Source organism: Granulicella sibirica (assembly GCF_004115155.1).
Lineage (GTDB): Bacteria > Acidobacteriota > Terriglobia > Terriglobales > Acidobacteriaceae > Edaphobacter > Edaphobacter sibiricus.
Map to the genome: position 1 here is coordinate 1 of NZ_RDSM01000001.1, position 230,686 is coordinate 230,686.

Below are 230,686 nucleotides of genomic sequence, written 5' to 3' on the forward strand. Positions count from 1 at the left end.
GGTGAAATCAATCCGCCCAGTATCGCCACCTTCATCTCGTTATGTTGCGTCCAGAATCGGCAAGCCCAATGAAGACGGCCCCTCGCAGCCGCTACACAACATAACTGCGAACACAACATAAGTGCGCCGTCTCATGCACCAACGTCGAAAACTCTTCGGCTTTTGACTGTCCCGGCAGGAGGGCGATGCGTCCGCCGTAGCTCATGCCAAGTGCGGGGGCAATGCTGGGGTTATAGACAAGGGTGATGCCGCGAGAGCGAACAAATGCGGCCAACCGCTCCGAGTTTTCCCTAGGGTCGCCGGAGATCTCGCGCATCGCTGGCAGGTCTACGCCGTCCGTTTGCGAGACATCGAAAACGTACGTCGAACGGAAGCCACACAGGACAGCGGTGTTCTGCCTGATGATGTCTTTGTTCGCTTCGTCGTCCTTCTTCCTGCGAATGCCCATGATGGGCGCGAGAATACGGATGCCCTTCTCGCCCTTCTTCACAGAGCGGCCTAAGTTCTTCCACGTCCAGAATCCGGCAACGCGAGTTGCACGCGGTCGCCCTGCGCGAAGCTCCGCTCAGAATCGCGGTAGACTGTCACGCCCTGCAAACGGCGAGGATCGTAGCTCAGTTCTTCGCCGCCATATCGTTTTATCGTTATAGTGTTGGTCTCTCGATTTGTGGCCGTAACACGTGCGTATTCTCCGGCCTCGATGCCCAGCGGCTTTGAGCCTTTCGAGTAGCGGATAACATCGCCCTTCTCGTAGTTCTGTGCGTGCTGCCGGTCAGCTCCGCCGATGTTCTGCCGCGCGTACAGCACATGCACGCGATGCTCTTCGCCGCTGACCTTGCCGTCAGCCTGCATCGCCTGATGAATGGCGCTGTTAATCTCACGCCGCGATTCATTGTCGGGCGAGACGACCAACGTTCCCTCTGGTGAACGCACGTACTCGCGAGCGATTTCACCGATTCGTTCGAGCCGGTCTTTGATTTCCAGCACGCGGCCTTGCTGATTCAGATTCCCGATGGCTTCGCGCACTTCACCACGTGCAAGCTGCTCGACGGCCTCTTTCAACGCAGGGTCTTTCTGCCGGATGATCTCGTCGAGATGCGCCGTTCGCAGCCCTGCTTCCTGAAGCTGCGCATACGGTCGGCCAGCTTCGACGGCCTCATGCTGCCGAGTATCGCCAACGAACAACACACGGTCATTTTCCTTTAGCCGTACCACGAAGGTGTGCATCTGCTGTGTGCTCGCCATACTCGATTCATCGATCACGTAGAGCCGTTTCTGCCCATCGTCAGCCCGCTCGCCGCGTGCGAGATGACGCTGTAACGTATGCGTCTCGATGCCCGATTCGGCGAGCTTTTGCGCTGCCCTTGATGTCGGTGCGAACCCTTTAATCTCATAGCCCGCACGCTCCGCAGCTTCACGGACAGCGGCTAGAGAAGTGGTCTTTCCAGCCCCGGCAACGCCCTCCAATGCCATCATCTGATCGCGACTCGTCAGCACCGTATCGACAGCGCTCCGCTGACCCACGCTCAGATGTGCATGCTGCTCCATCGTCTGCTGGCGCGCGTTGCCATCGGCTAGTACCTCGCGCGTTCCTTGTCCCATCCTCATTTGTTCAATCAACTCGCGCTCGTATCCCTGCATCTCGGCTGTTGTGTAGGCCCGACCTGCGCGCCCAGCCTTCCGCTCGATCTCTATCAAATTGCCGCCCGTAGCGCGGCGCTCAAACTCCGCACGTATCTCCGCCAGACGGGCTTCGCCCATCGTGTGCTTCAACGCGTCGCGCATCAGTGAACGCTCGTCGACAACGGCTTCGCGTTCCATGCCGCGCTCCCGTGCGTAGCTCATGCCATCATTCGCGGCACGTTGCGATTGCTCCGGGATCAGTTCGATTCCCGGTCGCTGCGCCGCTTCTGTAAGTACACGCTGTGGTTGTTGTCCAAATTCTGCAGCCATCTTTTGATGCTGCGCTAGTACCTCGTCATGAGAAAGCGGCTGTTTCGCATCCCGCGTCTGGTGCGCCGCGATCTGTGCAGCCCCGGCACCGCTGCGTCCAGCAGCCTCCATATGCTCTTCAATCTGCTGCCGCCGTGGGCTCGACGCCTCCAGATACTCCCGCGTGTAGCCCTTGATCTCAGGTTGTCCGTGCTCGCCACGCTCGATCTCATATCCCAATCCCTGCAAGTGCGCTGCCAGCTCCGAGCGATATACCGCCGTTGCATACTGCTGCGTCCGGTATAGCTCTTGAGGCTGCAACGCCCGCGTGTTGCCATCCGCCGTCTCGGTCACGTTGAACACAACGGCGTGCGTGTGGAGTTGCGGCGCGGCGTAGCCGTTAACAGGGCGGCTGCTGTCGTGCTCGAACTTCGCAACAGCCCATGCTCCGCTCGTCTGCGCGGGAGCGTTGCCACCCATTCTGGCCTGCACGTACTTTTCCATCTCATCAAGTGCCGTCCGCACGCTTTCGCGATGGGCTTCGCGTACACGATCATCGCCACCAACTAACGCGGTAAGAGACACGCTCTTCGGCGCGCTGAATGTTGCATCCCATCCGGCCCGATGCTCCATCGACCGCACCATCTCGCCGCGCCCGTTCTCGTACTCACGCACTGTTTGATGTCGCACAAGCTGCTCGCCAGTCAATGGATGCTGGCCCTCGGATAGCCGCGCGAACTGCTGCTCCTGCACCTCGCCGGTCAAGCCCCACCGCTCCGCAAGCTGGCCCTGCCACTCGCCGCGCACACGGTCGCCCTCTGTGTAGTAGTTCTCATTCGCGTTGGCGAACTCCTCTTTGTGATACGCCTGCGCCTGGCCGGAGCTGATCGGTTTGGAGAGCGTCACCATGATCGTTCACTCGAAGTACGGATGCTGTTCGTTGAGCTCGACTACCTTCTGTTCCGGCTTCTTCTGGACACTCTGCGGAGCCTTTCGCCGTATCACTGGCTCTTCGACCGCGACCGACGCGGGCTGCGCTGCGGGTTGCAATGGCACAACCGGCGTCATCTTTCGCTCGATGAACTTCTCCGCACGGTTCGCCAGCTCCATGTACGGGAAACGCATCTGCACAACGAGGTTGCCATGCTTGAGATAACCGTGCAGTGGATCAAGCCCCGCAACCTCGCTTGCCATAACCAGCGGCTCACGCGTGATGTCGCGCTGTTCGCTCTCACGTCCGCGTGGGAACACGCCCTTGGTGCGCGACTCGCGGAAGCGTTCGACCTCGACTTCGCCGATGGCTTTTGAGATCCACTCGGACGCATGAGGCTCGCTGGTTTTAAGGAAGACCCTTGTCGCTGGCTGCGAGAGCATCGCCTCTGCAACGTGGCCGTACAGCGCCTCGACCTGAGCCTTTCCTTGGAAGCCCAGCACCATCGGATTATTCGATTTGCGGTTCTCCGTCACCGCCGTTTTGAGCTGCGGAAGATGCTGCAAGCTCGCCAGCTCATCCAGCACGAACCACGTCTTCAGCCGCGCTGTATCGTCGTTCATCATGCGCAATACGAGCAAGTCCAGCCACAGGCTGACGAGTGGCCGCATCCGCTCGCGCATCGTCGGCTTCGACGTGATGAACACCCATCCTTTGCGCTCCTTTGCCCACTCGACCGTGCTCCAACGCTGCTTCGTTTCACGCTCCGAAGGCAGCAGCTTGAACGCATCGGCGACCATGTTCAGCGAGCCTAAGACACCGCTGCGCTGGTTCGCCGCGCCGCGGTCGATCATTGCGGCCATCTCCGTTCCGTCGATCCGTTTGTCGATCTCATCCGCGTTGCTCATCCAGTACGTCAGCTCTTGCGGCGTCGGCCTCTGGTTGATTAAGTGAGCGAAGATTTTGCGCGGCGCTTCGACGAAGAACCGGTTCTCCCGGCCCTGATCCGGGAACAGGCTGACGGCTAAGGTAAGGGCCTCTGCTTCGTGTGGAACCTCATCGCCCGGAGTCCAGAACGGGCAGCGTGCATCAAGCGGATTCAGGACCACGTCGCCGCGACTCTCGTTATAGAACTGCGGCAGATATTCCATGGCAGGGTCGTACACGATGGCCGCTTCGCCGCGATCTGCGATCTGCGCGAGAAGCTGCCGGATCGTCGCCGATTTGCCGGTGCCGCTATCGCCCACGATGAGGAAGTGCATCGCCTCGCGATCACGAGGAACTCGAACCCAGCGGCTAAGAGATTTATGGAAGGTCTTGTCCCACCAACTAGCCTCTTCGTTCACGAACGCGATGCCGTCCGGCAGATGCACGCGGATCGCTTTCGACCGGCCCAGCTTCGTGTTGAACTCCGCCGTCGAGACCAGCTCCGGCCCGCGAAGACGACGCCCATGTTTCCAGATCTGACGCCGCGCCCGATCCTTCGGAACCGCCACGAAGAGAGCCAGCACGAAAAACGCCAGCGAGAGATAGACCGGTATCCGGTAGAACGTCCACGCCTCGTGATCGGCGTACACGGCTTGACTCATCACCCGGTGCAGGCCCCGGTCGTTAAACACACCCGTCACCCAGGTCAGCCGCGCGATGCGATCCTTCACGCCCTCTTCCGTCAGGTGGTAACCCGGCCTGCCGTCCACGCTCGGCACCCGCTCGATCTCGTCGTCGATCACGAGCCGCTGGCTTTTGCCGACCACCGCCTCCAGTAGCGTGTACTTGCTCGATGCCGTGGCCGACGCTTGGCCCCGCGTTCCGCTCTTCAGGTAGTCCGTCAGGTACAGCCGCTCGGCCTCTGTCCAGCTTCGCTCGTACTGCCACGTCAGCAGCCCGGCCAGGAACACCGGCGTCAGTAGGAACGCCATCACCGTCCACACCGGCGTCCGGCTTGGCCATGCTTTCGAGTATTCCTTACGACCCCATTCCGCCATCTTCGACCTCCGGTTGGGTTTCCTTGCTAGCCGCGCGAGCGGCCTGTAGGCGCTCCCGCGCCCGCTCTAACTTCGTCGCGTCCGCCCGCTCGATCAGGCCACGCAGCTCTGCCTCCGTGAGCGGGCTTTTGTCCGCCCGGAAGCTCAGATTCAGGAACAGTGACCGAAGGGCTAGCAGCTCGGCCAGCACGACTTCGCTCCCGGCCTCCGCGCTTGGCTCGACCGGCGCGGCCAGCAGCACGTCTCGAACCCACTCCGAGAGCGTCAGGCCCGACGAACGCGCCCGCTCCTCCAGCATGGCGAACCCCGCCTCGCTGACCTTCGTGCCGACGGATCTTGTACGGAGTGGCGGCTTCATCGGAGACCGCCAGCGATGAAAGGGAGATGCAGGCCGCACGTCGGCTGTACGTTGCTCAGATTCGGGCAGCGTGGCCGGAAGCGGGCAAAGGGGTTTGAACTCATATGGTTCCCCTACAGCAACCTGCGTTCGCTTCCAGAGTAACGCTCTTGCTGGCCTTTTTCTATTTGAGGCCTGTTTTCAATAAGTTGCCCGGCAGTAACCTCAGGCTACTGTGCAGCTCCCATTCTGGGGTGACGTGTCACCCTCAATCCGCTGCATAGCAGCGTAAGCTTTGTAGACGCTGCACACTGGCGATGAAAGAAGGTGATTGCAGGATGCCGACTCTGTTTTTCTCCTATTCCCATGAAGACGAAAAGCTGCGCGATCAGCTCGAAGTCCACTTGGCAGGACTGAAGCGCCAGGGTGTCATTTCAACATGGCACGACCGGCGTATCTCGGCTGGGACGGAGCTAGGCAACACTATCGACCAGAATCTGAACGAAGCGGATGTGATTCTTCTGCTCATCAGCCCAGACTTCATCAATTCGGATTACTGCTACGAGCGCGAGATGTTGCGAGCGATGGAACGCCACGACCGCCTGGAAGCAAGGGTGATTCCCATCATCTTGCGCCCGTGCGACTGGCACGGTCTTCCGTTCGGGAAGCTATTGGCCGCCCCGAAGGACGGTAAACCGGTCACCAAATGGGCGGATCAAGACGACGCCTTTCTGGACATCGCGACGGCTATCAAAGATGCCCTCAAGGATCTCGGGAAAGCCACCTCATCCGTTAGTCCCCGGACCACCGAATCGTCAGCAACTCCTCAAAGCATCACGGCACCGATTCGTTCCAGCAACCTTAGAATTCGGAAGCAGTTCTCCGATCTCGATCGAGACACCTTCCGACACGAAGGATTCGACTTTATCGCCAAATTCTTCGAAGCGGCTCTCCTTGAGATCGCCAACCGCAATCCGGGTTTGGCGCAACGCTTTCAACGCGTAGACGCAAACCACTTCACGGCATCTCTCTATCAAAATGGAGAGAAGGTTTGCAGAGGGTCTGCCTCCGTTGGCGGGGGACACATGGGCTCCGACAGCATTCAATATTCGATGACCGATACACCACGGGATGGGGGAATGAACGAAGCCGTTTACGTGAAGAACGACGATCAAACCCTTTACTTCGAACCCCTCGGCATGCAGTCCTACGGAAACCGGGATAAGCAGAAGCTCACGCCGCAAGGCGCTGCCGAGTTCTTTTGGGACTTGTTCATCCGCCCACTTCAGTGAGGCACCTTCCTTCACCTGGACCGTATGCGCTTCATGAGGTCATTAAGTTAGCTTGCACAAACGCGCAGTCAGCGTGCTCATGCCGAGTGCTGGTGCGATGTTGGGGTTGTAGACAAGCTGGATGTCCCGCAAACGAACGGAAGCGGCCAAACGTTCCATGTTCTCGCCGGGCTCGCCGCTGACTTCGTGCAGGTTGGGAGGCTCTACGCCATCCGTCTGCGAAGCGTCGAAGACGTAGGCATTACGGAATCCGAGCAATATCCGCGCGTTCTGCTCAGTGACGTCATTCTGGGCCTCCTCGTCCTTTTTGCGGCGAACGCCGACGACGGGAGCGAGAATGCGAATGCCTTCTGTCCGGCCTTCAGGCTGCGTCCGAGTTTTCCATGTCCGGAATCCGGCGAAACGGGTCGCGGTCGGCATCTGCCGCGCGATCTCCAGCACGTTCCCAAAGCTGTAGTTATGGAACCGGCTCATAGCGGTGAGGTAGGTAGTTGGTAAGGGCTTCGGAGTGCCCGATCTCCAACTGCTCAACCAAGAGCTTGATATTGGCCGCGATGAAACTCCTCTTTGATGGTTGGCTTCTTGCTGTAAATGGCGGTGGTGTAGTCCCTTATGGTGGCTTCTCATTGGCTTTTGCTGTTGCCACATCCGCGTTGAAACTCGGCATGTACATGCTGAACGCCACCTGGCGAAGGCGGGAGCAGCAAGGCGCAAGGGAGGGGTGTCCCCAACCTTGGAGCGAAGGCGAAGCTGGAGCAGAAAGGACGGAGCGCAGCGGCGGTCTGCACAAGCCCGCAGGGCGCGGAAGATTGGGGAAACCCTTGCGCCGCGCGATTGGGGCATCGCCCCTTAGCGAGGTTTGGCTTCCTTATTCGTGCGCGTTAGCGCACAGGAACTACAGGGTGGGCGTTGCAGGGGGGGAACGGCCGCCCGCTGAGGTGGGTGACTGAAGACGCGTAGTGGCTGAAGGCAAGGCGTGCACCTCCTCAGCGCATTGTCGGATGGTGTTCTTAGAGTCCATCTAGGCCCATTTCGTCTGTACGTCAGGGCGATTGGATCAAGAGGAATCAATCCGACCGAGTATCATAGCGTCACGCTTCGTTCACGAGAAACCTATGCCGCGAATGTCCACCAGAGCGCTCCTGTTTTTGAGCTCATATTCTCCGCTGTTCCTCATCTTGTCGATGCGGGGATGGCGCGACAGCCGATATCTCGCTGTCGGATTGGGCATCATAGCGTTACTTTCGATAAGCGGCTTGGTTCTTTTCCTTCGACTTGCCCGAAAGCTGCAAGCTTCTCGATTGTTCGTGGCTTCGGTTAAGTCGCGTGACGGGGATGTTATGAGCTATATCGTTACGTATCTCCTCCCGTTTCTCGCGATCAAAATGAACGACAAAATGGATGTAGCGTCGCTTGGTCTACTTCTTTCCGTCGTCGGAGTTCTCTATGTCAACTCTAATTTGATCCATACGAATCCCATCTTGAGCATCATGGGCTACCATCTTTTTGAAATCGAAGATTCGGATAGAAAAACGTCGACGTTAATCTGCAAGCGCTCTTACATTCGCACCGGTTCGGAACTCAGCGCCGTTTCAGTTGGTGACTATGTGCTCATGGAGAAATCTTGATGCCTGCCGAAGAAGCTTTAGGAATTCTGGTCGCTGCATTTGCGGCGAATCCATCAACCAATGTCCTTCTCGTATCCGAACCGGAAGGAGAGACTGTTATACAGCGTCTAAATTTAGATGATGGCCTTGCCGCAGACTTTCGGTCTGTTGCGCAAGATGCTTGTTCGTACATCTTGGGCGCGCTTAGGCTGCGGGCATATGACCCGGGATACAAACCGGAGCCCGACGAGCTTTCATACATAGATTTGGCAAACGACGCTGATTTAGCGACTCGAATTCAAGAACTCACGAGAGTGCAACAAGCGGAGCTTTTTGTTGAAGACGATGCTGTGATTGATGCGCTTCGTTTCTACTCGATTGTGATCAGCCCTTCCGCACGGCGACATGCAGTGTTCTTACGCAGCTATAGTCCTAAGAAAGAACTTTCGCGGAAGACAGGATTCGCTGCGATTCTTGGACGCGGCCATTACAACAAGGTTGAAACGAAGATTTTCTTGTTTGACTGGAAGGTTGATTGTTTCGCTTGGGGAGGTTACCTATTCATCCCAAACGTATCCTCCTTCCAGCGAATCTTCAAGTACTTCGAAGGACTTCGAGCGAAGGCTCAAGAGACACTGGACACGATTTTGGCGCAGATCCCAGTTAGCAACGCTGATGACTTCAGGAACGCCTGTATCGGGCAGATTCAAATGATCTCCAAGTTGGCTCAGATCGCGCGGAAACCTTATCTCCCTGCGGTAACTATCGCAGACCTTCGACGCACGATCAATGAGTTTGACCTTGACGTGCAGATTGCTGAGATCGATGGGGAGGAGCGGCTTGTGTTTGAAGGGGCACCGGCTAAGCGCTGGCTGATCTTGAAACTTCTCGATGACAATTATCTGGGGTCGGTGATGACGACGCTCAAGTACGAAGTAAATTCGAAAAGCCCTCTTTGAGCACGCTCTAATGCCGAGCATTCCCTAGAATGAAGTCATAGGATGATTCGACCGACGCCACAACGAAGCGCAATCATGAGGGCGGTGAAGGCGAAGGATACTGCGCCCGAAATCCAGGTTCGCCGATTCGTTCACGCGCTTGGATATCGGTATCGGCTTCATCGTAAGGATCTTCCCGGCAAGCCAGACATGGTCTTTCCAAAGCAGCGAAAAGTGATTTTTGTTCATGGATGCTTTTGGCACGGACACTCATGTAAGAGAGGCGATAGAACACCGCAGACCAATCGCGAGTATTGGGAAGCAAAGATTGACCGAAATCGAAAACGAGATTCTGAACACCATAAGGCTCTTGAATCGCTTGGCTGGCAGACGTTGGTCGTCTGGGAGTGCCAGCTCCGTGATTCTTTAGAGCGTAGAAGGATCGAAGGTGATATCGCAGAGTATCTGTGTGAGAATAAGGTCCTCGCAAAAGCGGCTCTCACTTCCTGAGAAGCCATTCTTGAGTCTCTCAAACGTAGAGGATAAAGCGCTCCAGGCGAGTCTCAAGATGTCGTCAAAGGCTATAGCTTGATTTCGAACCAATCCTCCAGCGTAAATTGCAACTCAGCAGATTCGGTCCAACGAAAACTTTCTGTGTCTGAAGGAATCACTCGCTGCAGCGCTCCATCTTTCAGTTGGTATGCGCCCAGAACATTCTCAGCATCGAATCTTTTTTGTACAAAAGCCCGATTGAGGAAGACTATCTGCACCAATCGCCACTGGGAACCATATAGCAGAGATTTCTCATATTCGTTTCGCGTCAAGCTAAAGCGACTGCGAGTGTTTTCACTGGAAGCCTTAACCTCAACTCGATCAACCCGGATATTCCTAGCTTCAATGTCGTATCCGAAGGCGTCCGATATGGCCGCAACGTGAAGGGGATCGTGCCCCGCTCTTGTCAAACTGTCGAGCATCAGGAGTTCAGCAGCGTTGCCAAGTTGCTTTCGAAGTTCCCCTTGCTCACCGTCTTTCACAGTCGAAGCCACCTCGAACAACAGTGCATCAAGATCGGGGTCGAGCCAGCTCAACTCATCTAGATCCCAAGAAGGGATGTATTCCCGTTTCACTTCTTGGCCGACTGCCAATCTCAGCCATAAGGGTGGGGAGGCCAACATAACTAGACGTGCAATGCCGAAGAGGGACGCACGGTCCGCTGTTTCCAATAGAGGCTTAAGCTTCTCAACGATCAGAACGGCATCTTTGACTGTAGCTAATCCGTTCGCAACCATGGCTTCGGCTGGGCGAAGAAGGTTGAGCGACGCAGCCATGAAAGATGAAGCAGCTCTGGCTCCTTCAATCCACTCCTCAATGTTGCGGCGCCCTTTCAAAGTTGCTGAACGTCCGAGGAGAAAAACGGCAATGCACACCCCTTGATTAGGCAGCATCCGCTTTTGCCTCGATATGATTAGCGATAGCCGTCAAATCGTCCGCGAACACGGGTGATGCGAGGGCGTCGTCATCGCTCTCGGGCAGCGAGACCTGCACTAGTCCCTCGTCATCCATGAGTCGCGAAAGGGCGATTACTTTATTTCGCAGTCTTCCGTCGACACTCTCATCGATCGTTTGTTGGCTGATGAGAATTGTGAACTTCGTGAGAGTACCGTCCGCTAGACCTAGCCGATGGATCCGGTCTTGGCTTTGAAGGAAGTGTCCCGCGTTGAATGTACGATCAAGATAAATTGCATGGTGACACCAGTGATGGAGGCTGACCCCTTCTCCCATGGCTGCTGGATTGGCCAGTAAGACGGTACAGGCAGGATCCTCGCGGAAGCGTTTTAACTCAGCATCGCGAGTGATTGTTGCGCCAGTTGGTGCCCCGTCTTCAGGGGGGATGCCGCCATGCACTATTGCAGGGTTGTAAATCGCCAGAAAACGCTGAAGTGCGGTCAAGTTCCGAACAAATGATGACCAGATGAGAACTTTTTCACCTTTTTGTGTCGATTCAGAGACGATCTTCAAAATCGCCTCGTATTTCCATGGCGTTTCGTAATTTCTGTAGCTGGCGAGAAGATCCATCAATGATTCATCGCCTTTGAGGTCAAGGGGAGGATGCGCAAAACCAGCAGCATCAAACGCGTCAGAACCCGCCGCCAGCAGCATGGGGTTGGTCGCACCTTCGAGGAGGTACATCACGATCCGACCGAGTCGGTCAAACTCCCTCCTCGTCGCCTTTGTTATGGCGAGCGAGGCCCTAAACTTTCCAATCAAGGCGTCGTAGATAGCTTGTTGAATAGCGCCCATGGGACGACGTACGACCTCGAAAACTGTCGGCGGCAGACTTAGTCGCGCCTTCGGTGTGCGGACAAAATACCGCCTAATCGCTTTCCCGGTTTCCCGAAGCACATCCTCGTCTCGTCCATCCTTCTCGATGTAAACGGATGACGGTAAAATTTGATGGTCCTGCCCGGGATATAAGAAACGCACGAGAGCGATTAGGTCGAATGCGCCTTGGGGTGCTGGTGTACCGGTAAGGACATCCCTGCGCTTAGCAGCGTAAGCCAAATCCAAGACTGCACGGCCATGTACTCCGAAGGCTCCGCGTTTTACTCTGTGAGCCTCATCGAGGATCAATTGAGTGGGTCGTTCCGCTACGAAAGCCCGAATACGATCATAGTCAGATGCCACACGGTGATAGCTAGTCAGCAGGATGGTCGTATTCTGCGGGATCAAAGCATCTGGGCCACCATGGACCGAGACAACTGGGCTTGGAACAATGCACTTTACTGAGTCTTCCTTCCAGGCGGCAAAGGCAGCCAATGGACCAATAACTAACATGCGTTCCACGTCACCGCTCATGCGGGCCAGCGCGAAGTTAGCGAGCGCTACAGTCGTTTTACCAGCTCCAGGAACCGAAAAGTCGGCGCCGTGAGGAAGACTTCTAATCGCGGCCAAGTTTTCAAGCTGAAACGACTTCAGTTCGCGGATAAATCCTGACTCTTTGAGTTGTCGAGCCAAGTCATCGGCGTCAAATCTTGAATTGGCCGCCGTCACTGCGGCCTCTCTCGCGAACCGATCAGAGGCCAGAGATTTCAGTTGTGATCTTAGCGTCCCGCCGAAGTCGATTTCGGTTCCATAAATGGTACGTACTTCGCGCAGTGCAGCAAGTTCCGAGAAGAATACGTCGATACGGACCTCTAAGCGGTTGGGTGACCCACCTACTATCCCGCGACTGAAAGCTTCTTGTAGTCGCGCCCAGGCACCCGCATCTCCATCAGCTTCGCGCTGAAGGATGACTAACGGTCGGCCAGCCGCGTAGAGTTCTGCCGATATCATTCGGTCATCCGTAGTTTTGAGAGCAGCGTCTCAACTGCATCGAGTTGCTTGTCTAGATCGCCTTCAGCCCAGTCAGTGAGCGTCCGAGCCCTCGGTAGCGCGCTGAGTGCACGCTCGAGTTCCGCGACAGCCTTCTTTGTGCGAACCACTGGGGCGGTAACGGTAGTCTGGTCCTTTTGCTCTTCTTCGGCTTCGTCCGCCGCAGCGTTGATAGCGCTCTGCAGGGTATCCAGAAGGTGTTGTACAACTGCGGTTCCGCCTCTTGGCAGATCGATCGTTTCCTCACGTTTTTTGGTAGCCAACAATCCAAGTACATCGTTCAGACGATTTGACCTCGGGTCGGCACCAAGGACCGCATCCAGTGGATCATCGAGATCGATAACTCTTCCCGCATCTGGAGCGACATCTAGAAGTGGGCTTAGCGCAGCGTCGTTCTCAATCTCGTTCAACACCATACGCGCCGCATCCGGCCGTCTGAGGTGTCGGAGACGACGATAATTTACGTTTGATAACGTCCCGAGAAAATAGGTAGAGCGAACGCTGTCGGCTTCATCTTTGGACTTGTTTCGAATGTGTTTCGTTAACTCGTCAAACGCGGACTCATTCTCCTTGAAATCGATGTGGAGTCGAGCCCCGCCGGATAGCGAGACGAGTTGGTGTACCTGCTGAAGTTTTTCGTGTAGCTGCCTAACGGCTGAAGCTTCTCGATGCATGCGAGCGCCAACACGCTCATAATCTTTGCCTTCACGGTCGTAAAGCTCTTCGATCAGAAGAGCTTCGTTGATCCATGAGTAATCTTCCTTGAAATCACGCGCTACCTGGAGTTCTGCTTCAAGGTCCAAGAGTTCTGCCGGCGTAGCATCGTCGGGCAAGACGAGACACTTGACATAGCGCGCATCTAAGTGTGGCGGCTTGTTGCTGTAGAGATTACGGAGCGCTGCTGATCGCCTATTTCCGTTGATGAGTATTCCGTCAGCCGTAAGCACTGCTGGCTCTTGCTGTTTTCTCGCCAACAGATCTTCTTTCAGGACTTCGAAACCCTCTTGCGCGGCGAGGATCTTATACTGTGCCTCTTGAGCAACTGGACCAAGTGGATCGGCGGTGAAAAGAGTCGGGTTGTTCGAATCCCGGATTGCCTGAAGTTGTTCTGCCCTGGTGCGATGATTCAATGTTGAAAATCGGACCCACGATACCTCCATGTGTACGACAGGCAGCTCCTTTATTGGTCTAGGCCAAGCTGGTAGGAGCATTTTCCCTTCAGTTTCACGCGCTTTCAAAAACGCCACGCGCTCTTGGTCGAGGATCGGATTTGGCATATTAGTTCCTAAAAGTTGTTGAGCGGCCCGCACCGAAGCGCGAGCAGATTGTGGTTCGAAGAGAGCCGTTCCGTCTCTGGAAACCTACGTGTCCCAAATAGGCTGGAACTTGATCAGAGGTGATGCCGAAGAGGCTAAGAAGCTTACCCGGGAAAGAACGCTCTTGCGTGGCATTCCAATTCCACTCAACGGCATCGCTTGCCCGTTCCGGCATGGCGTAGATGCATGGAGGCGGAACCAGCTTTCCAGAAATCATGATTCCTCGCTCCGCCTTCGGGCAAGGCCGTTGAGGAGTACCGCAGAGCTCGTTATGGAAAATCACCCCGTCCAATTCATCAGTTGCTTCGCCAAAAAATCTTTGCCTGAGCCGATTCACTCCTTTTGCGACGTGCTCACCAGGTTCGTAGGCAAGGCTGGAGCAGAGCCACCAAAGATAGGTTTCGCGGGCCCAGGCAGGCCTGTTCCATCGGACGCTGCTGTGAGCTCCGTCAGGACAGCCTTTCTGTATGACTCCAACGTCTCCCTAGTCCGGGACGTGAAGCTTGTAAATCGTATCTTCCCCGTAGGTGGGTATGTCGTAGCCGGAGATGATCTCGCGTGAAACCATCTCGTCGAAGATTGTCCTCAGAAAGAGACGACGGTCCGAATTACTCGCACTCTGGCTGCCTCGCATGGCCTCAAGGACCATTGGGAGAGCCGCAGTATACTCGGAGGGGCTCAATCCTCTAGAGGCCAGGAAGCTTTCATCGAAAGCCAACGCTTCGATGAGCGCTGAGACCTTTTCCACTACTGGAGTGGGTGGAACTCCGGCATTTCGGCAAGGCATTGCAAGTTTCGCATCCATCAATCTTCTCTCAGTCGCTAATTCTCGGCCTACGCTCTTCGAATAAAAGTCAGGTTGGATTCCTTTACTACAGCACCGTTACGGCGTACTCTCGTACGTCTTTTCAAGGTACCTTTATCCTCCGCGACGTCAAAATCGACGTAGTTAATTTCGTCGTCGTTCCCTCCGAAGCAAAGGTGAAAAGCCCGGAGCAGTTCAACTTCCTCTAAGGTTTGGGCCGCAGAGATAATGCGTTCTGGCAGTTCCGGAAGTTTCTTAGGCAAAACATATAGACATGTTGGCGGAACAGTGTAGTGTGCAACCCGAGTAGTGCGGTTTGGCCGTTCGAACAATTTTGGGCAAGGGCGCCCAACGGTCCCGCAAACCATATCCCAGACGATGACGCCGTCAATACATTGCTTGCGGATGAGCATCTCAGAACTAAGTCGGGTATGGAGACCGGACCACACATTCAGACGAGGATCTGCTGCTGCGTTCTGGCACAGGCTCCAGATAAAAAATTCGTCGGCATAAGGGGGTCTCTCGAAAATTGTCGTGTTGTTGCCATCTAAACACCCCTTGGGTTCGACTACGCTCGTTTTCCCGGTTGGAAGCTTCACTACATATTCATGTCGGTTGTCTCCAGCTGTTGGCTCCCATTCCGCTATGAAACCGCCGTCCTGCATGTGATTGAGAATGTCTCGTACAAACTCGCGCTTTCCGGTCGTCTCGGCTGAGAACTGACCACGAATCCGCTCGATAGCGCCGCGGAATACCCCGGCACCGTAAAACTGTTCTTCCGACAGTCCGTGGTTTCCCAAAGTGTGGGCATGAGCTTTCAGCGACTCCGCATATTCGTCAACCAAAATGCTCAGGTTGTGATCCTGCTTACAAGGAATCACGCTCATGCGGCAGCCGATGACCTCTGGTTTCGCGAAGCGAGCAACGGCTCGAAAATCCGGGCAGCTAGGTGTCGAACTACCGGGACGACAACTCCGTCACCCGTCAGATGGTAGGCCTCGTTGTAGTTGCTCGGGAGCTTGTAACTTTCCTCTAAGCCCATTAATCTAGCGGTTTCCCTGCTTGAGATCAATCTGGCTTTTATTGATTTCCCTTCAACTACAAGCACCACTTGCCGACTTGATCCTCCCGACGGCGTTCTCAAGCACCCGGAGATGTCATCAAATCTAACTTCCGCACGTTGGACCTTATCACCTTCTTGCGTGGGGCGAGTGCGTTTGTAGATACAGCCAACCATTCTCTTCCCCTCAGTAACTGCGCGGATGACTTTGGCGCGGTTTGTGGGACTCATCATACCGAGAAGTCGTTCTGTTTCTGACGGGGAAAACCAAGGCGTGTCAGCAGATTCCTCCAAGAGGTCAGCGAAAGTCGTGGAGCGCTCAGCCGGGCGAGGAAGATTCCACCATATCCAGCTTCTCTTCGTTTGAGATGGGAGCTTAGCAAACGCTCGACTTAAAGTGTCAGTATGCCAAGGTGAGTATGGAACCAGAGAAATGAGTTCTTCCGGAACAGCAAGATCTTTACGAACGCCGATTATGAATAGTCGAGGACGTGATTGCGGCACAAAAAGAGAAGCGTTGACGACCAGTGCGCCCACCTCGTAACCCGCTTGTTCGACCTGATTGCAAATCGTGGCGAAGTCCTTGCCGCCGTGCGAAGTAATTGCACCACATACATTCTCCAAGACCATAACTTTCGGAGCGCGCCCTTCTTGGATGAGGCTTCGCATCAGTTTCCAAAATGGCTTAAAAGTACCCGATCGGTTTCCCTGAAGCCCAGCCCCTCCGCCTGCGAGGGAGAGATCTTGACAAGGAAATGAAGCCCAAACGAGATCTGCTAGTCCGGGAAGATCGGTGGTAGCCAAAGCCCCAACATCTTCTGTCTTGAGCTCTTTCTGGCCCCAATTCGCTACGTACGAATGACTCTTTTTGTGATCGAAGTCATTAGCGAATAAACACGTCCAGCCCTCGCCAAGGCCAGCGCGAGCCATTCCACCACCAGCGAAGAACTCGTAAAAGCTAGGCATTTGCATTCATCCTTCGCTGCCGCTCAGCGTCCAGCTTTTCCAAAATAGCTTCGCAAATCCACGTATTCCGCGATACACTGCCTGCCCGTCTGGTGCGTTCCTCGTCGATCTGCTCCCATACGTCCGGGTCTAGTCTCAGATTTAGGCGTGGACGCTCCACAACTGCACAATTATTCATGCACAATAATGGCGCCACAATGGCGCCAAATGCAAGGTAAATCTTCGCTGAATCTTCGTCCGTATCAGGAATTCTAATCCACCTCTAGTATGGAGGGACTAAGGAGTGGAAATCTAGGCAACAACTCACGTTCACACCTTCATGGAGCCTTGCCACTCCAATTGCGGCATTTCCGATCTGCTTAGGCAAAAGCATAGACGGGAGCGAGTCGTCGCTGCCCAAGTTTTCAGATGTAAAGCAACTATGTTGCCGAACATACGAATTCTTGGTGGCTTAGACTTCTGGCACACGCTCGTGTGCAGAAACGGCATCGGATCAAAACGGGCCGGAGCGGCCCTGATCCGATGCCAAAAGCAAACCCGGATGCTTCCATCCGGGTGAACAGCTTATATCGCATCCGCCAGTCGATGAGTCTCTACTCTGCGAGGCCCCTTTTAGCTGACCCTTTCTTCTTCGCTGAGTCGTTCTTCAGACGGGGTTTCATCACATTGATTGCTGAAGCATCGAGCTGAGTCTTCAAGTGGGCCGCATAATATTTCTCAATCATCTCTACGCTGGTTCGGCAGTTCTTGGCGATCTGGTAGATGTCAGCCCCTTCAAGAAGTCGCAAACAGATATAGGTGTGGCGAAGGCTATATGCCGTGCGCGGTCTCTCATCACGATCTTTTCGTAGTTTTTCTTCGTCAAGAATTTTGTTGAACAAGTCACGGGACCACTTCGGAAACAGAAGGTCGGTTGGCTCTGGTTTCTGCCACTCCCCACTTTCCAGCGAGTTTTTCCGACTTCCTGCACGCCCTGGCCCACCATGCGGACGCAAGCGATTCTCCAAACGCTCGAACGGTCGCACGGCCCCGACCGTGCTCTTGCAGAATCCAATTCCTCTTTTACCTCGAACTTCGATCTCTAAAATCGTCTGGCCGCTGCCCTCGTCCTCGACGACCTTCACATTGCGGAACTGAAGGCGCATCGCTTCATCTGGGCGAAGCCCGGTATTCGCAGAGAACAGTACATAGTCGTGGAGCTGCTCCGCTTCCCAGCGGAAGCGAGGCTGCTTCGGGTGCTGCGCCCGCTTGCGGGTCGCTTCGTAGAGTTTCTTGTACTCTTCCGGCGAGAACCATGCTCGATGAGAGATCTTGGCCGACGCCCGGTAGGGAGCGGACATGTACGGCAGATAATCGATCCATCCGTGACGCAGAGCGGTCTTGAATATTTGGCGCAACGTCACGATCTCCTGGTGCATAGTGCTATGCGCTGGAGGCTTGCCTCGGTTTTCTTTGGCTTCTTCTAGTCGATGGATGCGATATTCATTGATCTTGCCCGCAGTGATTTCGGGAAGCACCATGCTGCCGAAGAAGGGAACGAGATGGCCATTCGTGCGCGCGTGCTTTCCACGCGCGTATGTCGCGTTTCGCTGTCCCTGCGTCATAATGCCGAACTCACGCAGATACAACTTGGCAGCCTCGCGGAATGGCTTGCCGCTCTTCAGGTTGCCATCGCGGAGTTTGCCACGCAACTGCAAATACCAATCCTCAGCGAACTCCTTCGCTTTGGAGAGACTGTCTTCTTTGGTCGTTGTCCGCCGGTTCTTTCCGGCCAAGTAGGTCGCACATTGCCAGCTAGAACTATTCGGACGCCTGTAGACGTGAACCTTGCCACCGAGGATGGTGTGGTGTTCGGACATGCAGGAGCGCCTCCCGACATCCAAAATACTACGAAAGTGTGCAAGCGTTGTGCAACACAATTGGCTGCATCTTGCCCCAGCTAACCCTTTTATTATGAATGATTTATAGGGTCACAAGAAGGTGTCTTAGACGATTTTGAGTCCGCTGCGTCTGCCAGTTCCGCCATCCCGGCCTACCTTCATCTTACCAGCCTCACTGCACTTTGCCTTGCAAGCGCCTCGCTCGGAAGTCGGCGGCACAGGCTATCGCATGAAGCGAGGTGAGCTTGATATTGTCCGCGATCATCCACAGCCACGCACGGTTACCGTCTTCCTTATCCACTCTAGCAAGTACAGTTGGCCGCCCCGCCGCAATCAGATTGCTCGGGGAATTGGGGGGGGGGAGGACGGTTATGTGCGCGCTGTCGATGGATTCGGTGATTTCTTGTGTGGTCATGGTCTGACCACTTTCCAGAAGCACCGAGATTCCGTAGCCGTGGAAGACGGGTGCCTGGATGATTTGAAGGGAGAGTTCCACGGGTGTTCCCAGGCGAGCGTAGTCGCGACGGATGCGCTCCGCTGTCTGCTCGAGCGGCATCTTTGCTGCCGGTCCGAGGGCGGCAAGTAGATTGAAGGCAACCTGAGTATCGAACTCTTCCGTTGGAAGGCTCTGGAACGACAACAGCTTCACGGTCTGCTCGTGCATCTCGTCCATCCCGGCCTGTCCGCGTTCGGAGGCCGGCAGCAGGACCGTGGCGGCTATTTTCGACACGCCAAGCCCAGAGCATCGGGAGGCAACCAAGGCGAGGATTACGGAAACGATGTGCGCCGGAACGATTGCCGTGGTTGCGAGGTCCGGCTTCGTTGGCAGTACCCAGGGGGACTGGATCGCGACGCCGGGCTCTGCCGCGAGGGCGCCGGTCAGGTCGATCACGCTTGCCCCGGCCTTGCGGGCCGCCATCCAGTGCTTTGTTGTCTCGTCTGGGCGACCGGCAAAGAAGACGAGGTCGAGCCCCTGGAAGGAGCCAGGCTCGATGCGCCGGATGAACGCAGCCTCGTCGCCCACAGCCGCAATCTGTCCCGTTGCTTTCTCTTCGTCGAGCAGCACGACCTCGCCCACAGCGAAGATCGAATTACCCAGCTCCTCGGCCAGTTCTTTTCCCAGAAGCGACGACGCCCCCACGATTCCAATTCGCATCAGATTGCTCTCCATCTTGATTCCAATCCCGCCTTACTACGGTCAGCTCGCCAGTCCTGCCGACCGGCGACGGCCCCTTCCCCACGAATACGCCAACCGGGCCAACACACCGGATACGAGATAGCCGAGTGCGATCACCATGAGAGTGACCTCGGAAAACATCGCGATCAGAGCGCCGATCAACGCAATGAGGGCAAAGAGGCGATAGGTCTTCTTCCCTTCGGTCTCGGTTCCAATCTCTTTTCCGCTCCAGAAGCGCCAACTGCTTACCATCAAGAAGCCGGTGAAAACCATCAGGGCTAGCCAGAGAATGGCCATGCGCCAGTCATCGATCGGCGAGCCGTCGAAACAGTGGACGACCGCCGCGATCACTCCGGCTCCGGCAGGGATCGGCATGCCAACGAAATATTTGCGGCCCGGCCGCCCGGGATTCTTGGGCTGCGGATTCACGCTTACGTTGAACCGGGCGAGACGGCTGGCTCCACAGATCAGGAAGAGGAAACAGACGACCACGCCGAGGTGCAAAAGACGCACGCGCATCATGGGGTGATCCATCGCGGGCAGCATGCGGAAGCCCCAAATGTACGCGAGGATAGCCGGTGCGACGCCAAAGGTGACGACGTCCGCGAGCGAGTCCAACTCCTTGCCGAACGCGCTGGTCGTGTTGGTCATGCGTGCGATGCGGCCGTCGAGACCGTCGAAGAGGACGGCAAACCCGATGGCAAGTGCGGCGTGGTCAAAGAACCATGGTTCCGCAGCCGAGCCCTGAATGCTTTGCGTGATCGCCCAGAAGCCAGCCGCTATGTTTCCGGCGGTGAACAGCGACGGCAGGACATACATTCCTCGCGAGGGCTGTCCGCGATGCGAGGATGGCCTGTGCTTCTCCTCGTACCCACCCGAGGACTCCACCCCATAATCCTGCGCGGACATCAGGCAGACACCGTCGGGACCACGGCCAGCACGGTCGATCCACCTGAGACGCGCATTCCCGTCTTCACCTTCAGCACGGCTTCCGCAGGCATGAGCATGTCGACGCGCGATCCGAACTTGATGAGCCCGACGCGCTGCCCACGCTCCACACGCTCTCCGGCCTTGACTGTGCAGACGATGCGCCGCGCGAGAAGGCCGGCAATCTGCTTGTACGCGACCTGATACGACCCGTTGTCGATCACGACGAGGGTCTGCTCATTCGTCAGAACGGACTCGGGCTTCATGGCGTTCATGAACCCGCCATGGCGATGTTCCACCGTCTTCACTACCCCGGCGATTGGGGCGCGATTAACGTGCACATTGAAGACATTGAGGAAGATGCTGAGGCGTAGGCGGCTGCCCTCGGCGGTCTCGATCCACTCGGCCTCGGTCACCAGGCCGTCACCGGGAGAAACGATCTGTCCTGGCTCCTGAGGAATCGCCCGATTTGGATCCCTGAAGAACCAGAGAAAAAAGATCGCCAAAAGGACCGGAATCGCAACAAGAATGTGAACGTCTGTCAGCTTCCAAAGCAGGGCCGCGACCACCCCAAGACCCAGCGCATAGAAAATCCCATCACGAACCATAGCTGTCCATTATAAGGTGCGGCTGCATCGCCCGAAGTGCGAATCACGGCGGCGGCTCCCAACCGTCAGGACATCAGCCATCGCATCAAAATCGCGTCATCCAGCGGCTCACGATAGTACGCCCTGCGTTCCCCGATCTTTTGGAACCCGAGCTTCTCGTAGAGCCGGATCGCTCCAGCACTGGACGCCCTCACCTCCAGAGCGACTTCTTTAGCCGCCTGCTCCTGGCACCAGGAGAAGACCGCCGTGCAAAGAGCCAGACCGATCCCCTGCCGCCGTGCCTCTTCGCGAACCGCAAGGTTCTCAAGCTCTCCCTCGCATTGGCCTCCAGCGTCAAGTACCGTACCTACCGCGAAGCCGAGCAGACCTTCGGGGGTCTCGCACACGAAGAGTTTGCGGTGTACCGCGCCCGCCGCGGGCTCAAGGGCCTTCCGGTACTCCTGACTAGGCCAGTGGGGGGCTTCTGGGGCGCTTCGCTCAATCGCGAGGATTGCCTCGATGTCTTCCAGCTTCCCAACCCGGACCAGCATTTTCTAAAGCCGTCCTACGATTGCCTTCGCAAAGATCTCTCCGTCAGTGCGCCGCAGATAGTTGGCGTCCTGGAGGACACCCTCAGTTCCCTGCCCGAGGCCGTTGAGAACGAGGCCGAGGCCAATGCCTGCTGCCGGTTCGGGGAGAAGTGTGACGTCCAATCCCTCAAGTTCCGACGCGACCTTTTCTTCGCAGATCAGGACCTCTTCGGAGATCGCGACCTTCCCTTTACGTTCGATGAGGCGGACGAGCTCTTCCCTTCCAATGAGGGACTCGCGCTCACACATCCCGCTTTCGTACAGGCCGTAATAGAACTCGCCGCGCCCAGCGTCGAGGACGGCGTGGACGGTGTCGGCCGTCGCGCAAGATGCCAGCAGCGCCAGCCTGGAGACTCCTACCAGCGGAATGTCCAGGGCTTCCGCGAGCCCCTTCCCTACACTTAGGCCTGTCCTGACACCAGTGAAGGAGCCTGGACCACGCACCACGCCGACCAGATTCAGGTCCGACACCGTCCATTCCGCCTCCGTGAGAATGGCACGGATAGCGGGCATCAGCCCCTCAGAGAAGGTTCTTGGCGGGAGCACGGCCATCGCAAGGAGTGGCTTCGGGGCAGATGTATCCGCGACTGCCACGCTTCCCTCGACACCGCACGTATGGATCAGCAAAACCCTCACAAAGATACCTCCTTTCCATTTTCCACTAACTCCACCAAGGTTCCTCCCGTGCTTTCGGGATGCACGAAGAAGTATCGGTGTCCGCCTGCGCCGACGCGGACCGCTGGACTGGCGAGCCGGACTCTCTCCTCCGTCAACCTCGCGAAAAGCTCGTCGATGTTATGGACGCTTAGCGCGACATGATGCACGCCTTCTCCTCGACGGGAGAGGAACCTCTCGACCGCCGTCCCTTCTCCGAGTGCCTCGAGAAACTCGATCCTCGCGATGCCAACAGGCACAACGCCAACAGGCACAATTCCGACCCGGACCCCCTCGTTCGCGATGGTCTCCACTCGCGTCATTTGCAGGCCGAGGTCCGCGCATGCCTGTCGACTCGCTTCAAGACTGCGAACGGCGAATCCGACATGGTCCAATACGTGCCGTTCCAAGCGGAGGGGTGTAAGGTCCAATCCTCCGCATGCTTCAAGGAAGCGTCCGGTTCGTACGAGTTCCGCGACATCTTCGATCAAAGCGTCTGAACCTCACCTGCGACAACTCTACCTATACCCTGTTTTAGATATGCAAAGCACCTTTCGAAGCGGGCCAAGTACCATCCGTATCCATCAGACCGAACCCAGCACTCCATCTCGACATCCGGCGATTCTTCTCCTTCATGGAGCGGGGGGCAACACGACCTTCTGGTTGGACCGGATCGCGCCCTTTGTCGGGCGTCTGGGTGTCAGCCTGTATGCGCCACACTACTTCGACCGGACCGGGACTCAGCGGGCCGATCCCGCTACCATTCTCGATGGAGTCCATGTTCCGCTGTGGCTGGAGACGGTTTCGGACGCGCTCGCGTATGTGCGTTCCCGACCGAACGTCGATCCGAATCGCATCGCTCTGCTAGGGATTTCACTTGGAGCCTTCCTGTCGCTTGCTCATGCGGCGACGCATGCGGACATTCGTGCGGTGGTCGAGATCTCGGGCGGACTCGTCGAACCGTATGCGTCACAGGCGACGCAGGCCTTTCCCCCAACCCTTATCCTGCACGGCGAGGTTGATCAAGTTGTCTCGCTTGACCAGGCCCGGAGCCTGGAGAAGCGGTTGCAGTCGCTCAACGTTCCGCACGAGCGGCATATTCTCCCAGGCGAAGGCCACTGGTTCTCGCACGGAGCGCAGGTTCGTATTCTTGCCGCCATTGCCCAATTTCTTGGGCGCTATCTCTAACCGCTTGTCCGCGCACCCGGCCACGCGTACCCTGAATCTGCAAGCGAGAGGAAATACCATGCAGCCGAAGTGTTCGATCTTTGCAGCAGCCACCCTCACCCTGGTGCTCACCGGGGCAGCTTTTGCCCAAACCGCTCCCTCTGGTCCTGCCGCAGAGGTGCTGACCAGCTACAACCGCCTGAAGGGAAACATCATCAAGGCTGCCGAGAAGATGCCCGCGGACAGCTACGAGTACAAGATCACGCCGGACATCCGGACGTATGCGCGGGTGGTAAACCATGTTACCGAGGCGCAGTTCCACACCTGCACGACGTTGAATGGAAAGAAGTTCGAGGCGTCGATGGTGCCTTCCGATACGGCGGGCAAGGATGCCGTGGTTGCGGGCTTGAAGGCTTCCTACGCGGAGTGCGATAAGGCTTATGAGGGGCTGACGGATGCGGCGCTCACGGAGACGGTGCAGGCTGGTCCGACCAAACGCTCGAAGATTGGGATGGCGTGGGGGAATGTGTCGCACGACAACGAGCAGTATGCAATCCTCTCGATCTATCTCCGGCTGAAGGGCATCATGCCTCCTACGGTCGAGAAGTAGGCTTTGGGCGGCGGGAGTTATTTTCCCGGCTCGGGAGGGCTCGGCTTCGGCGACGAGGTGAGACTCCCGAGGACGCGAACGTCATGCAGGACGGCTCGATCGCCAGTGATTTGCAGGGCGACGGCGTTTTCCCTGGGGCCATCGTTGGCGATGGTGAGGGTGTCGGCGTAGAAGTCGTCGGCGGTTACGGTGAGGGTGGGCTGGGTGGAAGAGAAGATCAGGGTTACTTTTTCGGGGTCTTTGCCGTCGCCGCGTAGTTGGATGTTTGGCCGGACCACTTTCACCTGCTCGCGATAGACTCCGGGACGGATTCGGATGACGGCTCCCTGCCCGGGGGCGGCGGCGACGGCGTCGTGGATGGAGCCGTAGTCGGACTGATACCCTCCGACAGTGAAAGTGGGGGGTGGGGGCGGGAGTTTGGTGCGTTCCTGAGCGGAAAGGCTGAAGGCCAGTGTTGCGAGGCAGATTCCGAGGGTGCGAACGCGTGAGGGCATAGAGCTCCAGACCTGGACCATTCTTCCACATGGAGTCGATTGGTCTGACATCCTTCTTGACAGGGATCGGTCAGGAACGGCTATTCTCATCCCTGCGACCCTTCCTGCGCACGGAGCTGCTTCTATGTCCTCGACCCGACCGGTAGTGCAGTCCGGCTTTACGAGCTACGCGCCTGAGAAGCCGAGCACGCGGTGGTTCGTGTGCGCGCTTCTGTTTGCCGCGACGACGATCAACTATATGGACCGGTCGGTGCTGTCGCTGATCGAGCCTCTGCTGCATACGCTGCCGTTCATGGGGTGGAACCCGGGTCTGGATGCGACGCACCAGGATGTTTTCAACAATAACTACGGCAACATCATCATCTGTTTCCAGATTGCGTATGGGGTTGGTCTGCTGACTGCCGGGCGGGTGGTCGATAAGCTGGGGACGAAGATCGGGTATGCGGTCGCGATCAGCGTGTGGGCGCTCTCGTCGATGGGGCATGCGGCGGTGGCTTCGGTGGTGGGATTCTGCGTGGCGCGGGCGATGCTTGGGCTGGGGGAGTCGGGGAACTTTCCGGCAGCGATCAAGGCGGTGACGGAGTGGTTTCCATCGGAGGAACGGGCGCTGGCGACGGGGCTGTTCAACTCGGGCTCGAATGCTTCGGCGTTCGTGGCTCCGGCGCTGGTGGCGTTTGTGACGACGAAGTATGGGTGGCGGGCGGCGTTCGTGACGACGGGATCGATGGGGCTTTTGTGGCTCGTGGTGTGGCTGCTGTTTCCGTATAACCGGCTGAAGCGAGGGGCTTCGCAGACGCAGGCGAATCTTGAGCCGGTGGTCGCGGCGGGGGCGCAGAAGGGCTTCTTTACGCTGTTTGGCGAGCTTGGGAAGACGCGTCAGCTTTGGGCTTTTGCGGTTGGCAAAGGGTTCACGGACCCGATCTGGTGGTTTTACCTCTTTTACCTGCCGAAGTTTCTGAATGAGAACTATGGACTGGATCTGAAGCATGCTTACTGGGAGATTGTGGCGGTTTACGCGGTTTCGAGCGTGGGATCGATCGCGGGTGGAGCACTCTCGGGCATCGTGATGAAGCGTGGCTATACCGTCAACCAGGGGAGGAAATTTGCGCTTCTGGTGTGCGCGCTATGCGTTCTGCCGATCATGCTTGTGCCTTACATGCATGTGATTTCGCCGGGCAGTGCCTGGCCGGCGGTGGCGCTGTTCGCGCTGGCGGCGGCGGCTCATCAGGGCTGGTCGGCCAACCTGTTTTCGACGCCGACGGATATGTTTCCCGCGAGCGCGGTTTCGACCGTGGTGGGGATCGGCGGGGCGGTGGGAGCGGTGGGCGGGGCTACGTTTACGTGGATCGTAAAGCACTACTTCTCGCTTCACCCTATGCTGATTTTCACGATGGGCGGGTGCTCTTATCTTTCGGCGCTGATCATCTTTCACCTTCTGGTGCCACGGCTTGGGGTTCGGAGGGATGCGGTTCCGGCTTAGGGCTGTGTTACGCTTTCTCACGCTCGCGCTTGAGTACGTGGGCGAAACGTTATTTTTCAGGCTTGGGGAATTCAGGAGTCAGTTTCCGTGAGAAAAGAGCATCATGATGAGCCGGTAACCCATAGCCAACTCACCCTGCAGGTCGTGGAGCATGTGCGTGAGCTGATCTCGTCGGGGAAGCTGCATCCCGGGGATCGGCTGCCTCCGGAGAGGGAGCTGGCGCGGGAGCTGAAGATCTCGCGTTCGTCGCTGCGGGCGGGGATCGGGTTCCTGTCGGCGATGGGGGTTTTGAAGTCGCGGCATGGGGCTGGGACGTTTGTTTCTTCGGGTCCGCCGCAACTGGATTCGAGTTCTTTGAACATTCTGGGGACTTTGCATGGGTTTCAGCCGGCGCAGATGTTCGAGGCGCGGATGGTGCTGGAATCAAATATCGCGGCGCTGGCGGCGGAGCGGGCAACGGACGAGCACATCGCCGAGCTGGCCGAGGAAGTTGCCGAGATGTATGCCGCTCTGGATGATCCGCAGGAGTACCTGATCCACGATGTGCGGTTTCACCGGACGATTGCGCGGGCGGCTCAGAACCCGATCCTGGCGGCGCTGATGGAGACGATCACGGCGAATATGTACGATTCGCGGCATATCACGGTGGAGCATTCGACGGATCTGAAGGAATCGGCGGAGATGCACCGGGAGATCTACCGGGCGATTCGAACGCATAACCCGGCGCAGGCACGGAACACGATGGAAGCGCATTTGAAGGCGGCTTTGACGGCGCAGGCGACCGAGGGGCTGGGAGCGGAACAGGTGGCGGGGTAGGTTCGCTTGTCCTGCTTTCGGTCCAACTGGTCGGGCCAATTTCAGGGCTGAAAAAGAGACCTTGGCATTTACCTGCGGTTTTTGGGGTTTGTGGTGAGTTTTGGCATTCTGTTTGGGTGGGGTGGGTTTTTCGGGGGGTTTCCGAGGGATTTGTCCCGTGAGTTTTGGTTGGAAAGTGTGGATAGGATGTGGGGCGTTGTGCGGTAAACGTGGTTTGTTTTACGGTTCTGGCGCGGGTGGGCGTAAGGGCAAGGCAAACGCAGATTCCCTTCGGGAATGACAACCAGAACGGCAAGGGCAAGGGCAACGACCGGCGGTTGGGCGGTTTGGGTCTCCCACCTTAGCCGACGGTGGGGCTGTCGGCGAAGATGGGGCACCCTGGTCGGGGCTGATTGGTGGAGTGCGAAAGGCAGACGCAGATTCCCTTCGGGAATGACAACTAGAACGGCAACGGCAAGGGCAACGCCCAGGGCGGGGGGTTGGGCGGTTTGGGTCTCCCACCTTAGCCGACGGTGGGGTTGTCGGCGAAGATGGGGCACCCTTCGGGGCGGATTGGTGGAGTGCGAAAGGCAAACGCAGATTCCCTTCGGGAATGACAACCAGAACGGCAAAGACCGGTACGAGGGTCAGAGGCTGGCTGGCGCTGGTAAACTGAGGGTTCCCATGTCTGAAGCTACTGAAAAGCCCTTGCGCGAGAAGTTCTACCTTACGACCCCGATTTACTACGTCAATGCGCGTCCGCATATCGGGCATGCCTACTCGACTATCGTTGCGGATGTACTGGCGCGGCGGCATCGTCTGCTTGGGGATGACACGTTCTTCCTGACCGGGACGGATGAGCATGGGCAGAAGATCGAGCGATCGGCGGCGGCGGCGGGGGTTCCTCCGCAGGAATTTGCGGACAAGGTTTCGGCGCAGTTCCGGTCGTTGTGGGATCGGATGGGGCTGACGTATGACCGGTATATCCGGACTACCGATCAGTGTCATAAGGATGGGGTGCAGAAGCTCTTCTCTTCCCTTTATGAGAAGGGGTTTATTTATCTCTCGACTTATACGGGGCAGTACTCGATTGGCGAGGAGATGTTTGTGGAAGGGCCCCCGGGGACGATTGGGCCGGATGGGCGGCCTACCGAGACGGTTACCGAGGAGAACTTCTTCTTTAAGCTTTCGTCGTTTCAGCTTCCGCTGATTGATTTGATCGAGTCGGGTGGGTTGGTGATCACGCCGGATTCGAGCCGGAATGAGGTGCTTAGTTTTCTGCGTGGGGATGTGAATGGGGCTGAGGTGAGTTACTCGGCATCGGGCACGGCTTATGTTCCGGGGGCTTTGAAGGATCTTTCTGTTTCGCGCAGCTCGTTTACTTGGGGGATTCCGGTGCCGGAGCCTGCGGCGAGTGAGGCTTCGCAGAAGCATGTGATCTATGTGTGGCTGGATGCGCTGGCGAACTACATGACGGCTGTTGGGTATGGGGCTGACTCGGAGAAAGAGCAGGCGGAGTTCGCTCGGTTATGGCCGGCGGATGTGCATCTGGTTGGGAAAGAGATTACCCGGTTTCATTGCGTGTATTGGCCGGCGTTTTTGATGGCTGCGGGGATACCTACTCCCAAGGCTGTTACGGCCAATGGGTGGCTGCTGTTCGATAACGCGAAGATGTCGAAGTCGCGAGGGAATGTAGTGCGGACCGAGACCATTCTGGATGGGTTCGGGGATCATGTGTATGGGAAGCAGTTTCCGGATTCGACCAAGCAAGAGAGGGATTTGTTTGGGGCGGATGTGCTTCGGTACTTTCTGCTGAGAGAGATACCGTTTGGGCAGGATGGGAGCTTCAGCTTCGATGCGATGGTTACGCGGTATAACGCGGATTTGGCGAATGGGTATGGGAATTTAGTAAGTCGGACGCTGGCGATGATCGTCAAGTATTTCGATGGCGAGATCCCCTTCGGCACAATGGACGAGCGGGTGGGATTTGATATCAGCCTCAACGCAAGCGCTATCCCCAATAACTATTCTGAACGGGATTTCTCTAGCGTATTGCAGAACATAATGAACATCGTTCGGTCGACAGATACGTACATAACATCCAAAGCGCCTTGGAAAGTGGCGGCAGACGAGACCAGGCGCGACGAACTAAAGGATATCCTCTACACGGCTGTCGAATCTGTGCGGGTTGTTACGAGCTTCATTCACCCCGTGCTGCCATACACGACGACTCAGGTCTTTCTGCAGCTCGGAATTCCACAACCACTTGAGGCTGGGAAAGAGCCACTATGGGTCTCGCAGAAATTGGGTGAGCTACGCCCCCTCTTTCCTCGGGCGGATAAGTCACTTCCGCAGACCATGGCTGATATGGAAGAAGCTTCAGCCACACAGAGCAGTGCACCTATCTCTACTGAGAGCAAGAAAGATCCGATGACTACTGAAAACGATGTGCGTCCTGATTCTCCTTTCAAGGCAACTACGACTCCCGCAGGGGCGGCTGAGGTTCCTGCTGATCCGACGCATCCGGCGGCTCCTCCTCGGACCTCGGGTTTGCACGCTGAGAATGCGGGGGAGGCGGTTGCGGGGAGTCATGCGGTGACGACGGAGCGGGTGGGGACGCCTCCGCATGGGGAGGCGGTGGCTTCGCATCCGTTTGCGAATGCGGCGGCGGGGTCGGAGATTCCGGATACTCCGCAGATTGCGATCGATGACTTTGTGAAGGTGGATCTGCGGGTGGCGCGGATCGTGGTCGCGGAGAGGATCCCGAAGGCGGATAAGCTGCTGCGGTTGGAGGTCGACCTGGGGTATGAGACGCGGCAGATTCTTTCGGGGATCGCGGAGTGGTATACGCCGGAGGAGCTGATTGGGCGGAAGATCGTGATTATCGCGAACCTGGCTCCGCGGAAGATGCGGGGGCTGGAGTCTCGGGGGATGCTGCTGGCGGCTTCGGAGGGGGAGCATGGGAAGCCGGTGTTGGCCACGTTTGGGGAGGAGATTGCGGTGGGGGCTCGGCTGAAGTAGGGCGGCGTCAAGACGAGGGCCAAGGCAGACGCAGATTCCCTTCGGGAATGACAACCAGAAAGGCGCGCGGTGCGGGCGGTTTTCGTTCCCACCCAAACCGACGGTGATGCTGTCGGTGAGGATGGGGCACCCGGGCTTTGTGGGTTGCTCCTGAAGGCAAAGACGGAGCGGGGTGCGGGCGGTTTCGTTCCCACCCTAACCGACGGTGATGCTGTCGGTGAGGATGGGGCACCCGGGCTTTGTGGGTTGCTCCTGAAGGCAAAAACGGAGCGGGTGCGGGGCGGTTTCGTTCCCACCCTAACCGACGGTGATGCTGTCGGTGAGGATGGGGCACCCGGGCGTTCTGGGTTGGCCGGGGGCTGTGAAAGAATGGAGAGTCAAGGAGACGCATGTCCGCAACCCTGGTTGAACCGCTTTTGCCTACGAAGAACGCTGCCCGCAATATCCGCCGAACCGTCCTGCCGAATGGGCTGCTTGTGCTGACCGAGAGCATGGAGCATGTGCGAAGTGTGTCGATGGGAGTTTGGGTGAACTCCGGGTCGCGGGATGAAGAGGCGGGGGTGAACGGGATCTCGCACTTTGTCGAGCACATGGTGTTCAAGGGGACAGAGACGCGGTCGGCTCAGGTGCTGGCGCGGGAGGTGGACCAGATTGGGGGGAATCTGGATGCGTTCACGAGCAAGGAACAGGTCTGCTTCAACATCAAGGTGCTGGACGAGAACCTGGTTCCGGCGCTCGATCTGCTGAGCGATCTGGTGCTGCATCCGACGTTTGCCGCAGAGGATATCGAGCGGGAGCGGGGAGTGATCCTCGAAGAGATCAAGATGGACGAGGACAATCCGGACTACCTGGTACATGAGGTGTTCACGCAGAACTTCTGGAAGGGCGATGCGCTGGGGCGGCCGATCCTGGGGAATGCGAAGACGGTTTCGAGCTTCGACCGGGCGGTGGTGTCGGCGGAGTATGGGCGGCGGTTTACGCCCTCGAACATGGTGTTTTCGGCGGCCGGGCGGATCGAGCACGATACGTTTGTGGCGCAGGTGGAGGCTCAGTTTGCCGGGCTGGCGGCTTCTTCGGGCGAGGGGATGGCGCAGGCGAAGGCGCCGGTGGCGAATCCGCATATCACGTTGAAGAACAAGAAGTCGCTGGAGCAGGTGCAGGTGGTGCTTGGGGTTCCGGCGCCTTCGGTGCAGGATCCGCGTAGATATGCGATCTACCTGATGAACACGATGCTGGGCGGCGGGATGAGCTCGCGGCTGTTTCAGACGATTCGGGAGGACGAGGGGATGGCGTACTCGATCTACTCGGAGATGAACCCGTTTCGGGATGTGGGGTCGCTGAGCGTGTATGCGGGGACTTCGCTGGATAAAGTCGAGAAGCTTCTGCGGCTTACGCTGCAGGAGTTTCGGCGTCTTAAGGACGAACAGGTGAGTGCGGCGGAGTTAAAGCGGGCTAAGGACCAGTTGAAGAGCAATATCGTTCTGGGGCTGGAGAGTTCGTCGAGCAGGATGGCGAACCTGGCTCGGCAGCAGATGTACTATGGGCGGTTTTTCGGCGTGGACGAGATTACGAGAGAGATCGAAGCCGTGACTCCGGAGATGGTGCAGGAGATTGCGCGGGAGCTGTTCCAGGGAGACAGGATCGCGTTGACGATGCTTGGGAACCTGGGCGGGTTGAAGATCGGGCGTGAGGATCTTGTTTGCTAGCTTAGCTTTCGGGGTATTTTCGGAGCGGCTTTTGGCTGGTAAAGTTGTCGTGGCAGGACTGAGGCTCTATGAAGACGATTGAGATGTTGGTGGCGGGTCGGGCAAAGAGGGATGGCGTTCGCGGGGATGAGGGGTTCACGCTGATCGAGCTTCTGATCGTGATGTCGGTCATGCTGATCCTGATGACGCTGGGCATTCCGCAGCTCTTGAAGCTGAGGAAGACGGCGAACGAGACGTCGGCGATGCAGTCGGTGAGGACGATCGGGCAGGCGGAGTTGTCGTATAGCTCGACGTATCCGTCGAATGGGTTCGCGTGCAGCCTGGCGGCATTGGGTGGGGCGCAGGGTTCGGGCGCGCCTACTCCGCAGTCGGCGCAGATTCTGCCTTCGGATCTGGCGGCTGGACAGAAGGCGGGATACACGTACGCGATTACGAACTGCACGAAGGTGACCGTCAACAACCAGGACATGTTTACTTCGTTCCAGGTGACGGCGGTTCCGAATTCTGTTGGCCGGACGGGCGATCGTGGTTTCTGCTCGGACGAGAATAACGTGATCAAGTTCGATCCGCAGGGTGGCACGAACTGCACGCAGACGCTTCAGTAGTGCGGGGGTTTTGGGCTGGTTCCCTGCTTGTGATGGCTTTCGCGGCTCCGGTGGTTGACGCCGGGGCCGTTGCTGCGCCTTCGCCGGACAAGACGATTGTGAAGAAGGTCGACGAGCACTATAACCATTTGAACTCGCTGCGGGCTCGGTATGTCGAGCACTATGCCGGGATGGGCATGGACCGCACTGAGTCTGGGATGCTGGAGTTGGCGAAGCCGGGACGGATGCGGTGGGCCTACGATAAGCCGGTGGGCAAAGTCTTTGTGCTGGATGGGAAGTATGCGTGGTCGTACACGCCGGGGGACGCGCAGGTGGAGCGCGTGGCGGCGAAGAAGCTGGATGACTTGCGGTCGCCGCTGCGGTTCCTGCTTGGGCATACGCAGCTGGCGAAGGAGCTTGAGGGGATGATTGTGGAGCCAGCGGGCGCGGGGTTCAAGATCTCGGGCGTGCCGAAGGGGATGGGGCAGAGGGTTCGGCTGCTTTCGTTGCTAGTGGATGGGATGGGGCAGATCCAGAAGATGAAGCTGGAAGAGATCGATGGGGCGGTTACGGAGTTTTCCTTCTCGGAGATGAAGGAGAATCTGCCGGTGGCGGCTAAGGATTTTGTGTTTGTGGTGCCGGATGGGGTGGGGGTTGTGGATGGGTTGCCGCCGGTTTAGCGCCAGTGGTGGCTGGAGGTAACGGCGAGGGCCGCCTATAGCTCTACCGTGGAACGAGCTCCCACGGGTGAGCGTTTATCTATCCCTTGTTACTTACATGACGGGTGGTGCTTCTATTCCGAGGTAGCCCAACGCGCGGATGAGTTCGCGGTGGGCGGCGGCGGCGGTGGCGAGCAGGACGACGCGGCGGGTGGGGTCCTCTTCGGTGAGGATGTGGTGGCGGTGGTAGAAGTTGTTGAACTGCTGGGCGAGGGTGAAGGCATATTTCGCGAGGTTTGCGGGTTCGGCGGACTGGATGGACTGCTCGAGGACCGTGGTGAGGCGGGAGGCGGCGAGCCAGGTCTCCCAGAGGCTTGTGCCTTCCTCGGAGGTGAGGATGGCGTCGAGGTCGAGACCCGCGATCGCGGCTAGTGCGGCCTCGGGTGTTGTCTCGGACTTGCGGAAGATATTCGCTGCTCGGACGATAGCGTACTGGATGTAGGGGCCGGTTTCGCCTTCGAAGCTGAGGGCATCCTTGAAGTCGAAGGCGATGATCGTGTTGCGGGTGAAGCGGAGCATGAAGAAGCGCAGCGCTCCGACGGCGATCTGGGTGGAGATGGAGAGGCGCTCGGCTTCGGTGAGTTCAGGGTGGCGGGTGTCGACCTCGGATTTGGCGGCGAGGATGAGCTTGTCGATGAGGTCGTCGGCCTTTACTCCCAATCCTTTACGGCCACTTACTTCAACGAATGGTTTCGCTAAATCGGACTCGGGAATTTCGTAGCCGAGCTCGACGGCGCAGCGGGGGGTCATGGCGACCATGGCGTAGGAGAAGTGGGTGTAGCGGTCGGCGGCGTCCGCGAAGCCCATGGCGCGGAGGGCTTCCTGGACCTGGGTCTGGGGGTCGTTCTGGCGGGAGTCGATGACGTTGTAGATGGCGTCGGCCTTGCCGAAGGTGGGGGCTTCGGGGTCCGACGGGCCCGAGGTTGAGATCCAGCAGGGGTGCGTCGGGTAGGAGAAGAAGGGGATGTAGCCGAAGTCCTTGCCGGGGAGGAGGCCGAACTTCCAGAGGTGATATGCGATGTCCTTGCCGACGTAGGTGACGGTTCCGTTGGAGCGGACGATGACCTTGGCGTCTTCGTCGGGGCCTTCGGAGGCGTCTGTGTGTTCGGCTCCGGCGCGGCGCATGACTAAGCAGCCCTTGTTCTTGCCCTCGGTCTCTTCGTAGAGGACCCCGCGTTCGGTCATGAGGGTGCGGGCGGCGTCCCAGAAGTGGAGGGAGAGGATCTCGGACTCGCGCGGGAGGAAGTCGTACTCGATGCCGAGGCGGAGCATGGTCTCGAGGTGGCGGCGGAGGACTTCGGTGGAGACGAGGTCGGCCATTTCGGCGGTCTCGTTGTTGCCGACTTCGAGGGCGTGGAGGGTGTCGAGACGGATCTGCTTGCGCTGGGCGAGGGTCGCGGCGTCGATGCCGGGTTCGGTGTACCACTGGCTGACACGGGCGTAGAGGTCCCAGCAGTAGAAGTCGATGCGCTGGTTGGTCTCGAGGCACTCGGTGAGGAGCTCGCGGACCTGGGAGAGGGACTTGTGCTCGAGGTGGACGAGGCCTACGACGACATCGGCTACCTGGACACCGGTGTTGTCGATGTAATTCTGGACGCCGACCTGGTAGCCGGCCTTGTAGTCGTCGGGGCGGAGGAGGCGCTGAAAGGTGTCGCCGAGGATGGCGTTGCGGAGATGGCCGATGTGGGCGGCCTTGTTTGGGTTGATGCTGGTGTGCTCGATGAGGCGGAAGCCGGGGCCGCCGAGGTTGGCGTGCTCGCCGGCGGCGATGCGGCGGACGATGGCGGCGCGGTCGAGCTTGATGTTGAGGTAGCCGGCTCCGGCGACTTCGATCGAGGCTACTCCGGGAAGATGGGAGAGCTCGGCGTTCAGGTCGGCGGCTAGCTCGGTCGCGATGGCTCGGGGGGCTTTGCGGAGGCGCTTGGCCAGCTCGAAGGCGACCGGGGTGGCGATTTCGCCCATCTCGATGTTCGGCGGCTGCTCTACGGCGAGCTGTGCGAGGGTGGTGTCGTACTTCGTCTTGAGGACGGTCTGGATGCGTGCCAGGAGAGCGAGTTGGAGAGTGCGGTACATGCTAAAGAATCACCGTTTCGTGCAGAGGTTCGAAAAGCAAAGGCAAAGTTGAAATACAGAGGTCCATCGCGTTGCTCAGGATGACGACGTGAGGCAAAGGCGAGGGCCGGGCGCTTATGGCATCTCGGCGGGGAGGGTTTCGATCTCCTCGAGAAGCGGCTTACGCATGGTGTTTCGGATGCGATGGGCGAGGAACATGGCTCCGCCGACGCCGGTGATGGTGATGAGCATCCAGACGTGGAGGGCGAGGGCGTAGAGAGCAGCCTGGGAAGGATCAGCTCCGTGGCTGACCATGGCTGTCTGTGTGGCCCACTCGAACGGACCGATGCCGCCGGGAGAGCTTGGGATGAGAAAGGCGAAGTTGGCGGTCGAGACGGCCTGCCATGGGCCGATGGGGCTGGACTGGACGCCGAGGATGCGGGCGGCGGAGTAGAACTGGAGGCCTTCGCAACTCCAGATGATGATGGACTGGACGAGCAGCAGAAGAGAGCCGGCGACGCCGATGTTGCGGATGCACTCGAGGGCGAGCAGGACCCAGTGCTCGAGCTTCTCGATGATGGGCTTCTTCGGCAAGCGGGTGAAGAGGCGGCGGAGCGGGGCGTCGAGGGTGCGTGCTCCAAGGAGCAGGACGGCGAGGCCGATGACCGAGAAGGCCATCAGGCCGTGGGCGAGGAGGCGCGAGTGCGGGGAGGCGTTGGGGCCGAGGAAGAGGGTGAAGAGCGAGACGAGAACGAAGATGTCGAGGAGCTTTTCCAGGAGGATGGTCGACATGATGACCGACGGCGTGGTGTTGAGGTCGGGCGCGTAGGTGAAGATGCGCATGATGTCGCCGATGCGGAGGGGCAGGATGTTGTTGGCGGCAAGCGAGGTCATGAAGACGCGGGAGCAGGTGAGGAGGCTTGCGCCGGTGGACCGCATCATACGGTGCCAGCGGACACAGCGGAGGGTGTAGCTCACGATGCCGAAGCCAACGAGTCCCAGTATCCAGACCGGGGAGACAATACGAAGGGATCGGAACTGCGCGGGAGAGATGCCCTTGAAGGTGTACCAGAGGAAGAAGGCGCTGATGAGGAAACCGGGAACGGTTTTGAGGAGCTTGCTTGAAGAGACTGTGCTCATACCTGGGCCGTCCGGGCGTCGCGTGCGGGCGCGGGATTGGGTCGCTGCGTTTTGGATGTGAGCATGCTTGGTCGATTGTACCGTCTTGCAGGGCTGGCCGAGGGAGTTTCCGAGGTCCGCGTCCTCTACGCCGAAGGCAGCGTCTGTGACACAGAGGGAGTTCCAGTTTCTTTGACCGAGACAAACAGCGAACAGGACGGTGGATGGGCGGCAGCGGGATGGGTAACGGTGCTGACGCTCGTGGGCATCGGGATCCTGGGGTACCACCCGTATTCAGAAGATGGCGCGCTGTACGTCGCGGAGGTCAAGCACGCGCTGAACCCAGCGCTGTATCCCCATGGAACGGCGTTCGTGACGGGACATCTTGGGCTTCCCTGCTTCGCGCTCGGAGTGACCGGGCTGGTGAAGCTGACAGGGCTTGCTCTTCCGATGGTGTTGTTCCTGCTGTATGCCGCCTGCATCTGGGGAATGCTGTTTGGCGTATGGCAACTGGCGGCGAACTGCTATGAGAGCAGACAGGCAAGGCTCGGGGCGACGGGACTGGTAGCGGTCTGGCTGACGATGCCGGTGGCGGGGACTTCCCTTCTGCTGATGGATCCGTATGTGACGGCGCGGAGTGTGTCGCTGGCGATGACGCTGCTTGGGATGGCGGGGCTGGTGGGCTTTTGCCGCAGGCGGTCCGAGGGAGTGACGCGGTGGGAGCTTCTGGCGTGGGGACTGGGGGCATTCGGAGTGGCGGCGCTGGCGCATCCGCTGATGGCGTTTTACGGGCTGGTGGCGACTTCGATGCTGCGCTGCGTGACGATCGGACGCCCGGGTCTTCGGGTGAGCGTGGTGTGGATCGTCTCGATCGTGATGGTGACCGCGGCTGCAATGGCCCAGGTGCTGGCTCCGGCGGAGACGGCGAACTATGTGCGTGTGGCTTCGACGCGACCCTACTGGTTCCTGGCGGAGTGGAGGTGGTTCGAGTGGTTTGGGCTGGCGGCGCCGCTGGCGATTCTGGCGTGGGTGGGCTGGGGGCCGGGGCGTCGCTGGACCTCGCGGGACAGAGTGCGGCAAGGGCTTGGGCGGATGGCGGTGGCGGTTGGGAGTCTCGCGGTGCTGATCGCGATTGCATTCGCGCGGCAGGGGGCGCGGGTTCATCCGGTGGCGAAACTTCAGCCATTGCGGAGCTTTCAGATTGTGTACGTGGTGATGCTGATCGTGCTGGGCGCGGCGCTGGGACAGTTTGCACTGCGGAGGTCGTTCGCGCGGTGGGTGGGGGCGCTCGTGGTTCTTGGGGGAATCATGGTCGTGGTGGAGAGGATGACGTATCCAAACTCGGGCCATCTCGAGCTTCCGGGGCTGACTCCGAGCAATGAGTGGGAGCAGGTGTTTCTGTGGGTGAAGCAAAATACGCCGGAGGATTCGCTGTTCGCGCTCGATCCGGACTATGTGGGTGAGGAGGGGGAGGATACGCAGGGGTTTCGCGCGATCGCGGAACGGAGCGTGCTGCCGGACTACTCGAAGGATGGCGGAATCGCGGCGATTCGGTCGGGACTGACCGAGGACTGGGTGGCTGGACAGGCGGTGCAGGCCAGGCTATCGGAGGAGAGCGATGCGGAGCGGGTGGCGGCGCTTGGGCCGGCGGGTGTGACGTGGATCGTGCTTGGGCGTGGGGCGGTCACGGGCTTTGCGTGTCCGTTTGAAAATGGGCGGGCCAAGGTTTGCCGGGTTCCGGGTGCGGTCGAGAATCCCGAAGGCCCCACGCTTGCGACGATGAAACGTCGCGAAGATGGGGCATCTGATTTGCGACAGTGAGTCAATTTCCTCCGTTCGAGGCTGAGACGGGGGCGGCTTTGAGGACGACGGGTTCGCGGTCCTGGGCTTCGAAGCCGGTGTAGAAGGTGCGGAGGTCGCCGTACTGCTCTTTGGGAAAGAGCACTTCGCCGACAGCCAAGTCGCGGCGGATGGTGTAGTACGAGGGCGCCTGCTCGACTTTCATGCCGTAAGACGCCATCTTCTGGAACTGCGTGTTGAGCGGCTTGGGCATCGACTCGACCGTCATGCTTGGTGGGTAGTGAACGCGGACAACGTCCTGGGCGAAGTAGGGGTAATGGAAATAGACGCCGTACTTGCGATCCTTGGCAGTGAAGGTGGGGTCTTGCATGCCTTCAAAGAGGTCGGAGGAGATGAGGAGCCGGTGCCCTGCCGTGGAGCCGATGGGGCCTTTGACCGAGAAGACCACGGTGAGGGGCTCTTCGTAGTCGGTGAGCTTGTCGACGGAGACGACCTTGACCTCGGTGCCCTTGCCGAGGAGACGTTCGCAGGATTCGCTGAGCTGGCGGTTGAGGCTGGTCTGGTCCCCACGCAGGGCGCGCTGCCGCCAGTTGAGGGCGGTGTCTCCGCTGTAGATGAAGCGGATGGACCCGGAGGCCTCACCGTGGGCGTCAAGTTGGACGTCGGCGAGACGCTGGATATGGGAGAACTTGAATGTTTCACCAGGGGAGTCGACGAAGTCCGCTCCCTTGTCGGTCTGTCGGAGGCCGCGGACAAGGGTATGCGTCCAGGCGAGGTGCTGGAAGGGCATGTAGCGCTCGCCGGGATCGAAGAAAAGGTCCTTGCCATCGACCTGGACGATGGCAAGGTCGCTGTCGAGCTGGCTGAGGCTTAGGAATCCCTGAAGGAAGAGGCGATGATCGCGGCTGGTGACCGTGGAGAGATACGCTTTGAAGCCGGCGGCGCGGGCGAGAGCGACGAAGAGCTCGGTGAGTTGGGCGCCAGAGCCGCGTTTGCGGGTCAGGATGTCGTCGGTGTTGCGGATTTCCTTGTTGCCATCGGCCTTCTCTTCGGAGCTTGTGTGCTCGCGGGTGAAGTCGGTGTTCTCGAGCTTCATAACGCTTGCGTAGAGCTTACGCAAGCGGTCGATGGGCGGATCGGAGGCTGGGGCAAGCTCCTGGGCGGCAGCCTTGACAGCAGGCCCGGGGCCGATGAACCTGTCCTTCTCTTTGCTCCAGTTCTTGCCTTCCTTGGCCCAGAACTCGGTGTTGTTGTTGTACTCGCTGTAGTAGAAGAGGACACGATACGAGGCGAAGGTGATGGGAGGGAGGTACTCTTCGTCAGGGATGGGTGGGACGCTGGCAATATCAAGCGTGATGACGCTACGGGGACCCTGCTGGCCAATCGGCGGGTATGTCTGGAGCTTCACGGCGTCACCGGGAGGGAGAAGCGGAAACCACTGGACGGAGTTGATCTGGCCCTTTTCCCGGGTGTAGAGAGAGTGGACCGTGGGACGCCATTGGTAGTGAGCCTTGCGGGTAAAGAGCTTGGACTGAATGAGCCATTCGGGCGAGATGAAGTAGTTATCCTCGAAGCGAACGCGGTAGCGGTACTCGAGGATGCTGCCGACTTCGATGTCGGGCAGGCTGAAGACCTTGGCCATGAAGCGGTTGTCTTTGGTCTTCTCGATGAGCTTGTCGAAGGCCTTGCCGGTGAAGGGGACGATGCTTCCGTCGGGATGGATGGTTCGCCCGACGATCTCGGTGACTTCGATGTGGGCGTGGCCTCCGGCTTCGTACGGCAGTTCGATGGTCCCGTACTCCTTGCCGCGCTCGGTGAGGACCTTGATGCGGGCGTAGATGCTGTAGTTGTGATTGTCATCGTCGGTGACCTCTTCGCGATAGAGGTAGACGGCAGGGGCTCCGGGAACCTCAGGCTGGGAGGTCATGGAGAGTTCTTCTGGTGTGGGAGGCGTCCACTGCGCGCGAGCGGGGAGGGTGAGAAGAGCGACGGCGAGTGCGGCGAAGAGGAGGTACAGGGCGCGGTGCGGGGTCATTCGAACTTCCATCCTTTTCTTCTCTGCGGTTTGCGGGTGGCTACTTGCGGGTGAGCACGGCGCTGTTCTGCTCGTCGGCTTCGATGACTCCGTCGAGACGCTGGAGGTCGGGGTAGAGGTCGGGCGGGAGGGTGACCTGGCGGACGGTGTAAGTGCGGGTGTAGTGGAGGGTGTCGCCCTGAAGGGTGCTGCGGCTCTCGTACGAGGCGAAGCCCACATCGAGCTTGACGGGCTCGGGGAGTTCGTCGATGGTGTAGCCGGGGGGAAGCTTGATGTCGTAGGCGTCGACGTTCTGCATGGTCTCGCGGAGGTCGATGGGGATGTGGCGGGGCTTGCGATCGAGGGGGAAGGCGTCGGAGCCGAGGACGCGGGGCCGAACCATCAGGAGCGAGCCCATGCGGCGGGCGAAGTGGTCGGCAGAGAGAGCGTAGGTGAGCGTGAAGTCCTTATTGAGGGACATGGCATCGGCGACCTTGACGTCGGAGACGGAAAAGGCGGCGAGGTCTTGCGTGAGGGCGTGATCGAGGTACCTGGACTGCTCCTGCGCGTCGCCGGTGGTGTAGACGGTACGGCGGCGCTCGGAGACGTCGCCGAAACGCTTCTCGGTGACGGTGCCCTGGAGTGTGCCCTCGGGGGTGAGCTCAAAAGTGGCGTTGCGGCGGACAGTGTTGCGCTCGGGCGCGAGGATGGGGAGTTGAATCGCCTGGGTGTCGGGGCCTTCGAGGAGGACGCCGTAGCCGCCTTGCAGGTTGTGTTCGAGCTGGCCGAAGGGAGTCATCTCCCAGGTGGGATCGAAGATGAGGTAGCGGTGGCCGTTCTTCGCTGTGACGACGGAACGTAAGGATGGGGAATTGTAGGCTTCGGGAATCTCAATGGCCGCGATCATGTGATTGCCCATGAGGGATGGTGCTTCCGGATCGACGACGCCCCGCGCCGTGTCGACCATCATGAGGGCGGAGTGGATGCCGACCGAGGAGAGCATCGCCGAGACAAGGGTGGCCTTGTCCTTGCAGTCGCCGTAGCGGTTGCGGAAGATGTCGGCGGCGGGGTGGGGCTGGTAGCCGCCGATGCCGACCTCGATGACGAAGTAGCGGATCTGTCGCTGGACGAACTCGCCGATGGCTTCGGTCTTGTCGTAAAAGTCGGTCTTGCCCGCGGTGAGTTCTTTGGCCTTCGCGGCGATCTCGGGGGTGGGGGTGAGGCGGTCGCGGGACAGCTGCTGGTACCACTCGCCGATGGTGCGCCAGGAATCGGTCGTTGGAGCGGTGAGGCCGGGGCCGGCGTAGTGGATGGTCATACGGCCGGCGAGGGCGTACTCGGCGGGGGCCATCGGGATGTGTTCGAGGTCGATGCCGGGGGTGTCTTTGAGGTCCCAGCGGAAGTGCTGATGTTCGAGATCGATCGCGGTGGACTGGAGGTGGTGAGCCCAGACGGTGCCGTAGGTGAAGCCGGGAGGAAGTTCGAGGATGAAGCTCTGGTGGAGCTTCGGGATGGACTCCTGAAAGTTCCAGGTCTTCTCGGTGAGGTAGGGGCGGACAGTCTGCTCGTACTCATACGCGACAACACCACCGGGATCGCGACCAGGCGCCTTGGCGATGCGGAGCTTGTCGTCCTGGAAGAGGCTTCCCTGCCCTGGGTAGCCGTAGTCGACGATTTCTTCGGGCTTGAGGGTGTATTCGTGGCCGTCAGGACCGATGCTCCAGACCTTGAGAGAGCGGATCTGGGTGTCCTTGTCGAACGGCACCGCTACAACGGCCTCCTCCCGGCCACCAGGGCGGAGGATCTTGAGGACACGACGACGATGCTCGATAGCGGTGCCGTTGGCAGCGACCGAGTAGGTGGTCTCGTCGAGGAGGACGACGGCGTTGGTCTCAGCGGGGTAATTGGGGAGAGTCTGATGGGCGGCCTCCGTCACCCACGGTGGCACGGGTTCTGTCCTGGCGAACGACACCGTCGGCAGGAGAGCGGAACCGAGGGCAAGGAGAATGAAGAATCTGGTGAAGCTCTGCTGGATCTTCCGGTCGTGCTTATCGCCCATATCGTCCTTGCACGCGGGGCATAGGTATCCCACTGAGCACGTGGTGCCTTTCTAAGTTACTCAGTCTGCGGTGTAGACGAGTTATACCTTAGGGGCCCGGCGGGCGCAACTGGAATCCGCCTGCCTGAGAAGCAGGCTGCCAGGGCTACGGGACGCGGAGGGGGCGGAAGCCATCGAGTGGGAACAGGCCGGTGGGATAGTCTTCGCTGGAGTACTGGGGGCGGAAGAGGTAGCGAATGAAGAAGCCGCCGTTGATGGTGTTGTAGTTGTTGGTGTTGTTGCCGGAGATGAAACCTCCGACGTACCAGTGCTCCGCGACGCGGTAGGAGCCCTGGGCGTTGATGGCGTAGTTGGCTCCGGTGTTGCTGTTGACGGGGTAATAGCCACAGGTGCGGGCGGTGATGCCGGCAAGGGTGCAGCCGGAGAGCGCGCCGGTCTGGAGAGCGGGGTCGAGGGCGTAGTAGGGAGCGGAGTCTTCCTGGAAGGTCTGGACGCCGATGCCGCCGGAGACGACATAGTGGAAGTCGGTCTTGTAGTGGCCGGTGAAGGTGACGGGGATCGAGGCGAGGAAGTAGGCGTTCGGGCTGAAGTACCCGCCGGAGCCATAGGTGAGACCGCGCTCGTTATGGGCGAAGTGCGAGCCATAGAAGGAGCCGCCGATGTTGAGCGAGCCGTACTCGGGGAAGACCTTGACGCGGAAGTAGGCGCCGGCTGTCCCGTTGAAGGTGGTGTTATCGAGGACGTGGTAGCCGTTGAGGGTTCCACCGCCGCCGGAAAGATAGAAGCCCGATTTCTCGTCGCCCATGTCGAAGCGGACAGTCCCGGAGGTAGAGACGACGCCGCCCCAGATGTTGCCGGCGTAGACGGGGGAGGCCGAGCCGGGGTCGCGGAGACCGGCGTAGGAGAGTTGGGTCTCTTTGACGGAGTCGCGGTCGAAGAGGAAGGTGAAGTGGCCGCCATTGGGGCGATAGCGAGCGCGTCCGGTGATGTTGCGGACGAGGAACTCGTAGGGGGTGTAGCCGAGGGCAGCGCCAAAGTTGGTGGTGACGATCTGGCCTTCGCCGCCGATGCCGTTCGAGGACTGCTGGGCGGGGGCGGTGAGCGCGTTGGCGGGGAGCGTCCCGATGATGGGGACGGTTCCCGTGAGCCCCTGGAAGGAGGCTACGTCGAGGGTGCCGGAGTTGAGGAAGACGGGACGCGGGATGACGGTGACGCGAACGTTGTGGGCGATGACGGCGGAGGCTTCGACGGGGGCTTCGAGATCGGTGAGTCGGTCGATACCTGGGGTGCCACTGCGGTAGCGGGCGTAGCCGGTGCCGCCGAGCCAGCCGCTGTAAGAGGCTTCGAGTGTGGCGAGATCGCGCTCGGTCTGCTCGCGTTCGGTGAGTGGGCGGTTCGGCTCGCGCGGAACCTGATCATAGGAGCCGCGCAGGGGCGGAACGTTGCGGGCGACGAGGTCAGCGTCCGAGGGGATGTAGTTAGGCTGGCCGAGGGATGGGACCGGCTGAAGATCGAGAGGCTGAGGAACGGGCGGGTAGCTCACCGGAGGCAGAGACACCGGCGGGGGTGTTGCCGCCTGTTGGGCTGGAGCCGGTGCGGCGGGCCGGGACTTAGGCTTCGCCTTTACCGTGCGGCGGGGCTGGGGGTACTGCTGGCCTGCGTCGTTGGGGTCGAAGGTCTGATCGGGCGGTGCGGGAACGTTCGCGGCCGGGGGAGCTGCCGGGCGGCTTACCTGGTCGGCCTGGGCCTGGGCAGCATTGTAGGGCTGGGTGAACTGCGCGTTCTTTGTGGGCGCGTTGAACTCGTCTTCGGGTGGATTGCTCTGGCCGGTGGGGTTCGACTGGGCGCGACGGATGGCAGCGGCGCGGGCGGCGGCGAGTTCAGGACGTGTGGATGGGCCGTTGGTGTGCGCATTCGGCATGTACTTCGCCGTGGGGGTCACGTCGGTGACTTCAGGCTGCGGGAGCGGCACGCTGGCTCGACGTTCGCCGAGATCGACCGGTACGGCGGTTGCGTGCCCGGTCGGGGCGACGTACGGGACATATGCCCCGTAGACGGTCTCGGACGGGGAGGACGTGATGGGAAGCGGCTGACTGGCGGCGCGTTCGGTGGCGCGGCTGATCTGCTCCTGCTGGTAGGTGCGAGGAGTCGATTGCTGAACCGTGGGTGTGGCTTCGGGTGCGGTGTAGATGGAGGCGTTCGTGCGAGGCGGCGTGGACGGGAGGACGAAGTCGTCGAGCGTCGTGGGGCGAGTGTTTGAAGACTGAGGAACGTAGTCCTTCAGACGTGTTGGGCTCTTAGGGTTCGTTGGGGGCTGGTTTGGGTTATACGAAGGAATGCTGGGCTGGGTTACGGGATAGCTGTAGGTGTTCGAGTTGAGCTGGACGGGCGCGGAGCCGTAGGCCCCTGTGTAACTCGGCAGGTAGGAGCTCTGCGGGGGTGGCGCGGGAGCGGCGGCGGCGTTGTCGGCCGAGCCGGGAGCGAGGAGCGTGGCGAGGTCCTGCGAGCGGCTCTGGTTGGGGAGGCGGATGTCGCTGGATGGGACGGGACGGCTCAGCTCATCGGCAAGCTCGGCACCGGGGTCGGGCGGGGGCATGGCGGCGAGTGAGGCACGATAGTAGTCGGCAGCGCGCGTATTGTCGCCGCGCGCCTGCTCGAACTTGGCTCCGAGGGCGAGCATCTGGGAGTCGCGCGGGTAGGCGTCGAGGCCGTAGCGGAGCCAGGTCTCGGCATCCTTGGTGTCACCTGCGGCGAGGGCTGCGCCGACCGCGGCCTTGTAGTCGGACGCGGTGGTCTGGGTCATGTCCTGCGCCTTGAAGATGGCGACGGCCAGCTTGGGCTGTCCGGCGCGAGCGTAGCCACTGGCGAGAGCTTTGATAACTCCAGGATTGTCGGGGAAGGCGCGGGCGGTGGCGTTGAGGATGGCGAGCGAGCGGCGGCTGTCTCCGGCGGCGGCGGCCTGGTTGGCGCGGCGGACGGCCCAGCTTGTCCACTGCGTCTGGACGGTGCGGCGCTGCTCCTCGGTGAGGTCGGCGCGGCTGCCGATGTTCATCAACTGGCGGTAGAGCCCGGCGTCGTTGCCGCTGTTGTAGAGAAGCCAGCCGTTCTGGATGTCGATGTCGGCGGGGGGCTGGCTGTGGCGCGCGGAGTAGATGCGCTGAACGCGGGCGAGAAAGACGCCGGCCTGCTTGTTCTGGCCGAGCGCGCCGTAGACGCCACCGATGGTCTGGAGGTACTCGGGATCGTTCTCGAGTTGCGCACGGACCGGCGCGGGGATCTGCTGGACTTCGGCGAGGGCTTCCTTGTCGTGACCGTTGGCGTGGAGGCTGGAAAGCAGGCCCTTCCAGGCGTCGAGGCGATCAGGATTCTCGGTGAGGACGCGCTGGTAGATCGGGTAGGCGAGGAGCGGCTGGTTCTTCTGGAGGTAGATTCCGGCGAGCTGAAGCTGGACGGGGATTGAGATCTTCTGGCCGGACGTGCTCTGCTGCGCCATCGCCTTTTCGAGAAGATCCTGGGCGATGTCGAGCTTGCCCTGACCCTGGTAGATGGCGGCAACGGTGGTCTCGAAGCCGGGGTCGCGCATGGCGACGGCGTAGACGGCCGGGGGCATGCTCTCAAGGGTCTGAAGAGCCTGCGGGTCATGGGCCATGGCGTGCTCGACGCGGACGAGGCCCTGCCAGGCGGCGGTGTTGTCGTTGTCGGCTGCGAGAACCTGGCGGTAGAGGCCGGCGGACTGATCGAGGTGGTTGGCCTGCTGGAGGAGGCTGGCGTACTGGAGCTGGGTCTCGGACTTCAGGCCCTGGCCGCCGGAGGGAAAGGGCAGGTCGAGGGCGACGGAAAGGACGCGCTGGGCGCCGGCGTCGCGGCCGCTGGCGGAGTAGACCGAGGCGAGGGTGCGGAGGTAGTCGGGGTCGCGCATGAGCTGCGCGCGAACGGCCGGGGGAAGCTGGCTCTCGGTGATGAGCGCGCCCTGGGTGTTGCCTTCGGCGGACTGAGCGAGGAAGAGACCGCTCCACGCCGCGGGGGCGGTGTTCTTGACCTTGATGTAGTGCTCGAAGACAGGGAGGGCCGCTTCCGGTTCCTGGGCCTTGAGGAGGGTTCCGCCAAGACCTTCAAGAGCTTCGGGGCTTTCGGGGCGCATGACGAGGGCGGCCTGATATTGCTTCTGGGCGTTCGCGAGATCGTTCTCGTTGAGAGCCGTGGATCCTTCCGCCATGGTCGACCAGAAGCGAGCGGTGGCCAGGGCGGTCTCGACGCCGGGGTCGCTGGCGCCCTCTTCCTTCGCTTGCACGAGATAGCTGATGGCTCCGCCGAAGTTGCCCTGCTGCATGCGGATATAACCCATGCCAGCGAGGGACGGACCGTTGTTCGGCTGCCTGGTGAGGATGGCGCGGAAGCGCTTTTCAGCTTCGGGAAGATGGTGAGCGTTGAGGGCGCGGTACGCAGCCTGCTCTTCGGCAGAGCGGGCGCGCGCCTCGGGGCTCTGCGGAGGGCCACGCCTCGAAGGCGGAGGCTGGTTCTTCAGAGCCTGGGTAAGCTGGGTGTCCTCGGGGTGCTGCTGGAGATAGGCCCGAATGTCGGCGGCAGAGGCGGGGTTCTGCGAATCCCAAACGAGCGACTGGCGGAGGGCATCGGCGGCTTGCGGATCCTTGGAGTAGCGTTCGAGATAGCGGCGGCCCTCGGCCCGGGTCTTTGGATCGTAGGTGAGGATGCGGCCAAGAGCGATCTGGTAGCGGGCGTCGGACGGGTACTTATCGACCAAAGAACGCAGACCGGCAACGGCGTGGGGGCGTCCGTCTTCGGTGGCGGACTCGGTCTCGTAGTAGGCCATGGCCCAGTCGCCTGCAGGTGGAGTGCCGCCGAAGACCTGGCGGTAGATGCCCATGGCCTGGGAGTACTGGCCGCTCTGGGCGAGCTTGCCGGCCTGACGGAGTTGCGCGGTCTGGCTCTGCTCAGTGCCCATGCCGGCGATACGGGCGATGCCTGGGTCGTTGGGGTTGATGGCGCGGAGGCGATCGAGGTAGAGATTAGCGCGGGCGTTGTCACCGCTCAGTTTGGAGGCGCGGGCAAGGCCGGAGAGGGCGTCGACGTTGTTTGGATCGGCAAGGAGCACCTGCTGCCAGGTCTGCGAGGCCATGTCCATGCGGCCACGAGCTTCGAGGGCGTGGGCTTTTTCAAGGAGGGATTGAGTGGCGCTTGGGGGAACCTGAGCGAAGAGCTTGACCGACGGGCACGCGAAGGTGATCGCGCCCATGAAGAGAGCGGGAGCCCAGATCCGGTTTTTGTACAGACTCTTCATGAGCTTGGCACGCCTGCGCGTACGGAGGCGACACTGCTGGCAATTACGTTGAGACTAACCGCTTTGAAATCATGCGGAATGTTTTTGTCGGGGATGTGCCTGCCTGCTCAACAGTGCCTTGGGAGTAACAGGTCTGGCTATTTCGAACGTAACCTGAGGTGTCCGTCACGGTCGAAACGGAAGCGCTGCTCACTCCATCCGGTGGCGAAGAGGGCGAGGTTCTGATCGTAGTATGCGGCGTCGCGTCCGTAGAGGCCGGTGACTCCGTCCTTCATGGCGATGAGGCGGTCCTGCTGGGACTTTTCCTGGGGCTTGAGATTGAGAGCCTGGAGATAGGGGATGACCGCGGCGGAGAATCCCACGGGGGCGTCAGAATTGAGGATCTTGCCGGAGGCGTCTACTTGAAGGGGTGGCGTGACGGCGGTTTTCAGGTAGTTCGACATGCCGGAGGTGTCGGCAAGGAGTTCCTTGAGAGCGGGGGTGGCGGGGTCAGCCATGCCAAGCCAGAGATACCCGCGGATGGCCTCGTAGGCGCCGATGGGGGTGAGACCTTCGGTCTTACCGGTGGCTAGCTGGGTTGGGGAAAGTGACGGATGGACGGTGGGGCCGGCTGCGACCCAGTCCATGACGTATCCCGAGCCGGAGCCCTGGGCGAGTAGGACACGGAGGGAGTCGATGACGCTGAGCCATGGGCCCTGCGGCATGGTCTTCGAGAAGTAGATGAGGACGGGCAGGGGAAGATAGCTTGGGTTGACGATCCAGGTTTTGTCGTCGGGATGAAAGCCATGCGGACCTGGGATGAGGGTCTTGCCGAGGCCGGGAATCGAGACGACCTCCTGTTGGGCGATGCGGGTGGCCATGAGGGAGCCGAGCTTCTCGTAACGGGGCTCGTGCCAGAGGCGGCCGGCCTCAGCGAGCGAGTAGGCCATCCAGAGGTCGGCGTCGGCGGCTGGGTTCTGGTCGATGACCTTCCAGCTTCCGTCGGCGTTCTTGCCCCAGTTCCAGGCTGGGAGGCGGAGGGTGAGATCACCCTCGGCGAGGTTCGCCTCGGTCCAGGCGAGGAGCTTGGCGAAGCGGGCCTTGTCGTTGGCGACGAGCGCGAAGAACATCGCGTAGGCCTGGCCCTCGCTCGTGGTGCGGTCCTGGGCGGTGTGATCGATGACGCGGCCCTGGTCGTCGACGAAGTGCTGGCTGTACTGCTCCCACAGGGGCCAGTTCTGCTGGGCGCGGCATCCGGCCGGCAGGAAGAGCAGGAAGCAAAAGATCGCCGAGATACAGATGTGCTTTCGGCGTGGGGAGGACGTGGCGTCAGTGCTGCTCGATGGCATAGTTTCCCGAGGAATGCGCCTGCAGGGGGAATCGTCCGGAAAGGACGCTGCAGGCGGTTAGTCGTTGCTCTGGAGACGAACGCGGGCGCGGCGGCGCAGCATGGCGCGAATGAGTGCCGCCATCAGGACACAGACGATGATGGCGGTGACGATGACGATCCAGGGGAACTCCGAGAACCAGAGGTTCAACTGAATCCACCAGGAGAGGGTGCCGACGCGGTAGTTATCCGTGCCGATGCGGTAGGACGAGAAGGTCGAACCATGGAGGACGCTGACCGACTGCGAGATGTCGGAGGACTGGGAGGCTTTGAAGAAGCTGTCGATGAAGTTGGGGATGACGGCGTGATCGCGGAGGGCGAGGAGGACGACAGAGCGCTTGCTTCCGCTGGGCCACTCGATTCCCTCCATGAGCGCGTCGGGGAGACCACCAGCGGTTTCGAGCTGACCGGTGTCGACGTGGTCGGAGCTGCGGACGCGCCACCAGGCGTGTTCGAGGGAGGCGAAAAAGCCCTGCGTGTCCTTGATGTGGAGGCCGTTGCCGTCGATGGCTACGGGAAGCGCATCGCCGAGCTTGCGGAGGGCGGCTTGCTGATCGTCGGCGGTGCCGAGGACGATGTAGTCCTTGGCACGATCGGTGCGTAGGCCATCGGCCCCAACGACCGTGACACCCAGAACGGGGTAGCCGGTCTGCGCGCCGAAGTGTCCCATGAGGGTGAGGAACGTCTCGATCTCATCGGTAGTGGGGACGTCAGGCAGGACGACGGCGGTCTCGGTGAGGTCAGCGAGGCGGGTGAAGGGATAGCCTGCGTTGGCGAAGAGCTCGAGGTTGGGCATGGGAGCCCAGTGGGGGACGTTCTGGAGATCGAGGTAGCTGTCTTTCAGGATGGCGCCCTGGATATTGAGCGGCGCGGAGTCCTGGCACTTCCCTTTCTTCGCGATCTCGAAGAAGAACTTCATCATGATGGAGTTCGAGAAGGGACGGATGCTGCCGACGGGGATCGGGATAACGGTCTCAAGGTTAGCCGAGGCCTTGTCAGAGTGCGGCATCGGCGTCGAGCTGACGTAGGCCGAATTCATGAAGACCTGGAGAGAACTCTCGTTCGCCAGCGGGATCCCGTTGTAGCGGTAGTGCATGTGGAAGCCGATGTTCTGGAGGGTGCCGTAGTAGAGATCCGGCGGGAGATGCATGTAGGCCACGACGGGAACGGAGCCATCGCCCTGGAGATCGCCGACCTGGGAGTTGTCGCCGATGTGGGTGATCCTGTCTGTGGAGAGCCAGCGCGGGGCATCGTCCGGTTCGCGCGGCTTGGGCATGCGGATGCTGCGCAGAGTGGCCTGGTCACCTTCGAGAAGATTGCGCTGAAGCGTGAGGACCTGGGCGGCGGTGACGAGGTCGTCGCCGCTTTCGCCGGCCAAGATAAGGACCTTCGCGTAGGGGTTTGAGGGATTGGTGCGGATGGCGACGGTGGGCCCGGCGGCAGCGGTCAGGTTGAGCGAGGCAGGAAGCTGAGCCGTGTTGTCGGCGATGACGATGGCATTGCCGGAGGGGATGGTGCCGATGGAGACGGGGAAATGTACGGGGCGGTAGTCGGTGAGGAGACCGAACCAAGAGGAGACGATCGCGGCTGCGCGGAGAGCCTTGGCCGATGGCTGCGTCGGGAAAACGATGGGAATGACGGGGTGAAGATTGACGGCAGGATCGTAGAACGGAAGTGGAAGTAGCTTGAGATCGTTCTGCAGAGGCAGAAGCGTTCCAGCGAGTTCGATGCTGGAGGTTGAATCCACGTGTGCCCAGAGGGCCGAGTGGGTGGGATCCTCGCACTGCGTGATGTAGTGGCCTATGAATTCGAAGGTAAGCTCGTTGTTCTGAACGATGAGTTCGGGAGGCAGACTGATGGTGGCTTCGAGGAGTGCACTGGTCTCGCCGCGGGTGACGTTGAGGCCCTGCTCGGCGGCAAGCTTCTGGGATGTGGTGAGGTCGGCTCCGAGGTCTCCGGTGGGGTGAACGGTTACGGGAAGCGTGGCGAAAAGGGTTCCATTGAGCGAGACGTTGAGGTGGCTGACGGCGGGTAGAAGTCCGGGGGAGAAGTGGTACCGGAGCTTCATGGTGGCGGTCTTGACGATCTGGGTCTGGGGGATGCTGAAGTAGGTGGAGTGATACGCGTCGACGCCGCGAAGGACGATGGTTTCGGGAACGCCGACGTCGGCGAGGGTGAAGGTGTTGCTGAAGTGACCGGGCGGGATTGGCGTGCCGTTCGCTGCGAGAACCGGGTTGGCGCGGGTGCCGACTGCAGGTTGTGCCGCGGCGGCCTTGGCGGTGTCTGCCTGCGCTGCGCGGGCGGGGGTCACGAGGCTGCCGAAGAGCATGGCGAAGAGGATGACCGGGGCGATGCTGGTGGCGAAGCGGCCCTTGGGCGGTGGGGTGCGGCGGTTGCGGATGAGACCGCGAATGGTCTGAGAGAGGCCCTGGTAGGCGAGTTGCAGGATCCGTCCCATGCTGCGAACGGGACGATCGGCTTCGCGGGCTTCGCCCCAGCCAATCCAGGTGTCGGCGCGGGAGTAGAGGACCATGGTGAGAGCTTCTTCTTCCTGAAGCGTGAGCGGGTCGAACTGGGCACGGAGAATATCGCCGCCGACATAAACCACGCTGGCTGGCAGGCTTGCGTCGCCATCAAGCACGGGGAAGATGAGGCGGACGGAGTCACCCGCGACGATCTTGAGGGAGTCGTCCATGTTGATCTGTACGCCGCCGCTCGAGAGATCGGATGTGACGCCGGCGAAGATCGTTCCGTCGGCGAGGACGACGTCGGTGGGAACGGACATGGCGACGCGCACCGTCTGGCGGCGCTGCTGGCTCTCCCAGGCAACGGCGGTCGCGACACCGAGGATGGTCATGTTGAAGAACGTCCAGAGGAGATTCATGACGATCGTGCCGGGATGGTCGCCGTCGTAGAGGCCGCGTATGAGGGGGATGTTGATGAGGTAGAAGCGCGGGATCGCCATGAGGCAGCCGAGCAGGTCGAAGGCGAGCATGACGAGGAACGGCTGGGCGATGCGGGTATCGAAGAAGGCGCGGTTGACAACGCCGCCCTTGGCGGTGACGTTGAAGCTGCCGAGCTTGGGGTTGATGAGGGCGAGCATGGTCGGAATGAAGATGTACGGCGCGAGGACGGTCTCGTAGATCTCGTTCCAGAAGGAGTGACGGTGTTGGCCCTGAATGCGGGAGTTCGTGATGGACGAGAGGACGAGGTGCGGGAAGGCGTAGGCGAGGATGGCGGCCCAGTAGCCGGGGACGTTCGTGTGTCCGAGGACGAGATAGATGAGCGGGGCGGTGAGGAAGATGAGACGCGGGAGCGCGTAGAGAAAGTGCGACATCGCGTTGAAGTAGCAGAGGCGCTGAAAGATGTTGAGGCCGCGGGCGAAGAGCGGGTTGTCGATGCGGATGATCTGGATCATGCCGCGCGCCCAGCGAATGCGCTGGCGGACGTGGCCGCTGAGACGCTCGGTCGCGAGGCCGGCAGCCTGCGGGATGTTGATGTAGGCGGTGTTCCAGCCGTTCATCTGCAGGCGGAGCGAGGTATGTGCATCTTCGGTGACGGTTTCGACGGCGACTCCGCCAACCTCGTCGAGCGCTGAGCGTCGGAGGACCGCGCAGGAGCCGCAGAAGAAGGTGGCGTTCCAGAAGTCGTTGCCATCCTGGACGACGCCGTAGAAGAGCTCGCCCTCGTTGGGGATGGTGCGGAACTGGTTGAGATTGCGCTCGAAGGGATCTGGCGAATAGAAGTGGTGCGGCGTCTGGAGCATGCCGAGCTTGCTGTCGCGAAGGAACCAGCCGACAGTGACCTGGAGGAAGCTTCGGGTGGGAACGTGGTCAGAGTCGAAGATAGCGACGAAAGGTGCGTCGAGGCGGTCGAGAGCCCGGTTGATGTTGCCGGCCTTCGCATGCTTGTTGTCGTCGCGGGTCATGTAGCCGATGCCGGCGTCTTCAGCGAAGCGGCGGAACTCCTCCCGCTTGCCGTCGTCGAGGATGTAGACGTTGAGCTTGTCGGCGGGCCAGTCAATGTTCATGGCCGCAAGGGCGGTGAAGCGGACGACGGATAGGGGTTCGTTGTAAGTCGGGATGAGGAGGTCGACGGCGGGCCAGTCGTCGGGATCCTCGGGCAGCGGGACGGGTGTGCGGCGCAAAGGCCAGAGTGTCTGCAGATAGCCGAGGAAGAGGATGATGAATGCGTAGGTTTCGGCGCCGACGAGGAGCCAGATAAAGAAAGCGTCGAGCCAGGTCCACTGCGAGCCAGGATCGAGAAAGAACTTGATGGTCGTCGAGTAACGCCAGAAGCCGTAGCGGAAGGTCGAGTACATCGACAGGAGCATCAGGGTGAGGGTAACGAGGTACGAGCCGGAACTCCGGTCGAGCCAGACGACGATAGCGACCGTGATGGCACCGAGCAGAAACTGCTGGGGCCAACTCAGGTCGAGAATTCCGGTGAAGAGAAGAAAGAAGGTTCCGCCGGCCAGGATGAAGAAGCGTAGTAACCGCAGCGGGAGGCCTTCTCCCGATTCAAACTCCCTCCAAAGGGGGGATCGCGTCATCGTTCACTCCAACGTACGTTGCGGAGGCCCGTAGGTGCGGGCACGGACACCTTGCGGAGCCAGGTGGCCACGTTCATATAGTCTTCGGCGATGGGGGCATCCGGCGCGTAATCCACGACGGTCATGCCTTCGGCGAGGGCTTCGCTGACGGCGGGAGAGCGCCGGATGACGAACGGAAGAAGACGATCGCCGAGCTGGCGTCCGAGGACCTCGCGCACGTCGAGGTGCAAAGGCAGCGAAGCGTCGAACTGGGTAAGGAGATAGAAGGGCTGGACGGGGCGGCCATCAGAGTCGGTGACGCTCTGGAAGAGCCTTTCCACGCCCTGGAGGCTGATGACGGAGTTCATGTCGGGTGCGACGGGAATGAGGATCGTGGGATTCAGTCGGGCGAGACGGCGGATGATCCAGATAGACGAGCCGGTGAGGTCGAAGAGAACGCGGTTGGTGCCGCGGCTGCTCTGGGCCACCTCGTCCATGAACTTCTCCTGGCCGGCGGGGTCGGAGCCGGAGCCATCGACGTCGTAGCTGACGAGGGAGATGGGTGCGTCCACGCTGCCGCTGGGTGGGGTAAAGGTGCGGACGACCCCGGGGCGGAGTTCGTTCGCGCCGAAGTAAAACGGAAGCAGGCCGTGGGAGGTGGTGTCGGTGAGGATGACGCGCTCGCCGAGAGCGGATAGAGCGCGACCGAGGGTCGCGACGAGGCTGGTCTTGCCGACTCCCCCGGCGAGAGAGAAGACCGTCAGCATCGGCGGCCTGGTGTCCTTCTGGCTTTGGCGCACGGGAGCGACATCGGCGACGTGCTCGGCTCCGGAGTGGTCGAAGACACCTTTGAGTGCGAACCAGCGGGCAGCGACACGCTCCCGTGAGTGCTGGAGCGTGTCCGAAACAGCGGAGCGCGCGATCGCGTTTGGCTGAGAGACGGCCTGGGACGGCGATCCGTAGAGCCAGGCCGGTCCCTGGGGGTTGTCGGACGGAAGGCGGAGGGTGGGCGATGAGGAATCGGAACGAGCCTCCGCCGAAGGCGAGGACAGGAAGGATATTGGCGAGGGCGGAGTCCGGAAGGGACGGTAGGCCGGTGCTTCCTCGGAGCGGTAGCTCTGCGGGCGGCGACGCGTCTCTTCGGAACCGTCACTTTCGCGCAGGGGGCGAAGACGCGAGTCCGGAGATAGCCGAGACAGGTCGGATTCGTTCTCTACCCGCTGCAGATACGGGTCGGAGATCTGACCGGGAACGGCGGGAATAGGCTGTGGGCCGGCGAGTTCCCGGAGGCGGTATTCGGAATCCTGATAGCGTGCCGCCTGGCGCTGCGCCGACGCGCTGGCTTCGGCGATCTCGCGTTCTTCGCGACGGGCGACGGCCTCGGCCGCGGCGGCAGCCTCCGCGCGACGGGCGGCTTCCATGCGTTCCGCGCCGGCTCGCCGAACGGCCTCGTCGGCGGCGCGGAGAGCCTGCTCGCGGGAGACGGGACTGCGGAGACCGGTTTGAGCGTTGGCCGCCTGTTCGGCTTCGAAGGCGGCCCTCTCCGCGGCGGCGGCGGCGGCCTCCGCCTCGGCCTGGGCTTTCAATTCCTGTTCGCGGACGTGCTCCGCGGCACGATGGCGCAACTGGGCGCGGTACTCCCGGCGCGAGGCGGAGAAATCCCGATATTTGGCTCCGTGCAGATTGGCCCAGGAATAAAGAATTGCCACATCTTCCGGAGTTTCCGGTACGGATTTCTCTTCGAACAGCTCTTTCGCCTTCGCGTCCATTGGAAAGTCACTCCTCTTGATAGGGGCCGGGCTCCCTTCGAGGTGGGAACATACCCAAAGTGCACCTTTATCTATGCAGTAACCCGAGGCTACGTCGCCGCCAGAGCTCCGTCAACCGTGCAACGATGCGACTTTCGTGTCATTCGACCGCGATGAGCAGGACCCATTTGTAACCGAGTTCGTGGGAAATGGATACGGGAAGGTAGCTAAAGTAACCAAAGTTGCATACCCAAATGCGGGATCGTCCGGTACCGGTGCACACGCAATGGACGAAACCTGCCCGAGGAAAGACGCGATCGGGAGGATGGCCGGATTGGCCGCCCTCCTGTGCTAACCTAAGCGTGGTTCGAGAGCGTAGCTCAGTTGGTAGAGCATCGCCCTTTTAAGGCGTTGGTCCTGGGTTCGAGCCCCAGCGCTCTCACCATGTCCGCCCTTCCCCCTCTTCTCTCCACCTCATCTTCAGGCCATAAGAACCGCTTCTCCGGATGCAGCCGCACGTCTATGCGGTAGGCTTTTCCGGGACTGGCTCGATCGCGAGAAATTGGTCGACGAAGCGGTTGGTGTAGTCGTTGACCAGAGCTTCGACGCGCTCGGCGGAGTCAGAGCGCAGGATCAGGCCGGCGTGATGGTGCTTGTGGAGCCGCAGAACGATCTCCTCGTCGGTGAAGCTGCTGGTATCGGGATCCTGCTGGCGGGCGAGACAGATGACACTCCCGGCGAAGGCTCTGCCGAGGAGAGGCAGAACATACTCGGTTTCCTTCGCCAGGGAGGCTTCGATTCTCGCCCATTCGACCCACGGGTTGATCCCTTTGGCGAACTCGACGACATCCGCGATGTACGCCCCGCCGACGCGGGCGGCAGTCTCGAGAAAATAGAAGCGGCCGTCGGCGTGAGACCTGATGAACTCGGTGTGGGTGACACCCGACACCATGCCGAGAGCGGCGAGAACGTCGCGATGGACGGCGAGGATTGCGTCGTAGTCCGGTGAAGACGGCGAGAGAGCACGTGTGCTGAAGATGCCTCCCTGGTGCATCGTCTGCATGGGAGGCGCACCGTATTTGAATGGCGTCGCGGCGAGGAGCTCGCCCTTCCAGGTGACCCCCTCGACGTGATAGACCTCTCCGGGCAGGAAGGTCTCAAGGACGTAGTGAGACTGCAGGTCGCCTAACTCCTCGAGGGCGGGCCAGAGCTGGCTGGGATCTTCGATCTTCTTAATTCCGATCGCGGAGGCGCTCGTGCGCGGCTTGAGCAGCCAGGGGCCAGGGTTCGCCATCATGAACTCATAGCAGGCGTGGTGGAAGAAAACTCCCGTAAACGCGGGGACGGGGACTCCGGACTCACGGGCGCGGGTACGCATGGCGAGCTTGTCACGGAAGAACCGGGTGGCGGACTCGCCCATTCCCGGAAGCCGCATGTGCTCGCGGATAAGGGCGGCGGCTTCAAGGTCGAACTCATCGAGCGCGACGACTCGATCGATTCGGTGTTGGCGCACGATGCCCATGACGGTGGCGAGTATTTCAAGGGGTGCGCGGCCTTCGGGCATGGTGAAGAGTTCGGTCAGCGAAGAGCGCGGCCAATCAGCGTCTCGCAGCTTATCGACGGTGAGGAGCATGACGTGGCAACCTTGACGCGCGGCTTCGATGAGGAACGGCTGGCCTTTTTCGTAGGTGCTGATGCAGAGGATGGATGGTTTGCGTTCGGTGTCGCTCAGGGGATCCTCCTGGGTCTAGGCTTACGGGCTCAGGTTGCGTAACGTACTAGGATTCAACGGCAGTGGCTTCGTTGGATTAGACGCAGGAGAAGATTACCGCAGGGGCCCGCGCTCTTCTTCTGACGAGGCTTGCCTTCAGCACGATCGTTTGTGCTTCAAGCGAGAGGCTCTTCTTTGAAGGTGGCTCGGATGCCATCTTCGAGTGAAGTGAAGGCGGAGTGGTAGCCCGCCGCCCGAAGGCTGGCAATGTCGGCTTCGGTGTAATGCTGATAGCGATTTTTGAGGTCGCCGGGAAAAGGGATGTACTCGATCTTCCCTTCTCCTTGAATGCTCATGAGAGCTGCAGCAACATCTTTGAAAGTGCGGGCATGACCGGTGCCTGCGTTGACAACGGCCTGGACGGATCTCTTCGGGCTATCGGGAAGCATTCCGGCGAAGTGTAGGTTCATGCGGCAGAGATCCTTCACGAAGACAAAATCACGGCGCTGCTCGCCATCGGCGTAACCTCCGGAGCCCTCGAACATGCGGATCGTTCCGGTATCCCGGAGTTGCTTCGAGAAGTGGTGGATGACGGACGACATGCGGCCTTTATGCTGCTCACGGGGACCGTAGACGCTGAAGTAACGCAGGCCGACGACGGTGCTGTCGATATCGTCCATGCGGTGACGGAGATAGTTGTCGAAGACGAGTTTGGAGTACCCGTAAACGTTCAGTGGGCGCTCATTCTCGGGGAACTCTTTGAAGACGGTACTCCGGCCGTAGGTCGCGGCGGTCGAGGCATAGATGAAAGGGATCTCGTGCTCGACCGCGAAGTGCATCAGGGCCTTCGAGTAGTCGAAGTTGTTGTGCATCATGTAGCGGCCATCGTCTTCCAGGGTATTGGAGCATGCGCCCTGGTGAAAGATGGCAGCGATCTCCGTCTCGTCGAAGTCACCTTCCGTGACGGCTTCGAGGAAGTCGAGCTTGTCCATGTAGTCGTCGTACTGCGCGCCCTGGAGGTTGAGGAATTTGGGCCCGGAGAGATGCGGCGCGGGAGCGAGGTTGTCGACAACGAGGATGTTGCGTTTGCCGATGGCGTTGAGCTCGTGGATGAGGTTGCTTCCGATGAAGCCTGCCCCTCCGGTGACGATGATCATCGAACCAATTCCTCCGCATGCGCCACGGTGAGCTTACGCACAATGTTCGTGGTCGAAAAGCCCTCGACGGTGGGGACTATCTGGACGCGTCCTCCGTGGGCGAGAACGTCCTCGTGGCCGACGACGCTTTCGACGGTATAGTCGCCTCCCTTGACGAGAACATCAGGTCGCAGAACGCGGATGAGTTCGAGGGGCGTGTCTTCGGCGAAGAGGACGACGGCGTCAACGGAGGCAAGCGCGGCCATCACACGAGCGCGTTCCTTCTCCCCGACGATCGGGCGGGTGGGTCCTTTGAGGCGGCATACCGAGGAGTCGGCGTTGAGGCCGAGGACAAGCTTCGAGCCGAAGCGATGGCAGTCTTCAAGGAGCGTGATGTGGCCGACGTGAAGAAGGTCAAAGCAGCCGTTGGTGAAGACGATGGTTTCGCCCGCGGCGCGCCACTCAGCGATGCGATTGGTGAGCCGTTCGAGATCGAGGATCTTCGCGCCCGAGCTGACCCCGGAGCTTGGGGTGAGCTGCGCGACGAGTTCGTAGGAGGCGATGGGAACGGTGCCGACCTTGCCGACGACGATGCCTGCGGCGAGGTTGGCGAGTTCGACGGCGGCGTTGACCGTTAGGCCCGCTGCGAGCGAAGCGGCGAGCGTGGCAATGACCGTGTCACCTGCCCCGGAGACGTCGAAGACCTCCCGGGCGCGGGCTGGCGAATGAAAGGAGCCTTCGGCGTTGAGGACAGTGATTCCTTTGTCACTCATCGTGACGGTGAGGAAGTCAAAGTCATGCTCGGCGAGCAAGCGGGGGGCCGACGCGAGGATCTCGGCGGTGGCATGAGCGGGCATGCCGGTGGCGGCGGCCAGCTCGTGCAGGTTAGGGCAGACGGTGGTGGCGCCGGTGTACTTGCTGAAGTCGGGCGTCTTCGGATCGGCGAGGACAGGAATGCCAGAGGCCCGGGCGGCGCGGATGACGGCTTCGCAGAGCGGTTGGGTGAGCGCGCCCTTGGCGTAGTCGGAGAGAACGACGGCGTGGACCTTGGCGACGAGTTCGACGGCGCGCTGCTGGAGACGGTCGATATCGAGTTGCGGGTGAGGATCGCGGCTCTCGATATCCAAGCGGAGCAGCTGCTGGTTACGGCCGACAATACGTGTCTTGCAGATAGTCGGGAGCGGCGTGGAGACGACGCCGAGGGTGTCGACCTGAGCGGCTTCGAGGATCTGGGCGAGTTCGACCTGATCAGCATCCGATCCCCAGAAGCCCGCGAGATAGGCCTGGCAGCCGAGGCCGGCAAGGTTCATGGCGACGTTGGCAGCTCCTCCGGCGCGGGCATATCGCCGGGCATGGCGGAGGATGGGGACGGGGGCTTCGGGAGAGACGCGGTCGACCTCGCCGAAGATATAGCGATCGAGCATCAGATCGCCTACGACGAGGATCTTCAGATTGCTAAACCCGCCTTCGAGAAGGTTCAGGATGGCGTGGTGTTCAGGCAACATGCTGGCGTGGGCTCCTGCCGGTGATCCGGGTAACTACTGATCTATCATCGCATTTCGACGAGGCCCGATGGCTCGGGCATCACGCCGACGAGCTGAACCAGGACCTCATCCACGCTGATGCTGGTCAGACACTTCTTGTTCTGCACCGTACAGGTTTCGAGGTTGCACCCCTCACAATCGACCTTATGGCGGATGACGCGATGGTCGTCTCCCCATGGATACCAGACCCGGGGCATGTTGCGGGCGGCGAAGATGGCGACGCACGTGGTTTGGACGGAAGCGGCCAGGTGCATGGGGCCGGAGTCGGGGCCGAGGAACACGACGGCTCGGGCGAAGACGGCGGCGCTCTCGCGGGGGCTGAGGATGCCGCAGAGGTTGATCACAGGCGAAGACGAGAACTCGCGCCAGCCCTGTGCGGCAAACTCGCTTGCCTCGGACTCGCCCGGGGCACCGCAGAGGGCCACGGCGTACTCGGGATAGAGTTCGGCGACGCGGGCGAGGAGTGCTCGCCAGTTCTCGCGGCCCCAGTCTTTCGCCTGGACCTTGGTGCCGACGCTGACGGCGATCAGACGATGGCCTTCGGCTGGACGGAGAACCTCCGCTGCGCGGGCGTGCTCGGATGGAGTGAGATGAAGGCTCCAGCTTGCGGGATCGTCGAAGCGGGATTCGCCAAGCACCGAAAGATTGCGGACGAGACGGCAGGCCTCGGATTCGAGCGTGCCTCCCTGGCTGAGGCCGGCCTCGAAACGTTGCCGCTGCATATCGTCGGTGAGCGGAACGCCGACGAGCCGGCGGATGCCACAGAGACGGAAGAAGAGAGCGTCACGCCTGGCTGCGGGAATCCCACGACTAGCTGCGGCGTAGACAAGGACGTCCGGTTTCCAGCGCCTGAGCTGCCACCATAGCTTGAGGATGTCCAGAACACCGCGCGTCCTCACGGTGTAGCGGAAGTATCCGTGAATGAGGCCAGTGTTTTCAAGCACAGCGGCTGCGGCAGGCGCCTTCACATTCACGGGAAGATTGGTGAGCATGCGGCGTTCCGCCTGGGAAAACGCACGCGCCACGAGGTGCAGCGCAGGGAGTGCGATCACTGTATCGCCAAGGCTGCCGAGGCGGTAAACAAGGACCTTCGTTGCATACTCTTGGGCTGAAGCAGACATGGGTTACGTCCTAGTCTGCTTGCTTACACAGGATAGGGCAACTGCAAGATGCAGGTGGTGTAGAGTTTGTCATGGTATGGGACAGCGTTTACTGCCGGATGCGGAGAGCCTCCTCCGCCTGCATGACGAGGCAATGGAACGGTGGCACACAGTTGAAGCGGACGTGTCGCAGGCCGATGAACAAAACGTCACGAAGTTGACTGAGGGTAGTGTGATCGAGCTGATCCTGAAACAGCATCGCGCGAACTTCGACCTCTGGCACAAGGAGGACGAGGCGCGCGACCCGAACGCCGCGGACGCGGAGATCGCGGAAGTGAAGCGGGCGATCGACGCCTTGAATCAGAGGCGGAACGATCTGACCGAATCAATCGATCACCTGCTATGCACAAGCCTTGCTCAGCCGGCACAGGCCACGCTGCATTCAGAGACTCCAGGAATGATGCTCGATCGGCTCTCGATCCTCGGGCTGAAGGTGTACCACACGCGCGAGGAGACAACGCGGGAGACGGCGACCGAGAAGCACCGGGAGAAGAACCGCGCGCGCCTTGCTTTACTGACCGAGCAGAGAGACGATCTGGCTATGTGCCTCGACATGCTGATGTTACAGATTGGCAGAGGGGAAAGACGCTTCAAGGTCTACCGGCAGATGAAGATGTACAACGATCCAGATCTAAATCCCGTGCTCTATCGTAAAGGGCATAGCTGACAGACCCCCGGGGGATTGACCTCGGAGCCTGTTCTGCGTATAAAACCGAGACACGTGCATCATTCAGGAGAGCTCGAAATCGGTACCCCCCCGGAGCTATCCGGTACGTGCAGATGGTGAGTAGGACGACATGGCCCAGACGAAGACGGTAACTGCATCTGCAACAAAACGACCGCCGCGCACCCTGGCGGGAACTCTCCCCACATCGGCTGATGAGTCGCGTGTTCACGCTCTCAAGATGTATGAGGCCGCGCTCCGCCTGATGCAGGAGGGTAAGTACGAACAGGCTCATGTGGCCTTCGAGAAGATGTTGGCGACGAGTCCGGCTGACCTTGCGCACAGCATCCGGATGTATGTGAATGCATGCATGCAACAGGTGGCGAAACGCAAGACCGAGTTCCTGAGCGAGGAAGAGCACTTCGACTACGCAGTCTCCCTGCTGAATAATGGACATTATGAGGACGCGCGGGAGGAATTTCGCGCGATACTTGCCGATAATAACTCCGCAGACTACGCGTTCTACGGTCTGGCTGTGCTGGCGAGCATGACGGGAGAGGCACATACGTGCCTCGAACACCTGACGGAGGCAATTCGGCTGAACGCGAAGAATCGGATCCAGGCACGATCGGACTCCGACTTCCAGGACATGGCTGACGATCCGCGGTTTACCGAACTGCTCTACCCAGAGTCCTAAGGATATCGGGCGCCCCAGACTGGTGGCCTGAGGGAAGGCTTCGTCTTGGAGAGAGCGAATCAGATTGGTAAGCCGTTGCGCGTAGTTGCGATTGGCGGAGGAACGGGCCTTTCGACGCTTCTTCGTGGGTTGAAGCGATTTGTGCCGACTCCTCCGGGAGCGCAGCCGCTGAGCGACTCGCGGTGCGCGGAAGGTCCTTGCCTCATCAGCGATCTCGCCGCGGTCGTGACCGTGACCGACGATGGTGGATCTTCGGGACGGCTGCGGGAAGATATGGGAATGCTTCCGCCGGGCGATGTGCGCAACTGCATGGTCGCGCTGTCGGAGGATGAGCATCTGCTGTCGAAGCTCTTTCAGTTCCGCTTCGGACAGGGCGATCTGCAGGGACACAGCTTCGGCAACCTCTTCGTCGCGGCTCTCACGCATATTACGGGCGACTTCGCGCAGGCGGTGCAGATGTCGTCACAGATCCTGGCGACGCGTGGAAGGATCTATCCGGCGACGAACGACAATGTGACGCTCGCGGCGATGATGGATGATGGCTCGCTCGTCCGGGGCGAGACGAACATTACGGCGAGCAAGCATCGGATCACCGAGCTCATGATCGAGCCGGAGACGGCGCATCCGCTTCCGGAGACGCTCGAAGCGATCGCGCATGCTGACCTGATCACGCTCGGCCCTGGATCTTTGTTTACGTCGCTGATCACCAACCTTCTGGTGCGTGGAGTTCCGGAGGCGATGGCCGCTTCTTCGGCGGTTCGGGTGTACGTGTGCAACCTGATGACGCAGGCGAATGAGTCGCTTGGCCTGACTGCGTCACAGCATGTGGAGAAGATCCTCCAGCATTCCGGAACGACAAAGGATCCGATCTTCGACTATGCGCTGATCAATACAGCCCCGATCTCGGCTACACTGCGCGAGCAGTATGCGCGTGAAGGACAGACGCCGATCGAGGCGGATCTGGCGAGGATTCGATCGCTCGGGGTTGAGCCGATCGTGGGAAATTTCGTTCACGAAGGCGACGTGCTGCGTCACGATTACGACTATGTGGCGGAACGTCTGCTGGAACTCGGGCAGAAGAAGCGCATGCCCAGCGTCGCCGGAATTCGATAAGTCGATCATTCTCAGATTGCGATCGAGACCAGGGGCGCGGCTTCGACGGTGCGCTTGAGCTGGCCGCAGGCGGCATAGATGTCGCGTCCACGCGGACGGCGGATGTAGGCGGGAATGTTATTGTCGCGCAGATGCTTCTGGAAGGCGGCTACATCATTGTCGGCGGGCTGATCGAAGGGCATGTCCGGGCCCGGGTTCCAGACGATGAGGTTGATCTTGGCGCGCATCTGGCCCACCAGGCGCACGAGTTCGCGGGCGTGGGTGAGTTGGTCGTTGAGGCCCTTGAGCAAAACGTACTCGAAGGTGACGCGTTCTTTTGTGCGCAAAGGAACCTTGGCGACGGCCGCGAGAAGGTTCTCAATGTTCCATTTGCGCGTGATGGGCATGATGGACTCGCGGACCTCGTCGTTCGAGGCGTTGAGACTGACGGCGAGTTTGGGACGAACGGTCTCGTTGGCGAAGAGCTCGATCGACGGGATGATTCCGGAGGTCGAGACGGTCATGCGGGATTCGGGGATGCGCATCGCGCCGGTGAGCAGACGAACCGAGTCCATGAAGTTGGCGTAGTTCAGGAACGGCTCGCCCATGCCCATGAAGACGAGGTTGATGCGGTCGCGACCGACCTCGACATTGTGACGGTTGAGGACGATGGCGAGCTGCCCGGCTATCTCGCCGGCGGTGAGGTTGCGGCGGATGCCCAGGCGGGCGGTGAGGCAGAACTGGCAGTTCACGGCGCAGCCGACCTGGCTGGAGATGCAGATCGTTGCTCGCTTGTAGTCGTCGGCCACGGTTGCGGGAGTTTCGTTCTCTTCCTCGGCGGCTGCCGGCGTTCCGTCGCCACGCTCACCTCCGTCGCCTCCCGGCATCCAGACGGTTTCGACGGTCTCGCCGTCGGCGAGGCGGATGAGATAGCGTTCGGTGCCATCGATGGAGCGCGCGGTCTGGGCAATCTCGGGGAGACCTACGCTGTAGCCCTCGGCGATGAGGCGCTCGCGGATAGCGACGGGTAAGGTTGTGATCTGGTCGAGGGACGCAATGCGCTGGCGGTAGAGTGCGTCATGAAGCTGAGCGGCGCGGTAGGCGGGCTGGTCGAGCGACCGCATCAGTTCGGCGAGGTCCTCGAGGATCCAACCGAAAAGGGCCCGGGACTTCACCGGCGAACTGTTTGTCGTGACCTGCATCCCGATCTCCTCCCTTCTCCTCTTCGTCGGTCAACCGACGGAAAGGGCCTAGCGCGTGGCACCTGGATCGCGACCGTAAGGCTCACGTGCTGTATCCAGTATAAAGGTCTGGCCGAACCATCGACGTCGAGACTATTGCTTTTAGAATGAAAGAGTTGCCGGAATAGACGGCTTGAGGGTGAGATATGGGCAGCCGGGGGATAACCAACTGATAACGGTGTGCATCTAGTCTTGGAGATGTGCGCTGTACGGGGGTTTTATGAAGCTTAGCAAGATTATGCTTTCGGTTCTTGGAGTTCTTCTGCTTGCGGGTTCTGCCCTGCCGGCGAGTGCCGCGGTGCATCATCGCCGCCACCACCACCACTATCATCATCGGTAGAGTCTAGTTTCTGTTCAAAAGGCCCGGCTTCAGCTGGGCCTTTTCGTGCGTTGGGCACAATTCGCGTCTGGCAGCACGGGTAACTCCCTTCGTCGGAGGGAGACTGTCGGTTAGACGAGCTGCTTCTGGGCTTCGCGACCGATGACGATGACGAAGTATTCGGCTGGTTCTTCCCCTACGTTGCGGACGGTATGCATGGTTTCGGAGCCCACGAAGATTACTGCTCCGGGGCCGGCGTGTTCTGCTTTGCCGTCGTGCTCGAAGGCGATGGTGCCTTTGCGGATGAGGATAATGTCGGACTGGCGGTGCTGGTGCGGAGGGTTCGGTGTCCCGCCGACGGCGAGGACGGTCTCGTGGAGTTCGATCGCCTCGCCGGTGGGGAGGGTACCCTGGAGGACCGGGCGGGTCTCGCTGCGGTTGGGATTCTTCTTGACCGGCAGGTCTTCGTAGGAGAAGACCTTTGGGGTGGCGAGCACGGTCTCGCCGGGTGGGACGATAGCCTGGGCTTCGGCTGTGGAACGGGTAACGGTCAGTGCGGCGAGAGCGGCGACGAGGTCTCGGCGGTTCAGGGAACTCATGCGGCCCATCTTAACGCATGGAACTAGCTCTTATCTTTCTGTCGTGTGCTTTGCACAGCGGTGACGATACCCATGCCGACCAGGATGATGCCTCCGGCAACGATGTAGGTCTGCGGGATGTGCATGAGATGGGCGAGGTAGAGCAGGCCGATGATGATGAAGAGGTAACCGAAGGCATAGATTCCGAAGGACATTGCGTTCTCCCGTGCGTGTATTGCCGCTATTCGGGTGAGATGCAGATTCGCGAGAAACGTATGGGAATTTCTTCGAGCTACGGCTTCGACTCGTAGGCGCGCCAGAGCTGGAGGTAGGCGACGAGGCGGGCTACGTGGAAAAAGTCCGAGGCTATGAGATAGACGACGGTAACCCCGGTGCACCAGAGGGTGAGGAACTGTGGGGTCGCGACCGCTTCGAACGGGAGCGGGCACGCGGAGAAGACCATCGCGAGGACGATGAGCGCGATCTTGACGATACCCATGACGAGGTTGATCTCGACCAGCTTGGACTTGAGCGGGCCGAGGCGAAAGGCGGCGCGGAGGCTTTCGAGCGGGCCGAGATTGCGAAGCATCGCAAGCAGCGGGGCGACGCTGAGCGTGTAGGTGAGGACGGCCCAGAGGACGAAGAGGACCAGGGTGGTGACGATGGCGGCGGCGCAGTAGCCAACGAGGTTGGGTTCCTGGTTGGCGGCGATGGGATTGGTGATGGTCGCGGCGGCTGCGGTTTCGAGGATCCTGAACCAGAGAAAGAAGCTCGCGAGGAGGGCGGCAAGGCGGATCGTCTGGAGAACGATGAGGGTGGCCGGGCGTCGGTGTAGGGTGGGGTCGGCGTGGCGGAGGACTACGGTGCGGCCTATGGAGGAAATGAGAATCCAGAGGATGAGGAGTGCAGGTGCCAGCCAGCGGGCGACTTCGAGGACAGGAGGGAGAATGACGGACAGGGCCGTTCCGAGGGTGGCGGCGGAGGCGACGGGGTCGAGGATCGTCATGTTGCGGAGGGCAGCCCAGTCGACGTGGGCGCTCACGATCGCGGGGACGATCCAGCGGTAGATGGCGGCAAGGGTGGGGATGCCGACGGCCCAGCGCCACAGGACTTCGAGCGCGGTGTAGGACGCGTGGTTCCAGCAGGTGGAGAGGGTGTGGACGAAGGACTGGGTTCCACGCAAGGGTACAGCGCTGTGAGCAGGGACCACGGTGGGCACCCTACTTCACCACGAGGTTTAGCAGCTTGCCGGGGACGTAGATGATCTTGACGACCGTCTTGCCCTCGATGCGGGAGATAACTTTCGGATCGGCTAACGCGGCTGCTTTGATGGTTTCCTCGTCACTTCCGGCGGGGACGGTGATGACGTTGACGAGCTTGCCGTTGATCTGGACGGGGATCTCGATCTCGCTTTCCTTGGCTAACTCGGCGTCGGCCTCGGGCCAGGGGTGGCGGAAGACGACGCCGGTGTTGCCGAGTTCGGCCCAGAGTTCGGCGGCTATGAAAGGGGCGAACGGGGCGAGCATCAGCGTGAGGTTGCGGAAGACCTCGGCGACGGCGGAGGGTGGGATGATCTCTGCGTCCATGGCTGGCTCAGCGGTGACGATCTCGTTGACGAGCTCCATGATGGCGGCGATCGAGGTGTTGAAGTGCCAGCGACCGCTGAAGTCGAGCGTCATCTTGGCGATGGTCTGGTGGAGCTTGCGGAGGAGCTTCTGGCCTTCGATGCTCTGGGCCTCTTCGGTTCCGGCGCGCTTCGCGATAGGGGCGAACTTGGTCGTGAGGCGGTAGACGCGGGAGAGGAAGCGGCTGACGCCGGCGACGCCGTCCTCCTGCCAGTCGAGATCGCGATCGGGTGGGGCGGCGAAGAGGGCGTACATGCGGGTAGCATCGACGCCGAACTTGTCGATCATGACGTCGGGGCTGACGACGTTGCCCTTGGACTTCGACATCTTCGCGCCGTCCTTGATGACCATGCCCTGGGTGAAGAGGCGGGTTGCGGGTTCGGCGTTTTCGATAAGTCCGAGGTCGCGCATGACCTTGGTCCAATAGCGCGAGTAGATGAGGTGGAGGATGGCGTGTTCGACGCCGCCGATGTACTGGTCGATGGGGAACCAGTAAGCGGCCTTGGCGGAATCGAAGGGGGCCTGATCGTTCTTGGGATCGATGTAGCGGTAGAAGTACCAGCTCGAGTCGACGAAGGTGTCCATGGTGTCGGTCTCGCGCTTGGCGGGGCCGCCACACCTGGGGCACGTGGTGTTGACGAACTCGGGGACGCGGCCGAGAGGTGAGCCGCCCTGCTGGGTGATGGTGACCTGCGCGGGAAGGAGGACGGGAAGGTCTTCGGGGCGCAATGGGATTGGGGTTTCTTCGCCCGAGCAGTTGGCGGCGCAGTAGACCATGGGGATGGGCGTGCCCCAGTAGCGCTGGCGGCTGACGCCCCAATCCTTGAGGCGGTAAGTGGTGGTCTTCTTGCCGAAGCCGTTGGCCTCGGCGTGCTTTGCCATCTTCTCCTGGGCTTCGAGACTGGGTTCGCCGGACCACTCGCCGGAGTCGATGAGGACGGCTTCTTCTTCCCCGGTATAGGGGAGAGTGAGGGCCTCGGCGGGCTCGTCGACGTTGGGGGCGACGACGCGGCGGATGTCGAGACCGTACTTGGTGGCAAACTCGAAGTCGCGCTCGTCGTGGGCGGGGACGCTCATGATGGCGCCGGTGCCGTAGTCGGCGAGGATGTAGTTGCCGACCCAGATGGGGACGCGCTCGCCGTTGAAGGGGTTGATGGCGAAGCGGTTTGTGGCACAGCCCTTCTTCTCGATGGCTCCGAGGTCGCCTGCGGCCTTGGCTGCTTTCTGCTCGTCGAGCAGAGCTTCTACCTGCCCGGCGAGGGTCGCATCTTCTTTCGCGAAGGCGGTGGTGAGGGCGTGCTCGGGAGCGAGCTGGACGGAGGTGGCTCCGAAGATGGTGTCGACGCGCGTGGTGAATACGGTGATGATCTCACCGGTGCCTTCGACCTTGAAGTCGACGAAGGTGCCTTCGCTGCGGCCGATCCAGTTGCGCTGCATGGTGCGGACCTTGTCAGGCCAGCCGTCCATGGTGTCGAGGCCGTCGAGGAGTTCGTCGGCGTACTGGGTGATGCGGAAGAACCACTGGGTGAGGTCCCGCTGCTCGACGATGGTGGTCTCGTGCCGCCAGCAGCAGCCGGCGATAACCTGCTCGTTGGCGAGAACGGTCTGGCATTCGGGGCACCAGTTGACCTTGCTCTTCTTGCGATAGGCAAGGCCCTTCTCGAACATCTTGAGGAAAAACCACTGATTCCAGCGGTAGTAATCCGGGAGACAGGTGGTGACCTCTTTGCTCCAGTCGAAGGAGAGCCCGAGGCGATGGAACTGCGTCTTCATGGCCGCGATGTTGGCGAGGGTCCACTCGGCGGGCGGTGTGTTGTTTTTGAGAGCGGCGTTCTCGGCGGGGAGGCCGAAGGCGTCCCAGCCCATCGGATGAAGCACGTTGTAGCCGCGCATCCGCATGAAGCGCGCGAGGACGTCCCCGATGGCGTAGTTACGCACGTGGCCGATGTGGAGCTTGCCGCTTGGATAGGGCAGCATCGAGAGGCAGTAGTACTTCGGCTTGCCGGAGTCGTGGGGCTCGGCGGCGTAAAGGCTGGGGTCTGCGTCCCAGACGGCCTGCCAGCGGGGTTCGATCTCGGCCGGGTTGTAGCGTTGGGGCGAGCTTTGCTCAGCCGTTGCCGATTCGGGATTTTGTGCGGTTTCCACTGCGTTTTCTCTCACGATGCTCTCTGCCATGACTTCTTCGATTGTACGCGGATGGGATGTTTCCCTATAGTCGGCGCAGAGGCAATGAATCTCACTGGAGCGGCGTCAAAACCAGAATGGCAAAGCGCATAATGAAACCCATGAAAGTTCTCGTGCTCGACGTTGGCGGTACCCATATCAAGGTGGCATCCACGGACATTCGTATCCCTATCAAGATAGTCTCGGGTCCGACGATGGATGCGAAGGCCATGGTCGACCAGGTGATCGCTTCGACAGCGAAGTGGGAGTACGACGCGATTTCGATCGGGTATCCGGGACCGGTTGGGCATGATCGTCCGCTGTCGGAGCCGCATAATCTTGCGCCGGGGTGGGTGAATTTCAATTACCAGAAGGCGTTCGCGGGCAAGCCGATCCGGTTTATCAACGATGCGGCGATGCAGGCCCTGGGTGGGTACCAGGGTGGGCGGATGCTTTTCCTCGGCACGGGGACGGGGCTCGGGTCAGCGATGATCTTCGACGGCGTTGTCGTGCCGCTGGAATTGGCGCATCTCCCGTACAAGAAGGGCCGGACGTATGAGGAGTACATCGGGCTTGGCGGGTTGGAGCGTCGGGGGCGGAAGCGCTGGCGGAAGTCGGTGCTGACGATTATCGAGCTGCTGAAGGCTGGGCTGGTGTGCGACTACGTGCTGCTTGGCGGGGGAAATGCCAAGCTGATGAAGAAGCTTCCGAAAGGCGTGTTGCTGGGGGCGAACAGCAATGCGATCGATGGAGGCATCGCGCTCTGGAAAGACGACGCTGTGGTGACATCGAGGACTCCCGGGAAGGGTGAGGCTCCGGATTCGGTGATTCTGGCCAAGCCGAACTAGCGTTTTCCGGGCCGTGAGAACGCGCAACGGCAAAACGCGGTTTCCGTTCTGGAATGACAACCAAATAGGCAACAGCGGGAACAACGGCGGCGGCAGATGCTAGGCTTTTTTCATGAGATCTGGTGCTGGTTCTGCTCGTTCTTTCGCGTGGCTGGGTGTGGCCACTTTGCTTTCTTCCGGCTTGAATGCTTTTGCGCAGAGCGGGGTTCCGGCCCCGGTCGAACCTCTCAAGACGCATGATCCCGTCGTCGTGAAAGCGATGGAGGCGAGCGAGGGTCATGTGAAGATGCCGGGCGGCGTCGCGATTTCGCCCGATGGGAAGTGGCTTGCCTATACGGTGGGGCGGGCCTCCGCGACGCTGCACCTCATGGAGCTGGCGAATCCTGATCCGGCGAAGGACAAGATCGTGGGACCGAATGGGGATACGAGCTGCTCGAACGCGGATCCGGTGTGGTCTCCGGACGGACAGTGGCTGGCTTACACGTCGAGCTGCACGGGGAGCAGCGACAAGCCGGGGCAGGAGCAGGTTTTCCTCTGGTCGAAGGCTACGGGCGCCTCTAAGCAGTTGACGCATCTCTCGGGGCTCTTCCACCAGGTGGCGTGGGCTCCCGATGGAAAGACGCTTGCCTTCCTGTTTGTCGAGAATGCGACGCGCTCGGCCGGGGCTACAGCGGCCATGAAGCCCTGGTCGGGTGTGATTGGGGAGGATGGGATCGAGGTGCAGCGCGTGGCTGCGGTCGATGTGGCCACGGGCGAGTTGAAGCAGGTGACGCCGGAGAAGCTGCATGTGTTCGAGTTCGACTGGGCTCAGAATAGCAGCGAGATGACGTATATCGCGGCTCCGCCCCCGGGCGAGAACAACTGGTGGGTGGCCGATCTCTACACCCAGACGCTGGGGCAGGATCCGAAGGCGATTGTGGATACGACGAAGGTGACAGGCGCGCTGCATGGGCTGCAAATGGCAGTTCCCCGGTTCTCGCCGGATGGAAAAAAGATCGCATTCATCGGCGGGTTGATGAGCGACCAGGGCTCGACAGGTGGAGACATCTGGGTCGTCGAGGCGAAGGGCGGCGAGCCGGTGGATGTAAAGCCGGGGATCGACGGAACGCCCGCGTACCTGGCGTGGGTGGACAACGGGAAGGTCGGATTCGTCGAGGATCGCAGGGGCAAGGTACGGATTCCGGACTACGACGTGAAGACAAAGACTGAGGTTCCGGGGAGCGCGCTCGAGATGAGCGAGGTTTCGATCACGGGCGGGTCGATCAAGGACGCGATTTCGGTCTCGAAGAACGGCGTGTTCGCGTTCGTGAAGAGCGGATTGACCGCTCCTCCTGAGGTCTGGGCGGGACCGGAGACAGCGATCAAGCAGGTGACGCATCTGAACGATGGCGCGACACTGGCCGGGGGAAAGACCGAGTCGATCGAGTGGACGAACGAAGGCTTCCACGTGCAGGGATGGCTGACCTACCCGGCGAACTACGATCCGGCCAAGAAGTACCCGATGATCGTGAGCGTCCATGGTGGGCCTTCGGCATCGATTGGACCGCGCTGGAACGTGATGGCGAACTACTCCTTGGCGGGCTACTTTGTCTTTCAGCCAAATCCGCGCGGAAGCTTCGGGCAGGGAGAGAAGTTTACCGAGGCGAACCGGAAAGACTTCGGCTACGGGGATCTCAGGGACATCCTCGCCGGAATGGATGTCGTGGAGAAGAAGGTTTCCGTCGATCCGAAGCGCGAGGGGCTGACGGGCTGGAGCTATGGCGGGTTCATGACGATGTTCGGCGTGACGCAGACGACGCGTTTCCGGGCGGCCGTGGCGGGAGCAGGGATCTCGGACTGGCTGAGCTACTACGGGGAGAACTCAATCGACCAGTGGATGACGCCGTTCTTCGGAGCGACCGTGTATGACGACACAGCGGTCTATGCAAAGAGCTCCGCGCTCACGTTTATCAAGAAGGTGAAGACGCCGACGCTGATTATTGTGGGGGATCGGGATGGCGAGTGCCCTGCCCCGCAGTCGTTCGAGTTCTGGCATGCGCTGCGGGCGGAGGGTGTGAAGACGCAGCTCGTGATCTATCCCAACGAGGGCCACCACTTCGCCGACCCGGCGCATGAGAAGGATCGGGACGAGAGGATGCTGACGTGGTTCCAGAAGGAGATGCCGGCGGAATAGGCTCTTCGGCCGGTTTCGGCGCAAGAAAGGGGCACGGCCTAGGCCGTGCCCCTTTCTTCGTCTCAGGCGCTCTTTAGATCGTGGGCGAAAACGACACAAGAAGCGTCAGGAAGATTAAACCGAACAGGATGACCAGCAACTGCCACCAGCGCTCAATACCTGCTCCGGACTCATTGGGCGAACTCATCGCGACTTCCTCCTTGACCTCACACTTGAAATCCTAACCGAAGATTCCCCCGGCGAATACCGAAGTAGCGGGTGGGCCGTCTAAACGAACAAAGAGATTGCGAAGAGATCGCAGCCTGCCCGCTGCGGATTCGATGATTTGGAGGCTTCGGTCATTTGCTTCCGCGTACGTGGCCTTCTACACTGAGGCTTGCGATATTCAGCATGTGTGGTGAGACCGTTCGGCTTGCAAAGCGGCCGAGCGGGGAGGATCAATGCGTCGGTTTGTCACGTTAGCGGTTTTGCTTTTGTTTACGGTTCCTTTCGGCATCTCGATCTCGGGTTGTGCAAAGAAAACGACGATTGTGTATTGCAACGGCGGCGACTCGGGCGTCGTTGTCGGAAGCCTGACGACGATCACCCTGCAGCCCAAGGTGTACGGATACTCGCTTTCGTATGCGCAGAAAGGCCAGATCGGCACTCCGGCAGGAGCAGACTGCAAAGGCACGACCGTGACCGTCTCGGCTTACCGTTATGGAACGACGGATATGACGCTGGCCGACGTGAATCCCACAACCGGAGCCCTCTGCGCCGGAACCTGGAACCGGAACACGGGCGGCGCGATCGCCGACTACACGACCTGCAATCCCACGAACAAGTCCGGCGTCGCATATGTGACGGCGGCGGCGAGCGGCGTCACCAGCAATCCCCTGCCGGTTTACATCCACCCGGTGGTGACGAGCGTGGTGCTTGGCGCACCCTCGGCGAACTGTTCAACCGACCCGGATCCCTCCACCAACTGCTGCCCGGTGGCGGCCAATGCGACGACCTCGGCTCCCGCGTACAGCAGCAGTAGCTGCCTCTCGCAGGGCATTACCGGCCAGCTTTCTGCGCGCGTGTATCAGAACGGCACGACGAATCCCGCGGATAACATTAGCTGCCTGGTAGGCCACCTGACGTACACGCCGCAGACGGCATCGATCGTGACGATCGATGAAAACGGCGTGGCGACCGCGGTAGCTCCCGGCTCGACGATTATTTCGGCGACCGTAGCGAGCACGCCCAGCTCGGCCGGATTCTTCTCGACCTGCCCGCCAGCCTCGATCACGCTGACGAACCCGGGACCGACCGTGGTGAACCAGAACAATACGCAGGCGCTGAACTCGGTCATCAAGGATACGAATGGGGTATCGCTGACAGGCTTGAACCTCGAGTACGTGTCAACAACGCCGACGACCATCTCTGCGAGTACGGCGGCTTCCGTAACGCCGACCTACCCGGGTGCGGCATCGATCTTCGCGATCTGCGCACCGGGAACCTGCAACCCTTCCCCTTTCACGCTGATCGGCCAACTGGGCAACGGGAAGCCGATCGTGTCGAACCCGATTCCGATTTCCACCCCGGGAACCACTGCGACAGTGCTTTACATTGCAAGCACACAGTCGCTGTATCTGGTTCCGGTGGACTTTACGACGACGACGCTTGGGACACCGGTGCGTCTGCCGTATGTTCCGAACTCGATGGTGATCTCGCAGGATGGGACCACCATCTACCTTGGAAGTTCGACGGAACTGATGGTCTTCAACGCGACCTCGAACGCGGTCTCACGTCAGGACGTGTCTTCTCCGGGGAATGTCCTTGCGGTATCGCCGGACGGCACGACGGTGGTGATCTCGGATCCTGTGCGAAAGATCACGACGCTTGAGACTTCGGCCGGTGCGGTGATCACGACCTACGGCGCGGTAGGGGCGCGTGCCCAGTGGAGCCCGGACAGCCAGGCCGTCTACATCGCCGCTGGAAACCAGTTGCTGGTGTACTCGACCTTTACGGGCTGGGACAACATTACGCAGTTGACCTCCCCGGTGACGGACGTAGCCTTGACGGTGCCAAGCGTCGGAGCCTACTTTGCCGGAGGAACGACAACCGCACGCGGGTACTGCGCTTCAACGACCTCGACGACAGCAGGGACGACTGCGGCGGTAACGAACGAGTTCTATCCGCTCGCCGATACGTCGGCGGCAGTGACGGACAAGGTCGCGGCAACCAACGACGGCAACCACATTCTTGGAGTGACGGCGACGACGGCGGTTCCGACCCTGAGCGATCTGCATGTGACGATTCCGAACCAGGCTTGCCCCGCGACGGGTGGACTGACGTTCGGAAGCTCGTTCACAACGGCGACGCTGCCAAGCATCACGGCTGCTTCGATCACGGGTGTCGTTCCGGCGTCGGATTCAAGCATCGCGTTCGTGACCTACACGGGAACGGGCGGCGCAATTCCGACCTATACTCCAGCGGCTTCGGGCGTAGGAACGGTTGGGAGCATCAAGCTTTCGGGCACGGCGATCGCCCCGGTGTCCGGGGTGTTCAGTACGGATAACCTTTCGTTCTATGCGGGGACGACAGGCGACAACCTGGTCCACATCATCAACCGGGCGACTCTGACCGATGGGACGACGATCGCCCCGAAACTTCCGGATGTGAACGGGAACCTGGTTGTGCCGGATCTGCTCGTTCAGAGGCCGCGTAAGGCGACGCAATAGTCTTCTGGTCGTTTGCTGGAACAGGAAAGGCCCTCTCGATGAGAGGGCCTTTCCTGTTGACGCCTAATGGCGATGAGAACGAAGGCAACCGCAGATTCCCTTCGGGAATGACAACCAAAGTGCGTCCGCCAGCCGCGATGGCCAAATGCTGTGAGCTACTTGAGACGGTTCGCCAGAACAGTCTTGGCGATAGCGTCGAGGACGCCGTTGAGGAAGTGGATCGATTCCGGAGCGGCGTAGCGACGCGCGACCTCGAGGCTCTCGTTGATGATGATCGGGCCGGGCGTGTTGGGGTAGGCGAGCATCTCGGCGACGGCAGCGCGCAGGAGATTGCGGTCGACGACGGGCATGCGCTCGATGCGCCAGTTCTGGGCGTGGGCCTGGATGAGGTCGTTGATCTCGTCCTCGCGGACGGTGGCGACGCGGAAGAGATCTTCGGCAAAGGCACGGGTTTCATCGTCGACGTCGTCGCGGGATGGCCAGAAGAGGCTGCTGACCTGCGCGGGGGTTTGCTTGCCGAGATCGCCCTGGAAGAGCATCTGCATGGCGAGTTCGCGGGACTTGCGGCGGGTTCCCATTACTTGGCCACCGCGAGCTTTCTTTGGATGGAGACCATCTCGATGGCAGCGATGGCGGCTTCGAAGCCCTTGTTTCCTGCTTTCAGGCCGGCGCGGTCAAGAGCTTGTTCCAGGGTTTCGCAGGTGAGGACACCGAAGGCGTGGGGGATGCCCGTGTCCTGTTGCGATTGGCCGATACCTCGCGCGACCTCATTGTAGATGGCCTCGTAGTGGGCGGTTTCGCCACGCAGGAGGCAGCCGAGGGTGACGATGGCGTCGAACTTCTTCGTCTCGGCGAGGGTGCGGGCGGCGGAGGGAACTTCCCACGCGCCGGGGACGCGAACGACTTCGACATCCTTCTTCGCGGCTCCGCTACGGTAGAGTGCATCGAGCGAGCCCTGGAGAAGGCGGTCGGTGATGACGGTATTCCAGCGGGTGGTGACGACGGCGAAGCGCATGCCAGTGGCGTTCAGGTCGCCTTCAACGGCCGGAACAACACCGTGGAGCGGGTTCTCGGACTGCCAGAAGCCGAGTTTCATCTCTGGGCCGAGTTCGACGGTGAAGAGCCGCGAGTTCCAGTGAGTGAGCTCGACGGCGGAGAGCTGGGCCGCGATCTCTTCGGTGCGGTAGTGGGCAAGCATCCAGCGCTCGACGGCGGAGTGGACGTGATCGAGCTGGTTGACCTCGATCAGGATGGGCGGCACGGCGGGGACGCGGCCTGTGACGAGTTCGAGGTTGCCGACAGGCGCAAGGAAAGCGGCGCCACGGCCGGAGTCGTCGTGCCAGCCTTTGCCGGGCTCGAAGCCAAGGGCGTTGAAGAGGCTGGATAGCTGGTCGAACGCATCGGCCGAGGGCACGGAGCGAACGAGGGTGATTCCCTTAATCATAGATTCGATTGTATCGTTCGGGAGAGTTGTCCGGAGGTGGGGGAGTTGGGATACGAGACGTTGCTGGTTGCGGTAAACGCCGGAGTGGCTACAGTCACGCTGAATCGTCCGAAGGTGCTGCACGCGTTGAACGCTGCTGTGTTCGATGAGCTGGAGCGCGTGTTTTTCGAGCTCGCGGCGGACGATGCAGTCCGTGTCGTTCTGCTGACCGGCTCAGGCGAGAAGGCATTCGCTGCAGGGGCGGATATCAACGAGCTTCGCGCGACCGATGCGAAGACGGGCGAGCTGATGGCGCGGAGGGGGCAGGGCGTGTTTCGGCAGATCGAGACGTGCGGCAAGCCGGTGATCGCGTTGATCAACGGGTTCGCGCTCGGCGGCGGATGCGAGCTCGCAATGGCATGCACGATGAGGGTGGCGAGCGAGACGGCGAAGCTCGGGCAACCGGAGATTAAGCTTGGCGTGATTCCCGGGTATGGCGGGTCGCAGCGGCTTCCTCGCCTCGTCGGGACTTCGGCGGCTTTGAAGATCATGCTCACGGGCGAGATGGTGGGAGCGGCGGAGGCGTTGCGGCTCGGGCTGGTGGACGAAGTGGTTGCCCCGGAACGCCTGATGACGCGAGGGGAGGAGTTTGGGGCGGCGATCGCCGGAGCGGCTCCGCTGGCTGTGCGGGGCGTACTTGAAGCGGTGCGGCGAGGAGCGGGCCTTGGGCTGGACGATGCGATGGTAGTCGAGGCGGAGATCTTCGGACGGCTTTGCGGATCGGACGATAAGACGGAGGGCGCGGGGGCGTTTCTGGAAAAGCGGAAGGCGGTCTGGGCCGGGAAGTGAGGCCGGCTTCGAGACAGGCAACGGCCAACGCAGATTCCCCTCGGGATGACAACAAAAGGGTGGGAACGGCAGCCACAGTGGCAAAGCACTTAGGGCGTGGCCTTGCGGTTCGGGTTGGGGCGGGGTAGGCTGACCACGTCGGCGTACCGTGAGGGTTTATCGATGAGGATTTCGCTTCTTCGCTTTTCCCAGGCTTTGCTGGTTTCGAGCCTGGCGGCTACGCTTTCAGCAGGAGCCCAGGCTCCGCAGGATCGGTCGGCGCGTCCGGGCGGACCGCCTCCGAGTGGTGGACAGGGTGGACGTCCCTCGCCGGGTGGACAGAACGGCGGAAACAGGCCGCAGCCGGGAAACGGCGGCGGTGGCAATAGGCCGCAACCGGGTAATGGAGGTGGCAACAGGCCATCTCCTGGAAAGCCGGGTGGACCGCAGGTTCAGCCTCCGAGGCCGTCACCGGGTGGCGGCGGCAGACCGAACCCCGGCGCCGGGCGGCCGAATCCGGGGCCAGGCAGACCGGCCGTTGGACGGCCGGGTGGCGGACGTCCCCCGCAGTGGGGCAGGCCGCCGCAACAGAGGCCTTCGTACCAGTTCCGGCCGAATGATCGCAGCCTCTTCCACCGGTACTATCTCTCGCGTCTTCGGTATATCAACCGGTCGCGCAGGCCTGTCTTCACGGTTGGCGGCTACTTCCCGTATGGCGACATCGGCTACATCACGGCGGTTCCGCCAAGCTTGTATGGACAGATTCCACCGCCTCCCCCTGGATACCAGGTCGGCTACTTCGACGGTTATGTCGTGGTCTACGACCCGCTGACCTACTTCATCGCGGATCTGGTCGACCTGCTGCAGTAAGGCTGCGGATCAGTGCGGCAGTCGACCGGCTGTCGCCGTCGCCTTGTTGAGCGCCGCCGGAAGGGAGAGCAGCCTTCCGGCGAGGACGGACAGGCGCTGCAGGTGTTCGGATAGCTCGACCGCAAGTTCCCTGGCGTCTCCGCCCATCTGGCCCGCTTCCGCGAGATAGAGAATGTTGGTGAGGCTCTGGAGCGGGTTGTTGATCTGGTGGGCCAGGTCGTTCGCCATATCCGCCGCTGCGGCGGCCTTGGCCTGCTTCATCAGCGTCTGGTGCTGGCGCTGATGGCGGACGGACATGGCGGCGAAGTCGGCCAGCATCTGCATCATGCGAAGGTCGTCCGGATCGAACGCCTCTTCCCTGCCATGGGCCATGATCCAGATGGTTCCACGGGTTTCGTCGACCTGCCATGGAAGCAGGATGCCGTCGGTGACGACCGGAGCTTCAATCCCCATGATGTCGAAGAAGCGCTTCGTGACGCGGAAGAGCTGCGGCCGTCCGCGCTCGAGACAGACACCGCATGCGCTTGGACTGCGCGGAAGGGTTGCGTGGAGGAATCCGGCATACTCTCCTGCCGTTGCCACCCAGTGGTAGAAGTTTTCGTCTGTCCTGACTTCCTGCTCCATGCTGATGCCGCTCGAGTCCGCGCCGCATAGGTCGACGGCTGCGTTGACCAGTTCCTGGAGGATGGTGTCCGGGCTTTCGACAAAGGCGCGGGCAAGACGCTGCATGCCCTCAAGCTGGACCGCGGCGTTGCGTGGGTGGAGACGCCGTGCCGCGAACTCGGCATCGTCCCGGAGGTCGATGACCTCGAGACCGGTGTCTACGCTATTTGCCTCTGCTACGCTCATATTTCCTTTTGGGCCCTGGAACGCGACGAATGCCGCTGCATACAGCATAGGCGCAAGGTGCGCGTTTGTAGAGAAACCTTCGGTTTGCACCAAAGATCACAGGTTCAGTTGCGGCAGTCAAGGAAATACGATTTCACGCATCTTTATGCAGGTTCTGCCTTGATATGCTTGGTTTGTGCGCACCTTTTCTCCTCGCCCTTCTTCCATTGTCTCCACGCTTCGCCTGATCGCCGCCTCGATGATGCTTCCGGTTGCGCTCTCGGGGTGTCATGCGGGTTCGGCACCAGCGGGATCGGGAACGGTGTCGGCTCACGAGGCGAGCCTGATCGAGGTGGGGCGCCAGCAGATGGAGCTGATTCCGCCTCCATCGAAGAACCGCTACATGGCCATTCACAGTCTCGCAAGCTGGGAGAACCCGTACCTGACCGTGCAGGGAGATATGGTGACGCTCCACGTTCTCCTGGCGGATGCGAACACAAGCGACCTGGGACAGGGAACGCTCCTTCGACCGGTTGGCGCGCGGCGGCAGGATCTGAATGTCCGGGTGAGCGATCTTCCGACCGCGCTGAATGCGGTTCCTTCGAGTGCGTGGCCGTATGGGCGCGTCGTTGCGCTCGAAGAGGCGAACAACACCCCCGCAAGCGCTCGCCCTCAGGTGAGACGGAACATGGAGTCGGCCATGCAGGTCCTCAACGACCTGGGCGTGGTGGTCTACGAATGGAATGAAGGCGGCGCTGGGCTCCGGTAGGACACCCTCGGGACGCGAGGGCGCATCGTACGGCTGAGAAGCGATCGAACGGAGCGAAGCATGAGTGAAGTAGCAGTCGAGAAGCCTACAGAAACACGGTCACTGTTGAAGGGTTTGTTCGCCGGCCTTATTGGCGGGTTGGCAGGGGCGGCGGCGAAGACTGTCGCGGAGAAGATCTACCCACCTCGCGTTCACGGCGAGCCGGAGCCGTCCGAGGTCGTCATCGAAAAGGCGACGGACGGCGAGGCATCGGACGAGACAAAGGAAATCGGAGCGGAAGCGATTCACTGGGCCTTCGGTGCGATGGCCGGCGCGGCCTACGGCGGCTTGGTCGAGTACTATCCGGCGGCAAGCTCGAAGGAGGGTGCAAGTTTCGGCTTGACCCTGGCCGCTCTCACGCATGGCGGAGCACTGCCCGCGATGGGGCTGGGGGCCGCTCCCGAAGACCAGACGGCGCAGGAGAAGACGAGCGAGATGAGCTCGCATCTCGTCTACGGCGTAGTGACGGAGATTGTGCGCGGAATGGTTCGGAAGATGCTCTAGGTTGCGGGAAGCAAGGATGGGGAGAGTTCGCCGGATAGCCGGCGGGCTCTCCCCCTTTTCGTTTGCGCTCTCTGCTAGACGCCTGACTTCTCGTCTGAGCTTGAGTCGGCGTCGGGATCGAAGGTGTAGGTGATATAGGTGGCGCGACCGTTCTTGTCCAGGGTGGGAACGGCGCGGCGGCGCTTCATGCGCTGGAAGGGTGTGAGCCGGGAGGGCAGGTCTTCTCCGATGGGAACGGCTGGAGATGGGTGAAGGAAGAAGGGGTCGACCTTGGGTGGTTCCGCTGGAGTGGCTTCGGCTGGCTCGTCCGCGACGTCTACCTCATCGGAGAGCGGTTCGGCCTCGAGAATCTCTCCCGGTGCTGGCGGCAGGGGTTCGGTGCGGATCTCGGGGATGGGCGGACGGGGTGGGGGCAGCGGCTCGGTGCGAAGTTCCACCGCAAGCGGGAGCATTTCGGGCGGAACGGGGCCGATCGGTTCCGGCAGGGGCTCGGGATCGGGCGAATGGAGTTGATCCGGCTCGATCTCTAAGACGGGCGGCTCTGGGGAGGGTGCCAGGATGAGTTCCGGCTCCGGCTCCGGTTCGGAAGTGGGAAGAATCACTGGTGGCGGCGGAGCCGCGATGCGCGGGAGCCTGGGTGGGTTCAGGGTCGTTGCCTGATGACCGAAGGCCAGTGATCGCGGAGTCGTTGTGCTTTGCACGCTCTCGAAGAGCAAGCCGCTTGGAACTGATGCGCTTAGTACAAGTGGAGCTATGGGAATGAGCGGCTGGCGAGGAGTCTCGGACTCGATGGAAGCTGGGCTGGGCGGTAGTTCGGCGATAGGAGGGTCCGGTGAGACGACCGGGTCTCTTGCTACTTCTACGATTTCTACCGATTCCGCTTCGAGGATGGGTTCGCTATCCGCCTGCGGCAACGGGGTGTCCAACGCCTCCCATCGGGCGCGGGTTGGGACGGCCGGTGCGGGTGGGACTGGATTGAAGGTGCTGCCTGGCCGGCGGGGACGAACGAGGTTGGATGCAGGGCCGCGCACCTTGATCGTGAGGGTGGGACGGGCTTCCTTATCTTCCGCGTTCGGTCTCTGGAGATAGATCACGACGCATACCGCGAGGAAGACGACGCCGAGGAGGACGCCTACGATGATCAGCCACGGTCCCGTGTTCACGAAGGTGTTCGAAAACGAGGGCCCAAGAAGCGACTCTAACCCGGATCCGATTTCGAGAGTGCGATTGTTCAAGGGCGCTCCCCTGGCAAGGTTGCTGCGTCGGACGAATGCGGAGAGGAGAGAGGCAGGGGTGGTGCGGGGATCGGTGATTTCCGGTCGTTTGCGTTGAGGGGAACGGGGCTTTGGTGTTCTGGGGAGAGCCGCCGGTCCGCTTTCGCGATGCATTCGCTTGGTCGTATGGTAGCAGCGTCTATGCGGTCGTAAAGGGATCTGGGAGGTAGCCGGGCGGATACCTTTGGCTGCCGGGCTGGTTGGCCCAACTCGAACCGAGGGGGGTGCATCGCAGTAGAAAGACCACGCGAACGAGATGCGGGACATACCCGAGGGCGACAGACGATGGCAGGATTGTTCGAGAGCTTTTATATGGGTGGGTTTGAGTGCGCGACCCACAAGCGGCGAGACCGTAAGCAGATTGACGTGATCGCGACGACGCGCCACGATGTCGAGGCGGCGAAGGACTACCGCCTGCTCCGCGACGCAGGCGTTAGGACCGTACGGGATGGGCTGCGCTGGCACATGATCGAGCAGGGACCCGGCGTCTATGACTGGTCGAGCTTTCTGCCGATGCTCGAGGCGAGTCAGTCGGCTGGCGTGCAGGTCATCTGGGATCTCTGCCACTGGGGCGTTCCGGCGGATATCGATATCTTCTCCGACGGGTTCGTCGAGCGGTTCGCGGCGTACGCGGGTGCGGCGGCACGCGTGATTCGCGAGAGAAGCGACGCGGTTCCCTTCTACTGCGCGGTCAACGAGATCTCTTTCTGGGCCTGGGTCGGAGGGGATGTCGAGACGTTTCATCCGCATCGGACAGGCCATGGAGACGAGTTGAAGCGCCAGCTTGTGCGGGCTTCGCTCGCCGGAATGCGGGCCGTCAAGGCGGTCGATCCACGCGCGCGGTTCGTGCAGGCCGAGCCCATTATTAACATCGTCGCCGACCGCGACGATCCGATTGCGATCCCAGATGCCGCGCGGCATACGGCGTCGCAGTTCGAGGCATGGGACATGATCCGGGGTGACCGGGCGGAGGAGCTTGGCGGCTCGCAGGAGATGCTCGACATCATCGGCGTGAACTTCTACTGGAATAACCAGTGGGTGCACGGCGGGGAAAAGGCAACGCTCGGCAACCCGTACCACAAGCCGCTGCACGTCATGTTGCGGGAGCTCTGGGAACGATACGGTCGGCCAATTCTGATCACAGAGACGGGAGCGGAGGCGGGAGCGGGCGCCGGCTGGCTTGGGTACGTCTCGGCCGAGGTACGTCAGGCCATGCGCGATGGTGTCCCGATGGAGGGGATCTGTCTCTACCCCGTGATGGACTATCCGGGATGGGACGATGAGCGGCACTGCCACTGCGGGTTGATCGCCATCGATGACGACTGGCGCGAGCGCACGCTGCGGGAGGATCTCGCCGAGGAGATCGCCGTGCAGGAAGCCGGTATGCGCGCGGCGGCGATGCACGCGGAGTTGCGGGCACCGGTCGCCCAGGATCGCATCGGAGAGTTGCAGCCCACGCGCTAAGTCTCCTGCATTCAGCGCCAATGCGGCCGAGTCGCGATCTTATCCACAATCTGCATCAAAAGAACTACCGGCGCGATGGAGCCTCCGTGCTCTGGACGCATCCGCCGCAGATCGAACCCAATTTCAGCCACTCGCTGCCGGGACGAAGACCATCCGGCAGGTAAAGGCGATTGCGCGCCGCAGCCACTCAGGCTGACCGGTACGGCGCGCTTGTATCGAAATGCTTTGTAGAGATCGGCACGCGGAGGGCTAAACCAGCATGGCGGAATGGGCACTGGACGAGACAACGAACGGAACGACAGGGGCAGTCGACCAGGGTACGGAAAGCGACCGGGACAGTGCAGGCGCTCTGCTGGAGAGGACGCAGGAGTTCGCGGATGAGTTGGCGAGGAGGCCGAATCTTGGTCTGCAGGCGGCTCCGCTGCGCGAGGTCGAGCGGCTTGGAGAGCTTGGGTTGCTGACCGCGCCTCTTCCGCGAAGCGAGGGCGGTCTCGCACTTGGAGTCGAGCCCGGGAGCCAGGGGATGCTGCTTCGTGTGCTGGCAACGGTCGGCGGGGGCGATCTTGCTCTCGGACGGCTCTACGAAGGCCACGTGAACGGGCTGCTGATGGTGATTCGTTACGGATCGCCGGAGCAGATAAAGCGGCTGGCGGAAGATTGCCGGCGCGGGATGCTTTCGGGGGTTTGGAACACCGGCGCGAAAGAACTGATGCGGATCGACCCGGAAGGAGACGGAGTCTTTCGCTACCAGGGCATGAAGACCTTCGCGACCGGAGCGGCCTTTGTGCGGCGGCCGATCGTGACGGCGGACCTCCCCGGACACGGCTGGCAGATGACCATGCCCCGGATGGAGGCAATGGACGTGAAGATCGACCGGTCGTTCTGGCATCCGCTCGGAATGGAGTCGTCGGAGAGCTTCGGGATCGACTTCACCGGCGAACGGATTGAAGCGGAGGACTTAATCGGCCGACCCGGCGACTTTTATAAGGACCCGCTCTTCCGCGGTGGCGCGATCCGGTTCGCCGCAGTGCAGGCGGGAGCGGCGATGCGGCTTCATGCACTCTTCGCCGACTGGCTGCGAACCACGCGGCGTGGCGAGGATCCGTACCAGGTGGCGCGGCTTGGCGAGGTCGCCATGCTCTCGCAGCAGACGGCGCTTTGGATCGAGAAGGCTGGAACGGTTGCGGAGGAGTGCCTGTTTCGCGAGGATGAGCCGAGAACCTGGCGGATGGTCGAATGCGCGAACATGACTCGGCTGGCCATCGAAAGGATCTGCACCCAGATGATGCAGCTTGTGACGGCGGGCGTCGGAGCCCATGGGCTTTTGCAACCTGCGCGGTTTGAGCGAGTGATCCGTGACCTGACGATGTACCTGCGTCAGCCCGCGCCGGACCAGACGCTCGCGGATGTCGGCAAGGCTTCGCTTTGGAAAGGCGATGGCGTCGCAAACGGATTCTGGAACGACGGTCCACGCGGCGCTTCGCTCACTCCGGAGTACTTCCGGGGGGTGTACGAGCGGAATCCCGATCCATGGGACTTTGAAACGAGCAGCTACGAGGCAGGAAAGTACGAGGCGACACTTGAAAGCCTTCCCCGCAACCGGTATCACAGGGGGCTCGAGGTCGGCTGCTCTATCGGAGTGTTGACCGAGCAGCTTGCGGAGCGGTGCGGTTCCCTCCTCGCTCTCGATGTCTCGGATCGGGCGCTCGGTCAGGCGCGCAAGAGGCTCATCAGACTTCCGGACGTGGAGGTCCGGAAGATGCACTTCCCCCAGCAGGTACCCGAGGGAATGTTCGACCTGATCGTGATCTCCGAGGTGGCCTACTACTGGCACATGGCCGACCTGGAACGAGCGGCGGACCGGGTTGCGCCGATGCAGAGACCCGGAGCGCACCTCGTGTTAGTTCACTGGACACCGCAGGTCCGGGATTATCCGCTGACCGGCGACGCGGTCCACGACTACTGGATCAGCCGGCCGGAATGGCGAGTGGTTCGGTCGCTGCGGCAGGAACGCTTTCGCCTGGATGTGCTGGAGAAGAAGTAGAAATCAGGCTGTCGATGCGCTGCGCGAGATCGGCGATAACCTGCGCGATCTCGCCCTCACCTTTGCCGTGAAACGTCTCGCTGATCAACCGGTTGCAGTCGATGGAAGCAAGGAACGCCGCTTGAGACAGACGGCGTGGGTGGGAGTCGGCCAAGGGCTCGCGCCACGACTCTGGAAGCTGGGCAAGTTCAGGTAATTCTTCCAACTTCCAGAGACGGCGCAGACGTGCAAGGCTCGAGAAGCGGTGGGCAAGGCTCTCGGCGCTCTGCACGAGGTGCGCTCGACCAGCAGCCGAGTCCTCCTGCCAATGACGAAGCTGGCCGGATAGCCCGACCTCCGCGCGGCCGTCGAGACGAGCGGAGGTATGGATTGAGACCTCGGGAGCGTGGCGAAGACGCGCATCGACACGGCGTAAGGCGTCGACGAACGCCACGTCTTCCAGTGGTTTGACAGGCGGCAACCCTCCGGCGCGGCGATATGCGGCTGGTGTGCAGGCCAGCGATGCCCCGAAGTGTTCGAGGTGCCGTGGCCACGGATCGTCCGGGTCTGGATCGAGCAGGCTCTCAAGCCGAGCCACATGCTGCTGGTACAGCCGATCGTTGCGATAGGCCCGGAGCGTCCCGGCGTCGAGAAAGTCGACATCTTCAGGCTTCAGGTGGATCACCCCGCCGACCGCTTCGGCACCGTCTTCGATCGCGCGCAGGTTGCGGTAGACCCAGTCCCGGGAGACCGTCGTGTCCGCGTCGGTCGAGAGAATGGCCGTGTGAACATGTGGACCCGCTTGAAGCCTTTGAAAGGCCGTATCCATCAGAAGACGGCGGGCGGTGCCAACGTGCGCGGCCTCCGGGGGAAGCGTGCGCTCCGCGATATGCAGGTGAAAGCCGGGGTGCTCCTGCTGGTATCGCCGAGCCACTTCGGGTGAGGCATCCGTGCAGTTGTTCAGAAGCAGAACGACCTCGTAGATGTCGTGAGGAATCGGCCGATCCATCGGATCGCACTGCAGCCGGAGCGCCTCCAAACCCGCAGGAAGGGTATGCTCCTCGTTGCGCGCGGGAATGATGACGACCGCCCGGCAGTTCCGGTGCGGACGTCCATCGATCAGCGGCGGATACGGCTGGAAGGCTTGGTCCATGAGCTTATGCGGGCAACGACTCGGGATGCTTGTCGACTCTGCCAAGATGATCTGCCTTGGCTAACTTGATAAAGGCGTCGTTCGCCCAGATGCGCTCGTTGCCGTGGTAGCGATGGGCAAAGTCACTGACGAGGTCGGCGATGTCCTCGCGGATCTGCGAGGTGTAGCCGAGGGCTACCGTGCGCTTCCAGGCGATCGAACTCGAGTGATAGCAGACGACCGGATGGAGATGCTCGTGGTACTTCGCGTCCACATCTTCGCGGAAGCGCTGCAGGTCGATCGAGACGCCGTCACGAGTTGCGTATGGAAGATCCTCGTAGAATGCACAGGGCAGATCCGCCGACAGAGGCAGCGATGCGTCGCGCGCCACGCGATGATCCACATGATGGCCGAGCGCAAGCGGCAGAACGAGCGCTGCACCGGGAACACTTGTGTGCCTCGCGAGCGCCTTATGGATCTTGGCGAAGGCTCCATCCTTTGGATCGACGGGCATATCGCAGACGATGTCGGACGAGCAGTGCAGCCGCAGCGGAGCGTCCTTGATGTTCAGGTCGATCATCGTCGCGCCGGGAATGTGCTTGAGGAAGTCTTCGTCTTCCTTCTTTCGCATAGCCGACACATAGGAGAGGCGATCGTTCTCGTGAACCGAGTCGGCGTCGGAATAAGGCGCGTAAAGGCTCCGAGTGAACACATTCACGATGGTGACGGAGTGCCCGTCGCGCAGCCAGGCACCGATCGAAAGCGAAAGCGAGAAGGCCGCATCGTCGCGATGGGGAGAGAGAACGAAGATCTTCAGACGTTCGTGGGGCTTGCTGCTGATATGGTTGCTCATAGTTGGTTCGATCGGATCGTGCTCCGAAGGCAGCCTAACAGATGCCCCGGCAGGGGTCGCCTGCACTCTCGCGTTGGATGCACGGAGCTCGCCTCAAGTTATTCGTATCTGGATTTTGAGGCCATCAAGAGCCCCACCCAACGTACTGCTTCCATTCGACATCTGACTACGGAGAAGAGTTCTTCTTCTGCACGCACACCGAACGAATATAGAGGGCATTCTTGCACACCACACAGGCTGATGGTCACGATCTACCCTGCTCGGAAGAAACCAAAATGAATGCCGCCGTCCCGTACGACCTGATGTGCTTCAGCCATCTGCGCTGGCACTTCGTCACCCAGCGTCCGCAGCATTTGTTGTCAAGATTCGCGCAGGACCGGCGCGTGTTCTTCTGGGAAGAACCTTACTGGGATGGCGAGGGCGATGGTTGGCTGGAGACGATGCAAGAGGGCGAGCGGCTCTGGATACTGCGCCCCCATCTTCCTCGCGAAGGCGATGCCGACGCGATGCAGCATGCGTTGCTGACCCAATTTATGAACGAGTGGAAGGTAAAGCACTTCGTTCGCTGGTACTACACCCCGATGGCGCTTGGCTTCAGCTCCGACCTGAGGGCCGAGGCCACGGTCTACGACTGCATGGACGAGTTGACCGGCTTCCTCGGCGCTCCGCCTCAGCTTCGGGAGCGTGAACAGGAGTTGTTCGACTCGGCCGATGTCGTCTTCACTGGCGGGATGAGCCTGTTTGAAGCGAAGAGGAAGCAGCATGGCAATGTGCACCCCTTTCCGAGTTCGATCGACGTCCCGCACTTCGCCGCCGCGAACGATATCGTTGAGGACCCTGCGGACCAGGTAGACATCGCTCATCCGCGAGCGGGCTTCTTCGGTGTGCTGGACGAACGCTTCGATGTGGAGCTCATGACCGAGGTGGCGCGGATTCGCCCCCAGATCCAGTTCGTGTTTCTTGGTCCTGTCGTGAAGATCGATCCAGCCATCCTTCCGCAGGCACCGAATGTTCACTACCTCGGACCGAAGAGTTACACGGAGCTTCCGCACTATCTCGGCGGCTGGGACGTGGCGCTTCTGCCCTTCGCGCTCAATGATTCCACGAAGTTCATCAGCCCGACCAAGACGCCGGAGTACCTGGCCGCAGGCAAGCCGGTCGTCTCGACGCCCATCCGGGATGTCATTCGCGGCTATGGGGATGAGGGGCTGGTCGCAATCGCCGGCACTCCGGAGGAGTTCGCCGCCGCGCTCGATCGAGCGCTCGAACCGCAGGCTCCCGGCTGGAAAGAAGCGGTAGAGGCAAAGCTCGCCGGAGGATCGTGGGACAAGACCTACGCCAGCATGAGCGCGCTGATCGACAAGGCGCGAACACGCTCAGTCTCGCTGAAGGACAGGGCGCTTGCGACCGTAGGCTTCCGCCTTGCGGAGACCAAGGTAAAAGTGCGCCCCGTCCGGCGCGAGCGGTTCGACTACCTCGTTGTCGGCGCGGGCTTCGCTGGGGCAGTGCTCGCGGAACGTCTCGCATCCGTGATGGGCAAGCGCGTCCTCATCATCGATAAGCGGGATCACGTCGGCGGCAATACGTTCGACTACCACGACGCGGCTGGAATCCTCGTCCACAAGTACGGTCCGCATATCTTCCATACCAATAGCAACGAGGTCGTTCAGTACCTGTCGCGCTTTACGGACTGGCGGCAGTACGAGCATCGCGTCCTCGCCAGTGTGGACGGCAAACTCCTTCCCATTCCCATCAACCTCGATACGATCAACGGGCTGTATGGGTTGGACCTCGACGCCACGGGCATGCAGGATTTTCTTGCCCGCAGGACGGTGACCCCGTCGAGCATCCGGACGTCCGAAGACATTTGTGTCAGCCGCGTCGGCCGTGAGCTCTACGAGAAGTTCTTCCAGAACTACACACGCAAGCAGTGGGGTCTCGACCCATCGGAGCTCGACGCATCGGTCGCCGGACGCATCCCGGTACGCTTCGATCGCGACAACCGCTACTTCACCGATACCTTCCAGGCCATGCCAAGTCTTGGCTACACGCGCATGTTCGAGAAGATGCTCGACCACCCTAAGATCACCATTCGCACCGGGGTGAACTATGCCGAGGTTGCCGCAGCCTATCCCGGGGTAAAAACGATCTTCACCGGCCCGGTCGATGAATTCTTCGACTACCGGTTCGGTCCCCTTCCCTATCGTTCGCTCGAGTTCAAGCACGAGACATACGATCAGGAGAAGTATCAGGCGGCCGCGGTCGTGAACTATCCCAACGATCACGCCTTCACGCGGGTGACCGAGTTCAAGTACCTGACCGGGCAGATTGCACCGAAGACAAGCGTGGTCTTCGAGTATCCGAAGGCCGAAGGCGATCCCTACTACCCGATTCCGCGGCCGGAGAACGCGGCGATCTACGCAAAGTACAAGGAGCTTGCCGAGAGGGCGAACGATGTTCACTTCGTCGGACGTCTGGCCTCCTACAAGTACTACAACATGGACCAGGTCGTCGCTCAGGCTCTCAACTTGTTCCGAAAGATTGCGGGAGCCGCGCCACCAGCGTTTGTCCAGGGCGTGCAGGTTGAAGGGTTGATGGCGGAAGCTCGATAAAAGAAGCGTACGGATACGAGGCAGGCGGGACGTGGGAAGTCATCCCTCGCCCCGCTTTTTTGTTGTGATACTTTCACTGTTACTCACGAAATCGTTGCAGTGCTTGCACTCGCTTCCTAAGCCGCCCAAACTGCATTGCAGTGACATAAAGATGCGATGCGGGATTCTTGACGCGGCTCAACGGGCTTCGGATAGTACGCGGACGGGCATTTGCCGCTCTCTATAATCGAGCGACAAGAGGGCTCGTACGGCAGGCAGAGGTTGAACAGAATCGATGAAGCAGACCCGTAACGCAGTGATCGTCGGAGCAGGACCAGGGGGACTGGCAGCCGCATTGCTGCTGGCAAAGTCTGGCGTCAAGGTAACGATCGTCGAGAAACGCGGCGAGGTGGGCGGACGCACCTCGACGCTCGAGCAGGACGGATTCAAGTTCGACATCGGTCCTACCTTTTTCCTCTATCCACGCGTGCTGAAGGAGATCTTCGCCTCCGCAGGCTACGACCTCGACCGCGAAGTCCCCATGACCCGACTCGATCCGCAGTACCGTCTCGTCTTCGGCGCGGGCGGCGAGTTGCTGGCGACGCCGAACGTTGAACGCATGGAGAAGGCGATTGCGAACATCTCGCCGGAAGACGCAGCGCGCTTTCACAAATTCATCACTCACAACCGGGTGAAGCTCGACAAGTTCCTTCCCTTTTTGCAAGCACCATTCGAGAGCTGGCGTGACCTCATGAAGCCGAGCATGATGAAGCTCCTTCCCCTGCTCGCTCCATGGCGTTCGCTCGATTCGGATCTGCAGGTCCACTTCAAGGATGAGCGAATCCGTCTCGGATTCAGCTTCCAATCGAAGTACCTCGGCATGTCCCCATTCCGCTGTCCCAGCCTGTTCTCGATCCTTTCGTTCCTCGAGTATGAGCACGGAGTCTTTCATCCGACGGGCGGATGTGGTGCGGTCACACGCGCGATGGCGCGGATTGCAACAGAGCTTGGCGTCGAGATTCTGCTCGATGAACCGGTCGATAAGGTGCTGATCGAAAAAGGCAAGGCTGTCGGCGTGAAGACCGCGAACCGCACGCTCGCGGCGGACGCCGTCGTGGTGAACGCGGACTTCGCTGGCGCGATGCGGCGCATGGTTCCCAACCAGGCACGCAACAAGTGGACCGATGAGCGGTTGGCAAAGAAGCGCTTCTCCTGCTCGACGTTCATGATGTATCTCGGAATCGATGGCCGCTATGACGATGTATCGCACCACACGATCTTCCTCGCCAGGGACTATAAGCAGAACCTGAAAGATATCGAGGAAGTTCATCAGCTTTCGGACGACCCATCGTTTTATGTGCAGAACGCATGTGTAACAGACCGCTCGCTCGCTCCTGATGGACAGAGCACACTGTACGTTCTTCTTCCCGTGACGCATGAGGCTGGCAAGGTTGACTGGACCAAAGAAGCTCCACGGTATCGGCAGCTTGCGCTCAAGCAGATGGAGAAGATTGGTCTGCACGATGTCGAACGAAGGATCCGCACGGAAAAGATCCTGACGCCCACCGGCTGGGCGGATGACTTCGATCTTTACAAAGGGGCGACCTTCTCGATGGCGCACTCGCTCGACCAGATGCTGCATCTTCGTCCCCACAACCGCTTCGAGGATGTCGGGAAGATGTATCTCGTCGGCGGCGGCACGCATCCGGGAAGTGGTCTACCGGTCATCTTCGAGTCCGCACGCATCACGTCGCGGCTTCTGCTCGAGGATCTCAAGATGGAGCCACACTGGACCACGAACGCTGGCGCGGGATCGGTCCTCTCGCAGGATGAACTTGTCGGGGCGATCTCGTGACCTTGCCCGTCCTGCAAGACAACGGTCCGAGGCTCGTAACAACCGCCCCGGGATGGGCGACGAAGGTGCAGCGCGCCTGGGCCGAACAACCCATCACCGCTCGGGTACGTATCCTCAAGGCCTTTCGACACGGCATGTCGCACCGTGCGGACGCGATTGTAAAAGCGATTACCGCGGAGCATCGCACACCTGCCGACGTGCGCGTCTCGGAGATCCTGCCCTTGCTCGCAGCGTGCGAGCACCTGGAAAAAAACGCCGCTAGGATCCTTGCCGGTCGACAACTCGGCGCGTGGGGACGACCTTTCTGGCTCGGAGGTGTGCACAGCGAGGTGCAGCGCGTCCCGCTTGGCTGTGTGCTCGTCATCGGACCTTCGAACTATCCGCTGTTTCTACCCGGCGTACAGGTCCTGCAAGCGCTCGCCGCCGGAAATGCCGTGTGCTGGAAGCCTGGACGCGGCGGTGCCGAGGTTGCCCGCCTGTTCGAATTGGAGATGGCCGAAGCAGGTCTGCCTCCGGAGCTTCTTCGTGTCACGGACGATTCGTTAGAAACTGGCCGCGCGGTCGTCGCGGCTGGCGCGGACAAGGTATTCTTCACCGGTTCGGCATCGGCAGGGCGAGCCGTCATGCGGCAACTCGCCGATGCAGGAACGCCGAGCGTGATGGAGCTGTCGGGCTGCTCGTCAGTGATCGTGATGCCTGGCTCGGACCTTGCACGGGTCACGGCAGCAGTCGTCTTCGGGACGCGCCTGAACGGCTCCGCGACCTGCATGGCGCCGCGCCGCATCCTCGTGATGGGCGATACGAAGGCTCGCCGCGACGCTCTTGTTCGCAGGCTCCAGGACGCGCTCGCTACGGTCGATCCAGTCAGGCTTTCGGATGCGGCCGCGACGCAGTTGCGAGAGTTGACCACCGAGGCGCGCACACAGGGGGCGACGTTGCTTGGCGAACTAAGCCGCGAGCAGAAGCCCATCTTGCTCGTGAACGCGAGGCCTTCGATGAGGATCGCGCAGACCGATATCTTTGCCCCGGTCTTGAGCGTGATCGACGTGACCGACGACGAAGACGTTGCAGCCGCCGAACGCCTCTGCCCGCTCGCCCTTACGGTCTCGATCTTCGGCGACGAGCAAAAAGCGCGGCGTCTAGCACGCGACATCGCGGTCGGAACAGTCGTGATCAACGACGTGATCGTGCCGACAGCCGACCCGAGGCTGCCATTCGGGGGCCGCAGGGCGAGCGGCTTCGGCGTAACCCGAGGCGCGGAAGGCCTGCTCGAGATGACGGCAATCCGAAACGTCATCGCCCGCAGAGGCGACGGCCAGAGGCAGTACGAGGAGACCGGTGAGTCGCACACCCGCCTGTTCGATGGCCTGATCCTGGCGGGACATGCAGGAACGTGGCGGCAACGCTGGCGCGGGTTCAAGCAGATGGTTCAGGTAGCCGGCACCATGAAGCCAAAGAAGCGGGAGCAGCATGACGGGGAGTAACGGCGTGAGTAAGGTTGCGGTAATTGGATCGGGGCTGGCAGGACTCGCGGCGGCATGTACGCTCGCGGCACGCGGGCACAAAGTCGAAGTATTCGAGAAGAACCCGTGGCTTGGCGGGAAGGCGGCGCAGCTTGTGGAGAAGGGTTTCCGCTTCGATATGGGCCCGACTATCCTGATCCAGCCTTCCGTTCTGCGGAAGATCTTCGCCGAAGCCGGCAAGAAGCTCGAAGACTATGTCACGATGGTGCGCCTCGATCCCCAGTGGCGCTGCTTCTTCGAAGACAAAAGCATCCTCGACCTGAAAGACGACCCGAAGGAGATGGCCGCCTCGCTTGAAGCCATCTGGCCGAAGATGGGCGCCGGCTACCTGAAGTTCCTCGAGCAGTCCGAGCAGTTGCACTCCATCTCGGATCGTTTCTTCTTCTGGCGATCCATCGGATCCATGCGCGACACCATGGACGTCAAAGGCGCGTTCGACATCCGCGTGCTGCGCGACGTCATGCGCATGCGTCTTGGCAAAACCGTCGCGGGCATGATCCGGGAGAACATCCCCGATGCGAACGTCGCCCAGATGCTCGACCACTTCGTGCAATACGTCGGCTCCTCGCCGGACGCGTCGCCAGCCATCCTCTGCGCGATTGGCCACATGCAGATGGAAGAGGGTATCTGGTATCCGATGGGCGGAACCCGCGCCATCCCAGAAGCTCTGATCGAGCTCGCCTTGGAGCTTGGTGTCGTCTTCCACACCGAAACCGACGTCGCCCAGATCCTGACGGATGCACCCGCTCATGGCGCATCCGCGGGTAAGCGCGTCAGCGGCCTGCGAACGACTCGTGGAGAGGTATATACCTTCGATTCCGTCGTCTCGAACTCCGACGCGGTGCGAACCTACCGCGAACTCATCGGCGGCCCGACTGCGCGCCACTTCGACGAGAAGCGCGGCTACGAGCCTGCCTGCTCCGGCGTCGTACTCTACCTCGGCTTGAACAAACGGTACGAACACCTCGCCCACCACGACTTCGTCTTCTCGCGCGACCCGCACGAAGAGTTCCACGCCATCTACGACAAGGGCGAGCCGGCCCCCGACCCGACCTGCTACCTGGCGGCCACCGCGGCGACCGATCCCGCGTCCGCGCCTGAAGGCGGCGAAGCCCTCTACGTCCTCGTCCACACGCCCTACCTGCGCCCTCACCACGACTGGAAGAAGATGTTCCCAGCCTATCGCCAGGTGATTCTCGACAAGCTCAAGCGCACCGCTGGCCTCACCGACATTGAGGACCGCATCGTCTTCGAGGCCGCCCTCACCCCCCAGGACATCCACGACCGCTATCGCGTCCTCAACGGCGCGATCTACGGAATCTCGAGCCACGGTGTCTTCAACGGCGCATTCAAGCCGGCAAACCGTTCAAAGGAACTCGACGGAATGTATCTCGCCGGCGGCGCGGCGCACCCGGGCCCAGGCATGCCGATGGTGATGATGTCGGGCTGGATCGCGGCCGACTCCCTCGACCAGGACGCGCGGGGTGTGACCGCCTGAGCCGTTTGCGTTAGGCTTGGGACACTCGTATGACTCCCCCGCTCGGTGTTCCCACCATTTCGACGCCCGTCCTGGGCTTCTTCCGGAGGATCGTGCGGGGCTATTTTCGGCGGAACTTTCACGGCGTACGCGTGCGCGGCGCGGACCAGTTCACCGCCACCACCGGACCCCTGATCGTCTATGCGAACCATAGCTCGTGGTGGGATCCGATGGTGCTCATCCTGCTCGCCGCCCGGATGATGCCGCAACGCAGGCACTACGCTCCGATGGACGCGCGCGCACTCAAACGCTACAAAATTCTCAGCTACCTCGGAATCTTCGGAGTGGAACTCGAGTCGGCGCGAGGCGCTGTGCAATTCCTCAGGACGGGCGCCGCCGCGTTATCCTCCGGCGGAGTGATGTGGATCACGCCCCAGGGAAAGTTCGTCGACACGCGCGTGCGCCCGCTCACCTTCAAGCCCGGCCTCGCAGGGCTCGCGGCACGAGCGGCAGACGAAAATGGCACCTGTACCGTCCTGCCGCTGGCGATCGAGTACACCTTCTGGGATGAGCGCACGCCGGAGTGCCTTCTGCAGTTCGGAGCGCCGGTTTGCGTGGCAAGCGGCGATACGGCCGCGTCGGTCGAAGGCAGGTTTGAAGCCGCCCTTCTGCTCGCGATGGACGAGCTGAAGCAGGTCGCGACCATGCGGGATGAGCAGCAGTTTGCGACGCTCCACCAGGGCTCCGTTGGCACCGGCGGCTTCTACGGCCTCGGCCAGAGGATCAAAGCATTCGTGACCAGGCAGGAGTACCAGCCGGAACACACCACCGTACGGGATGGCGGCCAGGGATGATCGGCGTCCTGGCTGTCTCGGCGATGGTATGCGCGCTCGGGCCGGCGGCACTCTTCTGCGTCAACCTCGGACGCTACCGCGCACCGCGCACCGTCGACGCGTCTCTGCCCGGAATCTCCGTGCTGATTCCAGCCAGGGACGAGGAGAAGTCGATCGAAGCAGCCGTCCGATCAGTGCTCGCGGCAACCGGAGTGGACTTCGAAGTCATCGTGATGGACGATGGCTCGACCGATCGCACAGCCGAAATCGTCGCCCAGCTCGCGTTTGAGGATAGCCGGGTCCGGCTCGAGCACGCGCCCATCCTGCCCGCCGGTTGGAACGGAAAGCAACATGCCTGCTGGGCTCTCGCGAACGTCGCTCGTCATGACACCATGTGCTTCGTCGACGCCGACGTCCGTCTCGAACCCGAAGCGCTGCGCAGAATGGCCGGCTCCCTTTCCACGAACGGAAACGCCCTCGTCAGCGGCTTTCCCCGGCAGATCACCGGGACATGGATGGAGTGGATGCTGCTTCCTCTGATCCACTTCGTACTCCTCGGCTTTCTCCCTATCAGCAGAATGCGCGCCGGCACCGACCCCGCCTTCGCCGCTGGCTGCGGACAGTTCCTCATGGTCCGCCGAGACGCGTACTTCGCCTGTGGCGGCCACTCCGGTATCCGTCTCACGATGCACGATGGCCTCCTCCTGCCACGCCTCTTCCGCGCCCACGGCTACAGGACCGACCTCGCCGACCTCACCGATCTGGCGACCTGCCGCATGTATACCTCAGCCGCACAGGTATGGCGCGGCCTCGCGAAGAACGCTACCGAAGGCATCGCCGACCCCATCCGCATCGCGCCAATCTCGGCCGTCCTTCTGCTCGGACAGGTGCTGCCCTTCGTGCTCCTCTTCCAACTCGGATCGGTAGGCTGGGGCGTCGGGATCTGCATCGTCCTCAGCGTTGCTGGAGCCTGGCTCCCGCACGTCCTGGCCGTCGGTAGATTCCGCCAGGATTGGCGCGGCGCGCTTCTGCATCCGCTGGGAATTCTGCTCCTGCTGGCGATCCAGTGGTACGCGCTCGGGCGCAAGCTCAGCGGCGGCGCTGTCAGTTGGAAGACCCGCGCCTACGTCGGCGAGTAGCGCTGTAGCAGTTCTCTTGAAGAGGTGCAGCAAGCGGCGATGCTCAAGTCGTTTTCTCCGAGGAAAACGACCTTCGACTCCGCGGATCAGAACCACGGCATCAGGAGAACTGCTCTAGACGCCCTTCTTCTGCGGCTCCCAGATGAACTTATGGATCTGCAGCGAGAGCCGCGCGTCGATGCCGTCCTCCATCATCCACTCCACCAGGGTGCGCGGATCGAGCGTGGCATTCTCCGTCGTGCGGATCGGCGAGGGAGACTTCGAGAAGGCAGGCGAGAGCAGGATGCTGCCCACGCGCCGGTTCAGATCATGCTCGACGATGAAAGCCTTGGCGAACTCGTAGTCTTCGCGATGGCTGAGGACGAACTTCACCTCGTCCCGTTTCGTGAGCGCTTCAAGATTCGACATGCGAAAGGAGTTCGCCGCGGACCCGGCGCCGGGACACTTCACATCGACAATCTTGTGGACAGGGACAGGCACATCCTCAAGCGGGCGCTCTCCGGAGGTCTCCATCATCAGCGTGTACCCGGAGTGGATCAGTCGGTCCATGAGCGGCAGAAGCTCCCGCGCCTGCAGCATCGGCTCGCCCCCGGTGAACTCGACGAGGCGGCACGGAGCAAGCGCCTCGATCTCTCGAACGATCTCGTCAGCAGTAAACGGCTTGCCACCCGTAAAGGTGTACTCGGAGTCGCACCACGCGCAGCGCAGATTGCAGCCGGCGAGACGGACGAAGATGCAGGGGAGACCGGCGAAAGAGGATTCGCCCTGTACGGATTTATAGAGTTCGATGAGGTGCATGGTCAGGTAGTAAGAGCGACATCGAGCTGTCGAGCACGATCAGAAGCGACGACCCTCGTTCTTGAGTTGCTGCCGATCGCTGTCTTCAGGACGATTGGCCTGAACATTCGGGTTCCTGCGGAGCATCCACAGGAGGGCATCCTCCTGGCTGGCGATCTCGAATGCTTGTGGCTCTGATACGGCCTGGGAGGCGCTTGCGAATCGCGTGAGAACAGCCGCAGCGTAGTCGTCAACGGAACGTCCGTGTGCGGAGGCTTGCTGCTTGAGAATTTGAGCGGCGCTTTCGTTCAATTCAATCTGCATAAACCTCCTCCGTATTCCGAGTATAAATCCGGCTACTCGTAATACCGCGCGAAGCTCGTATCCGTCTCGTACACCGTGCAGTCCTTCACCCGGACACGCCCTGCGGTCATCTCGTGCAGTTGCGTGCTGGTCTTCTCGAAAAAATACTTCGCAAGATTTTCTGCGCTCGGATTGATCTCCGACACAAAAGGCTCGAGATCGTTGATCATCTGGTGGTCGAGATAGTCGACCGTCGGCCGCATGACCTGCTTCAAAAGCTTGAAGTCGAGAAGCATCCCGGCCTCATCCAGTTCCTTACCCACGAGCGTGACATAGACCTTGTAGTTGTGGCCGTGGGGGTTTTCGCATTTTCCGCGGTAGTTGCGGAGGTAGTGGCCGGATGAAAAACCGGCTTCTACGGTGACTTCGAACATCGGGTGATTCCCTTCTCTGCGTTTCAGCGGTACATCCTAGTGTATCGCCCTAACGCTGACGCTTCTCACGCCGAGCCTGTTCCGCCCGGCGTTCTGCCTGTTCAAAGAGGCTCGAAAGGATGCCGGCCAGGGCAATCAGCAGCGCGAGCACGAACAGCCCAAGCCCCGTCGTGCGCCACAGGCTTGCGTCCCCAGGAGAACCAGGCTGCTGGGCGAAGTTGGCGTAGGCAAGCCCGCAGGAGACCAGAGAGAAAAGCGTGAGAGTTGCAGCGAGGATATAAAGGTTGCGGCCCATCGGTCTCCTTCTATTCTAGGCTGACTGTTCTCGCAAACGCTCTCCGGCAAGAAAGGACTTGCGGCGCACCAGCATCGGACAATAAATCATCTGTTCACACGCCATCGCTAAGGTCGCCCAAGAGGTGGCACGATGGCGGATCAGGCAAGGCTCGATGAGATGCAAAGCAAGTACAAGGCGGCGGTCGACGAATGGGTAACTGCGATCCGGCAGGAAGAGTCCCTGGCCTCCGTATGTCACGACGAAGCTCAAATCGACGAGTGGGAAGCTGCTGACAACACCGAAGAGCAGGCCAGGAGCAATGCAAAGGCCGCTAAGGAAGAGTACGAAGGTGCGCTGCGGGAAGAGATCTTCGGCTTCTAGACTCGTTACCGAAGAATGATGGCGGATCTCGATCGCCAGAGAGGCCGAGCCCGCCGCAGGTATAAAATGACTCCATGAAGCACCTGGCCGTGGCTGCGCTGGTGTTCGCCGGAATCACGTTGCCCGTCTGCGCACAAAGAGGCGGTGGTGGCCATGGGAGCGGGTTCGCGGGCCATTCGTCGGGGGCAATGCGCGGCACATCGGGGATTTCAGGCGCCAGGAGCTTCTCGCCTTCTCCAGGCTATTCCGGAAGCAGAATCGCTTCCGCTAACCGGCCCGGTTACAGTGGCTCCGCCCTTCGTCGCGGCTATTCGAACGGAAACCGCTTCCGCAGACCGAACGGCGGAGGCTATGGCATTGGGATCCCCTATGTCATTCCAATCTGGGGAAGCTGGGCCGACCCAGGCGCGCTCGGCTACGGCGACAACGGATACGATTCGAACGGGTCGCCCGATCCAAATGCGAATGCGTACGTCGACCCAAACGCATACGGCGATCCAAACGCTGGCGCTGCTTACCCTGCGTATCCGGCCTATCAAGACGGCTACGCCCCCGGTCAACCTGATCAGGGCCAGATGCCGCCACCCGGTCCATACGCCGTTCCCTATCAGCCTCTTCTTCCACCAGTCGCCACGCTTCCCCAGCAGCCCCTTCGCGACGAGGAGCCGGTCACGCTCGTCTTCCGTGACGGCCGGCCCACGCAGCAGATCCACAACTACGCCCTGACCCGCACAACCCTTGTTGTCATGGACGGCCGGCGGCGCGAGATTCCCCTCGCGCAACTCGACATTCCCGAGACCGAGCGCATCAACCGCGAGGCTGGCGTCGAGTTCACAACGCTCGGCGTGAACCGTTAGCTTCAACTAAATCTTTCGATCCACCCAATTCCCAAAGCTGCTATAGCCATCGCATCCTCTTCATTGCGGATGACTAAGCTGCCGGTGCATGCAGCATGGGAGCAGGTTTATACCCGTGGAAGACGAGAGCCGCAAGCAGGAAACGGTCGCCGCTGAGCCGTCCGCCGGTGGCAAAACGTCCCCGGCTGTCCTGATCGCGGTCGTCGGAGCGCTCAGCGGATTGCTCGGAAGCGGCATGACGTCCTGTATGAATCAAGACAGCGCCGCGGTAGGTCACCCTTTCGCGGCAAAAAACTGCTCAACATCCTCAATGCTCTGCGTCAGCCGATACGGCGGCAGCGACTCCAGAAACACCCGCCCATATCTCTGCCGCTGAATCCTCGGATCGAGCAGCATCAGTACCCCCCGATCTCCAAGCGACCGGATCAGCCTCCCAAACCCCTGTTTCAGCGTGATCACCGCGTTCGGCACCTGGTAGTCGAAGAACGGTTTCCCCCCGCTCGCCTCGATCGCCTCCATGCGTGCCCGCACCACCGGATCCGTCGGAACAGCAAACGGCAGCCGGTCGATAATCACGCACGAAAGCTGCTCCCCCTGCACATCCACCCCCTGCCAGAAGCTCGACGTCCCGAACAGGATCGCGTTCGGCGTATCCCGAAACTGCTGCAGAAGCACATGCCGCGGAGCCGTCCCATGCAGAAGAAGCGGATAAGGCAGCTCCGACAGAAGCCGGTCATGCATCAGCCGCATCTGGTGATAACTCGTAAACAGGCAGAAGGCCCGGCCTTCGGTGATCTCAAGCACACGCCGCGTCCGCTCGACGGCATTCGCAAAGAAATCAGGATCCCTCGGGTCTGGCATATTCGGCGGCAGATACAGCAGAGCCTGCCGTCCATAGTCAAAGTGCGACGGCACCACCAGCTCCCGCGCAAAGTTCAGCCCAAGCCGCTTCGAGATATGCGAAAACCCTCCCGAGACGGTCAGCGTAGCCGAGGTAAGGATCACGCTCGAGTAGATATCGAACAACGAAGTCGTCAGCAGTTCCGACACATCGATGGGCGTAGCCTGCAGGTGCGTGTTGTACCCAGGCATCGCACGCGCCAGGTTCCGCACCCCACCTGTAGCCCTGCGCTCAATCCAGAACACCGTATTCGGATCATCTGATTCCAGCAGAAACTTCAAGTGATTCTTGATATCCGCCGTCCGCCGCGCCAGCCCCTTGGTCTCCTCGACATTCTTGATCCGCTCGAGTTCCCCTTCAAGCCGCGTCAACGCATTCAGCGCCGAGATATACGTATCGCCCGACTCCTCCAGAAACATATCCCGGTTCTCGAACGGTGCCCGCCCCGGCCCCGGAGCATCCAGCGGGAGAGCCGAAAAGAACATCCGCGAGCGCTCCCGCAGCGTGGCGCATGCGCTCTCCAGCGAGCTCGACGTAGCTCCCTTGGCTCGGAGCAGAATCTCCGTATCCCGCGCCAACTCGTCGAACCGCTGCGTGGAAAGCCCAATCCCGAAGTAATTCGAGGCAATCTCCTCCAGCTCATGCGCCTCGTCGAAGATGACGACCGCCGCCTCCGGCAGAATCCCCGCATCGGGAGCTCCCGCCGCCTGCTGCTTGATCGCAAGATCCGCAAAGAAGAGGTGGTGGTTGACGATCACAATGTCCGACTCAAGCGCCTTCCGCCGCATCGTCGTGACGAAGCACTGCTCCCAGTTCGGGCACGTCTGCCCGAGACATGCCTCCGTCCGCGCATCGAGCTTCGGCCAAAGCGCCGACGACTCCGGCAGCGCGTCAATCTCCGCCCGGTCGCCCGTCTCGGTCGTCTTCTCCCACGCCGCAATCGCGTGGAACTGCTCGATCTCCTCGAGCCCGCTCAACAGCGGAGCATCCCGCAGCGCATAAAGTTTGTGCTTGCACAGGTAGTTCTGCCGCCCCTTCATGTAGCAAACCTTCAGCGGTCCAAGCAGCGACTCGAGAAATGGCACATCCTTGAAGTAGAGCTGCTCCTGCAGGTTCTTCGTTCCCGTCGAAATGATCACCCGCTGATGCCGCTCCCGGGCCATCCTAAGCGCCGGCAGAAGGTAAGCAAGCGTCTTTCCGGTCCCAGTGCCCGCCTCGACGATCAGGTGCCGCTTATCGTTGATCGCCGCCTCAATCGCCTTCGCCATCTCGAACTGCCCCGGCCGATGCTCGAACGCGAGACTCGACTTCGCCAGCATCCCGCCCGGCGCAAAAAAGGCGTGCAGCGTAGGGAGCTTGTCGTTGCTCTTCTCGGAGGTAGGGGCGTCTTCGAGTGGCGGAATGGGGGTTGCGGTCGACACGGAGCGTTCGCTCCATGATACGGGCAACCTACCGCCGTCTCTTCGCCCCCACGACGTCCTGCTCCGGAAGCAGGAATCGCAAAACCAGCCGCCCCGTGCACCAGCACAGGAAGAAGTAGAAGAAGAAGTTCCCGACGCAGTACGCCCACACCGGCGCGGTCTCGCCACTGCCAACGGCGGCATCGCTCAGCAGCACCCCAGGCAGAGCCGCGGTAAAGCAAAACCGCCGCAGCACATTCACAGCCGGGTTCGCAGCCGGCACGCTCAACGCCCGGATCCAGAACGCCATCGCCCCAAAGGCCAGGCCAACGACGAGGCCAATCAGAAGAATCTTCCGTCTCAGGTTCACATGCTCTCCACCCTGAGTGTAGAACGGCGTCTATCCAGCCCAAACACAGAGCATTCCGGCAAAGAAAGCCGCGATAACTCCCTATAATAGAGGGTGGACGCCTGGCGTCGAGAGAAGGCAACGAACGATGGCGAACAAGGACGGAAGCAAGCGTTTAGGCAAGAAGCACCGGTCAGCAACCACGCGACCGAAGAAGGGCCGCGCGCCCAAGAGCACACCCACGACCGGAGCGGTCGACCCACGCAAGCGCAAGGTACTCTCCACCAAGAAGGCCGAGGCGAACAAACTCGCCCGCACGCCCAAGCGCAGCCCTGATAACGAAGCGCGCAAGACGATCGCACCTCCCGCAGGCCCCGGCAGAAAGACCACCGCCAAGAAGACAGCCGCCAAGAAGGCAAGCACCCGCCCCGCCGACGGAATCGTAGGCCGTCAGACCCCAAGCTCGATGAACATGGGCGACCGCGACGACTGGCGCGACGTCGAGTTCCTCGCCGCCCAGCTCTCGGTTGAAACCGAGCGTCCCGAAGCCCGCGACCTCCCACTCATCGCCGTCTGCGGACGCCCGAACGTCGGCAAATCCACCCTCTTCAACCGCCTCACCGGCTCCCGCCGCTCCATCGTCGGCGACGAGCCAGGCATCACCCGCGACCGCATCTACGGCGAGGTCGAGTGGTTCGGGCGTGATGCCCGCATCGTCGACACCGGCGGCGTCATCCCCGACGACGAAGCCCTCATTCCCTCCGAGATCTTCCGCCAGGCCCAGGTCGCACTCGAAGAGGCCGACTCCATCATCATGGTCGTCGACGGCCGCACCGAGCTCGCCTCACCCGACCTAGAACTCGCCCGCCTCCTCCTCCGCGGCGGCAAGCCCGTCTTCCTCGCCGTCAACAAGATGGACACCGACGCCCTGTTGCCCCAGGCCGAGAACTTCCGCCGCCTCGGCTTCCGCAACGTCTTTCCCATCTCCGCCGAACACAACGGCGGCATCGGCGACCTCATGGATGAGGTCTTCGAATCCCTCCCTGAACCGAAGACCCACGAAGAAGAAGCCGACCCCGACTTCGAAGAGACCCCAACCGAAGTCATGATGACCGAGGAAGACGAAGAGGAAGAGGACTCCGACGGGGCTTGGATCGCACCGCCGCCCCTCACCGAAGACCAGGTCCGCGACCGCATCGAAGCCGAGCAGCAGGCCGCCCGCGAGGCATACGTCGAGCCCGAAGCCCCCGTCGAGGTCAAGCGCCCACGCCTCCTCCGTTCGCACGGCGAGCACGAACTCAAGGAGACGAAGGTCGCCATCATCGGCCGCCCCAACGTCGGCAAGAGCACCCTGCTTAACGCCCTCACCGGCACCGACCGCGCCATCGTCTCGCCCATCGCCGGAACCACCCGCGATGCCGTCGACGAGGTCGTTGAGCGCGGCGGCCACTCCTTCCGCTTCGTCGATACCGCCGGCATCCGCCGCAAGGGCAAGACCAAGCTCATGGCCGAGAAGCTCTCGGTCATCATGGCCCGCAAGCACCTCGAAGCCGCCGACGTCTCGCTTCTGATCATCGATGCGACTGAAGGCGTTGCCGCGCTCGACGCCAACATCGGCGGCTACGCCCACGAGAGCGGCCGCTCCGTCATCATCGTCGTCAACAAGTGGGACCTCATGACCAAGGTCGGCAAGGACGGCATGCGCCTCTGGGATGGTAAGCCGCCCGTCGACCCGAAGATCTACGAGCAGGACGTCCGCGACGCCCTCAAGTACCTCGACTACGCCCCTTTGCTCTTCATCTCCGCCCTCGACGGAAAAGGCGTCGACCAGGTCTTCAAGAAGGTCGAACTCGTCTCCCGCGAGCGTCGCAAGCGCGTCACCACCGGCCAGATGAACAAGTTCCTCGAGAAGGTTGACTTCCAGAAAGCCTCCGTCCCGATGAACCGCCGCGTCCGCATCTACTACATGACCCAGGCCGCCGTCGCTCCGCCGACGTTCATCCTCTTCACCGACAAGGACGTGAAGATGCACTTCAGCTTCGAACGTTTCCTCGCCAACCAGATCCGCGACCACTTCGGCTTCATCGGCTCGCCCATCTGGTTCAAGATCAAGGCCCGTAACAAGAAAAAAGAGAAAGACTAAAAGCCGGTTTGCGTTTCCGGTCGGAGATCGCCCAACGCCCCCATATCTTTTCCCATAATTCACCCGCCTCGGCTAGGATGGTCTTTGTTCGGGAACCGATTCTCCGGTTTCCCCGCATCCGGTCGCATCCCGGCCGAACCTCAAGTGGATCTCGTAAGGAGCAAGAGCATGAAATTGACACCCGGAAAGCTCGCTGGTCTCAAAGCCGTCTCCGATGCAAATGGAGTCATCGCGGCTGCCGCCATGGACCAGCGCGGCTCCCTTCAGAAGACCATCGCCAAGGAGCGCGGCACCTCCGCCGACGCGCACGACCTTGAAGTGTTCAAGGTCCTCGTCACCGAGACGCTCACCAGGCACGCCTCCGCCATCCTCCTCGATCCCGAGTTCGGCCTCGACGCCACCAAGCACCGCAACGGCAAGGGCCTTCTGCTCGCCTACGAGAAGACCGGATACGACGCCGCCACCCCTGGCCGTCTGCCCGACCTGCTCGACGTCTGGAGCGTCGCCCGCCTCAAGGCCGCCGGCGCCGACTGCATCAAGATCCTCCTCTACTACACCCCCTACGAGAAGACCTCGGTCAACGACCTCAAGCATGCCTGGATCGAGCGCATCGGTGCCGAGTGCATGTATCACGACATCCCCTTCTTCCTCGAGTTCGTCGGATACGACGCTCACGGCGGCGATGAAAAGTCTCTCGAATACGCCAAGAAGAAGCCCGACATCGTCTCCGGCGCCATGGCCGAGTTCGGCAAGGAGCACTACCACGTCGACGTCCTCAAGGTCGAAGTCCCCATCGAGATGACCTACGTCGAAGGCACCCGCGCCTTCAAGGGCGAAAAGGCCTACACCCGCGCCGAGGCTCTGCAGCACTTCCGCGACGCCGAGTCGATGACCCACAAGCCCTTCATCTACCTCTCTGCCGGCGTATCGAACCCCGTCTTCATCGAGACCCTCGAACTCGCCGGCGAGTCTGGTACGAAGTTCAACGGAGTTCTCTGCGGTCGCGCCACCTGGAAAGACGGCATCGCCATCTACGCCAAACAGGGCGCCGACGCCTTCAAGGCATGGCTTGATACCACCGGCGTCGAGAACATCGAGAACGTCAACAAAGGCCTCAAGGCCGCCAGCCCCTGGTACCTCAAGTACGGCGCAACCAGCATGCAAGAACTCGGGTAAAGAAAAAGCCTTTCAGCAAACGAGAACGCCGTGGCCCAAACCACGGCGTTCTTCTTTGCCTCCAGAGACAGTTCCTTCAGAGACGGTTAAGGTGTCGCGACTAGCTTGAGAGCAGATGAAACTCGGCTCCTTCCTGCTCTCCACCGCCCTCCTGCCGTACTCCATCGCTCACGCCCAGTCAGACGCCATCACTATCCCCTCAGGAACGCCTCTCCCCGTCACCATCAAGCAACACCTCGCGATGAAGGCCGGCGAACCCGTCCGCGCCGAGCTCATCTACCCCGTCTACGACCACGACCACCTCGTCTTACCGGCAGGCACAACCGTCGCGGGCACCGTCGTCGCCCTAACACCCGATCGAACCCGCCGCATCCACGCTCGCCTACGAGCCGACTTCACTCCATTTCACATCCCTGTCGTCCGCTTCAACGAGGTCATCCTCGCCAACGGCACCCATCTCCCCCTGACGACCGGTACCGCCACTGACGGCGCACCCATCTACCGGCTCGTCCCGCCACCACCCGCAAAAGGAGGCTTCGTCAGCCGCCAGTTCGAAGCCGTCAAGCAGATGGCGAAAGACCGCATCGCCGTCGTCACCGGCCCCGACAAGGGAGATCGTCTCAAGCAGCTCCTCTACAGCCAGCTCCCCTACCATCCCGAACGCATCGAAAAGGATACCTCCTGGACGGTCGACACCGCCGCCCCGCTCGATCTCCCCGGCTCCGTCTCCGCGTCTTCAAAGCCCCCCACCGCCGCTGCACCCGACGCACCCGCCGCCACCTGGATTCTGCAAGCCTATCTCGCCGACTCCCTCAGCTCCGCCACCTCGAAGCCCGGTCAACCCATCAAAGCCATCGTCGCCGAGCCCATCGTGAACCCAGATGGCACGATCGCCGTCCCCCAGGGCTCGATCCTCACCGGAGCCATCACCCAGGCAAAGCCCGCCCGTTCCTTCGGCCGCGTCGGTGAGTTACGCTTCAGCTTCGGCCAGATCACCTTCCCCGGAGCCCAGCCCCAGGCCGTCCAGGCAGCCCTCACCGGAGCCGACGGTGCAGGAGACATGGCCATGAACTCCGAGGGCGAAGTCAAACCCAAGCCCAAAGATAAACTCGTCGTCCCCCTCATCCTGATCGCCCTCGCCGCGCGCCCCCTCGATCAGGACGGCGGCCGCGAAAACCACGCTTTCGCCAAGAACGCCGTCGCCTCCAACAGCCTCGGAACCATCGGCTTCATCATCGGCACCGCCGCCCAGAAGCCCTATCTCGCCGCTGGCATCGGCTACTACGGTTCGGCCATCTCGATCTACGAACGCCTCATCCGCAAAGGAAAGGAAGTCGCCTTCGCCCACGACACCCGCGTCGTCGTGCAAACCACCGCACGCCGAGGCTCAGCCATCAAGCCAGCCGCCCAGCCGTAGCCCCTACTCCCACTCAATCGTTCCCGGCGGCTTCGACGTAATGTCATACACCACCCGGTTGATCCCCCGAACCTCACTCACAATCCGGCTTGAAATCGTCCTTAGGACCTCGTACGGAAGCGGAGCCCAGTCGGCCGTCATCCCGTCCTCACTCTCGACCGCCCTCACCGCGCACGTATTCGCGTACGTCCTCTGATCCCCCATGACGCCGACGCTCTTCACCGGCAGCAACACCGCAAAGCTCTGCCAAACCTTCCGATACAGTCCCGCCTTCTTGATCTCGTCGACAACGATCTCATCCGCCTCCTGCAGCATCGCCACCCTATCCGGGGTCACTTCCCCCAGAATCCTGACCGCCAACCCAGGCCCCGGAAACGGCTGCCTCTCGATAATCTCGTCCGGCATCCCCAGGTCCCGCCCAATCCGCCGCACCTCATCCTTGAAGAGATCCCGCAGCGGCTCAATCAGCTTGAGCTTCATATCCTCCGGTAGCCCACCGACATTGTGATGGCTCTTGATCGTATGCGACGGCCCATGCACGCTCGAGCTCTCGATCACATCCGGATACAGCGTCCCCTGCACCAGCCAAGCGACCTCGCCCCCCACATGCTTCTCCGCCTCGAAGATCTTCTTCGCCTCGTCGTCAAAGACGGCAATAAACTCGTTCCCAATCACCTTCCGCTTGCGCTCCGGATCCGTAACCCCGGCGAGCTTCTCTAAGAATCTCTCCCCCGCATCCACGGCAACGACATTCAGCCCCAACTGCTCCCGCATGGTCTTCTGAACCTTCGCAAACTCGTCCTTCCGCAGCACCCCGTTATTCACGAAGATGCATGTCAGCTTGTCCCCAATCGCCCGCGCCACCAGCACCGCCGCCACCGACGAGTCCACGCCCCCGCTCAGCCCGCAGATCGCATGCCCATCCCCCACCTGCGCCCGCACCCGCTCGATCGTCGTCTGGATAAAGTGTTCCGGCGTCCAGTCCGCCGTGCACCCGCACAGGTCCATGCAGAAGTTCTTGAGCAGCTCCATCCCCTGCCGCGTATGCGCCACCTCCGGATGAAACTGCACCGCCCAGATCCGCCTCGCCTCATCCGCGATCCCCGCCAGCGCATTCGCCGTATGCGCCGTCCGTATGAACCCATCCGGCAGCGCCAGCGCCTCATCCCCATGCGACATCCACACATCGATCGTCTGCGGCAACCCGCGAAACAGCGGAGTCTCCGCCGTAATCTCCACCTCGGCATGCCCATACTCGCGCCGATCCGCCGGAACCACCCGCCCGCCAAGATGATGCACGATGAACTGCAGCCCATAGCAGATCCCAAGCACCGGAACCCCAAGCGCAAGCACCCCAGGATCCGCCGGAGGCGCATCCGCGTCATAAACCGAGCTAGGACCACCAGAAAGAATGATCCCTTTCGGGTTGAGCGCCTTCACCCGCTCCAGCGGAACCGTGCACGGCAGCACGACAGAAAACACGTTGAACTCGCGAATGCGGCGAGCGATCAGTTGCGTATATTGCGAGCCAAAATCAAGAATGACAACGGTCGAAGTGTCCACAGATCAAGTGTAAACGGCCCATCTTCCAACCGCCGGCTGTTGCTACAGCCGACGCTCTTACAGCTGTCATACCCGAAGGGAATCTGCGTTTAGCCTTTGCCGGATGCTCCAGATCTCGAATCTGAGACGCAACAACGAACCACCACCGCCACTACCCTCAATCGCCGTGCATTTCCCGGATGCTTCGAGCACGCTCCCAAAATGGCGTCGCCTCTCTGAGCATCCCCTGTGCCTCATACAACTTTGCAAGGTTCTCCAAGACGGTGGCCACATCGGGATGATTGGGGCCTTGCGCACCCTCAAAGATCGTGAGCGAGCGCTGATATAGGGGTTCAGACTCACCGTACTTGCCTCGCCTGTCGTAGAAGGAGGCAATATTATTGAGACTGATAGCTACGTCGGGATGGTATGGCCCCAACACCCTCTCCCGGATCGCGAGCGAACGTTGGTATAAGGGTTCAGCCTCAGCATCCCTGTCTTGGCTTTGGTAAAGAAGGGCAAGATTGCTCAAGCCGGTAGCCAAGTCTGGATGGTCCGGTCCCAATGTCCTCTCTTGGATCGCACAACAGCGCTGATATAAAGGCTCGGCCTCGGCGTACCTCCCCTGTCTCCTGTAGAGCAAAGCAAGGTTGTTGAGGCTGGCAGCCACATCCGGGTCGTTGGGTCCGAAGACCCGTTCTCGAAGAGCTAGTGAACGTTGGTACAAAGACTCAGCCTCGGCGTACTTTCCTCTCTTCCTGTAAAGCACCGCTAGGTTATTAAGTCCTGTAGCGACATCGGGATGCTCTGGTCCTGATATTTTCTCCCGAACGGCTAGAGAGTGCTGATACAGCGGCTCCGCCTCAGTGAAGAGGGCGCGGTCATCGAGATAGTACGCAGCTTTATTGAGCAAGTTTGCTACCCCAGCGAAATCGAAGCTCCATTCCGCTGCAAGACTTGCGCAGGACTGGCTGTGAACGATAAGTCTCTGGCAAAGTGCCCAGTTCTTGAACTCGACATTGGGAAACGCATTGTTCATCACCCGAATCACGCGTTCCGCCCACAGCCTCTGATCCTCCCTCGGCATCCCATCCCGGACCACAGCCTGCACCAACCTGTGAACACTCAGCGTCCGTTTCTCCGCATCCCGACTCACGAGGCTAAACTTGCATGCGTCCTTAATGACCTCGTCGAAATCACCCTCACTCTTCGCCGCAGCGGCAAGGTGCTCCCCCAGCAGCGACCCGTCACCTGCGAGAAATATCTCGTCAGGAATAGCATCCGGCGCAAGGAACGCGCAAAAGCGGATCAGGTCTCCCGCCGCAGGATTCTTCTCGGCCACCTTCTGAAACGCCAGGGAGAACGTGACCGTGACCGGCTTATGCTCCCCCAGTACTCCACGCTGGTTCAGCAGTTTCGCCGCTCTGGTGGCATAAACCCCTAGATATCTGGAGATCGTCGACGGCGTCTCCAGGATGTAAGCCCCCGCCTGATCGAGCGCCAGCGGCAAACCGCCGAGTTCCTCAGACAACTTCAGGGCGTCGCGCCGGTCCTCCTCCTTCGCCTCCGCAAGCGTCTGCTCCTTCCTCAGCACACCCGCGCTACGCAGCAAGAGCAGAGCACCCTCTTCTTGCGCCATAGGCCGCATCGGAACGCCCTCAGCCATCGCCCTCACGGCATGCTCGCGCGTCGTCAGAAGCACATGGCCGCTCCCGTGCGCAGGCACAAATCTCTTCACCGGCAGCAACTCGTCGGCATTATCCAGAATCAGCAGCCAGCCCGGATTTTGCACCAGCCAGGTCTGCACCTCCGCCACCGCGAGCTCCTGATCCCTGGCATCCGCCGAAGCCAGCCCAAGCGCCGCGGCAACCGAGACGAACCCGGCCCGCAGCGTCTCCGTCGAATCGGCATCGATCCAGAACACCGCCTTGTACTGCGCTCGATACCGCCAGGCATATTCGGTGGCGGTCTGCGTCTTCCCCATGCCGCCCAGTCCGAATAGCGCCGCAATCCCTCGTCGCTCCAGCGCCTCCCGCAGGTCAATCAGCGCGGTCTCCCTGCCCGTGAACCCATCGCTCCTGCGATGGGGCACATGCCAGACAGGCGCGAACTCCTCCTTACGCTCCAACTTCTGCTGGGGCGGCAGGCGCTCAGCCTTCGCGACCAAACCGCCAACAGGGGGCTTAACCACGGCGGGCTGCCCGGTCAGCCGCCGGTAAAAAAGTTCATAGTCTCGTGGGAGTTGATACCGTGTGGCGCTCTGCAAAGTCATCGGAATCGAAGCGGAGTCTTCGCGGCTCAGAATCAACGGAATGAACTTCGTGTTTTTCCCCTGAGCGTTGTAGAGCTCCTGCGTAATGACGTGGCCTTCCCACGTGGCTCCAAGTCCTTTGCCCGGCTCCTCTTCTTTCATGAAGCGTTTTAGGTAGGTTGGGGTGCAGATCACCACGACAAATCCGGCTAGCTGCACCTGCTTGTCACACCACCATGGCCAGCCGTTTTCCGGCGATTCTTCGTACTGATCGATGACGCAGTCCACGCCGTCATGGCGAAGCCGGTTCGACAAGGTCAGAACTGCATCCTCGTGTTCAGTCGAGTCATGGCTGTAACTGATGAAAACCTTAGGCGGAGTCATTGCGGCCTGATTATAAGTGAGCTTCTAAAAACACCTGCACCCAAATCTCGCCTGATCGCGAAGCCAAAATTCTTGTCAAGCCCCCAAACCACCTAACTCTCTCATTCCAAAGGTTAAAGTCGGTGTCCTTTTAGTTCCGGTGAATGATCTACAATTAAATCAGCATAGAAAAAGACACGAACGACTTACGGCTTCCCGCATCCCGGGAAGCCGTAAGTCGTTTGTTGACTAATATTTAGCCGTAACCTATTTGTTTTGAAGAGTTTGCAGACGGATACCAGCCGCAAACCTATCAAAACAAACAAGTTACGCCAAGGCAATGGGGAGGGGGGGTACCCACACCATGGACACATCACGAAAGCACACGCCGAGGAGGCCTCGTCACCCAGAGATACGGCTGACGAATCGGAAACGCCTCCGCGATCTCGTGGTCCGCAGCCTCCGGAGGATCGGCCGCCAGCGTTCGCCAAAGATCCGCATACTCCGGACGCGTATACGCCCGAGCCGTGAACAGAAGCGCCGGACGCCGCAGCGGAAGATCGTTGAAGTGCAGCTTATCCGCCGGAAAAGGCCACGCCGAGCGCTTCTGAATGAACGGGAAAAAGTAAGCGATCGCAGCCCGCATTCCCGGCCCATCCTGCAACTCATAGTCCCAAAGCGTCTCGAACGGCGTGGCCATCAACTCACATGCGCCGGTCAGCAGATCGAGGTTGAGCAGCGAGTTCCGATATGGATTCGGCGTAGTCAACTCGGCAGGAAAGTTCCCAAGCATCACCACCTGCGCCCGCAGCGTCACCGTCTTGAACCGATGCCGGCAATCCGACAGCACCGCGTCGTTCCCGGTAAAACGCGCGATCGCGACCGTCTGCAGAAGCCACGACGACCCATGATGATTCCGCAGATCCCGCGCCAGCGCCGCAATGCGCGGCCCGGAATCCCCCGGCTCCGTCAGCCAAGTGAGGTACGCCGCGAACCAGCTCTTCAGCCCCGCAAGATCCGCATCGGTCAGCACCTGCGACGCGTTGAGGAACACAAGCGCCTGCGCCAGTTCCGCAAGGAACACCGCCTCGATCAACCCCTCAGGCGTCCCGGTCGGAGCCTGAGTCGCATCGGGCACAACCCGCGCGAAGTTCAGGTTTGGAGTCATCCGCGTAGCAGGAGTGATGAACCAGGCCCGCAGAGGCTCAACAGCAGCCGAAGCGTACTTATCGTCCTTCGAGATGCCAAAAGCCGCCGCAAGCGCCGCAACCCGCACGCACAACAGACGCAGCGCTTCCCGATGTCCTGTAAACGCATCGTTGGAAAAGTAATCGTGAGAAGTCCCGGGAGTATGCGGGCCAGCAAGACTCGTAATCGCCGGCGTAGTCTGCCCCAGCGCCTCATCACCAAGACGCAGAATGCGATCATGCTCGATCGCCGCAACGTTCGGACGCGCAGTCGACTGTGCGGAAAGGAAACGTGAACCAAAGAGGGCCGAGCAGGCGACATTCCGTGTGAAGACGCGGCGGGTAAGGCGCATGGTGGGTTGCAGACTACCACGCGCCTCCCGGCTTATGCATCAGTCCTTCGAACGCGCGTGAAACTCCTTGACGATGTCGAGGTACATCCGCGCCGTCTGCGTCACGACCTCGGGCTTGCCCTCTTCCATCGCCTTCGCATTCACAAGATCCGCCCCAACGCCAAGTGCAAACGCCCCGGCCTCGAGGAACTCGAGCGCATTCGCCAACGTCACGCCGCCCGTCGGAATGAGCTTCATATGCGGCAGGGGGGCCTGCAGGTTCTTCAGATACTTCGCTCCACCCATCGCGCTCGCCGGAAAAACCTTCACAACATCCGCACCGGCCTGCCACGCAGTCACAATCTCAGTAGGAGTCAGCCCTCCCGGAAGAATCGCGATTCCATAGCGATGGCACATCTCGATCGTCTTGATATTCACCGCGGGACTGACCACGAACTTCGCTCCTTCAAGAATGCACATCCGCGCCGTCTCCGGATCGAGCACCGTTCCCGCGCCAACCAGGATGTCCGGCCGATCCTCCGCGAGCTTGCGCATCACGTGCATCGCTCCAGGAACCGTCATCGTGACTTCAAGCACGGTAACGCCGCCCTCCGAGATCGCCTCAGCCAAAGCCAGCGCCTTCGCCACCGAACTCGCGCGCAGCACCGGAACGAGTCCAATGTCCCGCAGTTCTTTCAATACCGCATGTTTATCCATTGCCATCCCTTCAGTCTAACGCTGTACAGCCGCCGTCCCGCCACGCATCAACCGTTCCACCTCAGCCAGCGAAGCCATCGAGCTATCACCAGCAGTCGTCATCGCAAGCGCCCCATGAACGACGCCGCAATCGATCGCCCACTGAATTCCCTTCCCCTGCAACAGCCCATAGATCAGCCCCGAAGCGAACGAGTCGCCACCACCAACCCGATCGAAGATCTCCAGATCATCGAACCGCAACCCCTCATACACCTGACCTTCGGCCCAGCAGAACGCACCCCAGCTATTCCGGTTCGCGGTCTTCGCCTGACGCACCGTGCTGGCGATCACCTTGATATGCGGAAACTCAGCCGTAACCCGCTCCGCCATCGGTCCATAGCTCTCAAGCGTGTGCCATGGAGGTCCAAGCGACGACTCACCAACAGTCGCCGCAACATCCCCCTCATGCCCAAACAGCACATCGACATGAGGCATCAGGCTCCGATTCACCGCAACCGAACCATGCCGTCCGCCACGAGTCTTCCACAGCGAAGGCCGATAGTTACAGTCGAACGAGACGACAACCCCATGACGTCGTGCCGCCTCCATCGCAGCCCGCACCAACTCCGTCGAGTTCTCCGTGAGCGCAGCCATCACGCCTCCGGTATGGAACCATCGCGCCCCGGACTTAGGCCCAAAGATCGCATCCCAATCCACCTGTCCAGGACGCATCTGCGAGATCGCCGTGTTGCCACGATCCATCATGCCAAGGCCACCACGCAGCCCGAACCCACGCTCCAGGAAGTAGACGCCATTCCGAGCCTCGCGCCCAACTCCATCGAAGTGCTCCCAGTGAACGTTGGATGTATCGACGCCACCCTGCAGCATAAGGTCCTCGACCAGTCTCCCAACCGGATTGTCCACCAGCGCAGTCACGATCGACGACCGCAACCCGAAGCAGCGCCGAAGCCCACGCGCGACGTTATACTCGCCGCCACCCTCCCACACGTTGAAGCTCCGAGTGGTGGAAATACGTCCCTCTCCCGGATCGAACCGCAGCATCACCTCACCAAGCGACACGAGGTCGAATCTGCAGTCCTGCGCAGCCCGAATCTTCAGCCCCGCGGACGGCATGTGACGTGGCGAGATCGCACTCGCCTCGCCCTCCGGAACACCAATCGGAATCCCCTTCAGTGCATCGTTCGGCTCAGCCATACGCTACTTGAGCTCCGCGATCGAGGCCACGTCCATGTCGTCGTACGCCTGGTTCTCCCCACCCATACCCCAGCAGAACGTATAGTTCTTCGTCCCGACACCGGCGTGAATCGACCAGCCAGGACTGACAACCACCTCCCTGTCGGCGACGACCAGATGGCTCGTCTCCTGCGGTGGTCCCATCAGGTGCAGCACGCGGTGTGCCGGATCGATATCGAAGTAGAAGTAAACCTCGCTGCGCCGCATGTGCGTGTGCGGAGGCATCGTGTTCCAGTTGCTGCCCGGATCAAGCAGCGTGAATCCCATCACGAGCTGGCAGCTCTTGAGTCCGTCACGATAGATCGCCTTGTAAATGGTGCGCTTGTTGCAGGTCTCGATCGCCCCAAGCTTCAGCCCTTCGAGGTCCTCGAACTTGACCATCGCCGTCGGGTATTCCTTGTGCGCGGGATAGCTCAAGAGATAGAAGACCGCCGGATTCTCAGCGTCCGCGCTGGCGAACGATACATCCTTGCTTCCGCGTCCGACGTAGGCACAGCTCAGCTTGCCAAGCTCATACGTCGTGCCATCGACGACGACCGACCCAGCTCCACCGACGTTCAACACACCAAGTTCCCGGCGCTCGAGAAAGTACTCCGCCCGCAGCTCCGGTTCGGTTTCTAGTTTCAGCGGAGCAGTCGTCGGAACAGCCGACCCGATGACTGTACGATCCAGGTCGACGTAGGCGAACTCGATCATTCCGGGACGGAACATGCCCTCAAGCAGGAACGTCGCACGCTTCTCCTCGGTCGTCATGCGGCTGTAACGAACCGGGTCAGCCATCTGATAGAGCTTCAAACAACACCTCCGAAAAGCAACTCCTCCAGCTTACTTCGAGAGGGCCAGGATTTGCCCGGCGAGGCCGCGCTTAGTAGAGTCAGGTTGTCATGGAAAACACGTCTTCCGCTTCCTCGCACATTCTCGATCTCTTCCGGCTCGACGGTAAAGTCGCGTTGATCACGGGCTCCGCCAGCGGGCTTGGCGCGGGTATCGCCGGGGCGCTCGCGCAGGCCGGAGCGACTGTTGCCGTCCACGGAAACCGCCGTGCCGCGACCGACACGGCATCGACGATCGGCGGCACGGCGCACGCCTTTCGGGCTGACCTTGGCAGTACCGAAGGAGCCGAAGACCTGTTCTCGCAGGTAAAGGCGCAGTTCGGCAAGGTCGACATCCTCATCAATAACGCCGGCACGATCCATCGCGCCGCGGCCGAAGAGGTCGCCCTGGCGGACTGGCAGCAGGTCCTCCAGGTGAATCTCACCAGCCTCTTCCAGCTCTCGCAACTCGCTGCCCGAGACATGATCGGCCGCAGCGCCCCGGGAAAGATCGTCAACATCGCTTCCCTGCTCAGCTTCCAGGGAGGCATTCGCGTCCCTGCCTACGCAGCCAGCAAAGGAGGCGTAGCGCAACTCACAAAAGCACTCGCGAACGAATGGGCTCCAAAGCACATCCAGGTAAACGCGATCGCTCCGGGTTACTTCGCCACAACGAATACCGAAGCGCTACAAGCCGACGAGACCCGCAATCGCCAGATCCTTGAACGCATCCCCGCGGGTCGCTGGGGACAACCGCAGGATCTTGCAGGAGCCGCGCTCTTCCTCTCATCCCGGGCCTCCGACTACGTGACCGGGACAGTCCTCACGGTCGACGGCGGATGGATGGGCCGCTAAAGCGGAAGCGCCACTCGGCGATCTGAGTGGCGCTCCGGCTGCAATAGTCTTCCGACCTAGTGGTCACCGGCCATCGCTTCGTTCAAGCCCTTGAAGGCTGCATCAAAATGGCCGCTCTTTTCGGCGAAGCGTAACTGCTTCACGCGCTCTACAAGGATCTCGTTCGGCGTAGGCTGCGTCTTGATGATCTCCATCACCTCCGACAGGAAGTCAGCAAGAGGCATCGCGCGGGGATCGTTCGCGGACTGGTCCGTCAGCCCGGTCGCAACGTACGGCGGCGCCAGTTCAAGCACTTCAATATTGCTCTTCTGCAACTGATACCGCAGCGACAGCGTGTACGAGTGAATTGCCGCCTTGGTCGCACAGTAGGTCGGCGTCATCGCCAGTGGAAGAAACGCCAGCCCCGATGACACGGTCATGATCGTCGCATGCGGCTGCTTCTGAAACAGAGGAAGCAGTGCAGCCGTAAGCCGGATCGGCCCAAGCAGGTTCGTCGTAATCGTCGCTTCGGCGTCCTCAAGATTCTCCTGCTGACTGAGAAGCTTCTCCATCTTCATGATGCCGGCGTTATTAATCAGAACGTTGAGCGAGGGGTAGTCGGCCGCCATCTGCGCGGCGAACTCGCGGATGCTCTTGGCATCTTCAATGTTGAGGATCGCGGACTTCATTCCGGGATTCGCGGCCGTCGTCTCGTCAAGCACCTGCTTGCGGCGTCCGGCGATGATCACCTGGTTCCCAAGCTTGTGAAAGGCCTCCGCGAGACCGCGCCCGATACCCGAGCCGCCCCCGGTGATGAGGATCATATTGCCTGTGATTTGCATGGTTCTTTTCTCCTGACGCGATACTATGAGTTGCACTTCCCTTTGGGAAGTAGGCACCCGAAAGATTCATACTTACCCAAAGGAGAGTGAACCACTTGAAGAATCCCCTCGACCAGCCCACCGCCACGATCCATACGATGCGCGCTCGTCTCGCGACGCCCGATCCGCCTCCCGCCACAGACCCGAAGCTCGACGCGCTCGTGCGCGAGATCATCGAGCGCGTCGCCGACAAGTGGACGATGCTCGTCCTAGAAGTGCTGGAGGAGCATGGAGTTGTCCGCTTCACCCGGCTCGGCGAACTCGTCGGCGGCATCAGCCAGAAGATGCTCACCAAGACGGTCCGGCAGATGGAGAGCGACGGCCTCGTCAAGCGCACCATCCATCCGGTCATTCCACCGAAGGTGGAGTACGAACTGACGAACCTCGGCAGGAGCCTTGGCACCGCCTTCTGCGGCGTATGGATCTGGGCCGAGGAGCACCACGAGGAGATCGATCACGCACGCCGGACCTTTCGCCGCGATTCCGAAATCGCCTGAGCGCACGCGCGTGTCTTGCCCTAGCGCCGTGGCGTACTATTTCCTCACGGGGCAATCCGGACAAATCTGCAATGGGAGCGTTACCTTGTCTTCGACACGTACCACGCACGACATCCAAATCACACGAATCCTTTTGTCGGCGCTGTGTTTCTCGATCCCAGCAGCAATGGCCAGCGCGCGTGCCCAGGCACCGGAGATCATCAAAAACGATCCCCGCGTGATGACGTTCACCCCCGCCCAGAAAAAGGTCATCGACACCCTCGGATCGCTCGAAACCCTCGTCGACGGCCCGTGGAAGTTCCATGACGGAGACATCGCGCATGGCGAATCGCCAACACTCGACGACAGCGCGTGGAAGGAAGCCAAGGCACCGTCGATCACAGGCCACGATGCCGTCTGGTATCGCCGCACGATCGAGATTCCCCGCACGCTGAACGGCTACGACCTCTCCGGCGTCGACGTGAGCTTCCGCTTTGACGCAAGCGCCAACGGCCCCGTCCCCGAGATCATCTACTTCGACGGACGCCGCGTAGCCCTCGGCGAGGACCTCGAGCCCATCCAGCTCTTCCACAACGCGAAGCCCGGCGATAAGATCCTGGTCGCGGTAAAGCTCCTCCAGACCGTCGACGACAAGCGCTTCCGCCGCGCCGAGACGAAGATCACCTTTGCGACGAGCCGTCCGAACCCACAGGATCTACAAAAGGAGCTCGTCGATGCCTCGTATCTCATCCCGTCGCTCGCACCCGGCTCCACGCAGGACCGCGACACCATCACCAAGGCGCTCTCCGAAGTAAGCCTTGCAGCGCTCGCGGCGCACGATCAGGCGAAGTTCGATGCCTCCCTCAAGCTCGCGCAGCAGACGCTCATGGGTCTGCGCCCCATGATGCAGAAGGCGAACTACAACCTCACCGGCAACTCGCACATCGACGCGGCGTGGCTCTGGCCCTGGACCGAGACGGTCGACGCAGTCAAGCGCACCTTCGGCACCGCCGCGCAGTTGATGAGCGAATATCCGAGCTACACCTATACGCAGTCTGCTGCGGTCTACAGCCAGTGGATGGCGGATAAGTATCCGGAGCTGAACAAGCAGATCAAGCAGCGCGTCGGTGAAGATCGCTGGGAGCTTGTCGGCGGCATGTGGCTCGAACCCGACCTCAACATGCCCGATGGCGAGTCGCTCGTACGCCAGTTGCTCGTCGGCCAGTCGACCTTTAAGAAGCTCTACGGCAAGACCACGCGCATCGGCTGGAACCCCGACTCCTTCGGCTACAACTGGCAGCTACCGCAAATCTACAAGCGTTCAGGCGTCGACTACTTCGTAACCCAGAAGATGTGGTGGAACGACACCAACAAGCTCCCACTTAAGCTCTTCTGGTGGGAGTCGCCCGACGGCAGCAAGGTCCTCACCTACTTCCCGCACGACTACGCCAACTCGAACCTCGATCCGACGCGTCTCGCCCGTGACATGGCCACGGCGCGCGAGCAGGCCCCCGGCCTGACCGACATGCTCGACCTCTACGGCGTCGGCGATCACGGCGGCGGCCCGACCCGTTCCATGCTCGACCAGGGCCTCACGTGGATGGAGAAGGATAAGGTCAACCCGCGCCAGGAGTTCGCAACGGCGCAACCCTACTTCACACGCACCGAGAAGCTCATCGCGGCTAACTCGCCCGTGTGGAACTATAAGACGATCGCAGCCGGAGACTCGACCCTGCCAGTTCCTACAGACGGACAGATCAGCGTCCCCACGTGGAACGATGAACTCTACCTCGAGTACCACCGCGGCGTCTTCACCACCCAGGCTGATCACAAGCGCAATATGCGCGATAGCGAAGAGTGGGTTCTCGACGCGGAGAAATATGCCTCCCTGGCGTGGCTTGATGGCCAGCCCTACCCCGGAACCCGGATTACCGATGCGTGGAAGCATGTCTTGTTCAACCAGTTCCACGACCTCGCCGCAGGCTCCGGAATCGGCGTGATCTACCGCGACGCCCAGAAGGACTACGATCAGGTCCGCTGGTCGACCGGCGAGATCGCAACCGGCTCACTCGAGACACTCGCCGCCCGTGTCGACACGCACGTGAAGAAGGGCGTGCCTGTGCTCGTCGTGAACCCATTGGCATGGGATCGCAGCAGCGTCACCGAGGCCTCCGTCCAGATGCCGAACGAGACTGCGGACGTTTCGGTGCTCGACGACAGGAATCATGCCGTGCCTTCGCAGGTCCTGTCGCATGATGCCGCGACTCACACCTTCAAGCTCCTCATCAAGCCTGAGAATGTCCCCTCCATGGGCTACACCGTCCTTCATGCGGTTGAAGGTGCCGATAAGTTTTCAAGCGATCTCAAGACCTCAGGCACAACCATCGAGAACACCGCGCTCCGCATCACGGTCGATCCGAAGACCGGCTGCATCACCTCCCTCTTCGACAAGAAGAGCAACTTCGAAACGATCGCAAGCGGTGGCTGTGGCAACGAGCTACAGGCATTCAAAGACACCCCGAAGGACTACGACGCGTGGAACGTCGATCCGGGCACCTTCGATGTAGCACCCACGCTTCTGCACGACGTGGATAGCGTCAAGCTCGTCGAACAAGGCCCTCTCCGCTCCGTCATTCGTGTCACCCGCACCTGGCAGAAGTCGACCTTCTCGCAGGACATCATCCTCTACGAAGGAGCCGACCACGCTATCGTCTCGAACGACATCGACTGGCACGAGACCCACATCCTCCTGAAGGCATCTTTCCCTCTGGCGGCGACAAGCAAGATGGCCACGTACGAGATTCCTTACGGAACAATTGAGCGTCCCACAACGCGCGATAACAGCTTCGAGAAGGCTCGCTTTGAGGTTCCTGCGATGCGCTGGGCCGACCTTGGCGATGGCGCGCACGGCTTCAGCCTGCTGAACACCTCAAAGTACGGCTACGACGCTGTAGGCAACATGCTGCGTCTTACCCTGCTTCGCTCGCCGACATGGCCTGATCCTGACGCCGATCGCGAGCGCCATCACTTCATCTACGCGCTCTACCCGCACGCCGGAACGTGGAAGGACGCGCAAACCGTTCAGCATGGCTACGATCTCAACTATGCGCTGAAGGCCATGCAGGTCGATGCGCATACAGGCGAGATGAAACCCGAGCACTCCTTTGCCACGATCAAGGAGAACAACGTCGTCCTGACCGCGATGAAAAAAGCGGAGACAGATGACGCGATCATCTTCCGCTTCTACGAGTGGGCCGGCAAGGCCGGAAACGTGACCCTCACGGTGCCTCCCGGGGCAACCGCGGCAACCGTGACGAACCTGATGGAAGAGCCCGAAGGGTCACCCCTGGCAATCGACGGCGATCACATCCAGGTGCCAGTCACACCGTTCCAGATCCAGACTGTGCGTGTCTCCTACAAGACCACCGTCGCCAGCCGCTAGAAGCAAGACAGCCCCATGGAACGTAATCATCGCTCCATGGGGCTTCTTCTTTTAAGCAGCAGGCGTAAGCGGCAGACGAACGCGAGCCACAGTCCCCACACCCATCCGACTTTCAAGTTCAAGCGTCCCGCCGTGCCTCTCGACAATCTCCTGCGAGATGTAGAGGCCGAGTCCATTCCCAAGATCGCCCTTGGTGCTGTAGAACGGCTGAAAGAGCTGGCGCAACGTCTCATCGCTCATGCCGCTTCCGGCATCGCGCACGACGATCTCCGTCGCATCGTCGTTTGCTGACGCCTCGAGCCATATCTGGCCACCAACCGGCACCGCATCGACCGCGTTCGAGACAAGGTTCGCCACAACCTGTTGAATCTGGCCCACCACGCCAAAGTAGGTCGCGTCGTCTTCGAGGTTCGCCGTAACGGTAACCTGTCGATTCCTGATCTTCCCCGTGAACAGGCGCAACACATCCTTGAACAAGGAGGAGACATTGCCGGATTCCGCAACTCGATTCCCCTCTCTTGACCAGCGAAGTGTCTGTTTCGTAATCCCCGAGATCCTCTCCAGTTCACTCTCCGCCATCCGTATGTACTCCCGGGCAGGCTCATCGTCCGTAATGTGCGTTCCAAGGAGATACAGAAGATTCGTAATCGACTCCAGCGGATTGTTGATCTCGTGCGCGATCACGCTCGTCATCCTGCCGGTAAGCGCGAGTTTCTCTGTCATGCGAAGCGCCCTCTCACGTTCCCGTTGATCCGTGAGATCCGTACATGTCCCCACCCAGCCCGCTCGGCTGTGGTTCACGCGCAGGAAGGGCACGGCACGCACAAGGTTCCAGCGTTCCATCTCGTCCTCGTCCAGAAAGCGTAGTTCCGCTTCAAAGGGAGTTCCTTCGCTGACGCTCTTTGACCACAGTTCGCGGCATCGTTCCCTGTCTTCTTCGACCACGCCCTCGCGCTCGTACCAGCAGCCCATCTCCCCAAGGCCCTGGTCGATCCACTTCTGATTGACATAGGTCAACGTGCCGTCATCGCTCGCTGTCCAGACAAGATTCGGCAGCGTGTGAGTTAACTGCCGGAAGCGCGCTTCACTCAGTTCATATGCTTCTTCCGCTCGCTTCAGGCTGATCGTCATCACCGAAGCGCGAAACTCCCGCGCCGACTCGACCTCCATCTCCGTCCACGGAGCACTCTCGCCTTTGACGAGTTGCTTCCACGACTCGAAGGAGTCTCGCGGGTGCAGTCCGTGCCTTTGGCCAACCGCCTTCGCCGGCTCGCCGGCCCATTGCACCGTACTCACCACCTCCGGTCGAAACCACATGAGATAGCTTTGCCGCACATCCGAGATACGAATCGCGATCAGACCACTCGCGATCTCCCTGATCTCTTCCGCCCAATCAATCTCCTGCCGAAGGCTGCGGGTCTCGAAGAGATCGATCTCCGGATGCCCATCGAACCACTCCGCCAGACGCAGCACCGCGGCGTCATCTGGCGTCCGTCCCGCCCTCTGGCAAACGCCATCGAGGATCATCGCCACCCCCGCGGCGTCCGTCACCTCGATAACATCTTCCATCTGAGCGATCATCGCGGCAATGTAGTTGTTCTCCGCCGCCATCGAGGTCAGGATCTTCCGATGCACGCCGTGGAAATGCACCATCTTCCCAAGCCGAGCCGTCGTACGGAACGAAACAAGCTGCGTGCCGACCATCTTCGTCAGAAGATCGCAGGCGCTTCGAACGAGGTAGGGCACGGTGTGCGGCGTCGCGTGGTGTCCGCTGATCAGCCCCCAAAGCCGCCCCTCGCAGACGATCGAGATCGACATCGAGGATATCGTCCCCATGTTGCGCATGTACTCGAGATGGATCGGCGACACGCTCCGCAGAAGCGACATCGACATGTCGAAGCCGGCCATCGAGCGTGATCCAAGAGCCTTCAGAGGCGAAGGCTCGTATGCGGCATCCGGAATACTGCGGACCGTATTAAGCACATAAAGATCCCGTGCCTGCTTCGGAATATCGCTTGCCGGAAACTTCAGATGCAGATAGCTAGGCAGCGTCCCGTCATTCTCCTCAGCCAGAACAGTCCCGTGCCCCACTTCATCGAAGCTATAGAGCAGAACACGATTGAACCCGGTCAGCTCTTTGACCTGGCGCGTAATGGCCGCGCAGACCTCCGCCTCATCCTTGAACTTGCTGAGCTTGCTGACGAAGTTCGTAAAGACGGCATTCATCAACTCAGGACTAACCAGCCGCTCCACGCGCTCGAACTCAAGCACCCGTCGGCCGTCCACACGATGCGTCACGACGCTGTAAAACTCGCCCCGCAATTGGAAGGAGCCGAGGTACGTGAGAAGCCCGGGAGCCTCTGCATTCGAAACCGCGCCCCGAAGCGCGGAGAGAACCTCACGTTCAAGAATCGTATCAATCGACGTGCCGAGGATCAGCCTAAGCGGCACATCGAGAAACTCCGGCACGTTCTCGCTTGCGCCGACAACCAGCCCCTCAGGCTCATCCAGCAGGAGCAGAAAACCGTGGCGCTGAATACTGCCCGGAATCCTGATCTCTTCGTCTTCACAGTTGTGGATCGTGGTCGTCATTACGTCGGCACACCGGCGGTTCCCTGAACAATTCGAGACTGAATCTAGCTCCCGCAGGCAACGCTCAAATCGTCCAGATCGCCGAGCCACGCGAACACAATCCGATTATCCCTCAAATGGCTTGGCTTTGCTCACCGGACCACCTCGGACCTCACCGGGAACGTCCCGAAACGATAGGTGGAGGCAAATTGAAAAAGGCGGAAGCTGGAAGCCTCCGCCCGTTGTGCCGTCTTGCATCAGCGGCTGATACGTATCGCGAACTGAACCACCCGCGGATCCGTCGTCGTGCTGGTGATGCTCCCAAAAGCAGCCGAGCCAAAACTCCCGTTCGGCTGCGCGAAAGCCGGCGTGTTCGAGATGTTGAAGATCTCCCCGCGAAACTCGACATCGGTCTCACCCGGAAGCTTCGTGTGCTTCACCAGAGCAAGATCGAGGTCCCGATAAGCCGGTCCACGCACCGGGTTCCGTGAGGCATTGCCGATCACGAACTGAGGAGCCGTCGCGAACGCCGCCGTATTGAAGAAGTGAGCCGGGGTACGCTGATCGGGCGAGAGTGACGGGCTGGCAATCAGGTTCGGCCTCTGCAGCGCAAAGCCCGCGAACGCATTGTTGTTTGTCGCCTGGGTAACAGTCACCGGCATGCCAGACTGCATTGACACGATCGCATTCAGCGCCCACCCGCCAAGCGCGGCATTCGCCACTCCCGACGAAGCAAAACGATGGCCACGCCCAACCGGCAGATCATAGATGCCGCTCGCGGAGAGCACATTCGGCATATCGCCGCCCGACGAGTCCCGTTCGAGTCCCGGCCGGAATGTATCCGCAGCGATCAGGCTGCTCGAGTTCGGCGACGAAAGCACGGTCGAAGAGAAGACGGAAGAAGCATCGTCAATCAGCTTCGAATGCGTGTATGAAAACAGGAGATACGTGCCCTTCGTCAGCCGCTCCTCGACCTTCGCCTCGATCGCGTTATAGTTCGTCGTTTCCGAGTTGTTGCGGTACGTCGCCACGTTCTGAAAGCGCGGATACGGCTTCAGAAGCTGCGCCGCGCTGACGTTCTTCGTCCCGATCGAACTCGAGACCGGAATCACCCCATAGTACGGGTTCGCCACCTGCGTCAGCAGTGACGAGCCCTGCGCAAGCTGCGCGGCCGTCAGTTGATTCAGGTTCGAATCCGGAATACCGACATGCACGATGTGCGAGCCGACATAGGCCACATCAAACGACAGGTTGCTCGTGATCGCACGCTGCACCGCAAGGTTCCACTGCTCCACATAGCCCGAACCCGCATTCCGGTTCGCGGTATAAACGCTCTGTCCCAGGCCCGCATCCGGCGTCAATGGAATCGGCGCCACGGTCGGCCCGGCAGCAAGCGCGAAGGCCGCATTCACGCTGTCCTGCGTCTTCTGCTGTACGTTCTGAATGAAAGGAAACTGCGGCGTCGTGAAGGGAGTCGTGATGCCCGACTGGTCGATAAAGACAATCCCGAAGCCTGAGCGGATCACCGTCTTAGGATCGACAAGAAACGTGAAGCCAACCCGCGGCGCGACGTTTCCGTAGTGCAGCGTGCGCGCGCTCTTGGAGTTCCCATCTACCCCCAGATAGTCCAACTGCTGCGTCTGCAGATTGAAGATCGCACCCTGGTTATTCTTCTCCGTCGAAGGCGAATGCAGGCTCCACCGCGCACCGATGTTGAAGGTCAGCCGGTCACTCGCACGCCAGTCATCCTGCGCGAAGTACTCCTGAATATGGTCGCGCGGACGAATCTTGCTCTCCTGCAGATCGATCGAAAACGTATCGACCTGCCCAAGCAGAAAGCTCGCAATCGCATTCCCGCTATTCGTCACGCCCTGCTGGTTTGTGCCCGTCGTCGTAAACGCAAAGGAGCCCGTCGGATTCGGCGGAGCAACCGCGTTAAGCTGATACCAGCGCACATCGCCGCCGAACTTAAAGGCATGCCGCCCACGCGTGTAGACCACCGTATCGACGAACTGCCACACCGCTGTCTGATACTGCGAGAAGGTACTCGCCGAAGGGCCAAGCTGCTGAAATCCGGTAAAGGTGAAGAGCGGCAGCGCGTTGTTGAAGGCAGCATTGGTCGGGATACCCGGAATGGCCAGCGCCGCCGAAGCCGTGTTCCCAAGCACAGGCCCACCAATGTTGTTATTTCGCCGCGTATACCCAAGACGCGCGTCGTTCAACAACCGGTCGGAGAAGGTATGCGTCTCGTTCGCAACCGCCTGCTGACCGCGCACGTTCGAGAGACCCGACACACCCGCCGTCCCGATAATCCCCGTCACCGGAGGCCCGCTTCCATCCGGCAGATACGTGATCGGCTGTTCTACTTCGTTGTAATACGAGTAGCGAACGAAGGCCCGATCCTTCGCCCTGTAAGCTCCATCAACTCGCACATCGAACTGATTCTGATGATCGGCATCGTTCGCCGTTCGGCTGTAGTTATTCGCTGCGCCCGACGCCGTCGGTGTAGGAAAGCGCGCAAGCAGCGCCTTTGCCACCGGGTCAAGCGAACTTGTAATCGTATCGTTCGCGAACTCCTGCCGCACGAACTTGCCTCCGCTCGTCACCGTCGTGGCCGGGTCATAAATCTTTGAGACGCCCGTAAAGATGCCGTTCCGCTCATTGAGTGTCGGAATGGTCGAGATAACCGTCTTGCCGATAAGCTGCTTCACCCCTTGGTAGTCGCCAAAGAAGAAAAGCCGATCCCTAAGAATGGGAGCGCCGAGCGTAGCGCCATAAAGGTTGCGCCGATACTCCGGCTTACGCGCGTTGGCGGTAGAGAAGTAGTTCCGCGAGTTCAGCGCCTCATTGCGAAAGAATTCAAACAGGCTGCCATGGATCGCATTCGATCCCGCACGTGTCGCCACGTTCACAACGCCGCCGTTGAACCGGCCAAACTCCGCCGGCACATTATTCGCCTCGACCGTGAACTCCTGGATGTCGTCCAGGATCGGAAAGAACGCCACCTGTCCCGGCTCCGGCTGTAGCGCCGAGATACCGTCATAAAGATATTCGTTCGTTCTAGGTCGTCCGCCATTGATGCGCGGAAGAAGCGTACCCGGCGGTAGCTCGACCCCGGGAGCAAGTGTCGAAAGTTGGATGAAGTTACGTGTGTTCAACGGCATCGCAACCACGGTCGGACCAGGGATGTTCGTCTGGATATTACTCGTCACGGCCTGCAGAAGCGGTGCATCGGCGTTGACGTTCACAACCTGTTGATCGGACCCGACGCTGAGACTCAGGTCAGCAAGCACCGTCTGTCCCACGATGACCGTAACTCCCGTACGCTTCAAATGCGCAAAGCCAGGCGCCGTCACATCGAGCGCATAAGTGCCCGGATTCAAATGGCTGAAAAGGTAGTCGCCCGAACTCGAAGATACCGTCCTCTGGTGCAGGTTCGTGGAAAGCTCCGTCAACTCCACCTCGGCATTTGGAATGGCAGCGCCAGAGGTGTCCGCCACACGTCCCTGCAGATCGGCGGCTATCTGCGCCGAAGCAGTTGAGACTGCGATTCCTGCAGACAGGGTGATACAGACAATACGGGAAAGGTTCATACAGTAAAGCTCCTGGCAAGCGGCACACCGGGGTGTGCCGCTTCGGGCCGATTAGACTCGCGGAGATCGATGGGGTGAGAACGAATCGAACTCGAAGATCGCACATCCAGACGCGGTGAGTTCGACTCTATATGACCAAAATCGTATGGTCAACGAAAGATGGAGCTTCACCTTCGCAAGGGAAACAGACGGCTACGCGGGCTCGTCAAGCCGCTCGATCATCACGTCAGTTGACTTGATGAGAGCAGCGGCGCTATCGCCCTTCTTGAGTTGCAACTCGCGAACCGCTCCCGCCGTGATGATGGCCGTAATGTGAGTATCTCCCACCGCAAGGATCACCTCGGCGAGCAGGCCTTCGACACGGATGCTCACCACCTTGCCGGCAAGTTGATTCCGCCCACTCACCCTGCGAAACCGTTCTCTCGACTCGGCCGCCGGCTTGGCGCTGTCTTTCACGAGGTAAGGCTTCAACGCACTCTCTGCCACACGGTGATGCCCGCCGGGCGTCCGCACGGTCTTCAGCTTGCCGTTCAGAATCCACTGCTTGATCGTAGGGTAGCTGATCCCGATCAGGTGAGCAGCCTCGCGCGGAGTGAGCATATGATCTGTCGTCGCCATCACGTATAGATGTAGCACCTTTCGCACAAACCCGATACGCTCCACGGCGCCGCGAGTACAGCGCGTCGAGAGCAAACGCTTACATCAAAAGGTCCAACACCGGTAGCAGGCCTCGACCCTCAAAAGGGCCGCACTCACCCGCCCAGAAGGATCACCCAGCGTATCTGTTATGGTGGCAGTGCTTCGCGCTATGCTGTAAACGCATTCCTGCAAACACCTTATGCCAGAAAAACCTCCGTCCAAACGCACGCGAAAACCAAAAGAGGGCGATCCCGACCGGATGGATATTCGCACCATCGCGCACGCGGCGAAGGTGTCGATCGCCACCGTCTCGCGCACCATCAATCGTGTGCCCACCGTCAATCCCAGGATCGCCAAGCGCGTCTGGGAGGTCATCGACGAGCTCAACTACTTTCCCAACACCCAGGCCCGCGCCCTCGTCTCCGGACGAAGCTGGATCCTTGGTCTCATCGTCTCCGAGATCACCAATCCCTTCTTCCCCGAGCTCATCCAGGGCTTTGAAGAAGTCGCCATCGAACACGGCTACGAGATCCTCGTCAGTTCTACCAACTACGACCCAAAGCGCATGTCGCAGTGCATCCGCCGCATGCTCGAGCGCAAGGTCGACGGTGTCGCCATCATGACCTTCGGTATCGAGGAGCCGCTCCTCGATCAGCTCGCCCAGCGCAAGGTTCCCATGGTCTTCGTCGACATCGGCCCCGATCAACCCGGCGTCAGCATCCTCAAGGTCGATTACCACCACGGCATTCGTCAGGGCGTGCAGCATCTCGCCGCCCTCGGCCATCGCAGGATAGCTTTTATTAGTGGCCCCATGCGCCTGCACTCGTCGCTCTCCCGCCTCAACGCTTTCAATGCGTCTCTGGAAGAGTGCGGCATCAATCCGAATCCTGCATGGATCCTTGAAGGCGACCACACGCTCGAAGGGGGCACCGCCGCCATGCAAACCCTCCTCAACGGTGGCGATCTCCCCACTGCGGTGATGTGCTCGAACGACATGACCGCCATCGGCGTCCTGCACAAGATGTATCGCGCCGGCCTCCGCGTGCCCGACGATCTCTCGGTCATCGGCTTCGACGACATCCACATCGCCGAGGTCACCATCCCACCGCTCACCTCGATCCAGATGTCCCGCTTCGAGATTGCGCGAGCAGCCGTCACCGCCCTCCGCGCGCAGCTCGAAGACGCCAAGGACCTCCCGCATCAACGCGAGTTCGACATCCGCACCGACCTGGTCGTCCGCGAATCCACAAGCTTCCCGCGCGGGACCATGAAGAACCTCCGCAAGGCAAAGAAGTAAGCCGGCGCATGCGCATCGTTCAAACAGTCTTCGGTGTCTTCCATCACTTCGAACTAGCCCGCCAGCTTCATCAACGAGGCCACCTCGAGCGCATCTACTCGACCTGGCCGTGGGCCCGCCTGAAACGCGAAGGCCTCCCACGAGAGCTAGTCAGCACCTATCCCTGGGTCCACACGCCCGAGATGCTCCTCCAGCGTTACGGCGTCAAGAACCCTTGGCTCCTCGACCAGATCTCCTACGCCAACGCCCTCTCCTTCGACGCCTACACCTCGCGCCGGCTTGCGCGCAAACCCGCGCCCGACGCCCTCATCGCCATCTCCGGCTCCTCCCTGAAAACTGGCGCTGAACTCCAATCGCGCGGCGCCCGCCTCATCTGCGATCGCGGCTCCTCACATCAGCGCTATCAGGAGCAGATCGTCTCCGACGAGTACCGCCGCTGGGGTGTCGACCGCCCAGTCACCGATATCCGCGACATCCTGCGCGAAGAGAAGATCTACGCCATCGCCGACGCCATCACCGTCCCGTCCACCTTCGCCGCGCGATCGTTCATCGAAAGCGGCGTCGATCCGGCAAAGCTCCACGTCATCCCGTACGGCGTCCGCCTCGAACAGTTCATCAAATCCGGCGAGCCCCCCAGAGACCGCTTCGAAGTCCTCTTCGCCGGCTCCGTCGGCCTGCGCAAAGGCATTCCCTATCTCCTCGAAGCCTTTGCACAACTTAGCCGCGGAGCAAAGCGCCTGCGCATCGCGGGCTCCCTTCATCCCGACCTGGAGAGCGTCCTTCCCCGTCTTCCCCAGCAGCATGTGGAGTTCCTAGGGCCTGTCGATCAAGCCACCCTCGCAACGCTCATGAGCACAAGCCACGTCCTCGCCCTGCCCAGCATCGAGGATGGCTTCGGCCTCGTCATCGGCCAGGCACTTGCCTGCGGATGCCCCGTCATCGTCTCCGAACATACCGGCGGGCCCGACATGATCACCGAAGGCGTCGAGGGCTTCATCATCCCGATTCGCGACGCATCAACACTCCGCGATCGCATGCAGCAGATCTGCGACGAGTCACACCTGCAATCCCGCATGCGAGCGGCAGGGCTCGCCCGCATGCAACATCTCGGCGGATGGGACGACTACGGCGGTCGCTGGGAGAGCCTCCTCCACACCCTCACCGGCCGCTAGGCAAATCTCTTCCTCAGCCGTCCCTGGAATTTCCCCCACACCGGCACAAGGTCATACAGCGGCACCCCAAGCCCAAGCAGAAGCCCGCCGTTCACCACCGCAATCCCCACCTGCTCCGCGAGTGGAAGGTGCCACGTGTAAGGCAGAGCAAACACCGCCCCAAGCAGAAAAGCACCGGAAAGTAGCCCGAGCCGCACAAGGTATCTCTTATCCAGCTCCTCCTGCCCCCGGAAGAACCTCGCATTCAGATGCACGAGATAAACAAGCTGCGCCGTCTCCACCGCCAGCCAACTCCAGAGCAGGCCTTTCAACCCAAACCGTGGAATGAACGCGACCCAGAGCGCCCCCAGCCCCACGTACGATCCGAACATGAACCGCGCCAGCTCCTGGTGCGTATTCGTCGAAAACTGAAACTGAAACTTGTGCTCCTTGGTGGACATCACGATGGAGGTCGCGGCACTCAGCAGGTACACTCCCGGATCGAACAACTGCGGCTGCTTTAGCCAGATTGTCAGCAGGAACGGACACAGGTAAAGCACGCCAACATTCGCGATCGGGATCACCGCGAAGATCAGCCGCTCCGAGTAGTTGTACAGTCGGCTCAGCCCCTTCCAGTCGTTCTTCGCAAAAAGGCTCGTCACCTCCGGCCCGATCGCCTGCGTCAGCGCGTTCAGCAGGTTGCGCGTCATCGAGAAGATCGTCCGCATCACCGAAAAAAGCGTCACCGCGGCGCCCCCGGCGGTCCGCTGCAGAATAAGTATCGGCAATTGATACACAAGAAAATTGCTCGAAAAGATCAGCGCAAAGTATCCCGAAGGCTTCAGGATCTTCGTCACAAGCGCACCGTCCCAATACCGCAGCGTCGGAAAGATATCCGGCCCCGTCCGATGAAGATGCGCCATCTGCAACAGGAGGCACACCGCAAGCCCGGAGCACTGCGCCACCGCGATCCCCGCGAACGACGCGTGCAGCAGCACTGCCACCAGTGCCGTCCCAATCAGCGTAAGGTTCTTCGCATTGTTCCAGTAAGCCCCAACGTAAGCCTTGCCGAGAACCATGAACGTCCCGGCAAAATATCCGAAGATAATGTTGATCAGCGCCTGCAGCGCCATGAAGAACACCGCCGTCTGCACCACCAGCGGAGCCACCACCGGGTCTCCGTGGAAACCATCCATCTTCAACATATGCTGCAGCGGAAGCACAAACGCACACGTCGCCACCAGCGCCGCGGTTGCCACAATCCCAAGCAAAAGCCGCAACGCCGTCGATTGGTTCACATGAAACTCGTCCATGTCGCCGCGATGGTACCGCACCGTCAGGTCCTGGTTGACGAACGTCTGCACACCAAAGTCGAGCGTGCCCAGATACGAGACCGCCGCCGAGATCGCAAGCCACTCCCCATATCCTGCCCTGCCGTACACATGAAGGAAAAGCGGGACCAGCGCCACCTGCTGCAACACCGCGATCACATGCGACGAGAAAAGAGCCGACAGGTTCTTGGCGATCCCGCGAACGCCGCTCACCGGCCCTGCAGCCCCCCAGCCGTCATACCGCTGTGGCCTCTACGCTTCCCCCGCCGACGAAGTGCACAAGCTCGAGCTTGTCCCCATCCGCAAGCACCGTCTCGCCCCACCGCTGTCGCGAGACGATCTCGCCGTTCCGCTCCAGCGCAATGCGATCTCCCTTGAGCCCAAGCTCGACCACAAGATCCGCAAGGCTCGCATCGACCCCGAGCGCGTCAAAGCTACGGGCCTGCCCATTCAGCGTAAGCGTAAGTGACATAACATCTTCGAGGGTAGCAGGGATCACCCGCCCCGCGCATCACCAGCAGCTTTGGCGGTTCTCCGGAAGGTGCATGGGAAGCGGCGGTGCACAAGTCGTTTTCTCTCAACGAAAACGACCTTCAATTTCGACTACTGGAACCACTGCATCAGGAGAAGTGCTCTAAGCCGCCTTTGGCTCCGCGCCAACCGCCTGCCGCACCCACTCGCGCACGCGCGTTCCCAGCGGAACGATCACAGGGCACGACTCGAACACCGCCCGGTTCAGCCGCATCAGCATCTTCACCGCTTCTTCCTCGGACTTCGTATACGGAGCCTGCGTCAGAAACATGCGCGAGTCGATCAGATACTCAACCGCATGCGCCAGCTTCTCAAGCGCAATGCCCTGCTGCCTGCTCGCCCTCCGGCGGCTGAACAGGTCCGCGTCCTGTGCCCTTTCGCCGGCTGTGTTCGGCTGCCTGAGAGATGTTCCAAACGCTTCATGGGTCACTGCACGTGGCATAGATATCTCCGTCCTGGTGGAATCATCGGCGACTCGCCACAACCGCTTCAGCCGTTTAGATACGTCTTTCGTTACCTCGGATATTCCCGGATGGCACCTTGGTTGCAGACAGGCTCCCGAGCCTATCGCACTAATCCCGCCAGCGGCCACAGATGCGCCATCGGCCCGTGCCCATGCCCGATCGGCACCGCCCGCCGCATCGCCTCGGCCACATAGTGCTTCGCCCCACGCGCAGCCTCGAGCGGCCCATCCCCATTCACCATCCTGCTTAGAAACGCACTCGAAAGCGCACACCCCGTCCCATGCGTCGCAGTCGTCTCCACCCGCCTTCCACTCAGCCAGAACTGCCCGCCCGGCTTGACTCCATCAAACGGCATCAGGAGCAGATCATCCGGCCGCTCCAGATGCCCACCCGTCACCAGCAGACCAAGCCCCGGCACTCCAGCCTGCAACTCTCGCCCCATCCCGGCGATCTCTTCCCTCCCCGGTTCAGCCTTCCCAGCAAGCACCCCAAGCTCCGCCACATTCGGAGTCGCCCAGTCCACCAGAGGCAGTAACTCATCCCGCATCAGCGCAACGCCCCCCTCATCCAGCAAGGCCTTCCCCGAAGTCGAACGCAGCACCGGATCCAGCACAACCATCGGCCTCGCTTCTCCCAACCCATCCAGAAATCCCACCACCGCCTTCACGCACTCAGCCGTCCCAAGCATCCCGATCTTGATCCCCACCGGCGGCACATCCACCCACAGATGCTCGAGCGTAGCCCGCACCACATCACCCGCCACCGGATGAACGGCCGCCACACCTAGCGTATTCTGCACCGTCAGCGCCGTAATGCACGAAGTCCCAAACAGCCCATGCGCTGCAAATACCGCAAGATCCGCCGTCACTCCCGCACCAGAAGAAGGATCGAACCCCGCAATCGTTAAAACCGTAGACATCCCTCAAGCCTACTCGTACCGCAGCGCCTCGATCGGGTTCAGCTTCGAAGCCTGGATCGCGGGAACCATCCCGCTCACCGTCCCCACAACAATCAGGATCACCGAAGCCGCCAGCACACTCTGCGGCGAAATCAGCAGCCGAATATCCGCCGCCTCCGCACCCGTGGCAATCGCGCTATAGAACGTGATACTCCCCACCGAATAGCTGACGATATACGCCAGCACAATCCCGCCGAACCCACCCACCCCGCTGATCACGAGCGCCTCGGCAAGAAACTGCAGCAATATATGCCGGCGCCGCGCACCCAGCGCCTTCTCGACGCCGATCTCCCGCGTCCTCTGCTGCACGCTCACCAGCATGATGTTCATCAGGCCGATGCCCGCGATCCCAAGCGTCAGCGCTCCAATAAACAGAAGCAGAATCTGCAGACCAATACTCACAATCCGGAACTGCGCCAACTGCTCCATCAAATTCGCCAGATAAACAGCATTCCGGTCAGAAGCCCGGTAACCATGCTGTTCCGCCAGCATCGCCCGGATCGCCTTCTCGATCTGCTTATGATCCCCGTGATAGCTCATCCACATCCCGTCCAGGTACTTCGTATCCTTGATCTCCGACATCGTCGAAAACGGCACAATCACCGTTCGGTTGATATCGTCGTCCCCCTCCTGCATCTTCGCCTTCAGCACCCCCACCACCTCGAAGCTGATCCCGTTGATCCGGACCCTCTGCCCCGCCGGGTCGAGCCCTGAGAACAGCTTCGTCTTCGCCTCCGAGCCAAGCACCGTCACATGCGCCCGCTCCGCCACATCCGCCGCCGTGATCAGCCTTCCCGTGCCGATCTGCTTATTCAGAATTCCCTGTATCTCCGGTTGATCCCCATCGACGTTCCAGTTCTCCGACCGCAGATCGCTCTGCACCGTCACCGTCTTCGACACCTGCGCTGCCACATGCACGATTCCCGGAATCGTCTCCTGGATCTTCTCCACATCATCCAGCGTCAGCCGAACCTGCACCCCCGCCTTCGACCCACCCGCCTGCTCGCTCGTCCGCCCCGGAAACACCCCGATGATGTTCGTCCCAAACTGCGCAAAGATCGTCTCGAACGCCCTCCCGAACCCAGCGCCATACGCCAGCAGAAGCACGACCGTCGCAATCCCCCAGGCCATCCCGACGATCGTGATCGCCGTCCTGCGGCCGTTATGCCGCATGGCCTCCATCGCCTGTCCAAAGATATCTCTCAACATTGCTGGCAATTCTCCTGATGGTGTAGTGGGAGCGGAAGTGCTCATGTCGTTTTCTCTCAAGGAAAACGACCTTCCCTTACTGCGAATCGAAACCCAGGCGTCAGGAGAAGTGCTCTAGTCCTTCCTCAGCGCTTCCACCGGCTCGAGCATCGCTGCCTTGCGCGCCGGATAAAGCCCCGCGACCACACCTGCCAGCGTCAGCGTGCCCATCGCCATCGCAGCCGACCAGGGCACCAGCCGAGGCGGATCGAACCCCTGCGCCCCATCCCCCATCACCGCATGCAGACCAGCCATCAACAAACCAGCCGCAACAATCCCGATAAATCCGCTCACGCCCGTCAGCGTCAGCCCCTCAAGAAAGAACTGCAGCATGATGCTCTTGTTCGTCGCGCCCAGAGCCTTCCGCAGCCCGATCTCCTTGGTCCGTTCGCTCACCGTCACCAGCATGATGTTGATGATCCCCACAGCACCAAGCGCAAGTGTCACGATCCCCACCCCACCGAGAAAGACATCCATCGCCGTGAAGATCATCCCGATCGATCGCGACTGCTTGATCGTGTCCCACTCCTCGAAGCCCTCTATGTTCAGGGGGTCGAAGCCATTCCTCTGCGCGATCACACGATGCACGTCCATCTTTGCCGTCTCGTTCAGGTCAGGAGTCGTCGGCTGATACTGAATCGAGCTGATCGCATCGAGCGGAACATTCTCGCCCTTGATCGGAAACAGCTCCACCATCGTCGTCAGCGGAATGTAGATCTTCTGGTTATCCCCGTCGTTATTCCCACGCCCGATCTTCGCGGCGACCCCCACCACTTCGAACCGGTAACCATTCAGCGTGATAAACGCTCCAAGCGAAGGCCGCCCCGGAAACAGAAGCTGGTTATTCTTCTTCCCCAGGATCGCCACCATCCGGTGCAGCCGGACATCCTCCTCGGTCAACTCTCTGCCCTGCGCAATCGGAAGGTTCCGGATCTGCGGATAGTTGGCCTCAATCCCCATCACCGCCCCACCCGTGCTCGAATACTCGCTGACCTGCTTCAGATCTCCGCGATTGATCAGCCCCGTCGCCGCCCGCACATGCGGAGCCTGCGCCCGCACCGCATCCACATCCCGCATCGTCAGCTTGTACGGATGTAACCCGGTCGTCTGCCCCGGCAGCGCGGGAACATTCGCCCCCCACATCATGATGACGTCGGTCCCAAACTCCGCCAGCCCCCGCCGGTTCCCCGACCGAAACCCCTCACCCAGCCCGACCAGCAGAAGAAGCGAAGCCACGCCCCAGGCAATCCCGAACATCGTCAGGAATGACCGCAGCTTATTGGCCCAGATCGCGTCGAAGACCTGCCGAATGATTTCCACAAAGCCGCGCATGGTGCTCTCCCGGTCCAAAGCTCAATACGCACCCGGCCCCAACGAAGTTCCCGACACCCATCACTCCGCCCGAAGCGCCTGCATCGGCTGCACCGACGCCGCCCGATGCGCCGGAATGATGCAAGCCACCACCGCGGCGATCCCAAGCAGAAGCGCCACCAGTCCAAACACCGAGTAGTCCAGCTTCCCCACCCCATAGAGCGTGCTCTGCATCCCACGCCCCACGAAGTAAGCGCCAATCAGCCCAAGCGAAAGCCCAATCCCCGCCAGCGCCATCCCCTCCCTCACAATCAACGCGACGACGCGGCCCCTGTCCGACCCCAGCGCCATCCGCAGGGCAATCTCATGCGAACGCTGCGCTACTGAAAACGACATCACCCCATAAACTCCCAAAGCCGCAAGCAGAAGAGCCACCACCGCGAAGCTGACAAAAAGAACCAGCGTAAACCGGTCGTTCGACAGCACCAAGTCCCGCACCTCGTCCATCGTCCGAGGCTCAGCCAACGCAATCTCCGGGTCGACCGAGTGAACCGCCGCCGCGATACTCTTCACCATCGTCGCCGGATCGTTCCCTGTCCGCACGCCAATCCCCACGCTCGGCCACGGAATCTGCCAGAACGGAATCTCCATCTCCGGCCGATCGTCCCGCAGCCCCCCGCTCTTGATCGTGTGATATACCCCGACGATCTTCCACTCCTGCGGCGGCCCAAGCTTCGTCACCCCCGGAATAAGCTGTTCCACCGAGATCCTCTGCTGCAGCGGATCCGTGCCCGCCAGATACTTCTTCACGAATTCCTCGTTCACCACCGCGACCTTCACGCTCGAAGCCGTGTCCTGATCGCTGAACGCCCTCCCATGCACGATTCGGATCCCGAACGTATCGAAGAACCCCGGCGTCGCCATGCCGAACCCCGTGTTCGGCCGCATCGAAGGATCGTTGAACGCCGGCTTGCCAACCACCGTGAACGGCATCCCGAATCCCGCGCCAAACAACGGCGTCCCCGTGGACGCCGAAGCCGACGTCACTCCCGGCACCGACTGAATCTGCGCAATCATCCGCTTGTAATACGCAATGATCTTCTCCGGATCCTTCGGCCGCGAGTCCGGAACCGGCAGATAGAACGTCAGAATGTGATCCGTCTTCAGCCCAAGATCCACCCGCAACAAATTCAGAAAGCTGTGAATCGCCAGTCCCGCACCCGTCAGCAGCGCCAGCGCCAGCGCGAACTCCCCAATCACAAGCCCCTGCCGCAGCTTGTGCCGCCCGGCGCCCACACCCGTCCGACCACCCTCCTTCAACGCCTCACCCGGATCGATCCGCGATGCATACCACGCCGGCGCACTCCCAAACAGAAGCCCCGCCAGCGTCGTCGCCGCCAGCGTAAACAGCAGGATCGGAATATTGAGCTGCAAGTCCGCCTCGGTCGGCAGCGTCCCCTTCGGCATGATCGCAATCAGCGCCCGCAGCATCGCGTACCCAACCCCAATCCCGAGCAGCCCTCCCGCAACCGCCAGCAGAAGACTCTCCGTCAGCAACTGCTCGAAGATCGTCCTCCGTGTCGCGCCCAGCGCGCTCCGCACCGCAAGCTCCTTCTGCCGTGCCATGCCCCGCGCCAGCAGAAGATTCGCCACATTCACACAAGCAATCAGCAGGATGAATGCCACCGCCCCCAGCAGAAGCCACAACGTCTGCTTCCGCTCGCTCGGCAGAAAATCATTCTTCATCGGCTCGACGTACACGCCCCAGCCCTTGTTGCTCTTCGGGTTCACCTGCGCAATCTGCGCCGCCACGGCATCCATATCCGCCTGCGCCTGCTTGATCGTCACCCCCGGCTTCAACCGCCCCATCGAAAGCAGCCAGTGAAAGTCATGGTTCAACTGCTCCGGCTTGAACACCAGAGGCACCGTCACCTGCGCATCGCCGCGGTCCGCAAGCCCCGGCTGCAACACGCCGACGACGGTATACGGCTCCCCGTTGATCCGCATCGTCTGTCCCACCAACTTCGGGTCCGCGCCCAAATGCGACCAAAGCTTATGCGTCAGGATCACCACGTGGCTCTTCCCGTCCACACCCTCCTCCGGCAGAAAGTCCCTCCCGAGAAAGAACGGCCGCCCAAGCATGTTGTAGTAGCCCGGCGTCACCTGCATCCCGTCGATATTCTCCGGCTGCTCCTTGCTCGCAATGTTGAACGCCCCACCCGTAAACGCGCTCAGCGTCTGAAAGCTCGAGTTCTGTCTCTGCCAGTCCGTGTAATCCCCAGCCGAGATGCCATTGTGAAACGTCTTGATCTTCGACCAAACAACGACCAGTTGATCCGGCTCCGGATACGGCAACGGCGCCAGCAGCGTCGCATAGTCCACCGTGAAGATGGCCGTGTTGGCCCCGATCCCAAGCGCCAGCGTCAACAGAATCGTGAGCGTCAGCCCCGGATTCTTCCACAACATACGCACGGTGTAGCGAAGATTACGCAGCAGGCTCGACATCAAAACCTCACAGGATTGGGGGATGCGGCACCAGTGCGACCCTTCCGCCGGAGATAAGTAAGCAGAGATCCTACATTTTCCTCAACAAAATCGGCCAACGAAACTTTCCCCACCTCGCGACAGTCAAACCACCATTCTCTTCACCACCCAGAGGCACGTCATGCGCAAGTTCGCCCTCCTTCTGCTGCTCTGCATCTCCAGCTTTGCCGTCGCCGGCTCAGCTCCGCCCATCTACAACTACAAGCTCAAGACCATCGACGGTGACCCCACCTCCCTCGCCCCCTACAAAGGCAAGGTCCTCCTCCTCGTCAACGTCGCCAGCGCCTGCGGCTTCACCCCCCAGTACACCGCGCTCGAGAGCCTCTACGAGAAGTACAAGGACCGCGGCCTCGTCGTCATCGGCATCCCCGCCAACAACTTCGCCAACCAGGAATCCGGCACCGACGCCGAGATCAAGACCTTCTGCAACCGCAAGTACCACGTCACCTTCCCCATCATGTCCAAGGTCTCCGTCCTCGGCCCCGACAAGATCCCCCTCTACCAGTACCTCACCGACAAGTCCACCCACCCCGCCATCGGCGGAGACATCAAATGGAACTTCACCAAGTTCCTCGTAGCCCGCAACGGCACCCCCGTAGCCCGCTTCGAACCCGCCATTACCCCCGACTCCCCCCAGGTCATCACCGCCGTAGAGTCCGCCCTCCACATGCCGTAACCTGTCGCCTCTCCACCTCTCCACGCCAATCCACAACCCGGGTGCCCCACCTTCGCGACAGCAACACGTCGCTAAGGTGGGATCCCATGCGGCCCAACCGCCGTCGCCGCGCCGTTGCCTGTTTTACGCGTCATCCTGAGCACAGCGAAGGGACCCCCTGTCTTCCGCAGTGGCACTTGCCTTTCTGGTTGTCCTTCCCGAAGGGAATCTACGTTTGCCGGGTGCTGAATGCAGCTAATTACCGTACCGCTGACCACAAAAACCGTGCATCCTACCGTAACTTTCCAACCAGAAATCAAGCCTCCCAACCCGAAGCCACCCCTAATAAAACCGAAGTAAACCCCACGAACCCCCAAGATTCACCTGAAACCGCAGGTAAATCCCAAAGTTCCTCTTTCGACACCCAAATTGGTCTGACCAAAACCCGTCCCAAGTTCCTCTAAGCCGCTCACCCAACCATCCAAACTCTCTCACAAACGAAGTTTCCGATAACCCCGTTTTCGGAGAGCATCCTTCGACGCCGCAAATCAGAATCGAACACACGACTTGCGTTACCAAGGCGAAGCGAGTGATATCAGCATTTGATAAATGCGAGTGAAAGATGTGGTTCAATCGGTTTGGGTCCGGACGAATCGGTCGTAAGGCGAGGCGGGCGGTAGAAACACTGACGTTCTCGAGCAAAGGATCTGACTTGTGACGACTCTACGCGGCCTTGTCTTTTTAATAGCGGTTTCTATTGCAGGTTCCTCCGACCGGCGGGGGGTGGCGCAGCAAACACTCAGCTCTCCAATTGGTAGCTCAAGCGCTTCCGTTCGCTTGGAACCACACGAGAGCAAAGTAAAGTTCAGGCTGGGCGATCCAATCGCACTTGATCTGGTGCTGGCCGCCGAGTCTGGCGGCTATCAAACCTTCCTGAAGAGCAGCCGCATTGATTTCCCCAAAGTGAACGTCACACCGGCTGCCGGTTGGCTTCAAGTTCAAGTGCAATCTCTGGAATCACCAGAAGCTCCCGGCCAAGATCCAATTCGCATTCCAGTCCTGTTGAACCGATCTATCGTTTTTCAGCAGCCCGGTTACTACCAGATAACAATCACAATGAATCGCCCTGATCCGTCGAGTACAGGCGTACGGACACCTGAGCCTAAGGCATGCTGTCGGGAGACCACAAATGCCGTAGGGATCGAGATATTGCAGCGTAACGATCATGAGGAAAGCGAACTGGTCGCCCAACTTTCAAGTCTTCTTGAGCAGAAGCCGGATACCTTTCCCTCCGATGACTTCACAAAACAGCAGAAGCCTTTGCTCGACGAACTTCAGGATATTGCGAAAAACCCGCTTGCTGCCAACCCACAGCGAATGATGAAGCTAGTGGACACCATGCGGGCGGCGGAGGACGCGGAGGTCGGCCGCATCAAGAAGCAGAAGGAGTCGCGCAGACAGACGGCGATTCGGCTTTCTTATTTGCAGGGTGACGACGCAGTCCGCGCCAAGGTCCGCTGGATTCTCGCAGACCCGGAGGACGGCGAAGACGATACGGGACTCCTCATGCTCGGTGGTCTTGCCCACTCGCGAAACCTGCAGTTGCAACTGCAACTGCTTCAAACGGCGTGGTCCGACATCGGACACGTCCCGACGGAGACACTCCAGTCGGCGCTGCAACGGACAAAAGCGTCGCTCAATCACGTACCTTTCGTGTTGTACTACAGCGACGGAGTACCTCGAAACTTCCTGCCGCACCCAGAAGTCGCTGCCGAACGCCAACGCGAACTGGAGGAACTTCTTCCGTCTCTGCAGCAGCGAGCCAGCCCTAATCGCGAGCAGACGATGGCGTTCCTGATATTCGGAATTAATCCAAGAGACGGGTTGCGCCTTCGGACGGAAATAGAGAAAGTATTCGGCGGAATGAGCCCAGCAGTGCAGAATAGCCTATTAAAGACAAACTGGCCGGGGGTCTGCAACCGGGAATTTCCTGTTCCTTCGGAGCCCCTGAAATCTTCCTGTGGGTTCACTGAGCCGACCGGGAGCAAAATCCCGGCAAGAACGCCAGTCGAACGATAGCCGTACACAGCACCAGGGGACAGATAGCGCCTTATCTTATAAAGGCGATTCTGAATAATAGACGCGGGAAACGCCCAGCAGTTTCCGGAAAGTCTTAGTGCTGTATCTGGATCGCCCTGGTTCGAAGTCTGGTGGTGGCGCAGCGCAGTGCGGGAGATACAGCGACTTGAAGGAAGCCGCTTCATCCGGGGCCGCTGACTATGGGCGTTGAATATGCCTGAGTCGTTTGTGGTGGGCAGGGGGGCGGAGTTTTGGGTGTGCCGAGAGGATCTGCGTCACGTGTCTATGGCGGCGTATAAGCTTCGGAACGTTGTCGAAGCATGCAGGCAGAGGAAGACAAGAGCAGTAAAGGTCGCTCGGGGCGCAGGTCGGGTATGCATGCCGAGGCACGGGATCAAGGTGTTGGTTCATGCGGCACGCCCTTGTGCGCACGGTGGAGATCGAGCCAGCAGTTGTGCCGGTGTGAGCCGTTCGATGAGTTGCATGGTTCCACCGCAGTGCGGGCACCTCGGAAGCGTCTGTGGTCGGGTGACTTGAGGTCCCTGGGTTGATCGATGGGGTGCTCTCTGGAGCAGGCTGAAGCAGAGCGGCAGCAGTATGGCGCGCTGCCGGTTGGCGAGGAAGCCGAAGTTGCGGATGCGTACGAAGCCTCGTGGAAGCAGGTGCAGCAGGAAACGGCGCAGGAACTCATCGACCGGCAGGCTCATGACGCGCTTCTTGTTGCCGTGGGCGGAGTCTCGCCAGCGGAAGCTGACCTGGCCGTCGGACAGGGAGACCAGCCTGCTGTTGGAGATGCCGACGCGGTGGGTATAGGCACCGAGATAGCGCAGCGCGTGTTCCGGTCCGCCGAAGGGCCGCTTGGAGTAGACGACCCAGTCGTGACGGAACAGGACTCTGAGCCAGGCGGCGAAGCTGCATGGCTCGACGAGCGATGCAAGGTGGCCGTGGAACTCGAGCTTGTCGTCATGGACGCAGTCTTGAGGCCAGCGATGAACTTGCCGCGAAAGACACGTCCAAGCACCTTGACCGGGAGGAAGAAGGTGCGGCGTGACGAGATCCAGCTGCCGTGATCCGGTGCCAGACCGCCGGAGGCGATGACGCAGTGAACATGGGGATGATGCTGCAACTTCTGGTCCCAGGTGTGGAGAACGCTGAAGAATCCAATCAGGGCTCCAAGGTGTCGCGGATCGCGAGCGACCTCCAGCAACGTGGCGGCACTGGCGCGGAACAGCAGTCCATAGATCAACCGCTTGTTCTGGAGTGCGAGCGGTGCCAGTTCACGCGGGAGCGTGAACACAGCATGGACGTAGCGGGTGGGCAGCAGCTCCCGTTCGCGCTGCTGGAGCCAGCGGATGCGGGCGTTGCCCTGGCACTTAGGGCAGTGCCGATTACGGCACGAGTTATAGGAGATGGCGGTATGACCGCAACGGGAGCACTGATCGCGATGGCCACCGAGAGCAGCTGTGCGGCATCGCGTGATCGCCAGCAGTACCTTCTCATGCTGGCCGTTGATCCACTTGCGGCTGCGTTCGATGAAACCCTGCCCCTTCGTAGCGAATGATGTCGGCCATCTTCAGAGGAGACCGGCTTATACGCTGCGTATCGCTTCTCGTGATGTCGCGAGCTGAAGCATGTCGAGCGGACTTGCTGTTGCGCTCAGGTGCTTGTTGGAGAGGTGCAGATAGATCGTGGTCTCTTCAAGATCTCGATGGCCGAGCAGGATCTGGATCGTGCGGAGGTCGGCGCCTGCCTCCAGCAGATGCGTCGCGAAGCAGTGGCGCAGGGTATGCGGATGGATGTGCTTATGCTCCAGGCCGGCGCGGAGCGCGGCCTGCTGACATGCTGTCCACAGCACCTTGGTAGTAACCGGGCGGCTCGACGTATGCCATCGGTTGCCGGGAAACAGCCACTCGCCCGGCTTGTGCCGAAGCCCGCGCCAGTAAGTTCGCAGCGCTTCAAGCAGCGCCGGACTCAACATCACATCCCGATCCTTGCGCCCCTTGCCTCCTCGGATGTGAACCACCATCCGTTGACTGTCGATGTCGGTCACCTTCAGCCGCGCCACCTCCGCCCGTCGCGCTCCCGTGGCATAGAGCGTCATGACCAGGATGCGTTGGAACGGCGTCTCCGTCGCATCGATCAGACGAGCGACCTCCTGCTGACTGAGGATCTGCGGAAGATGCAAGACCTTCTTCGGGTAGGGTGTCTGGGCGACGCTCCACCCACGCCTCAGCACCTGAATGTAGAGGAAGCGCAACGCCGCCAGCCGCTGCGTGACCGTGTTGGGAGCCAGCTTCCAGTTGCGGAACATCGCAGCCTGATACTGGCGGATGTGGTCCGGGCCAAGCTTGTCCGGCGCACAATGGAAATGACGAGCAAAGTGCTCGACGGTGCTGATGTAGGCGCGAATCGTGGACGGAGCGTAGTTGCGGCGCTCCAACTCTTCCAGCATGATCTGACGTAGATGGGTCACAGAGAATCCTCCTTCTCTGCGACAAACGCTAGATCATCACCTCAACCGCCCGCCTAGCGCACGCGAATGCGTCCGCCGCACGGCGGCTTCGTTCAAGTCGGGTTTTCGGCACTCACGACGTTTGCAGCCGACCGCAGTGGCGAAGTTGCCGACGACGCCGTTTCGCGCAAATTGAGTCAAGGCGTGAGCCTTCTGGACAAAGCCCTTGGAAGACGCAGACGCCCTATCTGATCAAGGGCGTACCTTCCGAAAGTCAGCATTCCCCTCCCCACCCCACCATCCGAAAGCCCCCTCAGACCCACCCCGCCGCATGCATATCTATGCACGAAAACCCGCATAATCATTAGCGTTGACCGCACCCCACCCACCTGCCATGCTCGTTCTCAGAGACCCCGCATGACAACCAACAAAACCAACAAGACCGACAAATCCTCCCCGCACCCCATCCCCACCCTCCTCATGTGCCGCCCCACCCTCTACCAGGTTGCCTACGTCATCAACCCATGGATGGAAGGCAACCTCGGCAACTCCTCCCAGCCCCGCGCCATGCAGCAGTGGGAGCATCTCCACGCCACCCTCTCCCGCCTCGCCCGCGTCCTTCTCGTCGACCCCGTCCCCGGCTCACCCGACATGGTCTTCACCGCCAACGCCGGCCTCGCCCGCGACGGCATCGTCGCCATCAGCAGCTTCCATCACCCCGAGCGCCAGGCCGAAGAAGAGCACTTCCGCCGCTGGTTCGTCGACGCAGGCTACCGCATCATCGATCTCCCCCGCGACACCTCCTTCGAAGGCGAAGGCGACGCCCTCTTCTCCACCGACGGATCCACCCTATGGGTAGGCCACGGCGCCCGCACCCACCGTCAAAGCCACACGCTATTGGAATCTCTCTGGCCCGCGAAGGTAGAGAGCCTTCACCTCACCGACCCGCGTTTCTACCACCTCGACACCTGCTTCTCCCCACTCGAAGACGGCTCGCTCCTCTACTACCCACCCGCCTTCGACGCCCCATCCCTCGCCCGCATTCACGCCGTCTACGCACCCGAACAACGCATAGCGGTCACCGAAGAAGACGCCCTGCGCTTCGCCTGCAACGCCGTCAACCTCGGTCGCACCATCGTCCTCAACCACATCAGCCCGGACCTCGAACGCACCCTGCGTGACCGTGGCTTCGACGTCATCCAGCTAGCCCTCGACGAGTTCCTCAAGGCAGGCGGAGCCGCTAAATGCCTCGTGATGAAACTGACTTCCGAGATCCACACCGCGCAATCCACAAGCGACCCGGCAACCAGGGCCGCCTAGCTGTCCTTGCGATACAGCAGGTTCCGCATCGCGCTTCGCCGAGCCTCATTGGCTTCCGCCACGCTCTTCCGCTCGTCAGCGTCCATCTTCCCCTTAGGCGTCTCATCGGACTCCTCAGGCATGCTGCACTCCGGGCAGCGATTGGCGAAACCCGGCTTATCCGGCTTCAGCTCGAACTCTTCTTCGCAAACGACACAGGTTCTAATCGGGAAAGGCATTGCAGTACTCCAGCGGTAAGACAGGCTCACGCCCGTCGGGAAAACGGATCGGCCCGAAGCCCTATCCAGTGACAGAGATCATACGCGTTACGTCTTCGCGCACGTCGGCAGATAGCGCTCCAACAGCTTCTGGATCTTGCGAGGCTCTTCCCCCTTGCGAAGAAATCCATCCGCGCACGACATCGCGCTGTCGGGAATGAACACCCGGCCGCTCAGCAGGATCAAGGGGACGCTCGGCTTCGCCGCACGCAACCCAGCCATCAATTCATCTCCCGACATATCCGGAAGGTGATAGTCCAGGATCACAAGGTCGATCTTCGATGACCTGAACTCATGCAGACCTTCGGCCCCGGTCAGAGCGGCCACCGAATCGTATCCGAAGACCCGCAGCACGTCCTTGCGGGCCTTGACTCCAAGTTCATCATCATCGATGAGGAGGATCATCGTCTGTCTCTTCCCGCGTGGAGCCCGGCGAACTCGCAGCGGTGCAGCACGCTACACCAGCCGCTACCCGATTTTATCGTTCCCACGCCATGATGCTCAACCTGGCGAGCTGCGGGTCCCCCAGTGTCTTCCCTGCCGCAAGTTGCAGCACGTGACTCACCAAACCACGTTCACCAATCGCTCATACAGCGCCGCTTGGCCCAGTGCAAGGCTTCTTCACTGACCGAAAGGCGCCAAAGTCTCTATCGACCGGCAAGCCTCACAGAATGACCCGAAGGCTTTTCGGCTTCGATTGCTTCCACGCCTCAGGAAGAAAAAGCCTCCGTCGTCTAAACTGACTCACACATGCCCACACGCCGCTCCTTCCTGCTCACCTCCGCAGCCGCAACGGCCGCCCTGCCTCTCGCCGCCCAAACCTCCAGCCATGCCCCCACTCCCACCCTCCCGGCGCCCATCGCCGCCCTCAAGAACCGCTCCCACGAAGCCGTTCCCATCACCCTCGCCGAACGCCAGCGCCGCGTTGACCGCGCCCGCGAGCTCATGGCCCGGCAGAAGATCGCCGCGCTCTGCATCACCGGCGGAACCTCCCTCGGCTACTTCACCGGAATCCGCTCAGGCGTCTCCGAGCGAATCTTCGCCTGGATCCTACCCGCCAGCGGCGCTCCCTACATCGTCTGCCCCGCCTTTGAAGAAGCCCGCATGACCGAGCAGCTCAGCCAGCTCCCCGAAGGCGCCCAGACACGCATCTACACCTGGAACGAGGACGAAGACCCCTACGCCCTCCTCGTCAAGCACCTCCCGCACCCCGGCCCCCTCGCCCTCGACGAGCGCGTCCCCTTCGTCTACGCCGACCGCCTCGCCCAGGCCGACCCCTCCCGCAAGGTCGTATCCGGCATCCCCATCACCGCCGGCTGCCGCTCCATCAAGTCCCCCGCCGAGCTCGCCATCATGCAGCTCGCCAACAACATCACTCTCTCCTGCTACAAAGCCGCCTTCGAATCCGCCACTCCCGGCCTCACCACCGCCGGCTTCACCGCCCTCGTCGACTCCGCCTTCGCCCAGTGCGGAGTCCGGGGCGACGTCTCCTGCCAGACCGGCGAGTGGTCCGCCCTGCCGCACGGAAGCATCAAGCCCCAGGTCATCCGCGAAAACCAGATCGTCCTCATCGACGACGGGTGCGTCCTCGAGGGCTACGTCTCCGACATCTCCCGCACCTTCGTCTTCGGCAAGGCCACCGACCGCCAGAAGAAGATCTTCGACATCGTCCACACCGCCCAGGCCGCCGCTCTCTCCGCCGCCCGCGTCGGAGCCCCCTGCCACGTCGTTGATGACGCCGCCCGCAAGGTCGTCACCGATGCCGGTTTCGGCCCCGATTACAAGACCTTCCTCCACCGCCTCGGCCACGGCATCGGCATGGACGGCCACGAGTGGCCCTACCTCGTTCGCGGCAACAACCAGCCCCTGGAAGTAGGCATGTGCTTCTCCGACGAACCCGGAATCTACCTTCCCGGCGAGTTCGGTGTCCGCCTCGAAGACGACTGGCACCTCACCGAGTCCGGCGGAGTCATGTTCACCCCCACAAGCTCGAGCCTCGAAAACCCGTTCGCCTAGAGCAACACGGCGGTCAGCATGGAGGGTCCCACATCTCCTTTCCTTCGTCATTCCCGAAGGAATCCGCCTTGAGTCCCGCCCGTTGCCGTTGCCGTTCTGGTTGTCATTCCCGAAGGGATTCGGCGTTCGCCATTGTCTCTTCAGAGCCATCCAAAATCTTGTCAAGCCCCCAAACGGCCTATCTCGCTCATTCCAAAAGGAAAAGTCGGTGTCCTTTTAGTTATGGTCAGTTAGATACAATTGAAGTAGATCAAAAAGACGTCTCAGGACGCTGGATTAGGGGTGGATCGCGATGCTTGCGATCCACCCCTAACCCCTTTCCTTGCTAATATTTAGCCGTAACCCCTTTGCCTGTATTCAGTTACAGGGTCCTACTAGCCTTATCCCCAACAAAATAAAAGAGTTGGACGCGGGCTATGGGGAGGGGGGTATACCGGCCAGTTCTGCACAGTGAGAGGAATCGCTGAAGACGAAGAACATGCGAAAATCCAGACAGCGCATGACCCTCGAACAGATCCTTCACGAGACCTTCGGCTTCCCCGGCTTCCGGGCGAATCAGGAAGCGGTCTGCCGTGCAGCGACCGAAGGACGCGACGTTCTGCTCGTCATGCCGACCGGAGCAGGCAAAAGCCTCTGCTACCAGCTTCCGGCAATCGCGCGCGGCGGAACCGCCCTCGTGATCAGCCCCCTCATCGCCCTGATGGACGATCAGGCCGCGAAGCTCACCGCAGCCGGTCTCCGAGTAGCCCGCATCCACTCCGGCCTTTCACGCGAAGACGCACGCCAGGCTTGCCGCGACTACCTCGACGGAACCCTCCAGTTTCTCTTCATCGCTCCCGAGCGCATGCGCGTTCCCGGCTTCCCCGAGATGCTGGCGAAGAAGAAACCAGCGCTCATCGCCATCGACGAAGCGCACTGCATCTCCGCCTGGGGACACGATTTCCGGCCTGACTACCGGACCCTCGGCGATTACCTCCCTTCGCTCCGGCCAGCGCCGATCATCGCGCTCACGGCAACAGCGACGCCAACCGTGCAGCGAGATATCGTCGCGCAGTTGAACCTGAATCAGCCCGCGCTCTTCATCCATGGATTCCGTCGCGAGAACCTCGCCATTGAAGTCGTCGAGATGTCGAAGCCGCGCCGTCCAGAGTTCACGGTCAAGCTCCTCAAGGACAAGGAAAACCGTCCCGCGATCGTCTACGCACCCTCGCGCAAAGCCGCCGAGGAGTTAGCCGGCATGCTCGGACGCGGAGCATCCGCGTACCACGCAGGTCTCGATCCCCAAACCCGCGAGGAAGTCCAGACGCGCTTCCTCTCCGGCAAACTCGAGATCGTCGTAGCCACGATCGCCTTCGGCATGGGAATCGACAAGGCCGATGTCCGCACCGTGATCCACACCGCCCTTCCAGGCTCGGTCGAAGCCTACTACCAGGAGATCGGGCGCGCTGGCCGCGACGGCAACGCGTCACGGACGATCCTTCTCTACTCGTTCGCCGACCGCAAGATGCACGACTTCTTCCTCGAGCGCGACTACCCTCCACCAACCGAGCTCTCCCGCGTCGCATCAACGCTCACCGACGAGTTCCAGATGCCCGATCTCCTGCGCCAAAGGGCGAGGATGGATGCCGAGACCTTCGATAAGGCAGTCGAGAAGCTGGCATCGCAAGGCGCAGCCGCGATCAACATCGAGGGCAACGTCCGCGGAACAGGCTCGACGAGCTGGCGCAAAGGCTATGACGAGCAGGTGAACCTGCGGCGCACCCAGATCGACCGGATGATGCAGTTCGCCGAAGCGCAGCAGTGCCGCATGACCGCGCTCATCCGCCACTTCGGCGATACGGCAGACGGAACCAGGCCATGCGGACGATGCGACGTCTGCGCCCCTTCTGCGACGACAGCACAGAGCTATCGTCAACCGGACAGCGAGGACCTGCGACAGCTTTCCGCCGTGCTCCGCGCCCTCGACGGCCAGTCGCGCTCGACCGGCAAGCTCTACACCGAGCTTTCCGCCGGAGCCCTGCGCGGAACGCAGGCCGCGAAGGAGCGCAAAGCGTTCGAAGCGCTGCTCGATGCACTGTCACGAGCCGGTCTGATCACCCTGAACGTGGAGCAGTGGACGAACCCCGAGGGCAACGTCGTCTCCTACAAGAAGGCCGCGCTGACGCATGAAGGACGCGAAGCTGCAGTCGACGGTCTCGTCGACGTGCCAGACCTTCTACTCCGCGACACAGAGGCATCGAGCGAGACGAAGAGCAAGGGCAGAAAGGCTGACCGGAAGAGCAAGGCCAGCCAGATTTCCACTCCGTTGACTCCGGATCAGAAGGCGCTTGAAGCACGCCTGCGCGAGTGGCGGAAGGCAGAGGCGGCAAAGACCGGCAAGCCGGCGTTTATCGTCTTCGGGGACGCGGTATTGGAAGGAATCGCCCGCGAGGCTCCAACGACGATCGGCGCGCTGCTACAGATTTCTGGCATCGGGCCAGAGAAGGCCGATCGGTATGGAGCAGCGATCTGTGCGCTCTGCCGTGGAGAAGCTTCGACTTCAGCGGAGTACGGTACTCCAGCCAGGCCTGCACCGGCTCCGAAGCCTGCGCGACGGGCCTATCAGCCAGTTGCGCCGGAGCTTCCGCTTTCGCGGGCCATCCCTTCGTCAGCCAGGGACGACTTTCGCCGCAGCCTGATCGAGTGGAGAACGACATGGTCGGAGCGTGCGCAGGTTGGGGCTCGCCTGATTCTGAGCGACGAGCACCTTGACGAGATTCTACGGTCCCAGCCGAGGACGATTCCTCAGCTTCAACGGATCTTGAACCTCTCTCCGACGCATACACCGAAGTTCCTGATCGGGCTGCAGGAGGTGTGCGCCGCTGCATCGGCTCCGCAGCCGGAAGCGGCCGAGACGATCCGGCCGGCTCGTGCGGTTGCGGTGGCTGCGCAGCCGGTGTCGCGCTTCACGCGGGCAGCTATTGCGCCGGAGACGGAGACGTCGCTGACGCCGGAACAGGCGGCGCTCGATGTCCGTCTGCGCGACTGGCGCAAGGCGGAGTCCGAGCGGCTCGGGCTTCCGCAGTTCTTCGTGCTGAGTACGTCGACCCTGCGCTCGATCGTGCTGGAGAGACCGCGGACAATCGCCCAGTTGCAGACGATTCCCGGGATTGGACCGGATAAGGCCGCGAAATTCGGGACGCACATTCTCGCGGTCTGTCATGGCTCATCTGCTAGCCTGACATCCTGATGCAGCCGCCCCGGAACCCCACGCTCGATGAAATTGCTGGCCACTGCTTCGGCTGCGGACCATCGAACCCGCAAGGACTTCACCTTCACTTTGAGCTGACAACGGATGCCGCGACCGGCTTCCCAGTTGCGACGGCCCAGGTACAACTGACGCGTCTCCACGAAGGTCCTCCCGGATACATCCATGGGGGAATCATCGCGACGATGATCGATGAGGCGATGTCGAAGCTGAACCGGCCACTCGATGCCCTGGCAATGACGCGGTCGATGGAGATCGATTATCTGCGCCCTTCACCGCTGCATACTCCGCTTGTGCTGGTGGGGATGCACCTCTCTCGGTCGGTCCATCCAGACGGAAGTGCGGGGCGGAAGCTGTTCCACCTGGCGGAGCTGCGCTCAGAAGACGGGACAGTCCTGGCTCGGGGAAAGGGGTTGTTCGTGGTGATCGACCCGGCTTTAGTAGAAGCGGCTTTGGGCCGAGAGATGGCTCGGAAAGGCAGGCATTAGGTCGCAAAGGCTAGTCGCAGGAAAGGGCGATCGCTATGCGACCTTCTGCTCTGCTTCTTCCCAGTAGCCCTGATCGCGAAGGAAGTATTGTGTATCCCAGCTATGAAGCATGGTCTTGGCGAACATCCAGACCATGCGTCCGTGACCCACCTTGCGGAAGCGGCGGTTTGATGTGTAGACGCGGCCGGGAACGATGGTGAAGCGATTGCGCGCCACTTCCTTGGATAAGAGGTAGTCTTCGGCGAAGAGGGCCTGCTCATTGAAACCGCCCAGGCGCCAGAAGGCGTCGCGATCGAACATCATGAACATCCCGGTGGCGAAGGGCTTGAGCATGGAGCCGATGCGCTGCATGAGGTTGTTTCCGAGGTAGAGAGCGTCGTCGAAGAAGCCGCCCAGACGGCACTCGATGTTGGTCGTGCAGCACTCGAGCCGGCGGGTGCGCATAGCTTCGAGCGCGCGGCGAACGAGGGTGCGCTCGCCGAGCTCGACGTCGGCGTCGAGGAACAGGACGTACGTGGAGGTGGCAATGCGCGCGCCGGCGTTGCGCCCGACTGCAGGGAGACTGCCGCGGATGATCTCGATGCGCAGGCGGTCGGAGAAGGCAAGGGCTAGATCGACGGTGTGATCGGTAGAGCCGGCGTCGGCAATCACGATACGGGTCGCGGGGAGCGCCGGATAATCCTGTGCGCAGAGAGAGGTCAGTAGCTTCGGAAGCATCTCCGCTTCGTTCTTCGCCGGGATCACGATGGTAAGCTCTTCGCGCTGCTCGGACATCCACCCTCCTGCCTTCGACGCTTTGATCTTGGGCCGTTGCGGACGAACGGGCGTAAAGAAATGTTGAATCTTTGGTTAATATCAGGGGCGGACTCAGTGGGCGCACTGACGCGGGAAAGGCGTGTTAGGTTTCGGTATGGCGGATAGACGGAGCGCAGGGCAAAGCGGGGAGACGCCGACGCTTCCGGCCATGCACGCGGGACTGGTGCTCGCGGGGTTGGGGACGGCACTCCTCGGGCCGATCCTTCCCTTGGTAGCGCATCAGTGGCAGCTCTTGGATTCGCAGAGCGGGCTACTCATGGCGGCGAAGTTCTGCGGGGCGTTCGTGGGAGGCGTGACGGTTTCGAAGAAGCTCAAGCGGGGTCTGGTGGTGGGGTTCCTGGCGGCGGCTTTGGGGTTCTTCGGGTTCGCGATCTCACCGGGATTGATGACAGGTTGTGCGACGCTGGCGCTGGGAGGGTTCGGAATTGGACGGACCATTACCGCGACAAATATCCTCGCGGGACGGAGATTCACCGCCCACCGCGGCTCAGCGCTTTCACTGCTGAACTTTTCCTTCAGCGCGGGGGCTATGCTGTCGGCGCTGGGAGCAGCATGGCTTCTGCCGAAGTTTCCGCTCCGAGGGGTGCTGGAGGGGTTTGCGGCGGCGTTTGCAGTTGTGGCTTTGTGGATTGGGGTTCAGGGCCGGGGGACTTCTGATGACGAGGTCCCAGTGGAGGCGGGCGGCGCGGGGTTTGGGGGAGGCCTCTTCGCTTATTTCATTGGGCTGCTGTTTCTTTATGGCGGGTTGGAGACATGTCTCGGAGGGTGGCTGACGACATTTGCCCTGCGATATGGGGACAAGTCGTTCGCGCTGAGTGAGTACACGACCCTGGTCTTCTGGATGGCGCTGACCGTAGGGCGGGCAGGATCGTCGGCGCTGATGCTGCGGGTTTCCGAGAGGACGCTGCAGCGATCGGGGCTAGTGGCTTCGGCGCTTTGCGTGGCGGGGCTTGGGGTCGCGCACGGCGGGTTGGCGATCGCATTGGTGGCGATGCTGCTGGGGTTGAGCCTGTCGCCGTTTTTTCCTTCGACGTTTTCGCTTCTGATGGCGGATCGACCGACAGCGAGCCAGGCAGGGGTGGTGATGTCAGCTTCGGGGCTTGGGGCGGCGGCGCTACCCTGGGCAATGGGTGTGGTGTCGACCCGAACTGGATCGCTGCAGATGGCGCTGATTCTGCCGCTGGGTGCGGCGGTGGGTCTGCTTGGGATGAGCTTTCTGGTGCTGTCCCAGGTGCGGAGTGAGCGTGCGGCGGCCGTTTCCAAAGCGTAGAAAAAGCGTATAAACGAGGAATGGTGGGGAGCGAGACTTTAGTCGAAGCCGTCGCGGCGGCGCTTGGGCGGGGCGTGACTGTGCTGACGGGAAACCAGCGGGCGGCGCGGATTCTGCGGAAGGCGGTCGACGAGCGGAATCGTGAGGCTGGGCTGGCGAGCTGGGCTCCTCCAGCGGTGCTTCCCTGGAGCGCATGGACGGCGAGTCTTTGGCGGCGGCTTCTGCTTTCGGGCGCATCAACGCAGATGCTTCTAAACCGGACCCAGGAGCATGCGCTTTGGCGGTCGGTAATTGCAGAAGATGACAGCCTTGCGACGCTGCGCAGTTCGGAGTCGCTGGCTCAGCTGGCTGCCGAGGCGTGGGCGGTGCTGGCGCGCTATCGAGGACTGAGAAGGCTGAAGGGTTCAGGGACGAATGGCGACACGCGGTCTTTTGTCCAATGGGCGGCTTCGTTCGAGGAAAGGTGCCGGGAGCGCGACTACCTGCCGGAGCCACGGCTAGAGGCTGTGCTGCGTGAGGCGGTGGTTTCGGGAAAGCTGGACGTGCGGGGATCGGGTGGGCTGGTGCTGGTCGGATTCGACCGGATTCTACCGTCGCAGCGGGCGCTTCTCGATGGGCTTCGAGCGAAAGGGATGGAGATCGAACTGCCGGTACAAGGACGGATGCCGGAGCGGCGCCTGCTGACGATCGCCGAAGACGAGGAGATGGAAGTTGAGGCCGCGGCTCGTTGGGTGCGGCGGCAGTTGGAGGCGAATCCGGTGGCACGGCTCGCGGTTATTGTTCCGGATCTTGAGGCGCAGCGGTCGCGAATCGAAAGGGTATTTCGCGAGGTGCTTGCGCCGGAGACGCAGAACATTGCCGGCGCTGCAGGTGCGTGCCCGTACGAATTTTCGAACGGCAGGCCGCTCTCGGAGGTTCCGATGATCGGCCGGGCGCTGGATCTGCTGGCATGGGTTCAGGGGCCAATCGGACTCGAGACAGCAACTGAGCTTCTGCTTTCGGCTTATGTGGGCGCGAGCGGCGAAGAGGGCGCCCGCGCCGAGTTCGATGCCTTTGAATTGCGCAAGGAGCGGCTGCTCCGGCCGGAGATCAAGTTGGATTGGCTGATCCGAACGCTGAACGGCTCGCCGCGCAGGGCTCGGCTTTCGAGGCTGCTGTCCGCGCTGAGAGGGATGCAGCAGACGGCAACGCATCGCCTGGGTGCGGGGGATCGAACTCATGGCGAGTGGGCCGAGGCAGTCCGCGAGATTCTCGGGGCGGCGCAATGGGCCTCGCGGCCGGGAGAAGACTCTATCGAGTTTCAAACGCGAGAGCGGTGGGAGAGCACGCTGGATGAGATGGCGACGCTCGACTTTGACGGGCGGCGCGTAAGCTATGCGGAGGCGCTGGCGTCGCTGCGGCGGATCGCGCATGAGGCGGTTTTCGCTCCTGAGTCGGGGGACGCTCCAGTGCAGATACTCGGGCCGGAGGAGTCGTCAGGGCAGCAGTTCGAGGCGATCTGGTTTCTGAGGGCGGCGGATCTGACGTGGCCGCCGCCGGTCTCCGGCAACCCGCTGATCGGGTGGCCATTGCGCCGCGAGCTGGGTATTCCGGGATCGGACGCCACGGCTGATTCCGCGCAGGCAAGGCGAGTGACTGAACGGATCGCAGGATGTGTGACGGAGACAGTTGTCTTCAGCTATGCACGGCGCGCCGAGGACGGAGAGCAGCGTCCCTCCGTCGCCGTGGCAGGTCTGGGGCTTGAAGAGACGGAGACTGGGCTGCGAATCGAGGCCGGGGCGATGGTTGCGCTTGAGACGGTTGACGACAGTGCGCGCATTCCTGCTTTGCCGGACCGGGTGGTCCGAGGCGGAGCGGCTGTGCTGAAAGCCCAGGCGGCGTGTGCCTTCCGTGCGTTCTCGGAGCACCGGCTGTTCTCTTCAGGGCTCGAGGATCGGGAGCCGGGCCTGAATGCGCGGGAGCGCGGGAACGCAGTCCACAAGGTGCTGGAAGAGTTCTGGACCGAGGTAAAGACGCAGGCTGCGCTGAAGGCGATGACGACCGAGGCTCGCCGGGGCTTATTGTCGGGCTGCATCGACGCAGCCCTGCGCAAGACGGCAGGAGAGGAGGCGACTGTATGGGAAGCTGCGTATCTCGAGACGCAACGAGCGCGGCTGATGTCACTCGGTTTGCAGTGGCTGAGGATGGAGGAGAGACGGGCGCCGTTTACGGTAGTCCGGCATGAGGCGGGTTCTGATGTTGCGATCGGGCCGCTCCGCTTGAGCCTGCGGGTCGACCGGGTGGACGAGGTGGCGAACGGCTCCGTGCTGATGGACTACAAGACGGGTGACGTGAACCCGGTGGCGTGGACGACCGACCGGCCCGATGAGCCGCAGCTTCCGCTCTATGCGGTTCTGGCTGAGGACCTGCAACTGGACGCGATTGTCTTTGGCAAGGTCCGTCCGGGCAAGCACATGGAACTTACCGGGTACGAAGAGACAAAGGGTACGCTGACAAAGGCGCCCTATGGAAAGCCACCAGCACTTGAAACTCAGGTAGAAGAGTGGCGGAACGTCCTGATGATGCTGGCTACGGATTTTGTGAACGGAGATACGCGCGTCTCGCCCAAGAAGTACCCGGAGACGTGCGAGTTCTGCGCGCAGCGTCTGCTGTGCCGACTGGATGTCTCCGCGCGTGCGCTTGACGAAGAGGATGATGAAGAGGACAACCGGGAAGACATCGACGAATAACCTGCTGCTCTTCCCAGAAGCTGAGCCGGTACCGCAGGACGATCTGCTGTCGGAGGATGCAACAGCGGCGCGTCCGCCTGACTGGCGTGAGCGCGAACGCGCGCTCGATATACGGACGTCGTGGATTGTGGAGGCTCCGGCCGGGTCGGGCAAGACGGGGCTGTTGATCCAGCGTTACCTGAAGCTGCTGGCGGACGGGAGCGTTCGCGAGCCAGAGCAGGTGTTGGCGATTACGTTCACGAATAAGGCGACGGCGGAACTGCGGGAGCGTGTGATCGGGCAGCTTGAGGCGGCAGCAGCCGGGGGTGGACCGGTGAAGGGGTTTGACCGTCAGACGAGGGTGCTGGCGCAGGCTGTGCTGGCTCGCGACGGCGCGGCTGGCTGGGGGCTGATTGAGCATCCCCGGCGGCTGAATATTCGCACGATCGACTCGGTGTGCGCGGAGATTTCGCGATCGCTTCCTGTGCTCTCGAGCAGTGGAGGCAGACAGGCTCCGACGACCGAAGCTGACAGGCTCTATCGCGAGGCCGCGCGGCGGACCCTAAAGCAGCTTGGTGGCGAGGATGCGGCACTGCACGAAGCGCTCCGCACAGTGCTCCTGCACCGGGATGGGAACCTTGCGGAGTGCGAGGGACTAATCGCCGCGATGCTTGGATGGCGCGATCAGTGGGGGCAACTGGTTCCGCTGCGGGGCGAGGCGCTGGACGACGCGGCTCTCGACGCGAAGATCCTTCCGAAGCTGGAGCGAGCGCTCGATGTGGCGATCTGCCAGGCGCTGACGCAGTTGAGCGAAAGTCTTTCAGCCGCCGCGCTCGAGGAACTGACCATGGTGGCGGCGGAGTTTGCGACGCTGGAGGGATACAACGGCGATCCTTCGCCGATCGCGATGTGCGCAGGGCGGATGCAGTCTCCCGTAGCGCTTGCGAACGACCTGGCGCACTGGCGGGCACTGGTTCACTTGCTGCTGACACCGTCCTCGAAGACGTGGCGGCGAGGATTCAACGTAAATCACGTCGGATTCAAGACCGGCGCGGCGCATAAGACTCGGCTGAAGGAGATGGTGGAGTCGCTCGAGGATCGAGACGACGTGCTGCAGGCTTTATGCCAGGTGAGTGCTCTGCCTCCGGCGAGGTATCCTGCGGACCAGTGGAAGGTCGCGAAGGCGCTGTTCCGGGTGCTGAGCCATGCGCTGGTGGAGCTGCAGCTTGTGTTCGCCGAGACAGGCGAGTGCGACTTTGTCGAGCTGAGCCTGGCGGCGCGGAGTGCGTTGACGCGCGAGGGCGGCGTCGAGGACCTTGCGGCGGCGCTTGGGGTTGAGACGATGCACCTGCTCGTGGACGAGATGCAGGACACGTCGACGGGGCAGTATGAACTGATCGAACGGCTGACGCAGGGGTGGGACGGGTTCAGCCAGACGGTGTTCCTGGTCGGGGATCCGAAGCAGTCGATCTATCGCTTCCGGCAGGCGCGTGTGGAGCGCTTCGTCCGGATGATGCATGAGGAGCGGCTGGGTGATCTGCCGCTTGGGCGGCTGCGGCTGACGGCAAACTTCCGGTCGCAACGACGGCTGGTGGAGCAGTTCAACGAAGACTTTTCGCAGGTGTTTCCGCCCGTGGCGGACATCGCCCATCCTGAAGAGGTGCCTTATGCCGGCGCGGATGCCGTGCGCGAGGTGAGCGCGACGGAGGGGCTAGTCTGGCACGCGCGCGCTGCTTCGTCCGGACGGACGGATGAGGAAACGAAGCAGAATCGGCGCAGACTGAACCGGGAGAATGCGCGGGCAGTGAGGCGAATTGCGGCGGACTGGATGGCTCGTCCTCTGCCTGCGGGGCGCACGGAGCCGTGGAAGATCGCAGTGCTGGTTCGGTCGCGGCAGCACCTTGCGGGCATCGTGACAGAGTTGAACCGGGAGGGTGTCCCGTTCCGTGCGGTCGAGATTGAGGCACTGGGAGAGCGGCAGGAGATTCTCGACTTGCTTGGGCTGACGCGGGCGCTGCTGCATCCGGCGGACCGCGTGGCGTGGTTCGCAGTGCTGCATGCTCCGTGGTGCGGCCTTGGGCTTGCCGATCTGCATCGGCTCGCCGGAGGCGACGACGAGGGACTGAAGGAACGGTGCGTGGCCGACCTGATTCGAGAGCGGGGCCACATGCTGAGCGAGGACGGCGAGGAGAGACTCGCGCGGATCTGGCCGGTCCTCGACGCAGCGGATGGGCAGCGGGGGAGGCTGCCGGTGTACGAGTGGGTGGAGAGGACATGGCGGTCGCTGGGAGGGGATAGTTACCTCGATGAGGGGGAGCGGGCCAACGCGATGCGCTTCTTCCGCTTGCTCGATGAGATCGAGGCGGAGACCGGGCGGGTCGAACCGGGCTTGCTGGCGATGCGGACGAAGAAGCTGTATGCGCAGGCGGCGTTGCGTCCGGGAGCGGTCGACCTGATGACGATTCATGGGTCGAAGGGGCTGGAGTGGGATGTAGTGATGGTGCCGGGTCTGGAGAAGCGCTCTCCCCCAGACCGTGGATACCTGCTGAACTGGATGGAGATCGATTCGGGTGACGAAGCCGTGGCTCACATGGTGTTGGCGCCGATCCCGGGCAAAGGCGAGGACACGCGGGATCTGAATGCGTGGATCCGGTTCGTCCACGGATTGCGGGAGGCGGCGGAGCGGAAGCGGCTCTTCTATGTTGCTTGCACGCGGGCCAAGGAGGAACTGCACCTATTTGCGGCTCCGGACCGCGGCAGCAAGGGCGAGGTTCGGGTAGAACCGAGCAGCATGCTCAAGACGGCTTGGCAGGTAGCGAAGACGCACTTCGAGGCGCAGGACGAAGAAGAGCAGGAGGCGTTTCCGGGATTCGAGGGGGAGGTCCTTGCGATCGCTGCTGTCGCGGAAAAGGAGCGCCCGCCCGTCTTGCGGCGAGTGCGCTCGGAGTTCGATCCATCGGAGCGGTTTGCCGGCATAGTCCGGCTGCCTCAGGGCGAGACAGCCGGGGCAGTACGGGCTGCTTTTGAGCGGCCGGAAGGCTCGTTTGCGGCGCGGGCGTTTGGCAATGCGGTGCATGCGTTTCTGGAAATCGCGGCGCAACGGCTAGCAGAGGGTGGGACGGCTTCGAGGCTGCTAGGGGAGATTGCCGGGTGGCAGGGACGAATCGAAGCTGTGCTGCGGGCGGATGGGCTCGCTCCGGCTGTGGTGTCGCGGCTTGGTCAAAGAGTGCTGGAGGCTTTACGCCTAACGCTGGGCGACCGGGATGGGCTTTGGATCCTGTCGCCGCATCCAGAGGCTTCAAGTGAGGTCGCAATGACTGGGTGGGCCGACGGTTTCAGAAGTGTGCGCCTCGACCGGGTGTTTCGGGCAGGAGCCGTTCCAGGGAGTTCGGGAACGAGCCATATTTGGATCGTCGACTATAAGACGGCGACCCATGGGTCGAACGCGGTAGAGGAGTTCCTGGCGCGGGAGCGGGCGAAGTACAAGGTGCAGCTCGAGGCCTACGCGCGAACTCTGGCCCGTCTTACGCATGGCGACGCGCCGGAGATACGAGTTGCTCTTTACTATCCGGCTCTCGCGAAGCTTACGTGGTGGGTTCCGGAGCTTATTTAGCCTGCCGTACTGGTGTGGCGGACGTCTGCGCCGCGGACCCAGAAGATGACATCTTCGGCGATGTTGGTGGCGTGATCTCCGACGCGCTCGAGATTACGGGCGATGATCAGAGCGTTGAGGGACTGCGGCGTGAGGTCGGCGCGCTCCTTAATCAGGCCGCTGAGTGAGACGAAGGCGGCATCGTTCATCTCGTCGACCTGGTCGTCGAGGGCGAGGACGGTTTGGGCGAGTTCGGCATCGGCTTCAATGAAGGCCTGGAGAGCCTTGCGGACCATGGCGGAGGCGAGGGAGGCCAGCTTGGGGATGTCGACAGGCAGGTCGATGTTGGCGAAGGCTCCCATCTCGCGGACGCGAACGGCGATGTTGACCGCCTGGTCTCCAACGCGTTCGAGGTCGGCGTTGATGCGGATGACGGAGAGGATGAACCGCAGATCGATGGCCATGGGTTGCTCCATCGCGAGGAGATCGAGGGCCATCTGGTCGATCTCGCGTTCGAGGCGGTTGATGGCCGGCTCGGAACGGAAGACGAGCTCGCAGATGCTCAGATCGCGTGTGCGGTAGGCCTCGATGGAACGCTGAATCGCCTGCTCGGCCATACCGGCCATGACCAGGAGGCGCTCGCGCAGATCGCCGAGGCTCTGGTGAAATTTGATACGCATCAGCCGAACCTCCCTGTGATGTAATCCTCGGTGCGCTTGTCGCTTGGATTGGTGAAGATCTTGTGGGTTGGGCTGAACTCAACCAGCTTCCCGTTCAGGAAGAAGCCTGTGTTCTCTGCGACGCGTGCAGCCTGCTGCATGTTGTGTGTGACGATGACGATCGTGTACTGGTGCTTCAATTCGAAGATCAGATCTTCGATCTTTGATGTTGAGATTGGGTCTAGTGCCGAAGCGGGTTCGTCCATGAGCAGGACTTCTGGGTCGATGGCGAGAGCACGGGCGATGCAGAGACGCTGCTGCTGGCCGCCAGAGAGAGACGAACCGGACTTCTTGCGATAGTCGTCCTTTACCTCGTCCCAGAGAGCGGCCTGGCGGAGGGAGCGCTCGATCTTTTCGTCGAGAAGGCTCCGTTTGGGCGTATCTTCGAGGCGGATCCCCGCAGCGACGTTCTCGTAGATCGACATAGTTGGAAATGGATTCGGACGCTGAAAGACCATGCCGATGCGGCGCCGAATGGCAACCGGAGAGGCGTCGTGGTAGACGTCGATCTCGCCGATCTTAACGGAGCCGGTGGCGCGGGCGCCGGCAATGGTCTCGTGCATGCGGTTCAAGCAGCGGACAAAGGTCGATTTCTCGCAACCGGAGGGGCCAATCAACGCCGTTGCACGATTCGCGGGAATCGGCAGATTGATGTCCTGCAACGTGTGGGTCTTGCCATACCACGCGTTCAGATGTTCGACTTCGATTCCAACGCCCACAAACTCTCTCCTTGATTCTTTATGCCAACGGGGCGGGCGGGCCCGTAGAGCAACCATGTCGATCATACCAATCGGTCTTGGGCCGCCCGCCGAACGGTTCAGCTTTCTTCGTCGGCGATAGGATACTGCGCCACTGGAAGAGTAAAGATAAAGTTGCTGCCTGCGTTCAAGTCGCTTTCGGCACGGATCGTTCCGCCCTGCATCTGGACTGTGTGATGAGCGATGGCAAGTCCGAGCCCCGTTCCGCCGGACTCTCTTGAACGAGCCTTATCGACCCGATAGAAGCGCTCGAAGATACGAGTGAGATGCTCGGAGGCGATGCCCTGACCGAAGTCACGCACACTGAACTCCACTAACTCGAAGGGAGCGGCGATCTCGCGGGCGCTCACGATCACGCGCGAATGGGTTGCGTTCCGGGCCTGCCCGTACTTGATGGCGTTTTCGATCAGGTTCCCGAGGACCTGCAGGATCGCGTCATGATCGGCGAAGACCTGCCGGCGCGTGAGTTCGCCCACTTCGAGGACGGCCTCATTCTCCTGAATGAGGCCACTCATGCTCAGGACGGCGTCACGAACGAGGGTGTCCGCCCGGATGGGCGTGGGGCTGAGCGCCTGCTCGGCGGACTCGACCCTGGCCATGACGAGTAAGTCCTCCGTCAGCCGGTTCATGCGGAGAGCGTTCTTCAGAATGGTCGAAAGGAACGAACGGGCGTTCTCGCTAAGGCTTTCCTCATGGTCGAGAAGGGTTTCGACGTAGCCGGTAATCGAGGTGAGAGGCGTTCTCAGTTCGTGCGAGACATTCGCCACAAAGTCCTTTTGGGTACGCTCGACCTGCTCGATGCGGGTAATGTCGTGGAGCACAGCGACGGCTCCCCCACCCGGCATGGGCGAGGCGTTCACCTCAAAGATACTTCCGGGCAAAACGCTGGTCGCGCGGCGATAGAAGGCTGTCTTATTGTCGAGAGTTGACTGCACGACCTGGAGGACGTCCGGGTCGCGGATGGTCTGCACGAGAGCATGTCCGACGCGAACCGGAGAACCAGCCGAGCCGTTATACGAGGCGCTCGGCATAAGGCGCTGCATCCTCTGGTTGGTCCAGAGGATTCGACCCGCAGAGTCGACGGCGACAACGGCATCCTGCATGCTGTCGAGAAGAGCCTCGAGATCGTGGCGGCTTTCCGAAGAGGCTCGCAGGGTCTCCTGCACATCGCTTGAGGCGGCGGCAACGGCGTGGGCGAGCTTATCGAAGTCGCGGTACGCCGGGCGCTGAGCGTTGTCCACTGGCTCAAGAGTGTCCAGAGCAGGCGCTAGAATCTTCATCGCCGACTGCTCAAGTGGGCTGATGGCGGCACGAAGAGAATGGACGATCCACCAGGTAACCGCCGCGGATAGAATCAGCCCGACAGCACACGCAATCAAACCACGCAACCGCGGGCCGTAAGCCACCACACCGGCAAAGAGCGCCAGTCCGAGGGCAACCCGATAAAAGAGGTTAAAGAAAAGACTGCGGTTCAAGTGATTCAGCTTCCTCGGCGGATGGCACATGCCGGGTCATGATGAGACGGCTTGCGGCAGGCCGGCTCGTTTGAGCCTTCTTGTCATGCTTAGGCCTGCTGCACCTTTGGTATCTCAAACCTATACCCCGCCCCTCGCATGGTCTTGAGGTAACGCGGGGTCTCTGCGTCTTCCTCGATCTTCTCCCGGATCCGCCGAACGTAGACGTCGACGGAGCGGGGAGTGACGAAGCGGGCGTCTCCCCAGACCGCGTCCAGGAGGTGGTCGCGGCTAAACACACGCCCGGGATGCCGGGCAAGGTAGTCGAGCAGGCGGAACTCTGTGGCGGTCGTGGTCACCAGCTCTCCGTTGACGCGCAACTGCATAGCGTTGGCATCGATCTCGATGGCCTCAAACTTCAGCAATGAAGGTGTCGTGGGCCGCTCGAACCGGCGGAGGACAGCCTTGACGCGAGCCACGAGCTCCCGGGTGGCAAAGGGCTTCGTAATATAGTCGTCCGCGCCAAGCTCAAGACCTTGCACGCGGTCATTCTCGGCGGCACGGGCGGTGAGGAAGATGATGGGAATGCTGCTCAGGGTCGGATTTTGGCGGAGCCTGCGGCACAGATCAAGACCATCTCCCCCGGGCACCATGATGTCCAGGAGAAAAAGTGCGGGAGGATGGCGTTCGGCGTCGGAGAGGACCTGTCCGATCGCGAGGTAGGGGCGCACGGTAAAGCCCGCGCCTTCAAGGTGGTACTGAACGAGGCGTGAGATGTCTGCATCATCCTCTAAAACAACGATCGTCTGCGGCTGACTCAATGCTCTGATCCTTTTTGGGCGGACTACAGCCCCCCCGTCGTTAGATTAGTCCAGAGGCTCCGCACCTTGTGCGAACATCCAGTAAATCTATTGAAGAGCGGATCCCGTTTGCATTTCATGGGGCTGCCCCCGGCGCTGTACACTGAATGGAATCCGGTGGTTGACCGTTTTGGTTGGCCCCTCCCCCGATTGCCTCCAGGAGGCTGACGTATGTCGCAACGGTCTCGACTGATCCTGTGTGTGGACGATGAAGTGGTGGGCCTCCAGGTCCGCAAGATCCTGCTCGAGCGGGCCGGATACCGTGTGCTCACCGCACTCGACGGGAGATCCGGTCTAGAGGTTTTCGCTAAGGAACCGATTCAAGCTGTCATTCTCGACTACACGATGCCCGGGATGAACGGCGGCGAGGTCGCGAACAGAATGCGGCAGACGAAACCACATATTCCGATCCTCCTGCTCTCCGCGAACATCGCGGTGCCTGCCGACATCACGGCGCTGGTTGACGTCTACATGACCAAGGGTGAGGGCGCCCCAGTTCTTCTACAAAAGCTCGGAAGCCTTCTGCCGGAGGCGGCACCCCTGTAGGTCATTCTGGTTCGACCTCTGTCCGGAGATGCTGGATGTGCCAACCACGAAGCGCCATAGGATTGAAGGAGCTCGAAGCTTGAATCTCGCGAAGTTCGACAGGATCCTGCGCGAGGTCCTGATCCTCCCAATCCTCGTCATCTCGCTTGCCGCGTGCGCCCTGTTCCTCGGCATCCGCGAGACTACGAGCACTGTACAGCGAATCCAGGAGGCGGATGCGGCGATCGCCCAGGCGACCCTGATTCAGAAGCTCGTCGTCGACGAAGAGGATGGGGTGCGCGGGTACCAGACGACCGGAGACCGCCGGTTTCTGGAACCATTCGACCGCGCAGCAAGTCCGTTGAATGCGGCTTTTGGCCGCTTGAAGAACCTGCTGATGGAATATCCAGACGATGTCCGGGATGTCGAGCGTCTACAGTCGGCCCACACCGTATGGCTTGAAGGATTTGGCCGGTCGATCATCCAGATGACGGGGGATGGCGTCCAGACATCCGAGGTCGACCTCAATATTGTCGGCAAGGCCTATATGGATGCGATCCGAGTGGATCTCCAGAAAATCATTCAGGACTCGGAGGCTCGGCGGGGCCGGCGAATCGACGCCTGGCATCACCAGGTGCAACTCATCCTGATAGCGCTGATCGTGGTAGCGGTCTTCACCGGAGCTTTCATTGGCCTCTTCGCTCGGACTCGCCTTAAACAGGTTTCGACAGCTTATCGTTTGTCGGAGGAGGTCCTGGAGCGACGGGCTGGTGAACTGTTTGCTTCCGAGCAGAATCTGCGGACGACATTGGCTTCGATCGGAGATGGGGTGATCACGTGCGATCCCATCGGGCGCATTCAGATAATGAACGAGGTCGCCCAGGAACTCACTGGGTGGAAACAAGAGCTGGCTCTGGGGCTGTATGCCGATGAGATCTTCCATCTCCTGGAGGAGGGGACGCGGGAGCCAATCCGGAATCCGTGGACCGATACGACTCGGCTGGAGCATGGGAACAGCCGCATCCTCTTGCGGAAGGATGGGTCCGAGCTCCTGGTAGACGATAAGACCGCGGTCATTCGGGATAAGAGTGGGGACACGACGGGCGTCGTTACCGTGCTGCGCGACATCACGAACGCGCGGAAGACTCAGACGGCACTTCTCGCGAATGAGAAGCTAGCGGTAGCGGGGCGGCTCGCGGCCTCGATCGCGCACGAGATTCACAATCCTCTGGATGCGGTCTCAAATCTTCTTTACCTCATGAGTTCGGGGTCGACCCCGGAGGAGACGGTTCAGTTCCTGGACATGGCGCAACAGGAGCTTTCTCGAGCGATGCAGATCAGCCGATCGATGCTCGGACTCTACCGCGAGTCGAAGGCACCCGTCGCGGTCGATGTGCACGATATGCTTGCCGGGCTTCTACTCCTTCTCGAACGGCGCTTCCAGACGATGGGTGTTTCGGTGACAGAGGCCGTCCCGGCTGGGCTTTGCATCGATGGTTTCCCGGCAGAACTGCGGCAAGTGTTCACCAATCTCATTATTAATGCGGCTGAGGCCGCTTCCGTGAATGAGGGGGGACGGGTAAGCGTGACCGCGGCTGCACTACCTCCAGGTCTCGATCCCAAAGGAGTGCGGCATGAAGAGGGCGCGCTGATCACGGTCACGGATAACGGTGGCGGCATGACGCCTGCGGTAAGGGAACGGCTCTTCCATCCGTTCTTCACGACAAAGGGTGAGCAGGGTACGGGGCTTGGTCTTTGGGTAAGCTACGGGATTATCCGGAAGCATGGCGGGTCGATCGAGATCGAGAGCTCGACCGACGCGGAGACACATGGAACCTCCGTAAGCGTTTTTCTTGCGTCGAAACCGGTGATACAGCCCGGAGCCGACTAGGATCTGTCGCTAAGGCTTCACGGGGTGGACGGTGTTCCAAAGAAGGATCGCCGTAAGACCGGTAACGATGGCAGAGGTAGTCCAGGCGATGACGTTGAACCAGCGAGAGTTGGTGTATTCGCCCATAAGATCGTGCTTGTTGATGAGCTTCAGCATGAAGATCAGGACGACCGGGAGCAAGATGCCGTTGAGAACCTGCGAGAGGATCGTGATCCGGACCAGGGGGAAGTTCGGAATAAGAACGACTGCGGCGCCGAAGGCGATCAGCAGTGAATAGAACCAGTAGAAGAACGGGGCCTCGTCGAAGCTCTTGTCGAGGCCGCTCTCGAAACCCATTCCCTCGCATACGGTGTACGCGGTCGACAGGGGCAAGATGGAGGCGGCGAAGAGGGACGCGTTGAAGAGGCCGGCTGCGAAGAGAATGAAGGCGTACTTCCCCGCCAGGGGCATCATGGCGTTGGCCGCGTCGGAGGGGACGTTGATGTCACGCATCCCATGAGTGAAGAGGGTCGCGGCGCACGCGACAACGATGAACCAGGCAACAACGTCGGTAAAGATTGAGCCGACGATGACGTCGAGACGGGACGCCTTGTACTGACGTACGCCGACTCCTTTCTCGACAATCGAGGACTGAAGATAGAACTGCATCCATGGGGTGATCGTCGTGCCGATAACGCCGACAGTCATGTAGACGTAGTCGCGGTCCTTCCAGACGGCGCGCGGCGGAAGCTTCACGGTTTCGAGGAGGGCGAGGTGCCAGTTGGGGCCGCTGAGTACGCCAGTGACGATGTACGCGATGTAGAAAACGCTGGCGGCGAGGAATACTTTTTCGACGTTCTTGTAGTTGCCCTTGACGACCAGCGCCCAGACGAAGAAGGCACAAACGGGAACACTGATGTATTTGCTGATGTGGAAGAGTTGCAGCGATCCTGCGATACCGGAGAACTCCGCGACAACGTTGCCGAAGTTCACGATGACGAGGAGGATCAGCATAATGAAAGTCATGCGGAGCCCAAACTCTTCGCGGATAAGGTCGGAGAGGCCTTTGCCGGTGACGACGCCCATGCGAGCGCACATCTCCTGCACCACGATAAGGGCGAGCGTGATGGGGATCATCGTCCAGAGGAGCGTGTACCCGTAGTGCGCGCCAGCCTGCGAGTAGGTGAGGATGCCGCCGGCGTCGTTATCCACGTTGGCGGTAATGAAGCCAGGACCAAGGACGGCGAGGAAGAGGAAGATGCTGGTGCGCCAGCGGCGCCAGAGCGAAGCGGCCATCTCAGCTCACCGCCTTGAGGGTGAGCCCGCTCCGCTCCCGCTGGACAAGTTCGTGCAGGCGAAGTGCGGGAACTTCCAAGGAAGGGTCTCCGGCAACTTCGACGTTGGTGCGGATGTGCCCAGGCTTCTTGGACGAGAAAAGGATGATGCTCTCAGGGTTCGCGACGAGGGAGGCCTTGAGCATCAGCTTCGCGAGGGACTCTGCATTGGCCAGATCGTGGCCTGTCGCTTCGGACCAGCGTTCTTGGCGGCTCGGATCGGCCAATAAGGACGTATAGAGGGTACGGAAGTCTTCGGTCAGCGCCCGATGGTGGATACGGAATGACTTTCCGGGAACAGTTGCCGGGTCCAGAACAGACCATTCGTACTGCGTGACCGGGCAATAGGCGGGTTTCTCGGACAATAAGGCGGGGATCTTTGCCCGGCCACTTCCAACTCCAAACGTACCGATCTTTCCCTGGTTCACCGAAGACCTCAAAAAAAACAACAACTCATCATCTTGTAGATCCCCTGCGCTGACCTCGTGAAGGAGCCAGAGGTCGATATGGTCGGTCTTCAACGCGGCGAGGCTGCGCTCGAGAGCCGTGCGAGCTGCATTAGCGTTGAAAGCGGGCTGCTCTTCGCGACGTACGACATTCATGGCTAGGCCCGCCATGCCCTGCTTCAAGCCCGGCACCCTGCGGATGATCGGTCCGGCGATGCCGCGGGCGAGGCTTATCAGAGACTGGTTCTTTGACCCAGGAATGCCGTACTTGCTGGTCACCGTAAGTTTGCCGGCGTGGCGGCGGCAAACCTCGCCGAGGCAGGCTTCGGCCTGTCCGTAACCGTAGGAAGGGGCGACATCGAAATGGGTAATACCTGCCTCGACAGCGGCTTCGAGCATCGTGAGAGAGTCCCGGCGGTTAAGGCCCCCCATGATGCTTGAACAGCCGAAGCCCAGGCGCGTAGTGGTTCGGCCGGTCGTCGCTAGGGCTATCTCTTGCATCCGGCTCTCCTAATCAGTGTGCTCGTTTGAGGTTAGCCTAGATCGCCTGCAAGATGGTCCGCCAAACGAACGGCGAGAGCGAGGACGGTGTGAGTGGGATTTGAAAAGCTCGAAGTTGGAAAGACGGCTCCCGAGCAGACGTAGATATTCGCAGTGCCGTGGAGCCTTAGGTTGGGATCGACTACGCCGTCCTCGGGATCGACCGCCATGCGCATGCCGCCCATGTGGTGGTTGCTGTCATCGCATTTTGCTCGAAACTCCGGCTTGCCCGCGACAAGATCGGGGTCCGGAATGACCCTCGCAATCCCGGCCAGAGAGCATTGTGCAATGAGCACATACTCGCGGATTGCTGCCAATTCCTTGTCTGAAATCTGCCAATCGAGCCTCGTGCGGTAGAGGCCGAGGGCGTCTCTTTCGTCCGAAAGCGTGATGCTGCTTGTAGAGTCAGGCTGCTGCTCGCAGTGGACGCGCAATGTGATAGCTGCGTCCGACGGGTTGTAGGCGCGGTTTTGAATGGCATATCGCAGCGTTTGTCGCACGAGAAGCGGGAGATTCTTCACGACGAAGACAACATCCGCGAAGGCCACCTCGCGCACGCGGCCTCGCAGTATCTTCTTGGCGGTCTCCTTGAGCCTGCCGAGCGCTTCGTCGGCGTTCGAGATGAAGGACATGGTCGCGGCAACGTTCAGCGTGCGCCTCTCTTGCTGGATCGAGGAAGAAAGCCGAAGCTTCGGGTGGTACTTGAATCCTTCGCGGAAAATGTTGTCGAAGATTCGATGAAATCCCTCGGAATCAATTGGCTCTATCTCTGCAGCGTTTACGTCGATGTGGTCTTGAAAATGTCTCCCCAGGAGACCTGAGCGGTTCCAGGGAAATCCTGCCGCGCTTGGTTGCAGAAAAAAACGTGAACTTTCAATGGCACCGAGACAGAACACGAAGCGAGAGGCTCGGAAGGTGGCTTCGACACCTGTGAGCGTTCGGCACCTAACCCCGATCATGCGATCCGCGTGGAAGATCATCTCGACAGCATTCGCATGGAGCCACACGACGAGGCTGGCGTTTTCCTCGAGTACGGCACGGTGAAGACGGGCGAAGGACGGTTCAGGGCACCATCGGGAAAAGTAGCTGTGGAGTCCGTCGAACGAAGGTGGCTCGACACCAATCTTGCGCCAGACGGATTCGTCTTTGCGAATGACGCCGCCAAGGCCCTCAAGCTCAAGCGCTCGCTCGTAGTACGGGCGCAGTTCGTCTTTGGAAAACGGCCATCCGCTCTCCGCGATCCAGGGCCGTTGGATGAAGTCGAGGTACTCGAACTCGAGGATCTGGCCTCCCCAACGTGTGGTCGTTCCGCCCTTTGCACGGAAGCGTCCGGTATGAACACCGCGATGGATGTTGCCGACGACCTCGCTGCGGTAGGTTTCCTGGGACCGCTCCTCGACATCCGCGCCTCCGCCTTCGAGAAGTACCACTCGCTTCCCTTGCCTGATCAACTCGACCGCGATTACGATTCCCGCCGCCCCTGCGCCCACGATGCAGACATCCGCGACCTCGCTCGGATCGGGTTGAGAGACTTCGAGGTCGCGGATCAAGCTTTGCCTCTGCGAACAGACTCCAGGATCGAGGCGACACGATCCACGATCAGGCCGACCTGGCGATCGTTGTGGTACCCGTCGCGTTCGGCACGAGCGAGTCCGGCCGCCGCGATCCTCGCCCTTGCTGCCTCGTCGGGCAGATATCTGCGGATCTTTTCGACGCACTCTTCTATCGAGGAGAAGAAGACTGCCTCGACGTCTTCTTCGAACCTCTGCTGATGGCCATCGGAGCGCTCGGCAAGAAGAAATCCTCCGCATCCCGCGATCTCGAAGCTCTTGTGGACGAACTCGTCCTGGTTCGAGTGGGTAATGAAACTGAGGTTGATCTGCGAGCGCCAGATTCCCTCGCGATATTCGTCGCGAAAGAGCTCACCGTTCCCGCGATAGATCGCCGTTGTCGCTTCCAGGCCGAGTGCAGGCTTCCAAACGAGACCGCCCGACACAGTGACGTGGAAGCCGAACTCCTTCCAAAGACGCGTGAGAAACTGGGCGCGATCGTCGTACGGTGTGCCGATGAAGGAGACACCACGATCGCGGTCGGCGTCGGACCAACCGGGCGGTGGCGGGAAGTGCATCGTGGGCTCATACGCGGTCTGGATCTTCATGACGTCGCGGGCGCCCCGCGCGTGATATTCGGCGATGTTGCGGTCGCGCTGGACAACGTGCAGGTCGAAGAAGGGGATATTCTTCATATACAGGCGCCAGCCTGGATCGCGGCGGGTGCCAAAGGGATTGTCGATCATGTAATTAACGCTCACGATCCCCAGCGCTCGCCAGCGCTTGAGGGTCGAGGCCTTGAGCCAGAGAAGCTTGTCGGTCCAGACCACGTCGGGCTTCTCCTGCATGGTCAGGCGCAGAAGGTCGCGGTTGAGGCGCTCGACCTGAGGTCCGGCTGCGAGGCGGTGCATCACCTTCGCGAGGAAGGGGTTGCGAGGCGCGTACTCGAGCGAGTCGAAGCCGATGACAGTGTGGCCGAGGCGTTCAAGCGCCCATAGACGGTACAGAGCCGAGTCGTTTGGAGAGATGCTTCCGGCGTAGAGGATCTTCATGTGCCGAACGCTCATCCGCTAATGCTTGTGCCTGAGGTTGGCGATGACCTGCTCAGCGTGAATGACCCCCGCAAGACGCTTGTCGTCGTCGACCACAGGCAGCGAGCGGAGGTTGTACTTGTCGAACAGCTCGGCGACTTTCTTCCCATTCGCGTCGAGGCGGCAGCTCACAATGTGCCCCTGCGGGAGAGCCGATAGCGCCGCCCCGGGTTCCGCAAAGAGGAGGCGGACGACTGGGATTAAACCGCGAATCTTCTGATCGTCGTCCAGCAGGATGATATCGGTGATCACTTCAATATCGCCTTCGAAGTCGCGCAGAGCGTTCACGGCATCCGACACGGTCGCAACCTCGGGCAGTGAAACGTAGTCGGTCGTCATGCGGCCGGCTGCGGAGTCTCCCGAGAACTCGAGAAGCTCTTCGACCTCATGCCGCTCCTCGGGATCCATCTCTTCGAGGATCGCCTCGGAGCGTTCGTCGGACAGCTCGGACAGGAAATCGGCGGCAGCACCGGGGTCCATCTCTTCGACGATCCCGGCGACCTGCTCGGAGTCGAGATCTTCGATGAGAGCCTTCTGCATCTTGGGGTCGACTTCTTCAAGCGCCTCGGCAGCGACCTCTTCGTCGAGACTGGTAAAGAGCGCGTGGCGTTCTGCCGGCCCAAGTTCCTCCAGGATGTCCGCGATGTCGGATGGGTGCATCTTCGAGAGTCGGTTCTGTTCGATCTTCAACTTCACCCGGCGCGACGGGTCGCGGTCGATCAGGTCGACGAAGTCCCACGGGATAACACTCGCTGGAATGCGGCAGGATAAGTTGTCGATAGTGCCGTGCGGCAGACCTTTGAGCAGACGCCGTATTGCCCCACGAACTCCCACTTCAACCTCGGCGATGCGAAGCGAAAGTCTGTCTGTCCCGTCAAGACATGCCTCCCAGATGAGGTCGACATCGTTTACTCGCACGACTTTGTGCCCGTTAACATCAATGATTTGCTGGTCGAGCAGGTCACGTTCCAGCAGAAGATATGCCTCAGCATCTGCCATCTCCTGCATCTCGGCAGATGCCCGGAGTTGAAGACCGTCACCGCCCTGAACGAGATCAGACACGCGTATCAGCGACGGTTGCCCATTCTTCTTTCCGGTCGCGAGCCGCAGGATAAAACCGAAGACGTGCGCCGCGTCGTCCGAGGGGCTGACGGCGAACTCACGCACCGAGCCGAATGCGCGCCCATCAGGGCCATTGACCTTGGCGCCCATCAGTGCCGATACGCTCGTTCTCTCGTTCGCGTGCTTCGTCATAGTCCTTCGTCCTTGAGCCTTACCAAACCTTGCAGACTTTGGACTTCACCATCGGCTGTCCGACCTTGCACCCAAATGCGGGGGCGAACTGCGGCAGGTTCGTTACGATGCCGTTCACACGGGCAAACCCGGGAGAGTGCGGATCAGTTGCGGCCTGGAGGCGCTCGGCCGCTTCGCGTGTGTTCTCACAGGCCCATTGGGCGTAGCCGATGAAGAATCGCTGATCCGGGGTAAAGCCATCGATGGGCTTGAGGTTCTTGCCTTCGACCTGGTGCTTCCAGGCGATATAAGCGATGAGTGTTCCGCCGAGATCGGCTACGTCCTCACCGCTTGTCAGCTTGCTGTTGATGTGGATGTCATCGACGACGACATAGGTAGCGAACTGGTCGCGGAGGCAGTTGATGCGGTCTTCGAAGCCTTGCGCGTCCTCTTTGGTCCACCAGTCCTTGAGGTCGCCCTCGGCGTTAAATTGGCGGCCTTCGTCGTCGAAGGCGTGGGTGAGTTCGTGGCCGATGGTGCCACCGGTGTCGCCGTAATTCGGGGCGTCGTCGGCCTTCGGATCGTAGAGAGGTGGCTGAAGGACGCCGGACGGGAAGTTGATGTCGTTCATCTGGGGGTTGAAGTAGGCGTTCACGGTTGGCGGCGTCATGCCCCACTCGTTTCGGTCGACGGGCTTGCCCACCTTGGCCCAGTCGCGCGAGTCCTCGAACTGCTGGGCGCGTTCTGTGTCGCCGAAGAAGTCGCCTGGGGTGATCGTGAGTTTGGTGTAGTCGCGCCAGGTGTCTGGGTAGCCGATCTTATTGCGGATGGCGTGAAGCTTGCGGAGGGCTTCCTTCTTTGTCGCCGGGCTCATCCAGTCCAGATGCTCGATCTCGTCCTGCATGACGGCTTCAATCTGCTGGGTCATGACGAGCGTCTTCTGCTTCGTGTCCGCGGCGAAGGTGCGGCGCACAAACTCCTGCCCGAGGGCCTCGCCAAGGGAGCTGTCGACAAAGCGAACACAGCGCTTCCAGCGTGGCGGCTGTTGCTGCGCGCCACGAAGGTAGCCGCGGTAGAAGCCGAAGTTCTCGGTCTCGAATGAGCTGGCGAGTGCAGGTGCCGCGCCAGTCAGAAGGTGAAACCTCAAGTAAGACTTCAAGGCTTCGAGCGCTTCGTTCTTCAGTTCAGCGTCGAGCGCCTTCTGAAACTCCGGCTCCGTGACATTGACTGTCGCGATTCCAGCGAGACCGCGCTTGGCGAAGAAAGCTGGCCAGTCAACCGACGGGTTGATCTTCGTAAGCTCGGCCACCGTCATCTTGTGGAACTGCTTGTAGGGGTCGCGCTTGTCGACAAGCGTGAGCGAAGCGGTGGCGAGGGCGGTCTCGATGCGCATGACGTCGGCGGCATCACTCGCTGCCTTTGCATCGGTCTCGCCGGCGAGGGCGAAGAGCTTTGTCACATAAGCCACATACTTCGCGCGCGTCTCGACACTCTTCGGGTCGGCCTTGAGGTAGTAGTCGCGGTCGGGAAGGCCGAGGCCTCCAGAGGCGACGGCTGTAATAACGTCATTGGCGTTCGCGGGGTCCTGGGTTGATCCCGAGTTAAAGAAGAAGGAGCCGACGGCGTCATGCGAGAGGGTGCTGATCGACGCAGCTACTGCAGCCCGATCTCTCAGGGCATCGATCATCGCCAGTTCGGGACGGAGCGGGTCGAGGCCGCGCTTATCGATCGCTGACGTATCCATGCAAGCGGCAAAAGCGTCGCCGATCTTCTGCTGAATGGGCGTGCGGTTCGTTGCCTTCGCTGCGTCCTCTAGGATTCCCCAAAGGAACTGCGCATTCTCGTCAGTGAGCTTGGCGTAGACGCTCCAGTTCGCCTGGTCTGCCGGGATGGGATTGTTCTTCATCCATCCGCCGCAGGAGTATTTGTAGAAGTCGGTGCACGGATCAACGGTGCGATCCATGTCGTTGATGTCGAGTACCGGCGAGAACGGCATCTGCTGCAGCGGCCTCGGAGCAGGAGCGGTCTGCGCTCTTGCGAAAGGCACTCCGGAAAAAAGAAAAACCGCCGCGACTGCTGCCAAACCCTTCATCTGCAAAGACCTCGTGTTGGCATCGTAAATCACTCGCTCCGGCCCCGCCGGAATGAGGCGCGTGATCTGCCCGCTTCGCTTCTCGAAGGTATCCGCCTTGACATCTTCCCGCGTGGCAAGCACACTGCCAACATCGGGCATCGGCGGCGTATGCCGGTGCGGAGTATCGAATCCGTACGCAGGACTGCTTCCCCAAAAGGACCGAGTTGGCCGACCATACAACAAGCCGCGTCAGTTACACGCTGGATTCGTCACTCGCCAGCGTCAACAAAGTAGAGCAGACGGCCGAGGAATTTGCCGAACGCGCAGGCTTCGACGAAGATACCGTGCCGAATATTGCGATGGCCGTTCGTGAGGCCGCTGTCAACGCCGTGCTGCATGGAAACGCGTACGATCCAGAGAAGCACATTACCGCTTCGTTCGAATCGACCCCGGATTCGCTTATTATCCGCATCAGCGATCAGGGCTCGGGGCTGAATCCAGACACGCTTCCTGACCCTCTGGCCCCCGAAAACATCCTCCGTGGCTCCGGCCGTGGCATCTTTCTCATTCGCGCTTTCATGGATGAGGTAAACTTTCGCCAGCTACACCCAGGTACTGAACTGACTTTGATCAAGCACCGCACCCCCGCGCAGTCGGGAACCTAAGGAGACAAATCACCATGAGCATGAAAGTAAAGACCCGTCAGGTTGACGGCGTCACCATTCTCGATCTCAGCGGCCGGATCACACTCGGCGAAGGCAGTGTCACGCTACGCGACGCAGTTCGCGATGTGCTTGCCAAAGGATCGAACAAGATTCTGCTGAACCTGGGCGATATCAGCTATATCGATAGCTCAGGCATCGGTGAACTCGTCAGCGCGTTCACGACCGTGAAGAACGCCGGCGGCGAGCTGAAGCTTTTGAACCTGACCAAGAAGGTCCACGACCTTCTCCAGATCACGAAGCTCTACACCGTGTTTGACGTAAAGGACGACGAAGCCTCGGCGATCAGCGCCTTTACCAAGTAATCTATCCTGCAAAACAAAGGGCCGTCGCTTTGGCGATGGCCCTGTTCTTTTGCTTGCCATAGATAGCAAGGCCGCCACCCAAGGTGACGGCCTTTGTCGTTTGCCCGCCTATTTGCTGAAATCGACCTTCGGGGCGACGCTGTTGCTTGGGTCGCCCTTGAAGTATTCGTCGCGGTAGTGGAAGCCGGCCATGTTTGCCCAGATGCTGGTCGGAAACTGTTGCACGGAGACGTCATAGTCCCTGAGCACCTTGTTGTAACGGCCACGTTCGACAGCGATGCGGTTCTCCGTACCGGCCAACTCGTCTTCGAGACGCACGAACTGATCGTTGCCCTTAAGGTTTGGATAAGCTTCCTGCAAGCGGAGCAGCGGGCTGAGTGCCACGTCCAGGCGGGAGTTTGCCTGAATGCTGCTCGCCCGGTCCGTCGCGCCGATGACGCCTGCGCGGGCATTCGCGATATTCGTCAGGACAGTCGTCTCTTCGTTGACATAGCCTTTGACTGAGGCGACGAGGTTTGGAATGAGGTCGAGCCGCCTCTGCTGCGCAACGTTCACCTGCGAATAGGCTTGGTTCACCGCCTCGTTCTGCGAGACCAGGGAGTTCTTTGCACTGACATAGCTGCCGCCGACGAAGAGCAGGACGATGACAATCAGTCCAACAACTCCAAGTCCGATCCAGAGAGATTTCATGAGTTCCTCGTGATTGCTGTGCTTGTAGCCGTTGATTCTACTTGCTGGATACGCAGATGAGATGACTTTCGTTTAGATTCCGGTTCATCCGATTACCAATCGCCACTTGCGCCGCCCCCGCCTGAGCTGCCTCCACCAAACCCGCCAAACCCACCTCCACCGCGATCGTCGTCACGGCCTCTTCCGCCTCCTCCACCGCCGCCTCCACCAAGAATATTACCGAGCAGGAAGAAGATCAGTCCGACGTTTCCGGTCTTGATGAGTAGGAAGAGAATGAAAAGGAGCACCCCGCCTACGATCAGCACTTGGAAGAAACTGAGATGGACGGTCTGCTGCTGCACCCCCTCGCGGTGGTAGCGATGGATCGGCTGCGCGGTGGTCAGCGTGACGCCCGCGTCCGCCGCGATGACCTGTGCGATCTGCTGCACGCCGAGCGGTATCGCGGTGTTGTAGTCGTTCTGGCTTGCTGCCGGGACCATGGTGCGTCCGATGGTTCCGACCTTGGCGTCGTTGAGGATTCCCTCGAGGCCGTAGCCCACCTCGATCCGTCCGGCGCGGGGGGTCATGACGAAGAGCATGAGGAGGCCGCGATCCGTGCCCTTGGCTCCGACCTTCCACTTCTCTTCGAGCGCTGTGGCGAACTCGTCGATCGACTGGTCGCCGTCGATGGTCTTGATCGTGACGACAGCGATTTGCGCGTGCGCCTGCTTGTCCACGTCGGTGCAAAGGGCTTCGAGGTTCTGCTTCGTGGTTGGATTGAGGACACCGGCAAAGTCGTTCACGTAGCCGGTGGGCGCTGGCAATCCGGCTACCGTCTCCGCGCCGCAGACGGTGAAGCCCACAAAGAAAAGTGCAAGGGTAAGCGCAAGTTTTCTGGGCCAGATCATCCTGACGATTCTACGCTTGGCGGTCCTGGGGAGTTCCCTCCGTATCGTAGTCTTGAAAGGGGAGACAAGACCGTATGCCTGACGCGCTGCCAGCCGGGTTCAACGAATTTCTTGGAAACACCGGTGCCGTCGAGCAGCTCCGAACGGCGATTGCCGCCGGGCGGCTCCCCCATTCGATCATCCTCGCGGGACCGAACGGTGCGGGCAAGTACACGCTGGCCCTGATGCTCGCCATGGCGGTGGAGTGCGAACGCCAGCCGCGGGATCTGTGGTCGAACGGGCAGGCGCTGGCCGGGTTCTGTGGCGTCTGCTCCAACTGCACGCGGATCGCCAGTGCCTACGATCTTGCCGGCCTGGTTGATGCGGCGGTTGCGTCACGCGAAGACCTGCGCGAGACGGATAAGAAGGAGACGCGGGTGCTCATTCAGCAGCATCCGGACGTACTCATCATTCCGCCGGACCCGCCGCAGCTTCTGATCAAGCTCGGGCAGGTGCGCACTGTGATCCAGAGGGCGCAGCGGCATCCGTCCGAGGCTCCACGACGCATCTTTATCTTTACCGCCGCGAGCTTCATGAAGGAGGCGGCAAATTCGCTGCTTAAGGTGCTTGAGGAACCGCCGCCTACCGTACACATCATCATTCTGGCTGAAAATGTCGGCGAGCTCCTGCCGACGATCCGGTCGCGGTGTGCGACGGTCAGGCTGGGGGCGCTCCCGGTAGAAGAGCTGGAGATGCTGCTTGCCGACCGTCGGCCCGACGTACTACCACAGCACCGGGCGCTGATTGCGCGGCTGGCGCAGGGGGCGGCGGGGAGAGCGTTGGGGTTCGACCTGGCGGCTTACACCGCGGCACGGGCGGATGCGATGCTCATGCTCCGCAATGCGGCGGAGTCGGCTTCGAGCCATGGGGATCCGGAGCACACGGGGCTATTCAAGATGACGGAGACGTATCGGGCCGGGGCCGAAGGTCAGCAGAAGACCACGGCGCTGCTTCGTGGGATCACCCTTCTCCTTGAGGATCTGCTTCTCCTGATGGCAGGGACACCGGAGTTGATCCGGAATATCGATCTCAGGCCGGAGCTTGAGCGGCTTGCCGGGATGGTCAACTTTGCGTGGATCGAACAGGCGAGCCGTGGCCTGGATCAGGTCTACAGCGGAATGAGGCGCAACCTCCTGCGCAATCTTTCGCTCGACGCGTTCGCGACGGGGCTGGCGCAGCCGATGCGCGGGTGACCTCAGCCCCTCCCGGCTTAAGGTCTCAAAGTCTTCGAATCATTGAGTTTAGGTCCGGACTTCGAAATCATGAGCGGACTTTTCGGCTAATCCGTGCGGGAGGCCTTGCCGAGGCGATCCCGCAAGGCAGCTCCGATTCCGGTGGCGTCGGGGACGGGGCAGACGATGACCGTAGCCCCGGCCTCGTCCAACGCGCGGAGGCCTGCAAAGACACGTCGAGCGAGTTCTTCGCCGTTCTCCCAGTCGCCCCACGGATAGACAAACATGGATGCGCCGGAGCGCCACCCGGTGGGCAGCATGACTCCGACCTGGGCTTCGAATCCGTCGACTGTGGTCTCTAGCCGGGTGATGATGCCGTCGGAGATTGTTCCTTCGACGAGAACGAGGCGCGCGCGCGGGGCGTAGTGGCGCATGCCCACGCCTGGGGATGGAAGACTTTCAGGCTCGTGCGCAAACACGTCTCCAACCAGAGAGACCTCGGCGCCGAGGACAGAGGATATCTGCTCCGCGGTCACCGCCCCCGGGCGATAGATCATTCTCGCGCCAACATCCAGGACGGTCGATTCCACGCCGACCGACGTGGGACCGCCGTCGAGGATAGCGTCGATTCGTCCGTCGAGATCGACAAGGACATGAGCGGCGGTCGTGGGGCTGGTGTGGCCGAAGCGGTTGGCGCTTGGGGCGGCGATGGGCACGCCGGATTGCCGAATGAGATCCAGTGCAATTGGATGGGCAGGCATTCTTACGCCCACGAGATCACGCCCGGCGGTGACCGCGTCAGGGATCGCGGATGTCCTCGGCAGCAGAAGCGTCAGTGGGCCGGGCCAGAACGCTGCGATCAGCTTTTCTACCTCCGGAGAAACGTGCGCGACGCTGTCCAGCCTCGCCCGGTCGGCGACATGGACGATCAGGGGATCCCACCGGGGCCGCTCCTTCGCGGCAAAGATTCCTGCGACCGCATCTGCATCAAGAGCGTTCGCGCCGAGACCGTAGACCGTCTCGGTAGGGAAAGCGACGAGGCCTCCGTTTCGCAAGATGGCTGCGGCAAGCCCGACTTCTTCCCTCCCCAAACGGGCCGTAGTTCCTTGTTTCATTCCTTTTATCCTAAGCCGACCGGCCTATACTCACGTGTATGCAGAGCGCAGAGATCGAACTGAAGTTCCTGATTTCCGATATCGCCTCTCTCGAAGCCCGCCTCCCCGGCCTCGGCTTTCACCTCGACACCCCACGCACCTTCGAGGCAAACACGCTGTTCGATACGCCGGAGCGAAGCCTCCGCGGTAAGGGTCAGATCCTGCGGGTTCGCCAGTACGGTGACCTATGGACCCTGACCCACAAGCGCACGCCGGACGACGACGATCCGGAGTCGCGCTATAAGACACGCATTGAGACGGAGACGCACGTCGACGATGCGGAGGCGCTCGGAGAGATCTTCTGTCAGCTCGGCTACTCTCCGGTTTTCCGGTACGAGAAGTACCGCACCGAGTGGTCGCACAGCACGAACGAGGACCGCAATCCCTTGCACCTCGTCATCGACGAGACGCCGATCGGGATCTGGGGTGAGCTTGAGGGCCCGGTAAGCCGGATCGACTCGACGCTGGCGGAGCTTTCGATCGACCCGGCGACGTGCACGACGCAGAGTTACGGAAAGCTGTTTCTCGGGTGGAAAGAGCGGAACGAGAGTCCGGCGGAGAATCTCACGTTTGCCGAGATTGAAGCGCTGCAGCCGGCGGTTCGGGCCTGATCTTCGTTGCGTGGTTGGCGAACCAGAAGCCCACCTCAGCGCTCGAAGCAGTTTTTGCCCGGGCAGCTAGACCGCCACGGCGAAAGCCGTCCTTTTAAACGCAAGACTTGAGCTGAAGCGGACACTCCTAAAGCGGCTGTGCCCTGAGCCGATAGACCCTCTGTAGCCCGGAGGTGTCATCGCGATTCGGACTCATCTCCGGGCTGCTGCGTTATGGCTTGCGGCACTATGGCTTTCCGCCGTTTTCCTGCCGATCACTCGCGTCTTAGCCCAGGATGACGAAGAACCGAGGCGAGAGGTCATTCATACCGTCGCGCCAACTTACCCGGCGTTGGCTGCACGGATGCACATTACCGGATCGGTGCGGGTGGCGGTCGTCGTGCAGCCGAATGGCTTAGTGGCCAAGGCGCACGCGCTTTCAGGACATCCTCTGCTCGAACCTGCAGCGGAGCAGGCGGTCCGCAAGTGGAAATTCGCTCCGGGTCCGGGCTGGTCGAGCAATGTCGTCCAGGTTCGGTTCGCTTTCAACCAGAAGAGTAATTAGCCGCGCAGCGGTGGGGCCAGGACGGCGTAGCTGGGGACACAGGATGAATCTCGAAGCAAAGCTTGGTCTCAGCAGCGGCGTCCTGGTTTCGGCGATGCTTCTAAGCGCCATTATGGCGGACCTGAGTATTCGCAAGGCGGATCACCTCTCGGAAACCGTGACCACAAAGCAGGTGCCGCTGATCATGCTTATGCACGAGGTGGGTCGCGAACTCGCCGAGAGCATGCAGTCGCTGGAGTCATACATGCTGTTCGGGATCGATCCGAAAGCCTCCCGCCAGTTTCGGGAGTCGCACCGGGTGTCTCTTGAACGGGCGAATCAGGCGATTCTTCACTTCCATGAGCATCTCTCCGACGTCACCCTGCTGCCGGAAGACAGAGAGAGGCTGCAGAAAATCGAGGTGGGCATCGGGCGGCTCACGCAGATTGGGGAAGAGGTCGAGAGCGCGAACGAATCGCATACCGAAGCGGGCACGGCACGGGCTTACGACCTGATCCAGAACGAGGTGCTTGCGCTCGACGATTCGATGGACAAGCTTGTGGCCGACCTTACCGACTCCCAGGAGAATATTGCCTCCCAGGAGAATCTACAGTTGCGCCGACTGCATGAAGATGTGGTGATCACGCTTTGGTTGTGCACGCTGCTGACAGCGCTTCTCGGCGCGGCAGTCGCGGTGCTGCTGATCACTGAGATCACAAGGTCGCTGCGAACACTGACGGATCGAGCGAATGCCATTGCCAGCGGCGACCTGACCGGACATGACTTCCTCGATGTGTCGAACGACCAGATCGGATCGCTGGCGATCGCGATGCAGGAGATGCAGTCCAGCCTTTCCGCGATTATCGGAACCACGGTCGAAACAGCACGGACCCTCACGGCGAACGCCGACTCCATGCATCAGGCGAGCGACCTGATTCATCACCGGATCGACGAGCAGAGCCAGCAGACGCAGCACGCGGCCACCGCCATGCACGAGATGTCGACCTCGATTGACGAGGTATCGCGGCATGCGCGGTCGGCGGCGGATACGGCGAGAGCGGCGGCCCAGACGGCTCGAGATGGAGGGGCGATTGTGACCGAGATGCTCGGCTCGATGGCTGGAATTGCCAGCGCTGTCGATGAGACTTCGTCGTCGCTCGGGCTGCTTGGCGAAGATTCGAAAAGGATCTCCCAGATCGTTACGGTGATCGAGGAGATCGCCCGGATGACGAACCTGCTTGCGCTCAATGCGGCCATCGAGGCGGCGCGTGCAGGAGATCACGGTCGGGGTTTCGCGGTCGTGGCGGGCGAGGTGCGGCGGCTCGCCGAGTCGACGGCGCAGGCGACCGGGGAGATCGCCGGGATGATCCGGGGGATCCAGGGACGCACACAAGCCGCGATTGCGAGCATGGCCAGCGGGACCGCTGCGGTAAACCAGGGGGTCGAGACGACGCATCGGGCAGGAGAGGCGCTCGAAGGCATCATCGTGATGGCGGAGCGGGTGGACCGGATGATCGCGCAGATCGCGATCGCGGCCACGCAGCAGGCGGCGGCGGCCAACCAGTCGAGTGCGAGCCTGCATTCCATCTACTCGCTGAGCCGGGAGAACCTGGGGGAGATGGCGACAACGGCGGCGGGGGTCGAAAGCCTGCGCGCGACGGCCGTCCTGCTGGAACGGCATGTCGTTCGCTTTCACCTGCGTCCCGTGGCTGTCTCCGGAGAGCCTGGCGGTTCACCCACCGCTGCGGTGGAACGGGCGCTTCTTCCAGCTTGACGCTTCTTCCAGTTGAAAGGATAGGGGGGAGGGGGCACGCCTGTCTGTCGCGTGAGACACTCAGTCAATGTACGTCTCCCGCACAACAAAGCCTGGTTCGTCTGAGGAAGAGGCGCGACTGGCGGCGTTGAAGCGTTATTCGGTGCTCGACACCATGCCGGAGATGGGATACGACGATGTGACCCGGCTGGCGTCGTTCATCTGCGACACGCCGATTTCCCTGGTTTCGCTGGTTGATGCGGACCGGCAGTGGTTCAAGTCGGTCCAGGGGCTTCCGATCCGCGAGACGCCGCGCGAAGAGAGCTTCTGCGCGCTGACCCTTGGCACAGCGGAGACGCTGATCGTCGAGGATGCGACGGCCGACCCGCGGTTTCGCAACAACTCACTCGTCTTCGGAGACCCGAATATACGCTTTTATGCAGGCGCCCCGATCGTCGAACCGGGTGGCGAGGTCCTGGGAACGGTATGCGTGATCGACACCAAGCCGCGCGTGCTGGAACCGCGGCAGATCGCGGCTCTCGAGGCGCTTGCCCGGCAGGTCATGACGCTTCTGGAGCTTCGGCGCACGATCGATGACAATGCCCGGGCTGCGGCAAAGATGCAGACCATCGAGAAGTTGGCGGCGGTGGGACAGCTTGCAAGCGCGATGTCGCACGAGATCAATAATCCGTTGCAGTCGATGACGAACCTGCTGTACATGGCGGACGCGTGTGAGAACCGGGCGGATCAACAGGATTACCTGAGGAAATCGCAGGAGGAGCTGGCCCGTATCTCGCAGACTGTCCGGCAGACCCTACGCTTTCATCAGTCGTCGGAGAGGGCGGTACCGACAAGGCTCGTCGAGGTGGTCGAATCGGTGCTGACACTGTTCCGGAGTCGACTTGAGCATGCTTCGGTCGAGGTGAAGGTCAACGACACCCAGGGGGCGCTGTTGACCTGCTACAAATCCGACATCCACCAGGCGATCGCCAACCTTGTGAGCAACGCGCTGGATGCGGTAAACGGAAGGCCGGGAGGCAGGATCGAGGTGAGGGTCCGCACCATGAGTTCGCATTCGAGCGCGGGGCAGGGTGTGAGATTTACGATCGCTGACAACGGATGTGGGATGGACAATGCCACGCAAGGCCGGCTGTTCGAGCCGTTTCACTCGAACAAGGCGCCACGAGGAACGGGGCTTGGCCTTTGGGTGGTGAAAGGAATTCTTGAGAAGCACCAGGCGTCCATTCATGTCACAAGCCGGGACCGAGGGCAGACTCACGGGACGGTCTTCTCGATCTTCTTTCCGTTGAAGAACGGATGCACGGCATAGCAAAGGAAAAGGCCCGCAGCGAGGCGGGCCCTTTCGTTGCAACAGCGTTCGTTAGAAGATCTGGAAGTTGACCTCGACGTTCATCTCGACCGTCACGGGCTTTCCATCCTTGCGGGCGGGCTTGAACTTGTACTGGCGGACGGCTTCCATGGCCTTCTCGTCGAGCCCCATGCCAATTCCGCGAATGACACGGACGTGGGTCGGGTTGCCGTTCTGGTCGACCCAGAGGTAGACGAGGACGTTTCCGGCAACCTTGGCCTTGCGGGCTTCCTCGGAGAACTCGGGGTCGGGCATGGAGATGGGAATCGGGGCCGACACGCCGCCACCGATGCGCATGGCACCGCCGCCGGTGTTTCCGCCGGAACCCGCGCCTACGCCGGCACCGTTGCCGGAGCCGATGCCTGTGCCGCTTCCGTTGCCGAGACTGCCGGTGCCGACGATCGGCGAGTTCGGCATGCCAAGATTCGGCAGGGTGGAATTGGCCATCTTCAGGTCCTTCTGCATGATGACCGTCGGCTCGATGGCAATCTTGGGCTGCTCAAGCGGAGGAGCCTTGGGCGGGGTGATCTGCTCCTGGGCAAACTTGGGCAGGCGGCCCTGGGCCACCGGAGTGGGGCTCTTCTGTCCGCCGCCGCCACCCATGACGTTCGCTTTCGGCGGGATCTTCATCGGGGGAGGAGCTTCGAGGTTAGTGACAAGCGGCGGCGTAACAGGGGCGGAGAACTTCACCTTCTTCGCGACCAGGAAGAGGATCAGGGCGATGACCACGACGTGGGCCACGATGGCGACCGCGGTCGATTTGGGATCGCGCTTGACCGCCATGCGGTCAACGACTGCGATTGGCTTGGATTCGAGGACGAGAGGAGGAAGCTTTACCGGAAAGAAGACGTCGCGCACACTCGCGATCAGTGAGGCGAGGACTCCCTCTTCTTCTACAGGCTCTCCCCAGACGGGCACGTCAGCCGGGCGAAGCTGCGGTGCCGGATGGGTCTGCCCTTCTTCGGGTGGCGTCAATGTCAAATTTTCCATAGCCTGTTGCGCGCGATCGGCACCGGGCGACTGCCCTCCGTGCCATCCCTTCTCAAGTCTTCGTTCGGCTCCGGCCCCGGTCTTGTGCCAGGTTTGGACCCTGCTGCCATGCTACGTCTCGCCGCCACACGTTAGATTCGCACATCAATCTCTAGTTTACTAATATTTCACTCTTTCCGGCTGCGCGAGTGATCCCACGCTTGCTTGGACGTACCGGACCGGATATTGGACGCCTCAGGCTTGAGACGGTCAACAGCAATCCTGCCACGCAACCCGGATACAATAAAGGTTTGCGGCAAAGGCCGCCACTACGGCCCCGACCCAGCCGCCAGAATACGCAGCACGACGTTACCAGCGATACGAGGAAAGCATGCCGGACGCACCAAATACCCCCGAGTCCAAGCCACTGAAGGCCACGCTGAACCTGCCCCAGACGACCTTCTCCATGAAGGCGAATCTTCCGGTCAACGAGCCCATTCGCCTGGAGGCGTGGGCCAAAGAGGATCTCTACGGCCAGATTCGCGCCGCCCGTACCGGTTCGCCCAAATACATCCTGCACGACGGACCGCCGTATGCGAACGGTGCGATTCACCTCGGGCATGCGCTGAACAAGTGCATCAAGGACTTCGTGGTCAAGACGAAGACGATGGCCGGCTTCGACGCCCCCTACGTTCCGGGCTGGGATTGCCATGGGTTGCCGATCGAGATCAAGGTGGACGAGCAGCTTGGGCGCAAGAAACTTGACATGGACCCCGTGGCGGTCCGCAAGGCCTGCCGGGCCTATGCGGAGAAGTACGTCGACCTGCAGCGGTCGCAGTTTCAGCGGCTTGGGGTGTTCGGACGCTGGGACAACCCGTACAAGACGATGTCGTTCGAGTACGAGGCGGCAATCGTCGAGACGTTTTACGAGTTCTACGAGCGGGAGTTCGTCTACAAAGGCCTGAAGCCGGTGTTCTGGTGCATCCACGACCGCACCGCGCTGGCCGAAGCCGAGGTGGAGTACGAGCAGCACACCAGCCCGTCCATCTACGTGCGGTATGCGCTGACGGGCGACGCGACCGCCATCGATCCAGCGTTTGCCGATCTGAGTGGGCAAGCCGGACCGGTCTACACGATCATCTGGACCACGACGCCCTGGACGATCCCGGCCTCGCAGGCTGTAGCGTTCAATCCCGAGATGGAGTACGTCGCGCTGGCCTGCGCGGGTGGCACCTACATCATCGCCGAGGCGTTGCTTGCGTCGGTCGTTGCCGCGTGCGATCTGAAGTCGGCTGCGGCTCCCGATGAGGCGGCGACGCAGGCTGACGTTCTCGTTCGGTTCGCCGGAAGCCGCATGGAGGGTGCGACCTTCCAGCATCCCTTCCTTGACCGCTCGATCCTTGGAGTCAACGCGCCCTACGTGACGGCGGAACAGGGTACCGGCGCGGTCCACACATCGCCCGCGCACGGCGTCGATGACTTCTACACCGGCAAGCGCTACAACTTGCCGGAGCTTCAGTACGTCGACAACGCGGGGAAGCAGAAGAATACGAACGGGCAGCCCTATGAAGACCTTACCGTCTTCAAATCGAACCCGGTGATCACGGAGATCCTGCGGGAGTCAGGTGCGCTGCTGAGTGCATCGACCCTGCTGCACTCGTATCCCCACTGCTGGCGCTGCCACAATCCAGTGATCGTCCGCGCGACCGAGCAGTGGTTTATCGCGATGGAGACGCCGATGCACGCCGCGGTGTCCGAAGAGGAGACGCAGGAGGTCATTGCCGAGACCCTTGCCGCCGATCCCGACGCAACCGCTGTCGAGCTTCCGCCGACCCGGATGACAACGTTTCGGCAGAGGACGCTCGAAGAGATCAAGCGCGTGAATTGGGATCCCTCCTGGGGCGAGGAGCGTATCTCGAACATGATCGCGACACGTCCGGACTGGTGCATCTCGCGCCAGCGCATCTGGGGCGTGCCGATTGCCGTCTTCCTGTGCTGCAAGTGCAGCACGCCGCTGCGCAATCCTGCCATCAACGCAAAGGTCGTCGACCTCTTCCGCAAGGAGGGGGCCGATGCCTGGTACGTGCACTCTCCTGAGCAGCTTCTTCCGGCGGGTACGGCCTGCGCACAGTGCGGCAACGCCGATACGACGGAGTTCCGGAAGGAGATGGATATCCTCGACGTCTGGTTTGAGTCGGGTGCGAGCTGGCATGCGGTGCTCGACATCGAGCCCGAGCTTGAGTTTCCTGCCGACCTCTACACCGAGGGCGGCGACCAGCATCGCGGCTGGTTCCATTCCTCCCTGCTGACGTCGGTCGCCGTGCGTGAAGAGGCTCCATACAAGATGGTCGCCACTTCGGGCTGGACACTCGATGAGCAGGGGCGTGCCTTCTCGAAGTCGCTCGGGAACGGCGTCGACCCGGTGGATGTAGCGAAGAGGCTGGGCGGCGAGATCATCCGGCTTTGGGTGGCGTCGGTCGACTTCCGCGAGGATGTCGCCGCATCCGAATCCCTGATGCAGCGGGTGAGCGACAACTACCGCAAGCTACGCAACACGCTGCGCTTCCTCCTGAGCAACATCCACGACTTCAACCCGGCAACCGATGCGATCACGGAGTTTGCGAAGCTCGAGCCGCTCGACCAGCACATCCTTTCGCGAACGGCCGAGCTTGATGCGAAGATCCGGCACGCCTACGACACCTTCGAGTTTCACCGGGCGTACCACGCACTGAACGAGTACGTGAACACGGACCTTTCGGCGCTATACCTCGATGTCCTGAAAGATCGCCTTTATACGCTTGCCCCGAACGCTCCAGCAAGACGTTCCGCGCAGACCGCTTTGTGGCGCATCGCCGAGACGCTGACGCGCCTTGTGGCTCCGATCCTGAGCTTCACGGCGGAAGAGGTCTGGGCGCATCTGCCGAAGATTGAAGGGCGCGAGGCGAGCGTCCATGTGGCACTGTTCCCGAATATGCAGGACATCATTCCGGGCAGCGTGAAGCAGATCGAGGAAGACTGGAAGCAGCTTCTCGCAATTCGCGTTCCCGCGCTCAAGGCTCTCGAAGAGGCACGGAATGAGAAGCTGATCGGCAAGGGACTCGAGGCCTCGATCCGCTTTGAGGTCTCCGATTCCGATGCCGCAACGTATGACCTGCTTGCGCGCTACGGGGCGAGTCTTCCGGAACTGATGAACGTCTCCTCGGTCGAGGTAGCGCGCGTCTCGACGCTTGCCGGCGCGCCTCTGCTCGAGACGACTGCAAAGTTCGCAAGCGGAATCAAGTGCGAGCGCTGCTGGCGCTATACCGAAGATGTAGGCCAGGATGGCAGGTTTCCGACCGTGTGTGAACGCTGCTCCGAGGCCCTGATCGCCATCGGATATCCGCCGTACGACGCGCCGCCGAGCTCGGAGGCTGCCTGACCATGTCCACCTCTGAAACCACCATGCCTGACCACTTTGTCGAAGCACGCGGCACGGATCGCCGGCCGATCCTGTTTGCGATCGCCGCACTGATCATCCTGCTCGATCGACTGTCGAAACTGTGGATCATCGCCAATATCCGCTCGGGATACGGGAAGGTCATCATCCCGAATTTCTTCCGGCTGGACCATGTGTTGAACACAGGCGCGGCGTTCAGCATCTTCGCCGATTCCCTGTCGCCCCTTGCGGTGCGCTACTCGTTGATCGGCTTCTCAATCTTCGCGATCCTGGTCGTCGTGGTGATGATCTGGCGCGCGGGGCGGGTGATCACGCTCTCGACCGTCGCGCTGGCGCTCATTCTGGGCGGTGCGATTGGGAACCTCTACGACCGTATGGTTTACCTGCACGTCGTTGACTTTCTTGAGTTCCATATCAAGACGCACTTCTGGCCCAGTTTCAATGTGGCAGATTCGGCGATTGTGGTGGGGGCTTGCCTGCTTTTTCTGGAGATTTTGCTTCCTCAGAGGTCCGAGACCTAGCTCTTGCATTTTTCGACGCACCACTCCATGCTTCCTCAAGGAGTCTTCTATGGCAGCTATCTATCTCCCCGAGGATGTCCAGGCCGTCGTTGATGCGGAAGTGCGCGAACTCAAGCTTTCCGGTGCGGCGGAGTACGTGAGCCGCCTCATCCGTCAAGAACAGAAACGTCGGGCGAAAGAGCAGCTCGAGAACCTTGTGATCGAGGGGATCGAATCCGGTGACGAGGTCGAGATGACGGCGGAGTCCTGGCGTGAACTGCGCCTGGAGCTTCACAGGCAAGCCGGTATTGATTAGTGCGTGTCGTCGCCCGGCGTCCCAAGGCCATCCGCGACATCGAAGATCAGTGGTTTTACCTGCTTGAGCACGGGGGAGTTGGAGTTGCCGACCGCTTTCTCAATGCGATCGAGCAGACGGGAGCACTTCTCCTCTCTTCCCCAGAGATAGGCATGCCGTGTCATTTTGAGCGCCTACAGGCTGCCGAAGTACGGCGTTTTCCAATCACGCTCCCTTTCGGTAGATGGATTCTGTACTACCGTCCCACGGAACGCGGCATCAGCATGTTGCGCCTTGTTCATGGAAACCGCGATCGAAGAGGTTTCGTGCCTTGATTCGCAATCCGAGCCCATCTATCCGACAATAGAGAGTGGCCATGATTGAAGAAATAACCGAAGAGAAGCCCCTGACCTCTGCTCCCTCGCGTCCCGCTGCGATCGATCACATCACCATCCGCGGCGCGCGCACGCACAATCTCAAGGGCATCGACGTTGACATCCCGCATAATGCGCTGACGGTCGTCTCGGGTGTCTCGGGGTCGGGCAAGTCGTCCCTTGCGTTCGATACCGTATATGCGGAGGGCCAGAGGCGCTATGTCGAGTCACTGTCGGCGTATGCGCGTCAGTTCCTGGAGCGGATTGAGAAGCCGGACGTCGACCACATGGACGGACTGGCTCCGGCGATCGCCATCAAGCAGAAGAACCAGACGCGGAATCCGCGCTCCACCGTGGCGACGGCGACCGAAATCTACGACTATCTGCGGCTGCTCTACGCGCGATGTGGGACCGTGACATGCCTGCACTGCGGAGGCATCGTCAAGCGCGATACCGTCGACGAGATCGTGACGGCGCTGCTTGCGCTGCCGGAGGGTACGCGGACGTATGCCCTTTTTCCGATCGTGCGAGCCGAGATCAAGCTGGAGCCGATGCAGATTCCCACGGCTGAACCGGTTGTCACACCGAAGCCTGCGAAGACGGCGAAAAAATCCGCGAAGCAGACGACGACCAACATCGCAGCGCTTACCCTCACCGACACACTGAAGGAGCGTCTGCTGGAGCTGCGGCGGCGGGGCTACAACCGTCTTTATCAGCCTACGGAAGGACAGGGCGGAAACATCGTCGAGTTCTCCACGCCGGAGAGCCTGCTCGAGTTGAACTTCGATAAGCCAATCTTTGTGCTCGTCGATAGGCTGTCGCTCGCGCCTGACACACGCTCACGAATCGTCGACGCGATCGAGACCGGATATCGGGAGTCGGGTGAGATCCAGTTTCACACCGTGCCGCGTGAGGGGGAAGGCGAAGCCACACGGCTACGCTTCTCGGCCGCGTTCGAGTGCACTTCCTGCCATCGCGCTTATCGCGAACCCGAGCCAAGGTTGTTCTCGTTCAACAACCCATTTGGGGCGTGTCCGCGATGCCAGGGTTTTGGAAACACGATCGATTTCGACCCCAATCTCATTATTCCGGATCAGTCGAAGTCGCTCGACAACGACGCCATCGCGCCATGGGCTTCGGGCAAGTACCGGCCGTTTCATGGCGAGATGAAGCGTGCGGCGAAGGCGGCGGGCATTCCGACGCACGTTCCCTGGTACGACCTCACGCCGCAGCAGCAGGAGTTCATCCAGGAGGGGCGTGGGAGCTATCCGGGTATTCGAGGGTTCTTCGCCGATCTGGAGAAGAAGAAGTACAAGCTGCACGTGCGGGTCTTCCTCTCGAAGTATCGCGGCTACGCCACATGTCCGGAGTGCAAGGGGACACGCCTTCGCGCCGAGGCACGGGCGGTCCTGCTCAGCGACCGCAATATCTGCGAAGTAAGCGCGCTGACCATAACGGCGGCAAGCGCGTTCTTCGATTCGCTCGAGCTCTCCCCGGCGCAGACGGAGATAGCGGGCAAGATCCTCGAGGAGGTCCGGCAGAGGACGCACTTCCTGCACCAGGTTGGGCTCGACTACCTGACGCTCGATCGGCTTGCCAGCACCCTCTCAGGCGGCGAGGCGCAGCGCATTCAATTGGCGACGTCGCTTGGCTCGCGGCTGGTTGGTGCGCTCTACGTACTGGATGAGCCGTCCATCGGGCTGCACACGCGCGACACCGCCAAGCTCATTCACATCATGGAAGAGCTGCGCGACCTCGGCAATACGATCCTCGTGGTCGAGCATGATCCCGACGTCATTCGCGCCGCTGACTATCTGCTCGATCTCGGCCCCGGGGCCGGTGAGCTTGGCGGGCAGCTTCTTGCCGCCGGAACGGTTGCCGAGGTCACGGCGAATCCAAACTCCATCACCGGCAAGTACCTCTCGGGACGCCTGACGATTCCGGTTCCGAAGCATCGGCGCGAGCCTGGACGGGAGCACCTCAAACTGACCGGGGCGCGCATTCACAACCTGCGTGGAGTCGATCTCGACATTCCGCTCAACCTGCTCTGCTGCGTCACCGGCGTGTCAGGATCGGGCAAGTCGACGATCGTGCACCAGGTGCTCTATCGCGCGCTCATGCAGGCTCTCGGCACGCCGGAGGGATCGGGTGACCCGGCACACCTCTATCGCGAGCTTTCAGGCGTGCAGCATCTGAACGAGGTCATCCTGGTCGATCAGTCGCCCATTGGGCGCACACCTCGATCGAACCCCGTCACGTATATCAAAGCGTTCGATGACATTCGCGCGCTCTTTGCCGCGCAGCCGGATGCGAAGCGAAAGAACCTGAGCGCAGGCAGCTTCTCCTTCAACGTCCCCGGTGGCCGATGCGATGTGTGCGAGGGCGACGGAACGGTGACGGTCGAGATGCAGTTTCTCGCCGACATCGAGCTTCCCTGTGAGGAGTGCGGGGGCACACGCTACAAGAACACCGTGCTCGACGTGAAGTACCGGAACAAGAGCATTCATGACGTGCTCAACATGACCGTCAAGGAGGCGCTGGTCTACTTCGCCGGACACCCGAAGATCATCGACAAGCTCGCCGTGCTCGACGAGGTCGGGCTGTCGTATGTGCGGCTCGGTCAATCGGCCACGACGCTTTCTGGCGGTGAGGCACAGCGCGTAAAGCTCGCCTCTCATCTCGCCACGGCGCGCAGCATCCAGAACCGCGGAGGCGCGAGTACGAACGAGGCTGCCAAGAAAGCCGCCAGCCGCACGCTTTACATACTCGACGAGCCGACAACCGGGCTTCACTTTGACGACGTGCAGAAGCTACTCGCGGCTTTCCGGAAGCTGATCGACGGCGGCGGTTCGCTCCTTGTGATCGAGCACAATCTCGATGTGATCAAGTCGGCCGACTGGGTGATCGACATGGGCCCTGAAGGCGGAAGCGGCGGTGGGCAGATCGTCGCCGAGGGCACACCGGAAGAGATCGCCGCGAACCCTGCGAGCCACACGGGGCATTGGCTCGCGCCAGTGCTTGGACTCGCGAGTGTGAACCGGTGAATGTCTGGGCAACGGATCGCGTGATCGAAGGCCGGGTCGCGACCCAGGCAGACGTCGACAGCAGAAAGTGCGTCTTCTTCATTCCGGATCACCGCAGCCTGCGATACGCCCTTGGGCATGCCCTGCCTGTCGCCGCGAAGATTACCCGGCCCAACGATGGCTCATCGTTCCCGGCTCACGGAACTCTTGTGCAGATCGTGCAGGCGGAGATTGTCGACAAATACGAGATCCTGCTGGGATTCGTGACCGATGAGATGGAAGGAGTCTGCACCCTTGAGGACGCGGAGATTCTCAATGGAGTGGAGTCAAACTGACATGAGCAGACGCATCGGTACGATTCTCTTCCTCGGGCTTCTCTCCGCGTCGGCCGCTCTCCATGGCCAGGCTACCGCGGGTACCACTGACGCCTCATCCACCGCACCCGATCCTCAAGCCAAACTCCGCGAGGATGCCAACGACGCGCTCGAGAAAGGAGAGTATCCCCGGGCACTCAAGTTGCTGTCCTCACTCGCCGAGCAGAATCCGAAGGATGCGCATCTTCTCTACGACCTGGCCTACACACAGGATGCGCTCGATCAAACCTCGAACGCGGAAGCCTCCTACCGCGCCGCTATCGGCGCTGACGCCACGCTGATCGAGCCGCATCTCGGTCTCGGTCTTCTGCTTGCGCGGACCGGACACGCTGACGAGGCGCACGCCGAGCTTTCGACGGCAGCCGGTCTTCCTGCGGAGAACCCAGCCCTGAAGGCCCGGGCCTACCGCGCACTTGCACGGCTTGATCTGAAGTCGAGCCCCGCCGCCGCCCGCGACGAGCTTATCCTCGCGCTCAAACTCTCGCCCGAGACTCCGGAAGACACCGAGATGGCCGCCGAACTCGCCGAAGCCGCGGACGATCCGGCAGAGGCCGAGAAAGCATACCGGCACACTCTCGCCGAGACTCCGAACGACCCTTCGGCCTCGGCCTCGCTTGCGCGTTTGCTGTCTCACAGCAATCCCACCGAGGCCCAGTCCATTCTCAACTCGGCGCTCGTCGCCCATCCGGACGCGCCTGCCCTGACCGCACAGCTTGCCGCGCTCTATGGCGCACGGGGTAAGTTCGCGGATGGCATCCCCCTTGCCGAGAAGCTCCACGCCTCGAACCCGAACGAGCCTGCCGTCACGCTTCTGCTGGCGCACCTCTATGCGCAGTCCGGAGATGCCGCGAAGGCCGATCCGCTATACGCTGCGCTCATCGAGGCAAAGCCGGACGCGGGTCTGCTCGATGACCGTGCCGACGTGCTGATCAAGCTCCGTCGCTACGCCGAGGCGGAGACATTGCTGAAGCGCGCCCTGGTCGATCCCGCCGCCTTCGCCACAAAGGAGGACTACGGTGTGGCAGCCTCGCACCTCGCGTTCGCGGCCTCGAACAACAATGATCCAATGACGGTCTTGCATGCGCTCTCGCTTCGTGCTACAGTCCTGCCACAGTCTCCCTCAGCTCTGTTCCTGGCGGCGACCGCTCACGACAAGCTTCATGAAATCAAGCAGGCAGCCGATCTGTACAATCAGTTCCTCGCGGCGGCCAATGGCAAGTTTCCTGACGAAGAGTTCGAGGCCCGTCACCGGCTCGTGACTCTGGCTCACATGCACTAACTGCTTCCCTCAAGCAACACCAGAGCCGGATGAGCTGTCGAAGGTAAAAAAGACAAGCCCACAGCACTGGCAAGCGCTCCGCAGCACGGCCCCGGCGAACCGTCCAGGACCGAAGTTCCTTCCTCGCGCAGATGTCTCGAGGTGCACCATGCGATTCAAGGTCAGACTCGCAATCCGTTCCGTAGCCGTTCCCACAGTAGTTTTCCCCGCTCTCGTCCTTCTTCTGGCGGTTCCCTCTTGCCGCGCCGCGGCGGGCGACGTCATCCTCGACTCGCAAGGTATCGCCCAGCTTGAAGCCCGCGCCGCCTCGGCGAACCCGCGTGAGCAATGCTTCCTGTATACGGAACTGATACACAACATGACCGAGATGGCCGGCAAACAGATGCTGGATGGTGACGTCGAACACGCCAGCCAGACGCTGAAGCGGGTTGAGCAGTATGCCCACCTCATCCACATGGGCCTGGCCAGGGACACCAAGCGCCTGAAGAACGCCGAGATGCTGATGCACAAGACGACCTATCGCCTCTCCGGCTATCTCCACGCTGCCTCCAGCGAAGATAAAGAGACGCTCGAGGCGACACTGAAGCAGTTGGATCACGTCCAGGGCGAACTGCTCGACCAGGTCTTCAGCCACTAGTGCTGCGATGCGACGGCTGATGTAAGCTTTTTTCAGATCCTCATGCTGAGCCGCGTCTTCCTTACCGCTCTTCTTCTATTTTTCACCCCGATCCTCCGCGCCCAGGCGCACGAGTCCGCTCTCTCCGAAAAAGAAGTCGAGATTCTGCGAGAGACGGCTTACGTCGCCTCCGACCGCGTGCTTGCCTTCGTGAAGTTCCTCGACGAGCGCTCAAATTCCATCCAGCAGCTTGCCACGAAGCCTCGCCGCCCGGGCCGCGAGGAGGATATCCACGACTTGTGTGAGCAGTTCACCTCGATCGCCGATGAGCTGGACGACAATCTCGATGACTATGGCCCGCGCCACAGGGATATTCGGAAGTCGCTGCCGAAGCTTCTGGCCGCGACCGATCGATGGGCCACCGCATTGAAGACGCCCGCCGACAACGAGGCTTATAACGTGAGCCGGAAACTAGCCCTTGAGGCTGTCCGCGATCTGCGCGAGTCCTCGACGAAGCTCATCGAAGAGCAAAAAGCCTGGTTCCTGGCCCATCCTCCCCCGAAAGATGAGCCCGCGCATGCATACGAGGAACGTCCCCACTGAGCCGCCGCCCGTCCATTCGCGACTTCTTTCAACGCCTTTTTCCGGCGTTCGCCCCCGAAGCCGAGCTCCTTACAGCTCCGCCGGAAGTGGCGAAGAAGCCAGCGGCCAGACGCAAACGTACGTCTTCGAATCCACAGCCGCCGCGTGTTAAGCTCACAAAAGCCGTGCAAGCTCCCCTGGTCCAGATCTTCGAAGAACGGTATCGCGAACTTCGACCGCGCGCTCCCATTCCCCCACTCGACATCCGCTTCCGCCGCTTCACCTCGCTGAACACGACGATTCGCCTGCGCGAGGGAAACCTGCATGTGCGGCTATCAGACCTGCTCGAGCATGCGCCCGAGACCGTGCATCACGCCATCGCGCATATCCTGCTGGCGAAGCTGTACAAGAAGCCCATCGAGCCCACGCACGCCGATCGCTACCGTCGCCACGTCTCGTCCGAGGCGATTTCGAAGCAGGCGGAGCACATCCGGCAGACGCGTGGGCGCAAGCGCATCACGACTCCGGAAGGGCACTTCTACGATCTGAACGAGGTCTTCGAGAGCCTGAATGCGCGGTTTTTCCACGGTCTGCTTGGGAGGCCGACGCTGACCTGGTCGGCACACCACGCGCGCCGCATGCTTGGGCACTACGACGCGGCGCACAACACCATCGTCGTCTCACGCGTCTTCGATCGGCCGGATACGCCGCGGTGCGCGGTCGAGTACCTGCTGTACCACGAGATGCTGCACCTGAAACACCCGGTGCGCGTGAAGGCCGGGCGCCGCTGCGTCCACTCACGCGAGTTCCAGGCGGAAGAGAGGCTGTTCCCGCAGCTCGAGGAAGCCAAGGCTTACCTGAAACTCCTCTAGGCGATCAGGAGGCCGCGACGGCCTCGATCTCCATCGGCGGGGCCACCTTCACGTCCTTCTTACTTGCCCAGACCATGACGACGATACCCACAACCACGCTTCCCAGAGCCGCTGTCTGCGCATTGCTCATGCCGAAATAGAGCTTCGGGTTGATGCGAACGAACTCAACCAGGAAGCGCCCGATGCCGCTCAGCACCAGGTAGAGGCCGGTTAGCCAGCCCAGTGGAAGAACCTTGCGGCCCAGCCTCCAGAGCACCCAGCCGATTGCCAGCGCGAACAGGAACTCGTAAATCGGAGTCGGCTGCACGAGCGCATCCGGTGGTGTCGGCGGCACGAGCGCGTTTCTCGCCATGTGAACACCCCACGGAAGCGTCGTGTTCTTGCCGTAGTCGCCATCGCCCGAGGTGAGGCAGCCGATGCGGCCAATGCCATACCCAATAGCCGCTGCCGGGGCAGCCAGGTCGAGCATGCGCACCGACGCCCACCAGCCCGACATTCCATCCGGCCGCGCCTCGCGGCCCTGCCACATCAAAGTTGCAATACCAGCCAGAAGCCCACCGAACCAGGCCACACCTGACTGAAAATACCGCAGAAACCCGGTGAGAACTTCGAAAGGATGATGCCATCCCGGAAGCGCAATCTGCCGCATCGCCTCGACCAGCGCCGGAACATCCTGCAGTTCGTGCCACGTCTTCGCGCCGAGAACACCGGCCACCGTAACCAGCGTCACGACGTTCAACGCATCCGCATCCACACCATTGCGGAGGAAGTTCTTGTGCAGCACGATGCCGCCAGCTACCGCCGCCAGCCAGAGGAACAATCCAAACGTCCCGAGATGCAGCGGCCCTACATGGATAAACGGATACATAAACCTCGTCCCCGCTGACGTACGCGGCAACCTCAAGTATAGAACGTTCGGCCTCGCGTCAAACGCGAAACCCGTCGCAATAGGAGCACCGCGATCCCCCTCGATCCGGCCTTTCCCCACAGCTTCATCCGCGATACCCTATTCCTCATGCCCACCAGCAAGACAGTCCAGCCGCCCTCCTTCCCACCCGCCTCGACCATGGAGGTCCTCTTCTCGCAGGAGGCGATCGCCGCCCGCGTGAAGGCGCTGGGCGATCAGATCTCCGCCGATTACGCCGCGGAATCGGATAGCCAGCACCCCATCGTCCTGATTGGCGTTCTCAAGGGTGCGGCGATCTTCCTGGCTGACCTCGCGCGCTCGATTCAGATCTCGAACACCTTCGACTTCGTCGCCGTCTCCAGCTATGGCCGCGCCCGTGTCTCTTCCGGAGCCGTCAAGCTCATCAAGGACATCGACAACCCCATCGAGGGCAAGCACGTGATCCTGGTCGAAGACATACTTGATACGGGACTCACTCTGAGCTATCTTCGCGGCCTCATGCTCCAGCACAAGCCTGCCTCGTTGAAGATCGCGACCTGCCTCGACAAGCCCGAACGCCGCCTCGTTCCCATCGAGGCCGACTACGTAGGCTTCAGCATCCCCAACCAGTTCGTGATCGGCTACGGCATGGACTACGCCGAGATCTATCGCAACATTCCGGACATTCGGCTGTACCCGGAAGAGGCCGTCGGCCACTAGTCCTTTTGCGACCAGACTCTTCCCCTTGAAATCTTAGGGGAGCCGTGTGATACTCCCCTTGAAAGCTAAGGGGAGTATCCGTTGAAGCAAACCGAACTCGACATCATCCGCGGCACGCTCGACCTGCTTATCCTCAAGACGCTGAGTTGGGGGCCGCTGCATGGGTACGCGATCGTCAGCGCGATCCGCCAACAGACCGACCACGCGCTCCTGGTCGAGGAAGGCGCTCTGTATCCGAGCCTCTACCGCATGGAAGCTAAGAAGTGGATTGTCGCGGAGTGGGGGCTGTCGGAAAACAATCGGCGCGCAAAGTACTACAACCTCACTCCGGAAGGACGTCAGCGTCTGCACGCCGAGGTGAAGACGTGGCACTCCTACACGGAAGCCGTCACCAAGGTCCTTCAGGCTACGCAGCGGCCAGCGCCGGAGAACGCGTGATGCCGAAGACACCGATGTTCCGCCGGTATCTTCGCTTCTTCGGTCCGAACCCCGAGCAGGACGTCGAGGACGAGTTCACCTTTCACCTTGCAACGAAGGTCGACGAACTCATCGGTCAGGGGATGACACGCAAGGCCGCGGAGGCTGAAGCTGCGCAAGCCTTCGGCGATATCCGCAAAGTGCGCGAAACGTGCCGCCAGCTTCAGAGCCGGAACGATGCCCAGGCTCGCCGGTCAGACTACCTCTCGGGGTGGGGGCAGGACGTGGTCTATGGCTTTCGCCAGCTCTGTCGCCGATGGCCCACGACGCTGCTCGCGGTGCTGACACTTGGCATCGGCGTCGGGGCCGTCGGAGCGGTCTTTGGGGTCATCCATGCTGTCGTGCTCCGTCCCCTGCCCTTCGCGGATCCGGCAGGGATCGTCACCGTCTGGTCGACGCGCGAGGGGCGCGACGATGTCGTTACCCCACGCAACTTCGATAGCTGGCGGCGGGACACGCACTCGTTCCGGCAGCTCGCGGCTCTGGAACAATCGACATTTACTTTCTCGGAAACCGGGTCGAGCACGCAAGTGACGGGAGGAGCGATCACGTCAAACTTCTTTCCCGTCTTCGGCGTCGCTCCTGAGCTTGGCCGGACCTTCACGGCGGAAGACGACACACCACCGCGGCAGCACCTTATCGTCCTCAGTCATCGCTTCTGGCACGATCGATTCTCGGGCGATCCTTCCGTTCTCGGAAGGGAGATTCATCTGGACCGCGAGCCATACACCGTCATCGGCGTCATGCCCGCGAGCTTCGATCTCCGTCCCAACGCGGAGCAGTTCTGGGTTCCTCTTGGACTCAGCGGGCAGGAGATGAACTGGACGGGAGGGGTTCTGTATGTCTTCGGGCACCTTCAGCCAGGTGTCACGCTGCGCCAGGCCCAGGCAGAAATGAATGTTCAGGCACGTGTCCTCGAAGCGCGCTATCCCGAGATGAACCGTGGCCGCACCATCCGCGTCGGCGAATTCGCCGCGGACCTCATCGGCGACTATCGACGCCAACTCTTCCTTCTCCTCGCGGCCGTCTCTTCCGTCTTCCTCATTGCGTGCGCGAACGTCGCCAACCTGCTTCTTGCCCGCGCGACAGGCCGCACCCGCGAGCTCACGATCCGCGCCGCTCTCGGGGCTTCGCGCACTCGTCTTCTTCGCCAGTTCCTTACCGAAAGCCTTCTGCTCGGGCTTGCTGGCGCGGCTGCCGGAGTTCTCTTCGCCTATACCGGCATCCGATTGGCACGGCAGCTTGGAGGCGCTGCCATCCCACGTCTCGGCGAAGCGGGCATCGATCCCACGGTCCTTCTCATCCTTCTCGGTCTCGCCGTCTGCTGCGCGCTTCTGTCCGGAACGCTTCCTGCCCTGCGTGCTTCCCGCGTCGACGCTCAGGGAGCCCTGGTCCAGGGTGGACGAAGCGTCGCCGGGCTCGCTCGCGATCGCACGCGCAACCTATATATCGCCGTCGAGGTTGGGCTCGCGCTTGTGCTGCTGGCCGCCGCCGGTCTGCTCATCCGTTCGGCTATTGCCGCTCAGAATGTCCATCCGGGCTTCGAGCCCGCACAGGTGATCGCGGGGCGAACGTCCCTGCCTTCAACCGGGTACGCCACCGCTCCACAGATCGTGACAGCTTATGAGCGAATCCTAGAAACGCTCGCCGCACAACCCGGGGTCCGTTCCGCCGCGCTTACGTCCAAGGTTCCGCTCAGTACGAGCACGCTGGGCCTGAACCTGAAGCCGGACGTGACCTCGCCGCCGCAAGCCAACGAAGCGTCTACCGAGATGCAGTATGTGAGCCCATCGTACTTCGCCACGATGCAGATTCCTCTTGTCCAGGGGCGCGTCTTCAGTCCGCAGGACCGCACGGGGACAGCCCAGGTAGTCATCGTGAACCAGACGCTCGCCAAACGGCTATGGCCCGGGCGCGAAGCGGTGGGCCAGCAGATGCGGCTTCCCGATCTTGACCCCGTGTCGCCGCTCCGTGAAGTCGCTGGAGTTGTGGCCGACGTGCACGAAAACGGGCTGATGGTTTCTCCCCCAGCCGTGGTCTACCTCCCGATCGCTCAGGTGCCGCTGAACCCGTGGCACTGGTCCGAGCAATCGCTCTATCTTGTCGCCCGCACCCGGACAGGGACCGTCGCCGGACCCGAACTCCTGCGCTCGGTCCTGCAACAGGTCGACTCCGAACTTCCCCTCGGCGATACGCTCACGATGGATCAGCGCCTTGCGCGATCGATCGCCTCGGCACGTTTCTACAGCCTTGTTCTCACGATCCTGGGACTCTTTGGCCTTCTGCTCACCGCCGCGGGAATCTATGGAGTCGTCGCCTACTTCGTGAGCCGGCAGCGCGCGGAGATCGGCATCCGCATGGCGCTTGGATCTACCCGATCCGGAGTGATGCTCTACGTGGTTCGCCAGGGAATGCAGCCCGTTCTCTCAGGAATCGCCGCTGGCGTCGCGGCGTCTTTTCTCGTATCGGCGATTCTGAAAGCCCAGCTTTACGGCGTTGCGACGAACGACCCTCTTACCTTGATCGCCGTCGCAGCGCTGCTTGTGGCGGTCGCATCGGTCGCCTGTTACCTGCCCGCACGGCAGGCTTCGAAGATCGATCCAATGATCGCCCTGCGGAGCGAATAGCCGGCGGACGCACAGAGTTCAGACGGACGGACGGGCTCAGACGGACGCAAGGAGTTCAGACAAACGCAACAAGGCCGCGCGACGCAGCTTCGCTTACACCCAGGCCGCCGAACGCACCCGCCAGGAGTTCATAGCTGCGGAGTCGCTTCGCGTGATCCCACACGATAGTGTTCACGATCAGCTCGCCGATCTCCAGCTCTCGCGCCATGGCTGTAAGCTCTTCCGCGACCCTGTCCGGAGTGCCGACGAAGTAGCGAGGAAACTCCCCTTCCTCTGCCGGAAGGGATCCCCACAGCTTCAGTTCCTGGAGCGCGTCTTCGGGAGAGGCCACCGGCCTCCGGTCGTTCTGCCGAATCCTGACCTGCAAAAGTCGAACGCTGGAGGCGAGATACTCGGCCTCTTCCTGCGTCTCGGCTGCAATGACACCGACGGCCACCGTGGCCTCGGGCCGTTCTTTTCGCGTTCCCGGGCGGAAGGCCCTTTGGTATTGCTCGATGGCCGCGCGCGTCGCCACCGGCGAAAAGAAATGCGCGAACGCATAGGGAAGGCCGAACTCCACGGCAGCCGCGGAGCTCCACATGCTCGAGCCGAGCATCCAGACATCGGGTTTGCCCGCTGTGTCGGGAGACATCTTCAGCCGGGAGAACGGGTGCTCCTCAGGAAAGCCCTTATCCAGGAATGCAAGGAGTTCTGAGACCTGCTCGGGGAAATCGTCTACAGACGGCGCCTTCCGATTTCGCTTCAGCGCCATCGACTCCAGAGGGCCGCCGCCGGGAGCGCGCCCGATGCCAAGGTCGACGCGGCCCGGGTAGAGCGCTTCCAACGTTTGAAAGACTTCGGCCACCTTCAGCGAGGTGTAGTGCGGCAGCATGATCCCCCCGGAACCGATCCGGATGCGCTTCGTCTCAGCCCCGATCCGCGCCAGCATGATCTCCGGCGCGGAGCAGGCAAGAGTGTCCATCGCGTGGTGCTCCGACATCCAGAAGCGGTTGTACCCGAGCGCATCCACACGTCTCGCAAGCGAGATCGAGTTCTGCAACGCATCCGCCGGAGTGCTTCCCGCAGGAACCGGCGCCTGATCCAACACTGACAACCGCAACCCCGTACCAAAGGTGTCCATACCCATCAGATGATCCAGGCAGGAAATAGACGCATGGCCAAAACAAGCCAGATCAGTCCTTCGAGCCCTCGTCCTTGCTCTTCTCCTGCGGCTTGATCGTGCTGCGGACGACCATGAACTTGTTCAGAAGATCGAACCAGAATGGCGCGCCGAGCGAAAGCGCGGCTCCGGTCAGAAGCCAGCCGATAAAGAGATACACCTTCTCCATGTTTCCGTCTGGCAGTTTGAAAAAGCCGCTTTTCCACCCAACCGGAAGTAAGGCAGCATTCGCCACGCTGTCGAACGCCTTCGCTGAGTTGGTCAGCTTGTTGTAGAGGGCCAAATCGCCAACTTCTTTGGAGTCAGGGCTCGTCGATGGATCGGTGTTCACCGTAGTCGCGCTGTAGGATGAAGCCGCGCTGACCATTGCCTGGCGAACATCACGATCGGTATAGAGCGCTCGGGCAACACGGATCGAATCGACATTGAAGGTGACGGCAAGGATGATGCCGATGCAGAGCAGGATTTTTTGCGTGTAGCGCTTGTACCAGCCGGACGCCCGGTCCATGCCGTCGTTGTACCAGCTTTCGAGATGCGTCTGGAAGCTCTCGAGGTCTAACTTGGCACTGACCGCAAGCGAAAACAGCGCCTCCCCTGCCTTATTCTCCTCGTACTTCCAGTAATGCTCGGCAAGAGAGTTCGCGATCTGCTTCATCGTCTCATCCCCGGTCGCCTTGTTTCGATTGAGGATATCGATCACGGCCAGAGCAAAGGTCCGGGCCGGAATGTAAGCAGGCAGAAGCATCGGATCGCTCACCACGGTCACCGGCTTATCCGGCTCAATCCCGATGAGGAATCGGAGCACCTTCCGTATCGCGTTTCCCAGAAGCTTCACCGATCCCGTCTTCTTCCCCGAATCCTTCTGCGGATCGGAATACAGTCCACGCACGAGGCCGTGATCGTAGATTGCATCCACCAGGTCCTTCCCCCAGATGGAGTCGCCCGACACCAGGCTGCGGATGCCACGTTCCAGGTTCGCCGCGCGGAGTTGCAGAAACGTCGAGATGATTTCCTGAACCACGGAGGCGATCAGGCTAAGCAGAAGATAGACAAACGACATTCCGATTGCGACGTCCAGAACGACCGACCCAAGCATTGACTCTCCTCGAAAACGACGTTTGACTCCATCCCATACGCGGACCGTTTGTATCGGCCCCCTTCCATCCTGTCAACACAATTCCCTTCCACCTTCGAGTTCTGAATTGCTTCACCTTTCCTTCGCTAAACTGAAAGCTGCGGACGCCATGATGAACACACAACAGAAACTCGAGATCCTGGCCGATGCGGCAAAGTACGATGCTTCTTGCGCATCGTCGGGAGCAAAGCGCAAAGCCACACCCGGCGGTCTCGGCAACTCCGACGGCGAAGGCATCTGCCACTCCTACACGCCGGACGGGCGATGCGTCTCGCTGCTCAAGATTCTGCTCACGAACTTCTGCACATACGATTGTGTGTTCTGCGTCAACCGCGTTTCATCGGACATCCAACGCGCACGGTTTACGCCGGAAGAGGTCGTGAACCTCACCCTGGACTTCTACAAGCGCAACTACATCGAAGGTCTCTTTCTCTCGTCCGGCATCATCCAGTCGCCGGACTACACAATGGAGCAGCTCATCCAGGTCGCCCGCACCCTCCGCCAGGTCCACAAGTTCGGCGGGTACATCCATCTAAAAACGATTCCCGGATGCGATGAACGCCTGATCGCCCAGGCCGGCCTTTACGCCGACCGCCTCTCAGCCAATATCGAGCTACCCACGCAAAGCGACCTGGTTCAGCTTGCGCCGGAAAAGAAATCCTCCGTCATCGAAACGACGATGAACCAGATCCACGTACGAAAACAGGAGTCGGACGAGGACCGAAAGAAATCTCCAAACCGAAAGCCAGCCTCCTTCGCTGCCGCGGGTCAATCCACCCAGATGGTCGTCGGGGCAACCTCGACCAGCGACCGGCAGATCCTCTCAACGGCCACCCATCTCTACGGGGAGTACAAGCTCAAGCGCATCTACTACACCGGCTTCTCCCCTTACCCGGAGGCAGACTCCCGTCTGCCGTTGAAGGCCACTCCACTCATCCGCGAGCACCGGCTCTATCAATCCGACTGGCTCATGCGCTTCTACGGCTTCGACGCCACGGAACTGACCACCGACGAGAACCCAAGCCTCTCGCTCACGGAGGATCCGAAGACCACATGGGCCCGCACCCATCCCGAATTCTTCCCCGTCGACGTGAACGCAGCCCCACGCGAAGCCATCTTGCGTGTCCCCGGCATCGGCTATCGCAACGTCGAGCGCATCCTCTCGATCCGCCGTTACCACCAGCTCGTCCTCGATGATCTTCGCAAGCTCAACGTCCGCGTGAAGCAGGCACTCCCCTACCTGATCACGCCGGACCACATCCCGACCGGTGCCGCGCCTAAAGAGGAGCCGGCGACGACCCAGATGGATCTCTTCGCGCCCGTCAGCGCCCTGACTGGGTCGATTTAGCGGCAACTCCTTCCGGCGCGCCCATCCCCAAATACCCTGAAACGAACCGGATTCCGCACGAAAACCACTACAACCGCCGATCCCCAATCACAGTAGAATGATCGCTACGCCGCATGCCCTCTGACATCAAACCCGAGATCGTGGACCTGATCGCCGACCCCGACGCGAGCCCGCGCGCGCTGTTTCACCCGCATGCCGCGAACCCGAATATCCGGGTCGAGCCCCTCGCCGTCGACTTCCTCCACACCCTCGCCGACGCCCTCAACGCCACGCTCGACCTCAACACGCTCATGCATCGCGTGGCCGATCTCGTCCGGTCGATCATCGACTACCGCATCTTCGCCATCCTCCTGCTCAACGACCGCACGCACGAGCTTTGGATGCGCTTCCAGGTGGGCCACACACCCGAGATCGAGCGCATGCGCGTGAAGGTCGGCCACGGCATCGTCGGCCAGACGGCGCTGAAGCGGCGTTCCTTTCGCATTGAGGACGTCACCACCGGCCCGCATACCGACCACTACATCAGCGCCAATCCGTCGGTTCGGTCTGAACTCGCCGTCCCGTTGATCGTCAAGAACAAGGTCATCGGTGTCCTCGATCTTGAGTCCGAAATCGTCGCCTTCTTCACCCCGGAACACCAGCGCTTGCTGGAGCTTGTCGCCTCTCGCATGGCCGTCGCCGTCGAGAATGCCCGCCTGTACACGCGCGTCTCTCGCCAGGCCCAGACGCTTACGGTCATCAATGAGATCTCTCGCGAGATCACGAGCATCCTCGATCCCGACGACCTGCTTGAGCGCATCGGCCTCTCGATGAAGCGCGTCATCGACTTCCAGATGTTCACCATCCTGCTCTGGAACCCCACAACCGAACAGCTCGAGCATCGCTTCTCCACGCGGTACGGCGAGCGTATTACGCGGGAGCGCAACGTCTCGCTCGGCGACGGGATCATCGGCACCGCAGCCGCCCAGCGCATTCCAATCCTCTCCCCGGACGTCCGGCGCGACTCGCGCTACGTGATGGCCAACCCCGAAACCCGCTCGGAACTCGCCGCCCCGCTCGTCTACAAAGGCAATGTCATCGGTGTGATCGACCTCGAACATACGCGGGTGAACTACTACAACGACGATCACCAGCGTACGCTCTCGACCCTCGCTGCGCAGGTCGCCATCTCCATCGCCAACGCACGCCTCTACCAACGCATTCACGAAGAAGAGCAGCGCCTGGAGCGCGACCTCGCCATGGCCCGCGAGGTCCAGCTCCGCCTCCTGCCGGCCGCCCCACCAACGCCGGCCCGGGCTGAGATCGCAGCCCGCTTCATGGCCGCGAGGTCCATCGGCGGCGATGTATACGATTTCCTCGATTACGGCCCCGGCCGTGTGGCGCTCGCCGTCGGAGACGTCTCCGGTAAGGCGGCGCCCGCTGCCCTCTACGCCGCGCTCGTTTCGGGTATCCTGCGCTCTCTGGCTCCGCAGCAGCTAAGTCCCGCAAAAATGCTGGCGGCACTGAACGATCAGCTCCAGGAGCGCCGGCTCGCCGCGCAGTACGTCACCATGCTTATGGCCGTCTGGGACGACAACGACCGGACGCTCACGCTCGCGAACGCGGGGTCTGTCCAGCCCATGTATGTCACGACGAATAAAGAATCGCTCACCGACGCTCTCGCGGTGCGGACGCTTCAGGTCGAGGGCTTCCCTCTCGGACTCTTCCCCAATGCAACCTACGAGGAGACCATCATCCAGTCCGTTCCCGGCGATCTCTTCGTCTTCTTCTCCGATGGCATCGTCGACGCGCTCAATCCGCAGGAAGAGATGTTCGGAGAAGAGCGCCTGGCGACCCTCCTGCAGCACCACCCGACCGCCCATACTTCAGCGGAGGCCGCGGTCGAAGCCATCCTCGAGGCCGTCACCCTCTTCCAGTCGGGCACCGACCACTTCGACGACGAGACCGTGGTCGTCCTTCGCGTTACCTGAGAAAGCTGCCTCGTCCGATGCCGGCATCTCCCGAACAGAACGATCCCCGTGTCTACCTCGCAGCCGAGCGAACCTTCCTCGCGTGGATTAGGACGGGACTTGGACTCATGGGCATCGGATTCGCCGTCGCACGCTTCGGCCTCTTCCTCCGGGAGATCGGCGGAGGCAGCGGTCATCCACCGGTTCAGACAACCGGCCTCTCGGTCTGGTCGGGGGTTGCTCTCGTTGCGCTCGGGGTCGCGGTGAACCTGTACGCCGTCTTCCGGCACGTCACGCTCACACGCGAGCTTGCCTCGGGAAGCTGGGTTCCTGGGCAGATCTCGAAGGGAGCCGTCGCGCTCGCGGTTGTCCTCGCGATCGTTGGCGTCGCCATGGCGGGGTATCTTGTCTTCCTGCGATAACCCACCGGGGCCGCCTCACCCGATACACTGGTAAGCGAATGTCCACGCAAATCGTTCGTCCAGCTCGCACCCTGCAAGGCTCCCTCACGCTCCCCGGCGACAAGTCCATCTCCCACCGCTACGCCATGCTCGGCGGCCTCGCGTCGGGCACCACGCGCCTCAGCAACTTCTCCACCGGCGCCGATCCGCACTCCACGCTCGCTTGCATGGAAGCTCTTGGAGCAAAGGTCGAGAAGCACGAAGACAAGTCCATCTCGATTACCGGGCTCGCTGGCAGCTGGCCGGGCCTCGAAGCCACGCTCGACTGTGGCAACTCCGGCTCGACCATGCGCATGCTCGCCGGCATCGTCGCCCCGCATCCCGGCACCTACACCTTTATCGGCGACCACTCCCTTACCGTCCGTCCCATGGAGCGCATCCGCAAGCCGTTGATGCAGATGGGCGCTGAGATCCATCTCACCGATGGCCACGCGCCAATGACGATCCACGGACGTCCACTCAAGGCCATCAGCTTCGATACGCCGATCCCCTCGGCCCAGGTAAAGACCGCCGTTCTCTTCGCCGGTCTGCAAGCCGAAGGCACGACAACGCTCTCCGAGGCCATCCGGACCCGCGACCACTCCGAACAGGCTCTCAGGGCTTTCGGCGCGACCCTCTCGCGGACGAAGGGTGATGACGGCATCGACCGCCTCTCAATCAACGGAGGCCAGAAGCTCACCGGTGTCGACGCGACTGTTCCCGGCGACCTCTCGTCGGCCGCGTTCTTCCTCTGTGCTGCTCTGCTCTTCGAGGACTCGAATCTTGTGCTCGACTCGCTTGGCATGAACCCGACGCGTTCGGCCCTGCTGGACGTGATCGTGGCGCTCGGCGGCAAGATCCAGGTCCTCACTGTCGAAGAGCATCACGGCGAACTCATCGGAACGATCCGCGTCAACCGCGCGCCAGGCGGGCTCAAGGGCATCGACATCAACGGAGCGCTCTCCGCGCAACTCATCGACGAACTTCCGGTCCTCGCCGCCATCGCACCCTACACGAAAGATGGCATCCGCATCCGCGACGCCAGGGAACTCCGTATCAAGGAGTCCGACCGCATCGCGCTCGTCGCGAAGAACCTCAAGGCGATGGGAGCGACGTTCACCGAGTACGAGGACGGCCTCGACATCCCCGGCGGCCAGACTCTGCATGGCGCAACCATCGACTCCGGCCTCGACCACAGGATCACCATGGCCTTCGCCATCGCCGCTCTTCGCGCCGAGGGAGAGACCGAGATCGACGGAGCGGAAGCCGCCGCGGTCTCCTTCCCCGAGTTCTTCCAGAATCTCGACGCCCTCGCCCAGCGCTAAAGCGCCTGACATTGCTCCCGCCGTTGCCTTTCCGCCTTGCTGTTGTCTTTCTGGTTGTCATTCCCGAAGGGAATCTGCGTTTGCACTGGCTCTTGCAGTTCCGTTCCCGTCGCCCGTCACCGCAAGGTCAGTCACTGGAATCGCCAGGGAGACCCCATAGCCGCATCCTCACAAGACGCCGCCGCTCGCTCCATCGTCCTCGCCGAGGTCGTGGAGATGGGCGGTGCCGAGCGGAGCTGCCTCGCGCTCTCCCGCTGGCTTTACGAACACAATCTCCCCCACCAGATCGTCACCTACGTTGACCGCGCTGGCATGGCCGCGCACGCCGCGCACCCGGTCATGGTCGTCCAACTGAAGCCAAGCATGAGTCCCTGGTCGAAGATCGCGGCGCTCCGACGCTACTTCGCGGCCAACCCGCCGGAGCGCAAACCCCTGACCTCCGGCTATCAACCCGCTCTCCACGCGACCATCGCCGGGCTGCGCGGCTTCCACAACCTCATGCACGACACCCCAGGCCTCTTCACCACCCCGGCCGACGCCGCCAGCCTGAAGCGTCGGCTTGCCCTCGGCCTCTCGGACCGCATCGTCGCGCACGGCCTGCGTTCCGGCGGGCACACGCTGGTGACAAGCGAATATCTCCAGGCCGAGACCCGACGGACATTTGGTGTCGAGGCCGACATCGTTCGCATGGGTGGTCTATCCCAGACGAACGCCTTCCGGCTTCGCCCGGTACTCGGCGAGATTCGCCTCTTCACCGTCTCCCGCCTCGAAAACAACAAGCGGATCGACTGGATCCTCCGCGCGCTCGCTCAGCTTCCTCCAACCCTCCCCTGGCGTCTCGATGTGAGCGGCAAGGGAAGCCAGATGCAAGCGCTCACGGAGCTGTCAGCCAGCCTCGGCATCTCGGAGCGCGTCCACTTCCACGGCTTCGTGAGCGACCAGCGCCTCCAGCAACTCTACGATCAGGCCCATCTCTTCCTCATGCCCGCGGTCCAGGGATACGGAATCCCAGCCATCGAAGCTCTCCAGCGAGGCATTCCAGTCCTGCTGCATCGCGAGTCAGGCGTGAGCGACATCCTGCTCCGGACGCCATGGGCCACCGTGATGCAGGGGGATGAGGCCTCGATGCTACCGGCACTCTCGGAGGCGATTCGGTCGGTCCGCACCGGCACCCACTTGGACCGGCCTCTGCCCACGATCCCAACAGAAGAGGAATGGTCGGAGCGCGTCGCAATCCTGTGCGGCTGGCTCTGATGCAGTTCCGCCGACGAGCCCTCAACCGCGGTCGCTGAAAAGTTGTCAAGCCCCAAAACCATGTAAGTCTTTGATTCCATGGGGAAAAGTCGGTGTCCTTTTAGTTATGGTGGGTTCGATACAATTAAAGCAGTGAACGGGAGTCACCTGTCGGAACATGGTCCCACAGGCGTAACCCCTTCATTTGCTAATATTTAGCCGTAAGTCTTTTGCTATGAGTAGCTTGCAGCCCAACAAGGTCTGCAAGCTACTCATAGCAAAGTACTTAGACGCGGGCAATGGGGAGGGGGGAGGGCTTCTGCTGCATTACATCTTGTAACGGCCCATCTCGTCGTCGTTCAGGTTTTCGAGCCAGCGGCGCAATTCGTCGGCGTTGATGTTTCCCGCGCCGTCCGAAACCTGCCGCGAACGCTCCAGAACATCCTGCGCGACGTAAATCGGGCAATCGGAGCGAAGCGCAAGCGCGATCGCGTCCGAAGGACGAGCGTCGAGCGTGACCATCTCACCGCCCTGCTCCATCCAGACGACAGCGTAAAACGTGTCCTGCCGCATCTCCGACACGACGACCTTGTTGATCCGGCCATTCAGCCCGCGAACCATGTTGCGGAGAAGATCATGAGTCATCGGCCGCGGCGTAGCTGTCTTTTCAAGCTCGAGCGCAATGGCGTTCGCTTCGAAGATTCCCACCCAGATCGGCAGAACCGCGTCGCTGTCCACATCTTTGAGGACAACGATCGGCATATTCGTCACCGGATCCATCATCAACCCGCGAATCTGCATCTCGACCTCGGTCTTGCTGCCTGCTGCGCGAGTTGTCGTCAGACCCAGTTCATCCGCCATCAGTTCACCCTCAGCATCTCGCCCACAAGGCTGTTTGGGAAGGTCTGCGTGATCCGAACCGTTTGGTAGTTCCCAAGCGCCGGCAGAATCAGGTCCGACGTCGTGAAGTTCACAGTTTTATTCTGCGAGCTGCGTCCAACCACCTGCTTGCGCTGATGATTATGTCCCTCAACCATCACGTCCATCACCTCGTTGAGGTGACGAGCATAGCTGCGCTTCTGAATCTCGCGCTGTCGTTCGAGCAGGACCTGCAAACGCGCTGCCTTCACCTCGTCCGGAATCGAATCCGCCATCGTCACCGCAGGCGTGTTCGGCCGCGGAGAGTACTTGAACGCAAAGATCTGGTCATACCCAACTTCGTCGAGCAGCGTAGCCGTATCTTCGAGATCCTCATCGGTCTCACCCGGAAACCCGACGATGATGTCAGACGTCATGCTGATCTCCCGCTTCGCCGCCTTGATCCAACTGATGCGCTCGAGATACCACTCGCGCGTGTATTCGCGGTTCATGGCCTTCAGGATCGCCGTCGAACCGCTCTGCACCGGCAGATGCACATGGTCGCAAAGCGTAGGCACCGCGTCAATGGCATCGACGATGTCCTTCGTAAAGTCCCTCGGATGAGACGTCGTGAAGCGCACGCGCTTGATCCCCGGAACACTCCCGACCGCCGCCAGCAGCTCCGCGAAGCTCATCTTCTGCGATGGATCGTGGTACGAGTTCACGTTCTGCCCAAGCAGTTGGATCTCGGTGAACCCCTGATCAGCCATCCGGAGCGCTTCGTCCAGCACGGAGTTTGCCGCGCGGCTCCGTTCTTTACCACGCGTATAAGGCACGACGCAGTAGGCGCAGAACTTGTCGCAGCCTTCGATGATGGTGATGTAGCCGCGATGCGGATTGGTCCTCGCGACGAACTCCGTCTCGAAGGTCTCATCCGTCTGCCGATCGTCGAGCCCGGTAATCCTCTGTTCGCCCGCCTCCAGGCGCGCCAGCATGCCAGGCAGGTTCCGGTACGAAGCCGATCCCGACACGAGCGACACATACGGAGCGCGGTCGAAGATCTTCTCGCCCTCCTGCTGCGCGACGCACCCGAGCACGGCGAACTTCTTCCCTTCGCCCTGCATCTTCTTGTATTCGTTCAGCCGGTGAAACACCTTCTGCTCCGCCTTATCGCGGATGGAACATGTGTTGTAAAGAATCAGCCCCGCATCCGCCTCATCCTGCACCCGCGCATAGCCCTGCTGCTCCAGCGTCCCGATCACCTTTTCGGAGTCGTGGGCGTTCATCTGGCAGCCAAATGTCTCGATATAAAACGTCTTACTCACCTTTCCAGTATATGCCCCGGTCACAAGAACAGCCGGATTCCCGCAACGATCCTCCTCGTTCCGATTTCCCCCATCCGTGTGATTGACTCCCACTTTTGGGGAGGATAGCCTGACCCAACTCAAGCCTTCCACGAACAAAAGGGCCATAGCAGCTTCCGCCTCCATCCTCCCCGTCCGCTTTACCCAGTTCATCGGAGACCTCGGTCCACACGGAGCCTTATGCAGATACCTCGTTCCCAAAAGCTTCTTTCCGGCGCTGTCTCCCTCGCCTTCGCCGTCTCTGCGGCCACCGCGACCGCCCAGCAGATCCATCCCCTCTCCACGCACGTTCCCCAGATCATCCGGAACGGCCAAGCCAGCCTCGTCGGCTCGGCCGACAGCACGCGCCACCTACAGCTTGCCCTCAGCCTTCCCCTGCGGAACGAGGCCCAGCTCGATGCCCTGCTCAAGCAGATCTACGATCCAACCAGCCCGAACTACCACCACTACCTCACTTCCGCCCAGTTCACCGCGAGCTACGCTCCCACCCAGCAGGACTACGACACCGTCGTACGCTGGGCGCAGGCCAAGGGCCTCAAGGTGACTCGCACGACCGATAACCGGCGCGTCGTCGACGTCGACGGCTCCATCGACACCATCGATCGCGCCTTTAACGTCCTGCTGAATACGTACCAAGACAGCACGACGCAGCGAACCTTCCACGCTCCGGATCGTGAGCCGACGCTCGACCTCTCCGTGCCACTCCTCGGTATATCAGGCATGGATGACGCCACCCCGCCGCGGCCCCACTACCGCAAGGGCAACGCACCAACGACGAACGCCTCCAGCACCATCTCGGCCGAAGCCATCGCACACATCACCGGATCCGGTCCCGGCAACACATACAAACCGAGCGACATGCGCGCTGCATACTACGGCTCCGGACCGCTCACGGGCGCCGGCCAGACGGTCGCAATCTTCTCCTACGACGGCTACATCACGAGCGATCTCTCCCTCTACTACTCGACCGTCGGCATGACCTCGTCGGTTCCCGTCAACAACGTCCTCGTGGCCGGCTACAACGGTGCCTGCTTTGGCTTCAACGCCAACGGCACGGTCAACAACAACACCTGCGACGACGGCGAACAGATCCTCGACATCGTCAACGTCATCGGCATGGCTCCCGGCCTGAGCCAGGTGCTCTTCTATGAGGGCAACAGCTCCACCGACGTGCTCAACCAGATGGCGACCGACAACGTCGCCAAAGTCATTAGCAGTTCGTGGGGAGGTGGAGACTTCGGCACCGTGTCCGACCCCATCTTCAAGCAGTTTCAGGCGCAGGGGCAGAGCTACCTGAACGCCACCGGCGACTCCGGCCAGTTCAACTCTTCCACCTACGACCCGCCATCGGTCGACGCGAACATTACCCAGGTGGGCGGAACCGACCTCGTCACCAACGGCGCAGGCGGTTCGTGGCAGTCTGAAACCGGCTGGGCGGATAGTGGCGGCGGCTACGTCAGCGGCACCGCAATCCCGACCTATCAGCAGCTTGCGGGCGTGATCAACTCTTCCAACAAGGGTTCGACGACCCTGCGCAATGCCCCCGATGTCGCCGCCGAAGCCAACTTCGACAACACCACCGTCATCGACGGTTCGTTCGAGTCCGGCTACGGCGGAACCAGCTACGCGACACCGCGCTGGGCTGGCCTGATCGCCCTCGCCAACCAGCAGGCGGTTGCCAACGGTAAGAGCACTCTCGGCTTCCTCAATCCAAGCATCTATAACATCGGCGTCGGCTCGAGCTTCGCGGCTGACTTCCATGACATCGTCAGCGGCAACAACAAGCCCTCAGCCGGATCAGGGAGCGGCTTCAACGCCGTAGCAGGATACGACCTCGTCACCGGCTGGGGCAGCCCGAATGGCCCTGCGCTCATCGCTACACTCGCCGGTGGCGCCACCACCACACCTGACTTCACCCTCTCCGCCTCACCCGCGAGCCTGAGCATTGTCGCCGGGGCGAACGGCACGAGCACCATCAGCGTTGCTGGTCTCAACTCCTTCGCCGGAACGGTCGCCGTCAGCGCGAGCGGTCTGCCCACCGGCGTCACCGCTTCGTTCAGCCCGGCGAGCACCACCAGCACAAGCGTCCTGACCCTCACCGTCGCAACCACCGCGGTAGCTGGTTCGGCCACCATCACCATCACCGGAACCTCCGGATCGCTGACGCACACGACGACTATCGCCCTCACCATCACGGCGGCGACGGGCGGAGCGACCCAGATCATCAGCAATCCGGGCTTCGAGAACGGAGCAACCACGACACCATGGGTTCTTACCTCGGGAGTCATCTGCAGCACAAGCTCCTGCTCCGGCCAGACCCCTCATACCGGCTCCTGGTACGCGTGGCTTGATGGCTACGGAAGCACGCACACCGATACGGCAAACCAGCAGATTGTGATCCCCGCCGGCAAAACGACGGCGACGCTCAGCTTCTTCCTGCATATCGATACGGCTGAAACGAGCAAGACAGCCGCGAACGATACACTCTCCGTCCAGGTCCTCAACACGTCGGGCACGGTCCTCGGAACGCTCGCCACCTACTCCAACCTGAATGCCGCAACGGGCTACCAGCAGCGCACCTTCAATCTGGCTGCCTACATCGGCAAGACGATCGTGCTGAAGTTCACCGGTAAGGAGAACTCCTCCAAGGAGACCTCTTTCGTGCTGGATGACATCACGTTGAGCGTGCAGTAGGACCTCTGTACTGTACGAAAGAGGGGCCGCATCCAGCGGCCCCTCTTTTTGCTGTGGGCCATCCCCTCCCTTGCAGGCGATTAGGACTGTACGCGATGTAAGCGCTTCCACATTCATGTATCGTGTTGTCGTTGCAGTACCTTCGCTAATCGCGTCGCCGAACGTCCAAAAGGTAGAATTCCATGAACCCCTCGCGCCTCCTGGTCATTGCTCTTATGTCCGTTGTTACTGGCCTTGCATCTCAGGCACAATCCGAACGGTGGACCGAATCAAAGGCCAACGATTGGTACGCGAAGCAGCCTTGGCTAGTAGGCGCTAACTTCGTTCCGTCGAATGCGATCAACGAACTCGTCATGTTTCAGGCCGCCACCTTCGATCCTGCGATCAACGATCATGAGCTTGGCCTCGCCGAATCCATCGGCATGAACACCGTCCGCGTGTTCCTGCAGGATCAGCTCTGGGAGCAGGACTCGAAGGGCTTCCAGCAGCGTCTCGACACGTTCCTCTCCATCGCCGCGAAGCATCACATCCGACCCCTGCTCGTCCTCTTCGACTCTTGCTGGGAGACCGATCCGCATCTTGGCCCGCAACATCCGCCGATCCCGGGCGTGCATAACTCTGGCTGGGTTCAGAGCCCAGGCAAGGAACGCCTCCTCAGTAAGGCCGATGAGCCAAAGCTGAAGGCTTATGTCGTAGGAGTCGTCGGAGCGTTCGCCAATGACAACCGCATACTTGGGTGGGACGTGTGGAACGAGCCCGACAACCAAGGCGGCGACAAATCCGAAGACGTCACAGCGAAGGTGAAGCGCGTCAATGAGCTCCTGCCCCAGGCTTTTGCGTGGGCACGCTCAGCAAAACCGTCGCAGCCGCTCACCAGCGGGGTATGGGTTGGTAATTGGTCGGATCCAGCCAAGGAGAGCGAGACGACTAAGATCCAGCTCGCCGAATCGGACATCATCTCCTTCCATAACTACGGCTGGCCCGAGGAATTCGAGGCTCGCATCAAGGAGCTTCAGCCTTTACACCGTCCTATTATCTGCACCGAATACATGGCTCGCGGAGCGGGTTCGACCTTTGACGGCAGCCTGCCCATCGCCAAACGGTATAACGTTGGCGCGATTAATTGGGGCCTGGTTGCCGGCAAGACGCAGACCTATCTCCCGTGGGACTCGTGGCAGCGGCCCTACGTGACAGCGCAGCCAACCGTCTGGTTCCACGAGGTCTTCCGGCAGGACGGCACGCCCTATCGCCAGCATGAGGTGGATCTCGTTCGTGAACTCACGGGACGCGGCACTATGGCCGGCAGCGCACCGTCTTCACAACCTGGAGCTTCGCAGTGAGACAAGGTTCTTGCCGATGGATCACCTTCGTCGCCGCGCTGCTCTCGATGTCCCTCGGAGTGCAAGGACAGCAGACGGCCCCGCCTAACTCGACTCCGGGTCTTTTCGTCGATACCGCCGCCAAACTCGGCATCACGTTCAAAGGTTTCGCGCAGCATACGCCGACCAAGTATCTCCTTGAGACCATGGGCTCTGGAGTCGCGACGTTCGATTACGACAACGACGGCCTGCTCGACATCTTCCTTGTCAACGGAGCGACCGTCTCCGACCCCGCGCCAAAGGGAACCGTCCCGAAGAAGACAGGCCCGGCCGAGTGGAACCGTCTCTATCACCAACGCAAGGACGGCACCTTTGAAGATGTGACCGAGAAGGCCGGCCTCCAGGGCATCGGCTACGGCATGGGCGTTGCCGTCGGCGACTTCGATAACGACGGCTTCGAAGACCTCTATGTCACCGAGTACGGCGGCAACCACCTCTACCGCAATAACGGCAACGGGACCTTTACCGACGTCACCGAAGCCTCGGGCACACGCGGCGACAACACTCCCGGAAACACATGGTCGACTTCGGCGGCGTGGGTAGATCTCGACAACGATGGGCTCCTCGATCTTGTCGTCCTCCGCTACGTGAAGTGGGACTGGGAAGACGTCTGGTGCGGCGAGCATCGCGAAGGCTTCCGAGCCTTCTGCCATCCGGATATCTTCCCCGCCATCGCGCCACTCGTCTATCACAATGACGGGCACGGCCACTTTACTGACGTTGCCGCGAAGACGGGCATCAGTCTTCCGGGCAAAGGCCTCGGTATCGCACTCGGCGACTTCGACCGTGATGGCCGCATCGATGTCGCCATCGCGAACGACTCCATGCCGGAGTTCCTTTATCGCAACACGGGCAATGGTCACTTCGAAGAGGCCGGCATGCTCGCCGAGATCGCCGTCGACGGCGACGGCCGCACCTACGCCGGCATGGGCATCGACTTCGCCGACTACAACAACGACGGCCTCCCCGACCTCGTCATAACCAACCTCGCGAACCAGAAGTACGCTCTCTACCGCAACAATGGCGACGGCTCTTTCTCCTACGACACCTACGTCTCGGGCATCGCACGCATGACTCTTCTGCATTCGGGCTGGGGTATTCACTTTCTCGACTACAACAACGACGGTTTGAAGGATCTGCTTGTCGCGCAGGGTCACGACCTCGATACCATCGAACTCAACTATCCGCAACTTCACTACAAGGAGCCCATGCTTCTCGCACGCAACACGGGCAACGGTTTCGTTGATGTCTCGAAATCCTCAGGTGCCGTCTTCGCCGAGCCATGGGTGGGACGCGGCATGGCCGTGGGCGACCTCGATAACGATGGACGTCTCGATGCTGTCGTCTCGACGAACGGCGGGGCGACTCACATTCTGCACAATGAGACGCCGACCACAAACCACTGGCTCACACTGAACCTCGTAGGCCACACTTCGAATCGCGATGCGATCGGCGCGGAGGTCCAGGTGACGACATCAACCGGCGTTCAAACCGTGACGGTCTCGACGGCCGGAAGCTACCTCTCGTCGAACGACAAGCGCGCCCACTTCGGCCTGGGCTCTGATGCTGTCGCCAGACTCGTCAAGATCCGCTGGCCGAGCGGCATCATGCAGACACTGGAGCAGGTCACCGCCAACCAGGTCCTCAAGGTCGACGAACCCTCGCCAACAAAGAAATAGGCGCCATTCGCCCACCTCAATGCGACGGCTTCTTCAGCGGAACCCCCGCCGCGACCGGCTTGCCGAAGTCCGGTGTACCATCCGCGTTCCACGTGAAGCGTTGCATGCGCGGTGATCGCATGTTGCCGCATCCTTCGTTCTTGCCGGGGTTCGCGTGAAAGATGATCCAGTCTTCCTTGCCATCGAGCGACTTGAAGAAGCCATTGTGCCCAGGCCCGAAGACATTCGCCTCGGCATCCTGTTTGAAGAACGGATGATCGAACTTCTTCCACGACTCAGGCTTCAGCAGATCCGAATCCACATCCGCCTCGACCACGCCTAACTCGTAGTAGTCCGTCCAGCAAGCCGATCCCGAATATACCACGAACACCTTGCCATCATGGACAAGCGCCTCGGGCCCTTCATTGACGTTCACGTGCGGCGTATCCGGACGATCCAGAAGGTCTCCCACATGTTCCCACGGGTACTTCGGAAACGACACCACCATCCTCTGCGAGTCAACCGTCCACGGATTCTTCAGGCGCGCAAGATAGATCCTCTGCTCGCCATCCTGATCACCCTCCCATCCCGACCACAACAGATACTGCGTGCCATTCACATCGAAGACGGACGCATCAATGGCCCACTTATCGGTCGCATCACCAACCTTGCCTCTTGCCGTCCATGTTCCCTCGAGCGGATCAGCCGACGCGTTCTCCAACACAAAGATCCGATGTGACTCGTTCTTCCCCATATCCGCGGCGTAATAGATGTACCACTTATCGTTCCAGCGATGAAGCTCCGGAGCCCAGATGTCGTGGTTGTAGGCATCGCCTGCAGGAGGCGTCCACACCTTCTTCTTCTCGGCATGCGCAAGATCGCCAAGATCCTTCGTCTTCCAGATCGTCAGATTACTTCCCATGGTGTTCATGTAGTAGTAAAACCCGTCATGCGTAACCACCCATGGATCGGGCCCGACCGGAAGCAGAGGATTGGTGAATGTGCCTCCGTCCAAAGTTCTTTGGGCGGATCCAGAAGAAGACACTGAGAACACCACAAGTAGGAACAGGAGGACGAGTGCTTCGAGTTTCATCTAGGCTCTCCACGCCGTCACGAACCCGGCGGACGATTTGAAGATGACACTACAGAACGTACTCCCTCCACGCAAGCGAGCCAAAGCCCGCAACACTATTCCGTACGAAGCGCCTGCATCGGATCGATCGAAGCCGCACGCCGCGCCGGAATTGCAGCAGCGACGAATGCCGACAGCAGGAGCATCGCGACTGAGATCGTCAGCGAGGTCGGATCCCAGATGTTGACCTTGTACAGCTGGGTCAGCTTGGCCCCGCCTATGGCAATCGGAATCCCGATGGCCAGGCCGACGACCGTCTGCGTCAGCGCACCACGGAGCACGAGTTGCAGTACCTTGGCACGGTTCGCTCCAAGCGCCATGCGAACGCCGATCTCGCCCGTCCTCCGCGCGACCGTATAGGCCGTCACGCCGTACAGACCGATGGCAGCGAGCACAAGCGCAAGCAAGCTAAACATTCCTGCCAGTTGCGCGACCGTACGCTGCTGATCGAAGTTGGCGGCGACCTGCTCCTGGATCGGAAGTACGTCCGTAACGGTGAGGTCCGGGTCGACTTCAGCGATGGCTTTGCGGACCTGCGGTTCAAGCGTCGCAAGGCTCGTATGCGTCTTGAGGACAGCCCCGCCGATGAAGAACGAGCGAGTCTGGATCTTCTGCATCATCGCTTCCTTGTAGACGATGGATTGCGTTAGAGGCAGGAAGAACATGGGTCTCGGTTCGCCCTCCAGATCGCTGTAGTTCGCGTCATGCACGATGCCCACGACCTCGTAGCTACCGGCATATTCCGCGATATCCATGCCGAAGCGATGTCCGATCGGATCTTCCTTATCGAAGAAGCGTTTCGCAAAGGCCTGATTGATGACAGCGACAGGCCGAGTCGTCGCGGTATCTTCCTGGCCGATGCCGCGGCCGCGAAGGATGGACTGGCCGACCGCTTCGAAGTAGCCCGCGCTCACGCGATCCCACGACGCGCCATTGTTCGTCCCAAGGGCATCTGGCGGTTTGCCTTCGACAACGATCCCCTCACCCCAGTTATCTGTGTACGGCGTATACATTGCAAGCGCGGCGCGCTCGACGCCAGGTAACTCCTGCAACCGGGTCTGGAGCGCGGCGTTCAGCGCCTGCAGCTTAGGGGGCGAATAAGTCGCCGGAGGCTGGTTGATCTCAACGGCAACGCGATCCTGCATGTCGAGACCGAAATCGCGATGTTCCAGGTTCCGCAGGCTATGCGTCAGCATGCCCGCTCCCGTCAGCAGAACGACCGACAACACCACCTGCGTCACCACAAGTGCCTTCTGCGGCAGAGCCGAGCTATCGCGAGTGCTCCGGTTCGCTCCACGAAGTGCCTCGACAGGGCTCGCATGCGTCGCGAGCCACGCCGGCGCCGTGCCGAAGAGCACGCCAGTAAACAGCGACAGGCCAAACGCAAAGCCAAGCACCGGAAGCGAAGGAGCCGCGCTGATCGGAAGGAAGTGCGCCGTGCGGAAAGCCATCCAAAGCACGAGACGTGTCCCCGCATACGCTACTGCAACGCCGGCCACGCCGCCAGCAAGTGCGAGCACAACGCTCTCCGTCAGAGCCGCCATGATCAGCCTCTGCCGAGACGCGCCGAGCGCAAGCTGTAGCGAAGTCTGGTGACGGCGCACGGTGCTCCGCGCCAACAGCAGGTTCGCGATGTTCGCGCACGCGATCAGAAGGACAAGCGCGCAGATGAAGAGCAGGATCTTGAGGCTCTTGCCATAGTCCTCCTTCATCGCACCGATGCCACTGCCACCAGGAATGACCACTACATGCTGCCTCGAAAACATCTTCTGCGCTTCCGCCATCTGCGCCGCCGGAACAAGAGCGAAGATGCCGCTATCGGGAATCCAACGCTGGAGCACGGTGGTCAGACGCGCAGACATACCTTCGACCGAAGCGCCAGGCTTGATGCGGCCGATGATGCGAAGCCAGTTCGGAATCGTGGCCTCGAGAAAGGAACTCTCTCCTGCGAGCAGAGGCTCCTGTTCAAGCGGAATCCAGAGCGACGGTGGCGAACTGCTCAGCGTGTCACCAAAGAAACCCGGAGGCGCAATGCCGATAAGCGTGAAAGGATGACCCTCCAGCATCAGCGTTGAACCGACCATGCGTGGGTCGGCCCCGTACGTCTGCTGCCAGACGCGATAGCTCATCACGACCGTGGGCGGGGCGTTGCGGCGGTCATCCGAAGGAGTGAACACCCGTCCGGCAAACGCCTGGATCCCGAACATTGAAAAATAGTTTCCTGTTACATATTCAGAGTGCAGCGGCTTCGCAGGCTCGGACGTGCCGCCACGGCGCACGCTGAACTGCCCCTGCCCCGCCTGGAACGCAGCGAGTTCTTCGAACTCCGGAGTTGCGGACTTGATGCGATGGACGAGTTCGTAGGAGAAGATGCCCCAGCGCCCGTCCTCACGCGGCCCACCCTGCACGCAGCACTCCTGCGAATCACCGATGCGGTAGAGCGTCGCCGGGTCGGCCACAGGGAGAGATCGCAGCATCACGGCATGCACCAGCGTGAAGATCGCGGTCGTCGCACCGATGCCAAGCGCAAGCGTCAGGATGACCGTGGCGGTGAAGACGGGGGCCAGGCGCAACTGGCGCACGGCATAGCGCAGATGCTGCAGGAAGGTGCTCATAGGCAGCTATACGCCGGGAAGCGGCCGCTGGTTCCATGGATCTCTTTCCGTACGCTTCACCTCGACAGTCATCGCCCAACCATGTTTCGATCAAAGACGTGATTCGCAAAGCCGCACTTCCGGTGGATGCTATCGTGCCGGAGATGCTCTCTTCTCTGGCACGCACGCCAAGTCTCGTCATCGAAGCGCCGCCCGGCGCAGGCAAGACTACCCGCGTTCCACCCGCGCTTCTTGGTCTCGTCTCCGGCGAGGTCATTGTGCTTGAGCCGCGCAGGATCGCCGCTCGCATGGCCGCTCGCCGCGTCGCGTGGGAGATGGAGGAAGAGGCAGGTGAAACCGTCGGCTACCAGGTTCGCTTCGAAGAAGTCGTCAGTCCGCACACGCGTCTGCGCTTTGTCACCGAAGGCATCCTGACACGGCGTCTCATGTCCGACCCCACGCTCAAGGGCGTCGAGGCTGTCGTCCTCGACGAGTTCCACGAGCGCCACCTCGATGGTGACCTTGCCCTCGCACTGCTCAAACGCCTTCAGCGAACGCGCCCTACCCTGCGTCTCATCGTCATGTCGGCCACCCTCGACGCCGCACCCATCGCCCGCTATCTTGGCGACTGCCCTGTCCTGCGCTCTGAAGGCCGACTCTTCCCTCTTACCGTCCGTCACCTTCCCTATTCACCTGATCCTCTCCATCTCCAGGTGAAGAAAGCCGTCGACCTTCTCCTCAAAGAGAAGCACCCCGGCAACATCCTCACCTTTCTTCCAGGAGCCGCCGAGATCCGCCGATCCATGCGCGAGCTCGAACCCATCGCCCGCCAGACGGGCATGCTCGTCGTCCCGCTGCATGGCGACCTCTCGCCCGCCGAGCAGGATCGTGCCGTCTCTCCCTCGCCCGAACAGAGGATCATCCTCGCCACCAACGTCGCCGAAAGCTCCGTCACGGTCGAGGGCGTCACCGCCGTCATCGACAGCGGCCTCGCCCGCATCGCCACCTACTCTCCCTGGACCGGCCTGCCCACGCTCCAGATCGGCCGGGTCAGCCGCGCCTCCGCCACCCAGCGCGCCGGTCGCGCAGGCCGCACCGGCCCCGGGCGCGTCCTCCGCCTCTACCCCGAAGAGGACTACGTCCGCCGCCTCGAGCATGACCTCCCCGAGATCAGCCGCAGCGATCTCTCCCAGCTCTGCCTCGCGCTCCGCGTCATGAAGATCGCCGGTCCCACCCAGATCGACTGGCTCGATGCCCCGCCCGCCGAGGCAATCCAGCAAGCCGAAGCTCTCCTCGATCGCCTCGGAGCAACCGGCGGCATGGAGCAGCGTCTAGCCCGCTTCCCTCTCGCCCCCCGTATCGCCCGCATCGTCCTCGAAGCGAGCGACCGGGGCGTCGGTGAGGATGGCTGCCTCGCCGCCGCCCTTCTCAGCTCCGGAACCCGCAGCGAGGCCAACGATCTGCTCGCCGCCATGGACCTCCCGCTCGACCCACGCACCCGCCAACTGAACGAGCAGCTTCGCCGCATCGCCCGGCCCGCGAAGCAGACTCACCATGACGACGACGCCCTTCTCTTGTCGGTCCTCGCCGGATTTCCCGACCGCGTCGCCCGCCGCCGCTCCGGAAAGCAGGTCCTCCTTGCCAGCGGAACGTACGCCGAAATCGCCGGGGAGTCCCCGCCCTACGAGTTCATGATCGCCCTTAACGCCGAAAACCGCACCGAGAATGCCTTTCCCGTCATCCGCATGGCAGCACGCATCGAGCCCGAGTGGCTCATCGACCTCTTTCCCGCCCACATCGAGGAGCGCGACACCGTCACCTGGAACCGCGCCTCCGATCGCGTCGAAAAGCTGAGCGCTCTCATGTACGACAGCATCACCCTCCAGGAATCGCGCGGCACCGCGACCGAGTCCGAGGCGGCCGACCTGCTCTCCCGGAAAGCCATCGAAGAAGGCATCGCCCGATTCGTCGATGACGATGCCCTCGAAACGTTCCTCGCACGCCTTAGCTTCGCCGGCCTCGAGCCGCCTTCCGTCAAAGACACGCTTCGCGAGCTATGCCAGGGCCTCCATAGCTTCACTGAACTGATAGACGCGGGGAAAGGCTTCCTTCCGCTCCTCGAGTCGAAGATCAACTCCCGCCTGCTCGCCGACCTTGCTCCATCGACCGTCAAGCTGAGTAGCGGCCGCCAGACCAAGATTCACTACGAGACTGGCCGGCCACCCTGGATCGCCTCCCGCCTGCAGGACTTCTTCGGCATGGCCGACACGCCACGCATCGGCCCGGAGAAGACGCCGCTCGTCGTCCATCTGCTCGCCCCCAACCAGCGCGCCGTCCAGACCACCACGGATCTAGCCGGGTTCTGGGACCGGCTTTACCCGCAGGTCCGCCGCGAACTCATGCGCCGCTATCCGCGCCACTCTTGGCCGGAACGTCCATGAACCCGATTGAGCCCAATTTCGCCCCATATCGGACCGAACTTAGACGGCTCTCGTGTTCGTTTGCCGGAATGCATTCCTAGCCGCGCCAGGCGGAGTTCCGAATCACGGCGCAAAAGTTTCCTCGCTGGAACTTCGGATCCTTGTCCGCGAGGACGTCGGCCTTTACATTCCCGAACGTCGTATCTGGCTTGTGTTGAATACCGTCGAAGAACGCTTGGAGTATCTCCTCTTTGAAGTGCGGCGTCCGCGGGAACCTCTGCACGACGGTCTCCCGGTCCTCGTCGCTGAACTTGTCATAGTCGATTCCGAGGACGTCCATCTCGACGCCCGCCGTCACGAGCGCGATGACCGGATGCATGTGCTGAGGTATTCCAGGCGTTGTATGTAGGGCGATCGCAGTCCAGACATGGGTGATATCTGACGCGTCCACTCCACGCTCTTGCAGGAAGCTCATGGCGGCGTTGGCACCATCTACTTCGAAACGTTCGGCTGGGCTGCTAAAGTCCGGGATCAAGCCGAGGTCGTGAAACATGGCGCCTGCGTAAAGCAGTTCGCGATCGAACTGCAGGCCGCGCCGAACGCCTGAAATCGCGGCAAAGTGGTAGACACGGCTCGAATGATTGAACAGCAGGTCATTCTCGTTATCACGAATAAACTCTGTAATCTGCCTGGCGAGCGTGCTGTCGGGTATCTCCACTGAAGGTGATAAAGACGATATGGTTGCGGACATTGGATCTCCCTCGAATTGAGACTACCAAGAGACAGTTATTGCCTCTTGGCAAAAGCCGCCGTCCTTTGCGAAAACGCACCTGTCGCACAAGATTAGGTGCGAAATGTGTGGACAGGATGTGGGGGGATGTACGGTAAACGTGGTTAGCGGAGCGGTAGCAAACGTGGTGAAAGGTGCGTCTTTCTTGGGCAAATCGTTTTTCGGAGCATGTTTTTTCCGCGGCGCGGTGGAATGGGGGCTGGGGAGGCCGATCGTTTGTCAAGCGAGGGGTGCTGTATGCTCGTCACGCGGAAGTCATTTTGGTAGCGTTACCGGGGCTCGAACCCGGACTCTTCGCCTTGAGAGGGCGACGTGTTAACCAGTTACACCATAACGCCATATTGTCCTGCATCGCCGCCGCAGGAAGCAAGATGCCTCAACCGCAACGACTTCTCTACTATAACAAACCCCTGCGAACACTTCCAATCACAATCCAACAAGGTGCGGGAGCGGCCGGCACTACAGCCCGAGCTTCTTTACCTCGTCGTTGTAGTACTTCCGGTAGAGGATGTCCCACTCCTGGCTGCCTTCGACGATGATCTTCCGCTGCGAAGCGATCTTCTGACGCGCCGCCGCGTCGAGCTTTGTCTCTTCCAGGAGGAGTTTCTCGAGCGCCTTGCGGGCCTCCTGCCGGATCGTGTTGCGGTCCTCGAGGAAGTCGCACTCGGGAATCTCGGCCAGACTATCCGCGACCGTATGGGCCAGTTTATTCAGCTTGTCGCGCGAAATCCTCACAGCACCGCCTTGTACTTCCGCGCCAGCTCGGTTTTCACCTTTTTGAACATCTCGGGGTAGCTCGCACCCGTCTTGCGCATGTCATCCTGGAACGCTTCGAGGATCACCCTCACCTCGTCGTTGATGCGGTCTTCCAGGGACAACTCGTCGATCATCGCCGCTGCAACCCGCTCGTTCAGAATGGCCGGCTTGCCGGTCTCGATCATCTTCTCCGCTACAAGATGCTTCACCGTCTGCCGCGCCAAATACCCTACATATTCTTTAGAAAAGATCATGGACTTTGCCTCGACTATACCATGCGGTCCCAATGGTTTGCCCCTCGCAGGGTCGCGAAACGCGCCGTGCGGAGCAGCACATTTTCTGCGACAATACGCATTGCATGCAACCCGACAATCTTATCTCGCTCAAAGACGACATGGTGGCCTTCATCGCTGGCCACGGCATGCGGCGGCTCAATGGCTACGTGACCGAAGAAGTGCCCACCGTTTTATTTGAGGAAGAGAACTCCGACGGGTGGAAGGACTTCGTCGAGCACGCCAAGGCGGCCGGCGCACCGTTCATCACCATGAGCGAAGTCGTGCTTGAACGCGAGGACATCGCCCTTCTTCTGGACCAGCTTCGCGAAGAATCTTTCCCGGAGATCGACGCCCTTGAGGTTGAAGACGCCGAGCAACTGATGATGCACGTCGGCAAGGTTGGCTACCTGCAACTCGGTTTCGCCCACCAAGGTGTCATGTTCATCTTCGAGACCGCCACCGACTGGTACGACAGCTTCCAGCAACTCATGGAGACAGTCGGCGACCTTGGCGGCATCGTGGTCGAAGACCGGGACGACAGCGACGACTGAGAACGAGGACGACTGAGATTGCCCCGCTTGAACCGCCTCCCACATCTCCCCTGAACGTTCCTCCCTCTCCTCCGCGCTCCCGCTGGATTGTTGCTCCGCCGGATCCGGAACGCGCCGAAACACTGGCCCGTGAGCTCGGATGCCCGACTCCGGCCGCGACCCTCCTGCTCGCACGAGGGATCGCGGACTCCGCCGCAGCAGCCGCCTTCTTTTCCCCTAGCCTCGATGCTCTGTATGACCCCCTGCTGCTGCTGGGGATGCGCGAGGCTGTCGCCCGGATTGAGCAGGCCGTCCGCGGAGGCGAGCCCATTCTCATCTATGGCGACTATGACGTCGACGGCACCACTGCCACCGTCCTTCTTAAGACCGCGATCGAGCGCATCGCGCCGCCCGACCGGCCCGCCCAGGTCACCTACCACGTCCCGCATCGCATCCGCGAAGGATACGGCATGCAGACGAATGTGCTTGGCCTTGCCGCGACCTCCGGCATCCGCCTGGTCATCAGCGTCGACACGGGCATCCGCGCCTTCGCCGCGGCGGAAGAAGCCAAAGCACTTGGCCTCGACCTCATTGTGACGGACCACCACCTCCCCGACGACGTCGCTGGGATTCCCGAAGCACTCGCCGTCATTAATCCGTCACAACCTGGCTGCCCTTACCCGAACAAGAGCCTATGCGGTGCCGCCGTCGCCTTCAAGCTCTCGCATGCCCTCCTCTCAGCGCACGCCAGCACCCAGCCTGATCCGGCAGCCGCTCACACGCGCCTTCGGACCGTTCTTCTCCCGTCGTTCCTCAAGCTGGTCGCCATCGCTACGATCGCTGACTCCGTCCCGCTCGAAGGCGAGAACCGCGCGATCGCCTGGCTTGGGCTGCGCGAGCTCCGCAACCCGGTCCAACCCGGTCTCCGTGCCCTGATGCACGTTGCCAAGCTCCCGCTCGACCGTGCTCCGACGGCAACCGAGGTCGGCTTCCGGCTTGCTCCGCGCATCAACGCCGCCGGCCGCATGGATATCGCTGGAGATGTAGTCGAGCTCTTCCTCACCCGTGACCCTATCCGCGCCCAGACTCTCGCCGAGAAGCTCGATCAACTCAACCAGGACCGCCGAGCCACGGAAGCCGAGGCACTCGCTGCCATCGAACAAGAGCTTGCCGCGCTGCGCGACGCCTTCGGCCAGTTCGCCGCCGAGTGCATCATCCTCGATCATCCAGACTGGCATCGCGGCGTCCTGGGTATTCTCGCCTCGCGCGTCGTCGAACGCACAAACCGCCCCGCGCTCATCCTCACCCATCAGGACGGCTCCGCCCATGGCTCCGGACGCTCCATCGCCGGCTTCCATCTGCTGGACGCTCTCACCGCCGTCCACGAACCGGCGGGCGCCCCCACACTCTTCACGAAGTTCGGCGGCCACGCCCATGCCGTCGGCCTTACCCTTGCGTCCGACCGGCTTGACCTCTTCCGCCGTCGCATGCGCGGCCACGCCGCGCTTCACCTGACCCCTACCGTCCTCACTCCCACAATTTCCTGCGACGCCGAGATCCCGTTCGCCGCCATCACGCTCGATCTTCACGCGTGGATGGAGCGGCTCGAGCCCTTCGGCAACTCCGCTCCCGAGCCCGTCTTCCTCACTCGCGACCTCACGCTGGCCTCCCCGATTCGCTTCATCAAAGAGCGCCACGTCTGCCTTTGCCTCACCGACGGCTCGTCTGCCAGCCTGGAAGCGCTTGGCTGGAGCCGAACCACCGATTGGCCCGAACGCTGCTCTTCCCTCAGCCTCACGCAAGGCTCACGCATCGACGTACTCTACCGTCTCCGCGTCAACGTCTACCTGCAGAGAAGACAACTTCAACTTGAGCTTGTCGATCTTCGACTCGCTAAGTCCGATCTCTAACTCGTGTGCTTGCTCATAGATGCGAGCTTGCCGAAAATATTGCTTCGTCTATGGTGCACCGAACGTCTTATATACTGACATTTCTTATTCATGCAGACGATTGAAACAAAACGGTCGAAGACGTTCCTTGGGTGGGGCATAGCGATCGTTCTCCTGATCGCCGGGCTGTTTGCCTATCGTTACCTTTCTCGTGAAAAAGTCGAGGTGCGAACGGCGAAGGTGACTTACCAGACGCTGATCAGTTCCACGCCCACGAACGGCAAAGTCGAGCCCACCGAAGAGTACCAAGCGCACGCGCCTGGTCCTTCCATCGTCAAGAAGCTTTACGTGGACGTTGGAGACAAGGTGAAACAGGGCGCGCTCCTGCTAAGTCTGGACGCCGTCGACGCTCAGGCCCGCGTCGCGAGTGCGGCATCCGCTCTCACCGCCGCCGAGGCAAGCCATAACGACATGGCCAGCGGAGGCACCCAGGAAGAGCGCCTCGCGATGGCCGGAGACCTCGAGCGTGCCCGAAACCAGGTAGCCCAGAACGAAAAGGACGTTGCCGCTCTCCAGCAGCTTCAGCAGCACGGCGCGGCCTCGGCCGCCGAGGTCTCTGCCGCGCAGCAGCGGCTCCTTACCGCTCAAAGTACCCTCAGCGGGATCCAACAGCGCAGCGCCGGCCGCTATTCGAAATCCGATCTTGGCCGTACCAGCGCACAGGTCGCCGACGCCCGCGCCGCGCTGGCTGCGGCCCAGAGCAACTACGCCGCGAACGTCATCCGCTCGCCCCTCTCCGGGACTGTCTATGCTATCCCGGTCTCCGAATACGACTTCGTTCCCGCAGGTGAAGATCTGCTCGATGTCGCGGACCTGGACCGCATCAAGGTGCGCGCCTACTTCGACGAGCCCGAGATCGGAAAACTCCAGCGTGGACAGGATGTCACTATCATCTGGGACGCCAAGCCGGGGCAGAAGTGGCACGGTCATATCGAGCTCGCCCCAACGACCGTGATCACCTACGGAACACGCAGCGTCGGCGAGTGCATCATCACCGTCGATGACGCACACGGCGACCTTCTGCCCAATACCAACGTGACGGTCACCGTCACCACGTCGCAGCGCAACCACGTTCTCGCTGTACCCCGCGAGGCCCTCCACACCGACGCCGGCTACTACGTCTTCAAAGTGGTTAACAATCACCTCGTCAAGACTCCGATCTCCGTCGGCGTTACCAACCTTGTTCAGGTAGAAGTGACCTCCGGACTGTCCGAGCACGACGTCGTCGCGCTCAACGCTACCACCAACCGCGACCTCTCCAACGGCCTCGAAGTCCAGACCACCGAACAGTGATGAACATGCTCCCCACCAAGAGAAGCATGCTTCTCGGCGTTCTTCTCATCCAGGCCCCTCTGCTCTACGCCGATGCCTCCAAGGCATTTACCGCCCTGCAGCACGGGCGCGTCGACGAGGCCGAACAATCGCTTCGTACCATCCTCGCCGCTACTCCCAACGATGCCTATGCCCATCAACTCCTGTGCCGCGTCTTCTATGCCCAGGAGCAGGCCGAGAAAGCCGTCGCGGAATGCGAAGCCGCCGTCGCCGCCGCGCCTAACGACAGCGTTGATCTGATGTGGCTTGCCCGGGCCTACGGTCAGAAGGCCTCTCATGCCGGGCCCATCGCGGGCTACTCTCTCGGGAAAAAGGTGGGGCAGACCTTCAAACGTGCCGTCGAGGCCGATCCTTCCAACCTCGACGCCGTGAACGACCTCGGCGAGTTCTATACGCAGGCCCCGGGCATCGTCGGAGGCGGCGTCGACAAGGCTCGTCCGCTTGTGGACACGCTCCAGTCTCGCTCGCCGGGGAAGGCCCATCGACTCCTCGCGTACATTGCCGAAAGCTCGGGCGACAGCCCCACCGCCGAGGCAGAGTTTAAGAAGGCCATCGACGCTGGCCATACCACCGACGCCTATATGGATCTCGGCAACTTTTACGAGATGCACCACAAGCCCGACCAGGCTTTCGCCGCCGTCAACGCCGGCCTCGCCGCTGATCGCGAGCACGGGCCTCCCCTGATGGACGCGGCCACGATCCTGATTGCCGCCAAGCGCGGCCAGGATATCGCGGAGCGCGCACTCAGCGACTATCTCTCCTCGCCAAACCAGACCGACGAGGCGCCTGTCTTCAAGGCTCATGTGATCCTCGGCAAGCTCCTCGCAAAGCGTGGTGACAACGCAGGCGCACAGCGCGAGTTTGCCGCGGCCCGCGCCCTCGCTGCGAACTTTTCCGCTGCACGCGACGCATCGAAGGGAGCATAGTAAGAGCAGTGCTCATCTCCCCCCCAGCTTCCTGTCTGCGCCTCCCTCTGCGCGCCCTCGCCATTGCCGGGCCGCTCCTTCTCGCCGCAACGACCGCTCGCGCCCAGATCTCCTTCACCACCGCCATCGACCTCGCCCTGAAGAACAGCCCCAAGGTCCAGATGGCCCAGGCCAACGTCGATAAAGCGAAGGCGGTCCTCTCGCAAAATACGGACGCCTACGTTCCTAACCTCAGCGGCGGCTCGGGCCTGGGCTACTCGTATGGTTTTCCGCTCGGGCAACCGACGCTCTTCAGCTTCTCGTCGCAGTCTCTCGTCTTCAACTACTCTCAGCATGACTACATCCGTGCCGCGCACGCCGGGGTAGAAGCTGCGAGCCACATTCTGCGAGACACACGCCAGGAGGTGGCTGAAGATACCGCCATTACCTATCTTTCGCTCGATCGGACCCAGCGCTCCGAGGCGGCGATGGATGAGGAGTACAGTTACGCCCAGAAGCTCGCTACTATCGTCGAGCAGCGTCTTGAAGCGGGACGCGAACCACGCATGGAACTTGCCAAAGCTCGCAGGACGGCTGCGCAGGTCCGGCTCCAGCGTCTCCTTCTCAACGATGACGAGACAGTCCTCCGCGATCATCTCTCGCGTTTGATCGGGCTTACGGTCGGGCTGGTGAAGACGATCCCCTCAAGCATCCCCGCTTTTCCGCCAATCGCGAGGATTGACCCTTCGGCCCCCGATAACCCGGCTGTCCTTGCGGCCTTTTCGAACGCACACGCCAAACGCGAGCAGGCATTTGGCGATTCAAAGTACGCCTTCCGCCCGCAAGTCTACTTCGCCGCCAACTACAGCCGGTTTTCCACCTTCAACAACTATCAGCAGTACTACAACCACTTTCAATACGACGCCGCTGAGATCGGAGTACAAATCACGATTCCTCTCTACGATCGTCTCCGGAAGTCCAAAGCGCGCGAAACCATGGCTGATGCCATCCACGCCGAGAAGGAAGCGCTCGACGCCCGCAACACCGAACGCGAAGGCCGCATTAAGCTGGCTAACGCAGCCACGGAACTCCAGGCGCGCCTCGAGCTTGCCGACATCGATCAGGACATCGCGCAGCAACAGCTTGACGCTACGCTCATCCAGCTTCAGGCCGCTCCAAGCGACTCCGCCACGCCCCTGCTTACCCCTAAGGATGAGCAGAATGCCCGAATCCAGGAGCGTCAGCGCTTCATTGATCTTCAGGACGCCGGCTTCCAACTTAGGAAGACCGAGATCAACCTCCTGCGCCAGACGGGACAGCTCGAGGACTGGCTCAAGACGGCTGTCCAGACTCAGAGCCTAGAAGCGATGCCAGCCGGAACTCTCCCTACGATCACCGCGAACGCGCCGGTGATTTCTGGCAGTTCTGAATAGAGTTTCGCTCCCGCTTTCCGACCTTAGTCTGCAGGGACAGGAGCTTTCATCAGCAGCAGGGGCACCTGCGGCCGACTGGATCGTAGACTAGGCGTTCACGGTGATTTTTCCCGTCTCGCCGAGGTTGACCCTACCTCCGGTGGCGGCGGCAGCGAGGTACCTGACACCGCGGACCAGGCGGCTCGAAGAGGCTTCCCAGTACTCCGCTTCCTCGACTTCTACCCAGAGGACGGCGATGGCGGGGTCTTCTTCGCCTTGCGGGAACCAAGCTTTATACATGGGGTTCCAGAGG

At 61.1% G+C, this 230,686-nt stretch carries 181 protein-coding genes, 2 tRNA genes and 2 pseudogenes (1 of these 185 cut by a window edge); 88 read left to right on the top strand and 97 right to left on the bottom strand.

What is annotated here, in order from left to right:
• Positions 1-121: 121 nt before the first annotated feature.
• The 4 genes and pseudogenes from GRAN_RS00005 to GRAN_RS00020 all read right to left on the bottom strand — a co-directional run.
• Positions 122-562: pseudogene (locus tag GRAN_RS00005) on the bottom strand (ArdC-like ssDNA-binding domain-containing protein); the annotation flags it as partial.
• Entirely contained in the window at positions 499-2,841 is a 2,343-nt protein-coding gene (gene mobF / locus GRAN_RS00010; protein ID WP_241654233.1) for a MobF family relaxase, read from the bottom strand. The pseudogene GRAN_RS00005 and the gene mobF, both read right to left, overlap by 64 nt.
• A 6-nt stretch (positions 2,842-2,847) precedes the next feature.
• Positions 2,848-4,848, bottom strand: a complete 2,001-nt coding sequence (locus GRAN_RS00015; RefSeq protein ID WP_128910999.1) for a type IV secretion system DNA-binding domain-containing protein — start codon at positions 4,846-4,848, stop codon at positions 2,848-2,850.
• Positions 4,829-5,245 (bottom strand): plasmid mobilization protein, encoded by a 417-nt coding sequence (locus GRAN_RS00020; RefSeq protein WP_128911000.1) that lies wholly within the window; start codon positions 5,243-5,245, stop codon positions 4,829-4,831. Before GRAN_RS00020 ends, GRAN_RS00015 begins: the two co-directional genes overlap by 20 nt.
• 278 nt (positions 5,246-5,523) lie before the next feature.
• On the opposite strand from GRAN_RS00020, the gene GRAN_RS00025 reads away from it, so the two are divergent.
• Positions 5,524-6,477 carry a toll/interleukin-1 receptor domain-containing protein gene (locus GRAN_RS00025; protein ID WP_128911001.1) on the top strand — a complete coding sequence of 318 codons (954 nt, stop codon included), beginning with the start codon at positions 5,524-5,526 and terminating at the stop codon, positions 6,475-6,477.
• A 42-nt stretch (positions 6,478-6,519) separates the two neighbouring features.
• On the opposite strand, the gene GRAN_RS00030 is transcribed toward GRAN_RS00025, so the two are convergent.
• Positions 6,520-7,008 (bottom strand): hypothetical protein, encoded by a 489-nt coding sequence (locus GRAN_RS00030; protein WP_241654234.1) that lies wholly within the window; start codon positions 7,006-7,008, stop codon positions 6,520-6,522.
• 593 nt (positions 7,009-7,601) lie between these two features.
• Between GRAN_RS00030 and GRAN_RS00035 the strand changes: the two genes are divergently transcribed.
• The 3 genes from GRAN_RS00035 to GRAN_RS00045 are packed head-to-tail and all read left to right on the top strand — an operon-like array spanning position 7,602 to position 9,532.
• The gene (locus tag GRAN_RS00035) at positions 7,602-8,105 is read left to right on the top strand and encodes a hypothetical protein (protein ID WP_128911002.1); all 504 of its coding nucleotides are present in this window, start codon (positions 7,602-7,604) and stop codon (positions 8,103-8,105) included.
• Complete coding sequence (locus tag GRAN_RS00040) at positions 8,105-9,043, top strand: Kiwa anti-phage protein KwaB-like domain-containing protein (protein ID WP_128911003.1); 939 nt, start codon at positions 8,105-8,107, stop codon at positions 9,041-9,043. Before GRAN_RS00035 ends, GRAN_RS00040 begins: the two co-directional genes overlap by 1 nt.
• A 42-nt stretch (positions 9,044-9,085) precedes the next feature.
• Complete coding sequence (locus tag GRAN_RS00045) at positions 9,086-9,532, top strand: very short patch repair endonuclease (protein ID WP_128911004.1); 447 nt, start codon at positions 9,086-9,088, stop codon at positions 9,530-9,532.
• 71 nt (positions 9,533-9,603) lie between these two features.
• Here the strand turns inward: GRAN_RS00045 and GRAN_RS00050 are convergent, their stop codons facing one another.
• The 13 genes from GRAN_RS00050 to GRAN_RS00115 all read right to left on the bottom strand — a co-directional run bounded on the left by GRAN_RS00050 (position 9,604) and on the right by GRAN_RS00115 (position 22,847).
• Complete coding sequence (locus tag GRAN_RS00050; RefSeq protein ID WP_128911005.1) at positions 9,604-10,467, bottom strand: protein NO VEIN domain-containing protein; 864 nt, start codon at positions 10,465-10,467, stop codon at positions 9,604-9,606.
• On the bottom strand, positions 10,457-12,355 hold the full coding sequence (locus GRAN_RS00055) for a DEAD/DEAH box helicase (protein WP_128911006.1): 1,899 nt from the start codon (positions 12,353-12,355) through the stop codon (positions 10,457-10,459). Before GRAN_RS00055 ends, GRAN_RS00050 begins: the two co-directional genes overlap by 11 nt.
• Positions 12,352-13,671 carry a hypothetical protein gene (locus GRAN_RS00060; RefSeq protein WP_128911007.1) on the bottom strand — a complete coding sequence of 440 codons (1,320 nt, stop codon included), beginning with the start codon at positions 13,669-13,671 and terminating at the stop codon, positions 12,352-12,354. Before GRAN_RS00060 ends, GRAN_RS00055 begins: the two co-directional genes overlap by 4 nt.
• A gap of 523 nt (positions 13,672-14,194) precedes the next feature.
• A complete protein-coding gene (locus tag GRAN_RS00065) occupies positions 14,195-14,515 on the bottom strand; it encodes a hypothetical protein (protein WP_128911008.1) in 321 nt (106 codons plus the stop codon).
• A gap of 29 nt (positions 14,516-14,544) precedes the next feature.
• Positions 14,545-15,402, bottom strand: coding sequence for a hypothetical protein (locus GRAN_RS00070; RefSeq protein WP_128911009.1), 858 nt, complete (start codon positions 15,400-15,402; stop codon positions 14,545-14,547).
• Positions 15,399-16,541: a DNA cytosine methyltransferase gene (locus GRAN_RS00075; protein WP_128911010.1), complete on the bottom strand. Its 1,143-nt coding sequence runs from the start codon at positions 16,539-16,541 to the stop codon at positions 15,399-15,401. The genes GRAN_RS00070 and GRAN_RS00075 overlap by 4 nt, the downstream gene beginning before the upstream one ends.
• Positions 16,542-17,134: 593 nt before the next feature.
• The gene (locus GRAN_RS00085; protein WP_128911012.1) at positions 17,135-18,400 is read right to left on the bottom strand and encodes a tyrosine-type recombinase/integrase; all 1,266 of its coding nucleotides are present in this window, start codon (positions 18,398-18,400) and stop codon (positions 17,135-17,137) included.
• Positions 18,401-18,593: 193 nt separating this feature from the next.
• Positions 18,594-19,577 carry an Asd/ArgC dimerization domain-containing protein gene (locus GRAN_RS00090; RefSeq protein WP_241654235.1) on the bottom strand — a complete coding sequence of 328 codons (984 nt, stop codon included), beginning with the start codon at positions 19,575-19,577 and terminating at the stop codon, positions 18,594-18,596.
• Positions 19,578-19,619: 42 nt separating this feature from the next.
• Positions 19,620-20,417: a CDP-diacylglycerol--serine O-phosphatidyltransferase gene (gene pssA / locus GRAN_RS00095; RefSeq protein WP_128912878.1), complete on the bottom strand. Its 798-nt coding sequence runs from the start codon at positions 20,415-20,417 to the stop codon at positions 19,620-19,622.
• Positions 20,418-20,506: 89 nt separating this feature from the next.
• Positions 20,507-21,133: a phosphatidylserine decarboxylase gene (locus tag GRAN_RS00100; RefSeq protein WP_128911014.1), complete on the bottom strand. Its 627-nt coding sequence runs from the start codon at positions 21,131-21,133 to the stop codon at positions 20,507-20,509.
• A gap of 65 nt (positions 21,134-21,198) precedes the next feature.
• Complete coding sequence (rimI, locus tag GRAN_RS00105; protein WP_128911015.1) at positions 21,199-21,663, bottom strand: ribosomal protein S18-alanine N-acetyltransferase; 465 nt, start codon at positions 21,661-21,663, stop codon at positions 21,199-21,201.
• A gap of 3 nt (positions 21,664-21,666) precedes the next feature.
• Positions 21,667-22,338, bottom strand: a complete 672-nt coding sequence (gene tsaB / locus GRAN_RS00110) for a tRNA (adenosine(37)-N6)-threonylcarbamoyltransferase complex dimerization subunit type 1 TsaB (protein WP_161570782.1) — start codon at positions 22,336-22,338, stop codon at positions 21,667-21,669.
• Complete coding sequence (locus GRAN_RS00115; RefSeq protein ID WP_338323409.1) at positions 22,335-22,847, bottom strand: VOC family protein; 513 nt, start codon at positions 22,845-22,847, stop codon at positions 22,335-22,337. The genes tsaB and GRAN_RS00115 overlap by 4 nt, the downstream gene beginning before the upstream one ends.
• Positions 22,848-22,896: 49 nt before the next feature.
• On the opposite strand from GRAN_RS00115, the gene GRAN_RS00120 reads away from it, so the two are divergent.
• Both GRAN_RS00120 and GRAN_RS00125 read left to right on the top strand, forming a co-directional pair.
• Positions 22,897-23,544 carry an alpha/beta hydrolase family protein gene (locus tag GRAN_RS00120; RefSeq protein WP_161570783.1) on the top strand — a complete coding sequence of 216 codons (648 nt, stop codon included), beginning with the start codon at positions 22,897-22,899 and terminating at the stop codon, positions 23,542-23,544.
• Positions 23,545-23,602: 58 nt separating this feature from the next.
• Positions 23,603-24,133 (top strand): DinB family protein, encoded by a 531-nt coding sequence (locus GRAN_RS00125; protein ID WP_128911019.1) that lies wholly within the window; start codon positions 23,603-23,605, stop codon positions 24,131-24,133.
• A gap of 17 nt (positions 24,134-24,150) precedes the next feature.
• Here the strand turns inward: GRAN_RS00125 and GRAN_RS00130 are convergent, their stop codons facing one another.
• The gene (locus tag GRAN_RS00130) at positions 24,151-24,627 is read right to left on the bottom strand and encodes a pectinesterase family protein (RefSeq protein WP_161570784.1); all 477 of its coding nucleotides are present in this window, start codon (positions 24,625-24,627) and stop codon (positions 24,151-24,153) included.
• A gap of 124 nt (positions 24,628-24,751) precedes the next feature.
• Here GRAN_RS00130 and GRAN_RS00135 point away from each other — a divergent pair, with 124 nt between their 5' ends.
• The 6 genes from GRAN_RS00135 to GRAN_RS00160 all read left to right on the top strand — a co-directional run bounded on the left by GRAN_RS00135 (position 24,752) and on the right by GRAN_RS00160 (position 32,893).
• The gene (locus tag GRAN_RS00135; RefSeq protein ID WP_128911021.1) at positions 24,752-26,107 is read left to right on the top strand and encodes an MFS transporter; all 1,356 of its coding nucleotides are present in this window, start codon (positions 24,752-24,754) and stop codon (positions 26,105-26,107) included.
• A gap of 87 nt (positions 26,108-26,194) precedes the next feature.
• Positions 26,195-26,923 carry a FadR/GntR family transcriptional regulator gene (locus GRAN_RS00140; protein WP_241654237.1) on the top strand — a complete coding sequence of 243 codons (729 nt, stop codon included), beginning with the start codon at positions 26,195-26,197 and terminating at the stop codon, positions 26,921-26,923.
• A 663-nt stretch (positions 26,924-27,586) separates the two neighbouring features.
• Positions 27,587-29,923 carry a methionine--tRNA ligase subunit beta gene (gene metG / locus GRAN_RS00145; RefSeq protein WP_128911023.1) on the top strand — a complete coding sequence of 779 codons (2,337 nt, stop codon included), beginning with the start codon at positions 27,587-27,589 and terminating at the stop codon, positions 29,921-29,923.
• A 389-nt stretch (positions 29,924-30,312) separates the two neighbouring features.
• Positions 30,313-31,629, top strand: coding sequence for a M16 family metallopeptidase (locus GRAN_RS00150; protein ID WP_128911024.1), 1,317 nt, complete (start codon positions 30,313-30,315; stop codon positions 31,627-31,629).
• Positions 31,630-31,697: 68 nt separating this feature from the next.
• Entirely contained in the window at positions 31,698-32,234 is a 537-nt protein-coding gene (locus GRAN_RS00155; protein WP_241654238.1) for a prepilin-type N-terminal cleavage/methylation domain-containing protein, read from the top strand.
• A 32-nt stretch (positions 32,235-32,266) separates the two neighbouring features.
• Entirely contained in the window at positions 32,267-32,893 is a 627-nt protein-coding gene (locus GRAN_RS00160) for a LolA family protein (RefSeq protein ID WP_128911025.1), read from the top strand.
• 93 nt (positions 32,894-32,986) lie between these two features.
• Here the strand turns inward: GRAN_RS00160 and GRAN_RS00165 are convergent, their stop codons facing one another.
• Positions 32,987-35,005: an arginine--tRNA ligase gene (locus tag GRAN_RS00165; protein WP_128911026.1), complete on the bottom strand. Its 2,019-nt coding sequence runs from the start codon at positions 35,003-35,005 to the stop codon at positions 32,987-32,989.
• Positions 35,006-35,119: 114 nt separating this feature from the next.
• Positions 35,120-36,124: a lysylphosphatidylglycerol synthase transmembrane domain-containing protein gene (locus tag GRAN_RS00170; protein WP_128911027.1), complete on the bottom strand. Its 1,005-nt coding sequence runs from the start codon at positions 36,122-36,124 to the stop codon at positions 35,120-35,122.
• Positions 36,125-36,187: 63 nt separating this feature from the next.
• On the opposite strand from GRAN_RS00170, the gene GRAN_RS00175 reads away from it, so the two are divergent.
• Positions 36,188-37,924, top strand: coding sequence for a DUF6798 domain-containing protein (locus GRAN_RS00175; RefSeq protein WP_128911028.1), 1,737 nt, complete (start codon positions 36,188-36,190; stop codon positions 37,922-37,924).
• 1 nt (position 37,925) lies between these two features.
• On the opposite strand, the gene GRAN_RS00180 is transcribed toward GRAN_RS00175, so the two are convergent.
• The 6 genes from GRAN_RS00180 to GRAN_RS00205 all read right to left on the bottom strand — a co-directional run bounded on the left by GRAN_RS00180 (position 37,926) and on the right by GRAN_RS00205 (position 54,941).
• A complete protein-coding gene (locus GRAN_RS00180; protein WP_241654239.1) occupies positions 37,926-39,950 on the bottom strand; it encodes a DUF3857 domain-containing protein in 2,025 nt (674 codons plus the stop codon).
• Positions 39,951-39,978: 28 nt separating this feature from the next.
• Positions 39,979-41,976, bottom strand: coding sequence for a DUF3857 domain-containing transglutaminase family protein (locus GRAN_RS00185; protein ID WP_128911029.1), 1,998 nt, complete (start codon positions 41,974-41,976; stop codon positions 39,979-39,981).
• A gap of 145 nt (positions 41,977-42,121) precedes the next feature.
• Complete coding sequence (locus GRAN_RS00190; protein WP_128911030.1) at positions 42,122-47,275, bottom strand: cellulose synthase subunit BcsC-related outer membrane protein; 5,154 nt, start codon at positions 47,273-47,275, stop codon at positions 42,122-42,124.
• Between the two features lie 137 nt (positions 47,276-47,412).
• On the bottom strand, positions 47,413-48,603 hold the full coding sequence (gene bcsZ / locus GRAN_RS00195; protein ID WP_128911031.1) for a cellulose synthase complex periplasmic endoglucanase BcsZ: 1,191 nt from the start codon (positions 48,601-48,603) through the stop codon (positions 47,413-47,415).
• Between the two features lie 57 nt (positions 48,604-48,660).
• Complete coding sequence (bcsA, locus tag GRAN_RS00200) at positions 48,661-53,193, bottom strand: UDP-forming cellulose synthase catalytic subunit (protein WP_128911032.1); 4,533 nt, start codon at positions 53,191-53,193, stop codon at positions 48,661-48,663.
• Complete coding sequence (locus tag GRAN_RS00205) at positions 53,190-54,941, bottom strand: cellulose synthase operon protein YhjQ/BcsQ (RefSeq protein WP_128911033.1); 1,752 nt, start codon at positions 54,939-54,941, stop codon at positions 53,190-53,192. The genes bcsA and GRAN_RS00205 overlap by 4 nt, the downstream gene beginning before the upstream one ends.
• Positions 54,942-55,289: 348 nt before the next feature.
• On the opposite strand from GRAN_RS00205, the gene GRAN_RS00210 reads away from it, so the two are divergent.
• Positions 55,290-55,365: transfer RNA gene (locus GRAN_RS00210), tRNA-Lys, on the top strand.
• A gap of 75 nt (positions 55,366-55,440) precedes the next feature.
• Here the strand turns inward: GRAN_RS00210 and GRAN_RS00215 are convergent.
• The gene (locus GRAN_RS00215) at positions 55,441-56,553 is read right to left on the bottom strand and encodes an ATP-grasp domain-containing protein (RefSeq protein ID WP_241654240.1); all 1,113 of its coding nucleotides are present in this window, start codon (positions 56,551-56,553) and stop codon (positions 55,441-55,443) included.
• Between the two features lie 3 nt (positions 56,554-56,556).
• Between GRAN_RS00215 and GRAN_RS25990 the strand changes: the two genes are divergently transcribed.
• On the top strand, positions 56,557-56,694 hold the full coding sequence (locus GRAN_RS25990; protein ID WP_241654241.1) for a hypothetical protein: 138 nt from the start codon (positions 56,557-56,559) through the stop codon (positions 56,692-56,694).
• A 113-nt stretch (positions 56,695-56,807) separates the two neighbouring features.
• On the opposite strand, the gene rfaD is transcribed toward GRAN_RS25990, so the two are convergent.
• Genes rfaD through GRAN_RS00230 form a run of 3 tightly spaced genes read right to left on the bottom strand, consistent with a single transcriptional unit; the run spans position 56,808 to position 60,432 of the window.
• Positions 56,808-57,788 (bottom strand): ADP-glyceromanno-heptose 6-epimerase, encoded by a 981-nt coding sequence (gene rfaD, locus GRAN_RS00220; protein WP_128911035.1) that lies wholly within the window; start codon positions 57,786-57,788, stop codon positions 56,808-56,810.
• Positions 57,785-59,272 (bottom strand): bifunctional D-glycero-beta-D-manno-heptose-7-phosphate kinase/D-glycero-beta-D-manno-heptose 1-phosphate adenylyltransferase HldE, encoded by a 1,488-nt coding sequence (hldE, locus tag GRAN_RS00225; RefSeq protein WP_128911036.1) that lies wholly within the window; start codon positions 59,270-59,272, stop codon positions 57,785-57,787. Before hldE ends, rfaD begins: the two co-directional genes overlap by 4 nt.
• 44 nt (positions 59,273-59,316) lie before the next feature.
• The gene (locus tag GRAN_RS00230; RefSeq protein ID WP_128911037.1) at positions 59,317-60,432 is read right to left on the bottom strand and encodes a glycosyltransferase family 9 protein; all 1,116 of its coding nucleotides are present in this window, start codon (positions 60,430-60,432) and stop codon (positions 59,317-59,319) included.
• Between the two features lie 76 nt (positions 60,433-60,508).
• Between GRAN_RS00230 and GRAN_RS00235 the strand changes: the two genes are divergently transcribed.
• The 3 genes from GRAN_RS00235 to GRAN_RS00245 all read left to right on the top strand — a co-directional run bounded on the left by GRAN_RS00235 (position 60,509) and on the right by GRAN_RS00245 (position 62,945).
• Positions 60,509-61,138, top strand: coding sequence for a DUF4254 domain-containing protein (locus GRAN_RS00235; RefSeq protein WP_241654242.1), 630 nt, complete (start codon positions 60,509-60,511; stop codon positions 61,136-61,138).
• 130 nt (positions 61,139-61,268) lie between these two features.
• Complete coding sequence (locus GRAN_RS00240; protein WP_128911038.1) at positions 61,269-61,832, top strand: tetratricopeptide repeat protein; 564 nt, start codon at positions 61,269-61,271, stop codon at positions 61,830-61,832.
• A 45-nt stretch (positions 61,833-61,877) separates the two neighbouring features.
• Complete coding sequence (locus GRAN_RS00245) at positions 61,878-62,945, top strand: gluconeogenesis factor YvcK family protein (protein WP_128911039.1); 1,068 nt, start codon at positions 61,878-61,880, stop codon at positions 62,943-62,945.
• An 11-nt stretch (positions 62,946-62,956) separates the two neighbouring features.
• On the opposite strand, the gene rlmN is transcribed toward GRAN_RS00245, so the two are convergent.
• From rlmN to leuS, 5 genes are all read right to left on the bottom strand, one after another.
• Positions 62,957-64,126 (bottom strand): dual-specificity RNA methyltransferase RlmN, encoded by a 1,170-nt coding sequence (gene rlmN, locus GRAN_RS00250; protein ID WP_128911040.1) that lies wholly within the window; start codon positions 64,124-64,126, stop codon positions 62,957-62,959.
• 489 nt (positions 64,127-64,615) lie between these two features.
• Positions 64,616-65,083 carry a cupin domain-containing protein gene (locus tag GRAN_RS00255; protein ID WP_161570785.1) on the bottom strand — a complete coding sequence of 156 codons (468 nt, stop codon included), beginning with the start codon at positions 65,081-65,083 and terminating at the stop codon, positions 64,616-64,618.
• Positions 65,084-65,106: 23 nt separating this feature from the next.
• Entirely contained in the window at positions 65,107-65,277 is a 171-nt protein-coding gene (locus GRAN_RS25695) for a hypothetical protein (protein WP_192897960.1), read from the bottom strand.
• A 77-nt stretch (positions 65,278-65,354) separates the two neighbouring features.
• Entirely contained in the window at positions 65,355-66,281 is a 927-nt protein-coding gene (locus GRAN_RS00260; protein WP_128911042.1) for a hypothetical protein, read from the bottom strand.
• Position 66,282: 1 nt separating this feature from the next.
• Positions 66,283-68,862 carry a leucine--tRNA ligase gene (gene leuS / locus GRAN_RS00265; RefSeq protein ID WP_128911043.1) on the bottom strand — a complete coding sequence of 860 codons (2,580 nt, stop codon included), beginning with the start codon at positions 68,860-68,862 and terminating at the stop codon, positions 66,283-66,285.
• Between the two features lie 110 nt (positions 68,863-68,972).
• Between leuS and GRAN_RS00270 the strand changes: the two genes are divergently transcribed.
• The 3 genes from GRAN_RS00270 to GRAN_RS00280 all read left to right on the top strand — a co-directional run bounded on the left by GRAN_RS00270 (position 68,973) and on the right by GRAN_RS00280 (position 74,579).
• A complete protein-coding gene (locus tag GRAN_RS00270) occupies positions 68,973-69,698 on the top strand; it encodes an ROK family protein (protein ID WP_128911044.1) in 726 nt (241 codons plus the stop codon).
• Positions 69,699-69,855: 157 nt separating this feature from the next.
• Positions 69,856-71,871 carry a S9 family peptidase gene (locus GRAN_RS00275; RefSeq protein WP_241654243.1) on the top strand — a complete coding sequence of 672 codons (2,016 nt, stop codon included), beginning with the start codon at positions 69,856-69,858 and terminating at the stop codon, positions 71,869-71,871.
• Between the two features lie 440 nt (positions 71,872-72,311).
• Positions 72,312-74,579, top strand: a complete 2,268-nt coding sequence (locus GRAN_RS00280) for a hypothetical protein (RefSeq protein ID WP_128911046.1) — start codon at positions 72,312-72,314, stop codon at positions 74,577-74,579.
• A gap of 155 nt (positions 74,580-74,734) precedes the next feature.
• Here the strand turns inward: GRAN_RS00280 and nusB are convergent, their stop codons facing one another.
• Both nusB and ribH read right to left on the bottom strand, forming a co-directional pair.
• Entirely contained in the window at positions 74,735-75,157 is a 423-nt protein-coding gene (gene nusB, locus GRAN_RS00285; protein ID WP_128911047.1) for a transcription antitermination factor NusB, read from the bottom strand.
• Positions 75,157-76,023: a 6,7-dimethyl-8-ribityllumazine synthase gene (gene ribH, locus GRAN_RS25995; RefSeq protein WP_128911048.1), complete on the bottom strand. Its 867-nt coding sequence runs from the start codon at positions 76,021-76,023 to the stop codon at positions 75,157-75,159. Before ribH ends, nusB begins: the two co-directional genes overlap by 1 nt.
• A 36-nt stretch (positions 76,024-76,059) precedes the next feature.
• Between ribH and GRAN_RS00295 the strand changes: the two genes are divergently transcribed.
• Both GRAN_RS00295 and GRAN_RS25335 read left to right on the top strand, forming a co-directional pair.
• Positions 76,060-76,851: an enoyl-CoA hydratase/isomerase family protein gene (locus tag GRAN_RS00295; protein WP_128911049.1), complete on the top strand. Its 792-nt coding sequence runs from the start codon at positions 76,060-76,062 to the stop codon at positions 76,849-76,851.
• 162 nt (positions 76,852-77,013) lie between these two features.
• Entirely contained in the window at positions 77,014-77,700 is a 687-nt protein-coding gene (locus GRAN_RS25335; RefSeq protein ID WP_161570786.1) for a hypothetical protein, read from the top strand.
• 9 nt (positions 77,701-77,709) lie between these two features.
• On the opposite strand, the gene GRAN_RS00305 is transcribed toward GRAN_RS25335, so the two are convergent.
• A complete protein-coding gene (locus tag GRAN_RS00305; RefSeq protein ID WP_128911050.1) occupies positions 77,710-78,549 on the bottom strand; it encodes a GAF domain-containing protein in 840 nt (279 codons plus the stop codon).
• 175 nt (positions 78,550-78,724) lie between these two features.
• Here GRAN_RS00305 and GRAN_RS00310 point away from each other — a divergent pair, with 175 nt between their 5' ends.
• Positions 78,725-79,297: a hypothetical protein gene (locus GRAN_RS00310; protein WP_241654244.1), complete on the top strand. Its 573-nt coding sequence runs from the start codon at positions 78,725-78,727 to the stop codon at positions 79,295-79,297.
• 60 nt (positions 79,298-79,357) lie between these two features.
• On the top strand, positions 79,358-79,840 hold the full coding sequence (locus tag GRAN_RS00315; RefSeq protein ID WP_128911051.1) for a DUF1440 domain-containing protein: 483 nt from the start codon (positions 79,358-79,360) through the stop codon (positions 79,838-79,840).
• Between the two features lie 74 nt (positions 79,841-79,914).
• Here GRAN_RS00315 and GRAN_RS00320 read toward each other — a convergent pair whose 3' ends face one another.
• Positions 79,915-81,075 (bottom strand): hypothetical protein, encoded by a 1,161-nt coding sequence (locus GRAN_RS00320; protein WP_128911052.1) that lies wholly within the window; start codon positions 81,073-81,075, stop codon positions 79,915-79,917.
• Between the two features lie 324 nt (positions 81,076-81,399).
• On the opposite strand from GRAN_RS00320, the gene GRAN_RS00325 reads away from it, so the two are divergent.
• Entirely contained in the window at positions 81,400-82,578 is a 1,179-nt protein-coding gene (locus tag GRAN_RS00325) for a beta-glucosidase (protein ID WP_206662686.1), read from the top strand.
• 259 nt (positions 82,579-82,837) lie between these two features.
• Positions 82,838-84,622 carry an SAM-dependent methyltransferase gene (locus GRAN_RS00330; protein WP_128911053.1) on the top strand — a complete coding sequence of 595 codons (1,785 nt, stop codon included), beginning with the start codon at positions 82,838-82,840 and terminating at the stop codon, positions 84,620-84,622.
• Here the strand turns inward: GRAN_RS00330 and GRAN_RS00335 are convergent.
• Together GRAN_RS00335 and GRAN_RS00340 are read right to left on the bottom strand one after the other, a co-directional pair.
• The gene (locus tag GRAN_RS00335) at positions 84,546-85,754 is read right to left on the bottom strand and encodes a glycosyltransferase family 2 protein (protein WP_128911054.1); all 1,209 of its coding nucleotides are present in this window, start codon (positions 85,752-85,754) and stop codon (positions 84,546-84,548) included. The two genes, GRAN_RS00330 and GRAN_RS00335, sit on opposite strands and share 77 nt — an antisense overlap.
• A 4-nt stretch (positions 85,755-85,758) precedes the next feature.
• Entirely contained in the window at positions 85,759-86,586 is an 828-nt protein-coding gene (locus tag GRAN_RS00340) for a PIG-L family deacetylase (protein ID WP_128911055.1), read from the bottom strand.
• A gap of 275 nt (positions 86,587-86,861) precedes the next feature.
• On the opposite strand from GRAN_RS00340, the gene glf reads away from it, so the two are divergent.
• From glf to GRAN_RS00370, 6 genes are all read left to right on the top strand, one after another.
• A complete protein-coding gene (gene glf / locus GRAN_RS00345; protein ID WP_128911056.1) occupies positions 86,862-89,198 on the top strand; it encodes a UDP-galactopyranose mutase in 2,337 nt (778 codons plus the stop codon).
• Between the two features lie 274 nt (positions 89,199-89,472).
• Complete coding sequence (gene crtI / locus GRAN_RS00350) at positions 89,473-91,032, top strand: phytoene desaturase family protein (RefSeq protein ID WP_128911057.1); 1,560 nt, start codon at positions 89,473-89,475, stop codon at positions 91,030-91,032.
• Entirely contained in the window at positions 91,029-92,516 is a 1,488-nt protein-coding gene (locus GRAN_RS00355) for an aldehyde dehydrogenase family protein (protein WP_128911058.1), read from the top strand. The genes crtI and GRAN_RS00355 overlap by 4 nt, the downstream gene beginning before the upstream one ends.
• Positions 92,503-94,053 carry a phytoene desaturase family protein gene (locus tag GRAN_RS00360; RefSeq protein ID WP_128911059.1) on the top strand — a complete coding sequence of 517 codons (1,551 nt, stop codon included), beginning with the start codon at positions 92,503-92,505 and terminating at the stop codon, positions 94,051-94,053. The genes GRAN_RS00355 and GRAN_RS00360 overlap by 14 nt, the downstream gene beginning before the upstream one ends.
• A gap of 29 nt (positions 94,054-94,082) precedes the next feature.
• On the top strand, positions 94,083-94,886 hold the full coding sequence (locus GRAN_RS00365; protein ID WP_128911060.1) for a lysophospholipid acyltransferase family protein: 804 nt from the start codon (positions 94,083-94,085) through the stop codon (positions 94,884-94,886).
• Positions 94,883-96,004 (top strand): glycosyltransferase family 2 protein, encoded by a 1,122-nt coding sequence (locus tag GRAN_RS00370; RefSeq protein ID WP_241654245.1) that lies wholly within the window; start codon positions 94,883-94,885, stop codon positions 96,002-96,004. The genes GRAN_RS00365 and GRAN_RS00370 overlap by 4 nt, the downstream gene beginning before the upstream one ends.
• 114 nt (positions 96,005-96,118) lie before the next feature.
• Here GRAN_RS00370 and GRAN_RS00375 read toward each other — a convergent pair whose 3' ends face one another.
• Genes GRAN_RS00375 through GRAN_RS00390 form a run of 4 tightly spaced genes read right to left on the bottom strand, consistent with a single transcriptional unit; the run spans position 96,119 to position 97,813 of the window.
• Complete coding sequence (locus GRAN_RS00375; protein ID WP_128911061.1) at positions 96,119-96,802, bottom strand: 7-carboxy-7-deazaguanine synthase QueE; 684 nt, start codon at positions 96,800-96,802, stop codon at positions 96,119-96,121.
• A gap of 39 nt (positions 96,803-96,841) precedes the next feature.
• Entirely contained in the window at positions 96,842-97,105 is a 264-nt protein-coding gene (locus tag GRAN_RS00380) for a hypothetical protein (protein WP_128911062.1), read from the bottom strand.
• Positions 97,106-97,137: 32 nt separating this feature from the next.
• Entirely contained in the window at positions 97,138-97,518 is a 381-nt protein-coding gene (queD, locus tag GRAN_RS00385; protein WP_128911063.1) for a 6-carboxytetrahydropterin synthase QueD, read from the bottom strand.
• Positions 97,519-97,567: 49 nt separating this feature from the next.
• Positions 97,568-97,813, bottom strand: a complete 246-nt coding sequence (locus tag GRAN_RS00390; protein WP_128911064.1) for a hypothetical protein — start codon at positions 97,811-97,813, stop codon at positions 97,568-97,570.
• Positions 97,814-97,945: 132 nt separating this feature from the next.
• Between GRAN_RS00390 and GRAN_RS00395 the strand changes: the two genes are divergently transcribed.
• Both GRAN_RS00395 and GRAN_RS00400 read left to right on the top strand, forming a co-directional pair.
• Positions 97,946-98,176 carry a hypothetical protein gene (locus GRAN_RS00395; protein WP_128911065.1) on the top strand — a complete coding sequence of 77 codons (231 nt, stop codon included), beginning with the start codon at positions 97,946-97,948 and terminating at the stop codon, positions 98,174-98,176.
• Positions 98,177-98,250: 74 nt separating this feature from the next.
• On the top strand, positions 98,251-99,033 hold the full coding sequence (locus GRAN_RS00400; RefSeq protein WP_128911066.1) for a hypothetical protein: 783 nt from the start codon (positions 98,251-98,253) through the stop codon (positions 99,031-99,033).
• Between the two features lie 73 nt (positions 99,034-99,106).
• On the opposite strand, the gene GRAN_RS00405 is transcribed toward GRAN_RS00400, so the two are convergent.
• The 3 genes from GRAN_RS00405 to GRAN_RS00415 are packed head-to-tail and all read right to left on the bottom strand — an operon-like array spanning position 99,107 to position 101,704.
• The gene (locus GRAN_RS00405) at positions 99,107-99,289 is read right to left on the bottom strand and encodes a hypothetical protein (RefSeq protein ID WP_128911067.1); all 183 of its coding nucleotides are present in this window, start codon (positions 99,287-99,289) and stop codon (positions 99,107-99,109) included.
• 17 nt (positions 99,290-99,306) lie between these two features.
• Complete coding sequence (locus tag GRAN_RS00410; protein ID WP_128911068.1) at positions 99,307-101,355, bottom strand: DNA repair helicase YoaA; 2,049 nt, start codon at positions 101,353-101,355, stop codon at positions 99,307-99,309.
• 28 nt (positions 101,356-101,383) lie between these two features.
• The gene (locus GRAN_RS00415) at positions 101,384-101,704 is read right to left on the bottom strand and encodes a hypothetical protein (RefSeq protein ID WP_128911069.1); all 321 of its coding nucleotides are present in this window, start codon (positions 101,702-101,704) and stop codon (positions 101,384-101,386) included.
• A 127-nt stretch (positions 101,705-101,831) separates the two neighbouring features.
• Here GRAN_RS00415 and der point away from each other — a divergent pair, with 127 nt between their 5' ends.
• The 3 genes from der (at position 101,832) to GRAN_RS00430 (ending at position 106,419) form a co-directional block, all read left to right on the top strand.
• Positions 101,832-103,826, top strand: coding sequence for a ribosome biogenesis GTPase Der (der, locus tag GRAN_RS00420; RefSeq protein WP_128911070.1), 1,995 nt, complete (start codon positions 101,832-101,834; stop codon positions 103,824-103,826).
• A 168-nt stretch (positions 103,827-103,994) separates the two neighbouring features.
• Positions 103,995-105,002, top strand: a complete 1,008-nt coding sequence (locus GRAN_RS00425) for a tagatose 1,6-diphosphate aldolase (RefSeq protein ID WP_128911071.1) — start codon at positions 103,995-103,997, stop codon at positions 105,000-105,002.
• A 115-nt stretch (positions 105,003-105,117) separates the two neighbouring features.
• Complete coding sequence (locus tag GRAN_RS00430) at positions 105,118-106,419, top strand: hypothetical protein (protein WP_128911072.1); 1,302 nt, start codon at positions 105,118-105,120, stop codon at positions 106,417-106,419.
• A gap of 3 nt (positions 106,420-106,422) precedes the next feature.
• Here GRAN_RS00430 and guaA read toward each other — a convergent pair whose 3' ends face one another.
• The 6 genes from guaA to kduI all read right to left on the bottom strand — a co-directional run bounded on the left by guaA (position 106,423) and on the right by kduI (position 114,839).
• On the bottom strand, positions 106,423-107,982 hold the full coding sequence (guaA, locus tag GRAN_RS00435; protein ID WP_128911073.1) for a glutamine-hydrolyzing GMP synthase: 1,560 nt from the start codon (positions 107,980-107,982) through the stop codon (positions 106,423-106,425).
• A gap of 157 nt (positions 107,983-108,139) precedes the next feature.
• Entirely contained in the window at positions 108,140-110,596 is a 2,457-nt protein-coding gene (locus tag GRAN_RS00440) for a tetratricopeptide repeat protein (protein WP_128911074.1), read from the bottom strand.
• A 352-nt stretch (positions 110,597-110,948) separates the two neighbouring features.
• Complete coding sequence (locus GRAN_RS00445; protein WP_128911075.1) at positions 110,949-112,115, bottom strand: alginate lyase family protein; 1,167 nt, start codon at positions 112,113-112,115, stop codon at positions 110,949-110,951.
• A 39-nt stretch (positions 112,116-112,154) separates the two neighbouring features.
• On the bottom strand, positions 112,155-112,817 hold the full coding sequence (locus GRAN_RS00450) for a bifunctional 4-hydroxy-2-oxoglutarate aldolase/2-dehydro-3-deoxy-phosphogluconate aldolase (protein ID WP_421800750.1): 663 nt from the start codon (positions 112,815-112,817) through the stop codon (positions 112,155-112,157).
• Positions 112,818-112,826: 9 nt separating this feature from the next.
• Positions 112,827-114,005 carry a sugar kinase gene (locus tag GRAN_RS00455; protein ID WP_338323410.1) on the bottom strand — a complete coding sequence of 393 codons (1,179 nt, stop codon included), beginning with the start codon at positions 114,003-114,005 and terminating at the stop codon, positions 112,827-112,829.
• Between the two features lie 3 nt (positions 114,006-114,008).
• The gene (gene kduI / locus GRAN_RS00460) at positions 114,009-114,839 is read right to left on the bottom strand and encodes a 5-dehydro-4-deoxy-D-glucuronate isomerase (protein ID WP_128911076.1); all 831 of its coding nucleotides are present in this window, start codon (positions 114,837-114,839) and stop codon (positions 114,009-114,011) included.
• 89 nt (positions 114,840-114,928) lie between these two features.
• Here kduI and GRAN_RS00465 point away from each other — a divergent pair, with 89 nt between their 5' ends.
• Positions 114,929-115,711: a glucose 1-dehydrogenase gene (locus GRAN_RS00465; protein ID WP_128911077.1), complete on the top strand. Its 783-nt coding sequence runs from the start codon at positions 114,929-114,931 to the stop codon at positions 115,709-115,711.
• Positions 115,712-115,767: 56 nt separating this feature from the next.
• On the opposite strand, the gene GRAN_RS00470 is transcribed toward GRAN_RS00465, so the two are convergent.
• Complete coding sequence (locus tag GRAN_RS00470) at positions 115,768-116,532, bottom strand: SDR family oxidoreductase (RefSeq protein ID WP_128911078.1); 765 nt, start codon at positions 116,530-116,532, stop codon at positions 115,768-115,770.
• Between the two features lie 95 nt (positions 116,533-116,627).
• On the opposite strand from GRAN_RS00470, the gene GRAN_RS00475 reads away from it, so the two are divergent.
• Together GRAN_RS00475 and GRAN_RS00480 are read left to right on the top strand one after the other, a co-directional pair.
• On the top strand, positions 116,628-117,068 hold the full coding sequence (locus GRAN_RS00475; protein WP_241654247.1) for a winged helix-turn-helix transcriptional regulator: 441 nt from the start codon (positions 116,628-116,630) through the stop codon (positions 117,066-117,068).
• Between the two features lie 166 nt (positions 117,069-117,234).
• Positions 117,235-120,489, top strand: a complete 3,255-nt coding sequence (locus GRAN_RS00480; protein ID WP_128911079.1) for an alpha-mannosidase — start codon at positions 117,235-117,237, stop codon at positions 120,487-120,489.
• Between the two features lie 51 nt (positions 120,490-120,540).
• Here GRAN_RS00480 and GRAN_RS00485 read toward each other — a convergent pair whose 3' ends face one another.
• The 3 genes from GRAN_RS00485 to GRAN_RS00495 form a co-directional block, all read right to left on the bottom strand.
• Positions 120,541-123,081 carry an ATP-binding protein gene (locus GRAN_RS00485; protein ID WP_128911080.1) on the bottom strand — a complete coding sequence of 847 codons (2,541 nt, stop codon included), beginning with the start codon at positions 123,079-123,081 and terminating at the stop codon, positions 120,541-120,543.
• Positions 123,082-123,317: 236 nt separating this feature from the next.
• Positions 123,318-126,653 (bottom strand): TonB-dependent receptor, encoded by a 3,336-nt coding sequence (locus GRAN_RS00490; RefSeq protein ID WP_128911081.1) that lies wholly within the window; start codon positions 126,651-126,653, stop codon positions 123,318-123,320.
• A 192-nt stretch (positions 126,654-126,845) separates the two neighbouring features.
• Positions 126,846-127,271 (bottom strand): TOBE domain-containing protein, encoded by a 426-nt coding sequence (locus GRAN_RS00495; protein WP_128911082.1) that lies wholly within the window; start codon positions 127,269-127,271, stop codon positions 126,846-126,848.
• Between the two features lie 280 nt (positions 127,272-127,551).
• Between GRAN_RS00495 and GRAN_RS00500 the strand changes: the two genes are divergently transcribed.
• Positions 127,552-128,589 (top strand): LacI family DNA-binding transcriptional regulator, encoded by a 1,038-nt coding sequence (locus GRAN_RS00500; protein ID WP_128911083.1) that lies wholly within the window; start codon positions 127,552-127,554, stop codon positions 128,587-128,589.
• An 8-nt stretch (positions 128,590-128,597) separates the two neighbouring features.
• A complete protein-coding gene (locus GRAN_RS00505) occupies positions 128,598-129,761 on the top strand; it encodes a glycosyltransferase family 4 protein (RefSeq protein ID WP_128911084.1) in 1,164 nt (387 codons plus the stop codon).
• On the opposite strand, the gene GRAN_RS00510 is transcribed toward GRAN_RS00505, so the two are convergent.
• From GRAN_RS00510 to GRAN_RS00540, 7 genes are all read right to left on the bottom strand, one after another.
• Entirely contained in the window at positions 129,758-131,284 is a 1,527-nt protein-coding gene (locus GRAN_RS00510; RefSeq protein WP_128911085.1) for a lipopolysaccharide biosynthesis protein, read from the bottom strand. The genes GRAN_RS00505 and GRAN_RS00510 overlap by 4 nt on opposite strands.
• 22 nt (positions 131,285-131,306) lie before the next feature.
• Positions 131,307-131,543 carry a sulfur carrier protein ThiS gene (thiS, locus tag GRAN_RS00515; RefSeq protein WP_128911086.1) on the bottom strand — a complete coding sequence of 79 codons (237 nt, stop codon included), beginning with the start codon at positions 131,541-131,543 and terminating at the stop codon, positions 131,307-131,309.
• Positions 131,544-131,705: 162 nt separating this feature from the next.
• The gene (locus tag GRAN_RS00520; RefSeq protein WP_128911087.1) at positions 131,706-132,044 is read right to left on the bottom strand and encodes a hypothetical protein; all 339 of its coding nucleotides are present in this window, start codon (positions 132,042-132,044) and stop codon (positions 131,706-131,708) included.
• A gap of 122 nt (positions 132,045-132,166) precedes the next feature.
• Positions 132,167-132,985 (bottom strand): bifunctional hydroxymethylpyrimidine kinase/phosphomethylpyrimidine kinase, encoded by an 819-nt coding sequence (thiD, locus tag GRAN_RS00525; RefSeq protein WP_128911088.1) that lies wholly within the window; start codon positions 132,983-132,985, stop codon positions 132,167-132,169.
• A 9-nt stretch (positions 132,986-132,994) separates the two neighbouring features.
• A complete protein-coding gene (locus tag GRAN_RS00530) occupies positions 132,995-134,233 on the bottom strand; it encodes an ABC transporter permease (RefSeq protein ID WP_128911089.1) in 1,239 nt (412 codons plus the stop codon).
• 114 nt (positions 134,234-134,347) lie between these two features.
• Entirely contained in the window at positions 134,348-135,604 is a 1,257-nt protein-coding gene (locus tag GRAN_RS00535) for an ABC transporter permease (protein ID WP_128911090.1), read from the bottom strand.
• 60 nt (positions 135,605-135,664) lie between these two features.
• A complete protein-coding gene (locus tag GRAN_RS00540; protein WP_128911091.1) occupies positions 135,665-138,088 on the bottom strand; it encodes an ABC transporter permease in 2,424 nt (807 codons plus the stop codon).
• Between the two features lie 160 nt (positions 138,089-138,248).
• Here GRAN_RS00540 and GRAN_RS00545 point away from each other — a divergent pair, with 160 nt between their 5' ends.
• Entirely contained in the window at positions 138,249-138,803 is a 555-nt protein-coding gene (locus tag GRAN_RS00545) for a glutathione peroxidase (protein ID WP_128911092.1), read from the top strand.
• A 693-nt stretch (positions 138,804-139,496) separates the two neighbouring features.
• The gene (locus GRAN_RS00550) at positions 139,497-140,861 is read left to right on the top strand and encodes a hypothetical protein (RefSeq protein WP_128911093.1); all 1,365 of its coding nucleotides are present in this window, start codon (positions 139,497-139,499) and stop codon (positions 140,859-140,861) included.
• 407 nt (positions 140,862-141,268) lie between these two features.
• Here the strand turns inward: GRAN_RS00550 and GRAN_RS00555 are convergent.
• Positions 141,269-142,432 (bottom strand): annotated as a pseudogene (locus GRAN_RS00555) (IS91 family transposase).
• 17 nt (positions 142,433-142,449) lie between these two features.
• Positions 142,450-143,334 carry a tyrosine-type recombinase/integrase gene (locus GRAN_RS00560; protein ID WP_128911094.1) on the bottom strand — a complete coding sequence of 295 codons (885 nt, stop codon included), beginning with the start codon at positions 143,332-143,334 and terminating at the stop codon, positions 142,450-142,452.
• Positions 143,335-143,730: 396 nt separating this feature from the next.
• On the opposite strand from GRAN_RS00560, the gene GRAN_RS00565 reads away from it, so the two are divergent.
• Positions 143,731-144,633: a dimethylarginine dimethylaminohydrolase family protein gene (locus tag GRAN_RS00565; RefSeq protein ID WP_128911095.1), complete on the top strand. Its 903-nt coding sequence runs from the start codon at positions 143,731-143,733 to the stop codon at positions 144,631-144,633.
• Here GRAN_RS00565 and GRAN_RS00570 read toward each other — a convergent pair.
• Together GRAN_RS00570 and GRAN_RS00575 are read right to left on the bottom strand one after the other, a co-directional pair.
• On the bottom strand, positions 144,630-144,851 hold the full coding sequence (locus GRAN_RS00570; protein WP_128911096.1) for a hypothetical protein: 222 nt from the start codon (positions 144,849-144,851) through the stop codon (positions 144,630-144,632). The two genes, GRAN_RS00565 and GRAN_RS00570, sit on opposite strands and share 4 nt — an antisense overlap.
• 87 nt (positions 144,852-144,938) lie before the next feature.
• Positions 144,939-145,295: a response regulator gene (locus GRAN_RS00575; protein WP_128911097.1), complete on the bottom strand. Its 357-nt coding sequence runs from the start codon at positions 145,293-145,295 to the stop codon at positions 144,939-144,941.
• 345 nt (positions 145,296-145,640) lie between these two features.
• On the opposite strand from GRAN_RS00575, the gene GRAN_RS00580 reads away from it, so the two are divergent.
• From GRAN_RS00580 to GRAN_RS00590, 3 genes are all read left to right on the top strand, one after another.
• Positions 145,641-146,906 carry a M24 family metallopeptidase gene (locus tag GRAN_RS00580; RefSeq protein ID WP_128911098.1) on the top strand — a complete coding sequence of 422 codons (1,266 nt, stop codon included), beginning with the start codon at positions 145,641-145,643 and terminating at the stop codon, positions 146,904-146,906.
• A 478-nt stretch (positions 146,907-147,384) separates the two neighbouring features.
• Positions 147,385-150,135 carry a RecQ family ATP-dependent DNA helicase gene (locus GRAN_RS00585; RefSeq protein WP_241654248.1) on the top strand — a complete coding sequence of 917 codons (2,751 nt, stop codon included), beginning with the start codon at positions 147,385-147,387 and terminating at the stop codon, positions 150,133-150,135.
• Complete coding sequence (locus GRAN_RS00590; RefSeq protein WP_128911099.1) at positions 150,135-150,641, top strand: PaaI family thioesterase; 507 nt, start codon at positions 150,135-150,137, stop codon at positions 150,639-150,641. The genes GRAN_RS00585 and GRAN_RS00590 overlap by 1 nt, the downstream gene beginning before the upstream one ends.
• Before the next feature lie 33 nt (positions 150,642-150,674).
• Here GRAN_RS00590 and GRAN_RS00595 read toward each other — a convergent pair whose 3' ends face one another.
• Entirely contained in the window at positions 150,675-151,415 is a 741-nt protein-coding gene (locus GRAN_RS00595) for a glycosyltransferase (protein WP_128911100.1), read from the bottom strand.
• 136 nt (positions 151,416-151,551) lie between these two features.
• Here GRAN_RS00595 and GRAN_RS00600 point away from each other — a divergent pair, with 136 nt between their 5' ends.
• The 3 genes from GRAN_RS00600 to GRAN_RS00610 are packed head-to-tail and all read left to right on the top strand — an operon-like array spanning position 151,552 to position 159,048.
• On the top strand, positions 151,552-152,727 hold the full coding sequence (locus GRAN_RS00600; RefSeq protein WP_241654249.1) for an MFS transporter: 1,176 nt from the start codon (positions 151,552-151,554) through the stop codon (positions 152,725-152,727).
• Between the two features lie 20 nt (positions 152,728-152,747).
• Positions 152,748-155,456 carry a PD-(D/E)XK nuclease family protein gene (locus GRAN_RS00605; RefSeq protein ID WP_128911101.1) on the top strand — a complete coding sequence of 903 codons (2,709 nt, stop codon included), beginning with the start codon at positions 152,748-152,750 and terminating at the stop codon, positions 155,454-155,456.
• Positions 155,419-159,048 (top strand): UvrD-helicase domain-containing protein, encoded by a 3,630-nt coding sequence (locus tag GRAN_RS00610; RefSeq protein ID WP_161570787.1) that lies wholly within the window; start codon positions 155,419-155,421, stop codon positions 159,046-159,048. The genes GRAN_RS00605 and GRAN_RS00610 overlap by 38 nt, the downstream gene beginning before the upstream one ends.
• Here the strand turns inward: GRAN_RS00610 and phoU are convergent.
• From phoU to GRAN_RS00630, 4 genes are all read right to left on the bottom strand, one after another.
• Positions 159,045-159,707 (bottom strand): phosphate signaling complex protein PhoU, encoded by a 663-nt coding sequence (gene phoU, locus GRAN_RS00615; protein WP_128911103.1) that lies wholly within the window; start codon positions 159,705-159,707, stop codon positions 159,045-159,047. The genes GRAN_RS00610 and phoU overlap by 4 nt on opposite strands.
• On the bottom strand, positions 159,707-160,465 hold the full coding sequence (pstB, locus tag GRAN_RS00620; protein WP_128911104.1) for a phosphate ABC transporter ATP-binding protein PstB: 759 nt from the start codon (positions 160,463-160,465) through the stop codon (positions 159,707-159,709). The genes phoU and pstB overlap by 1 nt, the downstream gene beginning before the upstream one ends.
• Before the next feature lie 98 nt (positions 160,466-160,563).
• Positions 160,564-161,979: a sensor histidine kinase gene (locus GRAN_RS00625; RefSeq protein WP_241654250.1), complete on the bottom strand. Its 1,416-nt coding sequence runs from the start codon at positions 161,977-161,979 to the stop codon at positions 160,564-160,566.
• A gap of 89 nt (positions 161,980-162,068) precedes the next feature.
• The gene (locus tag GRAN_RS00630; protein WP_128911106.1) at positions 162,069-162,779 is read right to left on the bottom strand and encodes a winged helix-turn-helix domain-containing protein; all 711 of its coding nucleotides are present in this window, start codon (positions 162,777-162,779) and stop codon (positions 162,069-162,071) included.
• 210 nt (positions 162,780-162,989) lie between these two features.
• Between GRAN_RS00630 and GRAN_RS00635 the strand changes: the two genes are divergently transcribed.
• On the top strand, positions 162,990-163,364 hold the full coding sequence (locus GRAN_RS00635) for a response regulator (RefSeq protein WP_128911107.1): 375 nt from the start codon (positions 162,990-162,992) through the stop codon (positions 163,362-163,364).
• A 79-nt stretch (positions 163,365-163,443) separates the two neighbouring features.
• A complete protein-coding gene (locus GRAN_RS00640; protein ID WP_128911108.1) occupies positions 163,444-165,234 on the top strand; it encodes a CHASE3 domain-containing protein in 1,791 nt (596 codons plus the stop codon).
• Positions 165,235-165,243: 9 nt separating this feature from the next.
• Here GRAN_RS00640 and GRAN_RS00645 read toward each other — a convergent pair whose 3' ends face one another.
• The 6 genes from GRAN_RS00645 to GRAN_RS00670 are packed head-to-tail and all read right to left on the bottom strand — an operon-like array spanning position 165,244 to position 173,640.
• On the bottom strand, positions 165,244-166,509 hold the full coding sequence (locus GRAN_RS00645) for an Nramp family divalent metal transporter (RefSeq protein ID WP_128911109.1): 1,266 nt from the start codon (positions 166,507-166,509) through the stop codon (positions 165,244-165,246).
• Position 166,510: 1 nt separating this feature from the next.
• The gene (locus tag GRAN_RS00650; protein WP_128911110.1) at positions 166,511-167,494 is read right to left on the bottom strand and encodes an aldo/keto reductase; all 984 of its coding nucleotides are present in this window, start codon (positions 167,492-167,494) and stop codon (positions 166,511-166,513) included.
• Between the two features lie 32 nt (positions 167,495-167,526).
• Positions 167,527-169,083 (bottom strand): GMC oxidoreductase, encoded by a 1,557-nt coding sequence (locus GRAN_RS00655; protein ID WP_128911111.1) that lies wholly within the window; start codon positions 169,081-169,083, stop codon positions 167,527-167,529.
• On the bottom strand, positions 169,080-170,135 hold the full coding sequence (locus GRAN_RS00660; RefSeq protein WP_128911112.1) for a CgeB family protein: 1,056 nt from the start codon (positions 170,133-170,135) through the stop codon (positions 169,080-169,082). Before GRAN_RS00660 ends, GRAN_RS00655 begins: the two co-directional genes overlap by 4 nt.
• An 18-nt stretch (positions 170,136-170,153) precedes the next feature.
• A complete protein-coding gene (locus GRAN_RS00665) occupies positions 170,154-171,428 on the bottom strand; it encodes a magnesium transporter MgtE N-terminal domain-containing protein (protein ID WP_128911113.1) in 1,275 nt (424 codons plus the stop codon).
• A gap of 19 nt (positions 171,429-171,447) precedes the next feature.
• A complete protein-coding gene (locus tag GRAN_RS00670; protein WP_241654251.1) occupies positions 171,448-173,640 on the bottom strand; it encodes a M13 family metallopeptidase in 2,193 nt (730 codons plus the stop codon).
• Between the two features lie 65 nt (positions 173,641-173,705).
• Between GRAN_RS00670 and GRAN_RS00675 the strand changes: the two genes are divergently transcribed.
• On the top strand, positions 173,706-174,146 hold the full coding sequence (locus GRAN_RS00675; RefSeq protein ID WP_128911114.1) for an ATP-binding protein: 441 nt from the start codon (positions 173,706-173,708) through the stop codon (positions 174,144-174,146).
• Between the two features lie 14 nt (positions 174,147-174,160).
• On the top strand, positions 174,161-174,508 hold the full coding sequence (locus GRAN_RS00680; protein ID WP_128911115.1) for an STAS domain-containing protein: 348 nt from the start codon (positions 174,161-174,163) through the stop codon (positions 174,506-174,508).
• 108 nt (positions 174,509-174,616) lie between these two features.
• Here the strand turns inward: GRAN_RS00680 and GRAN_RS00685 are convergent, their stop codons facing one another.
• Positions 174,617-175,198, bottom strand: coding sequence for a LemA family protein (locus GRAN_RS00685; RefSeq protein WP_128911116.1), 582 nt, complete (start codon positions 175,196-175,198; stop codon positions 174,617-174,619).
• Positions 175,199-175,290: 92 nt separating this feature from the next.
• A complete protein-coding gene (locus GRAN_RS00690; RefSeq protein WP_128911117.1) occupies positions 175,291-176,085 on the bottom strand; it encodes a TPM domain-containing protein in 795 nt (264 codons plus the stop codon).
• 74 nt (positions 176,086-176,159) lie between these two features.
• Between GRAN_RS00690 and GRAN_RS00695 the strand changes: the two genes are divergently transcribed.
• A complete protein-coding gene (locus tag GRAN_RS00695) occupies positions 176,160-177,317 on the top strand; it encodes a DNA polymerase III subunit delta' (protein WP_128911118.1) in 1,158 nt (385 codons plus the stop codon).
• Positions 177,318-177,403: 86 nt separating this feature from the next.
• Here GRAN_RS00695 and GRAN_RS00700 read toward each other — a convergent pair whose 3' ends face one another.
• Positions 177,404-178,411 (bottom strand): L-threonylcarbamoyladenylate synthase, encoded by a 1,008-nt coding sequence (locus GRAN_RS00700; protein WP_128911119.1) that lies wholly within the window; start codon positions 178,409-178,411, stop codon positions 177,404-177,406.
• A gap of 38 nt (positions 178,412-178,449) precedes the next feature.
• Between GRAN_RS00700 and GRAN_RS00705 the strand changes: the two genes are divergently transcribed.
• From GRAN_RS00705 to GRAN_RS00720, 4 genes are all read left to right on the top strand, one after another.
• The gene (locus GRAN_RS00705; protein WP_128911120.1) at positions 178,450-179,061 is read left to right on the top strand and encodes a class IV adenylate cyclase; all 612 of its coding nucleotides are present in this window, start codon (positions 178,450-178,452) and stop codon (positions 179,059-179,061) included.
• Positions 179,062-179,362: 301 nt separating this feature from the next.
• Positions 179,363-179,605 (top strand): energy transducer TonB, encoded by a 243-nt coding sequence (locus GRAN_RS00710; RefSeq protein ID WP_277751203.1) that lies wholly within the window; start codon positions 179,363-179,365, stop codon positions 179,603-179,605.
• A gap of 43 nt (positions 179,606-179,648) precedes the next feature.
• A complete protein-coding gene (locus GRAN_RS00715; RefSeq protein ID WP_128911122.1) occupies positions 179,649-181,358 on the top strand; it encodes a methyl-accepting chemotaxis protein in 1,710 nt (569 codons plus the stop codon).
• Between the two features lie 67 nt (positions 181,359-181,425).
• On the top strand, positions 181,426-182,667 hold the full coding sequence (locus GRAN_RS00720; RefSeq protein ID WP_128911123.1) for a GAF domain-containing sensor histidine kinase: 1,242 nt from the start codon (positions 181,426-181,428) through the stop codon (positions 182,665-182,667).
• Positions 182,668-182,718: 51 nt separating this feature from the next.
• Here GRAN_RS00720 and GRAN_RS00725 read toward each other — a convergent pair whose 3' ends face one another.
• Positions 182,719-183,696 (bottom strand): energy transducer TonB, encoded by a 978-nt coding sequence (locus GRAN_RS00725; protein WP_128911124.1) that lies wholly within the window; start codon positions 183,694-183,696, stop codon positions 182,719-182,721.
• 370 nt (positions 183,697-184,066) lie between these two features.
• On the opposite strand from GRAN_RS00725, the gene ileS reads away from it, so the two are divergent.
• The 10 genes from ileS to GRAN_RS00775 all read left to right on the top strand — a co-directional run bounded on the left by ileS (position 184,067) and on the right by GRAN_RS00775 (position 195,026).
• Positions 184,067-187,093 carry an isoleucine--tRNA ligase gene (gene ileS, locus GRAN_RS00730; protein WP_128911125.1) on the top strand — a complete coding sequence of 1,009 codons (3,027 nt, stop codon included), beginning with the start codon at positions 184,067-184,069 and terminating at the stop codon, positions 187,091-187,093.
• Positions 187,094-187,095: 2 nt separating this feature from the next.
• Entirely contained in the window at positions 187,096-187,632 is a 537-nt protein-coding gene (gene lspA / locus GRAN_RS00735) for a signal peptidase II (protein ID WP_241654252.1), read from the top strand.
• Positions 187,633-187,681: 49 nt separating this feature from the next.
• Positions 187,682-187,927, top strand: a complete 246-nt coding sequence (locus tag GRAN_RS00740) for a type II toxin-antitoxin system ParD family antitoxin (protein WP_128911126.1) — start codon at positions 187,682-187,684, stop codon at positions 187,925-187,927.
• Positions 187,927-188,241 carry a type II toxin-antitoxin system RelE/ParE family toxin gene (locus GRAN_RS26870; RefSeq protein WP_128911127.1) on the top strand — a complete coding sequence of 105 codons (315 nt, stop codon included), beginning with the start codon at positions 187,927-187,929 and terminating at the stop codon, positions 188,239-188,241. Before GRAN_RS00740 ends, GRAN_RS26870 begins: the two co-directional genes overlap by 1 nt.
• Positions 188,242-188,282: 41 nt before the next feature.
• Positions 188,283-191,324: an excinuclease ABC subunit UvrA gene (gene uvrA / locus GRAN_RS00750; RefSeq protein ID WP_128911128.1), complete on the top strand. Its 3,042-nt coding sequence runs from the start codon at positions 188,283-188,285 to the stop codon at positions 191,322-191,324.
• Complete coding sequence (locus GRAN_RS00755) at positions 191,321-191,638, top strand: hypothetical protein (protein WP_128911129.1); 318 nt, start codon at positions 191,321-191,323, stop codon at positions 191,636-191,638. Before uvrA ends, GRAN_RS00755 begins: the two co-directional genes overlap by 4 nt.
• Position 191,639: 1 nt before the next feature.
• Positions 191,640-192,956 (top strand): tetratricopeptide repeat protein, encoded by a 1,317-nt coding sequence (locus tag GRAN_RS00760; RefSeq protein ID WP_241654254.1) that lies wholly within the window; start codon positions 191,640-191,642, stop codon positions 192,954-192,956.
• A gap of 148 nt (positions 192,957-193,104) precedes the next feature.
• Positions 193,105-193,593 carry a hypothetical protein gene (locus tag GRAN_RS00765; RefSeq protein WP_128911131.1) on the top strand — a complete coding sequence of 163 codons (489 nt, stop codon included), beginning with the start codon at positions 193,105-193,107 and terminating at the stop codon, positions 193,591-193,593.
• A 42-nt stretch (positions 193,594-193,635) separates the two neighbouring features.
• Complete coding sequence (locus GRAN_RS00770) at positions 193,636-194,175, top strand: hypothetical protein (protein ID WP_128911132.1); 540 nt, start codon at positions 193,636-193,638, stop codon at positions 194,173-194,175.
• 164 nt (positions 194,176-194,339) lie between these two features.
• Positions 194,340-195,026: a M48 family metalloprotease gene (locus GRAN_RS00775; RefSeq protein WP_128911133.1), complete on the top strand. Its 687-nt coding sequence runs from the start codon at positions 194,340-194,342 to the stop codon at positions 195,024-195,026.
• A 4-nt stretch (positions 195,027-195,030) separates the two neighbouring features.
• Here the strand turns inward: GRAN_RS00775 and GRAN_RS00780 are convergent, their stop codons facing one another.
• Positions 195,031-195,894 carry a prolipoprotein diacylglyceryl transferase gene (locus GRAN_RS00780; protein ID WP_128911134.1) on the bottom strand — a complete coding sequence of 288 codons (864 nt, stop codon included), beginning with the start codon at positions 195,892-195,894 and terminating at the stop codon, positions 195,031-195,033.
• A 147-nt stretch (positions 195,895-196,041) separates the two neighbouring features.
• On the opposite strand from GRAN_RS00780, the gene hpt reads away from it, so the two are divergent.
• The 3 genes from hpt to GRAN_RS00795 all read left to right on the top strand — a co-directional run bounded on the left by hpt (position 196,042) and on the right by GRAN_RS00795 (position 199,736).
• Positions 196,042-196,632: a hypoxanthine phosphoribosyltransferase gene (gene hpt, locus GRAN_RS00785; protein ID WP_128911135.1), complete on the top strand. Its 591-nt coding sequence runs from the start codon at positions 196,042-196,044 to the stop codon at positions 196,630-196,632.
• 81 nt (positions 196,633-196,713) lie between these two features.
• Positions 196,714-197,070 carry a PadR family transcriptional regulator gene (locus GRAN_RS00790; protein ID WP_128911136.1) on the top strand — a complete coding sequence of 119 codons (357 nt, stop codon included), beginning with the start codon at positions 196,714-196,716 and terminating at the stop codon, positions 197,068-197,070.
• The gene (locus GRAN_RS00795) at positions 197,070-199,736 is read left to right on the top strand and encodes an ABC transporter permease (RefSeq protein ID WP_128911137.1); all 2,667 of its coding nucleotides are present in this window, start codon (positions 197,070-197,072) and stop codon (positions 199,734-199,736) included. The genes GRAN_RS00790 and GRAN_RS00795 overlap by 1 nt, the downstream gene beginning before the upstream one ends.
• 55 nt (positions 199,737-199,791) lie before the next feature.
• Here the strand turns inward: GRAN_RS00795 and GRAN_RS00800 are convergent, their stop codons facing one another.
• Both GRAN_RS00800 and GRAN_RS00805 read right to left on the bottom strand, forming a co-directional pair.
• Positions 199,792-200,856, bottom strand: coding sequence for an LLM class flavin-dependent oxidoreductase (locus GRAN_RS00800; protein ID WP_241654255.1), 1,065 nt, complete (start codon positions 200,854-200,856; stop codon positions 199,792-199,794).
• 52 nt (positions 200,857-200,908) lie between these two features.
• Entirely contained in the window at positions 200,909-201,991 is a 1,083-nt protein-coding gene (locus tag GRAN_RS00805) for a hypothetical protein (RefSeq protein WP_128911139.1), read from the bottom strand.
• A gap of 148 nt (positions 201,992-202,139) precedes the next feature.
• On the opposite strand from GRAN_RS00805, the gene GRAN_RS00810 reads away from it, so the two are divergent.
• From GRAN_RS00810 to GRAN_RS00830, 5 genes are all read left to right on the top strand, one after another.
• Positions 202,140-203,378: a putative DNA modification/repair radical SAM protein gene (locus GRAN_RS00810; protein WP_206662687.1), complete on the top strand. Its 1,239-nt coding sequence runs from the start codon at positions 202,140-202,142 to the stop codon at positions 203,376-203,378.
• A 113-nt stretch (positions 203,379-203,491) separates the two neighbouring features.
• Entirely contained in the window at positions 203,492-205,348 is a 1,857-nt protein-coding gene (locus GRAN_RS00815) for a SpoIIE family protein phosphatase (protein ID WP_128911141.1), read from the top strand.
• Positions 205,349-205,365: 17 nt separating this feature from the next.
• Positions 205,366-205,749, top strand: coding sequence for a YidH family protein (locus GRAN_RS00820; RefSeq protein WP_128911142.1), 384 nt, complete (start codon positions 205,366-205,368; stop codon positions 205,747-205,749).
• Between the two features lie 38 nt (positions 205,750-205,787).
• Positions 205,788-207,092 carry a 3-phosphoshikimate 1-carboxyvinyltransferase gene (gene aroA / locus GRAN_RS00825; protein WP_128911143.1) on the top strand — a complete coding sequence of 435 codons (1,305 nt, stop codon included), beginning with the start codon at positions 205,788-205,790 and terminating at the stop codon, positions 207,090-207,092.
• Positions 207,093-207,146: 54 nt separating this feature from the next.
• Complete coding sequence (locus tag GRAN_RS00830) at positions 207,147-208,346, top strand: glycosyltransferase family 4 protein (protein ID WP_241654256.1); 1,200 nt, start codon at positions 207,147-207,149, stop codon at positions 208,344-208,346.
• Positions 208,347-208,652: 306 nt separating this feature from the next.
• Here the strand turns inward: GRAN_RS00830 and GRAN_RS00835 are convergent, their stop codons facing one another.
• Both GRAN_RS00835 and miaB read right to left on the bottom strand, forming a co-directional pair.
• A complete protein-coding gene (locus GRAN_RS00835) occupies positions 208,653-209,186 on the bottom strand; it encodes a bifunctional nuclease family protein (protein WP_128911144.1) in 534 nt (177 codons plus the stop codon).
• Positions 209,186-210,508, bottom strand: coding sequence for a tRNA (N6-isopentenyl adenosine(37)-C2)-methylthiotransferase MiaB (gene miaB, locus GRAN_RS00840; RefSeq protein ID WP_277751193.1), 1,323 nt, complete (start codon positions 210,506-210,508; stop codon positions 209,186-209,188). Before miaB ends, GRAN_RS00835 begins: the two co-directional genes overlap by 1 nt.
• A 219-nt stretch (positions 210,509-210,727) precedes the next feature.
• Between miaB and GRAN_RS00845 the strand changes: the two genes are divergently transcribed.
• From GRAN_RS00845 to GRAN_RS00855, 3 genes are all read left to right on the top strand, one after another.
• A complete protein-coding gene (locus GRAN_RS00845; protein ID WP_128911146.1) occupies positions 210,728-213,241 on the top strand; it encodes a S53 family serine peptidase in 2,514 nt (837 codons plus the stop codon).
• Between the two features lie 182 nt (positions 213,242-213,423).
• Positions 213,424-214,581, top strand: a complete 1,158-nt coding sequence (locus GRAN_RS00850) for a cellulase family glycosylhydrolase (RefSeq protein ID WP_128911147.1) — start codon at positions 213,424-213,426, stop codon at positions 214,579-214,581.
• Positions 214,578-216,299 carry a CRTAC1 family protein gene (locus tag GRAN_RS00855; protein WP_241654257.1) on the top strand — a complete coding sequence of 574 codons (1,722 nt, stop codon included), beginning with the start codon at positions 214,578-214,580 and terminating at the stop codon, positions 216,297-216,299. Before GRAN_RS00850 ends, GRAN_RS00855 begins: the two co-directional genes overlap by 4 nt.
• A 16-nt stretch (positions 216,300-216,315) precedes the next feature.
• Here the strand turns inward: GRAN_RS00855 and GRAN_RS00860 are convergent, their stop codons facing one another.
• Both GRAN_RS00860 and GRAN_RS00865 read right to left on the bottom strand, forming a co-directional pair.
• On the bottom strand, positions 216,316-217,371 hold the full coding sequence (locus tag GRAN_RS00860) for a glycoside hydrolase family 43 protein (protein ID WP_128911148.1): 1,056 nt from the start codon (positions 217,369-217,371) through the stop codon (positions 216,316-216,318).
• A gap of 95 nt (positions 217,372-217,466) precedes the next feature.
• Positions 217,467-220,025, bottom strand: a complete 2,559-nt coding sequence (locus tag GRAN_RS00865; RefSeq protein WP_128911149.1) for an ABC transporter permease — start codon at positions 220,023-220,025, stop codon at positions 217,467-217,469.
• Positions 220,026-220,060: 35 nt separating this feature from the next.
• Between GRAN_RS00865 and hrpB the strand changes: the two genes are divergently transcribed.
• A complete protein-coding gene (gene hrpB, locus GRAN_RS00870) occupies positions 220,061-222,445 on the top strand; it encodes an ATP-dependent helicase HrpB (protein WP_192897962.1) in 2,385 nt (794 codons plus the stop codon).
• Positions 222,446-222,521: 76 nt separating this feature from the next.
• On the opposite strand, the gene GRAN_RS00875 is transcribed toward hrpB, so the two are convergent.
• The 4 genes from GRAN_RS00875 to GRAN_RS26570 form a co-directional block, all read right to left on the bottom strand.
• On the bottom strand, positions 222,522-223,175 hold the full coding sequence (locus GRAN_RS00875; protein WP_128911150.1) for an HD domain-containing protein: 654 nt from the start codon (positions 223,173-223,175) through the stop codon (positions 222,522-222,524).
• A 300-nt stretch (positions 223,176-223,475) separates the two neighbouring features.
• Positions 223,476-223,552, bottom strand: a tRNA-Glu gene (locus GRAN_RS00880).
• A 121-nt stretch (positions 223,553-223,673) separates the two neighbouring features.
• A complete protein-coding gene (locus GRAN_RS26565) occupies positions 223,674-223,949 on the bottom strand; it encodes a DUF507 family protein (protein WP_128911151.1) in 276 nt (91 codons plus the stop codon).
• A complete protein-coding gene (locus tag GRAN_RS26570; protein ID WP_128911152.1) occupies positions 223,946-224,224 on the bottom strand; it encodes a DUF507 family protein in 279 nt (92 codons plus the stop codon). The genes GRAN_RS26565 and GRAN_RS26570 overlap by 4 nt, the downstream gene beginning before the upstream one ends.
• 32 nt (positions 224,225-224,256) lie before the next feature.
• Between GRAN_RS26570 and GRAN_RS00895 the strand changes: the two genes are divergently transcribed.
• From GRAN_RS00895 to GRAN_RS00915, 5 genes are all read left to right on the top strand, one after another.
• Positions 224,257-224,796: a hypothetical protein gene (locus GRAN_RS00895; protein ID WP_421800751.1), complete on the top strand. Its 540-nt coding sequence runs from the start codon at positions 224,257-224,259 to the stop codon at positions 224,794-224,796.
• Between the two features lie 122 nt (positions 224,797-224,918).
• Complete coding sequence (recJ, locus tag GRAN_RS00900) at positions 224,919-226,685, top strand: single-stranded-DNA-specific exonuclease RecJ (protein ID WP_421800794.1); 1,767 nt, start codon at positions 224,919-224,921, stop codon at positions 226,683-226,685.
• 90 nt (positions 226,686-226,775) lie between these two features.
• The gene (locus GRAN_RS00905; protein WP_128911154.1) at positions 226,776-228,017 is read left to right on the top strand and encodes an efflux RND transporter periplasmic adaptor subunit; all 1,242 of its coding nucleotides are present in this window, start codon (positions 226,776-226,778) and stop codon (positions 228,015-228,017) included.
• A gap of 26 nt (positions 228,018-228,043) precedes the next feature.
• Complete coding sequence (locus GRAN_RS00910; protein WP_161570788.1) at positions 228,044-228,982, top strand: tetratricopeptide repeat protein; 939 nt, start codon at positions 228,044-228,046, stop codon at positions 228,980-228,982.
• An 8-nt stretch (positions 228,983-228,990) separates the two neighbouring features.
• Positions 228,991-230,394: a TolC family protein gene (locus GRAN_RS00915; protein ID WP_128911156.1), complete on the top strand. Its 1,404-nt coding sequence runs from the start codon at positions 228,991-228,993 to the stop codon at positions 230,392-230,394.
• Positions 230,395-230,481: 87 nt separating this feature from the next.
• Here the strand turns inward: GRAN_RS00915 and GRAN_RS00920 are convergent, their stop codons facing one another.
• Positions 230,482-230,686 carry the 3' end of a pyridoxamine 5'-phosphate oxidase family protein gene (locus GRAN_RS00920; protein WP_128911157.1) on the bottom strand. It continues 311 nt past the right edge of the window, so only the last 205 of its 516 coding nucleotides appear in the window; the start codon falls outside the window, past its right edge; its stop codon occupies positions 230,482-230,484.

Coding starts and splice junctions, on each gene's coding strand:
- mobF (WP_241654233.1), bottom strand. CDS start 2,841: ATGGTGACGCTCTCCAAACCGATCAGCTCCGGCCAGGCGCAGGCGTAT.
- GRAN_RS00015 (WP_128910999.1), bottom strand. CDS start 4,848: ATGGCGGAATGGGGTCGTAAGGAATACTCGAAAGCATGGCCAAGCCGG.
- GRAN_RS00025 (WP_128911001.1), top strand. CDS start 5,524: ATGCCGACTCTGTTTTTCTCCTATTCCCATGAAGACGAAAAGCTGCGC.
- GRAN_RS00035 (WP_128911002.1), top strand. CDS start 7,602: ATGTCCACCAGAGCGCTCCTGTTTTTGAGCTCATATTCTCCGCTGTTC.
- GRAN_RS00040 (WP_128911003.1), top strand. CDS start 8,105: ATGCCTGCCGAAGAAGCTTTAGGAATTCTGGTCGCTGCATTTGCGGCG.
- GRAN_RS00045 (WP_128911004.1), top strand. CDS start 9,086: ATGATTCGACCGACGCCACAACGAAGCGCAATCATGAGGGCGGTGAAG.
- GRAN_RS00050 (WP_128911005.1), bottom strand. CDS start 10,467: ATGCTGCCTAATCAAGGGGTGTGCATTGCCGTTTTTCTCCTCGGACGT.
- GRAN_RS00055 (WP_128911006.1), bottom strand. CDS start 12,355: ATGATATCGGCAGAACTCTACGCGGCTGGCCGACCGTTAGTCATCCTT.
- GRAN_RS00060 (WP_128911007.1), bottom strand. CDS start 13,671: ATGCCAAATCCGATCCTCGACCAAGAGCGCGTGGCGTTTTTGAAAGCG.
- GRAN_RS00065 (WP_128911008.1), bottom strand. CDS start 14,515: ATGGATGCGAAACTTGCAATGCCTTGCCGAAATGCCGGAGTTCCACCC.
- GRAN_RS00070 (WP_128911009.1), bottom strand. CDS start 15,402: ATGAGCGTGATTCCTTGTAAGCAGGATCACAACCTGAGCATTTTGGTT.
- GRAN_RS00075 (WP_128911010.1), bottom strand. CDS start 16,541: ATGCCTAGCTTTTACGAGTTCTTCGCTGGTGGTGGAATGGCTCGCGCT.
- GRAN_RS00085 (WP_128911012.1), bottom strand. CDS start 18,400: ATGTCCGAACACCACACCATCCTCGGTGGCAAGGTTCACGTCTACAGG.
- GRAN_RS00090 (WP_241654235.1), bottom strand. CDS start 19,577: ATGCGAATTGGAATCGTGGGGGCGTCGTCGCTTCTGGGAAAAGAACTG.
- pssA (WP_128912878.1), bottom strand. CDS start 20,417: ATGTATGTCCTGCCGTCGCTGTTCACCGCCGGAAACATAGCGGCTGGC.
- GRAN_RS00100 (WP_128911014.1), bottom strand. CDS start 21,133: ATGGTTCGTGATGGGATTTTCTATGCGCTGGGTCTTGGGGTGGTCGCG.
- rimI (WP_128911015.1), bottom strand. CDS start 21,663: ATGCTGGTCCGGGTTGGGAAGCTGGAAGACATCGAGGCAATCCTCGCG.
- GRAN_RS00120 (WP_161570783.1), top strand. CDS start 22,897: ATGCAAAGCACCTTTCGAAGCGGGCCAAGTACCATCCGTATCCATCAG.
- GRAN_RS00125 (WP_128911019.1), top strand. CDS start 23,603: ATGCAGCCGAAGTGTTCGATCTTTGCAGCAGCCACCCTCACCCTGGTG.
- GRAN_RS00130 (WP_161570784.1), bottom strand. CDS start 24,627: ATGCCCTCACGCGTTCGCACCCTCGGAATCTGCCTCGCAACACTGGCC.
- GRAN_RS00135 (WP_128911021.1), top strand. CDS start 24,752: ATGTCCTCGACCCGACCGGTAGTGCAGTCCGGCTTTACGAGCTACGCG.
- metG (WP_128911023.1), top strand. CDS start 27,587: ATGTCTGAAGCTACTGAAAAGCCCTTGCGCGAGAAGTTCTACCTTACG.
- GRAN_RS00150 (WP_128911024.1), top strand. CDS start 30,313: ATGTCCGCAACCCTGGTTGAACCGCTTTTGCCTACGAAGAACGCTGCC.
- GRAN_RS00155 (WP_241654238.1), top strand. CDS start 31,698: ATGAAGACGATTGAGATGTTGGTGGCGGGTCGGGCAAAGAGGGATGGC.
- GRAN_RS00160 (WP_128911025.1), top strand. CDS start 32,267: ATGGCTTTCGCGGCTCCGGTGGTTGACGCCGGGGCCGTTGCTGCGCCT.
- GRAN_RS00165 (WP_128911026.1), bottom strand. CDS start 35,005: ATGTACCGCACTCTCCAACTCGCTCTCCTGGCACGCATCCAGACCGTC.
- GRAN_RS00170 (WP_128911027.1), bottom strand. CDS start 36,124: ATGAGCACAGTCTCTTCAAGCAAGCTCCTCAAAACCGTTCCCGGTTTC.
- GRAN_RS00175 (WP_128911028.1), top strand. CDS start 36,188: ATGCTTGGTCGATTGTACCGTCTTGCAGGGCTGGCCGAGGGAGTTTCC.
- GRAN_RS00180 (WP_241654239.1), bottom strand. CDS start 39,950: ATGGAAGTTCGAATGACCCCGCACCGCGCCCTGTACCTCCTCTTCGCC.
- GRAN_RS00185 (WP_128911029.1), bottom strand. CDS start 41,976: ATGGGCGATAAGCACGACCGGAAGATCCAGCAGAGCTTCACCAGATTC.
- GRAN_RS00190 (WP_128911030.1), bottom strand. CDS start 47,275: ATGAAGAGTCTGTACAAAAACCGGATCTGGGCTCCCGCTCTCTTCATG.
- bcsZ (WP_128911031.1), bottom strand. CDS start 48,603: ATGCCATCGAGCAGCACTGACGCCACGTCCTCCCCACGCCGAAAGCAC.
- bcsA (WP_128911032.1), bottom strand. CDS start 53,193: ATGACGCGATCCCCCCTTTGGAGGGAGTTTGAATCGGGAGAAGGCCTC.
- GRAN_RS00205 (WP_128911033.1), bottom strand. CDS start 54,941: ATGGACGCGAAGGCGAAAGAGCTGTTCGAAGAGAAATCCGTACCGGAA.
- GRAN_RS00215 (WP_241654240.1), bottom strand. CDS start 56,553: ATGCTCCTCACCGTCGATAAGCTGCGAGACGCTGATTGGCCGCGCTCT.
- rfaD (WP_128911035.1), bottom strand. CDS start 57,788: ATGATCATCGTCACCGGAGGGGCAGGCTTCATCGGAAGCAACCTCATC.
- hldE (WP_128911036.1), bottom strand. CDS start 59,272: ATGTTGCCTGAACACCACGCCATCCTGAACCTTCTCGAAGGCGGGTTT.
- GRAN_RS00230 (WP_128911037.1), bottom strand. CDS start 60,432: ATGTCTGCTTCAGCCCAAGAGTATGCAACGAAGGTCCTTGTTTACCGC.
- GRAN_RS00235 (WP_241654242.1), top strand. CDS start 60,509: ATGGGACAGCGTTTACTGCCGGATGCGGAGAGCCTCCTCCGCCTGCAT.
- GRAN_RS00240 (WP_128911038.1), top strand. CDS start 61,269: ATGGCCCAGACGAAGACGGTAACTGCATCTGCAACAAAACGACCGCCG.
- rlmN (WP_128911040.1), bottom strand. CDS start 64,126: ATGCAGGTCACGACAAACAGTTCGCCGGTGAAGTCCCGGGCCCTTTTC.
- GRAN_RS00255 (WP_161570785.1), bottom strand. CDS start 65,083: ATGAGTTCCCTGAACCGCCGAGACCTCGTCGCCGCTCTCGCCGCACTG.
- GRAN_RS25695 (WP_192897960.1), bottom strand. CDS start 65,277: ATGTCCTTCGGAATCTATGCCTTCGGTTACCTCTTCATCATCATCGGC.
- leuS (WP_128911043.1), bottom strand. CDS start 68,862: ATGGCAGAGAGCATCGTGAGAGAAAACGCAGTGGAAACCGCACAAAAT.
- GRAN_RS00270 (WP_128911044.1), top strand. CDS start 68,973: ATGAAAGTTCTCGTGCTCGACGTTGGCGGTACCCATATCAAGGTGGCA.
- GRAN_RS00280 (WP_128911046.1), top strand. CDS start 72,312: ATGCGTCGGTTTGTCACGTTAGCGGTTTTGCTTTTGTTTACGGTTCCT.
- nusB (WP_128911047.1), bottom strand. CDS start 75,157: ATGGGAACCCGCCGCAAGTCCCGCGAACTCGCCATGCAGATGCTCTTC.
- ribH (WP_128911048.1), bottom strand. CDS start 76,023: ATGATTAAGGGAATCACCCTCGTTCGCTCCGTGCCCTCGGCCGATGCG.
- GRAN_RS25335 (WP_161570786.1), top strand. CDS start 77,014: ATGAGGATTTCGCTTCTTCGCTTTTCCCAGGCTTTGCTGGTTTCGAGC.
- GRAN_RS00305 (WP_128911050.1), bottom strand. CDS start 78,549: ATGAGCGTAGCAGAGGCAAATAGCGTAGACACCGGTCTCGAGGTCATC.
- GRAN_RS00315 (WP_128911051.1), top strand. CDS start 79,358: ATGAGTGAAGTAGCAGTCGAGAAGCCTACAGAAACACGGTCACTGTTG.
- GRAN_RS00325 (WP_206662686.1), top strand. CDS start 81,400: ATGGCAGGATTGTTCGAGAGCTTTTATATGGGTGGGTTTGAGTGCGCG.
- GRAN_RS00330 (WP_128911053.1), top strand. CDS start 82,838: ATGGCGGAATGGGCACTGGACGAGACAACGAACGGAACGACAGGGGCA.
- GRAN_RS00335 (WP_128911054.1), bottom strand. CDS start 85,754: ATGGACCAAGCCTTCCAGCCGTATCCGCCGCTGATCGATGGACGTCCG.
- GRAN_RS00340 (WP_128911055.1), bottom strand. CDS start 86,586: ATGAGCAACCATATCAGCAGCAAGCCCCACGAACGTCTGAAGATCTTC.
- glf (WP_128911056.1), top strand. CDS start 86,862: ATGAATGCCGCCGTCCCGTACGACCTGATGTGCTTCAGCCATCTGCGC.
- crtI (WP_128911057.1), top strand. CDS start 89,473: ATGAAGCAGACCCGTAACGCAGTGATCGTCGGAGCAGGACCAGGGGGA.
- GRAN_RS00360 (WP_128911059.1), top strand. CDS start 92,503: ATGACGGGGAGTAACGGCGTGAGTAAGGTTGCGGTAATTGGATCGGGG.
- GRAN_RS00365 (WP_128911060.1), top strand. CDS start 94,083: ATGACTCCCCCGCTCGGTGTTCCCACCATTTCGACGCCCGTCCTGGGC.
- GRAN_RS00370 (WP_241654245.1), top strand. CDS start 94,883: ATGATCGGCGTCCTGGCTGTCTCGGCGATGGTATGCGCGCTCGGGCCG.
- GRAN_RS00375 (WP_128911061.1), bottom strand. CDS start 96,802: ATGCACCTCATCGAACTCTATAAATCCGTACAGGGCGAATCCTCTTTC.
- GRAN_RS00380 (WP_128911062.1), bottom strand. CDS start 97,105: ATGCAGATTGAATTGAACGAAAGCGCCGCTCAAATTCTCAAGCAGCAA.
- queD (WP_128911063.1), bottom strand. CDS start 97,518: ATGTTCGAAGTCACCGTAGAAGCCGGTTTTTCATCCGGCCACTACCTC.
- GRAN_RS00390 (WP_128911064.1), bottom strand. CDS start 97,813: ATGGGCCGCAACCTTTATATCCTCGCTGCAACTCTCACGCTTTTCTCT.
- GRAN_RS00395 (WP_128911065.1), top strand. CDS start 97,946: ATGGCGGATCAGGCAAGGCTCGATGAGATGCAAAGCAAGTACAAGGCG.
- GRAN_RS00400 (WP_128911066.1), top strand. CDS start 98,251: ATGAAGCACCTGGCCGTGGCTGCGCTGGTGTTCGCCGGAATCACGTTG.
- der (WP_128911070.1), top strand. CDS start 101,832: ATGGCGAACAAGGACGGAAGCAAGCGTTTAGGCAAGAAGCACCGGTCA.
- GRAN_RS00425 (WP_128911071.1), top strand. CDS start 103,995: ATGAAATTGACACCCGGAAAGCTCGCTGGTCTCAAAGCCGTCTCCGAT.
- GRAN_RS00430 (WP_128911072.1), top strand. CDS start 105,118: ATGAAACTCGGCTCCTTCCTGCTCTCCACCGCCCTCCTGCCGTACTCC.
- GRAN_RS00440 (WP_128911074.1), bottom strand. CDS start 110,596: ATGACTCCGCCTAAGGTTTTCATCAGTTACAGCCATGACTCGACTGAA.
- GRAN_RS00445 (WP_128911075.1), bottom strand. CDS start 112,115: ATGCGCCTTACCCGCCGCGTCTTCACACGGAATGTCGCCTGCTCGGCC.
- GRAN_RS00450 (WP_421800750.1), bottom strand. CDS start 112,817: ATGGCAATGGATAAACATGCGGTATTGAAAGAACTGCGGGACATTGGA.
- GRAN_RS00455 (WP_338323410.1), bottom strand. CDS start 114,005: ATGGCTGAGCCGAACGATGCACTGAAGGGGATTCCGATTGGTGTTCCG.
- GRAN_RS00465 (WP_128911077.1), top strand. CDS start 114,929: ATGGAAAACACGTCTTCCGCTTCCTCGCACATTCTCGATCTCTTCCGG.
- GRAN_RS00470 (WP_128911078.1), bottom strand. CDS start 116,532: ATGCAAATCACAGGCAATATGATCCTCATCACCGGGGGCGGCTCGGGT.
- GRAN_RS00480 (WP_128911079.1), top strand. CDS start 117,235: ATGGCCAGCGCGCGTGCCCAGGCACCGGAGATCATCAAAAACGATCCC.
- GRAN_RS00485 (WP_128911080.1), bottom strand. CDS start 123,081: ATGACGACCACGATCCACAACTGTGAAGACGAAGAGATCAGGATTCCG.
- GRAN_RS00490 (WP_128911081.1), bottom strand. CDS start 126,653: ATGAACCTTTCCCGTATTGTCTGTATCACCCTGTCTGCAGGAATCGCA.
- GRAN_RS00495 (WP_128911082.1), bottom strand. CDS start 127,271: ATGGCGACGACAGATCATATGCTCACTCCGCGCGAGGCTGCTCACCTG.
- GRAN_RS00500 (WP_128911083.1), top strand. CDS start 127,552: ATGGATATTCGCACCATCGCGCACGCGGCGAAGGTGTCGATCGCCACC.
- GRAN_RS00505 (WP_128911084.1), top strand. CDS start 128,598: ATGCGCATCGTTCAAACAGTCTTCGGTGTCTTCCATCACTTCGAACTA.
- thiS (WP_128911086.1), bottom strand. CDS start 131,543: ATGTCACTTACGCTTACGCTGAATGGGCAGGCCCGTAGCTTTGACGCG.
- GRAN_RS00520 (WP_128911087.1), bottom strand. CDS start 132,044: ATGCCACGTGCAGTGACCCATGAAGCGTTTGGAACATCTCTCAGGCAG.
- thiD (WP_128911088.1), bottom strand. CDS start 132,985: ATGTCTACGGTTTTAACGATTGCGGGGTTCGATCCTTCTTCTGGTGCG.
- GRAN_RS00530 (WP_128911089.1), bottom strand. CDS start 134,233: ATGTTGAGAGATATCTTTGGACAGGCGATGGAGGCCATGCGGCATAAC.
- GRAN_RS00535 (WP_128911090.1), bottom strand. CDS start 135,604: ATGCGCGGCTTTGTGGAAATCATTCGGCAGGTCTTCGACGCGATCTGG.
- GRAN_RS00540 (WP_128911091.1), bottom strand. CDS start 138,088: ATGTCGAGCCTGCTGCGTAATCTTCGCTACACCGTGCGTATGTTGTGG.
- GRAN_RS00545 (WP_128911092.1), top strand. CDS start 138,249: ATGCGCAAGTTCGCCCTCCTTCTGCTGCTCTGCATCTCCAGCTTTGCC.
- GRAN_RS00565 (WP_128911095.1), top strand. CDS start 143,731: ATGACAACCAACAAAACCAACAAGACCGACAAATCCTCCCCGCACCCC.
- GRAN_RS00570 (WP_128911096.1), bottom strand. CDS start 144,851: ATGCCTTTCCCGATTAGAACCTGTGTCGTTTGCGAAGAAGAGTTCGAG.
- GRAN_RS00575 (WP_128911097.1), bottom strand. CDS start 145,295: ATGATCCTCCTCATCGATGATGATGAACTTGGAGTCAAGGCCCGCAAG.
- GRAN_RS00580 (WP_128911098.1), top strand. CDS start 145,641: ATGCCCACACGCCGCTCCTTCCTGCTCACCTCCGCAGCCGCAACGGCC.
- GRAN_RS00585 (WP_241654248.1), top strand. CDS start 147,385: ATGCGAAAATCCAGACAGCGCATGACCCTCGAACAGATCCTTCACGAG.
- GRAN_RS00590 (WP_128911099.1), top strand. CDS start 150,135: ATGCAGCCGCCCCGGAACCCCACGCTCGATGAAATTGCTGGCCACTGC.
- GRAN_RS00595 (WP_128911100.1), bottom strand. CDS start 151,415: ATGTCCGAGCAGCGCGAAGAGCTTACCATCGTGATCCCGGCGAAGAAC.
- GRAN_RS00600 (WP_241654249.1), top strand. CDS start 151,552: ATGGCGGATAGACGGAGCGCAGGGCAAAGCGGGGAGACGCCGACGCTT.
- GRAN_RS00605 (WP_128911101.1), top strand. CDS start 152,748: ATGGTGGGGAGCGAGACTTTAGTCGAAGCCGTCGCGGCGGCGCTTGGG.
- GRAN_RS00610 (WP_161570787.1), top strand. CDS start 155,419: ATGATGAAGAGGACAACCGGGAAGACATCGACGAATAACCTGCTGCTC.
- phoU (WP_128911103.1), bottom strand. CDS start 159,707: ATGCGTATCAAATTTCACCAGAGCCTCGGCGATCTGCGCGAGCGCCTC.
- GRAN_RS00635 (WP_128911107.1), top strand. CDS start 162,990: ATGTCGCAACGGTCTCGACTGATCCTGTGTGTGGACGATGAAGTGGTG.
- GRAN_RS00645 (WP_128911109.1), bottom strand. CDS start 166,509: ATGGCCGCTTCGCTCTGGCGCCGCTGGCGCACCAGCATCTTCCTCTTC.
- GRAN_RS00650 (WP_128911110.1), bottom strand. CDS start 167,494: ATGCAAGAGATAGCCCTAGCGACGACCGGCCGAACCACTACGCGCCTG.
- GRAN_RS00660 (WP_128911112.1), bottom strand. CDS start 170,135: ATGAAGATCCTCTACGCCGGAAGCATCTCTCCAAACGACTCGGCTCTG.
- GRAN_RS00665 (WP_128911113.1), bottom strand. CDS start 171,428: ATGACGAAGCACGCGAACGAGAGAACGAGCGTATCGGCACTGATGGGC.
- GRAN_RS00670 (WP_241654251.1), bottom strand. CDS start 173,640: ATGCCCGATGTTGGCAGTGTGCTTGCCACGCGGGAAGATGTCAAGGCG.
- GRAN_RS00680 (WP_128911115.1), top strand. CDS start 174,161: ATGAGCATGAAAGTAAAGACCCGTCAGGTTGACGGCGTCACCATTCTC.
- GRAN_RS00685 (WP_128911116.1), bottom strand. CDS start 175,198: ATGAAATCTCTCTGGATCGGACTTGGAGTTGTTGGACTGATTGTCATC.
- GRAN_RS00690 (WP_128911117.1), bottom strand. CDS start 176,085: ATGATCTGGCCCAGAAAACTTGCGCTTACCCTTGCACTTTTCTTTGTG.
- GRAN_RS00695 (WP_128911118.1), top strand. CDS start 176,160: ATGCCTGACGCGCTGCCAGCCGGGTTCAACGAATTTCTTGGAAACACC.
- GRAN_RS00700 (WP_128911119.1), bottom strand. CDS start 178,411: ATGAAACAAGGAACTACGGCCCGTTTGGGGAGGGAAGAAGTCGGGCTT.
- GRAN_RS00705 (WP_128911120.1), top strand. CDS start 178,450: ATGCAGAGCGCAGAGATCGAACTGAAGTTCCTGATTTCCGATATCGCC.
- GRAN_RS00715 (WP_128911122.1), top strand. CDS start 179,649: ATGAATCTCGAAGCAAAGCTTGGTCTCAGCAGCGGCGTCCTGGTTTCG.
- GRAN_RS00720 (WP_128911123.1), top strand. CDS start 181,426: ATGTACGTCTCCCGCACAACAAAGCCTGGTTCGTCTGAGGAAGAGGCG.
- GRAN_RS00725 (WP_128911124.1), bottom strand. CDS start 183,696: ATGGAAAATTTGACATTGACGCCACCCGAAGAAGGGCAGACCCATCCG.
- ileS (WP_128911125.1), top strand. CDS start 184,067: ATGCCGGACGCACCAAATACCCCCGAGTCCAAGCCACTGAAGGCCACG.
- lspA (WP_241654252.1), top strand. CDS start 187,096: ATGTCCACCTCTGAAACCACCATGCCTGACCACTTTGTCGAAGCACGC.
- GRAN_RS00740 (WP_128911126.1), top strand. CDS start 187,682: ATGGCAGCTATCTATCTCCCCGAGGATGTCCAGGCCGTCGTTGATGCG.
- uvrA (WP_128911128.1), top strand. CDS start 188,283: ATGATTGAAGAAATAACCGAAGAGAAGCCCCTGACCTCTGCTCCCTCG.
- GRAN_RS00760 (WP_241654254.1), top strand. CDS start 191,640: ATGAGCAGACGCATCGGTACGATTCTCTTCCTCGGGCTTCTCTCCGCG.
- GRAN_RS00765 (WP_128911131.1), top strand. CDS start 193,105: ATGCGATTCAAGGTCAGACTCGCAATCCGTTCCGTAGCCGTTCCCACA.
- GRAN_RS00770 (WP_128911132.1), top strand. CDS start 193,636: ATGCTGAGCCGCGTCTTCCTTACCGCTCTTCTTCTATTTTTCACCCCG.
- GRAN_RS00780 (WP_128911134.1), bottom strand. CDS start 195,894: ATGTATCCGTTTATCCATGTAGGGCCGCTGCATCTCGGGACGTTTGGA.
- hpt (WP_128911135.1), top strand. CDS start 196,042: ATGCCCACCAGCAAGACAGTCCAGCCGCCCTCCTTCCCACCCGCCTCG.
- GRAN_RS00795 (WP_128911137.1), top strand. CDS start 197,070: ATGCCGAAGACACCGATGTTCCGCCGGTATCTTCGCTTCTTCGGTCCG.
- GRAN_RS00800 (WP_241654255.1), bottom strand. CDS start 200,856: ATGGACACCTTTGGTACGGGGTTGCGGTTGTCAGTGTTGGATCAGGCG.
- GRAN_RS00805 (WP_128911139.1), bottom strand. CDS start 201,991: ATGCTTGGGTCGGTCGTTCTGGACGTCGCAATCGGAATGTCGTTTGTC.
- GRAN_RS00810 (WP_206662687.1), top strand. CDS start 202,140: ATGATGAACACACAACAGAAACTCGAGATCCTGGCCGATGCGGCAAAG.
- GRAN_RS00815 (WP_128911141.1), top strand. CDS start 203,492: ATGCCCTCTGACATCAAACCCGAGATCGTGGACCTGATCGCCGACCCC.
- GRAN_RS00820 (WP_128911142.1), top strand. CDS start 205,366: ATGCCGGCATCTCCCGAACAGAACGATCCCCGTGTCTACCTCGCAGCC.
- aroA (WP_128911143.1), top strand. CDS start 205,788: ATGTCCACGCAAATCGTTCGTCCAGCTCGCACCCTGCAAGGCTCCCTC.
- GRAN_RS00835 (WP_128911144.1), bottom strand. CDS start 209,186: ATGGCGGATGAACTGGGTCTGACGACAACTCGCGCAGCAGGCAGCAAG.
- GRAN_RS00845 (WP_128911146.1), top strand. CDS start 210,728: ATGCAGATACCTCGTTCCCAAAAGCTTCTTTCCGGCGCTGTCTCCCTC.
- GRAN_RS00850 (WP_128911147.1), top strand. CDS start 213,424: ATGAACCCCTCGCGCCTCCTGGTCATTGCTCTTATGTCCGTTGTTACT.
- GRAN_RS00860 (WP_128911148.1), bottom strand. CDS start 217,371: ATGAAACTCGAAGCACTCGTCCTCCTGTTCCTACTTGTGGTGTTCTCA.
- GRAN_RS00865 (WP_128911149.1), bottom strand. CDS start 220,025: ATGAGCACCTTCCTGCAGCATCTGCGCTATGCCGTGCGCCAGTTGCGC.
- hrpB (WP_192897962.1), top strand. CDS start 220,061: ATGGATCTCTTTCCGTACGCTTCACCTCGACAGTCATCGCCCAACCAT.
- GRAN_RS00875 (WP_128911150.1), bottom strand. CDS start 223,175: ATGTCCGCAACCATATCGTCTTTATCACCTTCAGTGGAGATACCCGAC.
- GRAN_RS26570 (WP_128911152.1), bottom strand. CDS start 224,224: ATGATCTTTTCTAAAGAATATGTAGGGTATTTGGCGCGGCAGACGGTG.
- GRAN_RS00895 (WP_421800751.1), top strand. CDS start 224,257: ATGGTTTGCCCCTCGCAGGGTCGCGAAACGCGCCGTGCGGAGCAGCAC.
- GRAN_RS00905 (WP_128911154.1), top strand. CDS start 226,776: ATGCAGACGATTGAAACAAAACGGTCGAAGACGTTCCTTGGGTGGGGC.
- GRAN_RS00910 (WP_161570788.1), top strand. CDS start 228,044: ATGCTTCTCGGCGTTCTTCTCATCCAGGCCCCTCTGCTCTACGCCGAT.